This is a genomic window from Amylolactobacillus amylotrophicus DSM 20534 (genome assembly GCF_001434555.1).
Lineage (GTDB): Bacteria > Bacillota > Bacilli > Lactobacillales > Lactobacillaceae > Amylolactobacillus > Amylolactobacillus amylophilus.
The window spans coordinates 1-230,686 of sequence record NZ_AZCV01000001.1; the positions used below are offsets into that span (position 1 = coordinate 1).

The window sequence follows — 230,686 nt, forward strand, 5'->3', positions numbered from 1 at the left end:
ACTAAAAGGCATGACTCCGAAAGAATTTCGAAATCATGCCTCAAAAAATATTGCCTGATTTTAATTATTTATCTGTCCACTTGACATGGAGTAGCTCCAAAGGGTTATTCAATAAATTAATTATTTCTATCATGATGATGCTGTTGTTTACCGGCATTTCGCTGTCTGTTACGACTCTCAACGTTTTGCTTTGTGGTAGGGGTAGCGTCTGTAGCTGTCGAATCCGCATTGGTTATTGCAGCATCTGCAGTTTCTTGATTTAGAATAGCATTAATTGTACCCTCTGTCACGACTTCCTTCATTGGGTGTTCCTTCAGCTCGCGGTCCACGTCACGCTTAACTCTTGGCATAATGATGAATGAGACGATGGCCTGTTGGATGATGGCGATAATTCCGCCGACCAAGAAGTAAAGCGCCAAGGCAGCTGGGGCGGAGAAACTGATGAAGAAGGTCATCAACGGACTCATCATCATAGTTGTCCGCATCATCTTCTTCTGGTCCTCGGGTACGCCAATCGTCATCATGTAGCCCTGAGCCAGGTACAATAGTGTGGCGACGATGGTTAGAATCATCGAAGGTTTACCAAGTGCAATGCCAAAGAATGAGGCACTGAACAAATCCTTCGAGTAAACTACCGCTTGGTAGATTCCCATCATGATTGGGAGTTGCAGTAGTAATGGCAGGCAGCCCATGCCACCCATCATCGACATGTTGTTCTCTTTGTAAATCTGCATCGAAAGTTGGTTAATTTGCATCTTTTGTGCTTGGGTGATGCCAGGGCGTCTAACGGCCTCTTGAACGAGTTTTAGCTGGGGCTGGAGCACCTTCATCTTCTCTTGTTGTCTGGTAGACTTCAAGGATTGGTTCAACATCAACGGTAAAAGTATCAGTCTGACCACGAAGGTGATTAGAGCAATTGCCCAACCTGCTCCGTTTGTACCACTCATTGACTTTGCGACACCCAACATCAGGTTCTGCAATGGGTGCCCAATGAAGCGGTAAATCGTGCCCATGAACGGATCGGTCGGTGGCTTCATGGCCGAGTAGTCTACGCGAGCACAGCCTGTAACGACGACAATCAAGCTCGCTACCAGCAGTAACAAGCCAATTTTCTTGAGTAATTTTTTATTCATTTGAAATCCTTTCAAAGTGTATCTAATCAAGAATTGTACCTGTTACCATTGCTGATTTCAACCAGTCACCCTAAATGAATGTAGTGGTTGCACATCCGTTAATTCCCGGACCTGCATGGTTTCCACGTGCCCGGAAGGCGAGGGAGAAGCTTTAATTTTTGTTAAGAAATGCGTCATCGTCTCTGAGTCTGCCTGAGCGACGATGCGCACGTCGCCATTTGCTAAATTCTCTACCGTACCAAATACGTGAAGTTGGTCCGCCACCAGTTTCGTCATGAAACGAAAGCCCACGCCCTGGACTAAACCGTGCACAATTATCTCGTTTGTGATCATCTGCTGCCTCCCGTGTGGTATCAAAATAAAAAGATTTCTCCTCCTATTTTAACCTAATTCGGTTTTTCATGGTATTCTAGTGCTATATAAAGTCGTAACGACTTACTTTTGAAATGGAGCAAATATCGATAATGCAAGAAATTAATTCAATGAACAATCCGACCATCAAGCACGTTAGGAAGTTGCAGCAGAAGAAGTACCGCAACCAGGAACAAGAGTACATCATTGAGGGCTTCCACCTCATTGAGGAAGCTCTGAAGGCTCCCAAGCGTTTCAAATTTCTGTTGGGCACGAAGGAGGCGCTCGACAAGCTAGTTGCTAATCCCGAGCTAGCCGACTTACTCAACCTGAATAGCAGTAAAATTATTCAAATAAACGACTCACTGGCGGAGCATTTAAGCCAAACGGTGACCACCCAGGAAATCTTCATGGTGCTGCCGATTAATCAGCCGGGAACCTACTCATTCAACTATGGGCGGTGGGTCATTCTGGATGGCTTAGCCGATCCCGGTAATGTCGGTACCATCGTCCGGACCGCCGATGCTGCCGGCTACAATGGTGTAGTCCTGAGTCCCTACAGCGTGGATATCTATAACGCTAAGGTTCAACGCAGTATGCAGGGAAGCCAGTTCCACCTGCCCGTGATTCGGCAGGACATCAATGCGGCAATTGCTAGTCTGAAGGAGAATGATATTCCTGTTCTTGTGAGCCTGTTGAACCAAAACGCCCAGTCCGTGTTTGACTACGGCGCTCCGGCACAGTTTGCGATTGTAGTTGGTAACGAAGCCCACGGTGTTAGTGCTAGCGTCATTGAACAAGCGGATCAAGAACTTTACATCCCGATTACGGGTAAAGCGGAGTCCTTAAACGCTGCTGTAGCCGCCGGAATTCTCATGTATCAACTTGTACAAGTAAAATAACTTGTTTTTAGTAAGTATATTATTTATAATAAGCGTATCTAAAAGGTTGAACTAGATGGAGGTGATATGATGACTGTTAGAGAATTAACAACTAAAGACTATGAACTTTGTAGTCATTTTGTTAGCTCCTTTGAGATTCTAGGTAAGAAGTGGAACGGACTCATTATCAGTTCGCTGTGCGACTCTGAAGAGATGCGTTTCAAGGACTTATCGCGGACCATTAGCAATTGCTCCGATCGTGTTTTAGTCGAACGATTGAAGGAACTCGAGTTACTGAACGTTGTGAAGCGAAACGTTAATCCTGAATCGGGAATTATCAGTTATACATTAACGAAAAAGGGTATGGAATTAAAACCAGTGATGGATCAAGTTCATCAATGGGCAGATAAATGGGCTTAGTCAATTGACCAAGTCTTTTTTTTGTTTTAATATACTAGTTAATGACTATGATTAAGCCTAGTAGGTAGTGGGACTTTTCCACAGCGAGGAATGGATAATGGAAGCATTCCGAAGAGCACTACCAAATTTCAGCTTAGGAGTAGAATCTAATCAATTCCGGTATTTCACCGTTAACGAAAGTTTGAGTGTATTCGCTGTGTGCGGATAAACTAGGGTGGTACCGCGAAGCTTCGTCCCTTTTGGATGGAGCTTTTTTTATTGGAAAGGAAAAAAGATGGATTTATTTGAGAAGCTGAGTAAGCTCAGAGAAAAAGGTTTGACCGATATTAAGAACAGTAAGACAGAGCAGGAGTTAAACGATGCTCGAGTGCGTTTGTTGGGTAAAAAAGGAGCGTTAACGGAGATTTTGCATTCGATGAAGGATGTGGAGCCGGAGCGGCGTAAAGAGGTTGGCCAGGCCGTCAATGATGCGCGGGACCATTTGGCAACTCAGATTGCGACAATGAAACAACAAATTGAAACAGATTTGCTCAATAAAAAGCTGGCTGCAGAAAAAGTTGATGTTACTCTGCCAGGCGTGCGGCCAAATACCGGCGTGCAACACGTCATCAACATCATGCGGCAGGATCTAGAACAGTTCTTCATCGGTCTTGGCTACAGTGTCATCGTCGGACCTGAGGTAGAATCCGATCACTATAACTTTGAGATGATGAACTTGCCTAAAGATCATCCGGCACGTGACATGCAAGATACCTTTTATGTCGACGCGGAACACCTGTTGCGGACCCAGACGTCACCGGTCCAGGCGCGGACGATGGAGCAACACGACTTTGAAAAAGGTCCACTCAGCATGGTGAGCCCGGGTAAGGTGTACAGACGTGATGACGATGATGCCACACACTCCCACCAATTTAACCAACTCGAGGGGCTCGTGATTGACAAGCACGTGACTATGGCCGATCTGAAGGGGACGCTTGAGTTGACCGCTAAGCATTTCTTCGGCCAGGATAGACAAACTCGTCTGCGGCCAAGTTTCTTCCCGTTTACGGAGCCATCAGTTGAAATGGATGTCTCTTGTTTCAAGTGTAATGGTGCCGGCTGTGCAGTCTGCAAGTACACGGGTTGGATTGAAGTATTAGGAGCCGGCATGGTGCACCCGAACGTGCTGGAGAATGCCGGCGTTGATAGCAGTGTTTACGGTGGTTTCGCTTTTGGTATCGGAATTGATCGCTTCGCCATCCTGAAGTATGGGGTGACCGATATTCGGGATTTCTACACGAATGATGTCCGCTTCTTAGAACAATTCAAAACGGAGGAAGCTTAATGTTAGTTTCATATAACTGGTTAAAAGATTACTTAGATTTAGAAATTGATCCAAATGAACTGGCCAACGAGGTTACATTAACTGGTATTGAAATTGCCAGTGTAACGCATCTAGCGGCTGGTTTAAAGAAGATTGTGGCCGGTCACGTCGTGGGACTTGCGCCACATCCAGACTCCGATCATTTGCAGGTTGCGCAAGTAGATGTTGGTGAAGCAGAACCCATTCAAATTGTCTGCGGGGCACCAAATATTGCAAATGGTCAAACAGTGATTGTAGCATTACATGGTGCACGAATTGCTGGTAATGAGAAAATCAAACGAAGCAAGATGCGTGGCGTAGTTTCAAACGGCATGATCTGCTCCCTGCAAGAAATTGGTTTTGACGAGAGCGTTGTCCCAAAGGACTATGCTGATGGTATCTACGTGTTCGAGGAAGAGATTGCCCCAGGCACGCCCGTCTATGAGGCGCTCGGGATGGACGACTATGTGCTCGACTTCGATATCACGCCTAACCGTGCAGATACACTTTCGATGGAGGGGGCAGCCTATGAGGTTGGTGCCATCACGAACCAGCTGCCAACAATCAAGCATCATGAGCCCATTGAGGCGCTCGGACAATGGCAGGACGATTTCACGGTCACTGTGGATAAGCAACTGACCCATAAGTATCTACTGCGCAAGATTCACGGTATTCAGATCAAGAAGAGTCCAATGTGGTTTCAAAGAAGACTGATGAGCGCCGGTGTGCGGCCAATTAATAACGTGGTCGATATCACGAACTACGTGATGCTGGTCACCGGTCAGCCCCTGCATGCATTTGATGCTGGCGTCATTAAGACTAACCGGATTGATGTTCGTTTGGCACAAAAGGGTGAACAGATCACACTTTTGAACGGTAATGAGATTGAACTAGATGAGGCCGACCTCCTTATTACAGATGGCGAGCAGCCAATTGGTCTGGCAGGTGTAATGGGCGGCATGGATTCAGAAATAACGACTGACACGCAGGATGTCCTGCTCGAAAGTGCTATTTTTGATGGGTCCCATATTAGAAAAACGGCGCAGAGACACAACCTTCGTTCTGAGGCATCAAACAGATTTGAAAAGGGATTGAACTGGGATAATACCCGTAATGCGGCTGATCTGGCTGCCTACTTGTTAGAGCAACTGGCCGATGGTCAGACTTATGAGGGTCTGGTAGTTGGTCAAGACGAGGAGAAACCACAGTTAACAATCAATGTTTCAACTGACCATGTGAACCATGTGCTGGGAACGGAGATTACGACTGAACAGATTGCGACAATCTTTTCTCGGTTAGGCTTTAGCTACCAGAAGAGTGCTAGTGCCACTGCTGTTTTAGAGGTTAATGTTCCTAACAGACGATTCGATATTTTCATTGAGGCGGATCTGATTGAAGAAGTTGCCCGCATCTACGGCTACGATAACCTTCCAGCGACACTTCCAAGTGGGATGCAGACTCTTGGCGGCTATTCTAAGCGGGAGACGCTCATTAATCACTGGAAGAATCTCCTGCAGAACCAGGGACTCATTGAAACCATTAACTATTCCCTGACTGATGAGACTAAGAGTAAGCTTTTTACAAAGAATCAGAACGGATTAATCAAGGTAGAATGGCCATTGAACTCTAGTCGTACTGCCATGAGACAGAATCTGTTGAGCGGATTGCTCGACGCCGTAGCTTACAACGTGGCTAGAAGTCAGAAAGACCTGCGTTTGTACGAACAAGGGCGTGTATTTGACCAATTTGGCCAATCGTTCGATGAATATGAGCACATTGCCGCAGTTTACACGGGTGATGCAATTGAAACTAACTGGCAACATATCACGCAAAAGACGGATTTCTATTATGTTAAGGGACAGGTTGAATATCTCCTAGATCAAATGGGCGTATTGGATACGGTCGCATTCAAAGAATTGGTGTTAGATGGGATGCACGCTACGCGCACTGCTGGTGTCTATCTTGGTGAGCAATTAATTGGTTTCGTGGGCCAAGTTGATCCAAGTATCACGAAGAAAATGAAGGCTCACGATGTCTACGGCTTTGAATTAAATCTTGAGCCACTGCTAGAATCAGAGCGCGAGACGGTGACGACTAAACCAGCGCCGAAGTTCCCGGCAATTAAGCGTGATCTCTCGTTATTGGTCAGTGCGACAACGCCAAATGCTGTGATTGAAGACGTAATTTTCAAAAATGCTGGTAAAGATCTACTAAGCTTGACGGTATTTGACGTCTACGCAGGTGCGAAGATTGCCCATGATCAGAAGTCTATTGCCTACCAATTAGTCTTCCAAAACGAAGCACGAACCCTCACAGATAGTGAGATTGAGGAAGCAATGGATAAAATTACGGCTAGTTTGCGCTCTGAATTGCAAATTGTGGTAAGATAAATCGAGATATTCGCGTTTGCAAAATTAGAGACGATTGTAAAGGGAGAAAGACCTTGAATCTTAATGAACCAGACTTGAACGAACAGAAGCAGTTAGAAGACAGGCTGGAGCAAAAGGCCGCGCATAAACTAACTAAATGGATTCTCAGTATCCTAGGAATTTTGATTGTGATTGTGGCATTAGCTGCAACTTTATTTGTACATAGTGCCCTCCAACCATATAATTCTGCAAGTAAATCCGAGGTAAAAGTAGAGATTCCTGTTGGCTCATCCAATAAGGATATTGCCTATATCTTGGAGAAGAAGAAGCTGATCAAGAACGCGACGGTATTTAACTATTGGACAAAGACTAACAGTTATACAGACTTTCAGGCCGGGGAATTCTACTTGTCGCCCTCAATGACTCTGAGACAAATTGTGAAGCAGCTGCAGACTGGTGGAACCAGAACTGTCTCCGCCCAGGTGCTCGTGAGAGAGGGAATTACGGTTGACCAAGTTGGTGATGCGATTGCGGAATCAACGAAGTTCAAAAAGGCCGACTTCCTTGACCTGATGAAGAATCAAAGCTTCTTAAATAGCTTACTGAAGAAGTATCCCGCGTTGCTGAAGTCCTCAATGGAGCAAAAGGACGTGCGTTATCATCTGGAGGGCTACCTTTTCCCAGCCAAGTATGACCTCTATAAGTCCACTACGCTGAAACAACTAGTCGAGCAGATGGTGGAGAAGGCAAACTCCGTTTATAGTCCGTATTTTAGCCAGATTAGGGATGCAGATTTGACGGTCCAACAAGCACTGACTCTCTCCTCGCTTACTGAGCGGGAGGGTGTGACGGCAACGGACCGGGCTAAGATTGCGGGTGTCTTCCTCAACCGGCTGGACATTGATATGCCGATTCAATCAGATATTTCTGTAATGTATGCTTTGAATACGCACAAAAAATCGCTGACGAATAAGGATACTGCTGTTAAATCACCGTACAACCTGTACATTCATACTGGGTTTGGTCCTGGCCCATTTAACAACCCCAGCCTAGACTCGTTGAAAGCTGTACTAAACCCAGCTGACCGAGAGCTGAATTACCTTTACTTTGTTGCCGATTTAGATACTGGTAAGGTTTATTATTCACACACATATGATGAACATTTAGCAACGAATTCTGGTTTGGGTCAATAATTATCGTTGACAATTAGCAAGATAACCAATAAGATTTAACTCAGAAAATAATTATGAGGTGTTAAGATGACCGATAAGGTATTCCCGATGACTGCGGAGGGGAAAGTTAAGTTAGAAGAAGAATTAGAGAACTTGAAATTAGTTAAGCGTCCGGAGGTAATAGAACGCATTAAGATTGCCCGTTCTTACGGCGATTTATCGGAGAACTCCGAGTATGAATCAGCTAAGGACGAACAAAGTGTGGTAGAGACCCGGATCAAGCAAATTGAAGAGATGTTGAAGTTTGCTCAGGTCGTTGATGCTTCAACGGTGTCCGCCGATGAGGTTTCTGTCGGTAAGAAAGTCACCTTCACCGAATTAGGCGAGGACGATCCTGAAGAATACATCATTGTTGGCTCAGCCGAGTCAGATCCACTTGCTGGTAAGATTTCAAACGAATCACCAATTGCCCAGTCGTTGCTTGGCAAGAAAGAGGGACAAACAGTGACAATTACCACACCTGGTGGTTCATTTGATGTCTTAATTAACAAAGTTGAAGTAGTACAATAATCGAAGTGTTTTAAGAACTAAGTTCGGGCGACGGCCTGGGACTTAGTTTTTTTTGGTCCGAAAAATAAAAAAGTTTGTGAAAAAAGCCAATTTTACGGAAAAATGTAAGCGGTTAATGTACAATTGAATTATGATTTCTGTAATACTTACTGATTCACAATAATCTCAACGTTAGGAGCGGTTAAATGAAACTAAGTATCTCTGATAAAGCACATGCATGGTACGTTCATGAATTGAAGCTAGAGCCAGGAGAGGGTGTGCGATTTATCGGAAAGGTGTATGGCAAGACTGCTGTACATGATGGCATGTCTATCGGTATTGTTAAGACTAAAGAGGTCCCCCGAAATACAGCGGCACTAGTTGTCCGTGACGGGCGAAATTATTTCGTCACAGATGGTGATAGCTGGTTCTTTGGTGAGTATGATCTTGATGTGCAATTTGATGATAAGTTAGAGGAACCAAAGTATAACTTTTTGGTCGATGGGCAGGAAGTTACAGACGATACTACTGGTGCGTCCGAAGTTGACGGGACATCGGGTGCCAGTGCGCACGACGAGCCATAGATTGATTAGGTTAACACAAAAAGGCTGATTAATTAATCAGCCTTTTCTTGTTGGTTTCTAGTCACAAACGCGTTGATCAGAAATACTAGTAAAGTGAGAGTTGAGATTGCTAATCCGTAATATAAACCAATTGGCTGATAGACGAACCTCAGCTTGTGTGTCCCCGCTTTAAGGGGCACCTGGAGCATGACGTTGTTCCAATCAGTAGTTTTAATTCTTTCTTGATGATCATAAACGAGCCAGCGTCCACTATAAGATGTGACCGGAATTTGTGTCTGGAGAATCTGCCTACTTTTGGTGTGGAAACTACTACTTACCAGTTTACGTGCGCTCAGCTGCCGGATTTGCGGCGCGGTCTGCTGGAGTCGTTTTGTTGCTACTTTAAACTGTGGCAGATTGAATTGGTAGAGATAGAGTTCATTCAGATCAAGGATGTTTTTGGCCTCAAATGTAATTTTGATTGGGTATGTTTTCTGCGCGGCAGCAACGTTGATTAGCTTAGGCTCGCTCGCCAGATCACTATTATTTATCTGGTGCTTGTTGACGTAAATCTTCACATCGTCTTTTACAAGCCAGTGAGGAATCGAGAGATAATAGGGCGCATCCGTTGAGGGGGTGAATGTAAAGCTGACGGTGCCGGTTTGACCGGGTAGGACGGTCTTATACTTCTGCCCTGCGGTTAACTCGAAGTTTTTCAATGTAGCCTTTGGTAACGTAAGCTGGGTGAAATACGGTGTGTTGCTGGGGAGTATGCTCTGTAAAATCGCTTCCTGGTTCATCCTGCCCGTATTAGACCTCAAAGTTTCCTTAATCTCCTTCTTCGTCAAGTAAGCAAAGGGGAGGGCGTAGGGATTCCGGATTAGATTAATTTGACCAACTGTTCGTACCGGTTGATACAGCTTGAAGTCCGGTCGATAACTCAGTTGTTCGAAGCTCGCCACTTGGCGTTTTTCTTCGAAGGCCTGATTTTCTGTAAGATAATATTTAATACCAAGGAGGCTGTCGCTGACCACCGTGGGGAAGCCGTTTGAAAATGCGTTGGCATTGGTCACAAGGCCGAGGTCCCGCAGATAATCAATCTGATTCTTCTCGATAACTGAGTTGAACTGTCCTACACCTGCATAGCCACTAGAAAACGAATCATCGTCCGACCGTAAGAAATCTTTCTCAATGCGAAAGAGAGACTGCTGCTTCTGATTAACGCTGGTAGTGGCGGTCCTGACTGCTTTGGTGTAGTTGATGTAGTCTGCGTAGTCCTGATAAGTGATATCCTGCAGGCTACCGACCAGGTTCGTGGCAACGTCCAAAGTAATCAAAGAAACGAGGAGCGTGGTGGTAACAATCCTTAACTGACCCCGATAAACGAGCAGCAAGAGACCAACGATGAGGAGGCCGATGGTGATGAACATGCGCGCCTGGTCGAGAAATTGAAAGGCAACAAGCTTACTGCCGACAAAGGTGATCAGGGCCAGTAAAATAAGCCCTATTACCTTTATTTTATTTGGTGAAAGCTTTGCTGAACCACTTTGCCAATATTCGAGATACTTTGCCACCAGAATGAGGGCGAAAAAGCTGAGGACAAAGCTGAATCGTCCCGGATACCAGGTGGGAAATTGGCCGGCGTGCCAGAGTAAAATCAGTGGGTCAAAACACATCGAGAGGAGTAAGAACACAATTAGTCCGAGGTTCAACAAGCGCTCTTTAATCGGAAACTGCTTGCACAAAAAGTAGGCTAGGAGAAAGACCAAGAGGATGGCGCCGAAGTAGAAGTTGGGCATACCCTGGGACATCTCGTCGAAGTCGAAACTCCCGGAGAAGAGCTTGGCCAAGAGATTTTGTGGTTGAACGCTAAAGTGCAGGTTAAAGATATTCTCCGTGGATTTCGCTTTGCCCTGTAGTAGTTCGAGAAATGTTGGAAGCAAAACCACTGCATTGAGCATGCCAGAGAAGAAGTTTTGGACAACGTAGAATCGGAGTTTTTGCCAGCGGAGCCCCTTGTTTTTCAGGTGGGAATATTGGCAAAGCCTAATCAAGAAGTATAGCGTAGTGAAGAGAATGATCATCATACCGGTGTAGAAATTGGAGAACCAGGTCAAGGACAGGACGATGAGTAAGTTATGTTTGTGAATTCCACTACTAGGGATAGTTGGTGACTCGACCAAGTAATCTACGGCTAGCACAAGTAGTGGCAGTAAAATGACGGAATCAAGCCACATCAGGTTGAAGTTGTTGGTGATGACATAGCCACTTAGAGCGTAGCTGACCGCTAGTGCAAGTGCGATGCGCGTTTGTTTGAAGTTAAATCTGCGTTTGAAATAATGGTAGCCTGTTAGTCCAATCAAGCCGATTTTGCAGCTGATAATGACGAAGATTGCACCAGGAAGCTGGCTCTCTGGAAAGAGAAAGACAAGGAGATTCAACGGGCTTGTGAGGTAGTAGGCGAAGGTTCCAATCAGCGTTCCCCCTAATCCCTTGCTGAATGTGAAGAGCAGGTTACTGGGATGTGTGAAGAGATTGTGACGGTAGAAAGCAAAGAAGTCGATGTACTGCTGGCCGAGATCAACTGTCAGAATGGAACTATGACCAAACGGCACGACACCGCGGTAGAAGAAATAGGATGTGAAAAGCAGACTAGGCACCAAGAAGCTTAGGAGATAGGGCGGCCAGTTTCTCTTTTGGTGCTTGATTGGCTGGTTTGTGCGGATATGTCTTTTGATAACCATTACTTACCTCAAAGTTCTTAAATTACTCTAATATTCCTTATTTTAACCGTTATCGATTAGTAATTTCATCTTTTTTTTGCTAAAATTATTGCCAGACATCAAAGGTGAACAAATAGTGAAATACATTAGACAGATTAAGGCGCCAAATAAGAAAAATACATCATCAATCCCCGTGAGAATGAACATTATCTTGGGAGTTATTCTCGTACTTTTTGCGATGCTCGTAGGCCAACTGGCTTACCTGCAAATTGCCTATGGTGGCCGGTTTGAGGCCGAGGTCCAAAAAAGTGACCAGAAGATTGTCTCAACGAACGTTCCAAGAGGGGTAATGTACGATTCAAAGGGGCGCATACTAGTTGGTAACCAGCCCAACAACGCGATTACGTACACTAAAGGGATCAGCGTCTCCACAAGTAAGATTAAGGAAATCAGTGATGCCTTGAGCCAATACATCGATCTCTCAGATGAAGACCCAACGAAGCGTGACTTAGCCGACTATTATTTGGGCGACCCAAAGAACTTGGCCAAAATGACTAACCGCGTGCCCCGCTCTAAGCGGTATAATGCGGATGGGGATGCCGAAGCTAACAGTGTTGTTTATCCGTTGATTGTGGAAGAAGTTGAGCAGCAGAACATCAAGTTTACTAAACGCCAGAAAACGGCGGCGATGATTTTTAAAAAAATTAGTGGAGCATATCAGCTCTCCACTATCTACCTGAAGAACAAGGATTTAACGGATGATGAACTAGCTAAGGTAGGGGAGCACCTTGATAGCTTGCCGGGAGTTGGTATCGGAACGGATTGGTCCAGAAGTTATCCGAATGGTAATTCGATGCGCAGTATTATTGGTTCTGTCTCGTCGGAGAAGGCTGGCTTGCCTGAAGATAACTTGTCCTACTACTTGACTCAGGGCTACTCCAGAAACGACCGCGTCGGTACCAGTTACCTTGAGAAGGAGTATGAGTCGATTCTAAAGGGTTCAAAGACGCTTTCACAGGTGGAAGTCTCAGCCAACAATGAGGTTGAGGATAATAAGGTGACCTATGCTGGTGCGAAGGGCAGCAGCCTGACTTTAACCATTGACTCAAAATACCAAAAAATGGCTGAGGACACCTTAACGAGGGTTTATCGGCAGGCCCAAAGTGATGGCACAACGCAGTACTCAGATGGAGCCTATGCCGTCGCAATGAATTCCCAAACGGGCGCAATTTTGGCCATTGCTGGCGTGAAACACAACCCAAAGACAAACAAAACGGTGGATGATGCTCTTGGTGTCATTAACCGGTCGTTCGTCATGGGCTCCGTGGTCAAGGGGGCCACGGTGGCTGGCGGACTCCTGAGTGGGACAATCACACCCGCTAATAACACTCTTCCAGATACGCCAATTTATTTGCCAGCGACGCCGGTGAAAAAGTCCGTTTATCCAGTGGGGACGTTTGGTTCACTTACAGCACCCTCTGCGCTTGAAGTCTCATCAAATATCTATATGATGCAACTGACGCTGCGGTGGGTCAAAGCAAATTATGTGCCCAATAAGTATATCGCAATGCCTAGCACGGCATTTGAGACTCTCCGGAAGAACTTTGCCCAATTTGGCTTGGGCCAAAAGACTGGGATTGATTTACCGGGTGAGGTAGGGGGAATCACCGGCCGTTCCTTTGACGAAAACGGCAACGTCCTTACCGGTAGTGTGCTTGACTTGTCGTATGGTAACTATGACGCCTACACTGTGATTCAACTGGGACAGTATGTCTCCACAATCGCTAACGGCGGTTATAAGATGAAGCCTTATCTGGTCAAGACAATTGGGGAGAATGCAAATGACGGAAAAACCAACTATGTTTACGCTAGAACTAATCCCAAACCGCAAAGCAGTATTCCGTGGTCTGAGAGCCAATATAATGTTATAAAACAGGGATTTTATAATGTTGTACACGGTTCAAATGGTTGGGGTACCGCACATTCATTGGCAGATATCAAGCCTGAGATTGCGGCCAAGACCGGTACCGCACAAAGTTTCTATTACGATCCGGATAATCCGGGCAACGTCACACCACCTGAGACTATTACGCTCAGCTTTGTCGGCTATGCGCCAGCGAATAAGCCAGAGATAGCGGTGGCTGTTGTCTTTCCTAACTTGGCCTCTGGTAATACTCAACACTACAATCTCGATGTCGCACGGGATTTATTTACCAATTATTTCAAACTCTACAAATAACCTATTAAATAATACTGGTAAAATTTAATGGTTGATGGTAAACTAATACAGTTAATATAGGTTAAGAGAGGGTGAATCACATGCACGACAACATTTTATTAGAATGTACTGAATGTCACGAAAGAACATATCTAACTAAAAAGAACAAACGTAACCATCCTGAACGTTTAGAGCTGAAGAAATACTGCCCTCGTGAACGTCATGTTACACTTCATCGTGAAACAAAATAACAAACGAACAACAGGGGGACCTGTTGTTTTTTACTATCTTGAGGTTCTGTTATGGATAAAAGTAGCTTTAGGGCTGAACAAATTATACGGTTAGAAGATTTTTTTCAGACTGCCAAAAGTCGCACGGAAACAGACGAATTACTAGTGAAAATTAGTCAGAGTCCCATTTTTCAAAGCGCGACGAGCGTTGGCATCTCACTGAACGATGACCTGCAGCTGCCAATTAATCAGCTAGTCAGACAGCTACGCGATTTAGGGAAAGACGTTTATCTGGCTCGTCCCACCAAACGCAATCAACTTGATTTCATCTTGTGGCCCGCGGAGATTAATATCCCAAAATCAGTTGCCGAGTTGAATCAGTTCAATGATAATGTAGTGAATAACCGGCTTGACTTAATTGTGGCACCAGGAATGGCCTTCAGTCAGAAGGGCCACTATCGCGTCGGTGTAGGCGAAGGTAATTTTGACTTCTTCTTGAATCGTTACCAGACAAAGACAGTGGGCATTGCGTATTCCAAAATGCTATTCGAGGAACCCGAGTGGGATATTTCAATGCTTGACGTTCCCGTTGATGAAATTATCACGGTCGGCTAGCTTTGTTTAGGACTGATTACGACTAATATTCGGATTGAGGATAATATTTTGCAGAAAATAAAAAATTATTTTAGCGGGCGGACTGCGGTTACTAACAGTCTTCTGATTGTCATGCTCATCGTCTTTTTAGCGGAGACATTCGATGGTGGGAGCACGAATATCGCTACCTTGCTTAAATATGGGGCGAGCTTCAACCCGTTAATTGTGCTTGGTAATCAGTGGTGGCGCTTGTTTACGGCCCAGTTTGTCCATATTGGTATACTACATCTGGCCTCAAACGCTGTGATTATTTACTATGTCGGCAGTATCTTAGAACCAATGATTGGTCCTTGGCGCTTTTTAAGCGTGTACTTGTTAAGTGGTGTTGGTGGGAATTTGCTTAGCTTTGCCTTTGCGAGTGACCTAGCTACTTCTGCGGGAGCAAGCACGGCATTATTTGGCCTGTTTGGCGTGGTCATTGCCTTAGCAATTAAATTGCGGCGTTATACACCAATTGCCATGGTCGGGAAGCAACTGTTTATTCTGGCGGCGCTTAACCTCTTCTTAGACCTATTTATCAGTCACATCGACATTTTTGGTCATATCGGAGGGTTGCTCACAGGCTTTCTACTTGGTATAGTAATTAGCGGTGGCGTTAACAAATCAATCTATAGCAATAAGATTCGTGTACTCGCTCTCGTGGGCTTAATTATCTACGTTGTCTTCACTTTGCGTACGGGAATGGTGTTAACGAATTAACAATGAGAAATTTGTATGATGTACAACAACTACTTAAAAAATTTAATATTTATGTTTATCTCGGCAAGAGAATTTGGGATATCGAATTAATGGCAATTGAACTCGACAAGCTGTACCATTCAGGCGTCGTCTCTCAAAAAGAATACCTATCGGCCAAATTAGTGTTGCAACATGAACATGAAATTGAGGAACAAAAGGAGAAGAACAATGGATAAGAAATTAATTGGAATCGATTTAGGTGGTACGACTATTAAGTTTGCTATCCTGACACCGGAGGGTGAGATTCAACAACGGTGGGCTGAGGATACCAACATCAACGATGAAGGTTCCCACATCGTACCAGACATTGTCGAATCAATTAATCATCACTTGTCGATGTACCAAATGGACGCAAGCGATTTTAGCGGCATCGGCATGGGCTCACCTGGCTCAATCGACTACGATAATGGCACAGTTACAGGTGCATTTAACTTGAACTGGGATCATACCGTTAATGTGAAAAAAGAAATTGAAGCAGGCGTGAAGATTCCCGTAACACTGGAGAACGATGCGAACGTTGCTGCACTTGGTGAGGCATGGAAGGGCGCCGGCAACAATGCCGAGAATGTGGCCTTCGTCACACTTGGCACCGGTGTTGGTGGTGGAATCATCATGAATAACCAGATTCTCCACGGTGTTGCTGGTTCCGCCGGTGAGATTGGCCACATCACGATTGATAAGCACGGCTATCTTTGTACCTGTGGTAATGTTGGCTGCTTAGAGACTGTCTCAAGTGCCACTGGTATTGTTCGTGTTGCTCGCGACATGTCAGAGGAATTTGCCGGCACTTCAAAGCTGAAGCAAATGCTTGACAATGGTGAGGAAGTGACAGCTAAGACGGTGTTCGACAGCGCTCGTGAAAAAGATACCCTTGGTCTTCTGATTGTTGAACGGGTCTGTGATGACCTCGGCTATGCGTTAGCAATGCTCGGTAACTCACTGAATCCATCGTACGTGGTCATCGGCGGTGGTGTATCTGCAGCGGGTGAATTATTACTCAATACTGTGCGGAAGTACTTTGAAAAATACACATTTCCAAATGTGCGCAACACTACTAAGGTTGAACTGGCTACTCTTGGTAACGAGGCCGGCGTGATTGGCGCAGCATCACTAGTAGTTAAAGGTTAGGAGAGGTAAATTTTGCAAATATTCATGTGGGTTCTAAACTCGGTCTTAATTGTCATCTTGCTGGCGTTGTTTGGTAACTGGTTATACTTAAAAATCCAGGCAAAACGCATGGGTGGTGCATTAACAAACGAAGAATTCGAAGCAAACATGCGTAAGGCTCAGATCATCGATGTGCGTGAGAAGGCGGACTTCAAGAAGAGTCATATTCTGGGTGCTAGAAATGTTCCGTTCTCGATGATTCGCTCAACTTACTCCGAAATTAGGGCTGATCTACCAGTTTACATCTATGGCGATAGCGTGGGTCTTTCCGTTCGTGCCGTGAAATTACTACGCAAGAATGGATACACGAACGTTTCGTTCCTCCAGAATGGTTTTAGCAAGTGGGAAGGTAAGACCAAGTCTTCTAAATACTAAAAGCACAAGACGACCAAAATAAAAATGCTTGGTTTAAACGCAGCTCCTTTGGAACTGTTACTAAAAACCAAGCATTTTTTATGTTAAAATTAGCCTTGATGAGCACTGAAACTCTTGCGATTGGCCCGCCGGCGATTTTCTTCAATGCGCTCAGCTTCTTGATCCTCTGGATCAAGCACCGTCTTCTTGAAGGCAAATAGTCCTGCAGCAGCGGTCGCGATGGTAATTAGTGCACCAGTCAGGAAACCGGTAGTAAATTTTTTAGCCATGTTCGTTTTCCTCCTAATTCGTTAACAACTAAATTTTAGCATAAAAACCAATTTATTAAAGGAAATGTGTATGCAAAAGGTATTAATTATTGTTGGCCCAACTGCGGTTGGCAAAACAAAACTTGGCGTGGCGTTATCCCAGCAGTTGAATGGTGAAATCATTTCCGGCGATTCCATGCAAATTTATCGGGAAATTTCGGTGGGGACGGCAAAGCCAGCTGAGGCTGAATTGGCTATGGCAAGACACCACCTAGTAAATGAATTATCCGTGTTTGACTCCTATTCGGTGAAGGATTTCGTCGCTCGTGCGAATGCAGCAATCGGCCAGATTAACGCGGCCAATCACCTTCCACTGGTTGTTGGTGGTACGGGCTTTTATATCACGGCCTTGGTCAATGGGTTGCAACTGGGGGAACAGGAGACATATGATTCTCCGGTGGACGAGCAAATTGAGCAATATCTGGTGCGTGCAGGTCCACTTGCACTCTGGCAGCATCTACATGAGCAGGACCCGCAGGCAGCGGCCAAAATTCCCTACCAGAATACGCGGCGGGTCATGCGTGCTTTGAGTGTGATAGAACGGACTGGACACCCGTTCTCACAGCAACAGGAACAGATTGCCCCTTTGTTTGATACCAAGATTATTGGCTTAAATACGGAGCGTGCCCACCTGTATGATTTGATCAACCGGCGGGTGGATACGATGCTTGAGCAGGGTCTATTAGCAGAGGCTGAATTTATTTTCACACACAAAGAGACGATTCAACAGGTTAAGCAGGCAATTGGCTACAAGGAGTTGTTTCCCTACTTTGAAGGCGAACAAACTCTTGATGAGGCTGTGGCTAAGCTGAAGCAGGCGTCACGTAAGTATGCCAAAAGGCAACTAACCTACTTTAGGAATAAAATGTCCGTCAGTTGGTGTGATTTAACTGACTATAATCCTGACGCCGCAACGGATTTTGCAAAAATAAAACAGGAAGTAATTGAGTGGTTAAATAATGACAAATAGACTAGTAGCAAATGAACAATTGAATACGATATTGGCTGAAGTGGATGAACAGGTAAAGCCGTATTTTGAACGAGTTGAAGCAAACATGTTGTTCAACCAAAAGAAGGTCCTCGATGCCTTCATCAAGCATCAAGTTTCAGAATCGGATTTGAATGGAACTAATGGCTACGGCAATGATGACTATGGTCGTGAGAAGCTTGATGAAATCTATGCGGACATTTTCCACACGGAGAAGGCCTTGGTTCGCACCCAGTTTGTTTCGGGCACGCATACGCTGTCCACGGCGTTATTTGGTAACTTGCGCCCCGGAGACACATTGACTTACTTAACTGGGATGCCATACGACACCATGCAGGAAGTCATTGGTATCGCCGGTAACAAGCGCGGCTCATTGGTTGAGTGGGGGGTTAATTTCTCACACGTTCCGTTAAAAGACGGTGAAATCGATTTTGCAGCAGCAAAGACCATCCTGTTACGAGATCATCCGAAGATCGTTGCTATTCAGCGTTCACGTGGTTATGATACCCGGCAGAGTTTCGTCATTCAGAAAATCAAGCAGATGATCGATTTCGTCAAAAAGACGCTGCCAAACGCCATTATCTTTATCGATAACTGTTATGGTGAATTCTCTGAGACGGTTGAGCCAACTGAGCTGGGTGCTAACCTGATGGCCGGATCTTTGATCAAGAATCCGGGTGGTGGCTTGGCCCAAACTGGTGGCTATATCGTCGGTGATGCCTCATTAGTTGAAAATGCGGCGTATCAACTTACGGCACCGGGCATCGGTGGCGAAGAGGGTGCCACGCTAGATGCAAATAGGACGTTCTACCAGGGCCTATTTCAGGCACCGCATGTTGTGGGTCAGGCAATTAAGGGAGCAATCTATACCAGTGCCCTTCTTGAACGGGTCGGGTTAGAAGTTTCTCCTAGATTTACTGATACTAGAACGGATTTAATTCAGACAGTGATCTTTAACAATCGAGCAAAAATGATTAAATTTATTCAGGCAATTCAGGCAAATTCGCCGATTGATTCTTTTGTAGTACCAAATCCAAGTGAGATGGCTGGCTACGAGGATCAGGTCATTATGGCCGCCGGGACATTTGTCCAAGGTTCAACACTCGAGTTCTCGGCGGACGGCCCAATTAGACCACCTTACGCAGTTTACCTTCAAGGCGGACTAACATTTGAGCACGTTAAACTAGCGTTAATTAACGCAGTTGAACAACTATACTTTAGCAAATAAACGCCAAAATACAGTTTATTTGCTGTACATGTTAGAATAGCTTACATGGAAAATTGTAATTCTCTTAGAATGTGCTATTCTAATCAACGTACTCGAGGTAAATAACATGGATGAAATTACGACACGCCGCAATTATCCAATTTTGACGATGGCAATCGCGATTAAACTGACTGGTTTAACTGCCAGGCAGATTCGCTATTACACAGACAAGGAACTGATCAAGGTGGCACGAACACCAGGGGGACAACGTTTGTTCTCCCTGAATCAGATTGATTTGCTGCTGGAGATTAAAGCACAAATCAGTGCTGGATTCAGTTTGGCCGAAACCAAGAAATTTCTGAGTAAGAAAATGTCACATCCGAGTCAAAACGATGATCAGACGACCAGAAAGATTTTGTTCGATGAGTTACTACAGAGTAGTCCTTTCGGAAATAAATCTTAATAGACGGAGTAGGTTCAATGGCGAAAACATTATCAAAGGAAGAAATAAAACAGATTATGCAGGAGGAGAACGTACAGTTCCTGCGGTTGATGTTCACAGATATTAACGGAATAATTAAGAACGTTGAGGTTCCGGCTTCACAGGTGGATAAGGTGCTCGATAACAAAATCACTTTTGATGGCTCATCAATCGATGGCTTTGTGCGGATTGAGGAGAGCGACATGCTGCTGCATCCTGATCTCTCGACTTGGCTAATCTTTCCCTGGGGCGTTGAGCATGGCAAAGTTGCCCGCCTAATCTGTGATGTCTATCTGCCAGATGGCACGCCTTTCCCAGGCGATCCCAGAAATAATCTACGGCGCGTGCTAGAGCAGATGCGCGATAAAGGCTTTTCGGACTTTAATATTGGCCCCGAGCCAGAGTTTTTCCTTTTTAAATTAGATGATAACAATGAGCCAACATTGGACCTAAATGATCAGGGTGCATACTTCGACTTTGCACCGGTTGACCTTGGGGAAAATTGTCGCCGTGACATCGTCTTAGAACTTGAGAAGATGGGCTTTGAGGTGGAGGCTAGTCACCATGAAGTAGCGCCGGGTCAACACGAAATTGACTTCCGCTATGCTGATGCATTAGAGGCTGCTGACCGGATCCAAACTTTCAAGCTAGTTGTGAAGACAATTGCGCGCAAACACGGTCTCCATGCGACGTTCATGGCTAAGCCACTCCAAGGAATTAACGGTAGTGGAATGCACATGAACATGTCGCTCTTCCGAGACGGCCAAAACATCTTTTTTGATAGTCAGGGTGAGCAACAGCTTTCAAAGGAGGCCTATTACTTCTTGAATGGTGTACTGAACCATGCACGGGCGCTGACGGCGCTCAATAATCCAACTGTAAATTCGTATAAGCGACTTGTCCCAGGTTTCGAGGCACCTGTCTATGTGGCCTGGTCCGCACGTAATCGCTCGCCGTTAATTCGGATTCCCTCAGGTCGAGGCAACTCTACTAGAATTGAGTTCCGGAGCCCGGATCCAACTGCGAACCCATACTTGGTGATTGCGGGAATTCTGATGGCCGGCTTGGATGGCTTGAAAGAACGACAGATGCCTGTACACTCCGTTGATCGAAATATCTATTCAATGAGCGAAACAGAGCGTAAGGCAAATGGCATCACCGATTTACCTTCGACACTGCATAATGCGGTTAAGGCATTCAAGAAAGACCAAGTAGTGCTGGACGCACTGGGAGAACACTTAGCACAAAGCTTTGTTGACTCAAAGGATCTTGAGTGGGCGAGCTACCGGCAGACCGTCTCTGACTGGGAACGTGAACAATACATGCAATTATACTAGGTATACAAAGAAAACCGAGCCTTCAACTGAAGGCTCGGTTTTTTAGTTACTTCTGATAAACTGTGATGCTACTCTGAGCTAGGTCGACCGTATAAGTGGTTGATTCCTGTGGTCGTTTAGTCATGCCCTGATCTGTACTGTAGACTACAAGTGCCAACTGGGTGTCCTTTGGCAGTGTGTAGTAGGTTGGTTGAAGTTCGAATTCTAGATCGTAGAACTCACCGGGCGTTACAGACCTGGCGATCCTTTGATTCGCATAATTCTGGATATTTTGGTGCCCCTTTGCAATCAACTTGAAGTCTGTCGGATGAGCGGGTTGAAACTCTTTTAAGGATTCCGTGCCGAAATGGTATCCTAGTTCTTGACCGTTGAGGTCGACGACTTGCGGCACTGCACTTAGACGGCTTCTTCTGCCCAGTTCAATCAAAGCTACGGAGAGTTGGCCTTTCTTTAAGCTTGAACTAACTCGTAGGTGTACTTTAGGACGGCCAACAAGCGTGACTGGGAAATCTAATGGTTCGCTCATGAAACGGAGTTGGGCATCAAGCCAAGACTTCGTGCCGCCGAGAAATTGCTTTTCCCATTCTGTTTCCGAGATATTCATCTCATGGAACTGTTTGCCACCGACGTCTTCAAAGGAGTGGATACTTGCGGCATCCTGGTTCTTTGCTAATTGCTGGTTGTTATTCAAGTGATAAGTGGTCGCCTGACCAAGGTTGTTAGACCAGGTCTGCTCCGAATGCCAGGTGTCTGCCTGTAGATTATCCTGGACAAGTACGTCTGGCCATTGAATCAATGCGCCGTTTTTTACACCTAAGAGCTCATGTGCTAACCAAAGATTAATCATGTCTGTAAAGTCGATTGATTGTAGATTATTCATGTAGGTGTGTGGTCCTTGGTGAAGGAACAACTTGTGTTTGATTGGCAGATTCTGGAGTTCGTGCCATAGTTTGTAGACGTTCTTTGGCTTAACGTTCCAGTCGTTTAGACCGTGAACCGAGATGAAGCTGCATTTAATGTTCTTGACGTTATGCCGGTAGTTCCTGGCAGCCCAGAAATCGTTGTATTGGCCCGTGGTTCTATCCTGTCCGGCCACTAAAGCCTGCATAACTTTGTCGAAATAGGGCTTGTTTCTTAGGTAATCAGCAGATTGCTGGAAGTTACTCTGACATAGCTCAGCCAGAATATCCGTATCCTCGCCTTGGCAGAGTACCGGGGCAATTACCAACCCATGTTCTCGGTAGTAATCATACCAACTTGAGATTGCGGCCTCTGAGATAACCGTCTTTAGCCCCTTAACGCCGGTAGTAGCCACTGCCGTTGCCAGAGTACCCAAATAGGATTTGCCGGTCATCGCCACGTTACCGTTAGACCACCAGGCTTTAGTCTGAGTGGTTCTTTCGCGTGTTGTATAGGCAATCCGATTGCCAGTTAGCCACTCGATAATTTCTTTGGCACAGATGGTCTCTTCCACTGAGCCACAAAGGCGCACACCGTCAGAGCCGTATGTTCCAATACCGCCTGCATAGACGTTTGCGAATCCGCGAGCGAGGAAGTACTCATTCAGGCTGTAGATGCCGTTTCTAGTTGCTGTCTCTTCAGGCACAGCATTCTCTGTACTTGGCACGCTCTTTTCCTTCAAGTTAGGGGCTGGTTGGCGGTAGACAGGATTTTCTTTGATTTCGGTGAGGTTCTCATCAACTGAGTGGAGGTGATCATCGACATCGTTTGTGCCACCCCAATAAGGATTGGCAGTGTACAAGATTGGTACCCGTAAGTTTTGTTCAGTCTCTTGTGGACGAAAGATGGTTGCTTGTAACAGATCCTTTTGGCCATCGTGATCTGTGTCGAGGTCACTTTCAACATAGATGACTTCGCGGATAATCTTAGTGGTATCGAACACGGGCAGAATCTTGCCGTTGAAGTAGACAAATTGTGGTTTTTCCGCCTTGAACCACGGAACGAAGTAGCCTTTTGCTGCCAGATGATCAATTAATAATTGACCGTTCTTCGCCCTGGTAGATAGCAAAAGATAGTATGCATTAAAGATGTTTTCTTGGTTGATTTTATTGGCTTGCAGAAAGGGTAAATTGTGCTCCTTGAAAAGCGCTAAGGGATTTCCTAAATCGTAGTCGTATCCTGCATGATAGCCCAGTAGCTGCAGGGCCACGTTGTAGAAATTATTCTGCGTGATTTCGGTCACGTGTTGTTCAATTAGTGCGAAAATACTTTGTGTTTCATCAGCCGCGATGGCCGAGAGCGTTTGGCGCTTAGCACCGATGGTCTTTTGCTCCGGGAAGAGTTTGCCGAACAACAAGCCCAATAAGTCTGAGAATTCTAACGTCTCATACTCGGCGGGAAGAAATTTCAGTGCGATGAGTTCCTTAATTTGGTCGGCCTGACCAACGTTGATGCGACCGTATTGATTGTATTTCATGTGTTTACCTCCAACATCATATAATCTTTATTTTACAGTTTTTGAGAACGGTTTAAAAGACTGTTATCACCGATTCTGGTCACTGCAGACGACAAAAAAAACCGGACCAACCGGTTCGGTTTTAAGCATTAATGACACAGGTGGGATTCGGACCCACGACCTACGGTTTAGAAGACCGTTGCTCTATCCAGCTGAGCTACTGTGTCAGAACGAAGTATATTGTACTAAGTAACTGAGCAGTTTGTCAATTGAATTAGGGTTTTATCCCGAGATTTTTTTAGCTAATGAGTAATTGACGCGTGCAAAGCTCCAGTGACTATTCGTTCAAGGGATAGAAGAACCGGCTTTAGTTGGTGCGATGTAATAGTTGGATTGGCTAATGGTTGCCCCCAGGGTATTTTGGTAGAAGTAAAATTCTTCGGCGAGTGTTTGATCGTTTAAAACAACGAAGCCGGCACAGAGGTCGGCATGGCCGCCAAAGTATTTGGTCGCGGAGTAGGCAACGACGTCGGCTCCTAACTCAAGCGGTTGTTGCAAGTAGCTGGTCATAAACGTGTTATCACAAATGACAATTGCGTGGTGACGGTGTGCAATCTCTGCGACCTGCTTGATATCCGTTACCCGTAACGTTGGGTTAGGGGCGTCTCGATGTAAACTTTCCTAGTATTCTCGGTGAAATCGGCGTCTGTCAGGTGATTTAGGTCTAGTACTAGGCTGTAGTCAATCTGGTTTTTCGTGAAAAGATCACTGAAGAAGCGGTAGGTGCCGCCGTAAATATTCGCCGAACTGATGACCCGGTCGCCGGGATTGAAATGTTCAAAGACGGTGGCGATAGCAGCCATGCCCGAACTAAATTCGAGGCCGTATCTGGCTCCCTCTAACCGGGCAATGAGGCGTTCTGCTTTTTCACGGGTCGGCTTTTGCGTGCGGACGTATTCGTATTGTCCATCGTGATCCAGATCCTGGAAGCGGTAAGTTGAGCTGAGAAAGATTGGGGGCATGATGGCACCATACTCGTTCTCGCGTGTGGGAACGCCCTGCACAACTAATGAATCGTAGTGTAAATCTGATTTGGTCTTATTCTCTGTCATGTCAAAAATCTTCCTTCAATATCGACCCGAAATGGTGCATTTTCTTTTAATTTAGTCATCTTGCTGCTCCTTTTCTAAGCAATAAAAAAATCCTTACAATCGCAAACGCGAAAGTAAGGACGACATTGAATCGTGTTACCACCTTAATTTAGATTATGAAAAAGCATAATCCCTCACTGAGTACCAACATACCCGCACGCTATAATGGGCGTACCCAGTAAAACTTTACATTAAGGCTCAGTGTTACGACGCTTCAAGACCATTTTCCAAGCAGTATTATTATCTACTCACACCACACGTAGACTCTCTGAGAATAATGAAATACCTGTACTCATCTTTTCATTGTTCTTTAATGTTGTTTGATTGGTTGCTAGTATGGGTTCCCGTTTACCGGGTGTCAATAGGAAAAACGAAATAAATCAATAATCGTATGATTTTTTGATTGACGACAGTGATTTTTTTGTGTATCCTAACAAAGATTTTAAAAAGAAAGAGAGAATACGCTGATGTGGTTTGCACCTGCGTTAATCACGCTTCTTGCCTGGGGAGCTGCTGATTTATTTTATAAACTAGGCAATCATGAGAGAGATAGGTACAGTGCATTAAAAACGGTAATTTTGGTCGGCGTTGTCATGGGACTTCACGTGTTGTTCTACTACGTGATGTACGAGGGAATCGACTACGACTGGCGCAACCTAATCGTTTACCTACCGGTTTCTGCAATGTACATCCTCTCAATGGGGGTGGGATATTTCGGTCTGCGGTACATTGAGTTATCCGTATCCAGTCCGCTTCAGAACTCTTCTGGTGCGTTTGTAGTCCTCCTGTCATTCTTCCTCATGAATGGTAACATGGAGCCACTTCAATGGGTCGCCGTGGCGATTATCATTATCGGAATGATTCTGCTTGGTATTTTCGAGAAGAAGGAAGCTGATGCTGAACTCTTGACAGAGGGGGAGAAAGTTGATCGAAAGTATCGCTTAAGTGCCATTGCGATTATCTTCCCAATCATCTATGCGTTACTCGACGCAACCGGGACCTTTTTAGACGGAGTTTACCTCTATTACAAGAAGATCCTCCCTGAGGACCAAGCGAATATGAGCTATGAATTAACATTCTTAATCGTGGGTGTCGTCATCTGGTTGTACCTCGCATTGGTCAAAAAAGAGACGGTCAACATCTTCAAGGAACGCTCTAAAGGCTTAGCTGCGATTTTCGAAACACTTGGTCAATTCTTCTACGTTGGTGCGACGGCCGGCAACGCAATTGTCGCTGCACCGATGATTGCCTCATACAGTGTGGTCTCCATTATTTTGGCCCGGATTTTCTTGAAGGAGAAACTAAACTGGCAACAATATACCGTGATTACGTTCATCATGGTGGCGATTGCCATTCTCGGCTTCTACGATCGTTAAGATTTAGGTGGTAGAACTGTTGCTTTTTCCATATAGCTCTGTTATTATTGTGTAGTTGTATTTGTGGACCACACAGCTGCAACCGCACATCAAGGGTTTTAAAGCGTAGCACCCGGTGGTGGCGAGTCTAAGAATATAGGAGGTGTACGTTATGTACGCAATCATTAAAACAGGTGGTAAACAATATAAAGTAGCCGAAGGCGAAGCCGTTTACGTTGAGAAACTAGACGTTGCTGAAGGTGAAAATGTTACTTTTGATCAAGTTATCTTAGTAAACGATGGCAAGAACACTAAAGTAGGCGCTCCATTAGTTGATGGCGCAAGCGTTTCTGGTAAGGTTGAGAAGCAAGGTAAGGAAAAGAAAGTTGTTACTTACAAGTACAAGCCTAAGAAGCATTCACATACCAAAAAGGGTCACCGTCAACCATATACCAAAGTCGTTATTGAAAGTATTAAGGGCTAGTTACTAGCTCAATATTGAGGTGAATAGAATGTTAATCAAGAATATTTTAAATCTAAGACTATTTTCTCACCATAAGGGTGGCGGTTCCACATCTAATGGCCGTGACTCAGCTGGTCGTCGTTTAGGCGCTAAGAGAGCTGATGGCCAAAATGTTACTGCAGGTTCAATCCTTTTCCGTCAACGCGGAACTAAGATTCACCCAGGACTTAATGTTGGTCGTGGTGGCGACGATACTTTGTTTGCTAAAGTTGAAGGCGTTGTTAAATTTGAACGTCTTGGAAGAGACCGTAAACAAGTTTCAGTTTATCCACTTGAAGAAGCAAAATAATTAATTAGGAAAAGGGCTGAAATTTCAGCCCTTTTTTGTTGGTGAAAATAATGAATAGAGAATATTTAGTGGATTCAAACAGACAAAAGACAATTGAGCGGCGATTAGAACAGCTCATCTCGTTGATTAAAAAAGAGGCAGCAGAAGCGATGGTTGTCTTCTCGGAGACGAGTATCCGCTACCTCACTGGCTTTACTGGCGAGGAGGCGCAATTGGTGATTTTCTCCGACGGCAGCAGCTTTTTACTGTCTGATTCTCGGTTCGCCAGCCAGCTTAAGACTGAGGTTCCGAGCACGATTTCTGTGGTCATGAAGACACGTGGCGAGATGCCGGAAATCGTTGCTTTGCTGCATGCCCATGCAAGCAAAAAAGTTCTAATTGAAGGAGATTTTCTTTCGGCAACGGCATTTGCTACCTTAAAGGCCCAAGATTCTCAACTGGAATATGAACTGGTAACTGAATTCGTGGAGCGGCTACGGCTCGTTAAAGATGAAGATGAGATTGCGCTAGTACGGCGTGCAATTGAGATCTCCGAGCAGAGTTTTCAAGCGATTCTCCCCCAAATCGCTGTTGGTAAAACAGAGCGTGAAATCGCCGCGGCCCTCGAATACGCTATGAAAGAGCCTGGAGCTAGTGGTCCTTCGTTTGCGACAATCGTTGCCTCTGGAGTGCGTTCAGCCTGGCCACATGGTAAGGCGAGTGATAAGCAGCTAGCGGCACACGAACTGATTACGATTGACTTCGGTTGTGTGTTTGAAGGATATGTTTCTGACATTACACGGACTGTAGCCTTGGGAACGGTTAGTTCAGAGCTGAATGAGATTTATCAGGTTGTGCTGGCGGCCAATAAGCAGGGAATTGCTGCTAGCGTGGCTGGTAACAGGGGTGCCGACGTAGATTCTGCGGCAAGAAATCTGATTAATGAGGCCGGGTATGGTCAATACTTTGGTCACGGCATCGGTCACGGCATCGGCCTGGATATTCACGAGATTAATAGCCCAACAATGAAATTCAGAGAGACGATGCTCTTGGAGAATATGGTCACGACCGTCGAACCGGGAATTTATCTCCCAGGAAAGGGTGGCGTGCGGATCGAAGACGACGTGCGGATTAGTGCAACTCCCGCTGTTTTAACAACTTTGCCAAAAGAAGAATTAATTATCCTATAGTTTGTTGCAACGGGACCCCATTGATTGGTAAAATGATAACTAGATACGGAGGAAAATCAAATGATTTCTGTTAATGAATTTAAAAACGGCTTAACCATCGAATTTGATGGCGGACTATGGCGCATTGTGGAATTCCAACATGTAAAGCCAGGTAAGGGTGGTGCGTTCGTGCGGTCTAAGTTAAAGAACTTACGGACTGGTGCATTACAAGAGAAGACTTTTAGATCAACCGAGAAGGTCGAGAAGGCTCAAGTTGATACTAAGAAGATGCAGTATCTTTATATGAACGGTGACAACTTCGTGTTCATGGACACAGATACCTATGAGCAAATCGAATTACCAGGGGAAGAAATTGTCGCAGAGCAAAAGTATTTGCTCGAGAACATGGTGGTTAACGTCATGATGTATGGTAGTGAGACTATTGGTGTCGAGCTTCCTAACACCGTCGACTTGACTGTGGCCGAAACAGAACCAGGAATTCGGGGCGACACATCAAGCGGTGGTACTAAGCCAGCGACTATGGAGACTGGACTCGTTGTTCAAGTGCCATTCTTCGTTAACGCTGGCGACAAGTTAACAATCAATACGACAGATGGTTCTTATATTTCTCGCTCTAACAACTAGGGAGGCAGAAAAATGGCTGAAAATTCTACAATTATCTTAACCAACGAAAACGAAGATAACCAAATTAAGATTGACCTGCGTGTCCTCGAGGTAATTCTTGGTATTGCTGCAACTAAAGTTGATGGCGTATATGAGATGCGGGGTACACTTGCAAACAATATTAATAAGTTGTTTGGCCGTGAAAATCACGGTAAAGGTGTTGATTTGAAGGTGGTCGATAATGAATTATTGGCCGATGTCTATGCTTATTTCAAGAGTGGAGTCAACATCCCGAAGGTTGCTTTAGAATTACAGAAGAAGCTCCAGACGCAACTTGAACAGATGACTGATTTGAAATTGAAGGAAATTAATATTCACGTTGTTGGCTTGTATTCAATTAAGGAAGAGGAGCAGGCTAATCCTGGCTCTTTATTCTCTAATTCAGAGGAAGAAACCGATGAGCAAGCTTTGACGAAGGAGCAATTAGATTAAGATGAATCAACATGAAGTTAGACGGTTTGCACTCCAAGTAATCTTTTTGCTAAACCAGAACCAGGAGTTGACGGCTCAAAGCGCCATCCAACAGGTCAAAAACACGACGGACTTCGACCAGGAGACGCCAGAGTATGCAACTTACCTAGTTAACGGCGTAGAGGAGAAGCGGGCAGACTTACGCCAGTCAATTGCACAGTACCTGAAGCAGGGCTGGAAAATTGAACGAATTAATAAGATTGATTTATCTATTTTAGAGTTAGCAATTTTCGAAATTCAAAATAGTGAAAGTATTCCAAAGATTGCTGCGGTCGATGAAGCATTGAATCTAGCAGGAGAGTTTAGTGATGATGTCTCAAAGGCGTTTATCAACGGAATCCTGTCAAACTTCGTCTCTAAATAAGTCAGGCTGGTACTTTTTGTACCAGTTTTTTTATATTCTAGCTTGACTACTTACTTAGTGCTTGATTTATACTTAGCAGAGTAATGGGAGGTATTGGATGAATAATTTAATTGATGGTAAGGCAATTGCCAATGAGTTAGCCGTCTCGTTAAGACAGTCAGTGGCTGAATTGAAGCGGTCTGGTGTGCAGCCCAAGTTGGCTGTTATCCTAGTTGGTGATAATAGTGCCAGTGCTATTTATGTTAGAAATAAGGGACGTCGTGCCGAGGAACTGGGTATTTCGTTTAGGCTTATTCACTTGCCAGCAACTGTAAACGAGGCCGAATTGTTACGAAACATTGAGCAACTGAATCAAGATTCGGGCGTTGACGGAATCTTGGTTCAACTACCACTCCCGGCTGCAATTAACGAGGAGACTGTCATCAATGCAATCGCACCTGAAAAGGATGTCGATGGATTTAGTCCCGTTAATTTCGGTCATTTATGGCAGAATAATCCGGCAATCATTCCATCAACTGCTGGTGGGATCATGACGCTTTTGAAGGCGAAGAACATTGACTTAACCGGCCAAAATGTTGTAATCATCAACAGAAGCAATATTGTCGGTCGTCCACTAGCGGCGCTCATGTTACAGCAGGATGCCACGGTTACGATTGCACACTCAAAAACTAAAAATTTACCAGAGTTGACTCGGACCGCCGATATTTTGGTTTCAGCAACCGGACGTGCAGCATTCGTTACGAAGGACATGGTGCATCCCGGGGCTATTGTGATTGATGTTGGCATGAATAGGGATGAAGCCGGTAAACTTGTTGGAGATGTAGATTTTGCAGCAGTATCAAAAAAAGCAGGTCTGATCACGCCGGTTCCTGGTGGTGTTGGACCCATGACGGTCATTACACTTATGCAACAAGTGGTAGAGATTGCAAAGAAAAGGAAAGATTAATGAATTCACCGGAATATATTACTGTCTCGCTCCTTAATCAGTATTTAAATAGAAAATTTGAATATGACCCATACCTCCATCATGTTTTCTTGAGTGGTGAGATATCTAATTTTCGTGAGCGACCAAATTCACACCAGTATTTTTCTTTGAAGGATGAACACAGCAAGATCAAAGTTGTGATGTTTAAGTCGGCCTATCAGAAGTTGAAATTTCGGCCAGAAGAAGGAATGAAGGTACTGGTTAGGGGGAAGGTTACCCTCTATCAACCGAGCGGTGAATATCAGATTAACATTGATAAGATGGAACCAGACGGCGTCGGCTCATTGTATCAGGCGTATGAGCAATTAAAAGGCAAGTTGGCAGCTGAAGGTTTATTTGATTTACCAACTAGGGCTTTACCGCATTTTCCGCAGAGAATTGCGGTGATTACGAGTAGGTCTGGGGCAGTTATTCGCGACATCATTACCACGGCCAATAGGCGGTATCCTCAGGCAGAAATTGTCCTCTATCCAGCCGTTGTGCAGGGTGATCAGGCTAAGTATAGTTTAGTTGATGCGTTGAAACGCGTGCAACGAGACGTTGCTAACTATGATGTGCTAATCATTGGGCGTGGTGGTGGTTCAATCGAGGATCTTTGGCCATTTAACGAGGAAGTTGTGGTCCGACAGATTGCCGAGATGAAGTTACCGGTAATTAGCTCGGTTGGGCATGAAACTGACACGACATTGAGTGATTTGGTGGCAGACTATCGTGCAGCAACACCAACAGCGGCGGCAGAACTAGCCACACCCAAACTGGTTGATGAGTTGGTTAGCTTGAAGAAACAACAACAATTATTGTTTTCAAGAATCAATGTTGTACTGCGTTTAAAACGTGAAGGATTAGAGCGCGTGAATAGCAATATCGTCTTGACGCAGCCAAACAGACTCTTTGACCAGCGGACACAGCAGGTGGATCTCCTACAGCAACGCTTACTAAAAGCCATTACAAAGCGCAATAGCGATTTGGCACATAGAACTGTGTTGCTGAAGGAGCGACTCAATAAACGCCTGCTCCAACAGAATATCGCTAACCTGACTAATCAAAACACATTCCTTCTTCAGAGTCTTTTTGCTAAAATGAAAGCAGTATTGAATAACAAGAAGAATGGCCTTGGTTTAGCAGCTAACAAGCTTGATGCAATAAGTCCATTGAAGATTATCGGTCGCGGATATGTTCTGGCCAACAAGGGTGATCGGACAATAATATCTGTAACACAAGTTAAGCAGAACGATTTGTTAGAATTGAATTTTAAGGATGGCATAGTCACGGCAGAAGCCATCAAGATAGAGGAGAGACGTAATGAGTAATCAGAAAAAGAGTTTTGAGGAACAATTAGCTGATTTAGAACAGATTGTTACGAATTTGGAAAATGGTGCTATTCCCTTGGATGAGGCTTTAACTCAGTTTCAGACAGGGGTCTTATTGAGTAAGAATCTGGAACAACAGTTAGCAAAAGCAGAGGCGACAGTAGCTAAGTTGATGGACGAGGATGGGCAGGTTAAACCGTTAGATGTAAGTGAGAATCCTGATGACAAGTAGGAGTTTCAGCGAATTTATTGTTGAATATTCATTGACCATCGATGATTTTTTGAAACAGGCGCTGGTTGCTAGAGTGACTGATGAGAACTTACGAACAGTCTTAACATATTCTGTCTTAGCTCCAGGTAAGAGGTTGCGCCCCCTTTTATTTTTGGCTACATTGGTGGAGCTTGGTTGCGAGATTACAAATGAGCATGTGAAAGTTGCGGGGGGGATTGAGATTATCCACACCTACTCGTTGATTCATGATGATCTGCCAGCCATGGATAATGACGATTATCGGCGCGGTCAACTGACCAGTCATAAGAAATTTGGCGAAGCCAATGCAATTTTGGCTGGCGATGCCCTCCTCACTATGGGTATCAACTGGCTGTTGGTTGCCGATTTAAATAGTGCAGAGGTGGTCCAGTCAGCACGGGTACTGACAGATGCTATTGGACCAAATGGCATGGTGGGCGGCCAATTTATCGATATTCGTTCAACTAACTCAGATGTTGATGAGGAGACGATTGAGCAGTTAGAGTACAAAAAAACTGCTGAATTAATTATTGCCGCGGTGAAAATGGGAACAATTTTTGGTCAAGCGAATGAACAACAAGCCCAACAACTTGTTAAATTTGCGACCGATTTCGGGCAAGCCTTTCAGATTTATGATGATTTGGTCGACGTGACTGAGACCGCAACAGAAGCCGGCAAAGCAACTGAGAAAGACGCAGCTGCAGGAAAGAATAATTATGTGACCAGGTTTGGCATTGCTGGTGCCAGAAAAGATCTCAACCAGCTGGTGGAGCAAATGAGGCAGGACCTTAGTGATTTTGACGGTGGTGTCTTACTAGGTTTTACCAATATCTTTAAGAAAGTGTTAGAGAATGACCAAAAAAAGAGTTGATACATTATTATTTGAGCAAGGTTTATTTAATTCACGCTCACAGGCGCAGCGTGCAATCATGGCCGGGCTAGTTCTCGATCACAATTCTGAACGGATTGATAAAGCAGGGGATAAATTCCCTGAAGATGAGCAGTTTATTATCAAGGACGATGGTCAGAAATACGTTAGTCGTGGCGGTTACAAACTTGAGAAAGCCCTCGAGGTATTTGAGATTGACTTACAAGACAGACTCTGTCTAGATATTGGTGCATCAACTGGTGGTTTCACCGATGTTGCATTACAAAATGGCTCCAGAAAGGTGTACGCCCTCGATGTTGGTTATAACCAGTTGGCGTGGCAGTTAAGGGATGACCCCAGAGTAATTGTGATGGAGCGGGTTAATTTTCGGTACAGTAAGCCAGAGGATTTCACCGCGGGACTTCCAGACTTTGCCATGACCGATGTATCCTTCATCTCCCTTGATCTAATTCTGCCGCCGATGCATGCTATTTTGAAGGACGGCTGCGACGCAGTTTGTTTAATTAAACCGCAGTTTGAGGCCGGTAAAGAAAATGTTGGTAAGAACGGAATTATTCGTGACCATCGGGTTCATCAACAGGTGATAGAGAAGATTATTAATTCTGCGCTTAAAAACGGATTTGATGTAGTTAATCTGGACTATTCACCGGTAAAGGGTGGTCATGGTAATATAGAATTTCTAATTCATCTAAGAAAGAACGCGAACGAAGTGGCGCAATTATTATGGCAGGTTACTCCACAGGAATTAGTTCAAGCTGCAGTAGCCGATCTAGAATAAATTTGTGAATGAGGTTAAATTATGTTAGCCAAGTTAGATATCCAAAATTTTGCAATTATCAAGGACTTAAAGGTTGATTTCACAACGGGATTTACTGCTCTGATTGGTGAAACTGGCGCAGGTAAGTCTATTTTAATTGACGCGTTAGCTATTTTGCTGGGAAGCCGTGCATCTACAGACTTCATTAGAACTGGTAGTAAAAGCAGTACAGTTACCGGTCAATTTGAAGTCGGCGAAACCACCTTACCGTTGATTAAACAAGATCTGGCAAACTATGGCTTACCTGAATTAGATGACCAAACACTTCTGGTGCAGCGGGAGATTACGACGAAGGGGCGCAATACCGTCCGCGTCAACGGTCAGCTGACGACGATTAACGTTTTGGCTAGTCTGGGACAGAAATTAGTCGATATTCACGGTCAAAGTGATCAGCAGATACTAATGGACGAGACCGCTCATGTAACTCTGCTTGACCGCTTTGGTGATACGGCAATCAGACAATTATTAGCAGATTATCAGACACATTACAGGTCCTTCAATGAGGCCAAGAAGCACTTAAATCAGGTTACCAAAAATGTCCAAGAAATTGCTCAGAAGAAAGATATTTTAACTTTTCAACTCAATGAGATTGCGGAAGTTAAGATTGAAGATGCTACTGAGGATGAGCGAATTGACGATGAACTAACTAGACTTGATAATTACCAGAAAATATTGGAAACGGCTAACTCCATCCAGGCCATCTTGGAGTCTGAAGATCAGAATGTGGTGGATCCGGTGGGTGTCGCCATGAATGATGCCGTGAGTCTAGCAAACCTTAGTCACGAATACCAAGGTCTCGCAGACTCATTGAATGATGCGTATTATGCACTTGATGATGCGCGCGCGCGTGTTCAAGATCTGCTAGATACGCTCGACTTCGATGAGGAACATTATCAATTTCTACTGGAGCGGTCGAGTCAACTAAATATCTTGAAGAAGAAATACGGACCAACCTTAGCCGACGTACTGTCGTTCTACGATAGAAATGCACAGGAACTGGCTGGTTTTAACGATAGCGATTATGATGTACAGCAGCTCGATAAACTCATTAAGCAAGAAGAAAAGTATCTCAATGAGATCGGGACTAAATTGCATAGTGCCCGGGTAAAAGTTGCGCAGCAACTCGAGCAAGAAATCAAGCATCAATTACGCGATTTGTATATGGAAAAAGCCGATTTTGCAGTCTCTATTGTTCAAACCGATAACTTTCTAACAAATGGTTTAGATGAGATTAAATTTTTGATTTCACCAAACCCGGGTGAAGAATTAAAACCCCTCGTTAAGATTGCCTCTGGTGGTGAACAATCTAGAATTATGCTCGCCCTGAAAGTAATTTTTGGGCAACTATCAGCCGTTCAAACAATGATGTTTGATGAGATTGATACTGGTGTGTCGGGACGCGTTGCGGCGGCAATTGGTCAGAAGATGCTCGAGCTTTCTAAGACAAAGCAGGTACTGACAATTACGCATGCACCGCAGGTTGCGGCGATTGCAGATCAACGCTTCCTCATCGCCAAGACAATTGCCAACAATCAGACATACACAGAGCTTGATTTGCTTGATGACAGCAGCTCGGTCCAGGCGATTGCAAAGATGATTGCGGGAAATAAGGTAACGGAGTCTGCCTTGAAGAATGCGGCCGATTTGTTAGCTCAAAAAAACTAAATAATTATCAAACCGAAAAAGTCCATAACTACTAATACTAACTTAGTAGATTGAAGTGAACCCCCGGTATTGGACCAAAATCAATACCGGGGGTTTTACTATGACCAAATATACCAAGCAGTTTAAACTACATGTTGTTCAAGACTATTTGACTTCTTCATTGGGTTTTATCTTGATTGCTAGAAAGTACCGGATTAAAAGTCATGCAACCGTTAATAAATGGGTGCTTCAATACCAACGTTTCGGTGTTAAGGGGCTTGAGATTCGCCGACCAGAGAAAGTTTATGATGGCACTTTTAAGGTGACTGTTTTCAACTGGATGAAAACGAATCAGGCATCTATAACCGAAACTACCCTTAACTTCGATATTTCTGCGCCGTCAACCGTTTGGCAATGGCGACGAACGTTTGAATATGAAGGCCTTGATGCCTTGTTTCGTAACCGAGGACGATCAAAAATTATGTCAGCTGATAAACAAGGCAAGAAAACAAAACAACCAGATGAATTAACACGCTTACGTGACGAAAATGAATTACTAAAGATCGAGAATGAATACCTAAAAAAATTAAAGGCCTTGGCTCAATTACAAGTAGACAACGATCACAAATCATCCAAGAACTAAGGCCCAAATATCGGTGCGGCAAGATCCTCAAAGTCGTTGGCATGGCCAAGAGCACCTATAGCTACGCGATAAAGTATCTCCCAACTGAAAACAATCCGTATGTGATCCTTAAACAAACCATTACAGACCTTAAGGCTAACGTGACCGCGTCCGGTTATCGCCAGATCACTGGCCAATTGCGTGAAATGGGTCTGGTGGTCAATAATAAGAAAGTCTTACGACTAATGCGTGAACTGAACCTGTTATCAACGGTATATAATAAGCAAACCCGTAAATATAACTCTTACAAGGGAACGGTTGGAGCTGTCGCTAAGAATCGACTTAAACGACGCTTTATGATTAATCGACCGTATCAAAAGTTAACGACTGATATTACGGAGCTTTGTTGGGGCAATAAAACGATTGAAGAACGGGCTTACTTTACGTGTGTTTATGATCTATTTTCCGGTGAAGTCCTGAGCCATGATATTTCTTTAAACCCAACTGTGGCGTTCACCACCGATGTTTTAACAACAGCGATCAACCTGATTCCAAAACAACTAGGTTATCGGACAACGGTCCACTCTGATCAAGGCTTTCAATATCAAAATCCACGTTGTGTCCGCATTTTAAAGCAACAACGTCTCTTCCAGAGTATGTCACGCAAGCCAACCTGCTTAGATAATGCGGCCATGGAAAGTTTTTTCACATTCTAAAAGCAGAAGTTTATGATCAAAAACAGTTAGAAACCTTGGCAGAATTAACCCTAGCCGTAGCAAACTGGATTCAATATTATAATTTCACGAGAATCAAAACAAAACTGGGTGGTAAGAGCCCGGTTAAATACCGTGTTCTTACCACCCAGAAAGTTGCTTAAAGTTTCGTCCAATATTTGGGGTTCACTTCAATTTCAAAAGTAATTTCTTGTGCGGTCTTTTTTTGTAGCTAAATGACTATTTAGTTGCAGATTCAACTTTGAAGATTCGATTGAGTGGAACAAACTCAATCACGTTTGAGTGATATGTGGCAAGTACAACTTGGCTAACTGGCGTAATCTGCTGAACTCGACCAATAATTTGCCGTTCATCGTCCAATGTCACAAGAACAAGATTTTTTGTATGCCAAGCTGTGTTTAACTTTTCCAAGCGTTCAGCTGGAAGATCCTCGATAATCGTCAGTTCTGGAATGGAGTAGTCAAAGAGCTTCTGATAGGTCTCTGTTAGTCTACTGATGAATGCGGTATTGGCAGGTGTGTTCACGTTTGCATCTAAAGAATTAATCTTGAAGTCCATTATTTACTCCTCCGAACATTTGTTTGTATTTCTATTATACGAACAAACGTTCTATTTTGCAACAACATTATTTCATTGCTGCAAAAAATTTTAAAAACACGATGAAAAACTTGAAAAAAAATGACTTTTAATGCATGATTGATATATTAATTTTAGATAGATGACAGGAAGAGAACATGTCCGAAAAGGGATTATTAATTGTTTTGTCTGGCCCCTCTGGTGTTGGAAAGGGGACCGTTCGTCAAAAAATGGTAGAGAGTAAATTATTTGAGTTTCAGTACTCGGTCTCGATGACTACAAGGAAACCGCGTCCGGGCGAAGTAGATGGAGAGGATTACTACTTTACGACGAAGGATAAATTTAAGGAGGCAATTGCAAACGGCAAGATGCTGGAGCATGCCCAATACGTTGATAATTTCTACGGTACGCCGCTAACGCCAGTTAAGAAGATGCTGGCTGAAGGACATGATGTTCTGCTGGAGATTGAAGTTAACGGTGCCATGAAGGTCCGTGAGAAAATGCCAGATGGTGTGTTTATTTTCCTCACACCACCCGATTTGATGGAACTGAAGGATCGGATAACAAAACGCGGCACAGACGCTGCTGCCGTCATCGAGAAGCGGATGGCCCAGGCCAAAGTTGAAATCATGATGATGGAGAACTATGATTATGCTGTCGTTAATGATAAAGTAGAGAATGCTGTTAACAGAATCAAAGACATTGTCTCAAGTGAACATGTTCGTGTGCCACGAGTAATCGATAATTATCGGAAAATGATAAAGGAGAATTAAGATGATTTCATACCCATCAATTGATAAATTACTAGAAAACGTTGATTCAAGATATTCTTTGGCAATACTCGCTGCTAAGCGTGCCCATGAAATCGAGAGTGGTTCGGTCCTAGTGTTAGATCAATATAAGTCAAACAAGACCGTTGGTAAGGCACTCGAGGAAATTGCGGCCGGTTCAGTTACCATTGACCCCGATAAGAAAGAATCAATTTAATGAATGACAATTAATCCTTCATCACGTTTAGTGAATGGAGGTTTTTTAAAAGGTGGGCAGAAATGATTGCACAAGTAGTAGTGGACGTCGCTGCAAAACAGACAGATCGCTTATTTGAATATCTGGTGCCGCACATCTTAGAAAACGATGTGCAGGTGGGCTCACGGGTCGTCGTTCCTTTTGGTAAGAGTCGGAAAGTGCAAGGGTTTGTAATCTCATTGGTTGACGAAACGGACTACGAAGGTCAGCTAAAGGAGTTACTAATGATTGTTGATGAGCTACCCCCATTGACACCGGAGTTAGTCGATTTATCCGCATGGCTCAGTCAATATATTTTCTCATACCGGATAACTATCTTGAAAACGATGCTGCCAAGTGTGCTACGGGCCAATTATCGCAAAATTTTAGTGCCACTAGTCAAAGATGATCTAGAGGTTAGGCAGCTATTTGGGGAGAAACAAGAAATTGACTTGGCCGAAATTGACGACCAAGATAGCACAATTATCGCGAGCATTAATCGTTTATTGCGCGTGGACAAGATCAAGATTGAGTACCTGGTTGAATCAAGGGCGAAAGTCAAAGAAATTAGCGAGATAACTGCGGTAAAATCGAGTGGCGAATTACGCGTGGAGCTGGAGAAGCTACGTGCTAATGCACATCAGCAACAAAAGCTACTAAATTTTCTAATTACAGAGCCTAAATTACCGCTTAGTCAAACGGAGCTAGAGCAGCAGCTGGCTATTTCCGGTGCCACAATTAAGGTAGCCGCTGACAAAGGCTGGTTAACACGATCGAAGGCTGAAGTATATCGCCGTCCCATTACCACACAGACTAATAAGAATAGAAATGACCTAGTACTTTTACCAGAACAGGTCCAAGCACTAGAACAAATCACTACCAGTGTGAATGCTGATACAGCAACCACCTTTCTACTAGAGGGCGTAACGGGTAGTGGTAAGACAGAAGTTTACCTGCATGCAATCGCCAATACGCTAGATGAAGGCAAGACTGCGCTGATGCTTGTTCCGGAGATCTCGCTCACGCCACAGATGGTCCGGCAGGTGCAGGCAAGGTTCGGCGATGCGGTGGCTGTGTTGCACAGTGGTTTAAGCGAGGGTGAGAAGTACGATGAATGGCGGCGTATTCGGCGAAATGAAGCTAAGGTAGTTGTGGGTGCACGCAGCGCTATTTTTGCGCCACTGCAGAACCTGGGCCTTATCATTATCGATGAGGAACACGAGAGCAGCTATAAACAAGATGACACGCCACGTTATCACGCACGCGATGTGGCCTTTTGGCGTAGCGATTACAATAAGGCGACACTTGTTCTTGGGAGTGCCACGCCTTCCCTAGAGAGCCGTGCACGTGCTTCTAAAAACGTCTATCAGTTATTGACGTTGACTAAACGAACCAACCAGCAGTCTTTACCGACAGTGAAAATTTTGGATTTAAAAGAGGCCAAATTTGCGGGTGAACAGTTTGACTTGACGCAAGAATTAGTTGACGCAATCAAAACCCGTGTTCAAAGAAAAGAGCAGACAATCTTACTACTGAACCGGCGGGGTTTCTCTAGCTTCATGCTCTGCCGTTCATGTGGATTCGTCCTGAAATGTCCAAACTGTGACATTAGCCTGACATATCACAAATCCACCAACCAGATGAAGTGCCATTACTGTGGCCATACGGAGGCTGTGCCGACAAGTTGTCCCAATTGTCACTCAGATGAAATTCGTTTCTATGGTACGGGAACGCAGAAGATTGAAGAAGAACTAGGTAAGCTAATTCCACAAGCAAGAATATTGCGGATGGATGTGGATACGACCAGAAAAAAGGGAAGTTACGAACGGATTCTGAATGCGTTTGGGCGAAATGAAGCGGATATTTTGCTTGGAACTCAGATGATTGCAAAAGGATTAGATTTTAGTAACGTAACTCTGGTCGGCGTAATCAACGCCGATACAGCTCTGTCTTTCCCGGATTTTCGTTCTGCCGAGAAAACTTTTCAATTGTTGACACAAGTGAGTGGTCGGGCGGGCCGAGCTGCGTTAAAGGGTTCTGTGCTCGTACAGACGTATAATCCAGAGCATTATGCCATTGTTCTTGCTCAAAGTCAGGATTATGAACGTTTCTACCACCAGGAGATGCAGGTGCGTCATCAAGGAAACTACCCGCCGTACTTCTTCACATCCCTCATTAGCGTGTCTAGTAAGAATGAGCAGAATGCCGCGAAAGAGGCTTTTATCATCAAACGAAAACTGATGCGCGAGCTGAATGGACGCGTTCTCATTTTGGGCCCCACTCCAAGCGCGGTCTCAAAAATAAAACAGCATTATTTCTATCAAATATTGGTAAAATATAAAAGAGAGCCAGAATTAAATGCATTTCTGCACGAGATCCAGGATGCAGCTCAAACACAGAAAAAATACGGACTCAACATTTATATCGATCGCGAGCCCGATAAATTTATGTAGAGGATATTCATGACAAAAATAATATTCATGGGCACGCCCCAATTTTCAGTGACAGTCTTAGACGGCCTTTTAGAAGCGGGCTACGACGTGATTGCCGTCGTTACACAGCCGGATAAAAAGGTGGGTCGGAAACAAAAGATTGTGGCCACGCCGGTTAAGGAATTTGCACTAAAACATAATTTGCCAGTCTACCAGCCAGTAAAATTGAGTGGTAGTCCAGAGCTTACCGAACTAATTGAGCAGCAGACAGACCTAATTATTACCGCTGCTTATGGGCAATTTTTACCGACAAGTTTCTTGAATTCCGCCAGAATTGCCGCAGTTAATGTTCATGGTTCGCTATTGCCTAAATATCGGGGTGGTGCACCAATACAGTATGCGGTCATGAACGGTGATCAGGAGACAGGAATCACAATCATGGAGATGGTGAAGCAGATGGATGCGGGTGACATGTATGCCCAACAAGCACTTAGAATCACGGACCAGGACACAACGGGCACAATGTTCACTAAGCTAGCCATCCTCGGTCGTGACCTGCTGCTGGAGACGTTACCGGGTATTATCGCCGGTACGGTGAAGAAAACACCACAGGATGAAGCACTAGTGACTTTCTCACCGAACATCAGGAAAGAGGAGGAACAACTTAGAACCAAGATGACAGCTAAGCAGGCCCATAACGTGATTCGCGGTTTAAATCCTGATCCGGGTGCTTTTATGTTTTTCAATGGTGCACGGTTAAAAGTCTGGCAGAGTGAGGTTGTTGACGTTGTTACTCCTTATGAAGCGGGCTTTTTGGTCAACAATAAACGTGAGCTGACAATTAGCCTAGCCAACGGAACGGTTTTACGCTTGCTTGAGGTCCAACCCGTGGGCGGTAAGAGAATGAAGGCCAGCGATTTCTTAAATGGTCGTGCCAAAAATCTGGTGGTTGGCACACGGGTCATGACTGATGAATAATTTGAATGTTGCTACAGCCCGGGAAGTTGCACTAAATGTGCTTACAAAGGTTCTACAGCAAAAGAGTTATTCGAATATTCAGCTAAACTTCTCTTTAAATAATTCGACGCTAGACGAACGGGACAAGGCACTAGTCACACAGCTAGTCTACGGAACAATCCAGTATAAACTTTTTCTTGAGTATCAAATTAAGCATCTTCTGCGGGCCAAACCAAAGGAGAGTTTTGTCGTGCCTTTACTGCTCATGTCGGTCTATCAGTTACAGTTTCTCGATAAGATACCCGACCATGCAGTCTTGAACTCTGCAAACGAGCTGGCTAAAAAACGCTCGAGTCACGGCGCGTATAAACTGGTTAACGGGATTCTACGTAATGTGCAACGTCAAGGTCCACTTTTACCGGCGGTGGGCCAAACCGCGGAGTACCTATCCATCAAGGAAAGTATGCCCGAGTGGCTAGTCAAATACCTGAGCGATAAGTTTGGTAACAGTAAAACCGCGCGCATCCTCCAAAGCCTGAATACCGTGTCACATAATAGTGTCCGTGTAAACACCAAGAAAACGACTGTCCAGGCGGCTAAAGAGGAGCTGCACGATCAGGGATTTGATGTGACCGTTTCGCCTCTTCGGGGCGAGAATATTTTGCTGAGTCACGGCGGAGTTGCCGCTACAAATCTTTTTCGCGATGGTCAGATTACGATCCAGGATGAGGCCTCTAGTGTGGTTGTTGATGCACTTCATGTGGAGCCCGGTGATATTGTGCTCGATGCCTGTGCGGCACCGGGTGGTAAGACGATGCAGATTGCAGAATTACTTGATCAAAATGTTGGTAAGGTGACTGCTCTCGACTTGCATGAGAAAAAACTTGCGCTGATCGAGAATAATGCAAAACGGCTAGAATTGACCGATCTGATTACAGTGCAGGCGATGGATGCCAGAAATGTTGCTAGTGAATTTGGTCCCCAGAAGTTTGATAAGATTCTGGTAGACGCGCCGTGCTCCGGATTGGGATTGCTCCGGCGTAAACCAGAGATTCGGTATGAAAAAACATTTACAGATATTATCAACCTGAGTAAAATCCAACTAGCAATTTTGGAATCAGTTGCACAATCTTTGAAGATTGGTGGACGAATTGTGTACAGTACATGTACAATAACTCCAGAGGAGAACGAGGAAGTAGTTGCGCGGTTCATCGCTGCACATCCTGAGTTCTTCGTTGAACAAATTAAATTACCTAGTTTTGACTCCGTAAAAACTGAGGTCGGCACCGATTTAACCGTCAGGATCTTTCCAGACGATTATCAAACCGACGGCTTCAGTATCACCAGTTTAAGATTAAGAGGTTAAGTATTTTGATAAAGACGGCATATGCGTCAAATATTGGGCGTGTTCGCAAATCGAATCAAGATTTTGTCCAAATATTTAAAAACAAGAAAAATATTCTGATGGCAATTGTGGCCGATGGTATGGGCGGTCACCAAGGCGGGGATGTGGCATCCAGTATGGCGGTTAATCACCTTGGTCATGCATTTGTTGGTAGTGACCTTGATAACGTCGCGACTGCTAGAACCTGGCTCAAGGTAAACTTGAATTTGGAAAACGAGACGATTCTTGCCACGAGTGACCGGTTTAGTGATTTGAATGGAATGGGTACGACCATTGTACTTGCCGTATTATTCGCCGAGGATGTGTTACTTGCGCATCTTGGTGATTCTCGTGCTTATCTCTTACGTAAAAATGAGTTTCTGCAGGTAACTCAAGATCATTCATTGGTGAACGAGCTACTGAAATCAGGGCAAATTACTGTTGAGCAGGCCAAGAATCATCCGCAAAAAAACGTTATTACTGAAACATTGGGCGTTTCTAAGGTAATTAATCCGGAATTTACTGAGTTACAGATATTGGAGGGTGATTTGCTCCTGCTTTGCACGGATGGACTCACCAACTCACTTACCAATCAACAAATTAAGGATATTTTGGTCAAGCAGACCTCACTCCAGGAGAGAAGCGATGAATTAATCGCCGCCGCCAACAGGTTTGGTGGACAAGATAATATTACCGTTTGTCTGATTAGCTATGGGAAGGAGGGTATTTCAAAATGATTGATAAAGGCTATTTGTTAGCAGACCGTTACAAGATTGTTGATACCCTAGGCGAAGGCGGAATGGCCAACGTCTACTTAGCTGAAGATATTATTTTGCAAAGAAAAGTTGCGGTTAAAGTATTACGCATGGATTTGCAAAATGACCAGAAGACAGTCCAAAGATTTCAGCGTGAGGCCCTCGCTACGAGTGAGCTAAGTCACCCCAATATTGTTTCCATTCTTGATGTGGGTTCTGAAAAAGGAATGCAGTATCTGGTCATGGAATATGTTGACGGGCCAAACCTAAAGGAATACATCCATGACCATAATCCGCTCACGCTAACCCGGGTGATCGAGATTATGGATCAGATGCTGGGCGCTATTGCGCTTGCGCACCAACATAACGTGATTCACCGCGACCTAAAGCCGCAGAATATCTTGATGGATCCAAGCGGACGCGTGAAAGTGGCGGACTTTGGTATTGCAATCGCATTGAGTCAACAATCGATTACTCAGACTAACTCGCTCCTGGGTTCTGTGCACTACATGAGTCCTGAGCAGGCCAGGGGCTCTATGGCCACCAAGCAATCTGATATCTACTCTCTCGGGATCATTCTCTATGAATTAATTACCGGTGACGTACCATTTGGCGGAGAGACTGCCGTCTCCATCGCCCTGAAGCACTTCCAGGAGAATATTCCATCAATTAAGAAACAACACCCGGAGGTCCCTCAAGCGCTAGAAAATGTCGTTTTACAAGCTACGGCAAAGGATCCGCGTGACAGATTTGAAACTGTCTCAGAAATGAAGAACGATTTAGATACGGCGATGGATCCTAGTCGAGCAGCTGAACCGGTTTTCTTAGCGGACCATAATCCTGAGTTGGATAAAACTATTGTTTTACCAGACTTGAATGGTGTGGTAACCGAAACCAATAATGACGCCGACAAGCCAAAGAATTCCGCCCTTGCTAAATTTAAAGCTAGTTTCAAGAAACATCAGTTTTGGTGGATATTCTCAGCCATTGCGGCATTGATGGTCGTGTTCGCTCTCGTTTTTGCATTGAGCAGAAATGGTACTGTCGAGGTGCCAGATGTAACTAATATGTCTCGTGCATCCGCCATTGGGGCAATCCAGGATGCTGGCCTTGTCGTGGGGGATATCGATGAGCAACCCAGCAATTCGGTCAAGAAGGGGAATGTCATCAGAACGTTGCCCGAAAAGAATATGAGTGTCAAGTCTGGCGCCGAGATTGGACTAGTAGTATCCAGTGGCGTTGGCTTGACTACAGTGCCGGACGTGTTGGGCACCACATATAGCCGAGCTAAAACGAGACTGGAGAAACTTGGCTTCACAGTAACTAAACGAACTGAAGATAGTGATGCGCCAAAGAACAAGATTATCGATCAGAGTGTCACTGCAGGTAAAAAGGTGGATGCGGCAAAGACAACAATCGTGCTCACTGTCAGTCGTGGCCCAGAAGTTGAGGAGTCAAAGGACGAATCCGTTACTTTACGTGATCTCAGTGGCTACACGCTGAAGAGCGCCCAGGATTACGCAAACGAGAATAAGCTACAGCTTTCATCTTTAGAGGAATTTTCAAGTACTGTGGATAAAGGCCAGATTATCTCACAAACTCCGGGTGCTGGCACTAAGGTTCAACCTGGAACTACCATTAACGTTGTGGTTTCTAAGGGGACAAACAAGTCTGTCACGAAGAGCTACGCCTTAACATACAACAGCGATAACGACAATAATGGTCGGGGGAATCACGTAATTATTTATATCGGTGATGATACCCATACAACGACCTCCGTGTATAAGGATATGTATATCACGAGCGATTCGAGCGTAAGTATTCCATTTACTTTGAATAATGGTAATGGTCATGTCAAAATTGTGCAGGACGGGCAAACCGTAGTAGATGAAAGTGTTACGGAGTAGATGAAGCAGAGAACAACTGGTACGATTATCACTTCCGTAGCCGGATTTTATGATGTGGCTACAGAGCACGGTACCGTGCGCACAAGGGCTCGTGGCGTATTTCGCAAAAACAAGGAGAAACCCGTCGTTGGCGATCACGTTCAGGTGGAGTTAGATGGCAATCAAACGAATTATTTAGTCAAAATTCTGCCGCGGCGGAATTTTCTTAAGCGTCCGCTGTTGGCCAACGTTTCGCGGGTTATTCTGGTGATTTCGGCTGTTGAACCGGATTTTTCGTTGAATTTGTTAGACCGGTTCATTATCTTTTTCGAAAGTGAAGGCATAAACGTTGAGCTGTACCTTTCGAAACAGGACATCGTCAAACCAGCACGTTTAGAGGAGATTAAACAGGCGCTCCAATATTACGCACGAATCGGTTATCCCTTACTGTCGTATGAAGGCACAACAAAAGCCGAGATTCTTAATCTGATGGAGGACGAAGATATCTTGGTTTTGGCTGGTCAGTCTGGTGCAGGCAAATCGACCTTATTGAATAAGCTCAAGCAGGATGCTCGGCAGGCGACAGCGCCCATTTCTAGTAGTCTTAATCGGGGTAAACATACGACCAGACAGATTGAATTATTTACATACGGTCCAGGTTATATTGCTGACACACCGGGTTTTTCATCCATCGAGTTGCATCAAATTAAGCTACTCGACTTGGTTGATTACTTTAGGGACTTTGTCGCCCATGCGGCTGAGTGTAAATTTCGGGGCTGCCAACATCTGAACGAGCCTGGTTGTGCCGTTAAGAATCTAGTCGCATCCGGCGAAATTCTGCAGTCACGCTACGATAACTATCTGACCATGCGTAAAGAGATTGAAGATAATAAACTACCGGAATACCGGAAGTAGGTGTTGTAAAATAATGTCCAATAGTTTAAATTACCGCACATATGTTTTTCTTGGCGGACCCGAAGAATTGTGGCCCCAGCAGATTTTTACCGAGTTTAATCGCGTGCGTGCACGGCAAAAGGCTGTTAAGGTGATTGGTGTGGATCACGGAAACATTTCATTACTAAAGCACGGTCTGATTCCAGATATTGCTGTGGGTGATTATGATTCCCTTAATGCCGCCGAAAGAGCCATGTTATTAGAAAACGTGCAGGATGTTCGCTTCGCTGTCCCGGAGAAGGATTTCACTGATTCTGAGATGGGGTTAGCTACTGCACTATTCGACTTAAATAGTAAGGATGTAGTTGTAATTGGGGCCACCGGCGGCCGTTTAGACCATTTCTTGGTGAATCTCTTATGTGTCCTGAATGAGCGTTTACGACCGGTTGCAGACCGGATAACCATGGTTGACCAGCAAAACTTGATCCGTTTCTTTAATCCTGGCAAATGGTCAATTGACCGGCTTAAAGAATATAAATACTTGGCGTTCGTGAATCTGACGCCTGTCGCGCATTTTCAGATTGCGGATGCCAAGTATCAGTTAGCTGATTTCTCGAGTAATTATCCTGTCTCCTTTGCGAGCAATGAATTTGTCAAAGATGAGGTAAACTTTTCCTTTACAAAAGGTGTGGTTGCTGTCATCTATAGTCGTGATTAGTCACAAATCTGAATAAAACACAAAAAAAGTCAGGACCAATTGGTCCTGACTTTAACTTTGTCATTTGTATAATTATACGCGAGTAACTTTACCTGATTTGAGTGCTCTTGCAGAAACCCAAACACGTTTAGGTGTACCGTCAACAAGAATACGAACTTTTTGAAGGTTTGGCTTCCAACTACGACGTGATGAGTTCAAAGCCTTTGAACGTGTGTTACCAAATGAAGTCTTACGACCAGTAATAAAATCCTTTGCCATTATTCTAACCCCCTTTTACTTGTTTCAATCACTTAAATAATTTATCATAATCAGAGTCCTTTAGCAATAGTTAAGCTAAATATTTAGAATTTAATATTACCGATACCTATGATAAAATGGTATGAGTAGTAACATGACTTCTTGATGGAGGATAAAAATGGCTGTTAAAATAAAAACAAAATACGGAATGATTGATATTTCGAACAATGTCATTGCCACTGTAGTTGGTAATGCAGCAACTTCGAACTATGGCGTTGTTGGTATGGCAAGTAAGAACCAATTTCGCGATGGTGTGTACGAGATTTTGAATCTTAACAATTTCGGCCGCGGAGTAGTTGTGAAGCAAGATGACGGCCAATCAGTCGTTGACGTCTACATTGTGGTGGGCTATGGGTTGAAAATTTCCGAAGTCAGCAAAAACGTGCAAGACAGCGTAAAGTACCACCTGGAACAGGATTTGAGTACTAAAGCAAAATCTGTTAATGTCATTGTACAAGGCGTTAAGGTTTTAGATGACTAATTAATTAGGCTGGGGGAGCTAACTTTGGTTTTAAAAGAAATAAAAGCCGACAAATTTAGAGACATGATTCGCGTTGCTTCGCATCGCTTAGGTAAGAATGCACAATTCGTTAATTCACTAAACGTTTTTCCTGTGCCCGATGGGGACACGGGAACGAACATGAACTTAACCGTTCAGAGTGGTGCCAAAGCTGTCAATGAACAAGCAGAGACAGACATTGGCATTTTAACCAAAGCATTAGCTAAGGGAATGTTAATGGGAGCACGTGGTAACTCGGGCGTAATTACGTCGCAATTATTCCGTGGCTTTCAAAAGAGTACAGACGGCAAGGCAGTGCTGACTGCCAACGATTTAGCAGAGGCCTTTGCCACAGGAGTCGAGACAGCGTATAAGGCTGTGATGAAGCCGGTTGAGGGAACAATCTTAACTGTTGCTCGTGGCGGTGCTCAGGCTGGGTTAAACGCGGTTAAGGAGACAGATGATGCCATTCAGGTCATGCAGGCGGTCGCAGACGGAGCGAAAAAGGCGTTGAAGACTACCCCAGATTTTTTGCCGGTCTTAAAAGAGGTTGGTGTTGTCGACTCTGGTGGCCAGGGTTTAGTATTCATTTATGAGGGATTCTTTGAGGGACTAAGTGGCGAGGATTTACCGGACACCTATGAACCGAACGAATCCGAGATGGATGAGATGGTTAATGCGGCTCACCACCAATCCGTTCAAAGTCAACTTGCAACAGAGGACATCAAATTCGGTTACTGTACCGAGATTATGGTGGATTTAACGAAGGATGTGCCTAATAAAAAGAAGTTTGTTTATGACGACTTCAGAAACTACCTGGATAAGTTAGGTGATTCGCTCCTTGTGGTCTCGGACGACGAAGTTGTTAAAGTTCACGTCCACACAGAGAATCCGGGCAAGGTTTTTGCCTACGGGACCGAATTTGGTCAACTGGACAAAATCAAGATTGATAACATGCGGATTCAACATGAAACGATCGTCGAACAAGATTCTGATGAGGAAGATGTTGACTTTGCAGTGATTGCTGTTGCCTCTGGTGATGGCATTAAAGACTTATTCAAGAGTCTCGGGGTAAATCGAATTATCAGTGGTGGTCAGACCATGAATCCAAGTACCCAAGATATCCTAGATGCTGTGAAGAATAGTGGTGCCAAGAAGGCTCTGATTTTGCCAAATAACGGTAATATTTTGATGGCTGCGAAACAGGCTGCAGCAGTTGCCGATATTCCTGTGGGAATCGTGCCAACGAAGACTATCTCACAAGGAATGACCGTGATGCTGTCCTTTAACCCGGATGGCGACGTAGACGATAACGTAGCGGAAATGACTGAGGCAATAGAGACCGTCAAGAGTGGTGAAATCACTAAGGCAATTAGGAAGACCGAAATTGATGGCGTCAAAATTCAAAAGAACGACTACATGGGAATTGTTGATGGCGATATCAAGGTTGCTCAAACTGACCTGATTGAAACTACGGTGGCAACGATTAAATCAATGCTTGATGATGACAGCGAGATTGTGACTCTGTTGTATGGAGCTGACACGACTGAAGCACTGGCAAATCAGGTGGTGGAAGACCTAAATGGTACGGTTGATGACGACATTGAATTTGAGATTCATGCTGGTGGGCAGCCAGTTTATAACTTCCTCATTTCGGTTGAATAGTCAATGTGGCTTTGTTTGAAGAAGTAGAACGGTTGAGACGAAATAATGACAACAAACATATTCGATACTCTTGGTAACTTGCCTGGTGTTGGAAAAAAGACGTTGAATAACTTGCAGACGCTTGGCCTCTTCACCCAATTTGATTTGCTCTATTATTTTCCCTACCGCTACGATGATCTACAGGAGTTACCACTAGATGCGGTAGTGGATGGCCAGAAGGTTGTGTTAAAGGGGCTTGTCGTAACCGATCCTGTAGTTGGACGGTTTGGTTACCGTAAGACTAGGCTCACGTTCAAACTTAAAATTGACCATGATGTAATCATGGTCAGTTTTTTTAATCAACCATGGTTAAAGAAACAGCTCGAATTGGGTCAAGAGATTGCTGTCTATGGCAAATATAATGAGCCAAAGCAGATGCTGACAGGGATGAAAGTTATGGCAACGAAGGACCAGCAAAACGAGTTGGCACCAATTTATTCTGTGAACCAGCATGTGAAGCAGAAGAAAATTACAGAGTTAGTTAATCTTGTACTGCAAAATTTTCCGGTACTCGAGAACGTTGTGCCAGAATTTTTGCGGGTAAAGTATCACCTACTGAACGAAACTCAGATTGTAGTTGGTATGCACCGACCCAAGACGATGCAGATTAGCCAATTGGCACTACGAAGTGCAATTTTTCGTGAATTTTTCTTATTTCAAATGCAACTTCAGTCTACTGTTCAGGAGGCAAGTGATGAAACGGGGGTAGCGAAAAACTACGATGAGTCGGCACTCACTGAGCTGGCTAATCTCCTGTCCTTTGAATTATCGCAGGATCAAAAGGTAGTTGTACGGGAGATTCTGGCCGATCTAAAGAACCCGCGAGTGATGAATCGGTTACTACAGGGTGACGTAGGTTCGGGCAAGACTGTGGTCGCTGTTTTCGCCATTTTCGCTGTGATTACCGCTGGTTACCAGGCCGCGCTGATGGTGCCAACTGAAATATTGGCGCAGCAGCATTACCAGAAGATTAGTGCATTACTCGGCCGGGTCGGCGTTTTTGTAGCGCTGATCACCGGATCAACCAGTAGTGCTGAGAAAAAGCAGATCTATGCTGGTTTGAAGTCCGGGGCGATTAACTGTGTCATTGGTACTCACGCACTCATTCAAGATCAGGTGGAATTTGCTAAACTTGGGTTAATCATTATCGATGAACAACACCGATTCGGCGTGGGGCAACGTGCAACGTTGCGTGGTAAGGGCGATCACCCCGATGTATTAGCGATGACTGCAACGCCAATTCCACGGACTTTGGCACTAACGGTGTATGGTAATATGGATATTTCGATCATCAAGACACTGCCTCAGGGCCGCCTGCCAATCAAATCGGAATGGAAGACGTCGGGTCAACTGGCAGATGTCTTTCTCCAGATGCGTGAGCAGCTAGAGCAAGGCTTTCAAATCTACGTCGTCACGCCCTTAATCCAGGAATCTGAACAACTAGATGTAGAGAATGCAACCGATATTTTCGAAAAAATGAGCACGCAATTCGGGCAGCACAATCATGTGGCCTTACTGCACGGTCAGATGAAAGCTGATGAGAAGGAACACATCATGGCCCAATTCGTTGCCCACCAGATTGACATCTTGGTCACTACATCCGTAATTGAAGTCGGGGTCGACGTGCAAAATGCTAATATGATGGTGATTTTTGATGCCGACCGGTTTGGTTTGTCCCAGCTACACCAATTGCGTGGTCGAATAGGACGGGGTGAGACACAGTCTTACTGCGTCTTTATTGCTGACCCAAAGACCAAATCTGGTAAGAAGCGGATGGATGTAGTTGCGAACACGACCGACGGATTTGTGTTAGCCGAGGAAGATCTGAAGTTGCGACGCGAGGGAGACCTGTTTGGGACGAAGCAGTCTGGCTTACCCGAGTTTAAGGTGGGTGATGTGGTCACCAATTTCAATACGTTGGTGGAGGCCAAGAAGTCAGCCAAACTAGTTTTAGAACAGGACCCAACTTTGAGTAATCCGGAGTACCAGTTTTTGAAGCAAGTGTTAGAATATAAGAATCAGGATTTCGAAGGGTAGGATAAATCAATGAAAAAAATCGCAATCGATGCCATGGGCGGTGACCATGCACCGGAATCTATTATTGAGGGTGTTTTGCGGGCGCAAAAGGAAATGCCCGACGTCGAGTTTATTCTTTATGGTAATCAGGATAAAATCAAGCCGTTCTTACCTGAGACGTACAGTCCCCAAATAAAAATTGTTCATACAACCGAAGAGGTAACCGGTGATGACGAACCGGTTAGGGCAATTAGAACTAAGAAGGACGCCTCGATGGTGCGGGCTGCTACGGCCGTTAAGGATGGTGAGGCAGACGCGGTGATGTCTTTGGGTAATACTGGGGCATTACTGGCTGCTGGGATCTTCATTGTTGGCCGGATCAAGGGAATTACTAGGCCTGCATTAATGCCTACACTACCAGTGAGCAACTCGAGTGACGGCTTCACATTGCTAGACGCAGGTGCGAATGCTACCAGCAAGCCAGAATACTTAGTGCAGTGGGCTCAAATGGCAAACTTCTACGCCCAAAAGGTCCGTGGAATTGCTAATCCCCGCATTGCTCTCTTGAATAACGGAAGTGAATCCGACAAGGGCGATGACTTGCACCAAAGCGTCTACCAATTATTAACTGGACAGGCTGACATCAATTTCGTGGGGAACATCGAGGCCAACGAGGTGCTGACTGGTAAGGCAGATATCGTGGTCAGCGATGGCTTCACAGGTAATGCCTTGTTGAAGACGATTGAAGGTACCGCTGAGACACTGCTTAGTCTCTTAAAGGATGGCCTGTTAAACAGTGGTCTTAAGGTAAAGCTTGGGGCCGTAATGGTTAAGCCTGCCTTAAAGAATGTGATGGTCCGCTTTGATACGAGTAAGTATGGTGGTGCGGCATTGATGGGGCTAAAGGCACCTGTTGTTAAGGCCCACGGACGCGCCGATGCACGCGCGGTTTACTACACACTGAAGCAGATTGAGCAGATGCTGGCTCAGAATCTAACGGCAACAATCGTTGAGCAATTTGAGCAAAAATAGACTAGACATCTTCTTATTACTAGCTTAGACTAATCTGGTAAACTTTTTTGGAGGAAAACAATGACTAAAGAAGAGATTATGGCCAAGGTGACCACACTAATCGTTGATCACTTCGAGGTCGATGCTAACACGGTGACGCCTGAAATGAATTTTAAGCGTGATTTAGATGCCGATTCAATTGATTTCGTCGAGTTTGTACTTGAACTTGAGGACACATTTGGGGGAGAGATTCCCGATGAGGATGCCGAAGGATTGCAAACAGTTGGCCAAGCAGTTGATTATATTTTTACTAACATGGCTAAGTAGGTGGTCTGTCAGAGATGACAGACTTTTTTTTGAATAATTAATTAACTAAATCTGGTTGAGCCTGCTAGAGCAGGTTAGAGAAGGAAATCAATTGAGCACGCAGAGTAATCTATTATTAGAGGTCAGAGACCTTAATATGGCGTACCAGGTTCGTAAGAAGTTCTACAATGTTTTGACGGATATCAATTTTTCACTCGCCAGGGGTGAAATTCTGGCGGTTGTCGGTGAATCTGGTACCGGCAAAAGCACGCTGGCCAGCAGTATTCTGGGGCTTTATGACAAGGATAACACGGCTATCTCCGGACAGATCAAATTAGATGGTCGTGACCGCCTTAGGTTCAGGCATGACTCTTTGAATAATGGGTTGCAGGATCAGCTGGGCGTGATTGTGAACAATCCACTGACAATCTTGAACCCGTTCAGGAGAATTGGCGCAGAACTGAACATGGTGCTGCAACACAACGGTATTAATAAAGCAAGTTTAGCTAAATTTAGCGCGCAGTTTCTCAAGTATGTGGGCATGCCGGAAGCTCGTTCATTGCTCAAACTTTTCCCCGCTGAGCTGAGCGCAGAATTGCAACAGCGTGTGGCGGTGGCCCTGGCCCTGATGGGTAATCCGACAATGATTGTTGCTGACGACCCAACGCGCGGTTTCGATAAAATCGTCCAGGCACAGATTCTCAATCTTTTAGTGGAATATTGTACAGAGAAACACGCAGGGATGATTATTTTGAGCCAGGATATGGGTGTAGCTGCAGAAGTCGCTGATCAATTGGCAATCATGTATGAGGGGCAGATTGTTGAGTACGGTAGTGCTGCCACGATTTTCCACAATCCACTTCATCCATACACCAGAAGACTATTAAATGTTGGGAGAGAAAGCTGTTGCCACTATTAAGAGTAGAAGATTTAAAGATTCATTATCCGATTAAATCTGGCATCTTTAGCCGACAGACCGGCCGGATACGCGCGATTGATGGTATTAACTTTACCATTTGCGCCAGGGGTTCCCTCGCCATTGTGGGTAAGAGTGGTGCAGGTAAGTCGACAATTGGGCGCGCACTGGTTGGATTAGAGCAGGTCACATCTGGCCAAATTATCTACGCAGGCAGAAATATGATCCAGGCGACGAATCGGCGGCTGACTGACTATGAGAAAGCGATCCAGCTAATTTCAAAGGACGAATTTAATTTCGTCGGGCGCCACATGTTAGTGTTAGATTATATTGCATCCCCGCTGCGCAATTTCTGCAATTTATCAGTTACAGCAGAAAAAGCAAGGGTGATGGAACTACTGTCTGTGGTTGAGCTGTCTAGTGACACCGCAGCCAAATCATTGGCGCAATTAAACGAGAGTGAACTGTGCCGGGTTTTAATTGCGCGCGCTTTAACCAGGGCGCCTAAGTTGTTGATTATCGACGGGTTGATTACGTCACTAGACGCTTTTGCCCAGAGACAGATATTGCGGATTTTGCAGGGGATGCAGCGAGAGACTCAGTTGAGCTGGCTTATGTTGACTAATGATTTGAGCCTCGCCATTTTGATGTGTGGCCAGATTGCCATGCTAGATGCTGGGCGTTTCGTCGAGCTGGGTACCAGTGGTGATATCCGTAATCACGCCAGCCACATCTATACGAGGCGGATGTTAGCGGCTAATCCACCGGCAGATCCGACGCAAAGGGAGCAGCTTAAAAAATACCGTTGTGCGCTTGAACGTGAGTTTACCGCTACTCAGGTAACGCGGGCACATCTTTCAGCTGCCAACCTGCCGCTGCAACAATTATCATCCACCCATTTTGTCGCTATCCCAGATAAATAATTGGTTATTTATCAAAAAAAGCTTGATAAAAAGAGATTAAATATAAAAATTATGAGAAATTATATAAATTTTGTCATGTTTATGTTATCTTGTAAAAAGAGCACAATTCTAATTGGAGTAGATTGCAAATTTTAGGGGGATTTTTTATGAAAATAACAAAAGTTGTCGGACTACTGACTTTTGTTACTGGTGCAGCCTTCGTGTTAACAGCTTGTAACAATAACAAGAATACGAATGAAAAAACGGTGAATACAGCAGCTTTACCAAAGGTTGTCACGAACAAGCGGGACATCAAAAAGGGTGGAACATATAAGATTGGTATTTCATCTAATACCCCATTTGCCGGCGTCTTCCTAAGTGAGCTCTCAAATGATTCGATTGACACAGAGGTCTCCTACCCCGGAAATGAGGAATTGTTTAAATGTGATGATTCCTACACAATCGTCGATGGTGGTGCTGCTAATTTAGCACTCGATTATAAGCAAAACACCGCGACGATCACGATTAATCCCAAAGTTAAGTGGTCAGACGGCTCACCACTGGTTGCAAACGACCTGGTTTATTCATATAAAATCATTGCGAATAAGGATTCCGGTTCGGCTCGTTACACGGACAGCTTACAGAATATTGTGGGCTTAGAGGATTATCACGCAGGCAAGACGAATACGGTAACCGGCCTAAAGACACCGGATGGCGGCAATGGTCGTAAGCTAGTCATCCAGTTTACCAAGATGACACCGGCGATGAAGCAACAGGGAAGTGGCTACATCCTCAGCAACGCTGCGCCATACCATTATCTGAAGGACATTCCACTGGCTAAGCTGGCCACTAGTGATCAGGTGCGCAAGAAGCCGTTATTCTTTGGCCCGTATAAGTTAACTAAGATTACCCCGGGTGAGGTGACTGAGTGGGCGCCTAATAAGTATTATTATCAAGGTACGCCAAATTTTAATAAGGTAATTATTTCGATTATTAATCCGGGCAACGTGGCAACGGCAATTAAGAGTAACCGGTTTGATCAAATCAGCGTACCAAACGCGGAATATAAGAATGTTAAAAATGCTAAAAATACAGAGTTTATCGCTGACACAGGCTTGAGTTATTCCTACATGGAGTTTAAGGTTGGTAAGTGGGACGCCGTCAAGGGTGAAAACGTGATGAACAAGAAAGCCAAGATGGCGAACAGAAGTCTCCGCCGTGCGATGGCATACGCGATGAACATTGACGAAGTCTATCAAAAGTTTAGTAACGGCTTGTCCTTTCGGATTCCGACGCTAATATTGCAGAAATATGGTAAGTTCTTCAATAAAGATGAGCAGGGATTTCCATATAATCTGAAGAAGGCTAACCAGATTCTCGATCAAGCCGGTTATAAAAAGAAAGGCAAGTTTCGTCAAACTCCAGATGGTAAAGATTTAGTCATTAATTTCGCTGCGATGTCTGGTGAGAAACACCAGGAAGCAATCATTAGAAACTACATTAAGCAGTGGGCTAAGATTGGTTTGAACGTGCATCTGGTCTCAGATAAGTTGATTGAATTTAATAGTTTCTACGACCGAATTCAAAATGATGATGCATCAATTGACATGTTTATCGCTGCCTGGTCACTCACGGGTGAACCATCGCCTAACGACCTCTACAATAGGAAGGCACCATTTAACTTTTCTCGTTTCGTGGGCCAGACAAATGACCAGCTACTAGAGGCGATTGACTCCGACAAATCATTCAATACTAACTACCGTAAGGAGCAATTCGACAAGTGGCAGACTTACATGAATAAGGAAGCCTATGTCGTGCCAATCTCAAGTAGTTATGAGATTACCGCAGTTAACGACCGGGTTGTCGGCTTAAGTACCACGCCTTCATCTGATTTCTTTGATGTTGGTTTCTCAAATTAAAAAAATTTGACTGCTCGTTTGGGCAGCTTTTTTATGGAGATTATTTCCAACCGCACTGATTTTACTGTTATAATAGGTGCATTGAAAGGAATTATTATCTATGGTTAGCGCACAATTTGTTAGTAAATTAAGACAAGACTACAAGATTGAATTCAAGAATCTGGCGTTACTGGACGAGGCATTTACGCACTCATCCTATGCTAACGAGCACCAAGAAATGCACCTTCATAACTACGAGAAACTCGAGTTTCTTGGTGATGCCGTGCTTGAATTAACCATCTCTGAGTATGTCTATCACAAGTATCCAGAACTAGACGAGGGTGAATTGACGCGGCTACGCTCAAATATCGTGCGGACTGATGGCTTCTCCAGTTTTGCCATTGAGGCAGGCTTTAAGGATGCCATCCTGCTCGGCAAGGGGGAGGAGAAGAGTGGTGCGCGCGAGCGTAAGACCCTACTTGAGGATGTATTTGAAGCGTTTAACGGCGCTCTTTTCTTGGACGGCGGTATTGAGCAAGTAAAGCTTTTCTTGAACCAGACTGTATTTCCCATCATTGATTCTGGTAAGTTTAACGCTGCACCAGATTATAAAACTAAATTACAGGAACTTCTCCAGCAAAACGGCCCGGTTGAAATTGAGTATCGGGTTGTGCGCGAAGAGGAGGTAGTTAGCGATACGACTTTCACCATCGATCTTTATGTTGAGGGGAAGAAAGTTGCTACGGCCAAGGGGCGCAACAAAAAACAGGCTGAGCAAAATGTTGCCCAGGTCGCGCTGAAGGAAATAAATGAAGATGGAGTTGAAGCATAGGTGCCATTAGTCTCCCTAACAATCAACGGCTTTAAGTCGTTTCCGGATAAAATTAAAATTAACTTTAATCCTGGTATGACGGGGATAGTGGGTCCAAACGGCAGCGGTAAGAGTAACGTTACCGAGGCAATACGCTGGGTGATGGGCGAGTCTAGTGCCAGAAGTCTCCGTGGTGACTCCATGCAGGATGTAATCTTTGGTGGAAGCGAACTTCGTGCGCCATTGAATCGGGCAGAGGTCACGCTTCTGTTCGATAACCAAAGTAAACAGTTGAAAACAGACGCGACAAGTGTTGAGGTCACTCGTCGTGTTTTTCGCAATGGTGATTCTGACTTTCAAATTAATAAGAAAGATGTTCGCTTAAAGGATATTCACCAGTTGTTTATGGATTCTGGCTTATCACGCGACTCGTTCTCGATCATCTCCCAAGGACGTGTAGAGCAGATTTTCAATTCCCGGCCGGAGAATCGCCGCTCAATCATCGAAGAGGCGGCGGGCGTGCTGCACTTTAAACAGCAGAAGCAGTCTGCTCAGACTCAATTGGCGCAGACGACCGACAATTTGATTCGAATAAATGATTTAGTCAATGAACTAAAGGGCCGGATTGAACCGCTCCACGAACAAAGTAGTTTGGCACGGGAATACCAACAACAAAAGGATCAACTAGACAGCAAACTCCAAGTTTTGACTGCCCTAGAAATTGGGGATCTATTGGTAGAGAAGAACCAGGTTGCAACGCAGGCCACAAAAGTCAATGAGATGGTTAATACGCTCGATGAAACGGTAAATGCCGATCAGGCGCAACTCAACCGTTTACGAGCGGAGTTGCAGCAAAAAAATCAGGTTAAGGAAGCGAAGCAGGAAGAACTGCGTCAAGTTGAGGCGAAGCTTGCTGATTTGAATACCAAGCTCCAAGTTGCACAACAATCGAATGCTTATGATTCTTCCGCTGAAATCGAATTGCGGTCACAGATTACAGAGACTACGAATTTAATTACCAGATATGACGAGACCATGGCGCGACTAAAACAGGAGTATGCGGAAATTGCGGCTAAGAAGAGTGACCTCGAACAAAAGGCTTCGGAATTGCATAATTCAATCGACGATAATCCGGCGATGCTGCAAGATCAACTTGAGAATCTTCGCTCTGAATATATTGATGGCCTGCAGCAGCAAACCTCTGTTCGTAATCGACTAGTCTATGAACAAGCAGAATTAGAGAAGATGCAGGTACCTGAGAAGGACAATGTGACTGAACTCCAGGGTGAGAGTACGCGTCTTAAGTCAGAGATTACGGCTGTACAGGACAGATTAAGCACACTTGCCAAACAAAAAGATGACCTTGAACAAGCACTGGCGGAGCAGACCGAGCAGAGTGAGCAGCTACAAACTAGCCTGTTGCAACTGAACGGTGAGCAGACAAAATATAGCCAACTAAAGCAAAAGTATTTGGCAGAGCGTGATTCGTTGCAGCGAATGCAGGAACGCCACGACGGATACTATTTCGGCGTCAAAAATATCTTAAATCACCTCGAGTGGTTTCCCGGAATTATTGGTAGCTTTGGTGATTTAATCAGTTTTGACTATCAGTACCAAGATGCCTTAACGGCCGCTCTCGGCGGGAGTGTGCAACACTTGGTTGCAAAGGATCAGCGAGCTGCGAAGAACGCAATTAAGGAATTAAAAACCAGAAACTTTGGTCGTGCAACGTTTTTGCCACTGGATGTCCTGAGGTTCCGTTTACTGGCAGATACGACTAAGAAGACCTTGGCCCAGATTGCAGGCTTCATTGGTGTTGGTTCCGATCTGGTTGAGGCACCAATTGAAATTAAAAATGCAGTTGACTACTTGTTGGGGAATATCCTCGTAGTGGACAATATTGATACAGCCACGCGGGTTAGTCAAACGATGCATCAACGATACCGGATTGTGACATTGGATGGTGATATCTTAAGTCCAGGTGGATCCATGACTGGTGGAACCAAAGCGAAGGCCAACAATCCCCTGTTGGAGAATAAGGCTCGCGGACAGAAACTTGAGCAACAATTGGCTGAGATTCAGGCTAAGTTGACGCGAGTTAGCGCTCTGATTACGGGCACAAATACCAAAATAGCGCGGACGAGTACGCTAATTGAAGAACAGAAACAGAATATGGAAGTTCTGCGTGACCAGCAGAAGGAAGAACAATTCAAGCTGGAGCAACTAAATAATGATGCTGAGCGCTCCAATAAGATGCTATCCCTGGCCCAAAAACAGGCAGAGAACTTTGCACAGGCACTCGCCGAGCAACAGAGTAAAATCAAAGAGACTGTGGCGGCAGAGCATGAGGCAAATGAGGTTGTAGCAAAACTAAAGGATAAAATTGCTGTTCTTCAAGATAAGATTAAGAATTATGATGCGCAGTATGCGCAGATTCAGACACAGTTGAATAAGATTACGCCTGAAATCGCAATTTATCAGACCAAAGCAGAGAATTTACAGAGCCAAATTCATGATACAACAGCACAAACTAAAAAATCTCAGGAACAGTTGTATCATACAAACTACCGTCTTGACGAAGTAATTCGGAGTAAAGAGCTCAAACAAAATCAACATATTAACTATCAAGCCGATTATGAAAAAGAGCAGAAGACACAGGCTGCAATTCATGAGGAACTCACTAACTTGAGCGCGGAAAGTGGTAAGTTGGCGGAGCAGATTGCATTGCTCGAAGAATCTGCAAGTAGAAATTATGATTTACGCAAGAATGCGGCAAACGAACAAGAGCAAAATTCTGTTAAGCTAACGAAGCTTGATAGTCAACTGGACCAGAAATTAACGCTTTTGCGCGAGGAATACTCGATCAGTTATGAAGCCGCTAGTCAATTGGTCACTCCTGAAATGAAGGACGATAACGCTCGTGCCAAGCTGGAGAAAGACGTCAAGTTGCATAAGATGTCTCTGGCGGACATTGGCAATGTTAACCTGGACTCCATTGAGGAATACGAGACCGTGAAGAGTAGGTTCGATTTCCTGAGTTCACAGCAAGACGACTTACTTGATGCTAAGCATGATCTAGAAGAATCGATGTCGGAGCTCGATGATGAGGTTAAAACTAGATTTAAGCGGACATTCGAGCAGATAAATTCTGCATTTAGCGCCATTTTCCCTAAGATGTTTGGTGGCGGCCATGCTAAACTTGTCTTAACGGACCCAGATGACTTGCTAACTACTGGTCTAGAGATTGTGGCGCAGCCGCCCGGGAAGAAACTGCAGCAACTTAGTTTGCTCTCTGGTGGTGAACGGGCATTAACCGCGATTACTTTATTATTTGCGATTCTGAAGGTTAATCCCGTGCCTTTCTGTATTTTAGACGAGGTCGAGGCTTCATTAGATGAGGCAAACGTTATTCGGTTTGCCAAGTTTCTCCAGAATTATGATTTAACCACCCAATTTATTGTGATTACGCATAGGCAGGGTACGATGGAGCAGGCCAATCAACTATACGGTGTCGTAATGCAGGAATCGGGCGTATCGAAAGTTATTTCCGTATCACTTGATGAACTAAGAGAGGAGGAAGTTAGCTAATGGGACTTTTTGATCGCATTAAGAAGGCTTTAACTGGGGAAGATACCAGTACAAAAGAAGAACAAGAGACAGTAAATCCGGCCCAAACGGAGGTGGAATCTACGGATTCCAATGCGACAGTAGAGCCAGCAGGTGAAGCTGAAGTCGATAGTGATAAAACGGCGGTGAGCCATGAAACGGTTGTTCCGGTGGACAAGGAACCTGTTGAACAGCAGGAAGCTACGGTGGATACTGCAACCAAAGAGTCCGCTGAGCTAAAGGAAGAGGACACGGAACAACTTTATGAGCAGGGCCTACAGAAGACCAGCCAATCTTTTGGGGCAAGATTAAACGCGTTCTTTGCTAAGTTTAGATCTGTCGATGAGAATTTCTTTGAAGAGCTAGAAGAGGTCTTGATTGAATCAGATGTAGGTTACGAAACGGCAATGCAGCTTAGCGATTCGCTACGCACTGAGGTCAAGTTACGAAATGCCAAGTCGAAGAATGAATTACAGACGGCGATTGTTCAGAAGATGGTTGAGTTATATGAAGCTGGTGGTGCCGGCAAGAATGAAGAGTTACAGGTTACAGAAACCGGTTCAACGACAGTCTATCTATTTGTTGGGGTGAATGGCGCTGGTAAAACCACAACTGTTGGTAAACTGGCCGCTAAGCTCCACGGTGCCGGTAAATCCGTGCTTTTAGTCGCAGCAGACACATTCCGGGCGGGCGCAGTTGCTCAGCTAGTTGAATGGGGTAAACGTGTTGACGTACCAGTTGTGCGTGGAAAAGAGCAAGCGGATCCTGCAGCCGTAGTCTTTGATGGTGTACAGCGCGCAAAGGATGAAAACTTTGACTATGTGTTGATTGATACCGCTGGTAGACTACAGAACAAGGTTAACTTGATGAACGAGCTCGAGAAGATTGAACGGACTATCAAGAAGGTCTTACCAGATCAACCAACCGAGGTATTGCTAGTCGTCGATGGCTCAACCGGCCAGAATGCGTTGATTCAGGCGAAAGAATTCAATGAGACGACTAAGTTAACTGGTTTGGTCCTGACCAAGATTGATGGCTCGTCGAAGGGTGGCGTGGTTCTGGCCATTAGAAATGAGATGCAGCTTCCAGTTAAACTAGTTGGATTAGGCGAAAAGGTGACTGATTTAGCTGAGTTTGACGCTGAAAAATTCGCAATTGGCTTATTCCGTGGATTAATGTGACGACTTACTAAAAAAATTAAGAAATACCATAAGAACCAAAATAAAAAAGCGTTGAAATTAATTCAACGCTTTTTGTGTACTGTTGTTGCTGTACTAATACTGGTTAAGCCTTCTTGGCTGTCTTCTGAAAGCCTAAGGCAAATTGTAAGATAACCAGCACAACGTAGACACCGAGAATTGCTGCATAAGCTGAGATGTCCAGTTGCTTGCTTACGAACCAGTACCATTGCCAATCTGCATGTGTGTAAATCAAGAAGACTAGACCCGCGAGAATTAAGACAATGGCGTTGATAATTGCGAAGTACCACAAATTACCATTCTCGCCATTCTTGAGATAAATAACTGACCAGACAGCTGACCAAAGACCCCATAAAGCAAGGACTACGACAGCAATCCAATATAGAACTGTTGCAAACATAGTTAACCCTCCTAACTTGTTAAGTAAATTTTATCACAATGTTAGCGGTTTTACAGTATTTTTTATTAATTTGACGAATTGACATGTATTTCGTATTCTGTTGGTGGTGAGGAAAACTATGAAAATCGAAAAGAATGAAAGACTAACCCAATTGTTTGGGTTTTACGGTATACTATTAACTGATATTCAACAGCAATATTTTAGCGACTATTACTTTGCAGATTTATCACTTGCCGAGATTGCGGAGAACAGTTCGGTTTCACGTCAGGCAATCTTTGACAACTTGAAGCGAACCGTTAAGCTACTTGAAGATTACGAGGCGAAACTCAAGTTGGCCGCCCATTTTACACAAATCGATGAGGGCTTGGATGTGGTGCTAGCCAAACTAGAACAGCACGAGCTAGAATCTGCAACGACGGAAGTAAGAAAAATAAAAAAAATAATTGAGGAGAATTAACTTAAATTATGGCATTTGAAAATTTAAGTACGAGAATTCAAACTGCGCTGTCTGGCTTAAGAAGAAAAGGAAAGATTACCCAAGATGACGTCAACGAGGCAACGCGTGAGATCAGACTTGCACTGCTTGAAGCTGACGTTAACTTTAAAGTGGTCAAAGATTTCGTCAGTGCCGTTAAGACGCGCGCCCTAGGACAAGAGGTCATGGGCAGTTTGACGCCTGGTCAGCAAATCATCAAGATTGTTGACGAAGAGTTAACGAAGATGATGGGCGAGACGGCGGTTGGTTTGAACAAGTCGCCACATATTCCGACGATTATTATGATGGTTGGGCTACAGGGTACTGGTAAAACTACCACAGCTGGTAAACTGGCAAATCACCTAATGAAGACCGAACATGCGCGGCCACTTTTGATTGCTGCGGATATTTATCGTCCAGCTGCCGTCGATCAATTGAAAGTAATTGGTGAGCAGCTAAGCGTTCCGGTTTATGATGAAGGTACTAGTGCCACAGCCGAAACAATCGTTACGAATGGTCTGCAGGTGGCGGAACAGAATAAGAATGACTACGTGATCATTGATACAGCCGGACGCTTGGAAATTGACGAGCAGTTGATGACGGAGCTCAAAAACGTGAAGCAGATTGCACATCCCGACAACATTCTGCTTGTGATTGATGCGATGACTGGTCAGGTAGCAACACAAGTTGCAGAAGGCTTCGACCAGTCATTAGATGTGACCGGTGTTGTTTTAACCAAGCTTGATGGTGATACACGTGGTGGTGCTGCGCTTTCGATTAGAGCCGTTACTGGCAAACCAATTATCTTCACGGGTAAGGGCGAGAAACTCACGGACTTAGACAACTTCTATCCTGACAGAATGGCTAACCGAATCTTGGGTATGGGTGACATGCTCAGCTTGATCGAGAAGGCTCAATCGGACTATGATCAAGAGCAAGCAGAAAAAGTTGCCATGAAGATGCGTGAAAACACCTTTGATTTCAACGATTTTATTGATCAAATGGAGCAAGTTGAGAAGATGGGCCCGATGGACGAGATTATGAAGATGATCCCGGGTATGGCGAACAATCCAGCGCTTGCTAACGTGTCTATCGGGGAAAAAGATATTGCTCATTTGAAGGCAATTGTCTATTCGATGACACCAGCCGAACGGGAAGATCCAGATTTACTGAATCCATCTAGAAGAAGGAGAATTGCTGCCGGATCAGGCCGAAATGTGCAGGAAGTCAACCGCATGATTAAGCAATTCAAACAGTCGAAGGAAATGATGCAGAAGATGAGTAAGGGTAATTTCGGCGACATGAATCAGCTGATGGGCGGTGGTCTTGGCGGTAAAATTTCCAAGATGGCAATGAATCGTATGGCCAAGAAAGTCAAGAAGAACAAGAAGAAGCGCCTGAAGAATGTTAAACGTTTCAAGTCATAAACTTAGTAATATTAATCGCTGTTAAGTAAAAAACCTTTACAGGATATCCTAGATGTGTTATCCTGTAAAAGTTGAAAAATTTCAGGAGGATCTATTAATTATGGCAGTTAAAATTCGGATGCGTCGTATGGGTTCAAAGCGTAAGCCTTTCTACCGTTTAGTTGTTGCAGATTCACGTACACCGCGTGATGGCCGTTTCATTGAGGAAGTTGGCTACTACAACCCATTATCAAATCCTAAACAGATTAAGATTGAAGAAGAGCGTGTATTGGATTGGTTGAATAAAGGTGCACAACCTTCAGATACTGTGAGAAGTTTACTTTCAAATGCTGGTATCATGAAGAAATTCCATGAAGCAAAGTTAGCAGCACGGAACAAGTAAGCTAGATAAAAATAAAAATCCCAATTTACTTCGCAGCAGCGAGGCTGATTGGGATTTTTTTGTTTTGAATTATTGAGGTGAGCGGTCACGCTCGATTGTTTAAGTCCCTGATAATTTTTCGCTAAAACGTGGCATCTCGGTTGATATCTGATATCATATTAACAGCACGATTTGTGTCAAAAACTATTTCTATAGATAGTGTGAATAAATAACTTAATGAATGAGAGTAAATAAAAAGATGAGTAAATTAACTGTGGCAATTCTATTTGGTGGTGCATCTGAGGAACACGATGTTTCAATTAAATCAGCTAGAACAGTAGCGGAGAACATTGATACCAACAAGTACGAACCGATCTACATTGGTATCACAAGAGATGGCAGGTGGCTGCTAGCAGACAAACCAAATAATGAGTTTGACCATGAGAATGCTGTACCAGTTATTCTCGCACCTGATGAAAGTATTCACGGGCTAATCGCATTACACAAGGAGCAACATCAGATAATCAGAATTGATGCTGTGTTTGCGATGCTCCACGGTAAGACCGGTGAGGATGGCTCTATTCAAGGACTATTCGAATTAGCACGGATTCCGTACGTTGGCTGTGACATCGAGAGCTCCGTCCTCTGCCGGGACAAGACTCTGACCTACATGATGTCAAATCGCGCTGGACTTAAAACACCAACTCATTGGGCTTTAGAAGAAGGCGAACAAGTTGATTCAAGCAAATTTACTTATCCGGTGTTTGTTAAGCCTGCTCGTTCTGGATCGTCCTTTGGTGTGAACAAAGTCCATAACGAATCTGAGCTGCAAGCTGCAATTGATGATGCGAGAATCTATGACAATAAGGTGTTAATCGAGGAGGCTGTTCCTGGGGTTGAGATCGGTGTTTCAGTTCTTGGTAATGGGGCGGAACTCACAACTGGCGAGATTGACCAGATTAACCTAACCCACGGTTTCTTCAAAATTCACCAAGAGAAGAATCCAAATCGTAATTCAAATGATGCTACGATTGTCGTGCCTGCACCAATTTCACGGGAATTGAGTGACTCTATCAAGGAGACAGCAAAGAAGATTTATCGGAGTTTCGGCTGTGCGGGATTAGCCCGGATTGACATGTACTTACAAGAAGATGGCAGCTTAGTGATGAATGAAATCAACACGATGCCTGGTTTCACCTCGTACAGTCGTTATCCCGCAATGATGGCTGCTGCGGGGATGGAAATGACTGAGTTGCTTGATAAGTTAATCACACTTGCACTAGAACGCTAAAAGAGGACAAAATGAGCGAATTTTACGAGATAGGAAAAATTGTCAATACGCACGGATTACGCGGCGATGTCAAAGTGATTCCGAATACCGACTTCATTGAGGAGCGTTTTGCCCAGAAGGCTAAGGTGTTCATCAAGTTTCAGAACAACATGATTCCGGCCACGGTCAAAACCGTCAAGTCAGTTAAAAATTTCTTGCTGGTGACATTTTCCGAATTTGATGATATCAATCAGGTTGAGCAGTATAAGGGTTCTAACCTATATGTTTCCGATGCGCAACTGCATGATTTAACCGAAAATAGCTACTATTACCATGAAATTATCGGACTCAAGGTGATTGATGAGATAACTAAGCAGGTTTATGGTACCGTCAGTGAGATTCTTGCACCTGGAGCAAACGACGTTTGGGTCGTCGACGAGGGTAATGGCAAGTCGTTTATGCTTCCTTTCATCAAAGATGTCGTGAAGCGGGTCGATCTCGAGCAGCAAGTAGTTGAGGTCGAGCTAATGGAAGGATTACGCGATGAAGATTAATGTTCTAACCCTTTTTCCAGAGATGTTTACGGCCCTTGACTACTCCGTTGTTGGTAAGTCTCGGGAGAACGAAATCGTTAACTTAAATTTGATTAACTTTCGTGATTTTGCGAAGAACATCCATCACAGTGTAGATGATGCTCCTTATGGTGGCGGACCTGGCATGGTACTGCAGGTGCAACCAATAGCTGATGCCCTTGCATCAATTAAGCAGCCCGGGCGGGTAGTTATCACTGCCCCACAAGGTAAACCATTCAAGCAAGCAGTCGCTCGTGAGTGGTCAAAAGAGGACAATCTCACATTTTTATGTGGTCATTACGAAGGATTCGACCAACGGATCTACGACATGGCAACCGACGTGGTATCTATTGGGGACTTTGTGTTAACGGGTGGAGAACTACCTACCATGGCGATGATTGACGCCACTACCAGACTTTTACCAGGCGTATTGGGCAATGAAACCTCTGCTGACGATGAATCATTTAGCGATGGTTTGTTAGAGTATCCGCAGTATTCCCGGCCTGCTAACTATCATGGGCAAGAGGTGCCACCGGTCCTCATCAGTGGGGATCACGCGAAGATTGCTGCGTGGCGCGAACGCGAATCCTTGAAGCAGACGTTACTTCATCGTCCAGATCTGCTCGCACAAAAGCAACTTACACGTGCACAAGAAATTATCTTGAGTGACATTAAGATCGAGCTCGCAGACGAGCTAGCCTCGACGGACTGAGTTCGTCAAGTGGGAGCTAATTGCCCGCTGTGAACTTACTAGATATATTTGTATCGTGGGCAGGTCGTGTATGCTATAATCCGGCTATGTAAATAACTATATAAAATGATTGGATGAGTCTACATGAAGAAATATATTTTTCTGACGTTAGGGGCAATTACGTTTGTTATCGGTACCCTGGGGATTTTCCTCCCTGTACTCCCAACCACCGGTTTCTATTTGTTGACAGGTTTCTTCTGGATGCGCAGTTCTGACAAGATGTACAAGAAACTAACGAGTTTCAAGGGCTATCAAAAGTATGTCACACCTTTCCTCCAGAAGAAGATGACGCAAAAAGAACGACGACACATGTTTATCATGATGGGAATTGTCTTCTTAATTTCGGTCATCTTTGTTCCCTACTGGTGGATCAAAATAATTTTGGTTGTGACCTACGTTAGCTTGGTGATTGGCCTAAGCATTTATTTAAACAAGAAACCGATTAAGCAGCTGAAATCACCCACCACAAAGCAACCTAATCCGGAAATTAGGGTAAATAGCACGGTCATTAAATCGTTCGTGACAGACGATGAAATCTAGTGGCTTAATTTTATATAACCGTTATGATTGAGTCACGTTTATTCCATCAGTTATACTGAGTTTAGGAGGTATAGTAGATGAATAAATACGCGAAATTTGTCCTCATGATTGTCTTCTCAACGGTAGTAATGTTTGGCATGATGTATTTGAATGTCGCGTCAGTCGATCATGTATTCTTCAGCCAAACCCGATTGTTCATGGCACTCATGATGGGTGCCGTTATGGCCATTATTATGTTGCTCTTCATGCGTAAGATGTACCACAACAAGAAGGTCAATGGCATGATCTTTTTGACTAGCGTGGCGATCTTTTGTTTGTCACTCTTTATGGTCAGAAGTCAGACAGCGGTCGACGATGTGCGGTGGATGAAGGCGATGATTCCTCATCACTCGATTGCTGTATTAACAAGTGAGAATGCGCAATTGTCTAATCCCGAAGTAAAGGCTTTGGCCGAGAAAATCATTTCCGCCCAACAGGCAGAAATTTCTCAAATGAAGGAACTAATTGAAGAGCTCGAATCAGATAAAAGATAGTGTAATTGTGCGATATTTGGTCGATTGGAATTTTTCTTATTTACAACGACAACACATGATTGTATAATACTTAGATGTGACTTGGTCACTGATTATCAATATTCCGCTGACAACGAGTTGTGAATGAATGTTGTAGAAGGAGAATTGCAATGAACCTATTGATTAATGAATTGACTAAAAGTCAATTAAAGACCGACGTCCCAGACTTTCGTCCTGGTGATACTGTTCGAGTACACGTACGTGTTGTCGAAGGTACACGTGAACGGATCCAAATGTTTGAAGGCGTTGTGATCAAGAGAAAAGGTACTGGAATCAGCGCAACATACACTGTTCGCAAGATTAGTAGTGGTGTTGGTGTTGAACGTACTTTCCCAGTTCACACACCTCGTGTAGCTGAGATTGAAGTCGTTCGTCGTGGTGCTGTACGTCGTGCTAAACTTTACTACTTACGTAACCTTCATGGTAAGGCTGCTCGTATTAAAGAAGCTCGTAGAAAATAGTAGCTTTGTAAAATCCCCGGTTTCGGGGATTTTTTTGTAGGAACAAAAGAATGATATCGGGGAGATACGATGAAAACAAATAATGTTTGGCAAGAGCTCTATGATCAGGCTAGAGGTGTTCAAAATGGCCGTGATGTTTCACCATTCATCTACGCAGGTGGAGTCGGCGCTGCCATTATGACGGTTGATGTGCATGTCTACACGGGGGTGAGTATTGACACTGCCTGTAGCCTAGGAATGTGTGCTGAGCGAAATGCGATTGCTAACATGCTGACCCACGGCGAGAGTAAAATTGCGCGAGTTGTCGCAGTGATGCCAAACGGAAAGCCCGGTTCGCCCTGCGGAGCTTGTCGTGAATATTTGATGCAGTTGGACGAACATAGTAGTGAGATCGAAATACTTTTGGATATTGAGACCATGACGACGACCACTTTAGGCGAAATTGTACCCGCCTGGTGGGGCGAGGAGCGATTTCTAGAGAATAATTAATCTCGGCTAGCGCTTTCAGTTGATTATTGTAATTTATTTATAAATATTATATGGTGTGAATTAAAGAGGTACCTATTATTATTTATTCATAGAGAACGCAATTGGATGAGCGTGCAATGGACTCAAATGATATTGAGAAAGAGCGTGGTATCACCATCCTTGCAAAAAATACTGCCGTAGCTTATAACGGTACTCGTATCAACATTATGGATACACCAGGACACGCGGACTTTGGTGGTGAGGTTGAGCGGATCATGAAAATGGTTGATGGTGTAGTCCTTGTCGTGGATGCTTATGAAGGAACCATGCCACAGACTCGTTTCGTGTTGAAAAAAGCGCTTGAACAAAACTTGACACCTATCGTGGTTGTGAATAAGATTGACAAACCATCTACTCGTCCTGAAGAAGTAGTGGATGAAGTGCTTGAACTCTTCATCGAACTTGGGGCTGACGACGATCAATTGGAATTCCCAGTTGTCTATGCGTCAGCGATTAATGGTACTTCTTCTTTGTCTGACAATCCAGATGACCAAGAAGAAACTTGGTGAACAACTCACCATTTGCCGGTCGTGAAGGGAAATGGGTAACTTCACGTAAGATTGAAGGGCGTCTCTTGGATGAATTGCAAACAGACGTATCTCTTCGTGTTGACCCAACAAATTCACCAGATAAATGGACTGTTTCAGGTCGTGGTGAATTAATTGAACTTGCCTATCTTGATTGAAACCATGCGTCGTGAAGGCTATGAGCTTCAAGTATCACGTCCAGAAGTTATCATCAAGGAGATCGACGGCGTGAAGATGGAACCATTTGAGCGCGTGCAAATCGATACTCCTGAAGAATACCAAGGTTCTGTTATCCAATCCCTTTCTGAGCGTAAGGGTGATATGTTGCATATGGTTTCAACAGGTAATGGCCAAACACGACTTGTCTTCCTCGTACCTGCGCGTGGTTTGATTGGTTATTCTACAGAATTCCTTTCAATGACTCGTGGTTATGGTATCATGAACCATACTTTCGATCAGTATCTACCAGTTGTTCCTGGTGAAATTGGTGGTCGTCACCGTGGCGCCCTTGTCTCTATCGACCAAGGTAAGGCAACGACTTACTCTATCATGCGTATCGAAGAACGTGGTACAATCTTTATCAATCCAGGTACTGAAGTATACGAGGGAATGATTATCGGTGAAAACTCTCGTGAAAATGATTTGACTGTTAATATCACAACTGCTAAACAAATGACCAACGTTCGTTCAGCGACGAAAGACCAAACAGCGGTTATTAAGACACCACGTATCTTGACTCTTGAAGAATCACTTGAATTCTTGAATGATGACGAGTACATGGAAGTCACACCAGAATCCATTCGTCTTCCTAAGCAAGTCTTGAACAAGGCAGAGCGTGATAAGACTGCTAAAAAGAAAAAATTAGCGACTGAAGAAGGATAAGAAAAAGGAGAGGCATGTTTTATCTAATCTTAGCCATGTTGCTGGTGCTATTTTATATCTTTGCAGCACCAAACAATATTCGAGGAACCATTAATCTCATGGTTGCAGTATTTGTTTTGGTAGCACTTTTTATAGCCCTCTTATTAGTTTTTTTAAAGGTTTTAGAATTCTCTTCTCATGTCTGGGTTGCCATTATCATGTTCATGATTGCATTCTGGGCTATGTGGGATATTCATCATTTAGATAAACCAAATACCAAACGTTCATCAAGAACGAAGAGAGATACCTACTAAAATTTGTGAAAACGTGAATGCCTCCTTTAGGCCACCAGCTTAACTTGCTGGTGGTTTTTTGCATATTTAAAAAGCTAACAAGACTATTTATTACAAATTTATGCAAACGTATGCATAATATTATTTGTCAATAATGACACGAAAAATGGGTAATTTGCAAATTGTTACCGGTAACAATTTATTTTGAAAATAAATGAAAAAATACCAAGAAAACATGTAGATAAAAACCGTATTTATGAAAAAAATATAATATTTTAGGAGCTTGCTTTTTTATTTTTATATGATATAATGCAAACGATTGCACATTGTGTGCAGAATGATTTCAATTGGATGCTAACTGGCTTTATTCATGAAAGGAGAAATGGGCTTTTGAAATTAATAAAGAAATTAGTGACGGGGCTGATGATTCTTCTTGTAGCTCTTGGGAGTAGTCCGTTGGAGGTGTTTGCACTACCGAATAATGAGCTTACTGAGTGGCCAAGGGAAGCTACTAACGATGTTGCAAGGAACTTGCCAGAACCTCCAGCACCAATAGATACTGTTAACTTAAAACAAATGTTCAATTACCCTATACTGGATTATACTGGTCTGCCTGGTAACCCGGATTATAGGTGGAAAGAAACTTGGAGGCCTGATGAATTAAAAGTAATTAAAAGTCTTAAAGGATATGTGCCCGATGATGATAGCTCGGTTGCGGTCATCACTCGTGATGCACCGTGGCAAGCTGGGGTAATGTGGAGCCAAGAGTCCAATAAGATTAATCTCGCTGAGCCATTTCATATGATATCCTATGTCTATTTAGGGTCTAGGGGGCAAGCGGAAAAAAATGTTGATGGAAATAGGAGAGCCGGTGCTGACGGGATCACCTTTACCATTCACAATGATAATAAAACTCCAGTAGCTTCTACCTCTGGTAGCGATCATAATACAGGAGTTAATGCATACGGAGCTCTTGGGAATGGTCTAGGGGTATATGGTTCCAACTTTAGTGCCAATACAGCATCAACTTCAAATAACACGGCTGATATGAGGCAAGGTGTTACCAATGGTATCGCATTAGAATTTGATACTTTCTATAACCATAATAATACAACCCAGCATTCTGACAACGACTTATGGCAGTTTGTTAGAGACAAGGAACGTTCGAACCCTAACTTGGGGCATATAGGTATCAACTATCTGAATAATCTTCAAGATAATAAGGCGAACGAAGATACTCTTACGATAAATAAGTCTAAACAATTCAGTACGGATACTTATAATGATAATACGATGATTAAGCATAGTGACATGCTATCTGTTGGTTGGAATAGTAACGTTAAGAATTTGGATCCGACTTATGGTTGGCAGGTTGAGGGCGCAGAACAAAAATTAGCGGATGACAAGTGGCACCGTTTAGAAGTGGAGTGGGAGCCGAACACTACCACTAAGACGGAAGGGAAATTGACCTACAAAATTTACCGACAAGGTCACACAGGGAAGCGAAATATATCCAAGATATATGATACCTCTAAAGATGGGACAGATGTCCTTGAAAAGACAGTGACAGTTGATGTTGGAACTGTATTTCATGTTGATGATATATATAATACAGTGTATTGGGGATTCTCAGGTTCAACTGGTTATTATCAGAACAACCAAGCTATTCAGATGTTGCAACTACCTGTGAACTATTATACTGCAGAAATGAGTAAAGTTGATCAAGATGGAAATCCGGTTTCTGGTGCACGTTTCCAAATCGAAAAAAAGGATGAGAACGGTAACTGGATAGTACAAAAATTTTACAATCCTAAAACTTCTGGTTACGTGGATACCCTGGAGACCGGTTCAAAAGATATGGAAATATATGATGGGGTATTCCAAAGTCTTGGAAAGATTAAGTTGACTCAATTGACCTATGGAACGTATCGCTGGAAGGAAACCTCAGCGCCTGATGGCTACGAGATGAAACAGACATATTTTCCGGATGAAAAAGGGTTTGTTGTTAATTATGAGAATCATACAGTCACAACAGAAGCCGAAAACAAAAAGTTGTATCAACTGGAACTGACCAAAACAGATAGTGATACGAAGCAGCCTTTGAATGATGTGCCTTTTATTATATCAAAAACAGTAAAAACAGAAAATGAAAATGATAAGCAGTATTATTTGAAATTAAATGCTGACACTACGGGTTTTGAGTGGACAGAAGATAAAACAGTTGCAAAGCAGTTCTTGACTGGAAAGTCTTATTTGTTGGGACAAGATGGAACTGTTACTGAGCAAATTGGAGAGGCAGGTAAAATTATTGTCAAATATTTCCCTGATGCACCAAATCTTTCATGGAAAGAGGTTTCAGTACCTGCGGGATATGATTCTTCTGGTCCGCTGACAGGAGATTTCACACCAAGCACAAATGGATATGTTTACTCGGCAACTCAAACCAACAAACCTAAAGATTTTGTATTAACGCTTGAAAAGTTATCGTCTACCTTCCAAAAAACGCTACAAGGTGTGGAATTTAAACTATATGATAGTGATGATAGTGCAGGTGAGCCTGACTTTTCAACTCTGCCCCTGATAGATACCGTAACAACAGGTGATGACGGAAAAATTGTTTTGAATAACGGACAGATTAAAGCAGATAATACTTATTATCTAGTTGAAAGTCAGACAGTAGAGGGTTTCATTCAATTAAAAGGTTACTTTACCATCACAACCGATAAATTGAAAGGTTTCACAACAGTCACCTATACGAGGAAGGCTGAAACTGATGAAAGTCCTCCATTTAAGTTTACAAGCACATCTACTGACACATCCTATGCTGGTACCTTGGAAATCTACAATAAGAGGAAATCAACCCTACCAACAACCGGTGGAAATGGCATTTTAGGCTATGTTGGTATTGGCTTGACGATGGCCATCGTAGCTCTTCTATTTTTCATAGCGAGAAAACGTATCTTCAAATGTTTGATCATCCTTATAGTAGCGACATCTGGTCTAGCTGGTTTTGCAGGGGACACGCAAGTAGTGTCTGCTCAGGAACAGGAACAGGAGCAGGTACAACTTGAAGTAAATCGTCTGGTTTATCAGCCGAGTGATACGCAGTATAAGTCTGGAGTACCAGTTGCTGGTGCTAAACTTGAGGTTGTGGATGTGACCAAGAGCTTCTATGAACTCGTCAATCGTCAGAAATTAAGTCTGAAAGAGGCGCAGGAAGCAGTGAGTAAAAGCAACAAGATTGATGGACAATCGCTTGCTGTAGCAACTACGGATCAATCTGGTTTAGTTCGCTTCACGGTTCCGAAAACCAGTCAACAGCGCCCCGCGGTTTATCTCATACGGGAATTGGTTACACCTGTAGCAGTGACGAAGATGGAAAATATGGTGGTTGTTCTACCTATATTGGATGAAAGTGGTAATGAAAAGTCACTCATATCTTTGTTTCCAAAGTCACATGGAATATTTACTTTTGATAAAACAATTGACGAGAAACAGTCTAGTTATAGCTTTGGTAAGCCGATACCCTATCGCTTATCAACAATCATTCCGCAAGACATGACGAATTTATCGTCCTATGAGATAGAAGATGTCTACGATCAGGGCTTGCGATTTATTTCTGAAAGTTTGGAGATTTTTATTGACGGAGAAAAACAGTCAGATAGTATCAAAGCTGTAAGTCTGTCAGAAAATAAATTTAGAGTAGTGTTTGATGTAGCCAAATTGGCAGACTTTGGTGGGAAAAAACTTGAAGTAACCTATCAAATGGTTATTAAGGATACTGCGGCTATTGACCAAGATTTGGTCAATACGGCAACCCTTTATCCAGGAGATTTGACCCCGTTGGTCGATAGAGAAAATGTCCAAACAGGAGGTTTTCGATTCATCAAACGTGCAGCTGAGGGGAAACAAAATCCCTTAGCCAAGGCAACTTTTGTTATCAAAAATCCTACTGACGATACGGTCCTCACCTACAAGGAAGGAAAGTATCAATTCGAAAAGGTAGCTACAAATGCATCTGGGGTTGTTCGTTTAACTTCGGATGATGATGGCTATTTTGAGATAAGAGGATTGAGATATGGCGAGTATCTTGCCTGTGAGATACGAGCACCTTCTGGTTATGTCTTACAAGACAAACCAACTGCATTTACTGTTGGGGTTTCAACTTATTCCCAAGGTCCGGTCTTATCGATATTTAACGTCAAAAAACCGAAAATTCGATTGCCAGAAACGGGTACCGTTGTAACATCAACCGCATTTGTGGGATTGTTGATAATGGCTTCATCACTTGTGATGATTAGGAAAAGAAAAGATAACTAATTCGAGGAGAATAAAAATGAAGAAGATTAAAGTTTTGGCTTTACTAGCGACACTTTTTGTCGGTATCTTTAGCAATTTGTTTACCACAGTCGTATCGGCTGCGGATGATGAGAAAGTATCAATTACTTTACATAAAGTAAAAGACCATACAGATAAGATCACTAATACAGGTGATATTTTAGATGGTGAATATAACTTCCTACCAGGCATCACATTTGATGCTTATGATGTCACAGAAAAATATTATGCTGCTTATGATGCATCTGTCGAAACGAAATCTGCTTCAGAAGCTATCAAAGATGCGGTTACTGCAGTTCAAGGTAAAGCAGGTGATGCTCCATCAGGTAAGACTGCGGTAGATACTCAGACTACCGCCGCTGATGGTAGTGCAGCCTTTAGCTTAAGTGCTAAATCTGGTCCGACGACTGATAGGCGCGATGCAGTATACCTTTTTGTAGAACAAGCAAGTGATGGTGTTGACACTATCGCAGAAAACTTGGTTGTAAGCCTTCCAATCTACAAACAAGGGACAAATGATACTGTTCTTACAGATATCCACCTTTATCCAAAAAATACTACTAAAGATATTCCGTTTGACAAAGAAATTACAAGTCAAAAGAATGGTAAGAAACAAACTGATTTCTCAATTGGTCAAACTATCAACTATCAATTGAAAACAACCATTCCTGCTGATATTGCAGCAACAAAATTGAATAAAGATGGTGAAGCAAAAAAATTATATAATGTTTTCCAATTTGTAGATACTTTCAAGACTAATCAACTAACCTTTATTGAAAATACAAATTCATACTCAGTAAAAGTTTCAGATGGTACAACATTGACATCTGATGATTACAAAGTAACAGTAGCAAGAGATGCAGTTGCAGGCACAACAACTGTAACAACAGCTTTGACAGCAGCGGGTATTGAAAAATTAGCAACTCTTGCTAATAAAGAAATTTCATTTAACTACCAAATGAAGATCAACTCTCTTCAATATGTTGACACTGATATTGTCAATACAGCCCAAGCTATCTTTGGTAACGACGGTACAACAGGTGTGGGCAAATGGAATACAGACACTCCAACAGATTTCGAAACTGTAAAAACTGGTGGTTACAAATTTGTCAAAGTTGATGTGAATAATAATAACAAAAAACTTGATGGTGCAGAGTTCGTTGTTCGTAAATCTAAAGCAGCAGATGCAGAATACTTCGTTGCAACAGCAGACGATGGTGTTTGGACAACTGATAAATCTAAAGCAACTGTTTATAGTACTACTAAAGATGGTATTGTAGATGTAAAAGGTCTTGAATATGGTACCTACCAACTTCAAGAAACAAACGCTCCAAAAGGCTATGCATTACCAACTGGTGAAGCGGCTTACACTGAATTTGTTGTAGAAGAAAATTCTTATACAACAACTTCTACTAAACCTGTCAATATCTTCAACACACCTAAAGGTTTCCTTCCTTCAACTGGTGGTAAAGGTATCATCCTCTTTGTAGCTCTTGGTGTTGCCATGGTTGGTCTTGCAGGTGTTTACTTTACATCTCGTCGTAAAAATGACTAATAATAATTAAATGAATAGGAAGGTGAGAACATGGCTCGCACCAGACAAAACGGCAAGCGAAAAATAATTGATACAATTATGGTATTGATTTTGGTTGCTGGTCTAGGCGTTCTCTCCTACCCATTTGTTCGGAACTCTTTAAATGACCTGATCAATCAACAGTTGATTAGTCATTATCAGGCAGAATCTAATCAAAAAAGTAAAGAAGAGTACCAACAACAACTTGAAAAAATGAAGGAGATGAATAGGCAGTTTGCCTATCAAAATATTTCTCCAGGCTTTGATCCATTTTCGGAAGAAGCCAAGAAAATTGAGCAGACAAAGGTTATCTATGAAGATCATATCATCGGAGTAATTTCTATTCCTAAGATAGCGGTGCGCTTGCCTATTTTTGACCAGACGACAGAAGCTTTCCTTGCAAAGGGAGCTGCTTATCTAGAGGGGACATCATTTCCGATTGGAGGGGAGTCTACTCACTCTGTGATTTCTGGTCACCGTGGTCTGACGGAGGCAAAACTCTTTACAGATTTACCAGAATTGGTAAAGGGGGATCACTTTTATATTGAGCTTGGGGAAGCTAAGATACATGCATACCAAGTGGATGATATCAAAGTGGTAGAACCGACAGATGTTAGTAGTTTGCAGATTGAGAAAGGGAAGGATTACATTACCCTTATCACCTGTACACCTTATATGATTAACAGTCATCGCCTGCTCGTTCGTGGTCACCGGGTTCCTTATGTTCCAAAATTAATGGAAAGTGAAGTGAAGGAAGCAAAAGTTGACTACTACACCTTTATGCCGATAGTGATACTAGGATTGGTATTGTTCCTTATCCTCATAGTCATATTTAGAAAATTTAGAAGAAGCGGTAAATCTTCTCCTACACGTTCATAGTCCAAGACGGCGGACTCAAATTTTTTTAATGACGAGAATGGATGATGACTTCGCTTTGAGATAGGAATTCATTTCGATTGCTTGTCTCGGTATACTTAATTTATTCTAAGAAAATCCCATAAAATAAAGTGGCTGTTCCGATAATGATAAATCGGTCCACTTTATTTTTTTGAGTTAAAATGAAAACGGTTGCACAATTTCATTTGGTTTTAGGAAGACTGTAAAGTGCTTCCTAATTGTTGGAGATAAAAGAATGTTTAAAAAGGTGATGAATGAAAAAGAAACAGTTTGCAAGTAAAGTAACAAGGCTAACCATGTCAATGGTGCTTGGGGCGAGTACTATCGTTCCAAACATGCTTCCCTTGTTTTCACAGACCGTCTTTGCAAATACTCAAAATACAGGTATTTTGTCAGCGAAAGATCGGGGGATTCTCTATGCCAATTCACGGACGGATTTTCGAGATGAAACCATCTATTTTTTGATTACAACTCGTTTTTATGATGGTGACTCAAGCAATAATGCCCGCACGTCTGAAGACAAGAAGGCCAATAATCCTGAAAGTGATCCATCCTGGCGTGGTGACTTTGCCGGCTTAATTGAACAGTTAGTCTACATTAAAGCATTGGGATTCACGGCTATTTGGATTACTCCTGTTGTCCAAAACAATTCTGGCTATGACTATCATGGTTACCATGCTTCTAATTTTAATGCAGTGGACTATCGGTACGAATGAAATGGGGTTGATTATCAAACTCTGATTGATGCCGTGCATGCCAAGGGGATGAAAATTATACAGGACGTAGTTTTCAACCACACTTCCAATTTTGGTGAAGAAGGCCTGAACGAACTGGGTGGATCAGTTGGTGCGCTCAAGGCAATGGGAGCACTTAATATTGGTCTAACAGAAGATGAACTTCAACCACTTGTTTCCTCGTGGCGTGAATCGAATCCCGCAATCATCAACCTTTGGTGGGACGTTGATAAAGCAGTGAAGGATTGCATCAAACAACGAAGTAAAACCGCAACTCATGACATCAAATTTGAATACAAATCGGGATTTTTATTCATCCACTTACTGTCGGGAAGAAAGCTTGCCTATGTCAAACCTGCGATTGGTGAGAATCGCTTCGGAGGGGAGTCAGTTACCTATGAAGGTGTAGGAGCTACCAAGAAGTGGGAACGGCTTGAGAGCTCTGGTCCGAAATTTGTTGAGAATATCGTCCAAGCAGTGGCACGTGACATCCTTTGCTTTTCGATGAGTAACTTACGACTCAAGCAATTAATCTTTACATGAAAATGGAAGGGGCTAGAGCTAACTTATTTGGAAAAGATTCATCTATATTTTCAGCGCATATGCTTCGTCATAGTCACATCACTCAGATGGCAGCACTAGGTGTGCCACAAAAAGCATTGATGGAGAGAGTCGGACATAGTGATTCACGTATTACGAATAATATTTACACGCACGTATTACCGGAATCACGCCAAGAAATGAATCTAAAACTGAATAATATTGTTATTTAATTTAGCACCAAATTAGCACCATAGAACGTAAAAATTAGCACCAAAAAAGTATACAAAACGAGGGAAATACGGGGAAGTATGAGGAAGTTATATATTCTTATTATCAGTCTAAAGCCAATATTTATAAGGGTTTGGGGAATAGTGAGGAAGAGTAGTGAAAGAGTGAAAATTTTATGGCCAGATTAGTAATTTGCTGGTGCACTCTGTAAATTATTAAAACTTAGCAAATCAATAGGTTATACAGTCAGTTCCAGCTAAGGATAATTTCTAAACAGGAAATTTTAGAATGAATCAGTTCCATGTTACAGTAGTAGTGTAACCGAATACATTATTTTCTGGAAAAGAGGAACAATATGGCAAACTATGATTTCCCGAACACCAAAGAGCAACTGAATCAATTGATTGCGGATATCAGTCAGTTGGGTGTGGTGGTTCAACAGACTCACTGGTATATGCGCGGTGAGAACTTCTTCAGATTACATCCGCTCATGGATGAATATGGTGCGCAACTTGATCAACAAAAAGACGAGATTGCAGAACGGTTAATTGCATTGAACGGTAGTCCTTTTGCGACGACTCACGAGTTCATTGAGAATACTGGTATTCCAGATGAGGAGCTCCAGTTCGATGAATTAAGTATGCAGGAGCTGATGCAACGCCTCGTTGATCAATTCAAATATCTGCGTGACCAATTTCAGAAGGGGATTGAGATCACCGACGAGGAAAAGGATTTTCCGACTCAGGACATGCTAAATGGATTCAAGAGTGAGACCGATAAGATCATCTGGATGATTAATGCATACTTGGGTCAAGCTCCGCTTGATTAAAGATCGTGCAAAACAAAAAAGACAGCCAACCGGCTGTCTTTTACTTTACATTAATCATGTAATACTCTATATTAGATAATCGATTGTCTGTAGAGGGAGACAAGTTTCCCCAGTATCTGAACGGAATCCAAGATGATAGGGTCCATATAATCATTCTCTGGTTGTAGTCTATAATGACCGTTCTCCTTGTAGAAGCGTTTGATGGTAGCTTCGTCCTCGTCGGTCATTGCGACAACTACATCACCGTTATTTGCGCTAGATTGTTTCTTTACAATTACGTTGTCACCATCAAGAATACCCATGTTAATCATACTTTCACCGTGCACAGTAAGCATGAAGTACTCGTCATCCGAATTTTCAAGTTCAGGTGGTACAGGGAAGTAGTCTGTAATATCTTCAACGGCTAGAATTGGCTGGCCCGCAGTTACGACACCGATCATCGGAATCGATTTCTGCTTCGCACCAATTAATTCACGTCCTAAATCAGTGACCTCAATTGCCCGTGGCTTTGTGGCATCCTTGACTAGATAGCCCTTGCGCTCTAGTCGTTCAAGGTGACCATGGACGGTCGAAGTAGAAGAAAGTCCAACTGATTGACCGATTTCTCGGACGGTTGGTGGAAACCCGCGATCCTCAACTGCCTCGTAGATGAATCTTAATATTTCAATTTGTTTGTTCTCGTGGACTTTTGTCATGGCTAAACTCCGTATTTTTCGTTAAGATAAGGGTATCACAAATTTTTGTCATAGGCAAACAAATGTTCTAGATTGGGGTTTTACAATGAATAAGGAAGAAAAAGCCAAGTTAGTGCAGAGAATTAATGAGCTAGCGGCGAAGAAAAAGGCTGGCGAATTAACCGCTGCAGAGGTCGAGGAAAGAAAGGAATTACACCAGATTTTCCTGAAGGATTTCCGCGCCGGATTCAGGCAAACAGTTGAAAACATCAAACTGGTCGATGAGCACGGTAACGATGTTACATCCGAAAAAGCAAAGGCCGCACAAAGAGAAAAAGGATTAAGACAAGATTAGACTTTCAATGAGAGCTAATATTGTGTAAACTAATAATGTTGAAATTTTGGGAGGATAAATAAGTATATGAACACAGGTATCTGGATATTAATCGTAGTAATTGGAATACTAGGTGGCGCCACTGGTGGCTTCTTCCTAGCGAGAAACTATATGAAGAAGTATTTTGAAAAGAATCCACCAATCAATGAGGAAATGATTAGTGCAATGATGAGTCAAATGGGTCAGAAGCCTTCTGCAAAGAAGCTTAACCAAATGATGGCCAGCATGAAGGCACAAAGCAAATCTTCTAAGAAATAGTTGACTGAGGCGGGTATTTACCTGCCTTTTTCATATTCATTCGAGGTTTAAGATGGGAATATTTAAGAAACTCGGCTGGTACTTCAAAGCCGAAAGAAAACGTTATACATTGGGAATCGGTTTTTTGATTCTGACAGCAATTATCAATTTGATCCCACCTAGAATCTTAGGTATGATGGCTGACCAAATTGATACGGGCTCAATTACTTGGGAGAGATTTTTCACGTTAATCGGCGCGATTTTAAGTGCAGCAATTCTGCTGTACCTATTTCGCTATTTGTGGCGCACCCAAATTTGGGGTGGCGCGGCCAAGCTTGAATGGACAATGCGTTCGAAGTTATTCTGGCATTTCATGCAGATGGATGAGACGTTCTATCAGAAGCATCGTACTGGTGATTTAATGGCACACGCCACAAACGACCTGAGTGCGATTCAGCAAGTCGCAGGGGCTGGGGTTTTGACACTGGTTGACTCAATTGTTACTGGTGGCTCGACCATTATCGCTATGATGATTTTTGTAGACTGGCGTTTGACCCTGGTTGCCATGATTCCGATGCCGTTCTTAGCCGTAATGGCTCGTGTGTTAGGTACGAAACTGCACGATGCATTCGGCCACTCACAGGCGGCGTTCTCTAAGCTGAATAATAAGACACAGGAGAGTATCTCTGGTGTGAAGGTCATCAAGACTTTCGGCCAAGAGAAGGAAGACACTGCGGAATTTGACCAGATGGTTGACAAGACCATCCAAATCAACAAGCGGGTCTTCAAGCTCGATTCTATGTTCGACCCTTTAACGACACTGATCATTGGTGCAACTTACGTGATTACCATTATTTATGGCGGGATGCTGGTTGCAAACAAGACAATTACAATTGGTCAGTTGATTTCGTTTATCTCATATATCTCAGCCATGGTTTGGCCGATGTTTGCAATCGGGCGCTTGTTCAATGTCTTGGAGCGTGGTAGTGCGAGCTATGATCGGGTGATGGAACTCATGAACGAGCAATCACTGATTAAGGAGGTCAACGAGCAGCCAAGTAAGCTGGCCACTGGTGATTTGACCTATGAGGTTGAACGTTTTGCTTATCCAGACGAGCCAGAACACACGACACTTTCAAACATCAACTTTACGTTGCCGATGGGTAAGACGCTTGGGTTGGTAGGTCGTGTTGGTGCAGGTAAGTCGACGATTATCAAGCTGCTGATGCGGGAGTTTGATAACTACACTGGTTCAATCAAAATCGGCGAGAAGAACATCAAGGATATCCCACTGGATGACTTGTTACATGCGATTGGCTATGTGCCACAGAACAACTTTTTGTTCTCAACTAGCATTCGTGATAATATTCGGTTTGCAAATATCGATGCCGAGCAGTCGCAAGTGGAGGCCGCAGCCAAGAAAAGCGCGCTCCATGATGATATCTTGCAGTTCCCGAGAAACTACAATACCTTGGTTGGGGAGAACGGGGTGTCGTTATCTGGTGGTCAAAAGCAGCGTCTAGCAATTGCTCGTGCACTTTTGAAAGACCCGGAGATCCTCATTTTGGATGATGCGCTGAGCGCGGTCGATGCCAAAACAGAAGAGACCATTCTGGGCCACCTGAAGGAAGATAGAAAAGATGCTACCACGATTATCTCTGCCCACAGGCTCACTTCTGTGATGCATGCTGACGAAATACTGGTAATCAACGATGGCCGGATAGTTGAGCAAGGCACGCATGAATCACTGTTAGCTTCACGTGGTTGGTACTATGAGATGTGGGAGAAACAACAATTAGAAGTCAAGGTAGGAGGTGAGATTGATGGATGATGAAGAACAATACCGGTCAATCTGGTCGAAGAATATTCCGGCAAAAGAACAATTCAAGATCATGAAGCGCTTGTTCACTTTCGTTAAACCGTTCAAGTGGACATTTATTATTGCGGTTGTGGGGGCATTCTTGGTGAGTGTCATCAACATGTTATTACCACGGTTACTCCAATACTTCATGGATAATTTCCTCACTAAACAGACCGCGACAGTGCAGATTATCCTGGGCTTTGCGGCCATTTATGCTATTGGAAGTATCCTGAAGGCCATTTTGCAATATATCTATTACTTTATGTATTCGATGGGCAGCGAACGTGCCTTAGAGGATGTGAGACGGACCATCTTTCGGAAGCTGCACAACCTCGGGATGCGTTACTTTGATCAGACACCTGCCGGCTCGATTGTTTCTCGTGTGACGAACGATACGAGTACGTTGGCGGACTTTTGGAACGTGTTTGCAACGTTGATTATCGCGCTATTCTCGATGATTACTGCACTAGTGGCCATGTGGACCACGAATCATACGGCCACCTTCATCGTTATGGCCTTTATTCCGATACTACTATTCTTTGTCTGGCTTTACACACACTTTAGTTCAAAGCTCTACCGGAGATTTCGTGAGAAGTTGAGTCAGATTAACGTTAAGTTAAACGAATCAATCGAAGGTATCACGGTCATCCAGCAATTCCGCCAGGAGAAACGGATTGACGGCGAATTTGAACAGACCAATAAGGAACAGTTGGATACAAGAAATGCGATGATTAGGATGAACTCATTCCTGCTATCACCGATCACATCTTTGCTCTATTCTGTTGCCTTAACCTTTGTTTTGTTATACTTCGGCTTCCCGCTGCACGAGACATTCGTGCCAGCCGGTGTTGTCTACGCATTCGCTAACTACACCTCGAACTTCTTCAACCCAATGGCTGATTTAATGGATTCGTTGACGTTCTTTCAGGATGGTGTCGTCGCTGGTAGTCGTATCTTTAGAATTCTCGATAACGACGAGTTGGCCCCTGCCCAGGAGAACAACCCAGTCGCTAAAATTACTGAGGGCAGAATTGAATTTAAACATGTCAACTTTTCATATGACGGTAAAAACCCAATTTTGAATGATGTGAGTTTCACTGTTGAACCTGGGCAGACGCTTGGTATCGTCGGCCATACCGGTAGTGGTAAAAGTTCAATTATTAACGTGATGATGCGGTTCTACGAATACTATGAGGGTGAAATTCTAATTGATGGGTACAATATCAAGGAATTCACAAAAGACGAGTTACGTGCGAAACTTGGCCTTGTACTACAGGACCCATTTATGTTCTACGGTGATGTTAGCTCGAACATTCGCTTGTTCAACGACAAGATAACTGATGAGCAGGTGCGAGCGGCCGCGGAATTCGTGCAGGCAGACCGCTTCATCGATAAGCTGCCAAAGAAGTACCACGCACGGGTTATTGAGGGTGGAGCACAGTTCTCCGGTGGTCAGCGACAACTACTTTCTTTTGCGAGAACAGTAGTCACTAATCCGAAGATCCTGGTGCTCGATGAGGCAACGGCGAATATCGACACAGAAACTGAGAGTTTGATACAAGATGGCTTGAAGAAAATCAGAAATGGCCGAACGACATTGGCGATTGCTCATAGATTATCGACCATTGCTGATGCAAATCAGATTATCGTGTTAGATCAGGGTCGAATCGTCGAGTCTGGCACACATGATGAATTACTGGCGCAGAAGGGCTATTATTATGATCTCTACACGCTCCAACAGACGCAAGTCTAATGAATATTTTGACAAAAGATAAGTGGTCAACCCGAATTTTGAAATGAGGCATGATGACCACATGAAAAATCGCCCAGATTAATTTCTGGGCGATTTTACTATTTAGAGATGTATTTGAATGAGGGATCTAGTTCCTGGTCTATTTTGGCCCAAGCCTGCTCAAGTTCGGTGAAGAGAGCGGGGGCTGTCTCATCGTTGACCTTCGTCTTCCGGTCAATCTCAATTGGTTCACCAAAAGTGATTTTGAGTGGCTGGCGCCTAAGCAGACCCTTGAAACTGAGCGGACCTTGGTAGACTGCCGGCAACAGTGGTACCTTTGCTAACTTTGCGATCACAAAGGCGCCTGACTTTAACTCGCTGGAATGTCGGGTGCCTGAAGGAAAGATGATTAAGCTCAGTTGATCGTCTTTTAGACCGCGAACCGGAATCTTGATGGCCGAAGGACCAGGATTATCGCGGTCAACTTCAAATGCATGTGCGTGCAACAGAATGAAACGCAGAATGGGGTTTTTAAACAATTCTTTTTTAGCCATGAACATGAATTCGTCTGGACTTGCTGCTAGGGCGAACAGAATGGGCTCCCACCATGTTCGGTGCGGCGCAACCAGGATGTAGTTTCCGTTCGGAATGCGCTCCTTATTGTAGACGTGCAAGTGCCCGTTTAGAGCCCAGACAACGAAGCGGGCAACGGGACGGATAAATTTATAGAACATTTTTTCACCTAATTTCTAACTATGTTATTATAGCAGAGATAAAAAGATAGCAAAATCTTTAAGTGCCAATCTGACTAGAAACAGGAAAATTCATGCAGGTTAAACTCAACTCAGACGAACGAGTCGACTACATTCTGAAGGACAGAATTCAAATTATTCAGACAAATGACAGCTTTGCTTTCTCGCTTGATACATTGCTGCTCGGCCATTTTGCTGCCGAATTCATTCATGATAACCACAAAGTAGCGGATCTCTGTGCGGGCAACGGAGCCGCGAGCCTCTTCTTGGCTGCACAAAATAAGGCCAAGTACGATCTCGTTGAAATCCAGCCGAAGATGGCCGATATTGCTCGACGTTCCATTCTGTTGAATGACTTGGAGGACCATTTGCTGGTGCACGAGGCTGATGTGAACGATGCATTCAGCTTCCTGGCAAAGGATACATACGACGTCGTAGTCTGTAATCCGCCGTATTTCAAAGTGCCAGCTGGCCACACCGTGAACCCAGATGAGGCAAAAGCGATTGCCCGGCATGAAATCAAAATCAATCTGGAGCAGGTGATTCAAACGGCAAGTGGCTTACTGAAGACACGCGGCAAGTTCTTTATGGTCCACCGCCCAGAACGACTAAACGAGATTATCCTTGGAATGCAGAAATACAATCTCACAATCAAGTATATTCAGCCGTTTATCCCAAAGACCGGTAAGGACACTAACCTGATCGTACTCCAGGCCACTAAGAACTCAAATCCTGAGGGCCTAATCCTGAAGAACGATATCATCGTGCACAATGAGAATGATGAATATACAAAAGAAATCTGGGACATGATTGATGGCGAGTGAGAAATATTATTTCTATGTACTTCAATGTGCTGATCTGACATTTTATGGTGGTTTTACAAACGATGTGGCTGCACGTGTCGTCACCCACAATGCCGGTAAGGGTGCAAAGTACACTAAGACACGTCGGCCCGTCAAATTACTCTACTCTGAGGAGTTCGCCGATAAGTCAACAGCACTAAAAAGAGAGTACTGGTTTAAGCATCATTCAAGGGCGTTCAAAGAACAATTTTTGACCGAACAGGGTGTTAAATTTCGCCAGTTCAATCCAACTCAAAAATATCCGAAAAGATGACTAAATTGCTTGCTTTTGGTCGCAGAATTCATTATCATGTAACAGTGCGCTTTAGGCACAAATCCACATTAGGTGTGATTAGAGGCGTGGTGCTCCACTGGAGTGCGGCTCTATGTCGACCATCTAAGAGGAACAAAACTATAGGAGGACATACAATATGTCAGTTATTAGCATGAAACAATTATTAGAGGCTGGTGTCCACTTCGGTCACCAAACTCGTCGTTGGAACCCTAAGATGAAGCCATACATCTTCACTGAAAGAAATGGCATTTACATCATCGACTTACAAAAGACAGTACGGATGGCTGAAGATGCCTACAACTATGTCAAGGCCGTTTCTGAAGACGGTGGCGTATTCCTTTTTGTTGGTACTAAGAAACAAGCTCAAGAAGCTATCGCTGAAGAAGCAACACGTGCTGGTCAATACTACATCAACCAACGCTGGTTGGGTGGTACTTTGACTAACTGGAATACTATCCAAAGTCGGATCAAGCGTTTGAAGGAATTGAAGACGATGGCTGAAGATGGTACTTTCGACGTATTACCAAAGAAGGAAGTTGCACTTCTTACTAAGCAACAAGAGAAGCTTGAAAGATTCCTTGGTGGTATCGCTGATATGCCAAGAATTCCAGATGTAATCTTCATCGTTGATCCTAAGAAGGAAAGAATCGCTGTTCAAGAAGCACGTAAGTTGAATATTCCGATTGTTGCCATGGTGGATACTAACAGCGATCCAGATGAAATCGACGTTATTATCCCATCAAACGATGACGCTATCCGTGCCGTACGTTTGATCACTGCTGCAATGGCAGACGCTGTTATTGAAGGTAAGCAAGGTGAAAGCCAAGCTGATGCCCCTGTTCAACAAGAAGCTGCAGAATCAACTGACGAAAAGTCAATTGAAGACGTTGTTGCTGAATCAGAAGACAAATAATTAGACGCTTTTATAAGCGAACTATTTCCTAAAATAATTTAACGATGGAGGTACAATGACTATGGCAATTACAGCCGCTCAAGTTAAAGAATTGCGTGAAAAAACAGGTGCTGGCATGATGGATGCTAAGAAGGCACTAGTTGAAACTGACGGTGACATGGAAAAGGCCGTTGACGTTTTACGTGAAAAAGGTGTAGCTAAGGCTGCTAAGAAGAGCGATCGTATCGCTGCTGAAGGTTTAGCTGAAGTGCTTGTTGATGGTAACAAAGCTATCTTAGTTGAAATGAACTCAGAAACTGACTTCGTTGCAACTAACGACAAGTTCACTACTTTGATGGACCAAGTTGCTACTGCAATTTTGGCCAACGAACCAGCTGACCTTGAAGCCGCACTTGCTTTACCATTAGGTGACAGCACTGTTGCTGACGAAATCACTAACCTTACAGCCGTAATCGGTGAGAAGATTACCTTGCGCCGGTTCGAAATCGTGAAGAAGGGTGACGATGACCACTTTGGTAGTTACAAGCACAATGGTGGTGCCATTGTTTCTCTCGTAACTCTCCATGGTGCAGACGATGAGACTGCACGTGACGTTGCTATGCACGTTGCTGCAATTAATCCTAAGTACACTACAAGAGAAGACGTTCCTGCTGATGTATTGGCACACGAAACTGAAGTAGTTACTGAGGAGACTAAGAACGAAGGCAAGCCTGAAAACATCATTCCTAGAATCGTTGAAGGTCGGATTAACAAGTTCTTGTCAGAAATTAGTTTAGTTGACCAAGAATTTGTTAAGGATCCAGATTTGACTGTTGGTAAGTTCGTCGAGCAAAAGAATGGTTCAGTTGCTAGCTTCGTACGTTTCGAAGTTGGTGAAGGTATCGAGAAAAAAGAAGATAACTTTGCTGAAGAAGTTATGAGCCAAATCAAGAACTAATTAAACATTGAATTCAAAGATGCTCCGTAGCGGAATGCTGCGGAGTATTTTTTTGTCTAAATTTGAATTAACTTGATTATTTGGGATAGAATGCCATACTTTATAATTAATATATGTTTAAAAATTTTATTTCGGAAAACTAATAGGGGATATTATTGTGTCTAAAAAGTTCGTGGAGTTAACAAAATATATTAATCCACTAATAAAAGAGTTTTACTTATCTGAAAACAAAGAGTATGTAAGTAATAGTGAAATCATTCTCGATTTTACAAGTTCCGCAATGTACAAGTTGGCTCAAGGTATGGTGAAAAATATTCAATGGTTGGATACGCAAAGCGTGCACAAAATATATTTGAAAGTGGTAATCCAGATTACGAAGTTGAAATCAGAAGCCAGATAATGCACCAACTTAATAAAAACCAACAGATGATTCATTCACTAAAGCGCTCTAGTTAGCAAAATCTGAATTCTAGACTTCATGCAACCTGAAGTCTTTTTATTTTGTCCTTGTTACAATCACATCTAATGGTAAAATTGCATTAAGGTAATTTTGAGTAATTACAAATTAATTCAACAACTTCAGCAAAGAATCGGAGAGTTTAAATGGATTATGAAAAGGTGATTTTGGATTTAATTGAATTTAGAAATAGTCGAAACTGGCAAAAATATCATAATTTAAAGAGTCTTGCTATCTCATTGAACATTGAAGCTAGTGAAGTGTTAGAACATTTTCAATGGAGTGAAGATCCAACTGAATCTGACAATAAGAAAGATAGCCTTGAGATGGAGCTCGCTGACGTTTTAACTTACACATTCTATATGTGTGAGAAGCTTGGCGTTAATCCAATGGATTTAGTTGAGAAGAAACTAAATATGAATAAGAATCGCAAATGGAAATTTTCTGAGCCGGAAAAACAAGATGAATAAAGAAAACAAGAGTAAATTAAATTTCGAACCAGTTATAAAGGAAGTTGAATACGATAGTAGAAAATTGACTGTTTTAAAACAAAGTTTGCATAAGTCTAAGGATAAGAATCATAAGTATCTATTTGAGTATCCAACTGTTTACATCATTAATTCAACTGATAAAAAATCAAAAAATTATGATGTATATATCGGTGAAACCAATAATATTGAACGAAGAACAGTTGAGCATTTAACCAATGATACTAGAGACGAAACAGATCAACGTTGGAATAGATTGTCCAAATCAAATAGTTCAAAAATGCTTGTTATTGGAGATCCGATTTTCAATAAATCACTAACACTCGATATAGAAAATAAGCTTATGTTATATATGTCTGCGATTGAACATGTAAATCAAGTATTCAACAGACGAACAAATGAACAGTCAGCATACTACACCTCTGAGTTTTTAGATAATGTATTTTCCGAAATCTGGCTAAAGTTAAATGAAATCAATAAAACTCTATTTCCAATTGAACAGGTTGTGCGAGATTCAGCGATGTTCAAGGCATCACCTTTCCATAAACTGGATAAAGACCAGACAAACTTAAAAAATTCAGTTTATCTCAAGTTAATTGAAATATTCTCAAGGGATGAAGATAATCAGCTTATTGTTATTAGTGGGGATGCAGGCACTGGAAAGACAGTTCTATTGAGCAGTCTGTTTTATGATTTATCTATGGATGCCAAGGACCCAGAATCTGTCATATTTGGTAATAAGAACAACTACTTACTTGTTAATCACGATGAACAGGTTAAAGTTTATGACGAAATAATGACGAAGCTCGGTTTGCATAGTAAGAACCATCCTGTTGTAATGAAGCCAACAAGCTTCATCAACAATAAAGATATTGAAAAAGCAGATGTTGTTTTAATTGATGAGGCACACCTATTATGGACACAAGGTAAACAGAGTTATCAAGGTAAGGATCAACTGGCAGATATTCGAAAAAAAGCCAGAGTAGTAATTATGGTTTATGACCCAAGTCAAGTACTTACTGCAGAACAATATCGTTCAGTTGAAGAGGTACATAACATTATTCAAGATGCAGGTAATAACATGTTCCACCTACTTAATCAGAAGAGAATCCATGCCAATAAAACTACTGTAGCTTGGATCAGAAATCTTATTGATAATCATGAGATTGGAAAACTCATGTATGACGAAGAGTATGATTTACAGATTATGGATACGCCTGAAGAGTTAGAAAGACTTATACGCAAGAAAGCAAGTGATGAGAAAAAAGGATTGTCACGGATTATTGCTACATTTGATTGGGAGTACAAAAATGCAAAAGCTCCTGAAGACAAGACCAAACCATATTGGTATGTGGAAATTGGTGATTGGAAAATGCCGTGGAATCTGCAATTACCTGCTGTTAAGAAAAATAAGAAGTACGCTTGGGCTGAAATACCAGAATCAATTAATGAAGTTGGGTCAACCTTTACAATTCAAGGTGCAGATCTGAATTATGCGGGGGTTATTATTGGTCCGTCAGTTAAGTACAGAAATGGCAGAATCATAACTGATAAGACAGCAAGTAAGAGCAAGAAAGCAACAAATAGAAGAACATTGAAAAACGGTGAAAAGAAAGATTTTGCCGAAAAATTCTTAAACAACGAGTTGAATGTTCTTCTGACGCGCGGTGTAAATGGCATGTACATCTATGCAGTGGACGATGAGCTGCGAGCGGCTCTGAAAAAGAATGTTGAATCAAAAAAATAAAATAATTGATAGGCAGACGCTGTCATCCTCAAAAGTCAGACTTTGAAAGAGCAGATTAATTTGTCTATTTTTTGAATAATTCGTTCTTTGGTTAGTTTTCTTTATTTAAGCTGCTGAATCCGAAGTGAGAATATATTTTTTTAAACTGTTTAACGTTATTTTAATTATGGTAATATTATGCTAAGGGGGATTTACCTATGGATTTATTGGAAATGAAAGCTGCAAATCAACTCGAAAAGACGGGTGTTATAAAAAAACTATCAGTACCTGGAATTGTCAATCATAATTTTGAAGTGTGTTCGATACCGCTAAAATATTTATATTATAATGATCAAAATGGACGTATTAATACTACATACAAACAATTTCAGGCAGAAAATGGATTATTGATTCCTGAACCTGGAGATTCTCAGTATAATAAAATATTTGAGAAATTTATTTATCAATCTAACATTCAAGCATTAAAGGATACATTACAATCCATAAAAGAAAAAGGGCAGCAAGAGCCTGGAGTTGTCTTACCAGATGGAAGAGTTATTGATGGAAATAGAAGATTTACAGCTCTTAGAATGTATCAAACGGAGACAAATCTTCCACAAGAATTTGATGCGATAATACTGCCTCTAGATTTGAGTACTAAAACTGACGAAAAGAAAATCAAAGAATTAGAATTGGATCTTCAATTAGGTAGAGAAGAACGGGTTAATTATGATCCAATCGATCGAATTTTCGATGTATATAATACTATTGAAGTTGAAAAACTGATGACTGTTGAAGAATATAGAAAGGCATCTGGTGCTGGTAACACAAAGGGAATAAATCGAGACATAAGGCTTGCAAACCTTGTTATCAGGTTTATAAGATTAATATCTCCAGGTGGTAATCCAATCGATAAATTTTACTTGGCCAGAGATTTGAAACTTGATGGTCCTTTGGAAGAAATAGAGAGTACAATTAATAATCTAAAGAGTGATGAAAAGGAAGCAATCACCGACGCTGTATTGGTACACTTAGCTGTTTTAAAGACTAAACAAGATAGTAAAGATGCAACAAGGGATATGCGTGATCTGAAGAAATATATCCTAAAAAATCCTGAATCGCTAGATCACTATGTTCAAGCTGTTGATGATAAGATGGATTCAATTATCGATAAATTTGAAGAACATCCAGTTACTACGGCTAATGACTTACAAACAGTGCTACATAAAGACGATGAAATTCATGAGGAGGTTGAGAAACTAAAACAATCTACAAATAGGCTAATATATAAAGGCAAAAATGATTCGGAAAGAAAGAAAGCATTAACTAAATTAGAGGATATTCGAGATAATTTAGAAGATATCTCTGTTGATGATTTTAAAGAAATGACCATCGACGAGAACCTGGATTCCAAGGAGGTTATGTCTGATATTACAGATATTTTATTTAAGTTAAAGAAAGAGTTGAATATGAAATGACTTTCTCCGCTAAACTAAAAAGCAATCTAAAATCTCAATACACTGAAAATATAGTAGAGGATTTTTATAAGCCAGTTTTGAGTGAAGCCACACTTTATCGACGTGTTTCTGGATACTTCACGAGTGCTGGTATGGATTTATATATTGATGGTCTGGAACAACTTGCAAAGAACCATGGGCAAGCACAATTTATTATCTCTAAGGACATAACAGAAGAAGATTTTGAAAAAATAAAAAAAGGTTACTCATTATTGACTGAGTTAGAGCCTTTAAAGATATCTGAACAGAATGAGATACTTAATCCAGAAACACAAAAACAATTAGGTAACTTAGCTTTTATGATTGCTGTGGGGTTGGCTAAGGTTAAAGTGGCTCTTACTACTGAGGGTATATTCCATGATAAATTTGGTATCATTTCTTCTGGTACCGAAAGTGTCTATTTTAATGGCTCAATGAACGAAACCGTGAGTGGTATTAGTCGTAACTATGAAAGTATCAATGTAGACTTTTCTTGGGATAGTTCCTCAAACATTCAGTCTAGAAATCAAGAGACTTCTGAGAGATTTGAACGATTGTGGAATAATACAGAAGATAGAGTTGAAGTTCTTGAAGCATCTGATTTGACCTACGAACAGATTGCAAAGTATAAGGACCAAGCAACGATTCCAGAATTTGAAATTACTTCGGACACCAGAAAGATAGAAATACCTGAAAATACAATTTCGTTTCAATTGTATGGTAATACAATTGTACGTATTGACAATACAGTGAACCAGATAACAAGTACAGATAGAAAACTGAGAAAGGGAAGTGATTTAACTCCCTTTTTTGCTGATGACAACAAAACCATTAAAAGTAACACGACCTATAAAGATATCGAACGTATTATTCGAGTGACACAACAGAGAGCGCAGAGACTTGATATAAACGTAATTGTATCTTCTGCTGTCGAACAGTTTATATCCAGAAATAAATATTCAATTGAGCAATATAAGATACTTGGCGAAGTATATAAAGGCAAATTCGAAAAATTTCCGCAAACTAAACAGAGTACTTTTGAGCAATTCAAACGAGTAGTTCAGTCAGAAGTTACTAGGCCATTAAACCCACTACATTTACGTGCTGCGTACTATGAGTATGAGATGGCTAGAGCAGCAAATTTTTCCGTTCCTGGTTCAGGGAAAACTGCAATGGTACTTGGAGTTTTTGCGTACCTCAATAGAATAGGTGCACCTGAAAGTGAAAAATTAGAAAGAATTTTAGTTGTATCGCCAATTAATGCCTTTGAAAGTTGGAAACATGAGTTTCATGAAGTATTTGGGAATAAGAAAGAGCTAAGAGAGATTGATTCTCAGAATAGCCCAGATTTTAAATATCAACTAAAAACCAGATGGGGAATCAGCAATTTGATTTTGTTGAATTATGAATCATTACCACGTTACGCTGATTTGCTGAAAAAATTAATTAATGATAAAACAATGTTGGTATTTGACGAAGTTCACAGAATTAAAAATCCCACAGGAGTACGTGCAGAAAAGGCGCTTGAAATTGCTAATTTACCAAAATTTAGATACGTATTAACAGGAACACCTATTCCAAACACGTATAAAGATATTTATAACTTTCTACACATACTTTATGCGAATGAATATAAATCTTTTTTTGGGTGGGATACAGATGAGCTAATCAACCCAAATGTAAGAAAGATTGAAGAGATAAACGAATCGCTGCATCCATTTTTCTGGAGAACTAACAAAAAGGATTTGATGGTTCCTGAAGCAGACCCCGATATCACTGAAATTGTGAAACCATCTGAAAGCCAGAGAGATCTCGCTGAATCTATTTTTCAGACTGAGAAATCCAGTCTGGCAATCTTGATTCGCTTAATTCAAGCTTCAACCAATCCATCATTGGTCACTCAGAAGATTAATTATGGTGAATTCATGAAATATGATAACGGTGATGATGCTAATGATATGGATCAGATGAGTAGTGTATCTGAGAAAGAATTTTCAAAGCTTTTGGGAGACAATACTGTCAATGCTTATAGTAAATTTGATTTAGCTAGCATGATGTCACCTAAATTTGCTGCTGGTATTGATTTAGTTGTTAAACTTGTTTCTGAAGGAAAAAAAGTTTTGGTTTGGGGAATTTTTGTTGATACCATTAAAAAAATTGCCAGTTCACTCAGAGATAAAGGAATTAGTGTGAACCTTGTTCACGGTGAAACGGATAAAAACCAAAGAGTTGAATTGATAAATGAGTTTCGTGATGGTAATATTCAGGTTCTGGTATCAAATCCACAAACCTTGGCCGAATCAATTTCGCTACATCAGTCTGTTCACGATGCTGTATATTTCGAATATGATTTCAATCTTACTTTTATGCTCCAGTCTAGAGATCGTATTCACAGATTAGGCTTAAAAGATAATCAATATACACGATATTACTACTTACAAACCGCCGGTGAAGATGCTTTTAGCGACCGTCCGGGCTATATCGACGAGAAAATTTATGCAAGATTGAAAGAAAAAGAAAATATAATGTATTCGGCAATTGATGATAATACTTTATCTAAAGAATATCCTGATAATGAAATAGACGAAGCTATTAAAATTATTGACGAAGAGAGAAAGAGAATAAGTAAATAGATATGTCTGAAACCAAAATAAAAGTCGCAGAAATGTTCGCTGGTGTTGGTGGCTTTCATTTGGGACTTCGCAGGGCAAGCGATGCGTTTGAAGTTGTTTGGGCTGATCAATATGAACCTGGGCGATTAAATCAATTTGCATATGAAATTTATAAACACAAATTTCCAAAAACATTTGTGACAAACGAAAATATTTCCGAGGTTGAGAAAGCTAAAATTCCAGACATGAATTTACTTGTCGGAGGTTTTCCTTGCCAGGACTATTCGGTTGCATCCACAAAAGCCGAAGGCCTTTATGGAAAAAAAGGTGTGCTTTGGTGGGATATAAAAGAAGTAATAGAAGAAAAATGGCCTCAATTTATTTTTTTGGAGAATGTTGATAGATTATTAGCTTCTCCAGGTGTAAAAAGCTCTCAACCTGGTCGAGATTTCGGCATGATTCTAAAAACACTTGCCGGATTGGGTTATGGGGCAACTTGGAAAATGATTAACGCTGCAGATTATGGTCATCCCCAGAGAAGAAGAAGAACCTTCATATTTGCATTTAGAGAAGATACAGAATTTATGAAGACTGTTCATAGGGTAAACAAAGATAGTATTCTTGAAGTCGAGGAATTCTTAATGACGATGGCACCATTAACGAGTACATTAAGGAATAAAAGTGTTCAGAATATCGAATTCGTTGATTTGAATCAGTACAAGTCTTTACCTGAATTTTCTCAGAAGTTTCTGGTCAAAAGGGGTTTCAAAAAAACAGGCTTTATGACTGATGGTGAGGTTGTAATGGCTGATTACGAGCCGAAATTGAAGAAGGCATTGCCTCTTAAAAAAATAATCGAGCCGAACAATGAAGATATTAGTCTATATCTAACTCCTGAAAAAAAGGCTAAATTTACAGAACTAAAAGCTGGATTTAGAACAACCAAGATTTCAAAAACTGGATTTGAATATAGATACGGAATGGGGGCTATCCCATATCCTGATTCACTTGATAAGCCAGCTAGAACTATGGTCACATCTGAGCATACTGTATCGAGAATGAGTCATGTTATAATGGATCCAGGAAATGGTAAACTACGTTTGATTTCACCTGTAGAAGCTGAAAAGATAAATACATTTCCAAAAAACTGGACCAAACTTGAAGGTGTTACAACACCTAATCGATATTTCGCAATGGGCAATGCGCTTGTTGTAAATCTGGTAAAAGAAATAGGGTTAGAAATTGAAAAATTAGCTAATCTAGAAGACTTTAATAAGTCATTCTACAGTAAAAGAAAAGTTGAGAGAGTCGATCACTAATAATAGTTAACCACATGATTTTTACCCGCTAAAAACATTTCAAATTTAACATACCAATAAGAAAAGTAGAGTCAATGTATGAACACCATAACCACCAACAACCTAACCCATTCCCAACAAATCCAAATCAATGAACTTGTCACTGCTGCCCAACAACACGACGGTACCAAACGCTTGCCTTTTGTCAGCAATATGTACAACTATTTCCCTGAGATGCAGAATGATATTTTAGCATATGAAGGGGATGCGCTGGTTGGAGTTGCCGCAATCTACGCTGATGTTCGGCCAGATGATGCGGGGACAGAAGTGTTCTTGATTGTGCATCCAGAATATAGACGACAAGGAGTAGCAACTGAGCTACGTAAGCAAGTTGAAGCTACTCTGAAACAGTTTGGCTATAGCAAATACTCGTTTGTCACTGAACGTCGCTTTCTAGATGCAAATCCTGAATTCATAAAGAATACGAACCTTGAGATTAATCCTGCTACTGAATTTCAGCTTAGCATGAATCCACCCACAACGCCTTTGCCGACGGACGATGAGCTCGAACTTTCAGTGATGACCAAAGATTTGATTCCTGCGATGGTTAAGCTGAGTCGCCGCGCTTTTGGTGGTGAAGAGGAGACCGAGAAGCCTGGTCCGCAGCATTACATTAATACGATGGCCAAGCCTGAAATGCTGATTTATGTGCTGAAGAAGAATGGCGTGCTGCTGGGTTCGACAAGCGTCGACATGTCGGATGGCTATTACCTGTTCTCGCTCGAGATTGATCCTGACTACCAGAATAATGGTTACGGTACCGAACTCGTGAAACTGGCTGTCAATGAGCTGACTAAGCGTGAACCACGCATTCTGACACTTGGTGTTGATGCCGATAATCCGCGCGCATTGCACGTTTATCAAAAAGCAGGTTTTTCGATTGAGACTGAGATTGTGTATTTGAATGCTAAGATTTAAAAACAAACTTCCAAACTTTATGTAAAGTTGGAAGCTTTTTTAAATTCTTAAACAGAATCGCCTATATTTCGCGTAGTTTATTGTATGGCGTTTCGTGGCCACCTCCAACAAGATTTCTAGAATTAAAGGGGGTATTGCCATGAGAAGAATGGAAAGTGTAAACGGATTAGTTGGATTTATTCAACTTTTTGAAATTAGTGAAGATACTAGTTGATGGCTTAAAATCAATTGATTGGTTGATTAACCAAATCAAAAAAAGCCTTAATCCAAAAGATTAAGACTTAAGTAGTTTTCCACGAAATCGCCTAAGGCAGAAGGTCCAATCCACCTTCTGTCTTTTTTCGTACTCAAAGTATAACACTATGCTAGAGCTCGCTGTCAACTCTGTTTTACGTTATCTCCAATACCAAATCAAAAAAGCCTTAATCCAAAAGATTAAGACTTAAACAACTTTTCACGAAATTGTTAACGGTAACAAAATTTTCCCTAAAGTAGCATAAATTGACAGTAAAACCTGATACAGAGCGGTTTTTCATGATTTTTTAGCTGTTTGAAATTAACCAACAAATATGATATTATAATTTTGCAACCGTTTGCATTTGGCGAATGATTTAATTTTGAAAGAAAGGAGAGTACTTATTCCTCTACAGTTGATTGCTAGGTTCAAGGTCATCAACTGTAGATATATTTTTTCAAGAAAATGCGAACGTTTTCTTATTATTTTTTAGGAGGTTTATATGGCTGATCAAAGTCAAAGTAAGAGAATACTATCCAAACTGGTAAAAAAAGTAGTTAGTGTTACCCTGGTTTTATCCATGTTTGCTGGAATTGAACAGGCATTCACAATCACTTCAGTAAATGGTGAAACAATCGTTGCCAGCTCCAACCAGCAGGTTTCAATGAAAGATGGGACTGTTTTGCATGCTTGGTGTTGGTCGTTTAATTCTATCAAAGAAAATATGGCGGCCATTAAAGAAGCAGGCTATACAAGTGTTCAAACATCCCCAATTAATGCTGTAGTTGTTGGAAATGGTGGAGATAAGAAATTTACAGAGCAATGGTATTATCATTATCAACCAACCGCCTATACGATTGGTAACTATCAGCTTGGGACTGAAGCTGAATTTATCGAGATGAATCGTGTCGCAGAGCAGTATGGTATAAAAATTATAGTTGATGCAGTACTGAATCATACTACTTCTGATTATAATGCGATCTCTTCAGAAGTTAAATCCATTCCAAAATGGACTCATGGAAATACTTTAATTGAAAACTGGGGGAGTCGTTGGGATGTAACTCAAAACTCTCTGCTTCAGCTCTGGGAATGGAATACACAAAATCCAGAAGTACAACAGTATTTGTTGAAATTCTTAAAAAATGCAGTTGCTGATGGAGCGGATGGATTTCGTTATGATGCTGCAAAACATATCGAATTACCAGGAGAATATCCTAGCGAATTTGGTAGTAATTTCTGGAATGTTATATTAAATAATGGTTCTGAGTTCCAATATGGTGAAGTGTTACAAGACAATATTTCACGTGATGCAGATTATGCGAACTTGATGAGCATTACTGCATCCCAATATGGGCACTCTATCCGAGACATGCTCCGCAATCGAAATGCCAATGCTGGAAATCTTGGCAACTACCAAGCAGGAGTAGATCCATCTAAACTCGTACTTTGGGTCGAATCTCACGATACATATGCAAACGGAAAGACGGATAGTGAATCTGAATCAGCTTGGATGAGCGATGAAGATTTGAAACTTGGCTGGGCAATGATTACTGCACGCGCCAAAGGTACACCTCTATTCTTCTCACGTCCAGTTGGTGGCGGTAATGGTGTACGTTTCCCTGAACAAACTAAACTCGGTGATGCGGGTAGCAATCTTTATAAAGACCCTACGATTGTAGCAGTAAACAAATTCCATAATGCCATGGTTGGTCAATCAGAATATATTCGGAACCCGAATGGTGATACAAACGTTGCCATGATTGAACGAGGCACTCAAGGCGCAGTAATTGCAAACCTTTCCGACAGTGAGAAAAGCTTAAATACTGAGACAAAATTGGCGAATGGAACCTATAAAGACCAAATTTCTGGTAAAACCTACACTGTTTCGAACGGACGATTAAGTGGTTCCATTGCGAGACGATCAGTATTAGTATTAACAAAAGGTGATGATAATCTAGCATCCTTGTCAGTTCAAGGATATCAAGAAGGCAGCCATACTTTCTTGACAGATACATTAAATCTTACATTACAAACTTCTAATACTAGTGAGGCTACCTATTCTGTCAATAATGGCGCTCCAATTAAATTTGAAAATGGAAAAGTCATTACAATCGGAAGTCAAGTGCAATTTGGTGAAACAGTAACGGTTACATTATCTGCTAAAAACGCTAAAGGTGAGACAGTTCAATCCGTTTATCGCTTTACAAAAGAAGATCCGAATGCCAATACAACCATTCGCTTTGAAAATCCAGATAAATGGACAGATGTCTTTGTATATATGTATAATGCCAAAGGTGATAAATTGTTGGGCGCATGGCCAGGAACTAAGATGGAAAAAGATGGTACAGGTCTTTTAGCCATCACTCTTCCAATATCATACGAGACTGATGGCGTAAAAGTACTCTTTTCTAACAACAAAGGAGCACAGTATCCACAATCCCTTGGTTTTGAATTTAAATCAGGCGGAACATATTCTAAAGATGGTTTAGTTGCCGAAAAACCTGAAAGCGAGTTCAAAGAAGAAAATGAAGAGCTTCCAATTCCATTTGAAACAGAGTATGTAGACAATCCTGAACTTAAAAAAGGACAGAAAGTAACTCGCGTTGAAGGTCAAGACGGAGTGAAGACAATAACTTACCGTTCAGAGTACATTGGTGATCAACTTGTTTCTAAGACAAAAATCAGTGAAACAGTTAGCAAAGAGCCAGTAACACAAGTAGTTGAAGTCGGTACAAAAGTCCCAGACATCGAGCAACAAATTGCCAACCGTGTTTACTTCAACAATTCACAAGGTTGGTCTAAGGTCTACACCTATGTTTATGATAATAAAGGTGTACCACTCGTTGGCAATTGGCCAGGTAAAGAAATGAGTCAAGATGAGTACGGATATTATATTGAGCTTGGTGAAGAATTTGCAGGTGGTAAAGTAATTTTCAATAATCCTGATACAAAAGTTCAATTTCCAGCTCAAAATAAACCTGGCTATGATTTGGAACTTGGACAAGTCTATGAAATAGACGGTAGCCATAGAGCAGTTTTACCAGAACCAGTTGCCGAAGGCTTTACCCGTATTACCTTTGAAAATCCTGGTGGATGGAGTGCTGCAAATGTCTATGCCTATTATGGTAATTTAATTCAACTGCCTTTGGGAGCTTGGCCTGGTCAAGCTATGTTGAAAGATAGCAAAGGTCACTTCTATATCGATTTACAAGAAGAATATGCAAATTCTAATGTAAAATTATTATTTAATAAACCAAATTCTACTATTCAATTCCCGGTTTCAGTTGGTTTTGATTTTAAAGTAGATGGCCATTATACCAAAGATGGTCTAAAATAAGTGTGTTTCCTTCCTAAAAAATAAGGTCCCCTGTCGATAGGGGATCTTATTTTGGCTCTTTGTCAACTGTAGTGGGTAGATGAAAAGCTAACATCTAGAGAGGACGAACTTCGTCCTCTCTTTCTTTATGTTCAATGCAATCAAAATCCGTTTTTTAAAGTTTTCAAAGTTCCTGAAACCAAAGGCATTTCTCTTAATGACTTTGATGAGATTATTGGTAGCTTCCAGTTTGGCGTTTGAATAAGGCAATTCCATGGCGTTTAAAACCTTGTCCTTATCCTTTAGAAATGTCTTAAATACCGTCTGGAAAATAGGATTAACAGTGGCTATTTCCTGTTCGATGAGACTGAAGAAATGATCTGAGTTTTTCTCTTGGAAATGGAACAAGAGAAATTGATAGAGTTCATAGTGCTGTCTGAGTTCATCAGAGTAGGATAGGAGTTTTTCTAGGATTTCCTTGTTAGTCAAATGCATTCGAAACATAGGTCGATAAAATCGTTTATCGCTGAGTTTACGGCTATCTTGTTGTATCAATTTCCAGTAACGTTTCAAGGATCGGTATTCCTGGGATTTTCTGTCGAATTGATTCATAATTTGAATACGGACACGGTTCATAGCACGACTAAGGTGTTGCACGATATGAAAGCGATCGAGTACAATTTTTGCATTTGGAAAAAGCTGTTTAGCAAGTTGATAATAGGGACTAAACATATCCATGGTAATCACTTTGACCCGATTTCTAACCTTTCTAGGATAGCGTAGAAAGTGGTTTCGGATGGTTGCTTGAGTTCTTCCGTCGAGAATGGCGATGACATTTAGGGAGTCGAAATCTTGAGCGATGAAGCTCATTTTCCCCTTCTTGAAGGCATACTCGTCCCAACTCATCACCTCAGGTAGGGTATTCCAATCCGTTTCAAACTTGAACTCATTGAGCTTTCTCATAACTGACGATGTTGAAATTGATAGCCTGTGTGCAATATGTTTCATTGCTTGATTTTCGATGAGTAATTGTGCGATTTTCTGGTTAACAGCGACAGAGATTTGGTGGTTCTTCTTGACAAGAGGAGTTTCAGCGACCGCCATTTTTCCGCAATCTTTACACTTGAACCGACGCTTTCGAAGACGGATAAGTAAAGGGTAGCCAGCAGTTTCTAGGTAGGGGATTTTAGAAGTTTTCTGGTAGTCGTACTTAGCCATTTGTCCCTTGCATTTTGGGCATTTAGGGGCTGTGTAGTCCAAGTGACCGTGGAGTTCTAAGTGAGTCCCCATATCATATTCATCAGTGATAGTGATATTTTTGTCTTTAATTCTGAGAAAATTTGTGATAAGATTTAGTTGTTCCATATGAGTCTTTCTAAAATGATAGTTTGAGCACTTTTCATTATAGGTCATATGGGACTTTTTGTATATACTCAAAAAGGCTCCATAATTTCCATGGTGGATTTACCCACTACAGAAATTATAGAGCCCGAAATTGCCTAAGGCAGAAGGTCTCATCCTCCTTCTGTCTTTTTTCGTACTCAAAGTATAACACTATGCTAGAGCTCGCTGTCAACTCTTTTCATTATATCGTTTTCTCCTATAATACAGTCGGCTGTGGTAAAGTGAAGTCGTGCTACAATTACAATGTATTATCCAGATATTAAGACTCTTTAATAATCGATTTTCAGCGCGAAATTTTCAAAACTATTAGCGCTATTTATGTTAGAATATTTAAAGCATATTAGGAGGTATTTCATGAGCGATATTAAATACAAACGAGTAATTCTGAAGGTTAGTGGTGAAGCATTAGCCGGCAAGGACGGTTTCGGTATTAATCCCGAAGTCATCAAGGACCTTGCTGAAGAAATCAAGACTGTCCACTCAATGGGCGTCCAAATTGCCATCGTCTGTGGTGGTGGTAACATCTGGCGCGGTGAGACAGGTGCTAAGATGGGTATGGACCGTGCCCAAGCTGACTACATGGGTATGTTGGCCACTGTTATGAACGGACTTGCACTCCAAGACGGTTTGGAACACGCTGGTGTCCCAACTCGCGTGCAAACTTCAATCGAGATGCGCCAGGTCGCTGAACCTTACATCCGTCGTCGTGCCGTTCGTCACCTTGAAAAGGGCCGCGTCGTGATCTTCAGTGGTGGTACAGGTAACCCTTACTTCTCAACTGACACAACTGCTGCACTCCGTGCCGCTGAAATCGAAGCCGACGTGATTTTGATGGCTAAAAACAACGTTGACGGTGTCTACTCAGCCGACCCTAAGGTTGATCCAGATGCAGTTAAGTTTGAAGAATTGACTCAACTTGATATTATTAATAAGGACCTCCGCGTCATGGACAGAACTGCAAGTTCACTTTCTATGGACACAGAGATTCCACTAATCGTGTTTAATATGAACGAGCCAGGCAACATCAAGAAGGTTGTCCTGGGCGAGAACATCGGAACCACAATCAGAGGAGACAAATAAATGGCTAATACCAGTTTAGACACAGCAAGAAGCAACATGAAGAAGAGTATTGCTGTCTTCGAACGCGATTTGGGCGGCATTCGTGCCGGCCGTGCTAACGCAAGTTTGCTTGATCGGGTGAACGTAGAATATTACGGCGCACCAACCCCATTAAATCAGATTGCTTCAATCACTATTCCAGAACCTCGCGTGCTGTTAGTGAACCCCTACGACAAAACCGCTTTAGGCGACATTGAAAAAGGGATCCTTGCGAGTGATCTAGGAATTACACCGGCAAACGATGGTGATGTGATTCGAATTGTTATTCCCCAATTGACCAGTGAACGTCGCCAAGAAATCGCAAAGGAAGTTGGCAAATTGGCTGAACAAGCTAAGGTAGCTGTCAGAAACGTGCGACGTGACTTCATGGATGACTTGAAGAAGTCTCAAAAGAACGGTGACATCTCTGAGGATGAAATGCATGACTCAGAGAACGAACTACAAAACATTACGAACAACGCAACCAAGGAAATCGACAAGTTGGCTGCCGAGAAGAGTAAGGAAATTACAGAAGGATAATCCAGGTACGTAATGACAAACTCGGATGACAAGCATTTAAATCATTTAGCGATTATCATGGATGGCAACGGACGTTGGGCGAAGAAACGCTTCTTACCACGTGTTGCTGGCCATAAGCAGGGGATGGAGAACGTCAAAACCATCACAAAGGCTGCTAATCGCTTAGGCATCAAAGTTCTGACACTATACGCATTCTCGACCGAGAATTGGTCGCGTCCGACCGAAGAGGTCAACTATTTGATGCGTTTACCAATAGATTTCTTCGATAAGTTCATGCCTGATCTCATGGCCGAAAACGTCCGTGTGAATGTCATGGGCTTTTTGGGTGAATTACCTGAGAAGACACGCCAGGTGACTGAACGTGCCATGGAGACCACGAAGAACAATACGGGTTTGATTCTGAACTTCGCACTCAACTACGGTTCACGGCGTGAAATTGTCGCTGCAACGAAGCAACTAGCTGAACAGGTTGAGGCCGGCACTCTAAAAGCAACCGACATCGACGAGCAGAAGGTAGCAGAGCAGATGATGACCGCAAATCTCGGTGACTTCGCCGATCCTGACCTCCTAATTAGGACCAGTGGTGAGCAGCGCATCTCGAATTTCCTGCTCTGGCAACTTGCATACACTGAGATGATTTTTACCGACAAGTTTTGGCCTGACTTCACCACGGATGATCTGAATGACATGGTGGATGACTTCATGGGTCGCGATCGCCGTTTTGGTGGCGTCAAAGATAAGTAGTACAATTCGACTAATTATTATTCAAACAAAATAACTAAAAGTGGGTTAGATAGATGAGACAACGTGTAATTACGGCTGTAGTGGCCTTGATATTCTTTATTCCAGTACTCTGGTTCGGCGGAATTGCCATCGATATTGTGGCGGCCGCACTTGCTGTGGTTGGTATTTCAGAGATCTTCATCATGAGAAAACGAATTATCGTTTCCTTTGAATTTATCCTGTCTACACTTGCTGCACTGACACTTGCCGTACCAAACGCGTTCTTCAACTTCTTACCAGATGCATTGAGCCGAACTGATGTCTTCTTCATCTTCGTGATGTTGATGCTCGTTCACATTGTTGTCTCAAAGAATAAGTTCAACTATGACGATGCTGGTATTCTAACGTTGTCTGCTTTGTATATTGGTACTGGTTTCCACTTCTTGGCAGCAATCAGAAACGCCGATAACGGCCTGGCATTACTCGGCTACCTCCTAGTAATCGTCTGGACAACGGATATTGGTGCTTATATGATTGGACGAAAATTTGGCAAGCACAAGCTTTGGCCTGTAATTAGTCCCAATAAGACTTGGGAGGGTAGCCTCGGCGGCTCTGTTGCTGCCGTGATTTTAGCGGCTATCTATGTTTCATTTGTCAACACGGGCTACAACTCGCTCTTGCTAATCATTTTTGCCGTGATTCTTTCTATTGTTGGTCAACTTGGTGACTTGGTGGAATCGGCGTATAAGAGACATTATGGCGTGAAGGATTCTGGTAAAATATTGCCAGGTCACGGTGGGATTCTTGACCGTTTCGACAGTCTCTTGTTCGTTTTACCAGTAGCAGCATTTTTGCTGTTGCTGTAGAATGTAGAACACAATAACCAGAAAAGTAGGTATGTCTATGAGTGGTATTCTCATTTTTATCGTTGTCTTTGGAATCCTCGTCTTCGTTCACGAATTCGGTCATTTTATCGTGTCCAAGAAATCCGGGGTACTCGTGCGCGAGTTCTCGATTGGCATGGGGCCAAAGCTGTTTCAGAAAATGTATCATCAGACGACTTACACCATTCGTTGGCTGCCTCTCGGTGGTTACGTCCGGCTGGCGGGTCCTGACGATGCTGCAGAGATTGATCCCGGCAAAACCGTCGTGCTTGCCAAAAATGAACACGATTTGGTCAATCGAATCGACGCCTCAGAGTCGGATTTACCAATCGAGGGCATTCCGGTCCAGGTCAAGAATGCTGATTTGGTTGATACGCTCACGATTGAGGGGTACGAGAATGGCGCAGAGGACAACCTCCAGACCTACAACGTGGATCATGACGCCACAATTATTGACCAGACTGGCTCGGAACTAATCATTGCACCACGTGATACCCAGTTTCAAGAAGCAAATATCTGGCAAAAAATAGCAACGAACATTGCCGGTCCGTTGATGAATATCTTATTGGGATTTGTCGTGTTCATGATTTGGTCTCTGTCGACGACAGGGCCGCTAACGACAAGTATTAAATCAACGGTCCCAAATTCACCTGCCGCGCAGGTAGGCATGAAGGCGGGTGACCAGATTACAACAATTAATGGTTCAAAAATTACAAGTTGGGATCAGATTCCCGCCGAAATCGACCGAGCGGGTAGGAAAGACGTTCGAATTACAGTCAAGCGTGGAACCGAAACAAAGAGTTTTGCGGTGAAGCCAAAGATTGTGGAGACCGCCGGCCAAAAGGTCGCACAGGTAGGCATTTACCCAGCAAGCAACAACGCCATTGGTGCCAAAGTCAACCGGGGATTTAGCATGGCCGTGGACACGACCACGATGATTTTCCGTGCACTCGGCAACCTGGTCGCTAGCTTCAGTCTGAATAAGCTCTCTGGACCGGTGGGTATCTACTCTCAGACGGCACAGATGTCTAAGCTTGGATTTACGTATGTATTGGCGTTTCTAGCTTCAATTTCCATTAACCTGGGTATCGTCAATTTATTACCGATTCCCGGATTAGACGGTGGTAAGTTGCTGCTGAACATCGTTGAATTGTTCCGGCGTAAGCCGATTCCGGTGGAAAAAGAGGGAATTGTGAACCTGATTGGCTTTGGCCTACTCCTGCTCTTGATCATTGCTGTCACTGGTAATGATATCTACCGCTACTTTATCAAATAGTGCGTTTAATCCAGCTAAATTATAAATATAAAAATACGAGGTTATTATGCGTCAATCGAAATTTTTCATGCCAACATTAAAAGAGGTGCCTGCAGATGCCGAGGCAGTCAGCCACCAGCTGATGCTCCGAGGTGGATATGTTCGCCAGGTAACAGCCGGAGTCTATTCATATTTGCCATTAGCAAATCTGGTTCTCACTAAGATATCTAATATTGTTCGTGAAGAAATGGCGAAGATTGATGCACCAGAAATGTTAATGCCGATTTTTCTACCTGCATCACTTTGGCAAGAATCTGGACGGTATGAGAGTTACGGTCCTAACCTTTTCAAGTTAGTGGACCGACACGAACGGCCATCAATTCTTGGACCTACTCATGAGGAGACCTTTACCGAGATTGTGGCGGAGGAACTACGTAGCTATAAGAAAATGCCGCTGACTCTCTACCAAATACAGACCAAATTTCGGGATGAGAACAGACCACGCTTTGGTTTACTAAGGGGGCGCGAGTTCATCATGCTTGATGCCTATAGTTTTGCAGCCAACGAAGAACAATTGGACGTACAGTATCAAGAGGTAGGTCAGGCGTTTCAAAATGTCTTTGATCGAGTGGGCCTAAAAACGATGGCCATCATTGCCGATGCGGGTGCCATGGGTGGCTCCGATTCAACCGAATACCAAGCACCTGCGGCTGTTGGTGAGGATACGATTGCCTATACCGCCGGTGGTTACGCAGCCAACATCGAGATGGCGAAGAGTATTGATTCACTTGAGGTGACAACAGAGGAACCAAAGGAGATTGAGAAGGTCCATACACCGGGTATCAAGACAATTACCGCCTTAGCCGAGTTTATGGCGGTGCCAAATACCAAAATTGTTAAGAGTGTGCTTTATCGTGCGGACGACAAGCTGGTACTGGTCCTCATCCGTGGTGATAAGCAAATTAATGAGGTGAAATTAACCAATATCATTGACGCAAATGAGTTACACGTGGCGACGGATGCTGAGGTCGTAGAACTAACGGGAATCATGCCCGGTGGTATCGGTCCAGTAAACGCCACGTTTGCTGATATGGTAATCGCCGATGAGACGATTGAACATTTGACTAATTTCGTCGTCGGTGCGAATGAAACCGACTATCAGTTGGCTAATGTTAATTTGGGACGTGACTTTTTCGTCGACCAGTTTTATGACGTTAAATTGGCTGAGGAGGGCGAGCTGGATCCAATTGGACATGAGCCATTAAAGTTTACCCGAGGAATAGAAATTGGTCATATTTTCAAACTGGGTACTCGTTATACCAAAGACTTTCATGCTAATTTCCTAGACGAAAACGGAAAGGAACAGCCTGTCATCATGGGTTCGTACGGAATTGGTATTTCCCGGTTGCTCTCTGCCATTATTGAGCAGAACTACACTGAGCGTGGTATAGCTTGGCCAAAAACCGTGGCACCGTTTGAGGTTCATTTAATCCAGATGAAGATGAATGATGCCGATCAGACGAAGGTCGCCAATGACTTGTATCAGTCATTATCAGACAAGTACGACGTGTTGTATGATGAGCGAAATGAGCGAGCAGGGGTGAAGTTTGCCGATGCTGATTTAGTCGGCGCACCTGTTCGGGTGATCATTGGGAAGAAAGCCTCTGAGGGAATTATCGAAGTTAAGCATCCCGGTGAGCAAGATTCGACTGAGGTCAAATTGACGGAATTAGAAAATTATATTAATAGTGAAATAGGGTAATTTCGTGAGTAAAGAACAAGAACTTTTTCAAAAATTATTGGAACAGATTAAGTTTCCAACTGAGGGGTTCGACCAAGCTACACTTAATTCAGGCGCCATACAGAAGGTGGACATCTACAGTCAAGAACGAAAGTGGATTTTCCATCTTTTTTTTAACCAGGTACTAGAATTTAGTAGCTTCGTCGAGCTAATCAAAGACATCGAGCACCATTTCAGCGGCATTGTTGAAACTGGTGTCGTGGTTCAGACGGAGAATAACGAGGTTGGTAGCAACCTCACAGAGCTGAATAATTATTGGCATTATATTGTTGGCCAAAGTGCCGTATTAAATATGGCGCAAAAGGAAATCATCAAGAAGTATAGTCCGGACTATGTGAATAATGAGTTAGCTATTAAGGTAGACAACAGCGTGGTTGAGGGCTTATTTACTGCGGAGATTCTGAGTGATTTTGCCACTGAAATTGCGCAGTATGGTTTTGGTAAACAAAAATTGACGACGGCCATCGACGATGCGGCCTTTCAGTCAAACCTGCTGAGCTTACAAGAGGCGCACGCTGCACATGAACAAGCTATTAGCAGCGTTTTGTTGGAGCAGGAAAGTCAGAAGGAAAGACAAGTTCGGGCCACAAAAAGCAGTGTCATTGGTAATAAGATTGGGAATGCCAAAGTAACGCAGATGCATGAGATACAAGAGGAGATGTCCAACCTGGTTGTTGAGGGTAATATCTTCAAGATTGAGCTGAGACAGCTGCGCAGCGGTCGCTACATTGTCACGGGGGAGATTACAGACTACACCGACTCGCTTTCATTCAAGCGCTTTGCAAAGGACGACGATGAGGTGGAGACGCTGAAGAGCATTAAATCAGGTGCTTGGGCCAAGCTGAAGGGCAATGTCCAAGAAGATACCTACATGCGTGACCTAGTCTTTAACGTGAATCAGATTGAACTGGTCGAACATGTTGGTCGGACCGAAGAGTATGCTGGTGATGAAAAGCGCGTAGAATTTCACCTCCATTCCAATATGAGTCAATTAGATGCTACGAACAACGTGGCTGATTTCGTCAAAATGGCGGCAAAATTCGGCCAGAAGGCAATGGCAATTACCGACCACGGTGGTGCCCAGGCCTTTCCGGATGCCCACGCCGCGGGGCAAAAGTACGGTGTTAAGATTCTTTACGGGGTAGAGGCCAACATGGTGGACGACCACTCACGGTTGGTCGTTAATCCGGCTGATCAAGAAGTCACTACGACTGAATACGTGATTTTTGACGTGGAAACAACCGGGCTCTCTGCGGTTTACGACACAATCATCGAGATTGGTGCCGTGCGCATGAAGGAGGGAACGGTTATCGCGCGATTCGATGAGTTCATTAACCCGCACCACTCATTAAGTGAAGTTACGATTAATTTGACGAGCATTACTGATGACATGGTCCAGAATGCAGACGATGAGCAAGATGTCATCAAGCGGTTTAACGAATTCATGAGTGGTGCAGTATTGGCTGGTCATAATGTTCAGTTCGATATTGGCTTTATTAATGCTGCGCTAACCCGTGCCAACTTACCCGAAATTACCGTGCCGGTCCTTGATACGCTGGAGATTTCCCGGCTACTCAATCCGGAGCAGACCAATCATAAACTGGATTCTCTGGCCAAGAAATATAACATTGTGTTGGAGCACCATCACCGGGCTGATAGTGATGCCGAAACCACAGGTTATTTGATGTATAAACTGGTCAAACTGTTTGAGGAGCGTTTTAACGAGACCAATCTGCAAAACTTCAATGATTATGCAAAGTATGGTGAGGCTTATAAGCGTGCTCGGCCAACGCATATCTCTGTCATGGCTACAACGCAGGCTGGCTTGAAAAATCTTTTCAAAATTGTGTCGAAGGGCAATACCGAGTACTTCTACCGGGTACCACGAATCACCAAGTCGCAATTAACTGCACTCCATGATGGACTGATCTTTGGTAGTGCCTGTTCAAATGGTGCCGTATTTACGGCGATGATGCAAAAGGGTTATGAAGAGGCCAAACGATTGGCGCAATTCTATGACTATCTCGAGATTCAACCACCTGCAAATTACCAACCTCTGATCGACAGTCAGCTAATTGAAAACGAGGAGAAGCTGCAGGAGATTATTGCCAATATTGTCAAGCTTGGTGAAGAGCTCAATATTCCGGTGATTGCGACTGGTGACGCACACTATCTTAATCCGGAAGATCATATTTATCGTGAAATTTTGATTGCATCAATCAAAAGCAGTCCGTTACGGCGACAGAAGTTACCCGATTTACATTTCCGCTCTACGCAGGAGATGCTCGCTGCCTTCTCCTTCCTCGGTGCCGAGAAGGCTAAGCAGGTCGTGATTACTACCCCTAATCAGTTGGCGGAGCAATTCGATGAGATTACACCCGTGAAAAGTAAACTTTACACACCGGACATGCCGGGCGCTAATGATGAGATTAAACAGTTGAGCTATGATCGGGCACACGAACTTTACGGTGAGGAACTACCAAAGATTGTTGCAGACCGGCTAGAGCTCGAGCTGAACAGTATCATCAAGAACGGTTTCAGTGTAATCTATCTAATTTCGCAAAAGCTCGTATATAAATCAAATAAAGATGGCTATTTGGTCGGCTCACGTGGGTCTGTCGGCTCTAGTCTGGTAGCCACGATGACGGGAATTACGGAGGTTAATCCGTTGCCACCACACTATCGGTGTCCACACTGTTTCTACTCCGAATTTTTCCAGAAGGGTGAATACGGATCTGGGTTTGACCTACCGGATAAGAAATGCCCTAACTGCGGTACCGAGTTGGTGAAGGATGGGCATGATATCCCATTTGCAACCTTCCTGGGTTTCAAAGGTGATAAGGTACCAGATATCGATTTGAATTTCTCAGGTGATTATCAACCCGTGGCTCATGGCTACACTAAGGTACTTTTCGGTGAGGACCATGTCTTTCGGGCGGGCACAATTGCGACTGTCGCTGACAAAACGGCGTTTGGTTACGTCAAGCACTATGAGGAACTAAAAGGCTTGCAACTGAGAAATGCTGAGCTCGATCGTTTGGCTCAGGGGGCGACGGGGGTTAAACGGACAACCGGGCAACACCCAGCTGGCATTATCGTCGTACCAGAAAACTTGGATATTTATGACTTTACACCGATTCAATATCCTGCTGATGATCAAAATGCCGCTTGGAAGACGACCCACTTCGATTTCCACTCCATCCACGATAATATCTTGAAGCTGGATATTCTGGGTCATGATGACCCAACGATGATCAGAATGCTGCAGGATTTGAGCGGCGTTGATCCAAAGACAATTCCGACGGATGATCCAAAAGTTATGCAACTATTCTCCGGCACGGAGTCGCTAGGTGTGACAGAGGAGCAGATTTATTCCAAAACAGGAACATTAGGAGTACCGGAGTTTGGTACTAGATTTGTACGTGGAATGCTTGAAGAGACGCACCCATCTACTTTTGCAGAGTTGTTACAAATATCGGGTCTTTCACACGGAACAGACGTCTGGCTGGGTAACGCTGAGGAACTGATTAACAAAGGTGTGGTAACGCTGAAGGAAGTGATTGGGTGTCGTGATAACATCATGATGGACCTGATTCACTGGGATATGGATCCTCAAATTTCTTTCCAAATTATGGAGAGTGTGCGTAAGGGAAAAGGGATTAAGGAAGAGTGGCAAGAGCTGCTGCAAGAGAACCCGAATGTTCCTGACTGGTATATTGATTCGTGCCTGAAGATTAAGTACATGTTCCCAAAGGCGCACGCAACAGCGTATATTCTAATGGCATTGCGCATTGCTTGGTTCAAGGTATACTACCCAGTCATCTACTATACGGCGTATTTTAGTGTTCGTGCTGACGACTTTGACCTGACAGCGATGAGTCGTGGTAAGAATTCTGTTAAGGCGGCGATCAAGGAGATTACTGAGAAGGGTAACGACGCCAGTGCTAAAGAGAAAAATTTGCTGACCGTGTTGGAGCTTGCTAATGAGTGTCTGGAGCGCGGAATTAACATCAAGACAGTTGATATTGAACAGTCTGACGCGAAGAATTTCAGGATGCTTGATGAGCACACAATTCTGGCTCCTTTCAATGCAGTACCTGGGTTAGGTGACAACGTAGCCAAACAAATTGTGGCTGCACGCGAGGAGCAACCGTTCCTCTCACAAGAGGACTTAGCTTTGCGGGGGAAGGTTTCAGGCAAAATCATCGAATACCTCAGTCAAAGTGGGGCTCTCAGAGACCTACCTGAAGAGAACCAATTATCGTTATTCTAACTAAAATTTATCATCAACAAGCATAGTTGCAGTGATTAAAGGTCCTGCGGTTATGCTTTTTTCTGCTTTCGGCTAAAAACCACAAAATTATGATAGCCAATTGAAAAAAAAGTATATCATTAAAATAATACGAAAATAAATGAAAAAGGTGACTTTATGCTGCGAGATTTTGTGATTAAAAATAAAGGATTTTTTACTATAGCGGTATTATTTAGTGTAATTGGCATGGCTAGTGCTGCAGGAAGTTCTTTGATTATGGTTCGTGCCGTGAATTCCCTGAATCAAAATAGCTTCACCAAGTTTATCCAACTCAACTTGTTGTGGTTTCTTGTGGCAATTATCTCAGACTCAACTTCATATTTTTTCGGAGTTTATGCAGAAAAGATGGTGATGAGTCGTCTGACCGGTTATATTTTTGTTGGCGGCGGGATTGCAATCTTAATCAGTCTTTTCTTTGGTGCTGTTGTGGCAGGTTTTGTTCTACTTGTAACTATCGTAGTCTGGTTGATCAGTACGATAGCTATTGTAGGAAAGACGTCTGGCAAAAAGCCTAAATAGAGCTACCCTGGAAAAATTGACACACCCGATTTAGTCCTAGTTCTTGCACAACTGGCGGATATATGCTACTATATAACAGATGTGAAAAAGGTTCGAGTGAGCAGAAATGCTCACTCTTTTTATTGCAAGAAAGGAGCATTGTTTGACTGAAGTAGTAGATGTTGTTAAACAGGCTATTCAACCAATTATTGATGAGAGAGGCCTTGAACTGGTCGATATGGAATACGTGAAGGAGAAAGCTACTTTTTACTTACGGATTTACATCGATACGGTCGGCGGAATCGACATTGAGGAAATTGCCGCCGCGAGCGAATTAATCAGTGAGAAGCTGGATGAGCTTGATCCCGACCCGTTCCCTGTACCATATTTACTGGAGGTATCTTCTCCTGGTATTGAGCGGCCGATCAAGACTGCGCAGGACTGGCAAAAGGCCTTAAATTCGTATATTCACGTCGGGCTTTACCAAAAAATGGATCAACAAAAAGTCTTCGAGGGCACTCTTTTGGCCTATGATGACGAAGAAATATCTTTGCAAATTAAAATCAAAACACGTACTAAGGAAATTAAGATACCTAGAAAAAATATTGCGAAGATTCGGTTTGCGATTGAATTCTAGAAAGGATTAAGACATGTCAAAGGAAATGTTAGAGGCGTTTGACTCACTAGAACGCGAAAAAGGAATCAAGAAAGAAGTTATCATCGCTGCGCTGGAAGCTGCGCTAATCTCCGCCTACAAGAAGAACTACGGGCAGGCGCAAAACGTCGAGGTGAAATTCGACGAGCAAAAGGGTAATATCAAGGTGCTGGCTGTTAAGACCGTTGTCGAGGAGGTCCAAGATGACCGCCTAGAAGTGAGCCTAAAAGATGCACTAGCAATCAACCGCGCCTATGAGGTCGGGGATGAAATTCGTTTCGAGGTTACACCAACTAACTTCGGCCGGATAGCTGCCCAAACTGCTAAACAGGTTATTATGCAGAGAATGCGTGAAGCTGAACGAGCAAATATTCTTGATGAATACGCTCAATATCAAGATGAGTTAATGTCTGGTACTATTGCCCGCAAGGACAACCGTTATGTTTATGTAAATATCGGTAAAGTCGAAGCTGTTATGGGAAAGAACGATCAGATGCCTAATGAAGTCTATAACCCACAGAGTCGGATTAAGGTGTTGGTCACGCAAGTTGGTAGTGATTCACACGGCTTGAAAATTTCTGTCTCACGTACTAGTCCAGAACTTGTAAAGCGTTTATTTGAACAAGAAGTTCCCGAAATATATGATGGTACTGTTGAGATTGTTTCAATCGCGCGAGAAGCCGGAGACCGGACCAAGGTTGCTGTGCGGTCTGACAATCCAGATGTCGATCCCGTCGGCACCTGTGTGGGTCCAAAAGGTGCACGGGTACAGACTATCGTGACAGAGCTACACGGTGAGAATATTGACATCGTGAAGTACGAGGATGATGCCTCCGATTACATTGCTAATGCGTTGAATCCGGCTGAAGTAATTGCCGTCCAATTCGATGAGGAGAACAAGAGTTGCCTGGTGATTGTCCCTGACTATCAACTTTCATTAGCTATTGGTAAAAAGGGCCAGAACGTCCGACTTGCCGCCCGCCTCACTGGTTATAAGATTGATATCAAGCCCGAATCAGAAGTTGAATTCGTTGATGAGGATGTCGATGCTGATTACGATGATGCTGAGCCTGAATCAACAGTTACTGAGGATTCAGAAGTTATTGAAGATGATTTGACAGAAGAGCCCAGCACCGATGAGGAAGAAACTACGGAAGAGTAGGTGATTTCAATGAAACAAAGAAAGATTCCTTTAAGAAAAGACTTGTTGACTGATGAAATGCTCCCAAAGAAGGAAATGGTGCGCATTGTCCTGAATAAGGAGGGGGAATTGAGCGTTGATCCGACCGGAAAGAAACCCGGCCGTGGTGCATATGTCTCACTCAAACCGGAAGTCATTCAAGAAGCACAGAAGAAGCAGATTATTGAGAAGGCCTTGAAGACTAAAGTTAGTCCAGACTTTTACCAAGAGCTTTTCGACTACGTCGACCACAAGAAGGCCCGACTAGAATTATTCGGTGAAAATTAATTGATAGACAACAAACAAAAGGTACTAAATTTGCTTGGCTTGGCCCAAAAGGCTGGCAAAGTAATTAGCGGCACGGAAATGGTGGCGCATGCTATTCAGGGGAAAACGGTCAACCTCGTTTTGCTCGCAAGTGATTCAAGTGAAAACACAATTAAGGAATTCGCGTTTTTGAGCGATAAATTCCAAATTCAGCTAGTAAGCACGTTCAGTAGTCAGGAAATCTCCGATGCCCTGGGCAAGAAACGAAAGGTCGTTGCTGTACAAGACCGTGGCTTTTCACGTGCAATGCTGGATAAATTAAACAAGGAGTGTGATTAGATGACGAAAGTAAGAATATATGAGTTAGCTAAAGAATTGGGCGTCGAGAACAAAGTCGTGGTCGACCAGGCAAAGGCATTGGGATTTGACGTCAAGAGCCACATGTCATCATTAGATACAGACCAAGAGAAGACAATTATGAGTAAGTTGGGGAAGAAACCAGCTGCTAAAAAGACTGCACCTAAGCCGGTTGAAAAGCCAGCAACGAAGCCAGCATCAACAGCAAAGCCTGCTTCAACTCCTAAGAAAGCAGACGACGGCAAGGTGAAGATCAGCGTTAGTTCAATGAGACGCCGCGATAATAAGCCTGCGCAAGGTGGTGCTAATCATAACCGGTCAAATAATAACCAAGGTCGAAATCGCGGCAACAACCAAGGTCAGGGACGAAATAATCAGAATCGTCAAGGCCAAGGTCGTGGTAACCAAACGAACCAGAGAAACAACAACCAACAGGCTGCACCAGTACGCTCTAATAATGCCACAAAGCACCTAGAGCAATACAAGCAGCATCAAAGAGATGAGCAGCAAAGTGCGTTACGGCGTGAAGAAGAGCTGCGTCGTAATCAGAGTCAGCAGCAAACAAGAAAGCCTGCAGAGAAGAAACCAACTGCTCGTCCGAATACAAATCAGGCCAGGTCAAATAATAATCGCCCTGCTCGCCCAGTAAAGCCAAATCCAACTCCTATCACTCCAATTCCACCTGTCGAGGTGAAGAAGTCTGAGGGAGAGGGACGCAAGAAAACCTTCAGAAATCAGAATAAGCCTGCTTTTCGTCGTAATGACTGGTCCAGAAAGAAGAACAAACGCAGACAAGAAGTTCCTGTTGTGAAGAAGGATCTACCACAACGTAAAGATCGGCCACTACCAGAAGTCTTAGTTTTCGAGGAGGGTATGAACGCCCAAGATATTGCTAAGTTGATTCACCGTGAGCCTGCTGAGATCGTGAAGAAATTATTCATGCTCGGCGTTATGATTAACCAAAACCAATCATTGGACAAAGATACCATCGAATTACTTGCTGAAGATTATGGCATCAAATCTGAAGAGAAAGTGACCGAAGATATCTCTGATATCGACACACTTTTCGAAGAAGAATTAGCAAATACTGAACACCAAGAAAACAGACCACCAGTCGTGACCATCATGGGGCACGTTGACCACGGTAAAACCACGTTACTTGACCAATTAAGAAACTCTCACGTAACTTCTGGTGAAGCCGGTGGAATTACGCAACACATTGGTGCTTACCAAGTTAAGCTTGATAACAGATTGATTACTTTCCTGGATACGCCAGGACACGCCGCATTTACCAATATGCGAGCTCGTGGTGCCGACATTACCGACATTATCGTCTTGGTGGTTGCTGCTGACGATGGTGTGATGCCACAAACTATCGAAGCCATTAACCACGCGAAGGCTGCAGGTGCACCAATCATCGTTGCTGTGAACAAGATTGACAAGCCTGATGCCAATCCAAATCACGTCATGGAACAATTGATGGAATACGGTTTGGTTCCTGAAGAGTGGGGTGGCGAGACCATCTTCGTGAAGATTTCTGCTAAGCAGGGTCTAAACATTGATGAGCTCCTCCAAATGATCCTGTTACAGGCCGATGTGATGGAGCTAAAGGCTAATCCTAACCAAAAGGCCATTGGTACAGTTATCGAAGCCCGACTAGATAAGGGTAAAGGTCCTGTGACCTCGCTGCTTGTGCAACAAGGAACGCTCCATATCGGTGACCCCATCGTCGTTGGTAACACATTCGGTCGTGTCCGGGTCATGACGAATGATCGTGGTCGACGTGTCAAAACGGCGCTGCCATCAGAGCCCGTGGAGATTACTGGTCTGAACAATGTACCGGAAGCTGCCGATAAGTTCGTGGTCTTCGATGATGAGAAGACTGCTCGGGCAGCTGGTGAAGAACGGGCCAAGAAGGCGCTCATTAAAGAACGGAATAATGTACATCACGTTACACTCGACAACTTGTTTGATACAATGAAGCAAGGAGACCTTAAACAAGTTGATGTGATTATTAAGGCTGACGTGCAAGGTAGTGCCGAGGCAATCTCAGGTTCACTGCAGAAGATTGACGTCGAGGGTGTCAAAGTGAACATCATCCACTCTGCAGTTGGTGCAATCAACGAGAGTGATGTTACCCTGGCAAGCGCAAGTAATGCCGTTATTATTGGTTTCAACGTGCGACCAACTCCACAGGCAAAGCAACAAGCGGATGAGGAAAAGGTTGATATCAGACTGCATAACGTGATCTATAAGGCAATCGATGAAATCGAAGCAGCCATGAAGGGCATGCTCGAGCCAACTTTTGAAGAGAAAGTTACTGGTAACTTGATTGTCCGTGAGACATTCCACGTGACGAAACTGGGTACTATTGCTGGAGCACTTGTCACAAACGGTTATATTCAAAGAGATAGTGGTGTCCGTCTGATTCGTGACGGCATCGTCATCTATGAGGGCAAGCTCAGTTCATTGAAGAGATTCAAGGACGACGTGAAGGAAGTTCGCTCTGGCTTTGATTGTGGACTCATGATTGAAAACTACAACGATATCAAGGTTGACGACGAAATCGAAGCTTATGTAATGGAAGAAGTTCCCGTAGACTAAGAGGTGAATGCCATGAAACATCGTGTAGGTAGAGTTGAACAAGAAACATTGCGCGAAATTACGGATATTTTACGTAAAAAAATTCGTGACCCGCGGGTGGCTGACGTCACAATTACCGCTGTTGAGGTAACGAAGGACCTGTCGTATGCCACCATCTTCTACAGTACGCTAAACGACGATCCGGCAAGTATTGCGGAAGTCGAGGCTGGACTAGAGAAAGCTAAGGGTATGATGCGTCACGAATTAGGTCAAAGATTAACAATTTACAAAGTGCCAGAATTAATTTTCAAACGCGATCAATCGGTCGAGTATGGCTCCAGAATAGATGAATTAATCAGAGGCTTAAATAATAAAGACTAAAACGCCTTGGGCGTTTTTTTTATTGAGGTGGATAAGATGAACGGACTGATTTTAATTAATAAACCGGTTGGGATGACGAGCGCAGACGTAGTTTATAAGCTACGTAAAATCCTGCATCTTAAAAAAATCGGTCACGCTGGCACGCTAGATCCAGCGGTCAGCGGCGTTTTGCCAATTGCGGTTGGCCAGGCGACGAAGTTAATTGATCGCTTACATGAGCGTTCGAAGCAGTATCACGGTACAGGCCGATTGGGCCTGCAGACTGACACTGGCGATCTCTCGGGAAGAGTCATTGCGAAACAACAGGTGGAACGACCAGTAACATACGACCAATTGGCGACTGCGCTCGAGAGTCTCACGGGTGCGGTTCAACAGGTGCCACCGCTATATTCCGCCGTGAAGGTCAATGGTCGAAAGCTATATGAGTATGCGCGGGCTGGTGAAACCGTTGAAGTCCCCGCCCGCACGGTTAATGTGGAGGAATTCGTTCTGACCGGCGAGCCACTTTTTGATGAAACTAGTCATGTGGAAGACTTCAGTTTCGGTGTGACCTGTTCAAAGGGAACGTACGTCAGAACCTTAGTGGAACAGGTCGGGACAGAACTCAACTTACCTGCGGTCATGACTAAGCTTGTGCGGACAAAAAGTGCTGGTTTTGACTTGACGCAAACTGTTACAATAGAAGACGTTGAGCAAAATATGGCAAATCCCGCACAATTTCTACTCCCACTTGATGCTTTGTTTACGGATCTAGTGAAGGTCGAGCTGTCAAAAGGACAGTGGCAAAAAGTGCAGAATGGCGCGGTATTACAGCTGCAGGATATTAGTGCGGACGAACAGGAGATTGCACTCGTTTTCGGCGGCAAGATTAAGGCAATCTACAAGCGAATGGCGGGCAGGACCGACCTGTATGTTCCCGGTTTAATGTTGCTCCAGAATGACTAAATAAATGTGTTAAGGAACTGATTTAATGAAGGTAATTGATGTTGAATTTCCGTTTGCAAAAAATTTAATCACAACCAAGCAAGTCGTGCTCGTTCTCGGCTTTTTTGATGGTGTTCACCTTGGTCATCAGCGTTTAATTGCCGCAGGTCTGAAGGAGGCCAAGTCAAGGAATCTGCCGTTAATGGTGATGACCTTTGATAAGCATCCGCGTGTGGTGTACGCTCATGAGACCAACTTCGCCTACCTCACCACCATCCCGGAGAAAGCTGCTGTAATGGCCAAACTGGGCGTAGATTATCTGGCGGTCTTCAAGTTTAACGAGCAGCTGGCGCATTTGGCGCCACAGGATTTCGTTGATCAGGTAATCTTGGGCTTGAATGCCGCCGTTGTGGTGGCTGGCTTTGATTACACCTACGGTGACAAGAATATTGCCAATATGCGTCATCTGCCTGAATTTAGTCACGGCCGGTTTGATATTGTCGAGTTACCGGAGCAGGTTTTTGCAGGGCGAAAAATTGGCTCGACAATAATTCGGCAGGATTTGTTAAATGGTGATGTGACGGAGGCTAATCAACTTCTTGGTTATCCTTACTCAATTACTGGCAAGGTGGTTACCGGTAAGCAACGTGGGCGTACAATCGGTTTTCGGACCGCAAATCTTGCATTGCCGGAGCATAAGCTAATCCCGGGTATCGGCGTCTATGCGACTAAGTTGTTGGTTCACGGGCAATGGCACGAAGCAATGACCAGTATCGGCTATAACATCACATTCAACGATACGCAGCAGATCTTCATCGAAACGAATATCTTCGACTTCGATGAAGATATTTATGGCGAGACAATCACGGTCGCGTGGTATAAATTTCTCCGCGGGGAGAAGAAGTTGGCCGGGCTTGCTGGATTGAAAGAGCAGCTAAAGAAAGATGAACAAGCAACAAGAGCTTACTTTAACAATATTTAAGCTCTTTTTTATTTGACAATCTTTTTGATAGTTGTTATATTCTAATAGTTAGCACTCTGAATAGTTAAGTGCTAATAAAGAGGTGACTGGATGTTAACAAAGCGACAGGAGCTTATCTTGAAGATGATCATCAAGAATTTCACTAATGATCATGAGCCCGTTGGATCGAAGACTTTAATGGAGCAATTGCCGATTAAAGTTTCGTCCGCAACCATCAGAAACGAAATGGCTACGTTAGAGGAGCTCGGCCTGATTGAGAAGACGCATTCTTCATCGGGACGAATTCCGTCGAGCGCTGGCTACCGTTTCTACCTGGATTATCTGGTAGAACCCATTAGCATTCCTAATCAGGTTTATCAGAAGGTTCTGTCAAACCTTGATCGACCATTTCACCAAGTGAATGAGATTGTAGAGGAAGCTGCTAAGATTCTATCGGACTTGACTAGCTATACTGCGTTTGCTGCTGGTCCTGAGCTAAATAATGTAACCGTCACAGGCTTTCGCATAGTGCCGTTACCCAATCATCAAATTATGGCAATTCTGGTAACGTCTGACGGTAGTGTTAGAAGCCGCGTATACAATATTCATCGTAGTGTCAGTGGCGATGAGATTGAGAAGGGGGTCAGAATTATCAACGATAAGTTGGTTGGTAAGAGTGTCTTAGCAATCAACCAGATGAGCATCGAAGAGTTGGTTGGGACAATTGATGGTAGTAATTCTGCTGCGGCTCAAATTATTGACCTGCTATCCGATGTGTTTAAGGACGCCGCGTCTGAACAACTCTATGTCAATGGTCAGATTAATTTGTTGAATAATTACAATGCCAGTAATGTTGATCAACTAAAGTCTTTGTACCAGATGCTTGATCATGAGAGTTATCTGACCGATTTGCTTACAATGGATGATCTGGATGATGTGCAGGTTGGCCTAGATTTTCCGGTTCGGGTCAAGCTTGGCAATGAATTGCCGGGAGATCTGCTGAAAGATTATAGTCTGTTGACCGCTAATTACTCGGTAGGGGATCACGGTAGCGGCATTATCGCTTTACTAGGGCCCTCAAACATGCCGTATTCACAGATGATTAGTCTGATGGAGTACTTTAGAAACGAGCTAGCTAAGAAATTACTAGATTATTATGGAAATTTCCAATAACTAAGGAGGATCGCTTTGGAGCATACGAAAGATGAATTTCCATCTGAGAAGGATTTAGATTCAACCAAAACAAAAACGCCGACACAAGCTGAGCAAAAGCCGCAGGGCGCTAATAACGAGGATCAGCTAGAACAGAAACCAAAAAAGAAGTCTAAGAAGCAGGAGTCAACGGAGCAGGATGATAGAGTGGCTTCTTTGACCAAGGAAATTGAGTCATTGAAGACTGAATTAGCCGACTTTGATGACAAGCTACTACGCGCCCAGGCCGAGATGCAAAACATGCAGTCCAGGCAGAAAAAGGAGACTGCTAGTATGCTAAAATATGCTGGTAGTGATTTAGCCAAAAAAGTTTTGCCTGCCGTTGATAACTTAGAGCGAGCTCTCGATATCAAAGTGGACGATGAGGCCAGCAAGCAATTTAAGAAGGGTGTTCAAATGACGCTCGATAATCTGTTGGCCGCACTCACAGAAGAGGGTGTAACCGAAATCGCAGATGATTCAGTCAAGTTTGATCCAAGTATTCACCAAGCGGTTCAGACCGTCCCAAAGGACGCCGATCATGAAGCGGACCAGGTAGTCTCAATCCTACAAAAGGGCTACAAGTTTAAGGACAGGGTTATTCGTCCGGCCATGGTCGTGGTCGCCCAATAAGCACATCTCTTAGTTTCACTTAAGTTTGTTCATCAAATTAAAAAAAAAAGAATCGAAAGGAAGTATTTTTTAAATGTCAAAAGTAATTGGTATTGACTTAGGTACTACTAACTCAGCCGTTGCTGTCTTAGAAGGATCAGAACCAAAAATTATCACAAACCCTGAAGGTAACAGAACTACCCCATCTGTTGTTTCATTCAAGGATGGCGAAATTCAGGTTGGTGAGGTTGCAAAGCGCCAAGCCGTCACGAACCCAAATACAGTTATCTCAATCAAGAGCCACATGGGTGAACCGGGATACAAAGTTAGTGTTGATGGCAAGGACTACACACCACAAGAAATCTCCGCAATGATTTTGCAATACATTAAGAAATTCGCTGAGGATTACTTGGGCGAACCCGTGACAGAAGCTGTTATCACCGTTCCTGCCTACTTCAACGATTCACAAAGACAGGCGACCAAAGATGCTGGTAAGATTGCCGGATTAGACGTTAAGAGAATTATCAACGAACCAACTGCTTCTTCGCTAGCATATGGCTTAGACAAAGACGATGCCGACGAGAAGATTCTGGTATATGACTTAGGTGGTGGTACGTTTGATGTGTCCGTCCTAGAGCTCGGTGATGGTGTCTTCCAAGTCCTTTCGACTAATGGTGATACTCATCTTGGTGGTGACGACTTTGACCAAAAAATAATTGACTACCTTGTTTCTGAATTCAAGAATGAACATGGTATCGACCTCTCGAAGGATAAGATGGCCTTACAAAGACTGAAGGATGCTGCTGAAAAGGCTAAGAAGGATCTCTCAGGGGTTACTAGCACTCAGATCAGCTTGCCGTTTATCTCTGCAGGTGAGAGCGGCCCATTGCACCTAGAGACTACTCTTACACGTGCTAAATTCGATGAATTAACCCATGATCTGGTTGAAAAGACTAAAGTAGCACTTGATAACGCCATGAAGGATGCTGGTCTATCAAATTCCGATATTGATAAAGTAATCCTAAACGGTGGTTCAACGCGAATTCCCGCTGTTCAAGAAGCAGTCAAGAACTGGACTGGCAAAGATCCAGACCATTCAATTAACCCAGATGAAGCCGTTGCACTTGGTGCAGCCATTCAGGGTGGTGTAATTTCCGGAGACGTGAAGGATATCGTGTTGCTTGATGTCACCCCATTATCACTTGGTATCGAGACGATGGGTGGTGTATTCACCAAGCTAATCGACCGGAACACGACTATTCCAACCAGTAAGTCCCAGGTGTTCTCAACCGCCGCTGACAATCAACCAGCTGTTGATGTTCATGTCTTGCAAGGTGAACGTCCAATGGCTGCCGACAACAAGACACTTGGTCGTTTCCAATTAACTGATATTCCTGCTGCTCCACGTGGCGTACCACAAATCGAAGTTAAGTTCGACATCGACAAAAACGGTATCGTCAACGTTTCAGCTAAGGACCTTGGTACTAAGAAGGAACAAAAGATTACCATCCAAAGTTCATCAGGTCTTTCAGACGAAGAAATCGAAAAGATGAAGAAGGAAGCCGAAGAGCACGCTGAGGAAGATAACAAGAAAAAAGAAGAGGTTGATCTCAGAAATGAAGTCGAGCAAATCCTCTTCCAAACTGACAAGACACTTGAAGAGCTCAAAGGTAAGGTATCAGACGACGAGATAAAGAAGGCAACTGATGCTAAAGATGCTTTGAAGAAGGCTCAAGAAGATAACAACCTAGAAGAGATGAAGGCTAAGAAAGACGATTTGAACAAAATTGTGCAAGACTTAACTGTGAAACTCTATCAACAGGCTCAAAGTGAGCAATCAGGGGCACAACCTGGAGCAGACTCAACCGATGGCGGTCAAAAGGACGATAATACTGTCGATGGTGACTTCAAGGAAGTAGACCCAGATAAAAAATAAATCAAATTAATCAAAGGACGTCTTGTTCTTTGATTTTTTGAAAGAGGAATTTTAATGGCAGATAAGAGAGACTATTATGAGGTGCTAGGTCTTAGTCGTGATGCGAGTGCTGATGAGATTAAAAAAGCGTACCGCAAACTATCGAAGAAGTACCACCCAGATATTAATAAGGCACCTGATGCCGAAGAAAAGTTTAAGGAAGTCAATGAGGCTTACGAGGTCCTGAGTGACGACCAGAAACGTGCTGCTTACGACCAATATGGTCAGGCAGGAGTCGATGGTAGTTATGGCCAGGGTGGTTTCGGCGGCCAAGGATTTGGTGGCGGCTTCGATGATGTCGGTGATATCTTTAGCCAATTCTTTGGTGGTGGTCAAGCACGGCAACGCGTTGATCCTACCGCACCAACACGTGGTTCGGACCTCGATTACACCATGACGGTTGCTTTTAAAGAGGCGATTTTTGGTAAGAAAACCAATATTACCTATACACGTTCTGAAACTTGTCACACCTGTGGTGGTAACGGTGCAGAACCAGGAACCTCTGTGCAGACGTGTCCTAAGTGTCAAGGATCGGGCTACATGACAGTGGAGCGTCAGTCAATGCTTGGTGTAATCAGACAACAAGTTACTTGTGACCAATGTAATGGTCGTGGCGTGCTTATACCAACACCTTGCCATACCTGTGCAGGCCGTGGCGTCACAGATGAGAAGCACACGATTGAAGTTAAGGTGCCAGCCGGAATCGACAATGGTCAGCAAATTCGTTTGAGTGGCCAGGGTGAGGCTGGACAAAACGGTGGTCCATACGGTGACCTCTACATCGTCTTCCGCGTGAAACCAAGTAAGGAATTCGAACGGAACGGCAACACAATCTACAGCACACAAAATATCTCATTCGCCCAGGCGACACTTGGTGATGAGATTGAGGTGAACACCGTCCATGGTAAGATAGAACTCCGCGTTCCAGCAGGTACTCAGCCTGGAACGAAGTTCAAGTTACGTGGTAAGGGTGTACCTTACTTGCGTGGCAACGGAACTGGTGATCAGGAAGTCACAATTAAGGTGGCAATTCCAAATAAGCTGAATAAAGCACAAAAAGATGCGTTGATGCAATATATCAAGGCTAGTGGTGAATCAGTAGAACCACAAGAAAAGAATTTCTTCGAAAAGATGAAGGATAAACTGAAATAATAAGCTTTTTAGAAGATGAGGGAGAAAACCTCATCTTTTTTTGCTAGAATAGATATATTATATCTGTTTGAACAAGAGGGAAGAGCTATGGAAGAGAAAACATTTCAACGAATTAAAACACTAACAGAGCTGCAGGGAACAAGCGGTTTCGAACACGACATCAGAAGTTATATGCGTGCCCAAATTACCCCACTGGTTGATTCGGTTGAACAAGATGGCTTAGGCGGAATTTTCGGTGTGAAGAAGAGTCGGGTCACGGATGCTAAAACAGTGATGGTTGCGGCACACATGGACGAAGTTGGCTTTATGATAGCCCAAATTACCGCCAACGGCTTCTTCAAGGTTGTTCCATTGGGAGGCTGGAACCCAACAGTGGTCTCTGCCCAACGATTTACGCTAAAGGCGAGCAACGGTCAGAACTATCCAGTGATTTCATCCTCGATCCCACCACACTTGCTCCGGGGCACTAACGGTCAGCAGAATCTTCAGGTAACAGATATCCTGTTTGATGGCGGCTTCACAGACAAAGACGAAGTGCTTTCCTTTGGGATTAAACCGGGAGACACCATCGTGCCAGATGTCTCCACTATCAAGACTGCCAATGGTAAGAATATTATCTCAAAGGCGTGGGATAATAGGTATGGCTGCACGATGGTATTAGAGGCTTTAGAGACCCTACAGAATGATAATTTGGACAGTAATCTGGTTATGGGGGCTAATGTTCAGGAAGAAGTGGGCTTGCGTGGAGCTAAACCGGCGGTCACCAAGTTCCAGCCTGATTTGTTCTTCGCCGTTGATTGTTCTGCGGCGGATGATATCCACACGAAAACAGGTACATTTGGGCACCTAGGTGAGGGCGTGATGATTAGAATTCAAGATCCGGGCCTAATTACATTGCCAAAGCTGCGAGATTACTTATTGACTACTGCAGAAGATAATAACATTCCTTACCAGTACTTTGTCTCAAAGGGTGGCACGGATGCCGGTGCAGCCCACACCGCAAATGAGGGTATTCCAAGTACGGTAATCGGGGTTCCTGGACGTTATATTCACACGCACCAAACGATGTTCTCGATCGCCGATTTTGATGCGGCCCAGGAGTTATTGGTGAAAGTTTTACGTGGATTAGATAAATCCACAGTTGAAGAAATTGTTAAAGGATACTAAAGTGCAGTTTCTTTCTCAACAGCTGCCAGCTTTGTTATAATGCTAGACAGAAAAGGTTGATTAGATATGAATAATGAAGAATTACAAGACTACCAGGCACATATGCGTAACTTCTCGATTGTCGCGCACATTGATCATGGTAAGTCGACGATTGCGGACCGCATTCTCGAGCTGACGGATACGGTGGCTGAGCGTGACATGAAGCAGCAATTACTCGATAACATGGACCTAGAGCGCGAGCGTGGGATTACGATTAAGCTTAATTCGGTTGAACTCAAGTACACCGCTCAGGATGGGGAGGAATACACCTTCCATTTGATCGATACCCCAGGACATGTCGACTTCACTTATGAGGTTTCCAGGAGCCTAGCTGCCTGTGAGGGCGCCCTACTAGTAGTGGACGCAGCACAGGGTGTTGAGGCGCAGACACTAGCGAACACCTACCTGGCGCTCGATAACGACCTCGAGATTCTCCCGGTTTTGAACAAAATCGACTTGCCCTCGGCCGACCCAGAGATGGTCAAAGAAGAAATTGAGGATATGATTGGGATTGATGCGACGGAAGCAGTCCTCGTGTCTGGTAAAACCGGGTTCGGAATTGAGGAATTGTTAGAGCGGATTGTGACGGACATCCCAGCACCTACTGGCGATATCAACGGTCCATTGCAAGCCCTAATTTTCGATTCCATCTATGATTCATACAGAGGGGTCGTACTAAGTGTGCGATTGAAAACCGGCCGAGTTAAGGTTGGTGATGAGATTCAAATCATGAGCACCGGCAAGAAATTTGAGGTAACAGAGGTGGGCGTGCAATCACCCAAACCCGTAGCCAAAAAAGAATTAATCGCCGGAGACGTTGGTTACATTACGGCGAACATCAAATCCGTCCGGGAAACCCATGTTGGTGATACGATTACTTCACCCGCCAATCCGGCGCCGGCGGCCCTACCTGGGTACCGCCAGATTAAACCGATGGTGTATGCCGGCCTTTATCCGGTTGACAATGGGAAGTTTAATGACTTGCGTGAGGCGCTTGAGAAGTTACAATTAAACGATGCGGCACTCGAATTTGAACCTGAGACATCTCAGGCATTGGGCTTTGGTTTCCGCTGTGGCTTTTTAGGATTACTCCATATGGATGTGGTGCAGGAACGCTTAGAGCGGGAATTCAATCTCGATCTGATCATGACCGCACCTTCAGTTGATTACCATGCCACGCTGACAGATGGGTCAGAGCGGATGATTTCAAACCCAGCAGAGATGCCGGAGGTTGGCCAGCTTAAAGAGATTAAGGAGCCATTCGTTAAGGCGGAGATCATGGTGCCAGAGGAGTATGTTGGCTCTGTGATGGAACTCTGTCAAAGAAAACGTGGTGTCTTTCAGACCATGGATTACTTGGATAAATACCGGGTTAACGTTGTTTATGAGATGCCACTGTCAGAAATAATTTTCGATTTCTTTGATGACTTGAAATCAAACACGAAAGGCTATGCATCACTCGACTACGATATTATCGGCTACCGTGCGAGTGATTTAGTCAAAATCGATATCTTGCTGAACAAGGAACCGGTGGATGCACTGAGTTTCATTGTGCACCGCGAGTTCTCTGCTGAACGCGGGCGGGAGATTGCCTCAATGATGAAGAATATCATTCCACGGCAAAACTTTGAGGTGGCCGTCCAAGCTGCTATTGGTGCGAAGGTAATTGCACGAACGACTATTAAGGCATACCGTAAGGATGTTACCGCGAGAATCCACACAGGTGATCCCGACCGTCGTGCAAAGCTCCTAGACAAGCAGAAGCGCGGTAAGAAGCGCATGAAGTCGGTTGGTAAGGTTGAAGTTCCGCAGGAGGCCTTCATGGCCGTTTTGAAAATGAATGACGACGATATTAAAGGTAAATAATTAGGTGTGGTAATGAGAAAAGCACGGAGAATTATTTTAACTATTCTAGCGACTATCTTACTGTTAATTGGGCTTGTTTTAATCTTCAACGAGCCAATTAAAGGTTGGTTGGTCCAAATGAACCAAGAGAATAAGATGGCGAAGATTTCGCCGAAGAGTATCGAGCAGGCTAATAAGTCTAAGGGAGATTTCGACTTCAGTAAGGTCAAGAGTATCGACATGGCACAGATTGGCAATAGTATGGCGAATAATACGGCCCAGACACTTGGAGTCCTCGCCATTCCGTCCGTGAAGATGCGCTTACCGATTCTGAAAGGCTTGAGTGACGCGGCGCTGTCCAGCGGTGGTGGTACGATGCGACCTGACCAAAAGATGGGTCAGGGTAACTATCCCTTAGCTGGCCACTATATGACCAATAAGGGAATACTGTTCTCGCCCATTGAACGTGCCCAAATAGGGCAGAAGGTGTACCTGACAGATTTGAAAAAGGTCTACACATACAAAATATATTACAAGAAAGTTGTTAATCCCTACGCTGTCTGGCTGGTTAATAACACCAAGAAAAAAATGGTAACGCTCATTACCTGTGCCAACGGTGGAATCAGCCGGTGGGCAATTCGAGGTAAGTTAGTTAAAACCCAGAAGGCAACATCTAAAACACTCAAGATTTTTGATCTGGAAGATATGGTAAAATAGGATTTATGTGGAAACAGAGATTAAGAGAGACAACAATTGATTCTGAACTTGCTGCACAATTTAACTTGTCACCGGTGGTGGCAAGTTTATTTGCTTCTAGGGGAATTAGCTCCGCGGATGAAATAAATTACTGGCTGAATGGCACATTGGCTGATCTCGCCGACCCGTTTTTATTCAACGAGATGGACAAGACGTTAGAGCGTATCATGGCTGCAATTGATGCAGGGGAGCAAATCACGGTCTATGGCGATTATGACGCCGATGGCATTACGAGCACCGTAGTCCTAGTGGAGACCCTCCAGATACTCGGGGCAGAGGTAAATTATTATATCCCCAGCCGTTTCAAGGATGGCTATGGCCCAAATTTACGAAAGTACGAAGAATTAATCGCTGCCGGCACCAAACTCTTGATTACGGTCGACAACGGCATCACAGGTGCTACCGAGATTGACGAGATGGCTAAACGGGGTGTTGACGTCATCGTGACGGATCACCACACAATCCCGGCACGGCTACCACTTGCCTATAGCATCATTCATCCTAAACTCAGCAATCAGTCCTATCCTTTTCACGACTATTCTGGTGTAGGAGTAGCCTATAGTTTGGCACGTGCATTGATGGACGGTGATCCTTTAGAGGATTTACTAGACCTGGTAGCAATCGGTACTATAGCAGATCTCGTACCACTTCGTGGTGAGAATCACCTGCTGGTTAAGTACGGCATTGAAGTGATTAAGCAACAGAACCGTCTGGGCCTAAACGCCTTGCTTGATGTCGCCAAAATCCAGTTGGACAACTTAACCGCACAGGATATCTCATTTGGCTTCGCACCGCGTTTGAATTCGATTGGCCGGTTAGACGACGCCAATAAGGCAGTCGAGTTACTTTTAGCGGAAGATGAAGAGGTGGCCCACAAGCTCGCCCAAGAGCTTGAGGACCAAAACGTTCGTCGGAAGGAAATATCTGAAGAGGCCTTTGAGACGGCGCAAGAGCTGATTGCCGCGCAACAGTTAGACAAAAATAGAACGTTAGTCGTCGTTGGACCAGACTTTCATGAAGGAGTACTGGGAATAGTTGCTAGTCGCTTGATTCAACGATATCATCGGCCAACTATCGTGCTAACTAAAGATAGCAGTGGTTTGCTGAAGGGTTCCGGCAGAAGCGTCGAGGGTTTCGATATATTCGCTGCCCTAGAGCCATTGTCACATACCTTGCTCAGTAAGTTTGGCGGTCATACCATGGCTTGCGGCCTCAGTATGCCTGAGGAGAATTTGGCAGAATTCCGTCAGGCTTTCGAGCAGACTTACGTACCACAAACGCTTGAAACCAGTAATTTGTATGATACAAGTATTGACCTTGATCAATTGAATATTGACTTGTATAATCAAATCATGCTCTTAGGCCCCTTTGGCACTGACAATGAGGAGCCAGTCTTCCGCTTTAACAGACCACTAATTAGCAATTTCAAAAAAATTGGCAGCAACCAACAATACTTCAAGGCTAGTCTAAAATCAGATACTAAACAGCAATTTGACCTAGTTAGTTTTAATTTGGCAAACTTTGACGAGCGTCTCTTAAACTATGTGGCTGAGCTGTATGGCGGAATTTCCCTGAATATCTGGCGCGGTCAAGCAAAGTTACAGATTATCGTCGCTGATTTTAGGTACGAGTTGCCAGCAACAACTACTAGTAGAGTAGTGGACTTACGGAGTGAGCAGACAACTCTTCACGTGGGTGATTCATATCTGTTCTATCACGAGGATTTAGCAGAAAACTTCTGTATTCAGGAACAGCTAGATCGCAGTAAGATTCTGCTCGTTGATTATGACGAGCCGCGAAGGCTACAGAGTGCTGCGCTGATGGAGCTACCCCAAACGCCGAATGATTTACGCCAACTCTTTAAAACATACGAATTTGAGCGTGTTTTATTGAAATTTAACTATGACAATCTCACGATTGACCAAATTCCTGACGAACGTATCTTTAAAAATGTTTTAAAGTATGTTTATCAACATCCCGGGCTAACAATTGCATCATACAATTTGGCAAATAAATACTTAGAAACGAACGAATCTACCTTAAAATTCATATTTAGAGTGTTTTTTGATCTAAATTTTGTTAAAATAGATGAGTTCAAAATTGTGCCAAATAAAGATGTCGTAGCGACGCCTTTGACCAGTTCTAAATATCTTCAATTGACTGAGCAGAGACTGAAATTTAAGGAACAAATGAAGTCTCTTTCGAGCAGAGAGTTGGTCCGTTACATCGAATCGTTGCTTCAATAATGGAGGATTTACATGTCTTTTGATTTTAAGAAATATATTGCGGATATTCCAGACTTTCCGGAAAAGGGAATTATTTTTCGGGACTTCTCACCGTTGGTGGGGAACGGTCCAGCATTCAAGGAAGCAATCAGTGAACTAGCAGAATTCGGGCGGAGAAAGGGCGCAACTGCAGTTGCTGCACCTGAAGCACGGGGTTTTCTGGTGGGTGCACCAATTGCAACAGAACTTGGTGTTGGCTTTGTTCAGGCTAGGAAAGAAGGCAAACTACCTCGGGCAACAGAATCCGAGACGTATGATCTTGAGTACGGTACTAGCTCTACGCTAGAGATGCATCTTGACGCGATTAAGCCCGGCGATAAGGTTTTAGTTGTAGACGATTTATTAGCTACAGGTGGCACAATTCAGGCGACAATTCGCCTGATTGAGCGACTTGGCGGTGAGGTAGTGGGTGTTGCCTTCATTATTGAACTGAGTGAATTGCCTGGACGTGATAACTTGAAAGACTATGATGTCTTCTCGCTTACGACCTACTAATATTCTGGACGAGAAAATAATTGAGGTTTAATAATGACCAAAAAAGATGATTATGAAATATTAGTTGCCCAAGTTGAGGGATTAATTGAGATGGAGCCGGACAAAATTGCGACATTAGGCAATGTCTCCGCCGCCATCAAACAGTTCCTACCTGAGTCAGTATTTGCTGGATTCTACTTGTATAATGGTGACGAACTCGTGCTCGCACCATTTCAAGGTAGTGTGTCTTGCACTAGGATTGCACTCGGTAAGGGTGTTTGTGGTGAGTCCGCCGAGAAGAATGAGACAATTATTGTTGATGATGTGACACAGCGGGAGAATTACATTCAGTGTGATTCTGCTGCAATGTCTGAGATTGTCGTGCCAATGTATTCTAATGACAAGTTAGTAGGCGTACTTGATCTTGATGCACCAACAACAGCGGCCTATGATGAGTTAGATCAAGAATACCTTGAACAGATTGCACAACTTCTTTCGGATAAGCTCGTTTGGTAACAAAAATATAAAAACCCAGTTTGTTCTAGCAGCAAACTTTGCTATAATTAACTGAGTAATATGGAGAGTTGGCAGAGTGGTAATGCACCGGACTCGAAATCCGGCGAACCGGCTAATACCGGCGCGCAGGTTCAAATCCTGTACTCTCCTTCGATATGTGCGTAAGTCCTTAATAAAAGAGGGTTTGCGCATTTTATTTTTGTTTTTGACTAACTAAATATTTAAACCGTTCAATGCATTAGCCACTCGACTCTTGCCGTTGTCCGTCATATGGGTATAGATGTCTAACGTCATCTATACAGTGTCATTGCCAAGAATTGCCTGAAAATCAGTAGCTGAATGTTTGTATTACAATAATGGAACAATATGGCTATTTTATATATACTCTTGGTAATTATTTGGAAAATTCATATCTTGCAAAATACTTGAAAAATCTATTGATTGAAATTTATTTTTATATTGGCTTAAGAGATTGATAAGTTCGTGAGAAAGTTTTATGTAGTATTTTTTTGGTAACATTACCTTAAGCGAAAGAATTAATTCAAAAACGCCCGCTTGACTTGAAAAAACTGATTTATCCATATTTAAGGCAATTCGGATAGGAGTTGTTTTCGGAGACTTTGCAATTTTTCTTGAATAGGTTATTTCGCCGTGGGCCACTGAATTTCTGAATAAATTAACTAAATGGTTCACTGTCTTAATCGTTTCGGGAGTAATTCTGATTTTGTTTTCTGATGACCACTCTCTGGATCTTTCCCTTGAAAATTCGGTAGCAATCTTAATTTGTAAATTGTCAACTAAGTTTGAATAAAAGTGATTTATTTCTCCAAAGGTCAAAAAATTTACCAATACCCAAAGTGGTATATGGCCATGGTTATTAAGATAATGTTTAATTGCGGCTGTAGAATTAGCGTTTTTCTTGATTACATTCGACAACGAACTAATAGTAGATACCACACTGCTTACCTTGGAGGGAAGGCGGCTATAGTTATCAACTGCAAGATATGAATGTTCTTCGGGATACTCCATTGAAAAGTTATATGATATAGAAGCTCCGAGAACAGATTCATACTTTAATAGATACTTGTATAGTATTGATTGTAGTTCAGAGTCAAATTAGTATAAATCTCTGATCTCACTGAATTTGGCGCCATTTATATACTTTTCTGGCTTTAAAATTTCTCCGGTAGAATCTCTCTGTAAAAAATTCCATTTGTATCCATTAATTAGTGCGTAGTAACCTATTTGTTTGAGACTTCTTTTATTTGCTGTTGAAACTTCCAATCCGCGCATTCGCAAAATTTTCATTTGTTGATTGTGCGTTTTAAAGGGCTTTCCATTAACCATTTTTCTTCCAAAACAAAAACCTCAGGCTATGTTAAATATAGAACCTGAGGTTTCGTTAGTCAGGCGCCTACTCCAACTGCATTCCGAACTTGATCTATGTTTAATAGGTTTAAAGGACTTTCTTATTAATTTTTGCTACATATTGTGTTGAATTGGGACAAATATTTTGTTGGCTATATCTCAAACTTTCTAGTATGGGGTATGGCTATTGTTTAATCTAACTTGGTCGTTTAAATGTTGTACCGTATACTCACTCTGCCTCAGCTTCATTGAAATTTATCAGCTACATCTCAATTAAGCTGAGTAATAGGTTATAATTCCACGGTGGATACTACTTATTAATAGTATGTTTCTGTAGTAAACGGGATTCCGTATTTAGCGCTGAAATTATAAAAGCCCAATGTATACAAATCAGTAGTCTTATCTATCTCCGATTCAGCTGCAAAATTGATCATTTTTAATACCAGGTGTGTAAATTCTAGTGCAGCAGTACCATTAGCTGTTACCAGATTGCGGTCTTTTACCGCCTGTTGTTCGATGAATTCTTCATGATTAGTGTATTCTTTAAAATTCTGCCATAGATACTGTGCGTTGCCTGTGTGCCTATAATGAGAAAGTAAGCCATTTCTCGCTAGAAAGTCTACTGCACCGCAAATAGCAGCTATCGGTTGATTAGTAGCTAGTCGAACAGAAATTAGTTGTTTTAATTATTGATTATCGGTGGACCAAGAATCGCCACCACTTAATACCAGCAAATTAATCTTGTCGGGCAACTGGTCTATCCGATGATTAACTTGGGTTTTGAAGCCACCAATTGAAGTTACTAGTGATTGTCTCGAGGTAGTTTCGACTCGCCGTTCTTTACTTTGATTTAATTGGCCAGCTAAATAACCAAATTTCCAATCTGCATAAATATCTAAAACACAAAAGATTGCCTTTTTCATTTAATATTACTCCCTCATTTGCGAACCTATGTTTGCTCGTTTATGATATTACAATTATTTTCGATAATAACAACTGAAAAAATTTAGAGCACAGATTTAAAATAATATCCAGTGTTCAAGGAATTTCTGAATTTATACTTGCCCTAAAGTTGAGTTGAGGGTTTATACTAATCAAAATGATATTCTAAAAATCAATAATCTATTTTAGGAGGACGAGTATGAAAGCAACAGCATTTATGGGACCTGGTAAGGTCGAGATTCAGGAAATTGCTAAACCAGCAATTAAAAATGCGGGAGATGCGATTATTAAGGTCATTCGTGCCAGTGTCTGTGGGTCCGACTTATGGTGGTTTCGCGGTCTCAGCGAGCGTCCAATAAATTCTTTCGTGGGGCATGAGGCAATTGGCATTGTTGAGGACGTAGGAGACACCGTAACAAATATTCAAAAGGGTGACTTTGTGATTGTGCCCTTCACGCACGGTTGCGGTCATTGCGCCGCTTGTCTAGCCGGGTTTGATGGTAACTGCTTGAATCCACCGGCTGACGGCACGGGTTATCAGGCAGAGTACATACGCTATGGTAACGCCAATTGGGGCTTAGTCAAGATTCCAGGTCAACCTAGTGATTATTCCGATGAACAGCTTAATTCGTTCGTCACTTTAGCTGATGTGATGGCAACTGGTTACCATGCGGCAATCACAGCGGAAGTAAAGCCAGGATCAACCGTCGCTGTCATGGGTGATGGCGCTGTTGGCTTGAGTGGTGTTTTAGCTGCCAAACTATTAGGTGCAAAAAGAATTATCGCCATGAGTCGTCACGAAGACCGGCAGCAGTTAGCATTGAAATTTGGTGCGACGGATATTGTACCGGAACGAGATCAAGCCGGGATTGATCACGTGCTGGAATTAACTGGAGTAGGTGTCGATGCAGTCCTCGAGTGTGTTGGGACGGAGCAAGCTGTTTCGACGGCTGTTCAATTAGGACGGCCAGGAGCTGTCGTTGGACGTGTTGGTGTGCCTCAGAAGGAGACAATGAATACAAATAACTTATTCTGGCGCAATATAGGCCTTCGGGGTGGAATTGCTGCTGTGACAACGTACGATAAGAGTAGATTACTAGAAGCCGTGCTCGGCGGACAGATCAATCCAGGACTCGTCTTCACGAAACGGTTTAAATTGGATGATATACAACAAGCTTACGAGGCGATGGATAGAAGAGAGGCAATCAAGTCCTTACTCATCGTTAGCGAATAGTTTCGTTGGTCAATATTAGCAAAAAAATGGAGGTAGGATATGCAAATTTTTGTAGTTGGTGGCTCAGGACGTGTTGCTACGGAGTTAATTAAAGATTTGGTAGAGATGGGTCATACCGTCGTTGCGGGTGCCAGACACGAGGAGCAAATTGTCAAGTTACCAGCAGTAAAGCCGGTCCACCTGGACTTGCATGCACCAGTACGTGAGTTGGTTGAACTGATGAAAGGTAGTGCTGTGGTCTATTTCACTGCGGGTTCACGCGGCAAGGATCTACTGCAGACGGATGCCTTTGGGGCAGTGAAAACAATGCAGGCCGCTGAGCAGGCCGGAATCAAGCGCTACGTGATGCTCAGCTCGAACTCATCGCTTGAACCAGAGCAATGGCACCGTGAGGGACTGCGCGATTTGATGGATTATAATGTTGCAAAGTTTTTTGCCGATAATTACCTAGTTAATCAAACCAAGCTTGATTACACGATTCTTCAGCCGACGAGTCTAACCGAGAAATCTGGCACTGGCAGAATTAGCGTAGTCACTGACCTGGCTACTACGAACCCAATTCCAGATGTGGCCCAGACTTTGGCGGAAATCTTGCAACACGATAATACTATTGGTCATGTGATTGCGATGAGTACAGGTGACAAGACTATCGCAGATGCCCTTAGTAGTGTTGAATAGCTAAGGTCCCTGCAGAGGAGAGTGTATTAGGGATGCAATATACGAAATTAGGCAAGACAGATATTGAGGTTTCTAAAATTTGTGTTGGTGCAATGAGCTTCGGGGAACCTGGAACAATGCATGACTGGACGCTTGATTAGAAAGGAAGTAAGCAAGTTATTAAGCACGCGCTAGACAGCGGTATTAACTTCTTTGATACAGCGAATAGCTATTCAAAAGGAACCAGTGAGGAATATCTTGGTCGTGCAATCAAGCAGCTAGGCATTCCACGCGAGAAAGTCGTGCTGGCATCAAAGGTTTACTTTAATCCGGGACGTTTAGCAAAAGATGCGATTAACCGCGAAATAGAAGGAACACTGAAAAGACTGCAAACTGATTACCTCGATTTGTACATCATTCACAGATTTGACTATGAAACGCCTATTGAGGAGACGATGGCGACACTCAATCAACTAGTTCAATCTGGTAAAGTAAGGGCGATTGGTGCTTCTGCAATGTATGGTTATCAATTTCATAACTTGCAGCAGGTAGCGCTAGATAACCACTGGGAGACCTTTCAGACGATGGAGAATCATTATAATCTGCTCTATCGTTAAGATGAGCGCGAGTTAATTCCAGTGACGCAGCAGTTTGACGTTTCCTTGATGCCGTATAGCCCATTGGCTGCAGACCATTTGAGTAGGCGTGAGTGGCAAGCGGACACCTTACGAAGTAAGACTGACCGAGTTTCCATGGGTAAGTATGACCGTGCCAAGGAGAATGATTTGCAAATTATTGCGCGAGTTGCTGAGTTAGCTGATAGACACGAAATCTCGATGAGTCAAATTTCTCTTGCTTGGCTTTTTGTCAAAGGAGTGGCCGCACCCATCATTGGTTCGACTAAAATAAAGCATCTAGACGACGCTGTGGCAGCCATTGATGTTCATCTGACGGACGACGAACTGGCTTACCTAGAGGAGCCGTATCAACCACACGAAGTAGTAGGGTCACTTACGCAAAACCCGGCTGCAGGGACAATTCTCGTCGATCGATAAAAATAAGTTTGTTGGCCCACCGTTATTTACCTGTTAGCACAGCACTTTCATGAATCATGTTGACGAGCTCTGTGAGACCGACATCGGTCTGATTGACACTGATGGTGTTCCAGTGCGTTTTGTTCATGTGGTAGCCCGGAAAAACACCCCGAGTTTTACGCATAATTTCTCCGTGCTCAGGCGTCAGCTTTAAGTCAATTAATAGCTCATGATCCTTCTCAAAGATCAGTGCGATAATCTTCTTATTACTTAGATGCTTGATGGCGGTCCATTCGATTGTCTCATGACTATGTTCGCCATTGAACGGGTAATCTTCAAACGACGTTGTCTCGTGTAAGACTAGGTCAATTAATTCACGTTTATTCATCAGTTTGCTCCCTTTATTTAAATCATATTTCTGGTGTTCTAACTTTATTATATGCAAGAATGCGCTTACAAAAACAGTTACCACTAAAAATGGAGGCAAATTAAGATGAATATTTATTTGAATTTTGCTGGTAATGCGCAGGCAGCGTTGGACTTCTACGGGGAAGTCTTCCAAACGAAGTCTCGGCAGATGCCAAAAATCTGATCATGCACTCTGTCATCGATATCGATGGTCTGCAGGTTAATCTGGTGGATAAGTTTGGTGTGAACTGGATAGTCAACGTGCAGAAACAGGAACGCTTCGGCGAATAAAAAATTTGAATCATCTCAGTAAAAGGTTGAGTGGAGAAACTCGATCTTTTTTTTGCCACCAAAAAAGCCTAGGCAATGCCTAGACTACGGATAATTGCTAGTGAAATGATCCCAACAGCTACAATCACCAATAAACTCTTACTGATAACAGCAGCGAGGAAGCTCGGAATCGTGGTCAGTAAGTATGCTAGGTTCAGCTGTGGTAGGTGGCCTTGATGTGGGGTGAATAGGGAGCTAAACCAGAGCGTGGACATGATGACAATTGGCACGAATTGGAGAAATTCAATTATTCTGCTGTGGAGCGTGAATTTCTGCAACAGGACAAACGGCAGAATACGCGAGAGCCAAGTGACGATTGAACAACCGATAATGGTCAGAATGATTGTGTTAGAAGAAAGCATGCTTGCACCACACTCCTAACGAACAGCCAAATAAGGTCACCACAATAATGACGAGGTTTGCTGGCAGTAAAATCAGTGCCAGGTATGTTAACACGCAGGTCAGCACAATCACCACAAGTTGCAAACCATGTTTCAAAGATTTATCGCCAATCACCTGAAGATAGACTAGTCCCATGAACATCGCAACAATCGCGAAGTCTAGGCCAAGAAACTTTGGATCAGCCACGATACCGCCAAGGAGCGCACCAATCACCGAGGAAAGAACCCAGCTGAGATACGCGATTAAGTTTGCCGTGTTAATCCACGTGAAGTTCAGTTGTCCCCGTGTATAATTTTGCTTGTTCATCGAGAGGGCGAAACTTTCGTCGGTGAGGAGCGTTCCCAGCAGGATATTCTGCCTTAATGGTGCGTTTTTGAAATAATTGGTGAGTGTTGTACTCATGAGAATCATGCGCGAATTGACGAGAAAAGTAGCTAAGATAATCGAGAGCACTGGACTACCCCCACTAAGCATGCTGACAGTCGTAAACTGAGCCGATCCAGCGTAGATAAAGAGGGACATGAGTAGGACGATGACGGGACTAAAGCCGCTTGCTCGCCCAATAATACCGAACGCCATGCCGATACCCACATAGCCAAAAACAGTTGGTAATGTTTCCTTAATGGCACTTTTGACTGTCAGTTGCTCGTTCATTGATCCTGCTACCTCCCTGGCTGATTGATGAGAATTATCCTCATTCTAGGGATAGGGGAGATTAAGGTCAACGAACACTTACAAAAAAAGCCACTGAGATAAATGGTGCAAGTGGTGAAACAGGTTAATTCGTTAGCTTCTTCTCCATAATGTAGTCTGTCTGGGCATCCGTGCCCAATTGGAAAGTATGGGCACCGATCTGGTGGAATCCCAGCCGTTGATAGAATTTCTGCGCGGGCTCATTATGCTCCCAAACTCCCAAGATAATCCTTGTCTTGCCTAGTTGCTCTGCCTGGTTTAGCGCAAGCTGGTACAACTTTGTACCCAATCCTTGGCGTTTGAATCTGCGGCGGACATAGATCCGCTCAATTTCAAGAGCCGCATCTCCGAAGTTTTCAGACTGCGCTTGACCAATATTGAGTTTCAAGTAACCAGCCCATACCCCGTCAACGGTGATTGACCAAAAGGTTGAGTCAGCATTATTCAGTTCACTTCGAAGCTGAAGAGCGCTATAAGCGGAATCCAGATATTGTGTCAAATTCTGCGGATCATTCGCACTACCAAAGGTATCAGTGAATGTCTCACGACTAATCGTCATGAGTTCTTTAATTTGGTTGGTTGTGATTCGGTCAATAATTACTTTCAAATGAAGCCTCCACCAGCATTAAAATTTATAAAATCAGATAATCTATTCATAATAAGTCATCATAAAACATCGGTAAATGATAGTCAAAGGAGGAGTAGACTAATGCTAGAACGAAGGGCGAATGCACAAGTCGATGAATTGATTAGTAAGCTTCCAGAAGAGCTAGCGCTCATTGTGCAGCAGTATCGCTTACTGATTCTAGAGAGTAATTCGGCAGTGATTGAGGACCATAAGTGGTCTATGCCAAGCTACGAGCTCCCAGAAAGCGGCCAGAAAATGTACATCCAAGTAGCTAAAAAATACGTGAACCTTGGGTTCACGTATGGGGTAGATTTGTTAGAGTTTGACTCGAAGAGATTATTAACCGGTACGGGACAAACGATGCGGCACATTAAGATAGTTCCTGGCAGACCAATAGACGAAACTGCAGTCACCAGCCTGATTGAACACGCATTTAACTAAGCAAGTTTCTGCTGTTCAGCGCTATTGATTTTATTAGTGCCCTCAATCACGATAGACTGGGCGAGTTTGGCAAACGCGGTAACAGCGAGCGCCAGACCTAAAAAGATTAGTTCAATGAGCAGCACTCCCGGTGCGTCTTCGAAGTCTGCCCAAATATACGCGAATGGGCTGCCGATGAAATACAGCATCGCAATTGCTAAGGCCGCATACTTAATCTTGGCCAATCTTAGGCTGGTCTTGACCGAAAAAGTGTCCTGCAGCTCGAAATTACGTAGCAACCTGAAAGCCTGATACATGCCGTAAAGGAAGATGATTACTGAGACGTAAATTCCAGTGAGGATAGTGTAGAACAGCCAAGCGTGGGTGGGATAAGTCACGACTAACGCCGGAATTCCTTCCAGACCGATCAAGGTACTGATAAACAAAATAAGGCCTGTAATGCCAATTAATGCGAGTCGTAAAAAGTTGCTGATCAATTTAGTCATAATTTCACTCCTAACTTAGTGCAAGAATCGCTGTGTTATCTATGGTATTGTCATCATAGTCGTTCTTTTTGGTGACAGCCACAGCACAGTTTAATTTTTAGAAAAATTTACAAAAAAAGGCCAGTAGTCGGACTACTTGACCTCGCTTGGGAGCATCACGGTTTGGTTAACCCCATCATCATATACAACTAAGGACGCTGGATATGATGGATCGTACTTGATGGGCAAATCAAATTTAATCTTCAGGGGATTGTTCTTCTGGGAGAACATCATCGCTGCCTTGCCATCCTGGTCGGCTAGGATATCGAAATTAATCAGGTTGCCTAGCTTGACGACACCGGTTAAATTCTGGTCAATTAGGTACCAGACGGTGTCGATCATGCGACCAGGGATGCGGTCGATTACGGCATAAGTAGCGAATCTTGGGGAGTTTTGTGCGAACATGGTTTCTAACATCTCTCTTCTTAGTTCATTTTTGTGTTATTATCTAGTGCTTACTCTTTGAGGTCAGCGAAAGTAGCGGCAGTGACTTGCTGTAGATCGAGCGGATTTAGTTTCACACTGCGACCGATTTTACCAGCCGAAACCACCATGAAAGGCTGATCCTTCGCTGTTTGTTCGATATAGATAGGGAAATGTTTCTGCTCGTGTATGCCAACCGGTGTGTTGGCACCGTGGACGTAGCCCGTCGTTTGTTCCAAAATTTTCAACGGCAGCATCTCTACCTTCTTGTTACCACTAACCGCGGCGAACTTCTTCAAGCTGAGGTGGTGGTCTAACGGAACGACTGCGACAATTGGGCCAGTTTTGTTGCCAGAAGCAACCAATGTTTTATAGACCAATCGCTCATCTTCGGTTAGACTAGTAGTATCCATCTCAGCCACGTTACCGTGACGCTGAGTCTCGAAAGTAACCTGTTCGTAGGCAATTTTCTTCCGATCAAGAATCTTCTCTACAAGCGTTTTATCAATTTTATTCTTCTTCGACATTAGTTTAACCTCATTGGTTATTCTAGCAAGGGAAGTTTTTACTGTCAAAATAGACCGCTTTTAAAAGGAGCCACCATGAAATTATTACAACTAACTATCGCTACCGCACAAGAAGCCGAGGAAGCTCTAACGGAGTATCTTACCAACGAGTTATTAGCTCAAGGGGTGGAGGTTAGACGGCGCAGTGACTTTATTGCCGTACCAAACAGAAGCCACGGTGAGACTATTGATTTGGCTTCTGTTGCAGCTTTGCCAGAAGACATCGAGGTCACTGGCTATTTTAATGCTACAGAGGATGCCCACAAGCTGCAGCTTCTGGTTCAGGCTAAGTTAGCAGAGTTAGCGTCTTATGGTCTCCAAACGGGTACACGTCAAATTACGCAACAGGTGGTTGCAGACACGGATTGGAGCGAGAGCTGGAAACAATATTATCACGTGGTGCACGTGACCAGAAACCTCACGATTGTACCTAAATGGCTGGACTACACGCCAGTATTGCCCGACGAGCAGACTATCATACTTGATCCGGGGCTTTCCTTTGGCACAGGGACTCATATTACCACGCAGCTGGCGCTTTTACTCATTGAAAAGGCCTTAAGAGCGCGCCAACGGGTCCTAGACGTAGGGACGGGTTCGGGCATTCTCAGTATAGCTGCTGAGAAGTTAGGTGCAGACCAAGTGATAGCGACAGACATCGATGAACAAGCAATGACCGCCGCAAAAGAGAATATTGGATTGAATAATAGTAGTAAAATAGCATTAGTTCAAAGTGACCTACTAAACAATGTCTCTGGGCAATTCGATTTGATTGTCGCTAATATTCTGACCGAGGTGTTGCTCCCGTTAACCGAGCAGTTAGCGGAACACCTAGCAGCAACAGGTCGAGTAATCATGTCAGGCATTGATCAAGATCAGTTGCCTAAATTAGAGGAAGCACTGAGGCTACATGGTTTCTCGATTACAATTCGGGTCCAACAAGAGCGTTGGGTTGCCTTACTGATAGAACGCCAGCAAGATTAGGTTATTTTTTATAAAGGAGTGGCTGAGATGCAGCATTATTTTATCGAAAAAACGGCTTCGATTAATGACCAGATTATTCTGGACGGTGAGATTGCCCACAGAATCGTTAAGGTACGCCGGAGCCAAGTCAGTGACGAGATTGAACTAGTTGATGCCGAGCACAATGCCTACGTGGCAGTGATTATGGCACTAAAGGGTAATGAGGTGCTCGTGAAGGTTGTCCGGGAAGCGGTACTTAATCCGGAGTTACCAGTAAGTTCCACGATTGTGGTTGGTACTAGTAAGGGCGACAAAAATGAGTTTATTATTCAGAAAGCCACAGAGATGGGCGTGCAACATATCATCTTTTTTAATGCAGACTACTCAATTTCACGCATCAAAAGTGATAAGATAGATAAAAAATTAAGTCGTTACCAGAAGATAGCACAACAGGCAGCAGAGCAGTCTCGCCGTGAGAATATTCCAACAGTTAGATTAATCGATAAGCTGTCCGAGTTGAGCTTTACCGACTACGATACGAGATTGATTGCCTATGAAGAAGCTGCGAAGCAACACGAACACTCCGCTCTACGCGAGGCTCTGACCGCACTTAGGCCGAGCCAGAGAATCATCATGGTGTTCGGGCCTGAGGGGGGTATTTCGCCTCTGGAAATTGGCTTCCTCGAAAGCAAGCAATTTAAAGCCGCTGCGCTTGGTAATAGGATTCTACGCGTTGAAACTGCCCCATTATACTTCTTGAGCGCCTTATCATATCAATTGGAGATGAGTTAATCGATGCAAACTATGAAACATATTTTGCAGTCAAAAACAGCCGTAATTGTATATCTTTCTTTGTTCTCGGTCCTATTTGCACTAGTTATGGGATTATTTGGACTTAAGGTACCGCTTCGAGTGGGCTGGATTTTTATTGCGCTTAACTTTTTAATCTCTTACTTCATTGGTTATTGGGTCAAAAAACAGAGATTGAATATTTTCTGGTTGCTGTTTTGGCCGGTAGTATTTTCAGTCACGGTCTTGATTCGTTATGCAGATTATAATTATTTCTTCGGCTTAATTTACCTGGTGCTTTCCGTATTGGGCTATAATCACCATAATAATTATCGTTAAAAGGGGACAAATTTAAAATGGCGAAACCAAAAGAACTAACGCAAGAAGACGTCATTGAACTTTGTCGTCTTTATATGAATGACGAGCACCTAGCTTTCGTCCAGAGGGCTTACGAGTTCGCCTCATACGTGCATCACGACCAGATTAGGAAATCGGGTCAACCTTATATCATTCACCCTATTCAAGTTGCCGGTATTTTGGCGGAACTGAAGATGGATCCAGAGACAGTTGCTAGCGGCTATCTCCACGATGTGGTCGAGGACACCAATATTACACTGGGTGACGTGTCAGAATTATTTGGGAAAGACGTTGCCGCTATCGTTGATGGTGTGACTAAGCTGGGTAAAATTAAGTACAAATCACATGAGGAACAACTAGCTGAGAATCACCGCAAAATGCTCATCGCAATGGCGCAAGACTTGCGGGTAATCATGGTTAAACTGGCTGATCGTCTGCATAACATGCGCACGCTGGACCACCTGCGTCCAGATAAGCAGCGTAGAATCGCTGATGAAACACTGGAAATATATGCACCACTAGCCGACCGCTTAGGTATCAGTATGATCAAGTGGGAGCTGGAGGATTTGAGTCTCCACTATATCAATCCCCAACAATATTACCGGATAGTTAATTTGATGAAGTCTAAGCGTGACGAGCGTGAACGTTATATCGCAGACGCTGTCGATGTAATCACCGCTACGCTGGACGAGCTCGGTATTAAGTACGAAATATACGGGCGGCCCAAGCACATCTACTCAATTTATAAAAAAATGAAGGACAAACACAAGCAGTTCAATGAATTATATGACTTGCTTGCTATTCGAGTCCTCGTCGAGACGGTCAAGGATTGCTACGCGGTTTTGGGCGCAGTCCACACTAAATGGAAGCCAATGCCTGGTAGGTTCAAGGATTACATTGCGGTGCCTAAGGCGAACGGGTATCAGTCACTGCACACAACGATTATTGGACCCGGCGCTAAGCCACTAGAAATTCAGATTCGGACCGAACAGATGCATGAGGTTGCCGAGTATGGTATTGCCGCCCACTGGGCGTATAAAGAAGGAGTCAAGAATCCCGTTAAGCTCGATGAAGCCGGCAAAAAGATTGATATCTTCCGGGAGATCCTGGAGATTAAAGACGAGAGTACTGATGCGCACGAATTCATGGAGAGCGTGAAAGGAGACATCTTCTCGGATCGCGTTTATGTCTTCACGCCAGCTGGCGATGTGTACGAGCTGCCAAAGGGTTCGATTCCCCTGGATTTTGCCTATCTAGTCCACACCGAGGTCGGAAGTCACTCGGTTGGTGCGCGCGTCAACGGGAAGATTGTACCGTTGACCTACCAACTAAAAAACGGTGATATCGTCGAGATGTTGACTCAGAGTAATGCCCGTCCTAGCCGAGATTGGATTAATATCGTCAAGACAAGTCGCGCCCGCAATAAAATTAAGCGTTTCTTTAAGAGCGAGGAAAAGGACGAGAACGTTGAGAAAGGCGTTGCTGCCCTTGAGAATCAGCTAAGTGATCTAGGCTTTTTACCTAAGAATTACATGGACAAAGAACACATGCAGATTGCGCTGATGAAATTTAACTTTAGTACTGAGAGCGAATTGTTTAGTGCAATTGGTTATGGTGAAGTTACCGCACTGGTGGTGGCTAATAAGCTGACAGAGAAGGAACGGCGCAAACGGCAATCTGACAAACAAAAGTCGATGGAGCAGGCTATTCTTACCAACACCTCTGAGCCCGACCAAAAACAGGAACCGAAGAAGGCCCAGAAGAAGAATAAAAACGACAGGCAGAAGTCTTCAGATCCAATGAAGATCAAACACGACAACGGCATCATGATCCAAGGCGTTGGTAACCTCTTGATCCGTTTGGCTAAGTGTTGTAATCCATTACCTGGTGACGACATTGTGGGTTACGTCACGCGTGGGCGCGGTGTGACCATCCACCGTAATGATTGTAAGAATATCAAAGAGGAAGACAGGACTAATGGTCGGTTGATTGATGTTGCCTGGGAGAATGTGAATGATGCTGCAAAAGAGCAGAATTATAACGCCGACATTGAAATCTATGGCTTCAACCGTAATGGTTTGCTGAATGATATTCTCCAAACTTTGAATTCACAGTCTAAGAACCTGGCAAGTATCACTGGTAAAGTTGATAACAACAACATGGCACACATCTATGTCACAGTAGCAGTGAAAAACGCCTTACACTTAGAGGAAATCCTGGCGAGGATTAAAGATGTGCCAAATGTCTATGAAGCGAAGAGGTCTGATAGCTAATGAGAATTGTAGTTCAACGCGTTACAGAAGCTAGCGTCACGGTCGCCCAGAATCAAATCGCCCGGATAGGTAAGGGTTTTCTACTACTCGTCGGAATCGAGCAGGGGGATACACTATCCTTAGCACATAAATTTGCTGACAAAATCACGAAACTCCGTGTTTTCAGTGACCAAAATGACAAGATGAACCTAGCGTTAGCGGATGTGGCTGGCCAGATTCTCTCTGTCAGTCAATTCACGCTACTGGCGGACACGAGCCATGGTAACCGGCCGAGTTTCACACAAGCAATGCGGCCCGAGCTTGCAGAACCGCTATTTGAGCAATTCAATGACCGATTGCGTGCCAACGGTCTTTTGGTTCAAACCGGTGAATTTGGCGCGGATATGCAGGTTAACCTGCACAACGACGGACCGGTGACGATTATATTTGAGGAACGGGTTAGTTAAATAAATAATTATTAGTTTTTCTAGGACCATGAGAATAAGGCAACCATTTCGGTTGTTTTTTTGTAGCAATCAAAACTGCTGAAAAAATAATCATCAAAAAGCGGAAAAATAACATCTGTTGGCTATAAGCTTTTAATGAAGGTTAACACAGCTGATGGATGGCGCCCGCTAGCAGACTTCAGTAAGATTCCAGCCAAGACAATTGCTAGTATTCTAATTGGCAGTATGCAGAAACTGGCCTTGAAGGTGGGTTACGTGTCCGTTAATCTGAACCGGCAGCAGCTATTAACGTCAGAGATTAATGAAGCGCTTATCTATGTACAAAATCTGTTGCGCCCCCTAAAACTCGTCGTGGAGCTTACTGAGGAGGATAATCCTGTTGAAATTAACTTTGAAGATTTACAACAAGCACTAGTTAACTATCAGTTACGGGGCATTGAACTCTCGCTTGATGACGTTGGCACTGGCTTGAACCAGCTGGATAACGTCGACAGATTCATGCCTTACTTGAGTGAACTGAAATTTGCGCTACAAAACTTTGAAGAGTCAGTTTTTGACCAGGAAATTCAAGACAAAATAGTTTTCTTGCGGGACTTAGCACAGAAGAACAACCTAAGATTTATCCTTGAAGGTATTGAGAGTGAGGAAGAAGATCAACTGTTGAATAAAATGAATATCACGTTAAGACAAGGGTACTATTATGGTAAGCCACATATTTTGAAGCTACTTGATGATGACCCGGATAATTAAGTAAAAGAAAAGGGGAATAAGATGAAGTTAGTAATAGTTGGCTGCACACACGCTGGTGTTTCAACCGCGAAAGAAATTATAACGAATCATCCAGACACTGATTAACTATTTATGAACGAAATGACAACGTTTCTTTTCTGTCGTGTGGTATCTCTTTATACTTAGAGGGAGTCGTCGACAAACTTGAGGATATGTTCTACGAAACACCGGAGCATCTGGCAAGTATTGGCGCAAAAGTCAAGACTATGCACGACGTTTTAAAGATCAATCCAAAAGAAAAATCCATACTCGTGCAAGACATGAGCACCAAAAAGGTTGTGACAGATACTTACGATAAGTTGATTATGAGCACGGGTTCTTATGTTCAGGTACCTCCTTTAACGGGCATAGATAACGATAAGGTGCTATTGTGTATGGTTATAAGCAGGCAAAAGCAATCTATAATAGCGCGAAAGACAACCAGCATATCGCGATTGTAGGTGGCTGCTTTATTGGGATTGAACTGGCCGAGGCCTATGCCAACACAGACCACCAAGTAACGCTAATTCAGGGTAATAAGCAATTGCTTAATAACTACGTAGACGCAGACATGTCGCTTAAAATCGTAGAAACACTGCAACAACATGGGGTAGACGTTCGCTTAGGTCATCGGGTTAAAACTCCTTTGGCAGTGTAAATGGGACCAAGCAGGTACTCATTAATACCGCGCAAGGGCAGATTACCGCAGATCTAGTAATTGTCTGCACTGGCTTCTTGGCAAATACTGAATTATTGTTTGGTAAGGTCGAGATGGACAAAACTGGTGCGCTGTTGACGAACGAATGGCTTGAGACCTCTGAACCGGACATTTTAGCCGCCGGTGATTCAGCGGCAATCACTTATAATCCACTAAAACAAGATATGTATATTCCGTTAGCATCGAACGCCGTGAAGCAAGGTTACATTGCGGGTAGAAACGTGTTTGGCCACGTGCAGAAGTTTCCTGGCAAACAAGGAAAAACTGCACTACGTTTCTTTGACTATACACTGGCAAACACGGGACTTACTATTCCTGTCGTTGCCATTTTCATTGTTGTTCAACTGTTTTTAGGCATCATGGTGATATTAATTAGAAAACAAAAGGTCAGCACGATTGTGCTCCATGCAAGTGCATTGATTCTTTTTTGTATCTTCTATTTCTTAGCCACTTTCAAAAATGGTGTTGTGCCCGGAATGGGAATGATTAGCTTGAGCGAAGCTCTTTTCTATTCTAGCTCTTTAATTATCCTCGATGGACTCGTCTACTTCATGCTCTCACAATTTAATGCAGAGGATATTTATGTGGACACCATTTTACAGCAGGCAAACACCGATTGGTTGACCAGCTTAAATAACTACGGTTCATTTGTTGAACAATTAGCGAACAATTTTAAGCATTGGCAGAAGACAAAAGAGCCACTCTTGATGATTGCCCTCGATATTGATCACTTCAAAAATCTGAATGACGGCTTTGGCCACTTTACAGGTAACCGCGGTTAGCGGAGGCTAGTACCGTGATGGAGCAGGTTATTTCAAGAGTGCCAAAAGCTACCGTGTTGGCGGTGATGAAATTAATATTGTTCTGCCGAATTGTAGCTTAGAAGAGGCAACATGTGCTGCAGAAAAGTTGAAGGAAAGTCTGAATAAGATGACCTTTACCTCCGTGGATGGTGAGGAATTAATCGTCACTATTTCCATTGGCGTCGCACAGACCAGCCTAGCAGATTATAGCCCGGAGGATTTATATGAGCGTGCTGATCAAATGCTTTACCGGTCAAAGGCCCGGGGCCGAAATAATTTAACTGTTCAAAATAACGAATTTTAGGTGCTTCGGTATGAAATTTCGGTTTAACACCGAATGAGTATTGACAAGGCCTGTTCAATTAAGTATTCTAGATACCAATTAAGTAATTAATCAATGAGAAAGACTGAGAGCAAAAAAGACAGAGAGTAGCTGGTCGGTGTAAAGCTATTGAAACGCTCGTGACAACTTTTGAGATTAAACCGTTTGGCGAGCGTTATTCGTAGCAATTACTAAGGTGGTACCGCGTAGGAATGCGCCCTTGATGAATTAATCAAGGGTGCTTTTTATTTTGGAGGAGATTAAATGAAATTACAAAAACCAAAGGGAACCGTAGATATTCTACCCCAGACTGTCAGACAATGGCAGAAGGTGGAGGAGATTACCCGGAACTTTTTCCAAAAAGCTAATTATCAGGAGATTCGCACCCCAATCTTCGAGAACTACGAGCTCTTCGCGCGCTCAAGTGGTGAAGAGAGTGATGTCGTCCAGAAGGAAATGTACGATTTCTTGGATAAGGGGAATAGAAGGCTAGCCCTACGTCCCGAGGGTACAGCTGGCGTTGTGCGTTCGTTTGTTGAAAATAAATTGTATGGACCAGAATACGCGAAGCCATATAAGCTTTTCTACATCGAACCGATGTTTCGTTATGAGCGTCCCCAGGCGGGACGTCAACGGCAGTTCCACCAAATCGGTGTGGAATCATTCGGTTCAAGTAACGCTCTGCAGGATATTGAGGTTGTCATGCTTGGTTACAAGCTGTTGCAGACTCTCGGCGTGAAAAATTACGAATTACACATCAATAGCTTAGGTACGAAATATGTGCGGGCAAAGTACCATGATGCCCTAGTTGCCTACTTCACACCGCTCGTTGACTCACTCAGCGCGGATTCAAAACGCCGCCTCACGACGAATCCTTTGAGGATTCTCGATTCTAAAGATGAGGCAGATCAACAATTTCTTCCAGATGCACCGAAAATTATTGACTATCTGGACGATGAATCAAAAGCCAACTTTAATCTAATTACTGATACTCTGACACAACTTGGCGTAAATTATGAACTAGACGATGATTTGGTCCGGGGACTTGACTACTATACCGGTACGATCTTCGAATTCATGGTTGACGATCAAGAGCTCTGGCACAGCAAGTCTACTATTCTTGGTGGGGGTCGTTACGACGATCTCGTCGCGGAATTTTCGGGTCCGCAGACGCCGGCTGTCGGTTTTGGTATTGGCCTTGAACGCCTTCTCTTAGTCTTGAACGTCCAGAATCCACAATTGTTCGCGGAATCAGGAATTGATTTCTTTATTGCAAATGTTGGCGACGACACAATTGTACCAACAATTAAGTTAACAGAAAGTATTAGAAGTGCAGGCTTTAGCGCGGAATACGACGTGGAGCAACGTAAATTGAAGGCTCAATTTAAGGCAGCTACTCGGGCAAATGCCCAATATGTCATCACGTTGGGTGATGAAGAGATTGCTACGAAGTCGGTTGCAGTGAAAAGGTTGACAGACGGCAAGCAAGTCGCGACCACTTTTGACCAGATAGAAACAGACTTACAAAATGTCTTGAGACAATTTAATTAGAGGAGATACTGAAAATAATGGATCAACGAACAAATTATTGTGGCCTAATCACAGAAGAATATCTGAATCAAGACGTTGTGTTATACGGTTGGGTTCAAAAGGCCCGCAGCTTAGGTAATCTGGTTTTCATTGACTTGCGGGACCGCGAGGGCATCGTCCAGCTGGTTGTGAGCCAGGCAAGTGGGACCGCGCTACTTACTAGTGCAGAGTCTTTGCGTGCCGAAGACGTGATTACGGTTCACGGACGGGTTGTAAAGCGGGGTCAGGGCGCAGTCAATGACCAGATGAAGACGGGCCAGATTGAAGTAGAGGTCTCTGAACTTGAGCTGCTCAATAAGTCTAAAACACCGCCATTTGATGTGAAGGATGACACGACAGCAACGGAGGAAACTAAGTTAAAGTACCGTTACTTAGATCTACGTCGGCCAGAGATGCAGGCAGCAATCATCAAAAGAGCAAAGATTATGCAAGCAACGCATCAGTATCTTGATGAGCAAGGATTCATCGACATTGAAACACCAATCTTGGGTAAATCAACCCCAGAAGGTGCGCGCGACTATCTGGTGCCATCTCGCATTTATCCGGGCAGCTTCTACGCGTTGCCCCAATCACCTCAACTGTTTAAACAATTACTGATGGGTGCTGGTTTCGACCGCTATTATCAAATTGCCCGTTGCTTCCGTGATGAGGATCTACGTGGCGACCGGCAACCAGAATTCACCCAGATTGATTTAGAGACTAGTTTCCTCGATGAGGAACAGATTCAAACTCTGACTGAGGGACTGCTTCAAAAAGTGATGCATGACGTCATGGGTGTTGATGTGCAGCTACCGTTTCCGCGGCTAACTTGGCAGGAAGCGATGGACCGCTTTGGTTCCGACAAGCCGGATTTACGGTTTGGGATGGAGTTACAAGATGTCTCCGCCTTAGTTAAGAATAGTGATTTCAAGGTATTCTCTGGTACCGTTGCTAATGGTGGTCAGGTTAAGGCCATTGTGGTTCCGGGCGCTGCTGCTCAGTATTCCAGGAAGCAAATTGATACAAAACAAGATTACATCAAACGCTTTGGTGCAAAAGGTCTCGCTTGGTTGAAGTTTACTAATGGCGAATTTAGCGGGCCAATTACCAAATTCCTACCAAATGAGTTGCCTTTGTTGGCCGATAAATTAAACGTCACGGACGACGATTTGGTACTGTTCGTGGCAGATCGTGCTAAGGTGGTTGCTGACAGCCTTGGTTATCTCCGAACTGCTCTCGCTAAGGAATTTAACCTGATTGATGAATCTCAATTTGCATTCACTTGGGTAGTTGATTGGCCGCTCTTCGAATACGATGAGGGTGATGAGCGCTGGACTGCGGCCCACCATCCATTTACAATGCCGGACGATGCCGGTGTGAAGTTGCTTGATAGTGACCCCCACGCGGCCCACGCGAGAAGTTATGATATCGTCTTAGACGGCTACGAACTTGGTGGTGGATCAATCAGAATACACACAAGAGAGATCCAGGAGAAAATGTTGCATGCGTTAGGATTTACGCAGGAGCAGGCCGAAGAGCAATTTGGGTTCCTCTTAGAGGCGCTTGACTACGGCTTCCCACCAATTGGCGGTTTGGCAATCGGACTCGATCGATTTGCCATGCTTCTGGCGGATCGGAAAAACATTCGTGATGTAATCGCATTTCCGAAGAACTCAAAGGCAAGTGAGCCTATGATGCAGGCCCCAGCACCCGTTGATGCTAAACAACTAGATGAGCTCGGTTTAGAGGTGGAAAAGCAGGATTAGTCTTGCTTTTTTATTTTATTTTTAAATAACGGAATTTACCGAACTGTTTATTCGCAAATTACTTGTAAACAACTATAATTAAACATACAATCATGAACAATAAGATGTTCAAGCAGAAAAGTGAGGTCAGATGATGCACAAAGATCAAGCAGATTTAAAGGAAAGACTGACAAAGGAGCAATTCGAGGTCACCCAAAACGCTGCAACAGAGATGCCTTTTAGTGGTGAATACGATGATTTCTGGCAAGACGGAATCTTCGTTGATGTGGTCAGCGGTGAGCCGTTGTTCTCCTCAACGGATAAATATGATGCCGGTTGTGGTTGGCCCTCATTCACGAAACCAATTGTAAAGTTAACTGAGAAGCGTGATACAAAATTAATGCAAGAACGGACGGAGGTGCGTAGTAAAGAAGCTGACTCGCATCTAGGTCACGTGTTCACAGATGGCCCGGAGGACCGTGGTGGCCTACGTTACTGCATTAATTCTGCTGCACTACGCTTTATCCCGGTTGAGCAACTTACGGCGGCAGGTTATGGTGATTATCTCGAACTTTTTGATAGGGGAAATGAATAATGACAGAGCAACTGAAAAATTCTAATATTGATACAGCTATTTTTGCAGGAGGTTGTTTCTGGTGTATGGTCGAGCCCTTTGACCAACACGAGGGAATAGTTTCAGTACGTTCTGGTTACACTGGTGGACATGTGCCAAACCCAACATATGAGCAAGTGTGTTCGCACACAACTGGGCACACAGAAGCCGTAAAGATTACTTTTGACAAAAGCAAAATAAGTTACGCTGAACTCGTGGAACTTTATTGGCAGGTGACTGATCCAACAGATGCGGGTGGCCAATTCCAAGACCGTGGTGATTCGTACCGCCCAGTTATTTTCTACAATTCGACTGAGCAGGAACAAATCGCTGAACAATCAAAGCAACAACTGGACGAAAGTAATCGCTTTGATGATCCGATTGTGACCACAATTGAACCTGCGAAGCCTTTCTATGAAGCAGAAGAGTATCACCAGGACTTCTACAAGAAGGATCCTACTAGATATGCGCTAGAAGAGGCCGGTGGCCGCAGTGAATTTATCAAAAAACATTGGCATAAATAAGCTTTATCTTTGCGCGATATTTGTTAAAATGAACTGTAAGAACCTAAAGGAAGTCAATTTATGGATCATTTGACACAGATGTCGCGCCAACACAATTTAATCTCTAAAGTCACCGCCGCCTTCTTCTATTCAATTGCGGTGGCGATTGCTTTGAACTTTTTCTGGCATCCGGGGGGCATTTATGCGAGTGGGGTGACGGGATTTGCGCAAGTGGTGCAAACCCTCACTGAACGGTATTTTCCGTTTGTCCTCTCCACCTCAATTATGTACTTTGTGTTGAATATTCCGTTATTCTTCCTCGGGTGGTTTAAGATTGGGCATCGGTTCACGATGTTTTCAATGATTGCGGTACTCCTGGGCTCGATTATGATGCACCTGATTCCACCGCTAACGATCAAGTTTGATCCGATTTTGTGCGCACTTTTTGGTGGACTCATTAACGGTGCTGGTACTGGGATTGCGCTGAAGAGTGGGATCTCTACTGGTGGACTCGATATCGCCGGGATTATCCTCCGTAAAAAAACCGGGAGAAGTTTCGGCACAATTAATATTGCGGTTAACCTAGTGATTGTTGCACTTGCTGGTGTCACGTTTGGCTGGATTCATGCGTTATACACCGCCATCAGTATCTTTGTCAACGGTCGAGTGATCGACATGATCTACACACAGCACCAACGGATGCAGGTACTCATTGTGACTAGTCAATCGCGGAAAATCATTGATAGTATTCAGGCGCGAATGCACCGTGGTATCACTATTATTCATGACGCCGAGGGTGCGTTTGGTCACACGGAAAAGACTGTTCTGATAACGATTGTTGCGCGTTATGAGATTTATGACATCGAACAGATTATCCGTAAAAACGACCCGTATGCCTTTGTCAGCATCACGGAAACTGTCAAAACTCTTGGACGATTTAAGGAGGTAGAAGTTGATTAATTCTGATTTACTGATTGGCAGTCATGTCAGCATGGGTGGCACAAAGATGCTGGTTGGCGCTGCCGAGGAATCTATGCAAAATGGTGCAAATACGATGATGGTCTTTACGGGTGCGCCACAAAATACTCGGCGGAAGGAGCTTTCTGCCTTCAATATCGAAGCTGGTAAAGCGCTGCTTAAAGAGGCTAAGATTGCACCGGTTGTTGTGCATGCACCTTACATCATCAATCTTGGTAATACGATTAAGACCGAGACCCTTGGTTTTGCCGAAGAGTTTCTCTTAGGTGAGCTAGAACGCGCAGAGGCAATTGGCGCAAGTACTATTAGTTTCCATCCTGGGGCACACGTTGGAGCCGGTAGTGCAGCAGCCATCAAGCAAATTGCTCAGATGCTTGACCGTATCTTAGGCCAGACTGCAACTAAGAAGGTCACAATTGCGATTGAAACCATGGCTGGCAAGGGGACAGAGGTAGGTAAGACATTTGAGGAACTTGCTTCAATTATCACACAGACTAGCCACAATGATCGTCTGGCCATCACATTTGACACCTGTCATGTCTACGATGGCGGTTACGATATCAAGAACGATCTTTCAGGTGTGTTGACCCAGTTTGATCAGATAGTGGGCTTGGACAGAATTTCAACAATTCACTTGAACGACTCAAAATTTGGCTTAAATTCGCACAAAGATAGACACGCCAATCTGGGCTATGGTGAATTAGGCTTCCAGCTGTTGAATACTGTAGCATACCTTCCTGAGCTGAAGTCGATTCCAAAGATCATGGAGACGCCGCTAATTGTGGATCCTGCGAATCCGAAAAAGAAGTATTCACCATATAAATTTGAGATCAGTGAGTTACGTCAACAAACGTTTGATCCCGCACTTGCAGAACATGTACTGGCAGAAAACAAATAAACTTACTAACATTAGTGGTGTAATCATTCCGACGGGAATGGCTGCACCACTTTTTGGTAGTTTGGCTATGAAACTATAGTTATAGGAGCCTTTGACTCATGCAGCAGGATAAAAAGGCTACTTTGCAGCTTATTCAGGTAACTTCTCCTGAGCTTGGTACTTAAACAAAAAAAGATCTTCAACATCCAAAGGAATGAAGAAGATTATGATTGGTGCAATGAAACGACTCTTGAATTATTTTTGATAAGCCTAATATGCCTCAATTAATGTGGATTTCTGTATTTTTAATAGGCGTGCGCATTGTTGCCCATGGCCCGTTCATGGTTGTGAATACCTCTTTTTCTAAGTATCAGTAGCAAAATTGAGGATACGATAATGCCAAGCAGGACACAAATAAAATGGGCAATGTCGTGCATTTCTAGGGGAACTTGGTATATAACGGGTGTTAGTAGTGTATAGATTAATAAAAAAGAAAGTAACAAAAATATGATGTTCTGTACAGTATGGTGCTGGAAGAATTGTTTTCTTAGCTGACGATTTATCAATACTGCATTTACAAACATAAAATACATCATAAAAATAGTCGACGAGGATGCGAAACGAATTGCAAGTAAGTAATACGAAGAGATAAGATCATTATTTAACGTTAGGTTGACGTCTTGGTTAACCAGAAATTGCCTTGCAAGTTCTGTGACTAGTTGAGTTAAGGTTCCTGTCAGAGGGAATAACATAGCGAGTTGAAAATGGCCAAGATACACTTGAATCAATGTTCGACTAAGAGTCAAGCTTTCATCATACGAAGACGAGTTTACACAAGATATTTTACACTCCCCGTTAATTTGTTTAATTAAATTTTATTATAATACCTTTTTCAGAAAAGGAAACAATTTATAATAAATGTAGTATTTTTCACGATGAACGTATGGTTATGGAGAATAGTTATTGAGCTCCTGCCGAAATTTTCCGGCTCTTTTATTAAACGTATTGCATTGGGGTCTAGATGATTCTGAATAAAGGAAACAAAAAAATTGGTTAGAATGACTCCGGTTGATTGCCGAATTCATTCTAGCCAATTAGCATTGAAATAACGCATACTATTAATTTTTTGGTTAATACCATGTCCAAATAATGCTTAACTGAAATCAGGATGGAATTGCTTAGAGTTGCTGTTTGAAGTCATCGATACCGAGGTGCGCCATGATTAGAGCGGCAGTTTCCTCGATGCTTCTGTTTGCAACATTGATGACGTAACATCCCAGCTTGTCGTAAAGTTCTTGGGCAAACTTCAGTTCAGCATTGATCTCGTTCATATTTGAATAACTCGTATCCGGGTTCAGACCGTAGGCCTTCATGCGCTCTCGTCGAATGCGATTGAGCACTGCTGGATCGTTAGTCAGGCCAATGATCTGAGTCGGATTAATCTTAAAAATTTCATCGGGTATATGGGCCTGCGGTACAAGTGGTAAGTTTGCGACCTTTAGATTCTTGTTGGCGAGAAACAACGATAGGGGGGTCTTTGAGGTTCGCAAAACACCCAGCAACACCACGTCGGCCTTGAGAAACCCCTTAGGATCTTTCCCATCATCATACATCACAGCAAATTCCATGGCGCTGATGCGGTCGAAATACTTCTGTGTCAGGTGATGGATTGCACCAGACTCACCGCTTGGCTTCTCGTTAGTTAGCTTGCCAATCACATTGATTGCATCGGTAATTAAATCAATGGTCTTGACTTTGTTGGCCCGACCAAAGCGAAACACCTCATCATTTAGTTCTTTCGAAAGTAACGTGTGTGCAATTAGTAAATTATCTTGATGTTGATTCTCAGTCAGGACAGCCTGTAACTTCTGCATGGTCGTAATGAAGGGGTAACGATTAAAGGTGAAATCTGTATTCGGAAACTGCGCTGATGCCGCTTGCATTAATTTAAATCCTGTCTCACCGACGGAATCTGATATAATGACAACGTTAACTTGTTCACTCATGCTTTATCCTCTTAATTTCTATAATCTATGTTGTTATCTTAAGTATATCAATTTACTTTAAAAAATATAGAAAAAAATAGACAAAAGCAGTTGACCGCTGTTTTGAACTCCGCTATAATTGTTGTCAGATGTTCTGGTCAGATGACCTAGAAAACGGAAGGAGGGATATCACATGGCTAAGACAGTCGTTCATGAAAACGAGTCTCTTGATGATGCTCTTCGTCGTTTCAAACGTTCCGTTTCTAAGAGTGGTACGTTGCAAGAATACCGTAAACGCGAATATTACGAAAAACCTAGTGTTAAGCGTAAGTTGAAATCAGAAGCAGCTCGTAAGCGTAAGAAATACTAATTTCATGAACTCTCATATTGACCTTTTGGTTCATTATGGGAGTTTTTTTTCTAGGAGAATAAAATGTTAAACGAACAAATTATGAATGACTTAAAGACGGCAATGAAGGCTCACGACAAAGTGGCGCTCGATACAATTCGCATGATCAAGTCAGCTTTAGCTAATAAAAAAATTGAGCTTGGCCATGACTTAACTGAGGAAGAGGAAGTTGCCGTATTATCGACCGAGATGAAACAACGAAGAGATTCACTCGCAGAATTTGAGAAGGGTAATCGGACCGACTTAGTTGAAAAGGTTCAAGAAGAGATGAAAATCGTTGAGCGTTATTTGCCTGCCCAAATGTCTGCTGAGGAAGTCGGTAAACTAATCGACTCAGTAATCGAGGAAACTGGCGCAACAGGTAAGGCTGACTTTGGTAAAGTGATGAAGACTTTGATGCCTAAGGTTAAAGGTAAAGCTGATGGTGGCCTAGTTAACCAGTTGGTCAACCAAAAACTAAGTTAAAATTTTTCCCGACGGAGGCTTTTTTTGACAGACAAACTGACTGAAAAGAACGTATACACACCCAAAGTACCTGCAACGATTGCGAGTCTAGTTGGGGTGAACGATAGTAACCTCAAGATTCTGGAGGAAGCATTAAATATCCAAGCAACCGATACGGGTAGTACGATTACCTTACATGGTGCTCCGCCTGACGTCGTAACTGGTATCGCTGTACTAAGCCAACTGGAAAATGTCGTGAATCATGGAATTACGATTGGCGCAACAGACGTGGTCAGCGCGCTCAAGATGGCAGAGAAGGGCACGCTTGAGTATTTCTTTGACCTTTATTCGGAAACGCTCATCCACGATGCCAAGGGACGCGCAATCCGGGTGAAGAACCTCGGCCAAAGACGGTATGTTAAGGCAATTAAGCAGAAAGATGTTGTCTTCGGTGTAGGACCTGCCGGAACTGGTAAGACATTTCTTGCCGTTGTCATGGCCATCTCCGCATTCAAGAAGGGTGAAGTTAGTCGGATTATTCTGACAAGACCTGCTGTTGAAGCCGGCGAAAGTCTCGGCTTTCTACCGGGCGATTTGAAAGACAAGGTTGATCCCTACCTGCGGCCAATCTATGACTCATTGTACGCAATTCTCGGAACCGAGACGACCAACCGTTTGATGGAACGGGGCACGATTGAAGTTGCGCCGCTTGCCTATATGAGGGGGCGAACACTCGATGAGGCTTTCGTGATTCTAGATGAAGCGCAGAATGCCACCAAAGCCCAGATGAAGATGTTTCTGACTAGACTTGGCTTCAACTCGAAGATGATTATCAATGGTGATGTAACACAAATTGACTTACCGGGAAATCACAGGAGTGGCTTGATTGAAGCACAAGATCGGTTGCATAACATCAAACAAATTGAATTCGTGAATTTTACCTTCAACGATGTGGTTCGCCATCCCGTTGTAGCTAAAATAATTGAAGCATACGAAAGAGACGATTTGAATGACAAACATTGATATCACATTTAATGACGAGATTGATTTTTTAACGGATGCCAACTGGCAGACTTGGATTGAGCAATTACTTGATCTGGCTTATACAAGAATCGCTAAGACCAACAAGTTAGAGATGAGCATCAACTTTGTCTCAAACGATGAAATTAGGAAAATTAATCGAGAGTATCGGGACAAAGATCGCGTAACCGATGTCATTAGCTTTGCAATTGAAGATGGTGGATTCGATATTGACATGAGTGATTTCTTAGATGACCCCGATTTTGTCGAGGACATCGGCGACCTCTTCATTGCACCAAAGGTCGTTGAAGAGCACGGTAAAGAATATGGCCATGGCTTTAAGCGGGAATTTGGCTACACACTGGTCCATGGATTTCTCCACTTGAATGGCTATGATCACATCGATCCAGGTGAGGAAAAAGAGATGATTGGTCTGCAAAACCAAATTCTTGATGAGTATGGATTGGAGCGCTAATGGACAAGTTAACCGAGCCAGAGTTAGAATTATACAACATTGCACAAGCTGAGATGAAGCACGCATACGTCCCATACTCGCACTTTCAGGTGGCGGCGGTGTTACGGACTAAATCTGGTCAAATTTTCAAGGGCGTCAACGTCGAAAATGCCTCGTTTGGCTTAACAAATTGTGCGGAGCGCTCCTGCATCTTTAATTACATTAGTGCCGGTTCCTTAGCAGATCCAATCAGTGAATTTTTGATTATTGGTGGTACGGATGATCCAATCTCACCGTGCGGCGCTTGCCGTCAGGTGCTTTCGGAATTTCTGCCAAGTGATGCTACCATTACTTTAACCAATTTGACCGGTGCGGTTAAACACATGACCATGGTAGAGTTACTACCATACTACTTTAAAAAAGAGGATTTAAATGATTAACAATAATAACTACCGCTCCGGTTTTGTCGGGCTAATTGGCAGACCAAATGTTGGTAAGTCGACTCTCATGAACCGCGTTGTCGGTCAGAAGATTGCTATTATGTCCGACAAGCCGCAGACGACTAGGAACAAGATTCAGGGTATCTATACCTCTGACACGCAACAAATAATTTTCGTTGATACGCCGGGTATCCATAAGCCCAAAAATGACCTTGATCAATACATGGATGAGTCCAGTTTCACCACATTTGGGCAAGTAGATTGTGTACTATTTCTAACCGAGCCCAAGAAAGTTGGTCCTGGGGACCGTTATATTGCGGATATGCTAGAGAAAATCAGCGTACCGGTTTTTCTTGTAATCAATAAGATTGATTTAGTTCACCCAGATGACCTGCTGGATATTATTAATTCTTACCAACAAATTGGTAAATTTGCAGAAATTATTCCAATCTCAGCTACCCAGGGGAATAATATTGAGGATCTACTGGCCACCATTCAGAAGTATCTGCCGGAAGGTCCAAAGATGTTCGATGAGGACCAGATTACTGACAGACCCGAGTATTTCGTTGTGGGTGAGTTGATTCGAGAGCAAATTCTCCACCTCACTCAAGACGAGATTCCCCACTCAACTGCTGTTATCGTGGAACAGATGAACCAGCGGGTTAACGGCAAGTTACAGATTGATGCCACTATCTATGTCGAGCGCGCCACCCAGAAGCCAATAGTGATTGGCCGTGGCGGGTCAATGCTCAAACAGATTGGCATCAATTCACGCCGAGAAATTGAGGAGCTGCTGGGCGAGAAGATTAATCTCAAGCTTTGGGTCAAAGTACAGAAGAACTGGCGAAAGGATCCTCTCTTCCTTTCCAGGGTAGGGTATAATCTGAAGGATTTGTAGTTCATGCAAGCCAAAAAAGAAAAAACAGTGACAGGAATTATCTATAAAAGACGCGCTGCGAACGAGGCGGACGTCTTCGCCCGGATTTTGACCGAAAAAGACGGGCTTTTTTCTATTGCAGTTAAGGGCGCGTTAAAGCCTAAATCAAAATTAAATGCTGCCACTCTGAATTTTTCTTTTGGTGATTACAAGATCATGACGAATGGAGCAGGAATCAGCACATTGCGCGCACCCGGGCATGTACAGACGTTTGACCAACTCTTTACTGACTTAAAATTAAATGCATACGCAAGTTACATGTTGGACCTGGTTGATCACGCATTCGTTGAATACGAGGATGTGGGGGAGAGCTTTACGCTTGTTCGGACCAGTCTACAATTGCTTAATCAAACGGTCAATCCAGAAGCGGTGCTCGCTCTCTTTGAGCTTCAAATGCTCCCCATTTTTGGTGTGGGGCCACAGCTACGTGAATGTATCATCTGTGGAAAGCAGCAGGGGAAATTCGATTACTCGATTGATTTAGGGGGCGTCATCTGCTCGGACCATTTTAACCAGGTACCAACAAGGTTACATCTAAGTCCTAAGGCGGTAGGTTTGATGCGGACACTGGGCCTGATTAAGATTGTCCAACTGGGCCAGATTTCAGTATCTGCGGCCTTACTGCGTGAGGTCTTGAATGCGCTAGATCGAATCTATCGTCAGACGCTCGATCTCAACTTGAAGACGAAGACGTTTATTGATTCAATGCATTTTTGGTGAAAAGCAGTAGGCAATTACCACAGCCGGTGCTATAATAGTAATTGTGATTTTGATGATCATAGGGAGAATAAATTCTGGTCAGCGAATGTCGGTCATGGTGAGAAGGACATCCAGAAGAGGCACCCTTAGTCAAACAGAATTAAGTGCAGGGAATATTTCCCTGAATTAGGGTGGAACCGCGATTAAATCGTCCCTATGCATATTTGTGCATAGGCTTTTTTTATTGCCAAAAGGAGAAAAAATGACTGAAAAATTGAACATTCAACAAATGATTTTTAAATTACAAGAGTTCTGGGCCTCTAAAGGCTGTATGATCATGAATGCCTACGACGTCGAGAAGGGTGCTGGGACCATGAGCCCCTATACTTTCCTGCGTGCCGTTGGGCCGGAACCCTGGAATGCAGCTTATGTGGAGCCTTCGCGTCGCCCCGCTGATGGTCGTTACGGTGAAAACCCGAACAGACTATTCCAACACCACCAATTCCAGGTGGTCATGAAGCCATCACCAAAAGACATCCAGGAATACTACCTTGATAGCTTGCGTGCGCTTGGTATCGACCCATTAGAGCATGATATCCGCTTCGTGGAGGATAACTGGGAGAACCCATCTATGGGTTGTGCCGGGGTTGGTTGGGAAGTCTGGCTTGACGGTATGGAAGTATCACAGTTTACCTACTTCCAAGTTGTTGGTGGGCTAGATGTTAAACCCGTCACTAGCGAGATTACCTACGGAGTTGAGCGTTTGGCATCCTACATCCAAGATGTAAGCACGGTATTCGAACTTGAATGGAGCGATGGTGTGCTCTACGGAGATATCTTCAAAGAACCTGAATACGAGCACTCTAAGTATGCTTTTGAGGAGAGCAACCAAGATATCCTCCTGGAATTATTTGATACCTACGAGAAGACGGCTAAACGGCTACTGGTTTTAAACTTGGTTCATCCCGCATATGACTATATCTTAAAGTGTAGCCATACGTTTAACTTACTAGATGCTCGTGGTGCAGTCTCTGTGACAGAGCGTGCAGGTTACTTGAGTCGTATCCGAAATATGGCACATGAAGTTGCCAAGGCATTCGTTGAAGAGCGTGAGAAGCGTGGCTTCCCGTTACTGAAGAATAATCAAACAGAGGTTGGTGCTTTAAATGACTAAAAACTACTTATTAGAAATTGGGCTGGAGGAAATGCCGGCACATGTGGTAACACCAAGCATTAAACAACTAGTGCAAAAGGTAACGAAATTTCTGAAAGAACAGGGTTTAACATTCAAGAACATTAAGCCATTCTCTACACCAAGAAGATTAGCTCTTCTTGTAGAAGGACTGAGTGAACAGCAAGACGACGTTGACTTAGTTCAAAAGGGTCCTGCGCAAAAGATTGCCCAAGACCAAGAAGGTAATTGGAGCAAAGCGGCAATCGGTTTCGCCAATTCACAACAGATGACGGTAGACGATATTTACTTTGAAGATCTGAAGGGAACTAGTTACGCATATATTCACGTTCAAAAGAAGGGGAAGACTGCACAAGAGATTCTGCCCGAGCTTGCGGGTGTGATCAAATCCCTGACCTTTAAAACGAGGATGCGCTGGGCAAGTAACGACTTCGAATATATTCGGCCGATTCACTGGTTGGTTTCTTTATTGGATGATGTTGTTGTGCCATTTTCGGTGGTTGATGTGCAGGCTGGCCGGCAAACTAAGGGTCACAGATTTCTCGGAGACCCCGTAGTGCTTGCGCGGGCTGATGATTATGAGGAAGCTTTGAAAAACGAATTTGTCATCGCTGACGCAGCCGACCGCAAGGCAATTATCACGAGTCAGATTAAGGAACTTGCCGCGGCGAATAGTTGGCAAGTTAACCTTGACCAAAGCTTGTTAGAAGAAGTGACCAATCTGGTCGAGTACCCAACGAGTTTTGCTGGCTCGTTTGATGCGCAGTATCTGGCAATTCCAGAGGAGGTACTGATTACCTCTATGAAGGACAATCAACGTTACTTCGATGTTCGTGACCAGGATGGGAAATTGAGCAATCACTTTATCGCGGTTCGTAACGGTAACCGCGATCACCTAGACAACGTCATCATGGGAAATGAGAAGGTACTTGTTGCGAGATTAGACGATGCCAAGTTCTTCTATGAAGAAGACCAGAAGTTTCCGATTAGTCACTATGTCGACAGATTAAATAATGTTTCGTTTCATGACAAGATCGGCTCGATGGCTGAGAAGATGCAACGTGTCCAAAAAATTGGCCAGATCATCGCACAACAGTTTGCGCTCTCTGAACAAAGCATGGTTGATTTCAACCGCGCAAGTGAGATTTACAAGTTTGATTTGGTTACAGGCATGGTCGGTGAGTTTGCTGAGTTACAGGGGATTATGGGGCAACATTATGCCAAATTAGCCGGTGAACGTGACGCCGTCAGTCTAGCAATCAAGGAGCACTATCAACCCATCACCGCAGAATCCAAGTTGCCAAGTTCTAAGGTAGGGGCGCTGCTTGCATTGAGTGACAAGCTAGACACGATAATTACGTTCTTTAGCGCAGGCATGATTCCAACCAGTTCAAACGATCCCTACGCTTTGCGTCGCTATGCATACGGTATCGTAAGAATTCTGTTGAAGCAAAAATGGGCACTTGACTTCCAGACTGCATTACCTGAATTAATTGCAGGGTTAGATGGTCTCACACCAGCGCCACTGCCAAAGAGCGGCGCGGAGACTGCCCAAATAGCCAGCTTCATCCGTGATCGTGTCAAACAATATCTACAAGTAGCGGACTACAGGTATGATGTGATAGATGCTGTATTAGCTTCAATTCAACAGGATCCATTGAAGATTAACCAGGCTGCTCAAGTGCTTGAACAGCATCATGACGATCAACAATTTAAGCCGGTAGTTGAGGCCCTCACTAGAATCAATAACATTTTGAAGAAGGTCAAACCGGCTGGTAATAAAGTTGTCGATGACACCTTGTTTGAGAATGATTCGGAAGTAGAATTGGCAAACGCCACGGCCGTATTGATGGAGCAAACAGACTTTGAACAACTCTATGAAGAATTCGTCGACGTAAGGCCAATCATTGAGAGTTACTTCAACGATAATATGATCATGGCTGACGATGATGCGGTTCGAATGAATAGGTTAACTCAACTAAGTATTTTGAATCGCCTTTCACATCAATTAGGTGATTTAAGTCAATTGGTAATTAAGTAATTACCATAGGATAAAATAAAAAGTAAGGGGGTTACTCAAAATGGCAGGATACTTTGACGATAGCGTGATAGAAAACGTGCGCCAACAAGTAAATATTGTTGATGTAATTGGTCAGTATGTGGAGCTAAGCCGTAAAGGCAAAAACTACATGGGTTTGTGTCCGTTTCATGAAGAGAAAACCCCTTCTTTTTCCGTAAGTGAAGATAAGCAACTGTATCATTGTTTTAGTTGTGGTCGTGCCGGGAACCTGTTCAAGTTCATCATGGATATTGAAGATATGAACTTTCAAGAGGCCGTTAGAAAGATTGCTCAAGATGCGAACATTGAGCTGCCGGATAACCAGCGCAGCGTGCAGGAAAAGAGTTCAGTTTCTTACAAGCTCAAGAAGATGTATCAAGAGGCAGAAGTATTTTACGCACACATTTTAAATGCCACAAAGACCGGTATTAAAGCACTCGATTACCTTAAGGGTCGCCAGATTACGGCTGCAGCGATTGAAAGCTTTGGACTGGGCTATGCACCGGATGTCCATAACATTCTACTGGAGTATCTACAACAACAGGATTTTACGGCGGACGAATTACGCGCATCTGGACTGTTTGTTGAAAATGACAATGGAGAACTCTTCGACCGTTTTCGCGATCGCGTAATGTTTCCCTTAAAAGACCAGTCGGGACAAATTATTGCATTCTCCGGACGAAAGCTCAATCAAGATTCAAACCAACCAAAGTATCTCAATAGTCCGGAAACCAAAATTTTTACCAAGAGTAAATTACTGTTCAACTTCGATCAGGCCAAAACCACCTTGAAGAATGACCAACATCTCATCCTGTTTGAAGGTTATATGGATGTGATTAGTGCCACGCAGGCAGGCGTGAAAAACGGCATTGCCTCGATGGGTACGAGTTTGACCGATGAACAAATTTACGCAATCAGGCGGGTCACAAACAAGCTTATTCTTGCGTACGATGGTGATCAACCCGGGCAAAAGGCTACAGAGCGCGCCCTAGTACTGTTCAATGAGAAAAATTTTGACCTGGAAGTTGGTGTGGTCACTTTACCAGAGCAGCTCGATCCTGACGAGTTTATCAAGAAATATGGTGCAGAGAAGTTTCGCCACGAATTACAGGGCGCGGTGACACCAACAGAGTTTCGGTTGAAGGTTTTGCAACAGAAATATAATCTGGCAAATGACCGGGAGAAAGTTGAGTATGGCGAAGAGGCGGTCAAGCTGATTGCAACCGTGAATTCGCCAGTGGCTGCCGAGATTTATCTTAATCAACTAGCGGATCAACTATCTGTTTCGACCGATGCCTTAAAAGGCCAGTTGGTGCGTGTTCGCCGGCTAAACCGGCAAGTACAACGGCGTAGTCAAAATACTCAGGCCCAAAATCAGCAAGGCCAAAGTAGTTATGGCCCTGAGCCCATGCAAAACCAAGCAACAGGTGTCGATACCGCAATCAGTCGGGCAGAACGAAGGTTGTTGTATTTGCAGCTCCATTATGACGAGGTAATGGAGTATCTCCATGAACAAAATTTTGAGTTCCAAGACCAAAACTTTGCAAAAATTGCTAATTTATGGGAAAATTTTAGAGATACGCATGATAATATAAAGGTTGATAGTTTTTTAGATTATGTCCCTGAGGAGTTAAAGAGTATAATTGTCAATGTTGAGATGTCTGAAATGCCGGAAGATTACAGCATGGATGAGGTTGATGATTATTTAGCAGCTTTCGCAAAAGAACGTGTTCGGCGGCAAATTGCGTCATTAACAGACGAACTAAATGAGGCCAAACGTAAACACGATGAAGATGCGGAAGTCGCTTTGACTCAGAAAATTATAACTCTGCAGAGAATGATGAGATTATAGGAGTATTCTTAATGGCTGAAAAAAAAGAGAGCACGAAGAAAACCGCTAAAGTAACGAAAACTACGAAGACCGCAAAGGCAAAGACAACTAAGGATCAAGTAAAAACCAACGACGAGGGAGAACTACAAGTCGACGGTCAAACTTTAGACCAAGCTGTGAAGGTGGTTGTTAAAGAAGCCAAGAAAGAAAAGGAAATCACTGAGACCAATTTTATTGAGCAGTTAGTCAAGCCATTCTATCTCGAGGATCAGGCAATTGATCAACTGGTCCAAGAGTTTGAAGATAATGGTATCAGTATCGTTGATGAGAAGGGTGAGCCAAGCCCACTAGCACTGAAGAAACAAAAAAATGTCGAAAAATCAGAGCTAAAGAACGTGAGCGCTCCTTCAAACATTCGAATGAATGATCCTGTCAGAATGTACCTGAAAGAAATTGGTAGAGTACCGCTCTTAAAGGCCGAGCAAGAGGTAGAGATTGCCCATAGAATCGAACAGGGTGACGCCAGCGCGAAACAAGAGCTTGCAGAAGCCAATCTCCGTCTGGTGGTGTCGATTGCGAAACGTTATGTAGGGCGTGGTATGCAATTCCTCGACTTAATTCAAGAGGGAAATATGGGTTTAATGAAGGCAGTCGATAAATTCGATTATCGTCTCGGATTTAAGTTCTCCACTTACGCTACTTGGTGGATTAGACAGGCGATTACCCGTGCCATTGCCGACCAAGCAAGGACGATTCGAATTCCGGTTCATATGGTTGAGACAATCAACAAATTGATTAGAATTCAACGTCAGCTGCTCCAAGACCTTGGGCGTGAACCTACACCGGAGGAAATCGGTGCCGAGATGGACATGACGACCGAGAAGGTTCGTGAAATTCTGAAGATTGCACAGGAGCCAGTCTCCTTAGAGACGCCAATTGGTGAAGAGGATGATTCACATTTGGGTGACTTCATCGAGGATCAAGATGCGACGAGCCCTGAGGATCACGCTTCGTATGAGTTGTTGAAAGAACAACTTGAGGATGTCTTAGATACGTTAACGGACCGCGAAGAAAACGTGTTGCGGTTACGTTTTGGCTTGGACGATGGACGGACGAGAACTCTAGAAGAGGTTGGTAAGGTCTTTGGCGTTACGCGTGAACGTATTCGTCAAATCGAGGCCAAGGCGCTGCGTAAGTTACGGCACCCTAGTCGTTCAAATCAACTTAAGGATTTTCTAGACTAACGAATAAATTTGCCCCGGAATGGGGCTTTTTTTGTTCCTTTTTATGCTAAAATGATAGTCATGTGGGAACGCAAAATAAAGCAGAAAGAAGCGCAAATATGCCTTTAACTCCCCGCCTACAAGCAGTATCAGACATGGTCGATCAGGGACAAAGGGTTGCCGATGTTGGCACCGATCATGCGTATGTACCAATCGCACTAGTAGAGGAGCAACAGATTGACTTTGCGATTGCCAGCGATATTGGTGCAGGACCTTTAGAGAACGCAAGGAATAATATTGAGAGTGCGGGCCTAGAGGGCCGAATTTTAGTTCGAATGGGGCCCGGACTTTCGACAATTGAACCTGATGACGAAATCAACACCGTCATCATCGCCGGCATGGGCGGTAAGCTCATCACGCAAATTCTGACTGATGCACTGGCATCTGGTCAGAGATTTGAAACGTTGATTCTGGAACCAAATATCAATGAACCACTGGTTCGACAGTGGTTGATGGAGCACCGCTATCATATTATTGCTGAAACTATCGTTGCGGACGAACGCCACACATACGAGATTATTAAGGCACAAGTTGCGAAGAAGATCAGGCAATTGTCGCCCAACCAATTGCTCTTTGGCCCTGTATTAATGACTGAAATGAGCCCAACATTCAGGGATAAATGGCGTAGTCGGGCAGCCTATCTGAAGGTTTTGGCGGCCAACCTAGGAATGGCCAAGGAATCGCCCAGTAATTTAGCAAAATTAACAGAGGTACAACAAGAAATGCAGCAAATCGAGGAGTTATTTTCAAATGACAGAGATTAAAGAAATTATTGCAAAAATCGAGGAATTTGCACCCAAGTCTCTTGCCCTGCCGGGAGATCCGGTCGGACTGCAGATTGGTTCTGCAGACGAGGGGATTACTAAGGCTTTGGTCACGCTCGATGTGCGTCCAGAAATCGTCCAGGAAGCAATCGACTCGAATATCCACTTTATCTTTAGTCATCATCCTGCCATGTTCAAACCAGCTAAAAACCTAGATTACAGGGATCCGCAAAACGCAATGTATGCTGAGATTATTAAGCACGACATCACAGTTTATTCGGCGCATACAAACATTGACTGTGCAAAACATGGCATGAATGATTGGCTCGCCGAAAAATTACAGCTAGAGCAAATTAAACCGTTCGCCTTCGAACTAAACGAAGACGGTTGTCCGATTGGTCTTGGACGTAAGGGAGTATTGAAACAACCAGTTGAACTAGCTAATTTTGCTGAGAAAATCAAACAGATTTTTAAATTAGAAGGATTACGCCTGATTGCCAATAATCCGCACCAATTAATCCAAAAAGTCGGTATAATCGGTGGTGACGGCGGAAAGTACTTCCAACAGGCAATTACCAATCAGTTAGACCTCTTCATTACGGGAGACGTATACTACCACACCGGACACGATATGCTGGCCGCAAATTTGGCCGTAATCGACCCAGGTCACCATATTGAGCAAATCTTCAAACGGGTGATGTCGGATAAATTAAATGAATGGTCTGCCGCTAATAAATGGGGCGTCGACTTTGTACCATCACAAATTTCCACTGATCCATACCAATTTATTTAAACAGCGATTCTCAGATAAGGAGCAAATAGATGAAATACGAAACTTTATTACCACGTTTTCTGGGCTACGTGAAGGAGAACACCCGCTCAGATGAATACTCAAATAGCGTCCCTTCAACACAAAATCAAGTTGTTTTCCTGCAAAAGTTAGTCGCAGAATTAGAACAATTGGGCTTGGCTGAGGTTAAATATAATAAAGTTAATGGTTATGTGACAGCGACAATTCCCGCAACGACAACTAAGGACGTGCCAGTCATCGGCTTTATCAGTCACGTCGATACGGCCGATTTCAATTCGGAGAATATTAATCCCCAAATCGTCGAAAATTACGACGGCCAAAGTGTCATCAATCTTGGCGAGAGTGAATTCAAACTTGATCCAAGTTCTTTCCCTAGCCTAAAGAAATATGCAGGACAGACGCTAATCACGACTGACGGAACCACGCTCTTAGGCGCAGATGATAAAGCTGGTGTGGCGGAAATCATGACTTTGGCCGAATACCTCATCGTACGGCCAGAGATTGAACACGGCAAAATTCGTGTGGCCTTTGGTCCCGACGAGGAAATCGGTACGGGTGCAGATAAATTTGATGTTGCTGACTTTGGCGCTGATTTCGCCTACACGGTTGATGGCGGCCCTGTGGGCCAGCTTGAATTCGAAACATTCAGTGCGATCGGCCTGAAAGTCGATATTCAAGGAACAAATGTCCATCCTAGTGAAGCAAAGGGGAAAATGGTTAGTGCAATTCAGCTGGCAATTGATTTCCATAACAGCTTGCCAGCTGCTGAACGTGCCGAAACTACTGAAGGGCGAGAGGGATTCTTCCACCTACTTAATCTAAACGGCACAGCCGAGGATGCCCACATGGACTACATCATCCGGGACTTTGAGCGCGCGGGGCTCAATCGTCGCCGCCAACTCGTACTTGATATTGCAAAGGAAATTAATCAAAAATTTGCTGAGCCACGTATCAAGACAACGATGGTCGAACAATACTTCAACATGGTTGAGGTGATGAAGGATCATATGGATGTAGTTGAACTGGCAGAGAATGCCATGTGTGCGCTCGGTATTGAGCCAGATGAGGAACCAGTTCGTGGTGGAACTGATGGCTCTAAGATTTCATTTATGGGACTACCAACACCAAACCTGTTTGCCGGTGGCGAGAATATGCACGGTCGGTATGAATATGTGGCCCTGCAGTCTATGGAAAAGGCAGTAGATGTACTGCTGAAAATTAGCGAGTTGAACACGAACAAGTAGTATATACAAAAAAGGCCACATGGCCTTTTTTTATGGCAAACTTAAGCTGAAATTCACCAAATATTTACATAAATATGTTAAATTGAACAAGTTGAAAAGGAGTTGGAACTTTTTGGAAAAAAGAAGTAGTCAAAATCAGAAGCAAGCACAGATAGATAGTGCAATCGGTGAAAAATCTGTCCACGTCTTCAACGATTTTCGAGATTTCCTCGCTACCGGGAATATCGTCAACTTTGCCGTTGGTTTCCTAGTTGGTAATGCACTGTCGAAGGTGATTCAGGCATTCATCACGGATTTATTCGATCCAATCATTTCGAAAATAACAGGTAAATCTGTGCTGTTGGTTAACCAGAAGCTCGTTTTGGGGCAAGGCCAGATAGTAATCAGCTGGGGGCATTTTATTAGCCAATTAATCAATTTCTTGATTACCGCAATCGCCGTTTACATTGTTATTCGTGCCATGCAAAAGACCATCATGAAGCAGGATGCTGCTGGTGCGCTGACCGGCGACGAGATACAGGCACAGATTTTGCGTGAATTACAGCTAAATAACCGAATGATGAGACGTAACCTCGAACTGAATCGGCGTGAAGAGGAGTTGCGTACTTTAAAAGCAGATATAAAAAAACGAGAAGATATTCTCGCCGTGAAAGAGCGTTTCGACGCAGCGAAACGTTAGCTTGATAAACCCCAGCTGTTTTTTGGCAAAAGCTGCCTAAAATGCTAGAATAGGACAATAAATAATAATAAAGGAGTAGGGATCATGCCTCTAGTACACATTGATTTAATTGAAGGACGTTCGGCTGAACAACTAAGTAAGATGGTTGAGGAGGTTACTGCAGCAATCGTGAAGAATACTGGTGCACCCGCAGAACACGTCCATATTGTTCTAAACGAGATGAAAAAAGAACACTACAGTGTGGGTGGAGTGCTCAAAAGCGCTGAATAAACCAAAAAGGTTCAAACTTGATTAATAGTAATCAAATTTGAACCTTTTCTAATTACGTTGAATGAAGTCAAGTAGCTGACTAATCTCAGCTTCCGACGCGTCGGCCTCACCAGTCTTCATGCCGTGAATTTTCTCAACTGCTAGGTGGCTGGCAAAGGCCAATCCTGCATCGTTCATTGAATGTTTTCTTTGGTACTCAACAATTAAGTCTGACAAATTATCTGGATTCATCTTTATCACCTCATCTAATATAAATTAATTTTAGCAATTTTCACTGCAAAATAAAATTAATAGAACTGCATTCTAGTGAAGGGGAAATACCTGAACTTGACCTTACCCTCAATCGCCGATTTTTTGATGAAGCCAATCATCCGGCTGTCCCGACTGACATTTCTGTTATCACCCATTACAAAGTAGGAATCTGCCGGAACTTTCTCTACGCCAAAGATAGATTGCAAACTGAAATCTGCTGTAAATTGCTGCCCCTCGGGCAAATCTTTCTTGTATTCATCAAGGTAAGGCTCCTTGACTGCTTTACCGTTGATGTATGTTACATCGTTCTTAGAACTAATCGTATCTCCTGGAAGGCCAATCACGCGCTTGATGTATAATGTACCAGGACTGTCTGGTGCATCGAGTACTACAACGTCGTAGCGATTAATGGTTGGGTGTCTGTTAGCAATCAAGCGATCGCCGTCTTTAAAAGTTGGCTCCATCGAGGGCCCAGAGACAATTTCGTTTGAAAGGACGAACTTAAATACAAGAAAATATGCGCCGAGAAATATTAGAGCTAATACTATGACTTGTAGGAACCATTTAAAGAGTGAGTCATTCTCGGTGTTTTCTTTTGCATATTTATTAGTTGTCATCAGCTAGCTCCTCATTTGTATTACAATATATTATAACTGATTTTGACGGTTCTGCATGTTAAAATCTCTCAAAGGTGAAGATTGATGAAATATTTAGCTAAATTAAACTGGTTAGCACAAGAAATCGGATTACAAGATGTAACGAAGCAGGTGCATCAAATTAACGAGTTAACTACCATTCTAGGCGACCAGCGAATTCCCAAAAAGCATCTAGCAGATATCGGCTTTTTGCCGGACAAGCTGGAGAGACTGTGTGAACAGGCGCCAACGAAAGAACTTGAAATTAAGGTGATCAATCAGCTATTGAATAATCTTCGCAATTACCTCGCGCAAGAATTTGGTCTCTGGTCGATTCCAAACTTGACCACGGCGGAATTAATTGCGATGAAATATCATCTGCATGATGGCCTTGAAATAATGGCCGGAAATGCCCAGTGGACGAAAGCCTTTCAAGATGTAGGAGTTAACATGGTTGCAACAGATGACCTGTCGTGGAGCGTAACTAGTGCGACAGGCGCCAGGAACTTTGCGCCGGTAACCAGGCTAACAGCTATCGAGGCGCTCATTCGCTATGCCACAGTCGCGGATTTCGTGATTCTGGCCTGGGCGCCTAATTTCGGCGATGCCGATATTGCTTTGCTCGAAGCTTATAGAAACTTACCGCGAAAACCTTTATTATTGATGGTGGGAGAACGCGGTGGTGCGACTAATTCAACTGCATTTTGGCGTACAGCAAAGGTTTCAACTATTAGTGCTGCCATTAACCGCAGCTTCAAAAGCTTTGATTTCATCAACGAGAAAATTCTGAAAGTTGAGTAATTATGTCTAATCTGAAGAAAAACATTTTGTACTTTACGCTATTCCTAAGCTTCTTGCTGCTAGGCCTATTGGTTTCGCGTGTGCAAGCGAATAACGCTGAATTGACACTTGCGACAAACGGACTTTCAACCTCGGCAAAAGAAATTACAACACTGAACAAAGTCCCAATTAAGCAATTATTGGCTTACGTTGATCAGAATTATGCTAAGGAAAAGGTCCAAATTCAGCTGACCAATAAAACAGAGAACAGTCAGATTTTGGTCTGGTCTAATTTTGATTTGACAAAATTACCCATTGAGAAGGGCCGTTTCCTTACAAAAAGCGATTTTGACGGAATCATTCCGTTTGCTTTGTACACGAAATACTCTTCCGCCGATGTGGAGGAGATTCAGGGTAACCCGTATATTTTGTATGATAATCGCTATATCTCTGTAGTTGGCAGTTTGCGTGAAGGTTATCAAAAGGATAATTACTACATCACCACCGGTCTGCACCAAACCACGAATAAGAATTTTTTAAATGATTACACACTGGTAATTGATGGCCTTTCTCAGAAACAATATTCGAGCATCGCTCATCATATCGGTGGTAAAGTAAAGCAACCCCGCTTCATCCAAAAGATTATGCAGGATAGACAACAGCCCGTTTATCTTTTCGCACTGGCCGTGTTCTCTATTCTTGTGGGTTTGGTGGTTGCGACTTTACTTGGGATTGGCACAAGAAGGGCTAACAAGAATACAGAACTTCGAGATAGTCTATTCCAAAGCCTACAGACCAACATCGTAATTCGCTTTGGTGGCTTTACCCTGGTTTTGGCAGGTCTGGCACTAATTATTTCCCACTACTTCTTTTACTTCAGTCAAATCAGCCAATATGTATGGCTATTAGTAATTTTGCTTGTAATCTTGAATATTAACTTCTCGATGATTGTGCTACCGAAAAGTACTACCAAAAAAGTCAATAAAGGATTAGATATAAAATGATTGATTTACCCATTGAGTTTACTGAAAAATTTACTGGTCTCTTAGGGAGCGATGAGGCCAACAAGTTGTTTAATGCACTACAAGAGCCCACCAAAAAGGCATTTCGCTTAAACCCACTCAAGTCAGGCTATAAAGATGTTAAACAAGACCTGACCGAAAAGTTGGCACTGATTAAAGATGCCTATGTCGGGCAAATAGATGGTCATAGCATAGAGCAGCTTGCTGGCTATGTTTATTCCCAGGACCCAGCCGCCATGTTTGTTGCAGAGGCTGCCGCTGTTCACCCTGGAGAACGAGTGCTCGATCTCTGTGCGGCACCAGGTGGTAAGACGACCCAACTGGCGAGTGGGTTGCACCAGCAAGGGGTACTTGTTGCAAATGAGATTAACCAGTCGCGGGCAAAAACACTATTAGAAAATGTTGAGCGTTGGGGAATTCAAAATTCTTTGGTATTGAACGAAAGTCCGGCGCGACTAGTCCCGTATTTCACCGGCTTTTTCGATAAAATCGTGGTGGATGCGCCCTGTTCTGGTGAAGGTATGTTTAGAAAGGACCCGGTAGCCGTCAAGTATTGGAGTCCAGATTATGTCGCAACATGTCAAATTAGACAGCAGGAAATAGTTTCCGCCGCTTATGCGATGTTACGGCCAGGTGGTCGACTAATATATTCAACGTGCACATTTTCTCCCGAAGAAAATGAACAAATTGTTGAATATTTACTTGGTCAATTTTCAGATATGAAACTGGTTCCGATTCAAACAAGGGCAGAGTTTGATCCGGGCCACCCAGAGTGGGGGACAACTGGTAATGCTGAGTTAAGATATACCGCCCGTTTCTGGCCCCAGAGAAATTTCGGCGAGGGACAATTTGTCGCAATACTAGAGAAAAGTTCAGCTGTGGCAGCGAATGAATCGCATGTAGCAGCACAGCTAATGGCCTTTGACTCAAGAAAAAATGTATTCGATCAAGATGCCATTCGAGAATTTTTTGCCAAGATTAAACAAACTGATCTGCTCAGTGGCAAGAGACAGCCAACCATATCCAATAATCATGTATTCCTGCCTATCATTAACCCAGCAGCAATTAAGGGACTCAGAATACTCAGAAATGGCTTAGAACTTGGTGAACTGAAGAAGAAGCGCTTCTTACCACACCATCAACTAGTGCAGATACTGGATCCCGATTCAGTACCGTTTATTAAATTGAATTCTGATGAGGAATTCAGGAAATTTGTTCATGGTGAAACCATCAAGGTAGAGTCGCCACTCCGTGGTTTCTTACCGGTTGCATACCAACATAAAATCTTCAGTTGGGGTAAGCTCGGCAACGATGGTATCCTAAAGAACTTTTATCCAAAGGGCCTGAGGAGATAAATAAGACCAGCTAACTTTTTGTTGACAATGTTAAATGAAGTTTTATAATAATTAAAAAAGGAGAATATTAAAATTATTTAAAAAGGAAAACGGCAAATATTAGTATACTTGACATAATCATGATGGAGGATGACGATGAAATTTAATTTTGACAGAGATAATAAGACCCTAATTATCGGCGACAAGCTGGAAAGAGCTAACAAACGTTTAACTGTTTCAGAATCAGAAGGACAAGTCAGGTTTATCATGATTTATAAATCCGGAATTGTGTTTAATGGAGCATCCAAAAAGACAAAGCCAGATATTACTACTGGTATCTAATCATAATGTTTCCTAATTTTTTAATATTAAGTACTCAATTAACGAATTGGCTAGAAACAAATCTAGCCTTTTTTGATATTGCGAAAAGCCAATTTCACTACCAGATGACCGGGGTGACTGATGAAGCCGATTTCCAGTTGAAGATTAAATCAGAGTTACTTTTCTCTTCAATATTTTGGTTGAATACAGATTCCGCCGAGGTTGCTCGAATGAATCAGCGCTTTACAGTTGCTATTTTGAGCGACAAGAAGCAGGATATCAAGCTGATACCTATCAAATATCTTGCCTTAATTTATCAGAGAGGGATGTCGAGTACTAATAGTACCAAGTTGAATGAATATGCTTTCAGGTTAGATGCTGTGTTAGACAAAGTGCAATTAACAGCAATGCAGAAATTTGAAGTCAAGTGCTATGAAGCGGTCTTCCGTGATGATTCTAATCAGAATATCGAGCATCAATTTGAGCGGTCCAATCTGGTACTACACCTCACGGATCCCTCACAAACCATTGCCAACATCTACGAAGCCACCCACATGGTACTTTATTTGTCTTTACTTGGTAAAGCAAAAATTAAAACTAGGCTAAGGATTGTTTTCAGCAAATACTTGAGAATAGTATTATTCTATGCACTACAAGAATCCATGCTGGATATACTCGCGGAAATTCTACTTTGCTGTGCAATTCTTGAGGAGTATCCACCACTCTTTGCAAAGGGCCTGACCAAGGTTACTGAGTTCTTCGAACAAGTACTTGCAGAGAATCAAGATCTGCATAACTGCGTACACTACTACCACACAATCTTGGTGCTACGAATGCTTGTTAAGAAACTTAATGAATCAGAGGGATCATAGATGAACGAATCTAATTCTCAATACATAGTCTTACTACAACAAGACAATTATGATGCTCTCAATCAACGATTATTAAGTGCTGTACACTGTGAAAACTTTGGTTTCACGGAAATTCTTGTAAGCTTGGAACTACGACAGAGACGACAGGTACTACCGCAATTGGCTCAAATACTAACTGAAAGTTTTATTGCCGATCGACCGATTGATGATTCATGGTTAACATTAGACGAACCAGAACTAAACGAGTTATTGGCAAACCTCAGCTTGGAACTATTCTTTTCCAACAGGAGACTAGCTCAAGATGACTTTGTTACTTTGGAGGGCTGCTTTGTCTCGGCCACCAATCACTACAAATTACTAGAATTTGCTTTTTTGGTCTGTATTCTTAATCGATATCATGAACAAACATTTTTTCATTTCACTTTAAGTTATATCACTCCAATCATTGAGTCAATGAAAGGTGAGCTGAAAGACCATAATATTGACTCAACTATCCTTGATTTAGTTGAAAACTTACTTAGATCCATAGATAAACCGGTGCGCCACAAATAATTCACAACAGGGGGAATTAAAATGTTAATCTTTAAATTTGGTCAAAAGGCTAAGTTGGTGAACTATTTGTTTTGGACAATTATAGATAGCTTTCAAGCAGTCTTTGTTGCCTATATTCTTGGTCAATTCATCAGCGCAGCCACGAAGGGGAGTATGCAGATTTTCCTCGAAAATACGGTTCTTGCAGGTGGCGGGTTTCTTATCTTTCTCGGTGTGAGTTTATTACAAGCTAACGCTGAAACTAGTTTTGTAGCTTCAGCAAACCTGGAAATTAAACAGGTAATGTTTCAGCATATTCTACGGGAGCCGGCGGCCAACACTTCTATCTCCGATAATATCTCATTTATGACCAATGACCTCAAGTTACTCGAAACAAACGGAATTAAGACCGAAATGAACATGATTACGAATCTCTTTACGTTTATTTTCGCCCTTGTTGCATCCGTCACTTACGATATCTGGACCACCATTGCCTTTTTTATTGGTTCACTCGTGCCCATCGTTATCTCCCAGTTCACACAGGGAACAATCAATAAGAAGGGCGCGGAATGGTCAGCTACCAACAGTAAATTTACCGCACACTTAAAAGATGTTTTGACCGGGAAACAATCAATCAGAGTTTACCACGCTGAAAAAGTGATGAATTCACAACTAATAAAGTTTGCTACCAAGCTTGAAGATGCACTGCGGAAGATGAATCTAACCATCGGGGTCGTCAATTCTTTTGCCTATACTGTAGCCATGGTCACGGCTATGACCATCCCATTTGGTGTTGGTGTCTATCGCATCATCGGCGGAGCTTTAACAATTGCGAGTTTCATTGCTGTGATGCAGTTATCTAACAGTGTTACAAATCCGTTAATGTCAATTGTGACGGCCAACAACGAGCGACAGACCGTCACTGAAATTCAAACCAAAGTTTTGGCAGCCAAGGAAGAGTTCGTTAATGAAGAAGGAGCCTTTACTGATGGTGAACCAGTCAAATTTGATAGTCTTCGTCTAGCAGATGTTTCAATAAAGATGAATGATCATCCGCTATTTGAACACCTCGACCTGAACGTTCAAGCTGGAGATAAAATTTTAATCATGGCTCCGTCCGGCTTTGGCAAGTCCACGTTACTTCATATTTTGGAGGAAGACCTCAAGCCCTCATCTGGAACCTACTACTATAACGATCAACCAAGTTCTGCATATAGCACTGGTACTCTGCGCCAGCAATTTGCATGGATTGACCAGACACCTTTTGCTTTTGATTCAACGGTCAAGTTTAACATGACCTTGGGGCTAGAATTCGGCAATGATAAGATTAAAGCTGCCTTGACTGATGCGGGTTTATCTCAATTTGCCACAGATGAAGGGTTAAACTACAAAGTTGGTGAAAACGGTCATAATCTTTCAGGCGGTGAGCTCCAGCGCTTAGAGATTGCCCGTGCCCGGCTTTTTAATCGACCTATTTTGTTAGCGGACGAGGCCACCTCATCCTTAGATGAAAAGACGGCGAAGCAAATCCACGAATTATTTATGAATGATGACCAAACATTAATTGAGGTTGCACACCATGTACCTGAAGACGAGTTTAGGGATTACACTCAAGTAATTCGCCTGGATGAAGCAACTGCGTGGAGCTTAGCCTAATATTAATGCAAAATTAAAAAATACAAACCTTTTAACAGGTTTGTATTTTTTTGCTAAATTTCAATGTTTACTTTTGTTTTGTCTATTAACGTAGACGGTAATCAAATTGCATCTTCTTTAAATCAGCTAAATCATTTCCCCCAAATAATGCCACCAATCCAGCTAGTTGATCTTGCCAGTTGGTAACCAGTTTGAGCAAACCAGCTTCTCCGTTTTGGTTGTATTCTTGGAGAAATCTGTTGCTAATACCAACTGCACTGGCACCAAGAACCATTGACTTGAGCACATCTAGGGGATTCCTAATGCCACCTGAGGCAAAGTAGGTGAGATTAGTTTGTCTGGCGGTCAAAAGGGCTTCAACAGTTGGAATGCCGATTCCCTCCAGATAATCCATGTCGCGTCCGGGACGTCTGAAGTTCTCAATCCAAGCAAAATCGGTGCCACCACTACCTGCTACATCCACATAATTAAAGCCATTTTGTTCGAGCAAACGTAAGCTCTTAACGTCGAACCCAAAACCAACTTCCTTAACGATCACTGGCAGGTCAACTGCGTCACGAATCTGCATCATTTTATTCAGCCACTGAAAATCTCGGTCACCCTCAGGCATGATTAACTCTTGTACAGCATTGACATGAATCTGCAGTGCGGCAGGCCGTAACTCATTAATCAATAGCTTAATCGTTGCAAGCGGTGTACCCGGATTTACGTTTATCAATAACATGCCATCGGGATTAGCGGCACGAGCAATTGTGAAGGTCTTGAGGGTTGCGGGTTCGTGTGCAACGATGTTCGCCGAACCAAGTGCTAGCGCGATGTTCGCTTTCTTAGCTACGCGTGCCAAGGCGGCATTAATTTCTTGTCCCTTATTCGAACCGCCGGTGATTGCGTTGATAAAAAAAGGCGCACTGAGAGTGTGCCCGAACATAGTTGTTCTAATAGAATCAGGTGTGACTACGGTTTCTGGTAGAGTAGGGCGCGTAAGCCTTAAATCGTCGAAGCTGTTTGCCTGATTTGCCTGATAACTGGCCTTAGCCAGAGCGAGGTGCTCGTCCTTACGATGCGCACTTTTGGATATTTTCTCTGATTTCATTTGTTAACTCAAAGAATGGACTTTGAAATCAAGCGGAAGAATTCCGTGATCACGCCATTCTTTCCTCATCTTAGTGATATCTGTCTCTCCGTTGGAAATTACAATCCCACAATCGCCGTTTCCTGCTCCAGAAGTCTTGGCTGCACCACCGTTTTTTTCTGCGATGTCAATCAAAGTTGTGAGCCGTGGAATCTCAATTTGAACGCTACTCATCTTAGCCAATGATTGGAGAAGTAATCTGTTGTAGCGAATTTTGTCTTGGATTAGCTTGATGTCCTGAGCCCCAAAGCCACGGACAATATCGAGAACGCAGGCGCGACTTTCCTCAACAAACTTCTCATATTGAATCGGATTGATGTGTTTTTCCTGATCGGTTTGGTCAACCAGCTGTGCCGTCAACGAAGGCTTTTGACTCCAGCCGATTACGAGGCTCATCTCTTTCGGCGGGGTCAAAAGCTGAATCTTCAACCCGGGCCAAGCCATGTTCACAATCTCAACCAGCGAATAGCGGTCAAGCTGGTCAAGTAACCACTGCTTGTCAAATGACTGGTAGGCGAGCCAACCGCCAAAGACGCTGGCAGCGATGTCGCCTAGCGAACCATTACCTTGCACTTGGAAGTGGGCAATGGCTGCCAATTTAAAAATAAGGTCTTTATCGAGTTCAAAGCCATAGAAGCGCAACACAGCCTTGACTGTTGCGACGGTAACTGCAGCACTTGAGCCCAAACCAAATTTCTTGCCATCGTCAGAGTCCAGCTCAGAGTTGACCGTTAAATCGTATACTTCTAAGCTAACGTTGTTTTCTAATACATATTGTTCTGTGTAATGGATTGCGGACAGGATGTAGTGGAATGGATTATCCCGGTTGTCGATAATCATCTTCGATCCTTGTCTAGTCCAGTGAATTGAGTCTTGGGAATATTGCTTTGAGTGAATGGTCCCGGTTGTTTGACTTGCCTTAATCGTCACACGAACAAATTCGTTGACTGCCACGATAATTGCTGGATTGTTAGTTTCTAAAACTGCATATTCACCAGCTATATAAAGCTTTCCTGGTGCTTTTTCAGTAATCAAGATTATACTTCCTCTTGTCTAATTAGTCTAAGTTTATTACACCGGGTCCAAAAGACGCCTTTATAATATTAACATTACCAAGTTCTTCTTTAAACCTTTCAGTAATTTCTTTTACATTTCTTAATTGACAAAGAATTTTAACGTTTGGGCCAGCGTCAATGGTGAAGTAGCACTCGATACCCTGTATTCTTAGCTGCTCAACAAGTTTTATGGCGTGAATGGTCTCCGGTTCGAGGTAAGTGAAGGGGGGATTGGCGGTGAAATTTAATGCGTGCATCGCAAGAGCGCTCCGCTCAGCTAGCGTACCAATTGCCGTGAAATCATTGGCCTTAATCGCCTGTTTCATCTGAATCACGCCTCGTTCTGCCTCCGTGCGCCAAACACCATAATATGGTGAGGTGTTGACTACTTGCTGCATCCCAGCAGTTGAGGAGATACCCTTACTCGCAAAATTAATCTCGACGGCTAGCAGACACAGATCAATTGTCGGCTGCTCATCAATTGGCATGGCAATTGAGTCTTGATCGTCTGTACCTTTTTGCCATTCGACAAAACCACCATAGATGGACCTAGTGGCTGAGCCAGAGCCTAATCGCGCCAGCCTAGAGAGCTCTTGCTTATCAACATCCAGTTGGTATGCAGCTACAAAAGCCTGTGCCAACGCGGCAAAAGCCGAACTAGAGCTGGCTAGACCGGCACTTGTCGGCACATGATTTGTTGTCTGAATTTTAAATTTGTCATGGGGTAGCCGATATCTGTCTTGTAGTGTCTCGATATAATCGAAAACCCGCCTGCTAGAGGCTGGCTCCTGCACCACGTTGTTCAACGAGAAACTACTTTCAGTGGTTGTTGATTGCTCCAATAATTGAAAATTCGTGTCGGTGTAGAATGCGTCCAGTGTCATCGAGAGGCTGGAGTTTTGGGGTAATTTCAGCTGATTATTAGCCTTGCCCCAGTATTTGATTAGTGCAATATTCGTGTGCGCGCGTGCCTTACCAATTCTCATTTTAAATCTCCTCAATCCAGATGTTAGCTGACAGCTCCGCCTGTGCATGTTGAATTGCCTGTGCACTAGCACGTGTTTCTGCAAGACTGATGACAATGCCACCGAGGCCACCGCCACTAATCTTGCTGCCCAATGCGCCATTATTTATGGCCCGATTGATCAATTCATCAAGTCTATTCGTCGTCAATCCAAAACTAGCAAGAATCTCGTTGGCCTCCGTCATCTTTTTACCAAATGAATGAGCATCATGCTCCTCAAATGACGTTAGTGCTTGTGTGGCCAGTGTATCTAATCTAGCCATTAAGTTATTCTTGCTCGGATTCTGACGGAGTTCTGAGCTAACTAACTGCACTGCTTCTTTCGTGTTACCGAGCTCGCCAGAATCAGCAATGACCAAAAAGCCGCCGAGCTTCGCACGAATTTCGGTTGGACCAGACTGTTTGCTGAAGCTAACTAGATGATTGCTATTAACCGTGGCGACATCCAATCCACTAGCTGAGCCGTGGTTGATTGTCTCTGCAGCATTCGCGAGTTCAATAATTTCCGCTTTAGTCAGGTGCAGATTGAAGTGTTCTTGCATCACCTTAATGGTCCCTAGGGCGACGGCAGCAGAGGAACCGAGTCCACGTTCTTCCGGAATCTCACCCTCAAACCGGAGTTCAAACGCGCTCTTAATTGAGTAACGCTGCCGAATTGCCTGCACCGTCCAAATAATTCCAGCAAAATTTTTAGGGGCACGTGAAAGCTCACCAGTATAGTCATTCGTAACCAGCGTACAGGTCACAGCCTTTATATCTGTGAGGACAGTTTTGATTTGAATTGAAGGCGTAGGCAGAGCCAATGCATGGTAACCAAATACCACCGAGTGTTCACCAATTAAAATGACCTTACCATGTGTAATTTGCGTTGATTTCAAAATAATCATCCTCCAGAATCGTTAATTAAACTTTAAGCTATTGTCGGAAAATTTGCTAGTCATTGAGGTAGGAGAAATTATTTCTTTAGTAAAAATCATCCTGCGTCTTTATGCTAAAATAGATGAAGCTACTAAATTTGAGGGAGCGGCCAATGATCAACTTTCTAGTGGGGCGGCAGTCCGCCAATATTCAACAAGAAATTATTAATGAGATGGTGGAACATTACAGGGCAAATACACACCAGATGCATTTTCTCATTGTACCCAATCACATTAAGTTTGGCACCGAAGTTGCAGCCCTGAAGACCTTGAGTGCGCGCAGTAATCGAGAAGAGGTCAGTGTAAAAAACTTTCAAGTATTATCCTTCTCACGATTAGCCTGGTATTTCTTAAAGGAAGCAGGGCAGAATATATTACCTGGATTGACCGATGCCGCAGCACAGATGCTCATCAGACAAATAATGAGCGAACACCAATCTGAGCTTCTGCTGTATGACAAGGTCAAACTGAATCAAGGCACCATCAGCCAAGTTTACCAATCAATTTCCGAATTAAAAACCAATAATCTAACAACACCCAATCTGGTAGCTGTCGTTAACGATGTCAAGAACCAAGAAACAAGCGCCAAGCTTCACGACTTAAGCCTAATCATGGAGTTGTTCAACCAGGAAATAGAGTCTAAGTTCAGCACGAAGAACGACACGCTGAATTTATTAAATGAGGTACTGGCCACCAGCGACCTGTTGCGCGATAGTCAGTTTTATTTCAGTGACTTCTCTAGTTTTTCTAGCCAAGAGACCACCACAGTCAAAATTTTGCTGCAACAAGCAGGAAATGTGTCACTCGGCTTCAAAACTCAAACCGGTAGGATTAAAGAATCCGCACCCAAGATGACGGACTACGATTGGAACGTTCAACGCGTGATTCATGAATTAATGCACTTTACGCGCAATAAAAAACTTTCCTACCGAATCGAATCAGCTGAACTAACGGCGACTAGTCAATCGATTAAACTGCTCAATAAGTTCTGGACCGGCGAACAACAACATTTGGATGCTACTGAGCGTGCTTTAGTCAAGCAATCCCTACAACTCGTCAAAGCAGACTCTCGCTACTCTGAAGCCTATTTTGTTGCGCATACAATTTACCAGCAGGTTGCTTTGAATAATGCACGATACGCCGATTTTCTCGTCCTCGCACCCAATCTTTCGAGTTATGAAACCTATCTCGGCCCGATTCTGGAACAACTAGACATTCCATACTTCAATGACCTGCAGAAGGAGATGAAGTATCATCCACTCGTAATCATGATTGAGGCGCTAGCAGACTTGAATCGGCATCATTTGAACACAGATAGTCTGATTTCTATTTTCAAAACCGGGCTAATTCTACCAGCCAACCTTGATGCCGAGCACGCTTTATATTTAACGGATCAACTGGAGAACTTTGTCTTAAAATACGGAATTAATCATCAGCGGTGGCATACTGATTTCAAGACATTGTTAGATCTCAAGGTAGCTGAATCGGAGTCAGTTGAACTTGTGAAAGAGCTAAACGACTTCAAGAACTACGTCTTGAGGGCGGTTGAATCCTTGCTCGAGTGTCTATCAACAACTACTGATACGCGTGAGGTTCTGACCGAATTCTACCAGTTCCTAGATGATAACGATGTACCAAAACGCCTGGAAGAATGGCGTGACCAGGCGAACGCTGCCGATAATCTACAATTAGCACAGCAGCCAGAACAGGTCTGGCAGACACTCAATCAGCTTCTGAACGATTACTTGACCATCAACCCAGTCAATTTCGACCGAGATAGTTTCTTTGAAACACTGATTACAGGCTTTTCCACCGCTACATTTGCGCAGATTCCATCAACACTCGATGCTGTGACCATCTCAGAAATGGGGATGGCGCAGACCAACGAATATCAGCAGTGTTTCATTATTGGCGCAACTAGTGGCGATCTACCAGCCACCAAAAGTACGCCAAAGTTTCTCAATTCGGAAAATATTACAGACCTGAACCGGCTATTGCCTGATGAGAAGCAAATCACCGACTCAACAGTAGATAATAACTGTATTCAGGCATATCAATTCGGCCAAAACCTCTTACTGGGGCGGATGCGGGTTTATCTTTCGTATCCATTGATTAATGCAGAGAACAAAGCTTTGAAACCGTCAATGTATTTCACTAAGTTGATGAACGCATTGGGGGTAACAGAAGCCAACCTCTACCACCAAACGGATCTGCCTGCAACTACGGGTGGTAATATCATTGGCTTTTTGACGAAACCACTCAATTCAGCGGGTTATTTAGCCTATTTATTAAAGCACACATCAAATAACATGGCTCAGAGCTTACTGCAGGTTGCCCAGAATTCTGATGATGCTTTGGTCACGGGGAAAATCAACCGTTTACTAAGGGCCCAAAACTTCATCAACCGTTCCGTTGATTTAACTACGGCCGAGGCCAACGCCTTATTCGGCAATAAAATTTATACATCGGTTTCTCAGTTGGAGACTTATTACGAGAACCCGTATGAATATTTCCTGAAGTACGGCTTAAGACTACGCGAGCGTGACGAAAATGAGTTTGATCAAATTCAAACCGGTAATTATTTTCATGAGATATTCGACCTCCTAGTCAAAAACTTGACCGCTAACCACCTTGATTTAGGGGCGATTAAGCACACTCAGTTGATGCAAGCACTACAACAAATTACTAGCCGGTTAAAAGAAGAACAACAGTTTAAGTTCTTCCTAGCTGAGCCCACCAACCGTTATCTGGCAAGTCAATTGGATCAAACGGCGACTGAGGTCGTGAATAATTGGGTGGCGAAACTGCAAAGGACACCGTTACGGCCGGCTTTCTCCGAACTTACTTTTGGCCAAGGCAGCCATCTTAAAGGGCTCAACTACGACTTTGACGGTCACCAAATTATGCTCCGGGGCAAGATTGACAGAATCGATTTGGCAACGGTCAATAACACGACCTACGCCCAGATTGTGGACTATAAGTCGAGTACAAAGGAATTTGACCTGAATAGTTTCTACAATGGCTTAGCATTGCAGATGGTCTCTTATCTAAAAGTATTAATGCAAAACAAGGCTTACTTTACTACGGGAACAAGCATTATTCCGGTTGGTGCATTCTATCAAACAATCTCCCGTAAACCGGACAAATTTGGCACAAAGAAAATAAATCCAGACTTCACGCTTCATGACTTTGAACACGACTTTATTTTAAACTCTCGCCTGGACGGACTCATCCTAAATGACCCTGGCATGTTGAGCATCGTAGAACCTGATTTGAACGGTCAGTCTACAATTTATAAGAGTGTGCAGGGGACCAGCAAGGGGATTAAACTGCCCAAGAATAAAAATTATACTAGCGAGCAACTGAAGCTCATCTTCGACTACACTGATTACTTGATTAAGCTAGCGGGAAGAAATATTCTGGCGGGAAAATTCCCAATTGCACCTTTCAAATATGGTGCCCTGACGGGGATGCAGTATTCAAATTACAAAGAGATTATGATGTTCGACGCGATGTTGCAGGAAAACCAGTATAAAAAGATTCAAAAGAAAGACTCTAGTGAGTTATTCAATCAGATGAAAGGGGAATTAGGCGATGAGTGAGGTAACTTACACACCAGAACAAAGTCAAGCAATTAATGACCAAGACCTAGACATCCTGGTCTCAGCTTCAGCCGGCTCTGGTAAGACCAAGGTACTGGTCGAGCGAGTATTACAGAAGATTCTTAATCAAAGTAACCCTACTCCCGTCAGCAAACTGCTCATTGTCACGTTCACTGAGGCTGCAGCAAGCGAGATGAAGGAGAAGATCCAGACTGCGATTGAGAAGGCTATTGCTGCGCCAGAGAATCAGAATAACGATTTCCTCAACCAACAGTTGGTTGACGTGCAGACGGCCAATATTTCTACCCTGCATGCATTTTGTTTAGACGTGATTCGCCGTTTTTACTATGTCATAGACCTTGATCCAACCTTCTCGCTCCTAACCGACGAGACTCAGGCACAATTGCTGAGGGAACAATCATTGGCTAACGTCTTTAACAGGCACTTCGAGGAAGGAGATCAAGAGTTTATTAGCTTTATCGAGAATTTCACCGGTGATCGCGATTTTGAAACTGCTAAAGCCATTATCTTAGATCTGTACTACACGGCTATTGCGATGCCCGACTATGAATCATTATTCGAGCAGGCTAGACGCCTCCATTCTGTGCCGGATACTGGCCTAATCCATGCGCCAATTTTTGTTGACCATATTACGCCCGACCTAATCCACCAATTCAGGGAATTAATAACGACGATTGCTGACACGCTTAGACCGGAACTGACAGAAATTCCCCAACTTGAAAAAATCAGCAATTCGATCACTGCTTTACAAGAGAATATTCAGCGTTTTGTTACTGGCCTAGAAAATGACGCTTCCTTTGATGAATTACGTGAAATTCTGGGTAATAGCACCTTCAACAGAACAGCTAAGAGCGGCAAATGGGACGAGGAAGTTAAGGAAGGTTATGACCAACTTGCCGCTGTCAGAACCGCAGCTAAAGACCTCATCAAAGAAACGTGGACCAAATACTTTGCCTTTACGGAAGCAGAACAGGCTGCCGAAATAGAAACTAGCCGGAAATATCTGGCTGAGTTAATCCAGCTCGAACGTGAATTTATTGCCGAATACGCCACCCAAAAACGGGCCAAGAATTTTCTAGACTTCAACGATTTGGAGCAGTTTGCTTACCAAATTCTAAACCCGAGAAACACAGCCACCAACAACCAGATGGCGCAAGAATTTTACCAGAACAAATTTGCAGAGATATTGGTGGATGAGTATCAGGATACGAATCCCATTCAGGAGCAAATCGTCCTCTCAATCAAGAAGAGCCATAAAAATAACATGTTCATGGTCGGTGACGTCAAGCAATCAATCTACGCCTTTCGGCAGGCGGAACCCCAGCTTTTTATGAAGAAATACGTTGCCTTCAACGATGATAATCCAGCAAATGAGCGAATCACGCTTGCCGAAAATTTCCGCTCTAGCAAGAAGGTCACTAACTTCGTTAATAAGCTATTTGTTCCCCTAATGACCACGGATTTTGGTGAACTAAACTATGAGTCTGAAGGTCAACTAAAGCCGGCAGCAAACTATCCTAAAGACCTGGCGGATGCTGTTGAAGTCTCCTTGTTCGACAAGAATAACCAGGAAGTGCCAACAACAGAAGAGCATGCAGGTGAGCAGGTTGATAGTGCGCCAGAACTGGACTTCAATGAGATTCAGATGGTCATTAAGCGAATTCAAATGATGCAGCATGATCATTACCAGATTTTCGACCCAGAAATTGGCCGCAAGCGCGAGTTTAAGCTTAGTGATATTGCCATCCTCACCCCCACTAGAACAAATAACCTCAATATCATGGAACAATTTGCGCACGCAGGCATCTCTTTGTTTATTTCCGATGCCCAGAATTACTTTCAGACACTTGAACTGACGATGATTATGTCCTATCTCAAAATAATTGATAACCCAGATCAGGATATACCATTAGTCAGTGTGATGCGGTCACCGATGTACGGCTTCACCGAGCCTGAGCTAGCGCGAATTCGCATTAGTAATCAGCACACAAGTTTTTATAAAGTGCTAATTGCGTTCGGTGATCAAACACCGCTTTCTCAAAAAGTTGCAGCTTTTTTGAAGGATCTCAATGAGTTTCGGACATTTGAAAAGCTTCATCGAATATCCGAACTCATCTGGCAAATATACGAACAAACGAGACTTGTTGATCTGGTCACTGGATTGCCAAACGGGCGGCAACGCCGGGTTAACCTTCAGGCACTTTACGAACGAGCTAGCAGTTACGAGAGTGCTGGCTTCAAGGGCCTCTATCAGTTCATTACCTTTATTGGCCGCATGCAAAAGAGTAAGAAGGATCTGGCACAGCCTTTACTAGCCGATGCAGCCGATAATTCCGTGCGGCTCATGACAATCCACGGGAGCAAGGGGTTAGAGTTTCCAATTGTCTTTCTAGTAGGATTAAGCGGCAAGTTTAACACATCAGACTTTAATGCCGACTACATTATTGACAGTCGTGCGGGTATCGGACTCACGAATAAGCATGAGTACATCAAAATCAACACGGTAATCAAGAACGCACTCGCACAGGAATCAAAGAAGAGACTACTCGAGGAAAAGGCCCGCGTGCTCTACGTTGCATTGACCCGCGCCGGTCAGAAGCTGATTCTGATTTGTGCACCAAATAAATTAGAGCAGCTAATTAGTAAATTTGAACAATCAAAGCTCACGTTAACTGATAAGTTAAACGCCCAGAATTTTCTCGATCTGATGGGACCCCAACTAGACATTTTCCATCAGCTTATCAAATCGACGCCAGACTTAACGAACGAGTTACAGGAAAAGGAGAACGTCGTCTTCATTAGGTACAACCCGGTCGATCTGATCGGTTTATCATCTGATGAGTCTGACCAATTGACACACGACGTTAGTCAGAGTGATCAAGAGCCAACCGATCTTTTACTGGCTCAGGCCAAGCAACTATTCGACTTTCATTATGGCTTCTTGGCAGCGACTAAGACAACTGCCTACCAAGCGGTATCGGAGATTAAGCAGTTGTTTAATGATCCGGATATCGTCCAGTTACAAAACTCCCAGATTGTGCGTGCAACAAACAGATATCTTCAGCCCATAGAAGCAAAACCTGCATTTTTGACTAGCAACAACTATGGCGCGGCGGATATTGGTACTGCAACGCACTTAATCCTGCAAAAGCACGACTTTAGGCAGCAGGCAAACCTGGACATTCTAAGAACTGAAATCAGCAAATTAGTTAACACCAATCAACTCGATCAAGCTTTGGCGGATAAAGTTGATCTCACTTCAATCATTAACTTTTTGAAGTCGAGCCTTGCAAAGGACATTAGTCAGCATACGACCACGCTCTTACGTGAGGTCTCTTTCTCAACTCTGATTAAAGCCTCAAATCTTTTTAAATATTACAACGATGAGGCTGGCAAAATTCTTGTTCATGGTACAATTGATGGGTATTACGAGACGGAGCGAGGAATCGTGCTCTTCGATTACAAGACAGATCATCTAGACCCAGGGGATGCAGGACTAACAAAGTTAGCAGCTAAGTATACCGGACAACTACGTCTGTACCAAAAGGCGATTGAGGAGTTTACGGGTCAACCAGTGCTACACAAGTACCTAATCGCGCTCAGTACAAACGAGCTAATAGAAATTGATTAAGTTATTTACGATAAAGAAACGGGTTCAGTGGGGGAGAGTTATATGTTTTTGAATCAGGTCTTTGCGGTAGTCGACTTAGAGACAACTGGCACACAGAGAAATGAACACGATCGAATAATTCAATTTGGTTGTGCTCTTATTAAAAACGGTCATATTTTCAAGACATTTTCCTTCTTAATCAACCCGCAGAAACGGATCCCACCAGTGATTGAGAACCTGACTGGTATCACCAACAAAAGCGTTAAAAACCAGCCTCCATTCGCGTATTTTGCTGCCCAAATCAGCAAAATACTCAAAAATACAATTTTTGTGGCACATAACGTCAACTTTGACTTACCGTTCTTAAACTATGAGCTAGTAAACGCTGGTCTCGAACCACTGACCAATCGTTCGCTTGATACCGTTGAATTAGCCCAGATTGCCTTTCCCACTTTCGCAAGCTTCAAACTACAGGACCTCACGAAGCGCCTTAAAATTCGTCATACTAATCCACACCAAGCAGACTCGGATGCGGTGGTAACAGCCAAGCTGCTCTTGAAGATTCTAGCTGTGATTGAAGAAATGCCTCAGGCAACACTAAATCAACTGATGGGGCTTTCAAAGGGACTCACTCGTGACAACGATTACGTTTTCGAAGAAATTGCGAATACGAGTAGACTCTCTAAACGTCCTTTACCAAAGAACATGATTCAGATCAAGGGGTTGGTGCTCCAGAAACAAAGTCACGCCTTACCTGATCAAAACGCCCCGAGATTAACTTTTCCGTTGGCAGATAGTGACAAGAAGAAGATGTTCAAAGGAAATATCAACTATCGTCGGGGCCAGGTGAACTTGATCAATCGAATTCATAACTTCGTCAGTGCGAAGAATGACAAGTCATTGCTGGTTGAGGCACCAAATGGAACAGGGAAGACATTCAGCTATTTGTTTAGCTACGCCTACAATCTTTCAAACCTCCAGAAACTTGTTGTGGCTACGCCAACAATGGTCTTACAGCAGCAGATTGTGGAGCAGGAGATACCCCAGCTCAACCAAGTGACTGGATTACCCATTAAGGCAGAGTTAATTAAGAGTCCCAGCCATTACCTTGACCTAGACGGTTTCTTCCAAACGTTATATGACTTTAACCAGAACAAACCAACGACCATTCTTCAGATGAGAATTATCAGCTGGCTTACACAAACAACAACTGGCGACTTGGATGAACTACAATTAACCACTTATAACGCACCCATCTTTTCACTGATTAAACATCCAGGAGATGCAAGAGTTGGAACAGATTTCAGTGACGTGGACTTCTGGAATTACGCCCGCTATCGCCAGGAACAGGCCGACATTCTCGTAACCAATCACGCCTTCTTAGCTAACCACGGACACGACAGTATCTGGGGGCAGAATCCCTTTCTGGTGATTGATGAGGCTCACAGGTTTGAAGATAACGTGGTAAGTGCCCGCTCTAACTCGCTTCAATTCGAGAGCTTCTGGGGGCTGCTTAGTCACTTGCACCACGTGCTCTATAATAGTCACCAAAGTCTGGCGGACTCGTTTAACAATAGTCAGGATCTGCTGTTTCTCTTAAGTGGTTTGGAGCCTAAGATCACGGAGCTAATCCACACAATCAATGAAGTTCAGCGCCTGTATTATAGCGTCGGAAATCCACGTGAACACCCATATCAGAGGCGGAGAAATCAGATAGAAATCGTACTCAGCGGTGATGAAATAGTACCAATTCAAAAGGAGCTACGACGTGTTTTAGAGCGAATGCAGGCAAGGATTGATGAGGTCAGACAGGGTACGAATAAGATTGTCGATTGGCTTTTAGCACAAAAAGATAGTCTCTTAATGTCCGATATCGCCACAATCGACGATTTAACCAGTCAGCTGGATTATCTAGACAGTTACTCTGAATCGGCGTACATCCTATCAGATCAGCTGCTGGATGCCCAGACCTTGGGTGAGAAGGGTTTTCTACTCCAGATAACCGACCCAAACGATCCTTTGAGCACAAACGTCACTTGGTTGACGCTCGATACTAGTGATGATTTACACGATATCTATCAACGTTTTACCCATAAATTATTTGTTAGTGCAACTTTAACTAAAAATGATCAAGACTTTACCTTCATGGTCAAACAATTGGGACTAGATCCGACACAAGTTGAGACATATCAAGCAAAGTTAACCCTCGATTACAAAAAACATCTGAAAATTGCGTCCTTAAAAGATGGTTCAGTTGCGGGAAATCCCAATGAGCCCAATTTCGAACGCTATTTAGAACAGCAATTGCCACACTTGGCGTCCGTTAAAGCTCACACGCTAATTCTTTTCACCAATCTGGAAGTGATTAAAAATACTTATGAACGGATTGCTAACAACCCACTGCTGAAGGATTATGAAGTTTTGGCACAGGGTATTACGGGATCAAACGAGAAGATTGCGAAACGTTTTGCCTTGAGTAAAAAAGCTATTTTGCTTGGCGCAAATACGTTCTGGGAGGGAATTGACTTTCGGGATACGGTGGTCGATGTCGTGATTATTACTAGACTGCCGTTCGAATCCCCCGACCAACCAGCAGTCCAACTGCGCCAACAAAAGTTGGTGAAGCAGGGCTTTGATGTTTTCACGGAAGATGTGCTACCACGCGCCATCATCCGCTTTAGACAGGCAGAAGGACGTTTAATTCGCCATGAGCGCGATTATGGCGTCTTCATCGTGCTCGATCAACGCTTCAATCAAAGTGGCTACAGTACTGCATTCAAGCAAAGTTTGCCCGTTAAACAAATCGAATACCTACAGAAAGACGACTTGGTACAATTCCTGAAACATGAAAAATAAAAGAACGAACTGGAAAAAAATTTTTGCTATTGTAGCTACAACCTTACTATTAGTTTTTTGCGCGATCCTGATTGTCTTGAAACTTGCCATAGATCCCCGCTCAAATAGCGAGGAGCAGGTGCGGACAATTGCGCTACGGAAAACTCCCATTAAAACCGTCGCTGAATACTATCATCTGAATCGTAGCGTGCGCTCCGTTTCTTTGGCGGGCCAGGACAGCAAGAAGAAAAATTACTATTTCATCTATCTACCAAAGAGTAAAAAGGCCTATTTGTATGATACAAAGAATGGTCAAAGCAAGAAGAAAATTCTCAAAATATTTAGGGAGAATCATCCCAATCGGATAGTGAAAGATATCAATTTAGGTTGGTACCAGAAGCATGCCGTCTGGGAAGTACACTATACAAAAAACAACGGCAAAGTCGGTTTCGTACTCTATAATTTCAAGAACGGCGAGGAGCTATCCTACATTGATAACCTCTAGTTCTTTAATTGGAGTGTTAAGTTGCATATTTTTTTGTATAATAGAGAAGTAATTTTATAAAGGTTGGGTAAAAAATTGACAAAACAAATACATATCAACGAAGCAAGTCAGTACGTAGACCAAGAGGTGGTTATCGGTGTCTGGCTTGCAGACAAGCGTTCTAGCGGTAAAATCAGCTTCCTCCAACTACGTGATGGAACGGCGTTTTTCCAGGGCGTAGTCGTGAAGAATAGCGTTTCCGACCAGATCTGGGAAATTGCCAAATCAGTCCATCAGGAATCGAGCATGTACGTCACCGGTGTGATTCACGAAGATTCTCGCTCACACTTTGGCTACGAGATAGAAATCTCTGACATTGAGCTAATTTCACAGAGTGAGGGCTATCCAATTACACCTAAAGAACACGGAATTGAGTTCTTACTGGATAATCGCCACCTGTGGCTCAGATCGCGTCGACCATTTGCCATCATGAAGATTAGGAACGAAATGATTCGTGCTACCTATGAATTCTTCAACAAAGAGGGCTTCATCAAGATGGATTCACCAATCCTTACTGGTAGCGCACCGGAGGGCACGACCGAGTTATTCCACATTGACTATTTCGATTCAGATGCATATCTCTCTCAAAGTGGCCAATTATATCAGGAGGCCGGGGCAGAGGCATTTGGCAAAGTTTTCTCTTTCGGGCCAGCTTTTAGAGCTGAGAAATCAAAATCCAGAAGACACTTAACAGAATTCTGGATGATTGAGCCCGAAATGGCCTTCATGCATCAGGACGAAAGTTTGGCGATTCAGGAGCATTACATTGCATTCCTAGTCCAAAGTGTGCTAGACAATTGTGCGTATGAATTAAAAATCCTGGAGCGTGACACTGACCAATTGAAGAAATACACTAAGTTGCCTTTCCCAAGAATTAGCTATGATGAAGCAGTTGAGCTGCTCCAAAAGGGTGGTCATGACTTCAAGTGGGGCGAGGACTTTGGCTCACCCGATGAAACATTCATCTCGGAGCAATTTGATCAGCCGGTCTTCATCATGAACTACCCTAAGACCATCAAGCCATTCTACATGAAGGAAGATCCTAAGAGAGACGATGTTTACCTTTGTGCAGATTTACTGGCTCCTGAGGGTTACGGTGAAATTATTGGTGGGTCAGAGCGTGAGACCGATTATGAGATCTTAAAGCAACGAATTGTCGATGCTGGCCTGAGCTTAGACGAGTATCAATGGTATCTCGACCTACGCAAATACGGCAGTGTACCTCACTCTGGCTTTGGACTTGGGTTAGAACGTGCAATTACCTGGATTTGCAAACTAGATCATCTAAGAGAGGCTATCCCGTTCCCAAGAATGATCACAAGAATTAAGCCTTAATTTAAGCAAATTACTTAAAGTTGGACCGAAGGTTCAACTTTTTTCTGAATGGATGTAAGTAACATGACGCAAAAAAATGATAGCTTTCTTCAGTACCGCGAGCAAGGGTTTACAACAGTCAGCAACGCTTTACTGGCCAATTACAACAATCTTAAACTAAGTAATCAACAGTTAATTTTAATTCTTCAACTCGAACGCTACGCCCAGCGAAACGAATTTTTCCCTGCCAACGAACTCTTGGCTAGTCAAACTAATTTCTCTGTGAGCGAAGTTGGTTTAATTTTGCAATCATTGATCGACCAAGGCTTCCTCGTAATTGAGCAGGGAAATGATGCTAGTGGGCGGATTAACGATGCCTACACCTTGGCGCCGTTGTACGTCAAGTTGACTGAGTTTCTCGATCAAAATGTCGATGTTCATTCTCAGACTAGAGAAGCTGCTAGTCCAGTCGCTCAACCGCAGGAATCAAAACTCGACCAAACAATTCGTCAATTTGAAATTGAATTCGGTCGCATGATTTCACCAATCGAGCGCCAAATGATCCAGTCATGGTTCACTGTTGACCATTACGATGCAGGCGTAATTCAGCTGGCACTTCGTGAGGCAGTCTTAGCACAAGTTTACAATTTCAAATACGTCGATCGGATACTGCTGAACTGGCAGAGAATGAACTTGAAGACGACATTACAAGTGGAACGCTACTTGCAGCAGTAGGAGGTTTTAGATGGCATTACTAAGCAAAAAGGCTGCACGCACGGTTTTGTACCGCATCCTTGCAATGTATCCTGATGCAACGACGGAACTAAACTACGATACGCCATTTCACTTATTGTGTGCAGTAATCATGAGTGCGCAGACGACCGATAAGCAGGTTAACAAGCTTACCCCAGAATTCTTTGAACACTATCCTGATGCCCTGGCGCTCAGTCAGGCCTCGATTGAGGAGATCGAGCTCTATATCAGTTCCATTGGACTATACCATGCGAAGGCGCGAAACTTGAAAAAAACGGCCACAATTTTAGTCGAGCAATTTAATGGACAAGTACCCGATAGGAAAGCGGACTTACTGCAGCTAGCTGGTGTTGGTATTAAAACTGCTAATGTGGTACTCGCAGAAATCTACCATATCCCAGCCATCGCTGTTGACACTCACGTAGCACGGATTGCCAAGAAATTCAAAATCGTGGCGGCAAATGCAACGCCTGAACAGGTTGAGCAGCGGCTTGAGAGTATTCTCCCGCAGGAAGACTGGGTACGGGCACATCACGCAATGATTATGTTTGGTCGTTATACGATGACCGCTCGTGCGCAAAATCAAGATCCTTACTCATATTTGCCACCATTAAAAAAAGAAGATTTATCGTAGGATAAATCTTCTTTTTTGGCTATTTAACTAGTAAATACTAGTTTGCCGGTGGGGTATCCGGCTCATTTTCATCAGGATCGGTTTCGCCGGGCTTCTCACCATCATCACCGCCATCACCACCGGCACCAGCTCCACCGTTTTCACTTGGTGACGAACTAGAAGATGACGATGCTGCACTGCTAGAAGAACTACTCTCGAAGCTGCTATTAGTAATCACGGAAGAGCTAGATTTGGGCTCATAATCACTCTCGGAGTATGGACTATCTGGTTCACTGCCCTTAACAAATAATTCATTTACGTAACTAACCCCCGGTGCTGCTACGCGCGCAGGATCTGAATTGGGGATAATTCTCATCTTTACAACTGAGCTTGGTATCTTCCAATCCGTACTCTTCTCATTACTCATGAGATAGCTCATCATCTGTTTATAGAGTATTTGAGCCGAATACTCACCTTGACCTGTAATTGTACCATCCTTAAGTTGGTCAAATCCGGTCCAGACACTCATCGAGTATTGCTTGGTATAACCGTTGAACCACGAATCCTTCGGTGTTCCTCGATATGCTGGATACTTTACCAAGTCAGAATCTGAATACTTAACTGAACCGGTCTTACCTGCTTGGTAGATACCAGGAATTGCAGCAGTAGTACCTGAACCATCAGTAATGACACCCTTTAACATGTCGGTAATCATGTAAGCAGTGGACTTCTTCATCACACGTTTAGCCGAGCTTGAAAAAGTTCTGACAGTTCCGTCAGCAGTTTCAACCTGCTTGATGTAGCTTGGCTTGTGGTAAACACCGTCATTGGCAAAGGCCGCGAATGCACCTGCCATATGGAGGGAGGAGGCATCAGCGCCAATTGCAACAGAGAGACCCGCATCATTTGGAATACTTATACCCATTTTTTTAGCAAATTGAGCTGCACGGCTGATACCAACCTCACCCAAAGTTTTTACTGCGGGCACATTTCTAGATTGCTCTAAGGCGTAGCGCATACTCATTTGGCCCATATAGAGGTTGTCCCAATTGTACAGCTGAATGTTTGTGCCTGGGTAGGTGTACTTGGAATCATCAAGCTGTTTGTGGGTTGACCAATTGAGGTATTCAATGGCAGGGGCATAGTCCAATACCGGCTTAATCGAAGAGCCCGTACTTCTGGCCGTCTGAACTGCTCGGTTCAATCCAAGCTGAACATTTGGTAAATTTCGGCCACCAATCATCGCCACCACGCCACCGGTGCTCGGGTCAACGATTGTCGCGCCAACCTGTTGCGCGGAGCTTGAGAAGTAGACTGAACCGTTATTTACAAGATTGTAAAGGTGCTTTTGTGCCTCTACGTTCATGTTAACAGTGATCTTCAGATTATCATTATAGGGATCGTAGCCCTTGTCCTTCAAATCCGTGATAACTTCTTTGATGTATGGATCAAAAACCGCTCTCTCGGAGTCAGTCGTAGAAGTGGATTTTTTAGCCACTAGTCCCTCGGTAATCTTTGTGGCCTTGGCATCATCGTATTCCTGCTTTGTAATCTTCTTGTTTTTATACATCGCATCAAGTACGAGGTTACGTCTTTTAGCTGTGTTATCCGGGTAGACGTAAGGATCGAAATTCACCGGTGCATTTGGCATACCAGCAATGACTGCTGCCTGAGCCAAGGTAAGCTCCTTCAAACTCTTACCATAATAGTATTGTGATGCGGTCTCCATCCCGTAAACACCATAGTTCATGTAGACCTTATTAACATAGAACTCTAAAATCTGATCCTTCGTATACTGCTGTTCAAGTTTCATTGCAAGCCACGCTTCTTGTGCCTTACGTCTGAGTGTCCTTTGAGCCGCTGTCGTATCAAATACAGTTAGTTTAACTAGCTGTTGGGTTAAAGTACTGGCACCACCCGAGATGCTACCGCTAGAAACATTACCAAGGGCAGAAGTAACGATACGAATGGGGTCGATTCCGAGGGGATTACTGTAAAAGCGCCGGTCTTCTACACTAACAACCGCATCTTTAATTGTCTGTGGAATATCCTGATTTGCCACATAGTCTCTCTTGGCAGAGCCTAACGACACGATGAACTTGCCGTCGGTATCGTATAAACCAGAACTACCACCACTGGTTAGTTGTTTTTCAGAAATACTTGGTGCATCTTTAGCATAGTAGGCGAACAGGCCAACACCGGATACTAATGCGACCAGAATAAACAAACCTGTCCATTTCAAAATTTTCCGCCATAGTTTCTGGGGCTTTTGCTTACGGCCACGCTTTGGATGATTCAAGGCTGCACGAGTATTCTCGCTGCTTTTCGAGCGTCTTTTATTATCTGTCATTATTAGTTTTAATTCCTTTGTTTTTAATTAATTGATCAACTGCATCAAGGTAGGGGATGGTCGGGCGGTAGCCAATACTCAACTCAATTGACGCCTCCTCGATAGTAGTTAATTTAATCGATTTTTGGTCATCATCATGTTCAAAATTGGCTATAATTAGACTTGCTGGTGTCACGAAATAGCGGTTCATCGTACTGAATTTGATGATGACAAAGCAGATACCATCTTGGAGGAGACACCGCTTGAAGTGCTCAATTTGATGCTGGTGAAAGTTCTTCAAGGGGAAAGAAAGCTTGTTCTTGGTTTCTTTGGCCTCAAAGTCGACGTAATAACCGCGGTAGACGCCATTATAGTCTGTCGTCGATGCCTGTCTGAAGTATGCTTCTTTAATCACGGCTCTGCTTCGTTTTGGGTAATCAACACTCACGATTTGAATCGGGGTAGGTTTCTTATAGATTACGGCCTGATTATTCACCAGATAGTATTCGTTACTCTCGTTAATCTCTTCCTCAAGAGTCATCCCACGTCGTGAAAAGGTGGGTTGATTACTTTTTTTTAGAGTATCCGGATCTGTATGAAATTCTTTTCTGTTACCATTTGGATATTTGACCATTGAATTATCTCCTGCTAGCATTATAACAATAATGATGTAATTTAGAAAATAAGAGGTAGCGTTGTGGAGCGACTTTGGCTCACTGGTTATCGTAGTTATGAACTCAGTGTTTTCTCTGATACAGAACCCAAAGTTGAGGTCATCAAGTACGTGCTAACCAAAAGATTGCAAGATGAGATTGAGAACAACGGCCTAAAGTGGCTGATTACGGGTGGTAATCTCGGTGTGGAACAATGGGCGATTGAAGTCGCATTGAAACTACGCGAGGACTACCCATTAAAAGTTGCGCTAATCACACCATATGATCAGTTTGAACATAACTGGAAAGAAGACAAACAAATCAAGTTTAGTCAATTAAGGGCTAAGGTGGACTTCTTTGCAACAGTTTCGAAGCAACCTTATCAAAATTTTATGCAACTAAAGAATTACCAAACCTTCATGTTAGGCCATACTGACTATGCAATGCTGGTCTACGATTTGGAGCATGAGGGCAAGCCCAAATACGATTACAGTGCGATGACTAGAGAAGATGCAACGAGAGATTATCCCGTTAGCCTCATCGACTTCTATGAGCTAGAGGAGGGCGGGAACGACTTAGCGGAACAAAAACGTGACTGGATTGATTAATTTTTGCAAAAATTGATAATAAAGAGTTAATGTTGTTTGCGCAGTCAGTCATCTTTGATAAGATAAAGTCAGTAAATTAAGGAGCATTAAACATGAGTGAGCAGTATGAAATCAAATTAACAACAGACGAAATTTTAAAGCATCAGTTCAAGCAAGCGAGAAAAGGCTATGATACAAGTGAGGTAGATAACTACCTCGATAGTGTGATTGACGATTATGAGTCTTTCCAAGATATTATCACTAATTTACAAAGACAGAACAGTGAATTGAAGCGCCAGCTTGCCGATCAGGCTCACCGCTCGGATGTTCAAAATGAATCTGTGCAACCATTAGAGGACGAGAACCAGCCGTCAACTAATTTCGACATTATCCAAAGACTCAGTATCCTTGAACGGAAAGTATTCACTATCGAGCAAGCGCTTAATAAGAATGATTAATTATACTGGGCTTATTAAGTAGCTTGTGCTATAATCAATTGTTGTTGTATATGCAAATTTCGGGCAATCGCGGTCATTTAGTTGGCTGAGGAAAGTCCACGCTCGCACGAACTGTGATGTTCGTAGTGTTTGTACTTAGCCCAATAAGCTAAGGTATCGTAAGATAACGGCGGAAAAAGCACTAAGGTTTCGGCTATGTGTGAATATCCTGAAAAGTGCCACAGTGACGGAGCAATCTGGGAAACCAGGTTGGTGGAACGAGGTAAACCCTGCAAGCGGGCAACCCAAACTTTTGGTAGGGGCGCTTATGTCTAAGGAAACGAACTAAAGACATAGACATTTTTGTAGATAGATGATTGCTGAAGGTAAATCTCCCAAATTTACCGGAACAAAACGTGGCTTATAGAAGTTTGCATGGGATGAGTTGAGCTTATTGCTCAACTTTTTTTATAAAATTAAAGAGGATAATATGGAAAAATTTCAGCTGTATGCAACTATGGGCGCAGGTTTTGAGTCTGTCGTTGCAAAAGAATTACAGGCCTTAGGTTATGAAACCCGGACAGAGAACGGTAGGGTATTCTTTGAAGGAACACAAGAAGACATAGTCAAAACAAACCTTTGGCTGCGCACCGCCGATCGCATTAAAATCCTGTTAGAGGAATTCACCGCAACCAGTTTCGAGGAACTATATGACCAGGTCTATGACTATGATTGGGCGGGCCTGATTCCCGTTGATGGCCAGTTTCCTGTCAAGGGTCGTAGTGTGAAATCGAAGCTGCACAGTGAGCCTAATATCCAGTCCATTACGAAGAAAGCTGTTGTAGATAAACTAACTAAACAATACCGCCGACGCGGATTTCTCCCTGAAGTGGGCGCATTCTACCAGCTTGACGTCCAAATTGTGAAGGATTTGGTACGGATTTCGCTAGACACCACGGGCTCAAGCCTCTTCAAGCGTGGTTATCGGATCGAACACGGTGGGGCCCCTCTAAAAGAAAACTTTGCTGCTGCGATGCTGAAACTGACTCCATTCGATGGTACGCACCCGCTAATTGATCCCATGACCGGTTCAGGGACGATTGCGATCGAGGCGGCGATGATTGCAAGAAACATTGCACCTGGAAAACTGCGTGACTTTGCGTTTAGTGACTTTGACTGGTTCAACCATCAGCTACTGAAAAATGCTAAAGAAGAAGCCTTGACAAAAGAGACGACGGAACACGCCGAAATATGGGCCAGTGATATAGATGAATCCGTGCTGGCTGTTGCTAAACTGAACGCGAACAACATTGGTGTACTCCAAGACATCAAGTTCAAACAAGTTGCCGTCAAGGACTTCAAGACCGAACTGGAGAATGGTATTATCATTGCTAATCCGCCATATGGTAAAAGGCTAAAAGACGAAGAATCTGCACGTGCTCTCTACCACGAAATGGGGGAGGTATTCAGACCATTAACTAGTTTTAGTAAATACTATCTCACGAGCGACCTTGAATTTGAACGGTATTACGGTGAACGAGCCACTAAGCGGCGTAAGCTATACAATGGGTCAATCAGAACCGATTTTTACCAGTATTGGGCTAAACGAAAATAAATTTTCTCCAAATAAAAAATTATATGATTAACGAATCTTTTGTGCTACTCTTACCTTATTGAATAGGGGTGCTCAATGATGCAGAAGAAACATTGGTGGGGCCTAATCGGCCTCTTTTTTATTGGAATTGCTGTCATACTAGGCATTGGTTTCTATCATTATACCAACACCAATAGTCACTCGAAGACGTTACCCACAACCAATCAAACACCCAAAATTTGGGTCCTCAGCGACACACACTTCATCGCTGACTCACTTCATGATAATGGTCATAAGTTCAAGTATATGGAGGCCACAGCTGCTAGTAAGGATTTAAAGTACGGTACAGTATTACTCAAAAGTCTGGTTCAAAAGGCACTAAAAGAGAGGCCAGCGGCCGTAATCATTACGGGTGATGTGACATTTAATGGTGCGAAGAAGAGTGCGACACAACTAGCTAAAATATTCAAGCCACTAACAGATAATCAGATTAATTTCCTCGTCATCCCTGGTAATCATGATATTTATGATGGTTGGGCGCGGAGCTTCAAAGGCAAGCATGAATATAAAACAGAACAAATTAGCCCAGAAGACTGGCACCACATTTTCAAATCTAGTTATGAAAATGCAACTAGCGTTGATCCAGCCTCACTCAGTTACACGGTGCAACTAAACGATCAATATCAATTGTTGCTACTAGACACAAATAAATACAGTGTGGGGCCAGCGACGACTGCGCCGTATACAAGTGGTACAATCAGACCTGCCACGATTAAGTGGCTGGAGCAGCAATTAAAAGAGGGGCAGAAAAAAGGGTTACGGACGATTAGCTTCACCCACCACAACCTTTACCAACATAGTAGCCGCGGTAAGTTCGGCTATGTCATCGAAAATACTGCCACTGTGCAACGACTCTTTAGTAAATATGACGTCAAACTCAACTTTGCCGGGCATATTCATGCGCAAGATATTACTAAGGATTCAACAGGAAGATGTCCAACAATCGAGGTACTAAACGGTAGCTACGCCGTAGCACCAAATAGTTATGGCGAGCTGAAGTTGACACCAGGAAAGTTAGATTATCAGAAGAAAATGATGGATATTAGTCCATTTTTAAGATCGCAGGAACAAATAAATACCGATTTAAGTCACCATAAAGCATACGCCAAGAAACTTTTCTTTGACGACACAAAGGCAATCATCTATGAACGATTATACGCGCAGGCGAAGAACCAGCCCAAATTACTAGATGCCGCTGCCCAAAGTTTTGCTCAGCTGAACTGGTATTTCTTCACTGGTACCGATAATTTATCAGCACAACAAGTCGAAGAGTTCGAGCAGACGACTGGATTCAAAGCCCTCGTCAAATACGGTGCTGTGAGTGCTAACTACGCACAAACTGCGCTACAGGACAACAACATGGATGACAATTCATTAACTATTGAATATTAAAAAAATCCCAAATTGCAAGAACAAATTAGCCAAGCAATAAATCCCGGCAAGACAGTATTTTCATTGATATTCATATTTTAAAGATTCAATCTTTAGCCAGCGGCAGCGGAGAAAAGCTCTTTTGGGGTTTGGTAACCTGACTGCCGGCGTGGTAAGTTGTTTAGCTTGGCTTCCACTGCTTGGATATCACTAGGGCCTAAAGTATCCATGGACAGGCCCTTAGGCACATCACGACGGATCATTCGATTATGCGCCTCATTTGTGCCTCGTTCTGAAGAGCGGTAAGGGTGGGGACAGCAAAAGGTGGTTGTGCTGTGCCATCAAGTACAATCGTAACTTTCACGTTTGGGACCTCCTGTGAGACGCTTTTCTATATGCTAATATACATAAGTGTAACTAGATTAAAGCGCTTTTAACTAGGTGGTTGTTTATTGCTGATAAATGGTAAAATCAACGGCTTAAACGATAGGTATATTACTTTAGTTAAGTACGCAGCTTTGCTACACTATAAGAATAAGACATATTTTCAAGTAATATGATGGCTACTGTCACTTGTTTTTAACAACGCTATTAGCAAGTATCGGATGTTAGTTAAGCAGAACTTATTTCCCGATGTCGATTGGAACTAATATCGAAGTTAAGCAAGTCCAAGTCGTATCGTTCGGAACAGCGGAAACTTTCGGTACCAAAATTATTCACTGCTGTAGAGTAGAGGAGGAATGCAATATGGATATACCGACACTAGCAAAATATTTAGCTAAACGCAAACTGACATTGACCAGCGCCGAGAGCTTAACTAGCGGGACCTTTCAAAGCCAATTAGCCGCCACACCACAGGCTAGTCAAATTTATCCAGGCGGTTTCATCACCTACGCCACCACGGCTAAAACCAAGCTACTCGGCGTGCCGGCCGCTTTGATCGCAAAATATGGCGTCGTCAGTCCTGAAGTTGCTAAAAGCATGGCCCAACAAGCGCGCAAAATTGCCGGTACTGATTTTGCGTTAGCATTTACCGGCGTGGCCGGTCCTGATAAATTGGAGGGCGTAATGGTGGGGACTGTTTGTATCGGCTTAGCTAATCCGGAAACGACGTTAGCCAAAACGTATTATTTTCCTGGTGAACCTGAGTCAGTAATGACGCAGAGCTGCCAAGCAGGGATTGATTTATTGGTGCAATACTTGCAGAAATATTAAAACGATATTGCCAGCTAGCGTGAGGCAGCGTAAAGTTAAGTTATTAATTAGCTGGATCTAATTGGCTAACTTGATTATAAAACGCGCGATATTAAAAAATCTCCGCGATTGACTTTACATCAATCGCGGAGATTTTATTATTTAGTGCAAGTTACATCAGATTATTCTTCTTCAATATTTGCCAGACAAGAAGTGAGAAAAAGATGGTGATTAGAATAGTGATTATCCAGGCGAACGGGGAATCGGCAAACGGTAGTTTCACATTCATGCCATAGAAACCCGTAATTATCGTTGGAACAGTGAGCACAATCGAATAGATGGTCAGAAACTTCATCACATTATTCAGGTTATTATTGATCAGGTTATTGTAATTGTTCGTGAGTTTGTCGGTGATACTGGAGTAGAGCTGGACCATTTCCTGACTCTGCTTAGCTTCGACCAACACATCATTGAGGTGTTCTGATTCGTCCGGCGTGAATTTGAGGTTAGTGGACAAGCGGTGCTCATAGAGTTTAAGCGAGTCAAGCGCCATCACATTTGCGTTGATGTGCGTTAAGATTACCACGAAATTCTTGGAAATCTTGGCCAACTTGATAATACTGTCGTTACTCGTTCTATTCTGCATCTTTTCTTCTAGCTGATTACGCTCATTATTAGCCTCGTTAATTAAATCAAAGAAGCGTGTCGTGATGAGGTAGAGGACGTCAAAGATGAGAACCCAGAAGCTATTTGTCTCCTGCAGGTTATCCATCGTTTCATCATTTGGATCGTTATTCAACACCGAGACAAAGTCCTCCCGAACGAAGCCGGTTTTTGTGGTTAAAAAAACGAAGATCGCATACTGTTGCAAAATAATACCGATTGGCGGCACAAATTGGTCAGCTGAACGAACTGGCACATTATAAATGAGCAGCCATGTATCATGCTGCTCATCATACTCTGCTCGGGCGCGCTCACGCTCATCGCTAACATAGCCTAACATCTCGTAGCTCAGGCGGTTCTTTCTGTGGAGTTCCTTAATATCACTTGCTGTGATATCTTCGTAGAAATATATTTTTTTGTCGTTTAACTCTTGTGTATCTACTAGCATTTTAACTTCCAACTCTGGTTCGGGCTAAAAAGCCGTTTAACCAAGATATTATTTAACAAGCAAATCGATGAACTCTTCTTTGTCAATGCCGTTGAAATACTGACCAAGGTTGACATCAGCCAATGCTGCGGTGATCCCAGCACGATCGAAATTAACTCCCGTCAGAATATCCGCGAGTGACTGGACTGGTTCCGTACCAAAGAAGTCACCGTAAAACTTAATCTCGGTAATCTTACCGGCATTACTGTTAATTCTGGCATCAATTGTTCCCATGGAGAAGTGTTGCCGCTTCTGGATACTAAATTCAGGATTCTTACCATAGACCCAATCCCAGTTGTGGTAGTATTCCTTGACAATCTTGTCAATTTCAACCTGATCCTCAGGCGTCACAACGTATTCGTGACTCCTAATCTCAGCAACGTCTGCTGCATCGAACATGGTTAGAAGTAGCACATCCCTAAATTCTTCCGTAGTGAGGTTCTGGTACTGTGGATCAACGTAGGGTTTGATGTTTGTTACACGTTGTCTAATTGATTTAATTCCCTTTGAGGCAATCTTATCGGCCGGAACATTCAAAGCCTTTGTCAGCACATCTAAGTCCACGTCCCAGGATAGGGTGCCGTGTGAGAACGTCTTACCGTTTTTCGAGTACATCGCATTCCCAGAGAATTTCTTACCATCAACGAGCAAATCATTACGACCACCGCCCTCGGCGCTTGCTGCACCAAGTTTATGCAGGGCATCAATCACGGGTTGGGTATACTTCTTAAAGTTGCCAAAAGCATCGGTTGAGTTGTTGACCACGAAGCTGAAGCACAAGTTACCTAAATCATGGTAAACAGCGCCACCACCACTCAAACGGCGTGTTACTGTAATATTATTCTGCTCGACGTAGTCCGCATTGACTTCTTCGTAGGTGTTCTGGTTCCGGCCTACAATAATCGAAGGTTTCTCAATGTAGAAAAGCAAGAGCGGCTCATCAAAAGATTTTTCATTCATGAGATATTGTTCAGTTGCCAAATTCATACCAATATCGTCGGATTTCATTATTACATAATACATAGATGTATCTCCTTACAATATATAATTTGTACAACTTACATATTTACATGAAAGCGTTTCATTATCAAGCAAAACCTTGAATATCTTTACTCCAAATTAAAGCGATACATCCTTGACCCACATGTACACCAACGACCGGACCGATAATACTCGAGAGAATCCGGACATTTGGAAAACTCTGCTTGAAATCAGCCATCCATTCGGCCTTAAGTTCCGGTGCAGCTGCGTCGAAGAACGTTACCTGGACAGGGTAGTCAACATCTGCAATGGCTGCAGCGAAGTCACGTTTAATATGCTCAAACGCTTTTTTAGCTTGGCGTTCCTTCCCAATCGCGGAGATCTTTCCCTCTTCTTGGACATCCATGCCAAGAATTGGTTTTATTTTGAGCATACCGGCGACGAAGCTAGCAGCATTTGATAGTCGGCCCGTCCGCTTCAGGTGGCTCAGATCATCAACCATAAAGCGGACATGTGTTGTAGCACGTAAATCACTTAAGCTACTGATGATTTCTGGCACTGACTTGCCCGCTGCAACTAGCTTAGCCGCAAGCATTGCCATATTGGCAGAGCCGGCACATGTTACTTTCGAATCAAATGCATGGATATTAATTCTTTTTTCGGTTTCTGCATAGGCAACCAGACTAGGATAAAAACTTGAAAGACCACTTGAGATAGTCACAAAGATTACATCTGTGTATTCTTCTTGAACTAGTTGGTCCATCAGCTTTTGGACCTCGCCCATCGATGGGGTGGAGGTTGTTGGTAATTCTTGTTCACTGTAAAGGCGCCGATAGAACTCCTCACTGGTGATATCAATCATGTCACGGTATGTTTTATTATTCCAGATTATCGGAATAGGAATTACTGAAATCCCATATTGTTTCTCTTGTTCTTTAGTAAGATATGATGCACTGTCAGCAACAACGGCAATTTTCATTTCGATAAATCCTCCATTCATGTAGTTCATTTTAAACCAATCAAACAAATTTTGGTAATTTTGAATAATATTTCTTTACTTACGAAAAGTAAGATGATAACATTTATTTATCAACTTAATATAAGCGAGGTAAGAAATGGTTAATCAAAAATCAATTGATATTGCAAAAGAAAGAAGAACAATCTACCAACTTGGTAAGGATATCACACTTTCTCATGAAGAAATTAGCGAGCTAGTTCAGAATGCCATGATTGCATCACCAACTGCTTTTCACAGTCAAACTGTCAGAGCTGTTGTACTATTCGGCGAACACCACGTTAAGCTTTGGGACCTAACACTTGAAAGGCTTCGTCCGGAAGTCCCAACTGAGGAAGCAATGAAGGCTACGTCTGCGAAGATTGCTGGCTTCAAGGCCGCAGCAGGAACAGTGCTCTTATTCCGTGACCAAGCTGTTGTAAAACAACTAGAGGAGCAGTTCACACTATATAAGGATAACTTCCATGACTGGGCTGAACAGGGCTTGGGTGGTTTCCAACAACTACTCTGGACTGCGCTACGCGAGAATAATATTGGAGCAAACTTGCAACATTACAACCCGTTGATTGATGAGCAAGTTGCTAAGGAATTTGCTATCCCAGAAAACTGGGATTTAAGAGGGCAAATGGTCTTTGGCTCTATTGAAGGTCCAGACTCAGGTAAGAAAGAATTCCTGCCTTTTGAGGACACATTCAAGATTTTCGAATAATACCCAATGTTGAGAAAATAAGAAAGGAGGACCGTTACTGGTCCTCTTTTTTCTTGTGCAAAGCAGTAATTGCTAAACGGTGTGCATGTTTATTTTCCTTGTCACTAATTAATTTGGTATAATACAGATTAAATTGGCTTAATAGGTCGGTGATCAGCTGACTCTCTGCCGGATAACTCTTCGAATAACTTTTCTCAATACTCAAAAATAGACCTTTACTGTCGGTCAGAATCTCAATGATTGATTCAGTGAGGTCATGATCAATGAGGTACTTTAGTGCATCGATTAACGCTTCGAATTCAGCTTGATGATTATCTTGCACATTAATCCGTTTTGCATTCGATGCAATTATTCTCTTGCTGGTGAAATCCTGGATCACGTAAGCAATACTTGCATTCTTAGTCACGGGATCAAAGGCAGCATCGGTTTTTATAATTAACATAATCTATCTTTCCTAAGGAAGTATTTGATGAAACAAAAAAAACGTTTTTTTCTTTTTGGTGGCTACAGCGGAATTATCTACTATTCCTGGCTCCTCGTACTCTTATTTTTAACCATTATACTATCTTTTGAGAGTGTAAACGGCTTTAATTGGTGGCCGGTGGCTACTGGCGCGCTATTCATAATTTGGCTAATTTACTCAATTTTTGGCACATATTATGTGGTAACTAGCGGTGACTATGCTCAGGTCAAACTGCCGTTTATCAAGCAGTTTTCCGCCACAATCACCAACAAGAAGCAGAATGGGCGCTTCTATGCTACTGGTGTATTCATTAGGGCAAATCACACACCAATCAATTTTTTCCAATTCACAAAAACTAAGTAAAAATAAGGAGTATTATGATAATATTTTATTTTATCATCAGTATATTGGCAATTGTTGCCGATCAAGCCCTCAAGTTTTTCATCGTCCAGAACTACAGTGTAGGAGAGGTGCAGGAGATCATCCCCCGAGTGCTATCCTTTAACTACATCCAAAATGACGGTGCGGCTAGCAACATCTTCAGCGGCCAAATGTGGCTATTCTACATCATCAGTGCGGTTGTCATCCCGACGGTCATCTATCTGCTGATCAAGCACCGCCAGGGACACTGGTCATTTAAATTGGGATTGGCTCTTGTGCTAGGGGGCATCATCGGTAATTTAATCGATCGTATCAGACTGCACTATGTGGTCGATATGTTCCAACTTGATTTCATCCAGTTCAATATTTTCAACGTTGCAGACGCAGCAATCTCCGTTGGGGTAGTATTTATTTTCATCTACTTGATTTTCTTAGATAAAGAGGAAAAATGACAGAATTCAATCTAACAATTACGAATGAAACTGGTCGCTTAGATCAGGTATTGGCCCAGCAGGATTTCCAATTGAGTCGGACACAAATCAAGTCTTTAGTAAAAGACGGCCTGATTACTGTCAACGGCGGCCTGAAGAAAATAAGTTATGCTGTTAACCCCGGTGATCAGATTCAAATTCAGGTACCAGATACGAAGCCGCTGACATTGGCAGCAGAAAATATACCACTCGACATTATCTACGAAGACGACGATGTCATCGTTTTGAACAAGCCGCAGGGGATGGTGGTCCATCCAAGTGCCGGCCACCGCGATCATACATTGGTGAACGCGTTGTTGTACCATGCAAAGCTTGCGCCTGCAGCGGAGCCATTCAGACCCGGTATCGTCCACCGTATTGATAAGGATACGTCTGGCTTACTGATGGTAGCGAAGACCGCTCTGGCCCGTGAGAGCCTCGAGCGCCAGCTGCGGGACAAGGTTAATAAACGCGAATATCTCGCAATTGTGCACGGTAATTTTACGGAGGCGAAGGGGAAGATCACTGCTCCAATTGCGCGAAGCAAAGTCGACCGCAAAAAACAAGCCGTCGATCCGAATGGTCGTGCGGCAATTACGCATTTCTTCGTCGAAAAACAATTCGCCGGTTTTTCACTTGTGAAGTGTGTCCTCGAGACGGGGCGCACACACCAGATTAGAGTGCACATGCAGTATATTAAGCACCCAGTTGCGGGCGATCCAATCTATGCTCCGAAAAAAACTTTAGCTGGCAATGGCCAATTTCTGCACGCTCAAACACTGGGATTCTATCACCCAAGAACCAATAAGTGGCTAGAATTTTCTGTTGAGCCACCCAAAATTTTTCAGGAGATGCTCAAAAAATTGGCTAACGGTGATGTATAGATTTAGTTTGACATTAGCTAAGAAGACCATTACAATTCATCTAGGTTCAAAAGTTAACGCTACCTTTAATCCAGTCCAGAGAGGCTGACAAGGAGTCGTTTAGTTGTTCGTGCATAGTCCAATGGGATTACTGCGCGGACCAATTAATTACGCCTTCGTCAGTGGACGAAGGCTTTTTGTTTGCCAAGGATTGAGGTAACTGCAATTATGTAACCAGAGGAAGAAAACATGAATAGGGGAGATTTAGATGACAGACTATAAGAAAGATCCATCAATTTTACTTGATATTGAGGACAAGCCGGGACTTGGCCGCGGTATATTCCTCTCCATCCAACACTTATTTGCCATGTTTGGTTCAACTGTACTGGTACCAATTCTTGTGGGTTTAAATCCTGGCATAGCACTGTTTGCTTCAGGGGTCGGTACGCTACTCCATATTTTAATTACTCACCGCAAAATTCCACTCTACATGGGCTCAAGTTTTGCCTTCATTACAATCATGATTAGCCTAATGAAAACAGCGGGTTATCCAGCAGTAGCACAAGGAATTATTGCCGTCGGTGTCGTTTATCTGCTAATCGCATTAATTGTTAGCTTCGTCGGTCACGATTGGATTGACAAGGCCTTGCCACCAATCGTCGTCGGACCGATTGTCATGGACATTGGACTCTCACTTGCTGGAACAGCAGCGAGCGATGCAACAATGACGGCAGCAGGGAAGTATGAAATCAAATTCTTCTTAGTCGCACTCTTCACACTTTTTGCCACAATCTTCTTCACTATGTTCTTTAAGGGTTTCATTTCGCAAGTAGCAATCTTACTAGGAATCATCGTCGGCTACTTATTTGCTGCAGCACTCGGCTTGGTCGACTTCGCACCTGTTATGGCAGCAAAATGGTTCCAAGTACCAGATTTTGATATCATTTTTGTTAGCTATCGACCTCAAATGTATTGGGGTGCTATAATTGGGATGGTTCCGATTGCATTCGTTACGATGACTGAGCACCTAGGCCACATCATGGTCCTAAACGAAATGACAGGTAGAAACTTCTTCAAAGATCCAGGACTCGCTAAAACACTGACAGGTGACGGTACAGCTTCAATCTTCTCCGGCCTGGTCGGTGGTCCTGCACTAACAAGTTATGGCGAAAACATTGGTGTCATGGCAATCACAAAGATTCACTCCATTTATATCCTGATTGGCGCAGCAATGTTTGCTATAGTCTTTAGTTTCGTTGGTAAACTGTCAGCGCTAATTCAGAGTATTCCACGGCCAGTACTCGGCGGCGTAAGCTTCCTGTTATTTGGTGTTATCGCTGCCAGTGGCCTTAAAATCCTCGTAGAAAATAAAGTAGACTTCAATAAAAAAAGAAATCTGATGATTGCATCTGTTGTACTAGTAATTGGAATTGGTAATGCAGTGTTGCAACTAGCGCCAACACTTCAATTCTCCGGTTTAACAGTGGCATCAATCGTCGGTATTATCTTAAATCTTATACTGCCTAAGCACGCAGCAAGTGAAAGTGTAGAAAATGAATAACCGTTACTTAATATTAGAAGATGGGAGCTCCTATCAAGGAATTGGCTTTGGCGCACCGATCATTGCAACAGGAGAATTAGCCGTGGAAACGGCTAATTTTGGTTATCAAGAATCTTTGACAGACCAAACAAACGCCGGTCGGATACTTGTCTTCACCACACCAATCATCGGTGCAACCGGGATTAGTGCCATTGATTATGAGTCGATCAACCCGTCAGTCAAGGGCATCGTCGTCAATGATCTGGCTATTAAGATTGCTGGTAGTAACTCTTTCCAAGACCTGGACCAATTCCTCCGCGAAAAGAATATCCCCGGTATTTATCAGATTGATACCCGTAATATTGTCAAAAAGTTTAGTACATTGGACGTCCAAAAGGCTAGTATCATGGATACCAATGATCAACATGCGATTGACCAGATTAAGGCCCTAGTACTGCCAAAAAACAAAGTCCAGAATACGTCGACGGTTGATGCCTACGCAGCGCCAAATATTGGTAAAACAATTGCAATCATCGATCTGGGATTAAAGCATTCGCTACTGCGTGAGCTTTCCTTGCGCAAAATCAACTCTGTCGTCTTGCCATATAATGTCTCACTAGAGGAAATTCTTAATCTCCGGCCTGATGGCATCATCATTTCAAATGGGCCCGGCAAGCTAGAGTCCATTAATGTTGACCTGGAAGAGATTATCAAAGCACTCCAGTCGACAATTCCGATTATGGGAATTGGGTTAGGATACCTCGTACTTAGCAAATTCTTGAACTTGCAAATTAACGATTTAAGGCCGAACTATATCGGCTCGAACTATCCCGTACTGAATACTAGCAATTCTGAAATCTGGCAAACGGCCATGAACATCCAACAGATTGCGTCAGTACCCGAAATAACTGATAATGTGAGTTTCTCTGAGCAATTCATTGATCTCCACCAGAATTACCTGGCGGGATATATTTGGTCGGACAAAAGAATGATTGGTGTGGCCTTCAACCCTGAGGGTTCACCAGGTAACTTCGACGCACGTTTAATTTTCGATATTTTTCTCAAAATGATGGAGTAAGTTATGCCTCTAAAAAACGAACTAAATAAGCTTCTCATAATTGGCTCCGGCCCGAATATCGTAGGTGAGGTGGCAGAGTTCGACTTGATTACTAAGCAGGCCATTGAATCATTTCTTGAGGATTCAATCAAGTTAGTAATTGTGAACCCAAACCCAGCTACGGTGGCCACAGACCCGAGCGCGGACGTTACTGTTTATCTTGAACCCATGACGATTGATTTCCTGAAACGAATTCTGCGCATGGAGCAACCAGATGCTATTGTTACGGCACTAGGTAGTAGTATTTCCATCCAGATGGCACTTGAACTGAAACAGTCTGGGATACTCGATGAACTCGAAATCAAACTACTAACCATCAATAATCAGACACTAGAGGTTGTCCAGGATAAGAGAAAACTAATTGAGGTGCTTTCCGCAAACAATTTACCTTGCAGCAAGAATTTTGAACTTAATGAGAGTGTGAGCGAACTCCAGAAGCATCTTTCGAGCATCCAATTTCCACTCATCATAGCGAAAGCCGACCGGTTTCGTGAGCGCAGACACATTAAAGTGACTGACGAGCAAGAGCTACTCGGTTACTTGGAAAAAGAGGCTAGGACGAGCGACTATAATACAGAAAACTACCAATTCTACGAAGACCTCTCCGATTGGGAGGAAATTTTAGTGGACGTACTAAGAGACAACGAGGGTAACCTAAACTTCGTTAACTTTGCCGGGTCCATCGAGCCAGTCTCCATCAATAGAGGTGATTCAGTCCTCGTATCGCCCATTCTCACACTTAATAATCAGTCAATTCAGAAAATTCGCGCCATCACGAAGAAAATTGGTCAAATTTTCAATCATCATGGTATTTTAAGTGTCCATTTCGCTGTTAAGCAGCAGAGTGACCGTGTCTCCATCAAGGTTTTAAGTATTAGGCCGCGAATTACCCGCAGCACACTGCTCGCTTATCGAGCAGGGACTTATAATATTGGCTATGTCCTTGCCAAAATTGCGCTGGGCTACAACCTGAACGAGATTACAAATCCAAACTCTGGTTTAAATGCCGCAATCGAGCCAATTCTCGACATGGTAGCAACCAAGTTTCCCAACTGGTCCTTCACCGAATCTGGTGAAAATCATTATTTGTTGAACGATAAGATGCAGGCGAGTGGGGAGGCGATTGGAATTGGCCATAACTTCGAGACCGCGATGATGAAGGGGATTGAGTCTACAAATTCGTTCGAACAGAACATGACGTTGTACCACAAGTATCTCACAGAAGATATTGACGACTTACTAACCGAACTCGCACATCCAGGTGAGCGTCATCTAATTCAACTTGTAATTGCGTTAGTTCGGGGAGTTAGTTTGACGAAACTCCGGCAATTAATCAAAATTCACCCAGTCTACCTCCAAAAGTTTAACAACATCGCGCAGGTAATCAGCCAATTACGCACAACATACTTTTCGACAGATAATAATGAGGCAACAGCAGCATTGTTGTATCGAGCCAAACTACTGGGCTTTTCAAACACACTGATTGCCCAGATAACACACCAACACCCAGATGTAATCATCAAAAATGTCCGAGAGGCAGGAATTGAACCGAGTTTTATTCAGCTAGATGGAACTGCCGGCATGTATACGCCACAAGTTTCCGCCGTTTACTCAGCCTACGGTGTTCATAATGAAGTAGAACCAATCAAGTCAGACAAGCCCAAGTTATTAATTATTGGATTAGGGCCATTCCAAATTTCATTAAACTCAGAATTTGATTTCATGCTTTTCCACGCCATTAAAACACTGAAAGAGCTCGGCTATGAGACGATTATTATCAGTAATAACTCGGAAGCAATTAGTTCCAGTTACCGTTTGGTTGACCGTGTTTATTTCGAACCCATCACCATCGAGAACATTCTCCGGATTGCCAAATATGAGGGCGTCACATCAATCATGACGCAGTTCAGTGGCAAGCAGACCAACCATTTCGTCGGTGCATTACAAGAACATGGGTTACATATCGTAGGGCAAGAACACTTTGACTTGTACCACCTGGACCAAAAAGAGGTCCTGAATAAACTCTTAACGAACCTGGATTTCAACGGCGTTCCTGGTACGTCAACCACTACGCTCACGGACGCACTGGCATACTCAAATGAGATTGGCTTTCCGGTTCTGGTAGGTGGCAAGACGCAGAATAGACCGCAGAAATCCGCCGTTGTCTTCGATGAACCGGCCCTAAGGGAGTACATCCTGCAGAATCAACTCGATAAAATCAATATCAGTAAGTTTATTGACGGCCAGAAGTACGAAGTGACGGCGATTAGTGATGGTGAGAATGTGACTATTCCCGGGATTATTGAACACCTGGAGCAGTCCGGTTCCCACGCTAGCGATTCCATTGCGGTCTTTAATCCGCAGAATTTAACATCCGATCAGCGGCGGCAAATTCGCGATATGACGGTAAGCCTTAGCCATCTAATTAAAATGCGTGGCTTCTTAAATATTCATTTTCTAATTTTTCAGGGAACAATCTATGTGCTTCAAATTAAGACCTATGCAGGTCATAATGTGCCATTTCTCTCGAAGGCACTCAGGCAGGATATCACTAAAGTAGCGACAAAAGTAATTCTGGGCAGTAGCCTCCAAGAACTAGGTCTGCCAGCGGATATCTGGCCATCGAATAACCTGATTTACGTCAAGATGCCTGTATTTTCGTACATTAATTATCACGGCGAGAACACCTTCGATTCGAAGATGAAGGCTAGTGGTTCCGTGGTTGGTCGGGATACAAAACTCAGCAAGGCGCTCTATAAGGGTTATGCTGGTGCCGGGTTGACTATTCCCACATATGGGTCAATCTTTATTTCCGTTAAGGACGAGGATAAGAAGGAAGCAACAAATCTCGCACACAGATTCCATTTGTTAGGCTTCAAAATTTTTGCGACCGAGGGTACGGCAAGTATACTGGCCGAGACTGGAATTACGGTTAACATCGTGCCGAAGGTTGAAGGGAGCAACCACAACGTAATTGATAAGCTAACCGCGCACAAAATCAACTTGGTCATTAATGTCACCAACTATTCTGATTTGGCTAACCAGGACGCAACACAAATCAAGGACGCAGCATTACATGCCCACATTCCCGTCTTCTCAAGTCTAAAGACGGCAAGCTACGTACTTGAGGTATTAGAGTCACTTGCATTGACTACCCAGCCAATCTAGGAGCTTTGCGCATCTAAGACAACGTATTTTGAATACAAAAAAGTAACTATTCCAATTTTTGAAAGGAATAGTTACTCTTTAGTTCCTAGACTTCAGTTACTTGACCTGCTTAGCCAGTATTTCAGCTTCGTTTGGCGTGACCTCGATTGAGTTCTGACCGGTATAGATAACGAAGCCAGGCTTAGCGCCATTTGGTTTTTTAACTCGTTTGACTGGGACATAATCTACCTGCACATGGGAAGACAGCCGGGCCTTTGAATAATACGCTGCAATCTCAGCCGCTTCTTGAATATCTTGTTCAGATGGTGAATCAGCGCTCTGAATCAACACGTGGGAACCTGGGATATTCTTGACGTGCAACCACAGATCCGTTTTCTGTGATTTCTTGAACGTTAGCCAGTCATTTTGATAATTATTCTTACCAACCAACACTATTTTGCCACTCGACAATCTAAAGGTACTCAACTGTTTCTCTGTAATCTTCTGCTTACGCTCCTTGCGCGCCGTTTTCTTCAAGTATCCTTGATTTTGAAGTTCAGCGACAATCGCTGCGATATCTGCTGGTTCGGCGTTTGCAACCGCAGTCTGCACGGACTCAAAGTAGGCAATATTTTGCTTGGTGAACTCAATCTGCTCGTTCACATATTTAATGGAGTTTCTCAGCTTCTGATATTTGGTAAAATACTTCTGCGCGTTTCGTTGTGGTGATAATTCCGCCGCAAGTGAGATTTCTAGTTCGTGGTTCTCATCATAATAATTTGGTAGTGCAATTTGGGTCATGCCAGGTTTCACCTGATTGAGATACGTATTTAACAACTCACCCTTGATTCTATACGACTCGGAGTTTTCCGCATGTGTGAGTTGATCCTCTAGTTTTACCAGTTTCTTAGTCAACTTCTTTAGTTCGTTGTTGACCAATGTATTGACTTTCTGCGCGCGCTCTTTCACCCAGGCATTAGTAGCTTCCGTTCGATAGAAATTATCGACAAGTTCGTTCAAGGTATCGTACTTAACCCTGCCGTTTGCTGAGAGGGTAGTGGGGGTATAGCTGAAGAAGACGGGCCTTTTGCGGTTATTCAAGCCTAGCGTTGGTGTAGTTTCCAGTATCGTCGCCACAAAATTCTGAATTGTTTCGTATGAAAAACTTTCCTCTAGCCTAGTTTGCAGTTCGAACTTATTATCGCGGTCGAGTCCGCCCAATGAGTGGATGAATGAGTTGATATCGCTAAAGTTGGCGAATTGTGTCTTAGTAACAGTGCAAATATCCAATTGCTCATTCAATGGTGGCAATTCGTAACGAGCCTTAGGTAAAAGCATCCGTACTCGATTTTCATCGGGGTTGATTCGCTTCTGTAAGTCAACTATCTTGCCGTCGTTTCTATTAATCAGAATCAGGTTGCTGTGTCTGCCCATTAGTTCGAGAGACAACGTGAGTGTCTGCTCGTCGCCTAATTCATCGTGATTCGTGAAATCGAAGTTTACAATACGATCATTTCCAACCTGCGAAATTTCCTTTAGAATAGCACCTTCAAGATACTTTCTCAGTACCATTGCAAAAGTAGGGGCAACGGGAGGATTATCGATATCGGTATCTGTCAGATAAAATCGTGGAGAATTAGCGTTGGTGGATAGTAACAGCTGTTTTCTCTTTCGACTCTGGCGGAAAATTAATATGACGTCTTGATCAAAGGGTTGATAAACTTTCATTAGCTTACCAGTCTCCAATTGTGGCTTCAATTCCTCGAGATATTTCTTAATAAAAAGTCCGTCAAATGACATATGCTCACCTCAGTTATTAATTACTCTATTGTACTATTTTCATGACTAAAAAGGTAATTTGTTCTTCTAAGCAAAAATCAGTCAAAAATACGTCTCAGTTGTACAATCAAAGCAGATTCGTTGTATAATACAATATATTGTTAAATCAGGAATAGAAGGGGATTAATATGAATATTCTACTTTTCAACGAGATTGGCGAAAAAATCATGAAACTTTTGATGAATTCAACAAAGTTAAATCAGAGTCAAATCAGGTTACTACAATATTTTAGTGAAACCGGCAACGAATTGCTCGCCATGAACGACTTAGCACATGAATTATCTATTTCAATTTCCACACTCAGTAGACAACTAAATCAAGAACAGACAAGATCTTACCTTGAGTTTGACTTGACTTCAAAAGACTCAACTAAACATGTTCATTTATCAGCTAATGGTCTAATCAAGGCTGAGGAATTAAAAAAAGCAATTACAGGATTAACAGACAAGATCTTCGCATATTCCGCTCAGGAAGAAATTAGTTTCTTACGGTCGGAACTTAGTATGATAATTAAGAAGCTAAGTTAGTGACGCATCATTTGTAAAGCGCTTTACATTAGGGTTGTAAGCCGGCCAATATTTTTTTTTAGCTGTTGATGTGATATACTTTTAGAAGCAAATATATTCAATTATTGCGCATTGCATTTAAGCAAGAAAAAATTATTTTAATTATTTTATTGATAGTAAGTGAGTCTTAATTTGAAAATTGCACTTGTGACAGATAGTACTAGCTATCTAACTAGAGACGAAATTGAACAGTATAATATCAACGTGCTACCCATTCCTGTCATCATTGACGATAAGGAATACCTGGAACACGTTGATTTTAATTCTCAGCAGCTTTATGAACTTGAGCAGGCTGGTGCGGGGTTTCCTCAAACCTCCCAGCCCAGTATTGGCGAACTTCTTAGCTTGTTTGAACAGATCAAAGCTGATGGTTACGACGCAATCATTGCCATCACACTTGCCGGTACAATTAGCGGCTTCAATCAAACGCTGGTCAACCTTGCCAATGCTAATCCAGAATTGCACCTGTACCCGTTTGATTCGCAAATTACTGTTCGTCTAATGGGTTATCAGGTAATCGCCGCTGCCAAAATGATTGCCGCAGGCCTCAATCCCGCCCAAATTATCAGTAACCTGAGTGAACTGAGACAGCAAACCGATGAAATTTTCGTAGTTGATGATCTTAATAATTTGGTGCGTGGTGGTCGCTTGAGTAATGCATCGGCATTGGTTGGCTCGATGTTACAGATTAAACCTTTACTCACATTTGACGCAGAATCACACAGAATAGTTTCTTTCGACAAAGTTCGCTCTATGAAGAAAGCCATTGCCAAATCAGAGAAGTTGATGGCCAAGAAGATAGAAACAAACGTGTCTGACTTAGAGAAGCTCCGGATTATCATTTATCATGCTAATGAGCGAGAAACTGCAATCAAGATTCAAGCTGAATTAACAGCAAAATATCCGCAAACACCAAATGAAATTGATGAGTTTGGTCCAGTGATTGCAACACATTTAGGTGAAAAAGCAATCGGTATTACATGGATGCCAGATGTTTTGCAAATTACTTACTAGGTTACAGTCCTTAATTACGAATTTGAAGATAGCTGCACAGCAGCTTTGTTTTTCGGATGTGAGTTTACATAATATATATTATCGGAAGTTATCTCGCTAAATAAATCCTGTCCCCTTATCCTAGTATGTCTCACTAAGAATTTGCTGGCTTTTATGTGTCATCTTATACTTTTGCTGGAAAACAAAAACCCAAACATAAAAAATGTTTGGGTTTGCTTATTTACAATGCAACTGATTAACTGATTAGTTAAGTAGAATTGCTCAGAATTTAGAATGCTGCAGTAAGTTGTGGGACAATTTGTTTCTTTCGCGAAACAACGCCAGGCATTGCTGCCACATCATCAGTGATAGTTTGGTTAAACGTGTGCTCGAATGCAGCCTTAGCCTCATCAGAACCCAACACGATTGCCTTTGAGTTGCTATTTAAGATATCCGTAATTACGAATACAAACAGATCATATCTGTCCTGTGCAATCTCAGCGTTAATTACAGTCGTGAACTGAGCCTGCCGTTTTAAGACATCTGCAACATCAACTGTATTTACCTGTGCAATTCGCACATTCTTACCATTCATCTCGAAGCTCTTGGCGTCCATATCAACCAGTTCTTGTTCCGACTTAGCAGACAAATCTGTACCAGCCTTCAACATTTCTAGTCCATACGCTTCGTAGTCAACGCCAGCAAGTGATGCCAAATCCTTCACAGCAATCTCGTCAGTTGGCGTAGTTGTCGGTGATTTAAACAAAAGTGTATCTGAAATAATCGATGACATCATGATTCCCGCAATTTCCTTTGGAATCGCCGTCTTATACTCGTGGTACAACTTCCAGATAACAGTGCTTGTGCAACCCAGAGGTTCTGCACGATAGAATAACGGGTTTGCTGTGTTGAAGTTTGCAATTCTGTGGTGATCAACGACGTGCGAAACTTGCACGTCTGCGATGTCACTGACGCTTTGTTGAAATTCATTATGATCAACGAGCATTACTGCATCTACTTCATTTGATACTGTCTGAACAACTCTTGGAGCATTAAAGCCAAATTTGTCCAATGTAAATTTCGTCTCTTCATTTGGTTCACCCAAAGCTACAGCTTCGGTGTCATAACCAAGTTGATTTACCAAATACGAAAACGCGATGGCAGCGCCAATCGCGTCAGTATCTGGATTTTGATGACCAAAAACTAATTCTTTTGCCATTTTAATCCATTCCCTCTTTTTCCGATTAGATAGTTTCTACATGTTCTAATCTACTAGAATAACTCTCTTTTGCCAAGAACTTATCCCAATGTTCGAAGAAATTATTTATCCGCGGAATGTTTTCCTTTTCGCGTCTGTAGATAAACGACATATCAAATCTGACACGTGGATCGAAATGAAGTGCCGTCAAATCAATTTGATCTTTATGTGCTCGGTAGAAGCTCTCAGTAATTGCAGTATCCGAGTTCGTCTTTTCAGCGAAACGAATTAATTGATATGGCGATGTGAAAAGTGCGTTCGACTCAGGGAGATCGACCCTGTTATCCTTAAATACCTGAGTTAGTATTTGGGGAACGTAGAATTCCACTGGATATGAAACCCAGGGATTCTTATTAGCATCTTCCAGGCTAATAGATTTCTTGTTCTTAGGTACATCGTCATGCGTGAGGTAAAGCACCTCATCCATGTAGATTTGCTTTACCTTATATGGCTTCCAGTTCTTAATGCTCTCATCTGGTAAATGCATAATTGCGAGGTCAATATGGTTATTTTCTAACCGCTCCAAGATTTCGTTTCTGGTTAACATATTCAACGAGATGGTGATCTCAGGAAAAAGATCATTAAACTCGATGATGAAGTCCTCAATCACTTGATATTCGATGGAAGATAAAACTCCAATTGAGATATTCCCCGTCTCTGAGTTCGTATCCTTCTGGATTTGATCAACTGCATTATTCACCGTGTTAAATAATTCCTTTGCGGTTTCTTGCATCTTGATACCAGCATCAGTCAGATATAACTTCTTACCAATCTGGCCGAATAACGGTGCACCGACAGCACGCTCAATCTTCTTAATCTGTTGAGTAAGTGCAGGTTGAGTGATGCCAAGTATTTGCGAAGCTTGGGTGTAACTCATATTATCAATCAGTTGCAGAAAGTATCTGAGTGACTTTGCTGAAAGAACAGCATCTGATTTGAACTTCATTACTTGTACTCCTTTTATATTTATCTGTTTTGTTTGATAATGACATTTCAAAAGCACCAATGTTCAAAAATGTTAGTTTCTTGGTGTGTTTGATTTGATTGATTAACAATATCTATGATAACGCATTACTTACGTATCATAAAATATTATGTCCCTAAAACTAGAACTTCTTTAATAAAAATTATAAAACTTAATTTTTAAAATAGATTTGTGATATTTTCTTCCTCAATCTGGCCTAATTTAGTTATTTTAACCGGTACGCCATCCTTTTCTGCATCGATAATAAATGAACCATTAGAATAACGATCGCCGATTGGAAATTCTGTTGTTTTAAATTTCGTCACCTGATTTTGCTCCGTAGTGACCTGCAGCTCCTGGTCCGTGACATACGATACAACGCCCGCAACTCTGTGTGGCTTATTCTTCAATTCACGCAGTGTTAATACACCACGTTTTGCACGGGAAACTAAGTTGACCTCACTCAACTTAAATTGCTTAAATGCACCCCTGGTGGTAATCATCGCTACCTTCGTGTCGCTAGCATCAACAGGATCAAGCAGGAGATAGTCGACCACGGCGTCACCGTCTTTCAGATTAACAGACTTAACACCCGCAGCACGAGCACCGATGACGGGAACTTCGGCCAGCTTGAAGCGCACAGCGTACGAGAATTTGGTGAAGAGGACTAATTCGCTTGCTGCACTCTCTTCCACCTCAGACACATGGACAAGCTTATTCCCCTCACCTTTCAGTTTCATAGCAACTGCCGCCTTAGAGCGGTAAGTTCGACTCGGCTGTAAATCAGCCAGGCTGACTTGTTTAATATAACCATCGTCCGTTGCCAACAAGAAATTTTTCTTGGCAGCCAAATCAAGAATCACAAACACTTGAATAATCTGTTCATCTAACAGAAGGCCAACTTCTTGGGAGAGATGTGAGCCCGTATCCTTCCACTTCACATCCAACAATTCATGGACGGGGCGATAGATCAAATTGCCTTTATTGGTGAATATGTAAAGACTTGCGAGCGTGGAAACTGTATCGTCGAACACAATTTGGTCGTCATCGCGCAAGCCATTGTCGGCTGCGTCCGTCGAATTATACGATCGCAGCGAACTGCGCTTCAGGTAACCATTTGCACTAACAAGTACCCGAACATCCTCTTTGGCAATCAGAGCAGAAGTGTCAATTTCAATCTGTGATACTTCCCTCTGAATAGCGGAGCGGCGAGGGTTACCATACTCTTTTTTCACCGCCACAAGTTCGTCCGTGATCACGCGATTGAGCGTTGCCTGATCATTAATAATTTGCTGCAGACCCAAAATCTTATCTGCAAGCTCCTTGTGTTCTGCACGAAGGGCGTTAACGTCGGTGTTCGTTAGTCGATAAAGCTGCAATGAAACGATGGCCTCGGCCTGTGCCTCGGTGAAATCGTAGGCCGTAACCAAGTTATCCTTCGCGTTCTTCTTGTCGCTACTTGCCCGAATGGTCCTGATGACCTCATCAAGAATCGAGAGTGCTTTAATCAGACCCTCAACGATATGTTGCCGCTTCTGGGCCTTATTTAGGTCAAAAGCAGTTCGCTTTAACACAACGTCTTTTTTATGTTCTAAGTACGCACTAAGAATAGTCTTCAGACCAACTTGTTCTGGGGTCATATGGTTGATGGCCACCATATTAAAGTTGTAACTGATTTGGAGATCAGTATTCTTAAAGAGGTAGTTCAGAATACTTGAGGCATCAGCGCCTTTCTTCAGTTCAATCACAATCGAGAGTCCGTTTCTGTCACTCTCATCGCGCACTTCACTTATTCCATCAATCTTCTTCAGAGCCCGAATTTCATCTATTTTTTTGACCAAAAGAGCTTTATTAACTTCATACGGAATTTCTGTCACGACAATCTGCTCACGGTGACCACGGAGTTCCACAATTGAGGTCTTTGACCGCACAACAATCTTACCCCGACCTGTCTCGTATGCATCCCTAATTCCCTTCTCACCTTGGATAATTGCACCGGTTGGAAAGTCTGGTCCCTTCACATACTGCATCAAATCATCTAAAGTCGCGCCCGGGTGTTCTAGAAGGTAGACTGTGGCATCGATTACTTCACTCAGATTATGCGGTGGAATCTCCGTGGCATAGCCGGCGGAAATACCCGTCGCACCATTAACTAATAGGTTAGGAAAATGGGCTGGTAGTACCACGGGCTCATTCTCTGTGTCATCGAAGTTAAGCACCATCTCGACAGTTTCTTTGTCGATATCCGACAATAATAAATTCGAAATTTTGCTAACACGCGCTTCGGTATACCGCATTGCTGCGGGTGGATCGCCATCTAGCGACCCATTGTTACCGTGCATCTGAATCAGTGGCTCACGTACCTTCCAATCCTGGGAAAGACGAACCATAGCTTCGTAGATGGAGCTATCGCCGTGAGGATGGAAATTACCCATGACGTTACCGACAGACTTCGCCGACTTCCGAAAGGGCTTATCGTAAGTATTACCATCGATGTACATTGCATAAAGAATTCGCCGTTGAACGGGTTTCAAGCCGTCCCGAATGTCCGGGAGCGCACGTTCTTGAATGATGTACTTCGAGTAACGACCAAAGCGTTCGCCCATCACATCTTCAAGGGACATTTCTTTTATACGGTCTGTTTGTTCAACCATCTAACATACCTATCCTTCTAAATCTTTGTTTCTAAAATTGATGAATCTTCTTCAAGCGTGAACTTCACGTTTTTCTCAATCCAATCTCGCCTTGCCTCAACCTTGTCACCCATTAGGGTCGTCACACGCCGCTCAGCGAGCGCCGCATCATCGATTTTGACTCGGATTAGCGTTCTACTACTTGGATCCATCGTCGTCTCCCATAACTGGTCGGCGTTCATTTCACCGAGACCCTTGAATCGCTGAAGACTGTAGCCCTTACCCATTTTTTTGGATGCTGTTTCTAACTCATCGTCCGTCCAGGCATAGACAACCTGTGACTTGGCACCTGTACCCTTTTGTAACTTATACAGTGGCGGCAATGCAATATAAACCTTTCCGGCCTCAATCATTGGGCGCATATACCGGTAGAAAAATGTGAGTAACAGGATCTGAATGTGCGCACCGTCGGTATCAGCATCGGTCATAATGATGACTTTATCATAGTTTGCATCGGAAATTTTGAATTCGGCACCAACACCCGCACCAATTGTATAAATCATCGTGTTGATTTCCTCATTCTTAAAAATATCCGGGAGCTTTGCTTTCTGGGTATTCAGTACCTTCCCACGCAACGGTAAAATTGCCTGAAATTTTCTCTCACGTCCCTGCTTAGCAGAACCACCAGCAGAATCACCTTCGACCAAGAATAATTCGTTCTTCTTCGCATCCCGCGATTGAGCAGGCGTTAGCTTGCCGGATAAGAGTGTATCTGTCTTCTTTCTTTTCTTACCAGAACGCGTATCATCCCGCGCTTTTCTGGCGGCTTCACGTGCATCCCGGGCACGAATGGCCTTCTTAACAAGATCTTGTGCTAGTTCGCCATTCTCGAGCAGAAAATAAGACATTTGTTCATAGACAACCGCTTCAACAGTATTTCTGGCCTGCGGCGTACCGAGCTTTCCTTTGGTTTGTCCTTCAAACTGTAGCAGCTCCTCGGGAATTCGGACAGCAATGACCGCACTCAGCCCTTCACGAAAGTCCGAGCCCTCCAGATTTTTCTCCTTATCTTTCAGTAACCCGACCTTACGAGCATATTCATTAAAGGCCTTAGTAAATCCGGAACGTGCACCCATCTCATGGGTACCGCCATCACCTGTTCGCACATTGTTTACGAATGAAATGAGGTTCTCCGAGTAACCATCGTTATACTGACCGGCAAACTCAACCTCAATCGCCTCTTTGGTACCCTCAAAGTAGAAGACGTCACCAATTACGTCCTTACCCTCATTTAAGTAAGTCACAAACGACTGAATACCGTCTTCATAGTAAAAGACCTCGGAGTTCCCCTCACCACGTTCATCCGTGAGCGTAAACTTGACCCCCTTTAGCAAGAAGGACGATTCTCGAATGCGCTCCTCAATCACATCAAACTTAAAGACCGTAGTCTGGAAAATTGTGGGATCCGGCAGAAACGAAATGGTGGTGCCATTTTTTTCGTGCCTGGTGCCTGTCTTTTTGAGAGTACCCACAGGATGACCGCCATCTTCGAAGCGTTCCTCATAAACAGCACCATCACGCACAACCCGGACAGTCATCCAAGACGATAAGGCATTAACGACGGATGAACCAACACCGTGGAGGCCACCTGAAGTCTTATAACTGCCCTCGTTAAACTTACCACCGGCATGGAGCACGGTCAGGATTACTTCGATAGTTGGTTTACCACTACTATGCATCCCGGTCGGCATCCCCCGTCCAAAATCCTGTACCGTGATGCTATTATCCTGTCCAATTGTAATGTTGATTTCTTTACCAAAACCGGCTAAGGCCTCATCGACGGCATTATCAACAATTTCATAGACCAAGTGGTGCAGTCCACGACCGTCCGTTGAGCCTATGTACATCCCGGGCCTTTTTCTTACCGCTTCCAGACCTTCCAGTATTTGAATCGACGAATCGTCATATGCGTTTTTCTTTGTTGGCAATTTAATCCCCTACATTCCTACAAGTAAAATTTAATTTTGTCCAGTGAGAATCTCTGCTAGAATATACACTAGTAAAGAGAGGTAATCATGTGGACATTGTAAAAAACATTATGTTAATTATTTTAGCATATTTAGCTGGCTCATTTCCTACCGGAGTTTTAATCAGTAAAAAATTCTTCCAGAAGGATTTACGTGACTTTGGTAGTGGCAACACAGGCACCACCAACACATTTCGTGTCTTAGGCTTTTGGCCGGGGGTGGTTGTCCTTACCGTCGACATCTTAAAGGGAACACTTGGAGCGGCACTTCCACTAATTTTCGGCATTGGCCCGAAGTATCTTGTTTTAGTATATGGCCTTGCTAGTATTTTTGGCCACTCATTCTCAATCTTCCTCAACATGAAGGGTGGCAAGGCGGTAGCAACCAGTGCTGGTGTCCTGCTGGCCTACAACTGGAGCTTCTTTTTGATCGCTATCACGGTATTTGGCATCATCCTTTTATTGACCAGCATGGTGAGCCTGACCAGCATGGTGGCGATGGTGATTGTCACCGGCATCTCCTTCTTCTACCACGATGCAATATTGACAACTGTCGCGGCTATTGTCCTGATTTTCATTATCTGGCGGCATCAACCAAATATTCGCCGAATTAAGAACGGAACCGAGAGCGTCGTTCCATTCGGGCTTTACCATCATTATTTGAACAAAAAGAAAGACTAGGTGTTCGCCTAGTCAATTTTTTTGTCATGAAACGCTACCCGAAACTGGGAATTAAATTCTTGGCCAGCTGTGAGCTTATTCATCCCAACTTTCTCCTCAAATGTACCAGAGCTGTCAAGTTCATCGGCAATGCCCCACCAGGGTTCGATGCAGACGAAATCGCTGGTGGTTGGGTACGGCGACCACAGACCCACGAAAGGCGTCTGATCGAGCATCACGTTAATGTGATAGTCATTTTTGTCATTACGCAACGAAATCTTTGTCTGTGAGTTTAATGCATAAATTAATGCGTCATCCTTGAATAATGTGTCGGATACCTCGATCAACGTGTCTGTAGGTGCGAGTGTCCGTTTATCGATATCAATATATGGTCCGACCAAAGGAATTCGGACACGCGACTTAGATGGCTCGAAACTGAAGAAATAGTTATTCTTCTGCACGTCTTCATCAAGTTGCAAGTTGAAACCAGGATGTCCGCCAATTCCGAAGATCATCTCACCATCTGTCATGTTCTTGACGTTAAAACTCACCGTAAGCAAGTTATTAACCAACTGATAGCTGACTCTTAACTGGAATTTGAACGGATACATTTTAAGGGTTGCAGCATTCGAAAATAGCAGCAGTGTAACCGAATTATCTGTTGAATGCTCAATCTGAAACTCGCTGTCACGGGCAAAGCCGTGTTGGGTCATGTGGTAACTTTTTCCTTGATACGTATAAGTATCGTTATTCAGTCGACCCACAATCGGAAACAAAATTGGTGCATGTCGTGCCCAGACCGTAGGATCTGCCTGCCACAGGTACTCTGTCCCGGTATTTTGGTCTTTTACGCTTGAAAGTTCAGCGCCGTGTGTATTGATAATTGCTTTTAGAAACTGGTTTTCAAGTGTATATTCCATTATATTCCTCTATCAAATAAATCTATTGCTCATTACAGGATAAACCTAGTGAGATCCTTATCTGTGATAATATCACGTAATTTATCGTTTACATAGTCTTCTGTGATGGAAATTTCACCCATCTGCATGTCTGGTCCTTCGTACAAGACATCCTCCAAGAGCT

211 protein-coding genes, 2 tRNA genes, 1 other RNA gene, 10 pseudogenes and 3 other annotated features (1 of these 227 cut by a window edge) are annotated in these 230,686 nt (G+C 43.2%); of the genes and pseudogenes, 179 read left to right on the forward strand and 45 right to left on the reverse strand.

Going from position 1 to position 230,686, the window contains the following annotated elements; translation table 11 throughout:
• Nucleotides 1–116: 116 nt before the first annotated feature.
• Together yidC and FC62_RS00010 are read right to left on the reverse strand one after the other, a co-directional pair.
• Nucleotides 117–1,133 carry a membrane protein insertase YidC gene (gene yidC / locus FC62_RS00005; RefSeq protein WP_056946383.1) on the reverse strand — a complete coding sequence of 339 codons (1,017 nt, stop codon included), beginning with the start codon at nt 1,131–1,133 and terminating at the stop codon, nt 117–119.
• A 57-nt stretch (nt 1,134–1,190) separates the two neighbouring features.
• The gene (locus tag FC62_RS00010; protein ID WP_054744828.1) at nt 1,191–1,466 is read right to left on the reverse strand and encodes an acylphosphatase; all 276 of its coding nucleotides are present in this window, start codon (nt 1,464–1,466) and stop codon (nt 1,191–1,193) included.
• A gap of 131 nt (nt 1,467–1,597) precedes the next feature.
• On the opposite strand from FC62_RS00010, the gene FC62_RS00015 reads away from it, so the two are divergent.
• From FC62_RS00015 to FC62_RS00045, 7 genes are all read left to right on the forward strand, one after another.
• Entirely contained in the window at nt 1,598–2,386 is a 789-nt protein-coding gene (locus FC62_RS00015) for a TrmH family RNA methyltransferase (protein ID WP_056946382.1), read from the forward strand.
• A gap of 69 nt (nt 2,387–2,455) precedes the next feature.
• Nucleotides 2,456–2,785: a winged helix-turn-helix transcriptional regulator gene (locus FC62_RS00020; RefSeq protein ID WP_236693752.1), complete on the forward strand. Its 330-nt coding sequence runs from the start codon at nt 2,456–2,458 to the stop codon at nt 2,783–2,785.
• Between the two features lie 38 nt (nt 2,786–2,823).
• Nucleotides 2,824–3,026, forward strand: a binding site (T-box leader).
• A gap of 33 nt (nt 3,027–3,059) precedes the next feature.
• Entirely contained in the window at nt 3,060–4,109 is a 1,050-nt protein-coding gene (gene pheS, locus FC62_RS00025) for a phenylalanine--tRNA ligase subunit alpha (protein ID WP_056946380.1), read from the forward strand.
• On the forward strand, nt 4,109–6,517 hold the full coding sequence (gene pheT / locus FC62_RS00030; RefSeq protein ID WP_056946378.1) for a phenylalanine--tRNA ligase subunit beta: 2,409 nt from the start codon (nt 4,109–4,111) through the stop codon (nt 6,515–6,517). Before pheS ends, pheT begins: the two co-directional genes overlap by 1 nt.
• Before the next feature lie 53 nt (nt 6,518–6,570).
• A complete protein-coding gene (gene mltG / locus FC62_RS00035; protein WP_141322544.1) occupies nt 6,571–7,689 on the forward strand; it encodes an endolytic transglycosylase MltG in 1,119 nt (372 codons plus the stop codon).
• 66 nt (nt 7,690–7,755) lie between these two features.
• Nucleotides 7,756–8,238, forward strand: a complete 483-nt coding sequence (greA, locus tag FC62_RS00040) for a transcription elongation factor GreA (RefSeq protein WP_054744831.1) — start codon at nt 7,756–7,758, stop codon at nt 8,236–8,238.
• 185 nt (nt 8,239–8,423) lie between these two features.
• A complete protein-coding gene (locus FC62_RS00045; protein WP_075362766.1) occupies nt 8,424–8,801 on the forward strand; it encodes a HesB/YadR/YfhF family protein in 378 nt (125 codons plus the stop codon).
• Between the two features lie 32 nt (nt 8,802–8,833).
• Here the strand turns inward: FC62_RS00045 and FC62_RS00050 are convergent, their stop codons facing one another.
• Nucleotides 8,834–11,524: a YfhO family protein gene (locus FC62_RS00050; RefSeq protein WP_056946376.1), complete on the reverse strand. Its 2,691-nt coding sequence runs from the start codon at nt 11,522–11,524 to the stop codon at nt 8,834–8,836.
• Nucleotides 11,525–11,639: 115 nt separating this feature from the next.
• Between FC62_RS00050 and FC62_RS00055 the strand changes: the two genes are divergently transcribed.
• From FC62_RS00055 to FC62_RS00080, 7 genes are all read left to right on the forward strand, one after another.
• Nucleotides 11,640–13,742, forward strand: a complete 2,103-nt coding sequence (locus FC62_RS00055; RefSeq protein ID WP_056946374.1) for a peptidoglycan D,D-transpeptidase FtsI family protein — start codon at nt 11,640–11,642, stop codon at nt 13,740–13,742.
• A gap of 80 nt (nt 13,743–13,822) precedes the next feature.
• Nucleotides 13,823–13,972 carry a 50S ribosomal protein L33 gene (gene rpmG / locus FC62_RS07880; protein ID WP_075362765.1) on the forward strand — a complete coding sequence of 50 codons (150 nt, stop codon included), beginning with the start codon at nt 13,823–13,825 and terminating at the stop codon, nt 13,970–13,972.
• 51 nt (nt 13,973–14,023) lie between these two features.
• Nucleotides 14,024–14,566, forward strand: coding sequence for a 5-formyltetrahydrofolate cyclo-ligase (locus FC62_RS00060; RefSeq protein WP_056946372.1), 543 nt, complete (start codon nt 14,024–14,026; stop codon nt 14,564–14,566).
• 48 nt (nt 14,567–14,614) lie between these two features.
• Entirely contained in the window at nt 14,615–15,304 is a 690-nt protein-coding gene (locus FC62_RS00065) for a rhomboid family intramembrane serine protease (protein ID WP_056946370.1), read from the forward strand.
• A gap of 2 nt (nt 15,305–15,306) precedes the next feature.
• The gene (locus FC62_RS00070) at nt 15,307–15,519 is read left to right on the forward strand and encodes a YqgQ family protein (protein ID WP_056946368.1); all 213 of its coding nucleotides are present in this window, start codon (nt 15,307–15,309) and stop codon (nt 15,517–15,519) included.
• Nucleotides 15,512–16,471 (forward strand): ROK family glucokinase, encoded by a 960-nt coding sequence (locus FC62_RS00075; protein ID WP_056946366.1) that lies wholly within the window; start codon nt 15,512–15,514, stop codon nt 16,469–16,471. The genes FC62_RS00070 and FC62_RS00075 overlap by 8 nt, the downstream gene beginning before the upstream one ends.
• 12 nt (nt 16,472–16,483) lie before the next feature.
• Nucleotides 16,484–16,885 (forward strand): rhodanese-like domain-containing protein, encoded by a 402-nt coding sequence (locus FC62_RS00080; RefSeq protein ID WP_141322543.1) that lies wholly within the window; start codon nt 16,484–16,486, stop codon nt 16,883–16,885.
• Nucleotides 16,886–16,974: 89 nt separating this feature from the next.
• Here FC62_RS00080 and FC62_RS00085 read toward each other — a convergent pair whose 3' ends face one another.
• Entirely contained in the window at nt 16,975–17,154 is a 180-nt protein-coding gene (locus FC62_RS00085; RefSeq protein WP_056946365.1) for a DUF3042 family protein, read from the reverse strand.
• A 70-nt stretch (nt 17,155–17,224) separates the two neighbouring features.
• On the opposite strand from FC62_RS00085, the gene miaA reads away from it, so the two are divergent.
• From miaA to glnA, 4 genes are all read left to right on the forward strand, one after another.
• Nucleotides 17,225–18,163, forward strand: coding sequence for a tRNA (adenosine(37)-N6)-dimethylallyltransferase MiaA (gene miaA / locus FC62_RS00090; RefSeq protein WP_056946360.1), 939 nt, complete (start codon nt 17,225–17,227; stop codon nt 18,161–18,163).
• A complete protein-coding gene (locus FC62_RS00095; protein WP_056946354.1) occupies nt 18,153–19,409 on the forward strand; it encodes a methionine gamma-lyase family protein in 1,257 nt (418 codons plus the stop codon). Before miaA ends, FC62_RS00095 begins: the two co-directional genes overlap by 11 nt.
• Nucleotides 19,410–19,515: 106 nt before the next feature.
• On the forward strand, nt 19,516–19,851 hold the full coding sequence (locus tag FC62_RS00100) for a MerR family transcriptional regulator (RefSeq protein ID WP_054744842.1): 336 nt from the start codon (nt 19,516–19,518) through the stop codon (nt 19,849–19,851).
• Nucleotides 19,852–19,868: 17 nt separating this feature from the next.
• Nucleotides 19,869–21,206, forward strand: a complete 1,338-nt coding sequence (gene glnA, locus FC62_RS00105; RefSeq protein ID WP_054744844.1) for a type I glutamate--ammonia ligase — start codon at nt 19,869–19,871, stop codon at nt 21,204–21,206.
• A 46-nt stretch (nt 21,207–21,252) separates the two neighbouring features.
• On the opposite strand, the gene FC62_RS00110 is transcribed toward glnA, so the two are convergent.
• The 4 genes from FC62_RS00110 to FC62_RS08425 all read right to left on the reverse strand — a co-directional run bounded on the left by FC62_RS00110 (nt 21,253) and on the right by FC62_RS08425 (nt 24,734).
• On the reverse strand, nt 21,253–23,643 hold the full coding sequence (locus FC62_RS00110) for a Xaa-Pro dipeptidyl-peptidase (RefSeq protein WP_056946341.1): 2,391 nt from the start codon (nt 23,641–23,643) through the stop codon (nt 21,253–21,255).
• Between the two features lie 132 nt (nt 23,644–23,775).
• Nucleotides 23,776–23,849, reverse strand: a tRNA-Arg gene (locus FC62_RS00115).
• A 118-nt stretch (nt 23,850–23,967) separates the two neighbouring features.
• Nucleotides 23,968–24,255 (reverse strand): PLP-dependent transferase, encoded by a 288-nt coding sequence (locus FC62_RS08420; RefSeq protein ID WP_082611562.1) that lies wholly within the window; start codon nt 24,253–24,255, stop codon nt 23,968–23,970.
• 5 nt (nt 24,256–24,260) lie between these two features.
• Nucleotides 24,261–24,734, reverse strand: coding sequence for a PLP-dependent transferase (locus FC62_RS08425; RefSeq protein ID WP_054744849.1), 474 nt, complete (start codon nt 24,732–24,734; stop codon nt 24,261–24,263).
• 112 nt (nt 24,735–24,846) lie between these two features.
• Nucleotides 24,847–25,086 (reverse strand) — a binding site (T-box leader).
• Nucleotides 25,087–25,240: 154 nt separating this feature from the next.
• Here FC62_RS08425 and FC62_RS00130 point away from each other — a divergent pair.
• From FC62_RS00130 to FC62_RS07885, 14 genes and pseudogenes are all read left to right on the forward strand, one after another.
• Complete coding sequence (locus FC62_RS00130; RefSeq protein WP_056946331.1) at nt 25,241–26,149, forward strand: EamA family transporter; 909 nt, start codon at nt 25,241–25,243, stop codon at nt 26,147–26,149.
• Between the two features lie 70 nt (nt 26,150–26,219).
• Nucleotides 26,220–26,288: a sequence feature (ribosomal protein L21 leader region), on the forward strand.
• 12 nt (nt 26,289–26,300) lie between these two features.
• Nucleotides 26,301–26,612: a 50S ribosomal protein L21 gene (rplU, locus tag FC62_RS00135; protein ID WP_054744851.1), complete on the forward strand. Its 312-nt coding sequence runs from the start codon at nt 26,301–26,303 to the stop codon at nt 26,610–26,612.
• Nucleotides 26,613–26,640: 28 nt separating this feature from the next.
• Nucleotides 26,641–26,940 carry a 50S ribosomal protein L27 gene (gene rpmA, locus FC62_RS00140; protein ID WP_054744853.1) on the forward strand — a complete coding sequence of 100 codons (300 nt, stop codon included), beginning with the start codon at nt 26,641–26,643 and terminating at the stop codon, nt 26,938–26,940.
• A 50-nt stretch (nt 26,941–26,990) separates the two neighbouring features.
• Nucleotides 26,991–28,109, forward strand: coding sequence for a M24 family metallopeptidase (locus FC62_RS00145; protein WP_056946329.1), 1,119 nt, complete (start codon nt 26,991–26,993; stop codon nt 28,107–28,109).
• 60 nt (nt 28,110–28,169) lie between these two features.
• Complete coding sequence (gene efp / locus FC62_RS00150; protein WP_054744855.1) at nt 28,170–28,733, forward strand: elongation factor P; 564 nt, start codon at nt 28,170–28,172, stop codon at nt 28,731–28,733.
• A 12-nt stretch (nt 28,734–28,745) separates the two neighbouring features.
• The gene (locus FC62_RS00155; protein ID WP_054744857.1) at nt 28,746–29,204 is read left to right on the forward strand and encodes an Asp23/Gls24 family envelope stress response protein; all 459 of its coding nucleotides are present in this window, start codon (nt 28,746–28,748) and stop codon (nt 29,202–29,204) included.
• A 1-nt stretch (nt 29,205) separates the two neighbouring features.
• Nucleotides 29,206–29,607 carry a transcription antitermination factor NusB gene (gene nusB, locus FC62_RS00160; protein WP_054744859.1) on the forward strand — a complete coding sequence of 134 codons (402 nt, stop codon included), beginning with the start codon at nt 29,206–29,208 and terminating at the stop codon, nt 29,605–29,607.
• Nucleotides 29,608–29,704: 97 nt separating this feature from the next.
• Complete coding sequence (locus FC62_RS00165; RefSeq protein ID WP_056946327.1) at nt 29,705–30,553, forward strand: bifunctional 5,10-methylenetetrahydrofolate dehydrogenase/5,10-methenyltetrahydrofolate cyclohydrolase; 849 nt, start codon at nt 29,705–29,707, stop codon at nt 30,551–30,553.
• Nucleotides 30,553–31,902 (forward strand): exodeoxyribonuclease VII large subunit, encoded by a 1,350-nt coding sequence (gene xseA, locus FC62_RS00170; RefSeq protein ID WP_054745294.1) that lies wholly within the window; start codon nt 30,553–30,555, stop codon nt 31,900–31,902. The genes FC62_RS00165 and xseA overlap by 1 nt, the downstream gene beginning before the upstream one ends.
• On the forward strand, nt 31,895–32,134 hold the full coding sequence (locus FC62_RS00175; RefSeq protein WP_054744861.1) for an exodeoxyribonuclease VII small subunit: 240 nt from the start codon (nt 31,895–31,897) through the stop codon (nt 32,132–32,134). The genes xseA and FC62_RS00175 overlap by 8 nt, the downstream gene beginning before the upstream one ends.
• Nucleotides 32,124–33,023, forward strand: coding sequence for a polyprenyl synthetase family protein (locus FC62_RS00180; protein ID WP_056946326.1), 900 nt, complete (start codon nt 32,124–32,126; stop codon nt 33,021–33,023). The genes FC62_RS00175 and FC62_RS00180 overlap by 11 nt, the downstream gene beginning before the upstream one ends.
• The gene (locus FC62_RS00185) at nt 33,004–33,819 is read left to right on the forward strand and encodes a TlyA family RNA methyltransferase (protein ID WP_056946325.1); all 816 of its coding nucleotides are present in this window, start codon (nt 33,004–33,006) and stop codon (nt 33,817–33,819) included. The genes FC62_RS00180 and FC62_RS00185 overlap by 20 nt, the downstream gene beginning before the upstream one ends.
• Before the next feature lie 21 nt (nt 33,820–33,840).
• A complete protein-coding gene (gene recN, locus FC62_RS00190) occupies nt 33,841–35,523 on the forward strand; it encodes a DNA repair protein RecN (RefSeq protein ID WP_056946324.1) in 1,683 nt (560 codons plus the stop codon).
• A 100-nt stretch (nt 35,524–35,623) separates the two neighbouring features.
• Nucleotides 35,624–37,001: pseudogene (locus FC62_RS07885) on the forward strand (IS3 family transposase).
• 76 nt (nt 37,002–37,077) lie between these two features.
• Here the strand turns inward: FC62_RS07885 and FC62_RS00205 are convergent.
• The gene (locus tag FC62_RS00205) at nt 37,078–37,416 is read right to left on the reverse strand and encodes a hypothetical protein (RefSeq protein WP_056946321.1); all 339 of its coding nucleotides are present in this window, start codon (nt 37,414–37,416) and stop codon (nt 37,078–37,080) included.
• 176 nt (nt 37,417–37,592) lie between these two features.
• Between FC62_RS00205 and gmk the strand changes: the two genes are divergently transcribed.
• The 9 genes from gmk to FC62_RS00250 all read left to right on the forward strand — a co-directional run bounded on the left by gmk (nt 37,593) and on the right by FC62_RS00250 (nt 47,465).
• Nucleotides 37,593–38,207, forward strand: a complete 615-nt coding sequence (gene gmk / locus FC62_RS00210; RefSeq protein WP_056946319.1) for a guanylate kinase — start codon at nt 37,593–37,595, stop codon at nt 38,205–38,207.
• A gap of 1 nt (nt 38,208) precedes the next feature.
• Complete coding sequence (gene rpoZ / locus FC62_RS00215) at nt 38,209–38,421, forward strand: DNA-directed RNA polymerase subunit omega (protein ID WP_054744869.1); 213 nt, start codon at nt 38,209–38,211, stop codon at nt 38,419–38,421.
• 62 nt (nt 38,422–38,483) lie between these two features.
• Nucleotides 38,484–40,892 carry a primosomal protein N' gene (gene priA, locus FC62_RS00220; protein ID WP_056946317.1) on the forward strand — a complete coding sequence of 803 codons (2,409 nt, stop codon included), beginning with the start codon at nt 38,484–38,486 and terminating at the stop codon, nt 40,890–40,892.
• A gap of 9 nt (nt 40,893–40,901) precedes the next feature.
• On the forward strand, nt 40,902–41,849 hold the full coding sequence (gene fmt / locus FC62_RS00225) for a methionyl-tRNA formyltransferase (protein ID WP_056946315.1): 948 nt from the start codon (nt 40,902–40,904) through the stop codon (nt 41,847–41,849).
• On the forward strand, nt 41,842–43,194 hold the full coding sequence (rsmB, locus tag FC62_RS00230) for a 16S rRNA (cytosine(967)-C(5))-methyltransferase RsmB (RefSeq protein WP_056946313.1): 1,353 nt from the start codon (nt 41,842–41,844) through the stop codon (nt 43,192–43,194). Before fmt ends, rsmB begins: the two co-directional genes overlap by 8 nt.
• A 5-nt stretch (nt 43,195–43,199) precedes the next feature.
• A complete protein-coding gene (locus FC62_RS00235; protein ID WP_056946312.1) occupies nt 43,200–43,949 on the forward strand; it encodes a Stp1/IreP family PP2C-type Ser/Thr phosphatase in 750 nt (249 codons plus the stop codon).
• Nucleotides 43,946–45,874 carry a Stk1 family PASTA domain-containing Ser/Thr kinase gene (pknB, locus tag FC62_RS00240; RefSeq protein ID WP_056946310.1) on the forward strand — a complete coding sequence of 643 codons (1,929 nt, stop codon included), beginning with the start codon at nt 43,946–43,948 and terminating at the stop codon, nt 45,872–45,874. Before FC62_RS00235 ends, pknB begins: the two co-directional genes overlap by 4 nt.
• On the forward strand, nt 45,875–46,768 hold the full coding sequence (gene rsgA / locus FC62_RS00245; RefSeq protein WP_054744871.1) for a ribosome small subunit-dependent GTPase A: 894 nt from the start codon (nt 45,875–45,877) through the stop codon (nt 46,766–46,768). It begins immediately after the preceding gene.
• A 13-nt stretch (nt 46,769–46,781) separates the two neighbouring features.
• Nucleotides 46,782–47,465 carry a thiamine diphosphokinase gene (locus tag FC62_RS00250; protein WP_054744873.1) on the forward strand — a complete coding sequence of 228 codons (684 nt, stop codon included), beginning with the start codon at nt 46,782–46,784 and terminating at the stop codon, nt 47,463–47,465.
• Nucleotides 47,466–47,537: 72 nt separating this feature from the next.
• Here FC62_RS00250 and rpmB read toward each other — a convergent pair whose 3' ends face one another.
• Nucleotides 47,538–47,723 carry a 50S ribosomal protein L28 gene (rpmB, locus tag FC62_RS00255; RefSeq protein ID WP_054744874.1) on the reverse strand — a complete coding sequence of 62 codons (186 nt, stop codon included), beginning with the start codon at nt 47,721–47,723 and terminating at the stop codon, nt 47,538–47,540.
• A gap of 157 nt (nt 47,724–47,880) precedes the next feature.
• Here rpmB and FC62_RS00260 point away from each other — a divergent pair, with 157 nt between their 5' ends.
• The 11 genes from FC62_RS00260 to ftsY all read left to right on the forward strand — a co-directional run bounded on the left by FC62_RS00260 (nt 47,881) and on the right by ftsY (nt 62,612).
• Nucleotides 47,881–48,243 (forward strand): Asp23/Gls24 family envelope stress response protein, encoded by a 363-nt coding sequence (locus FC62_RS00260; RefSeq protein WP_054744876.1) that lies wholly within the window; start codon nt 47,881–47,883, stop codon nt 48,241–48,243.
• Between the two features lie 24 nt (nt 48,244–48,267).
• Complete coding sequence (locus tag FC62_RS00265; RefSeq protein WP_056946308.1) at nt 48,268–49,926, forward strand: DAK2 domain-containing protein; 1,659 nt, start codon at nt 48,268–48,270, stop codon at nt 49,924–49,926.
• A 42-nt stretch (nt 49,927–49,968) separates the two neighbouring features.
• Entirely contained in the window at nt 49,969–52,002 is a 2,034-nt protein-coding gene (gene recG, locus FC62_RS00270; RefSeq protein ID WP_056946303.1) for an ATP-dependent DNA helicase RecG, read from the forward strand.
• A gap of 9 nt (nt 52,003–52,011) precedes the next feature.
• On the forward strand, nt 52,012–53,013 hold the full coding sequence (gene plsX, locus FC62_RS00275) for a phosphate acyltransferase PlsX (RefSeq protein ID WP_056946301.1): 1,002 nt from the start codon (nt 52,012–52,014) through the stop codon (nt 53,011–53,013).
• Between the two features lie 60 nt (nt 53,014–53,073).
• Complete coding sequence (acpP, locus tag FC62_RS00280) at nt 53,074–53,319, forward strand: acyl carrier protein (RefSeq protein WP_054744880.1); 246 nt, start codon at nt 53,074–53,076, stop codon at nt 53,317–53,319.
• A 136-nt stretch (nt 53,320–53,455) separates the two neighbouring features.
• Complete coding sequence (locus tag FC62_RS00285; protein WP_056946299.1) at nt 53,456–54,217, forward strand: ATP-binding cassette domain-containing protein; 762 nt, start codon at nt 53,456–53,458, stop codon at nt 54,215–54,217.
• Complete coding sequence (locus FC62_RS00290) at nt 54,205–55,137, forward strand: ATP-binding cassette domain-containing protein (RefSeq protein WP_056946297.1); 933 nt, start codon at nt 54,205–54,207, stop codon at nt 55,135–55,137. The genes FC62_RS00285 and FC62_RS00290 overlap by 13 nt, the downstream gene beginning before the upstream one ends.
• A 146-nt stretch (nt 55,138–55,283) precedes the next feature.
• Nucleotides 55,284–57,035, forward strand: a complete 1,752-nt coding sequence (locus tag FC62_RS00295) for an oligopeptide ABC transporter substrate-binding protein (RefSeq protein WP_056946296.1) — start codon at nt 55,284–55,286, stop codon at nt 57,033–57,035.
• Between the two features lie 100 nt (nt 57,036–57,135).
• Nucleotides 57,136–57,846 (forward strand): ribonuclease III, encoded by a 711-nt coding sequence (gene rnc / locus FC62_RS00300; protein WP_056946294.1) that lies wholly within the window; start codon nt 57,136–57,138, stop codon nt 57,844–57,846.
• Nucleotides 57,847–61,413, forward strand: coding sequence for a chromosome segregation protein SMC (gene smc / locus FC62_RS00305; RefSeq protein ID WP_056946292.1), 3,567 nt, complete (start codon nt 57,847–57,849; stop codon nt 61,411–61,413).
• Complete coding sequence (gene ftsY / locus FC62_RS00310; protein ID WP_075362764.1) at nt 61,413–62,612, forward strand: signal recognition particle-docking protein FtsY; 1,200 nt, start codon at nt 61,413–61,415, stop codon at nt 62,610–62,612. The genes smc and ftsY overlap by 1 nt, the downstream gene beginning before the upstream one ends.
• Nucleotides 62,613–62,715: 103 nt before the next feature.
• Here the strand turns inward: ftsY and FC62_RS00315 are convergent, their stop codons facing one another.
• On the reverse strand, nt 62,716–63,030 hold the full coding sequence (locus tag FC62_RS00315; RefSeq protein ID WP_054744901.1) for a hypothetical protein: 315 nt from the start codon (nt 63,028–63,030) through the stop codon (nt 62,716–62,718).
• 118 nt (nt 63,031–63,148) lie between these two features.
• Here FC62_RS00315 and ylxM point away from each other — a divergent pair, with 118 nt between their 5' ends.
• The 19 genes and pseudogenes from ylxM to FC62_RS00410 all read left to right on the forward strand — a co-directional run bounded on the left by ylxM (nt 63,149) and on the right by FC62_RS00410 (nt 80,810).
• A complete protein-coding gene (gene ylxM, locus FC62_RS00320; protein ID WP_054744903.1) occupies nt 63,149–63,487 on the forward strand; it encodes a YlxM family DNA-binding protein in 339 nt (112 codons plus the stop codon).
• 8 nt (nt 63,488–63,495) lie between these two features.
• Nucleotides 63,496–64,932: a signal recognition particle protein gene (ffh, locus tag FC62_RS00325; RefSeq protein WP_056946291.1), complete on the forward strand. Its 1,437-nt coding sequence runs from the start codon at nt 63,496–63,498 to the stop codon at nt 64,930–64,932.
• A gap of 100 nt (nt 64,933–65,032) precedes the next feature.
• Entirely contained in the window at nt 65,033–65,314 is a 282-nt protein-coding gene (gene rpsP, locus FC62_RS00330) for a 30S ribosomal protein S16 (RefSeq protein ID WP_054744904.1), read from the forward strand.
• Nucleotides 65,315–65,552: 238 nt separating this feature from the next.
• Nucleotides 65,553–66,584 carry a D-alanine--D-alanine ligase family protein gene (locus FC62_RS00335; protein WP_054744906.1) on the forward strand — a complete coding sequence of 344 codons (1,032 nt, stop codon included), beginning with the start codon at nt 65,553–65,555 and terminating at the stop codon, nt 66,582–66,584.
• Between the two features lie 11 nt (nt 66,585–66,595).
• On the forward strand, nt 66,596–67,117 hold the full coding sequence (gene rimM, locus FC62_RS00340) for a ribosome maturation factor RimM (RefSeq protein ID WP_054744907.1): 522 nt from the start codon (nt 66,596–66,598) through the stop codon (nt 67,115–67,117).
• A complete protein-coding gene (gene trmD / locus FC62_RS00345; RefSeq protein ID WP_054744909.1) occupies nt 67,107–67,847 on the forward strand; it encodes a tRNA (guanosine(37)-N1)-methyltransferase TrmD in 741 nt (246 codons plus the stop codon). The genes rimM and trmD overlap by 11 nt, the downstream gene beginning before the upstream one ends.
• 123 nt (nt 67,848–67,970) lie before the next feature.
• Nucleotides 67,971–68,426 (forward strand): YbaN family protein, encoded by a 456-nt coding sequence (locus FC62_RS00350; RefSeq protein WP_075362763.1) that lies wholly within the window; start codon nt 67,971–67,973, stop codon nt 68,424–68,426.
• Nucleotides 68,427–68,503: 77 nt separating this feature from the next.
• Nucleotides 68,504–68,959 (forward strand): DUF305 domain-containing protein, encoded by a 456-nt coding sequence (locus FC62_RS00355; RefSeq protein WP_056946288.1) that lies wholly within the window; start codon nt 68,504–68,506, stop codon nt 68,957–68,959.
• A gap of 149 nt (nt 68,960–69,108) precedes the next feature.
• On the forward strand, nt 69,109–69,459 hold the full coding sequence (rplS, locus tag FC62_RS00360) for a 50S ribosomal protein L19 (protein ID WP_054744911.1): 351 nt from the start codon (nt 69,109–69,111) through the stop codon (nt 69,457–69,459).
• Nucleotides 69,460–69,528: 69 nt separating this feature from the next.
• Nucleotides 69,529–69,948, forward strand: coding sequence for a cytidine deaminase family protein (locus FC62_RS00365; RefSeq protein ID WP_056946286.1), 420 nt, complete (start codon nt 69,529–69,531; stop codon nt 69,946–69,948).
• A 92-nt stretch (nt 69,949–70,040) separates the two neighbouring features.
• A pseudogene (locus tag FC62_RS00370) lies at nt 70,041–71,396 on the forward strand (GTP-binding protein); the annotation flags it as partial.
• Nucleotides 71,397–71,410: 14 nt separating this feature from the next.
• Nucleotides 71,411–71,689: a DUF3165 family protein gene (locus tag FC62_RS00375; RefSeq protein ID WP_056946284.1), complete on the forward strand. Its 279-nt coding sequence runs from the start codon at nt 71,411–71,413 to the stop codon at nt 71,687–71,689.
• Between the two features lie 369 nt (nt 71,690–72,058).
• Entirely contained in the window at nt 72,059–75,988 is a 3,930-nt protein-coding gene (locus FC62_RS00380) for a SpaH/EbpB family LPXTG-anchored major pilin (protein ID WP_162254386.1), read from the forward strand.
• 16 nt (nt 75,989–76,004) lie between these two features.
• Nucleotides 76,005–77,561 carry a SpaH/EbpB family LPXTG-anchored major pilin gene (locus FC62_RS00385; protein WP_056946280.1) on the forward strand — a complete coding sequence of 519 codons (1,557 nt, stop codon included), beginning with the start codon at nt 76,005–76,007 and terminating at the stop codon, nt 77,559–77,561.
• A gap of 30 nt (nt 77,562–77,591) precedes the next feature.
• On the forward strand, nt 77,592–78,458 hold the full coding sequence (locus FC62_RS00390; RefSeq protein ID WP_056946279.1) for a class C sortase: 867 nt from the start codon (nt 77,592–77,594) through the stop codon (nt 78,456–78,458).
• Between the two features lie 272 nt (nt 78,459–78,730).
• Nucleotides 78,731–79,192, forward strand: a complete 462-nt coding sequence (locus FC62_RS00395) for an alpha-amylase family glycosyl hydrolase (RefSeq protein ID WP_056946278.1) — start codon at nt 78,731–78,733, stop codon at nt 79,190–79,192.
• Nucleotides 79,193–79,309: 117 nt separating this feature from the next.
• Nucleotides 79,310–79,744, forward strand: a pseudogene (locus tag FC62_RS00400) (hypothetical protein); the annotation flags it as partial.
• A gap of 11 nt (nt 79,745–79,755) precedes the next feature.
• Complete coding sequence (locus tag FC62_RS00405) at nt 79,756–79,983, forward strand: tyrosine-type recombinase/integrase (protein ID WP_236693763.1); 228 nt, start codon at nt 79,756–79,758, stop codon at nt 79,981–79,983.
• 353 nt (nt 79,984–80,336) lie between these two features.
• A complete protein-coding gene (locus tag FC62_RS00410) occupies nt 80,337–80,810 on the forward strand; it encodes a Dps family protein (RefSeq protein WP_054744932.1) in 474 nt (157 codons plus the stop codon).
• A gap of 71 nt (nt 80,811–80,881) precedes the next feature.
• On the opposite strand, the gene lexA is transcribed toward FC62_RS00410, so the two are convergent.
• A complete protein-coding gene (gene lexA / locus FC62_RS00415; protein ID WP_054744934.1) occupies nt 80,882–81,505 on the reverse strand; it encodes a transcriptional repressor LexA in 624 nt (207 codons plus the stop codon).
• Nucleotides 81,506–81,590: 85 nt separating this feature from the next.
• Between lexA and FC62_RS00420 the strand changes: the two genes are divergently transcribed.
• From FC62_RS00420 to FC62_RS00435, 4 genes are all read left to right on the forward strand, one after another.
• Entirely contained in the window at nt 81,591–81,839 is a 249-nt protein-coding gene (locus FC62_RS00420; protein WP_054744935.1) for a DUF896 domain-containing protein, read from the forward strand.
• A 66-nt stretch (nt 81,840–81,905) separates the two neighbouring features.
• Nucleotides 81,906–82,136 (forward strand): YneF family protein, encoded by a 231-nt coding sequence (locus FC62_RS00425; protein ID WP_054744938.1) that lies wholly within the window; start codon nt 81,906–81,908, stop codon nt 82,134–82,136.
• A 52-nt stretch (nt 82,137–82,188) separates the two neighbouring features.
• A complete protein-coding gene (locus FC62_RS00430; protein WP_056946277.1) occupies nt 82,189–83,946 on the forward strand; it encodes an ABC transporter ATP-binding protein in 1,758 nt (585 codons plus the stop codon).
• Nucleotides 83,939–85,729: an ABC transporter ATP-binding protein gene (locus FC62_RS00435; protein WP_054744939.1), complete on the forward strand. Its 1,791-nt coding sequence runs from the start codon at nt 83,939–83,941 to the stop codon at nt 85,727–85,729. The genes FC62_RS00430 and FC62_RS00435 overlap by 8 nt, the downstream gene beginning before the upstream one ends.
• A 98-nt stretch (nt 85,730–85,827) precedes the next feature.
• On the opposite strand, the gene FC62_RS00440 is transcribed toward FC62_RS00435, so the two are convergent.
• Nucleotides 85,828–86,442 carry a lysophospholipid acyltransferase family protein gene (locus FC62_RS00440; RefSeq protein ID WP_056946275.1) on the reverse strand — a complete coding sequence of 205 codons (615 nt, stop codon included), beginning with the start codon at nt 86,440–86,442 and terminating at the stop codon, nt 85,828–85,830.
• Between the two features lie 92 nt (nt 86,443–86,534).
• On the opposite strand from FC62_RS00440, the pseudogene FC62_RS00445 reads away from it, so the two are divergent.
• The 10 genes and pseudogenes from FC62_RS00445 to FC62_RS00500 all read left to right on the forward strand — a co-directional run bounded on the left by FC62_RS00445 (nt 86,535) and on the right by FC62_RS00500 (nt 102,074).
• Nucleotides 86,535–87,576 (forward strand): annotated as a pseudogene (locus tag FC62_RS00445) (GIY-YIG nuclease family protein).
• Between the two features lie 157 nt (nt 87,577–87,733).
• Entirely contained in the window at nt 87,734–88,510 is a 777-nt protein-coding gene (gene rpsB / locus FC62_RS00455) for a 30S ribosomal protein S2 (RefSeq protein WP_054744945.1), read from the forward strand.
• A 61-nt stretch (nt 88,511–88,571) separates the two neighbouring features.
• A complete protein-coding gene (gene tsf / locus FC62_RS00460; protein WP_056946274.1) occupies nt 88,572–89,447 on the forward strand; it encodes a translation elongation factor Ts in 876 nt (291 codons plus the stop codon).
• 603 nt (nt 89,448–90,050) lie between these two features.
• Nucleotides 90,051–90,374: a nucleotide pyrophosphohydrolase gene (locus FC62_RS00470; protein WP_054744950.1), complete on the forward strand. Its 324-nt coding sequence runs from the start codon at nt 90,051–90,053 to the stop codon at nt 90,372–90,374.
• Nucleotides 90,367–92,139 (forward strand): DUF2075 domain-containing protein, encoded by a 1,773-nt coding sequence (locus FC62_RS00475; RefSeq protein ID WP_056946272.1) that lies wholly within the window; start codon nt 90,367–90,369, stop codon nt 92,137–92,139. Before FC62_RS00470 ends, FC62_RS00475 begins: the two co-directional genes overlap by 8 nt.
• Nucleotides 92,140–92,336: 197 nt before the next feature.
• Complete coding sequence (locus FC62_RS00480) at nt 92,337–93,596, forward strand: ParB/RepB/Spo0J family partition protein (protein ID WP_056946270.1); 1,260 nt, start codon at nt 92,337–92,339, stop codon at nt 93,594–93,596.
• Nucleotides 93,593–96,247: an SNF2-related protein gene (locus FC62_RS00485; protein ID WP_056946267.1), complete on the forward strand. Its 2,655-nt coding sequence runs from the start codon at nt 93,593–93,595 to the stop codon at nt 96,245–96,247. Before FC62_RS00480 ends, FC62_RS00485 begins: the two co-directional genes overlap by 4 nt.
• A gap of 2 nt (nt 96,248–96,249) precedes the next feature.
• On the forward strand, nt 96,250–97,545 hold the full coding sequence (gene dcm, locus FC62_RS00490; protein WP_056946265.1) for a DNA (cytosine-5-)-methyltransferase: 1,296 nt from the start codon (nt 96,250–96,252) through the stop codon (nt 97,543–97,545).
• Nucleotides 97,546–97,623: 78 nt separating this feature from the next.
• Nucleotides 97,624–98,502 carry a GNAT family N-acetyltransferase gene (locus FC62_RS00495; RefSeq protein WP_054744951.1) on the forward strand — a complete coding sequence of 293 codons (879 nt, stop codon included), beginning with the start codon at nt 97,624–97,626 and terminating at the stop codon, nt 98,500–98,502.
• 737 nt (nt 98,503–99,239) lie between these two features.
• Nucleotides 99,240–102,074: a starch-binding protein gene (locus FC62_RS00500; RefSeq protein WP_056946263.1), complete on the forward strand. Its 2,835-nt coding sequence runs from the start codon at nt 99,240–99,242 to the stop codon at nt 102,072–102,074.
• Between the two features lie 87 nt (nt 102,075–102,161).
• Here FC62_RS00500 and FC62_RS00505 read toward each other — a convergent pair whose 3' ends face one another.
• On the reverse strand, nt 102,162–103,418 hold the full coding sequence (locus FC62_RS00505) for an ISL3 family transposase (protein WP_174795622.1): 1,257 nt from the start codon (nt 103,416–103,418) through the stop codon (nt 102,162–102,164).
• A gap of 393 nt (nt 103,419–103,811) precedes the next feature.
• Here FC62_RS00505 and pyrH point away from each other — a divergent pair, with 393 nt between their 5' ends.
• The 27 genes from pyrH to FC62_RS00640 all read left to right on the forward strand — a co-directional run bounded on the left by pyrH (nt 103,812) and on the right by FC62_RS00640 (nt 134,038).
• Entirely contained in the window at nt 103,812–104,537 is a 726-nt protein-coding gene (gene pyrH, locus FC62_RS00510; RefSeq protein ID WP_054744953.1) for a UMP kinase, read from the forward strand.
• A complete protein-coding gene (frr, locus tag FC62_RS00515; RefSeq protein WP_054744955.1) occupies nt 104,538–105,095 on the forward strand; it encodes a ribosome recycling factor in 558 nt (185 codons plus the stop codon).
• A gap of 12 nt (nt 105,096–105,107) precedes the next feature.
• Nucleotides 105,108–105,839, forward strand: a complete 732-nt coding sequence (locus FC62_RS00520; RefSeq protein WP_054744957.1) for an isoprenyl transferase — start codon at nt 105,108–105,110, stop codon at nt 105,837–105,839.
• A gap of 53 nt (nt 105,840–105,892) precedes the next feature.
• Nucleotides 105,893–106,684 carry a phosphatidate cytidylyltransferase gene (locus tag FC62_RS00525; RefSeq protein WP_054744959.1) on the forward strand — a complete coding sequence of 264 codons (792 nt, stop codon included), beginning with the start codon at nt 105,893–105,895 and terminating at the stop codon, nt 106,682–106,684.
• 37 nt (nt 106,685–106,721) lie between these two features.
• Entirely contained in the window at nt 106,722–107,978 is a 1,257-nt protein-coding gene (gene rseP / locus FC62_RS00530; protein ID WP_056946259.1) for an RIP metalloprotease RseP, read from the forward strand.
• A gap of 46 nt (nt 107,979–108,024) precedes the next feature.
• Nucleotides 108,025–109,719, forward strand: coding sequence for a proline--tRNA ligase (locus FC62_RS00535; RefSeq protein ID WP_056946257.1), 1,695 nt, complete (start codon nt 108,025–108,027; stop codon nt 109,717–109,719).
• A gap of 4 nt (nt 109,720–109,723) precedes the next feature.
• The gene (locus FC62_RS00540) at nt 109,724–114,031 is read left to right on the forward strand and encodes a PolC-type DNA polymerase III (RefSeq protein WP_056946254.1); all 4,308 of its coding nucleotides are present in this window, start codon (nt 109,724–109,726) and stop codon (nt 114,029–114,031) included.
• Between the two features lie 156 nt (nt 114,032–114,187).
• On the forward strand, nt 114,188–114,589 hold the full coding sequence (locus FC62_RS00545; RefSeq protein WP_056946253.1) for a hypothetical protein: 402 nt from the start codon (nt 114,188–114,190) through the stop codon (nt 114,587–114,589).
• A 142-nt stretch (nt 114,590–114,731) separates the two neighbouring features.
• Complete coding sequence (gene rimP / locus FC62_RS00550) at nt 114,732–115,205, forward strand: ribosome maturation factor RimP (RefSeq protein WP_056946252.1); 474 nt, start codon at nt 114,732–114,734, stop codon at nt 115,203–115,205.
• A gap of 13 nt (nt 115,206–115,218) precedes the next feature.
• Nucleotides 115,219–116,385: a transcription termination factor NusA gene (gene nusA / locus FC62_RS00555; RefSeq protein WP_054744963.1), complete on the forward strand. Its 1,167-nt coding sequence runs from the start codon at nt 115,219–115,221 to the stop codon at nt 116,383–116,385.
• Between the two features lie 9 nt (nt 116,386–116,394).
• Nucleotides 116,395–116,691: an RNase P modulator RnpM gene (rnpM, locus tag FC62_RS00560; RefSeq protein WP_054745298.1), complete on the forward strand. Its 297-nt coding sequence runs from the start codon at nt 116,395–116,397 to the stop codon at nt 116,689–116,691.
• Nucleotides 116,692–116,694: 3 nt separating this feature from the next.
• Nucleotides 116,695–117,009 (forward strand): ribosomal L7Ae/L30e/S12e/Gadd45 family protein, encoded by a 315-nt coding sequence (locus tag FC62_RS00565; protein WP_054745300.1) that lies wholly within the window; start codon nt 116,695–116,697, stop codon nt 117,007–117,009.
• Nucleotides 117,010–119,631: a translation initiation factor IF-2 gene (infB, locus tag FC62_RS00570; RefSeq protein ID WP_056946250.1), complete on the forward strand. Its 2,622-nt coding sequence runs from the start codon at nt 117,010–117,012 to the stop codon at nt 119,629–119,631.
• A gap of 12 nt (nt 119,632–119,643) precedes the next feature.
• The gene (gene rbfA / locus FC62_RS00575; RefSeq protein WP_054744965.1) at nt 119,644–119,991 is read left to right on the forward strand and encodes a 30S ribosome-binding factor RbfA; all 348 of its coding nucleotides are present in this window, start codon (nt 119,644–119,646) and stop codon (nt 119,989–119,991) included.
• Nucleotides 119,992–120,027: 36 nt separating this feature from the next.
• Nucleotides 120,028–120,936 (forward strand): tRNA pseudouridine(55) synthase TruB, encoded by a 909-nt coding sequence (truB, locus tag FC62_RS00580; protein ID WP_056946248.1) that lies wholly within the window; start codon nt 120,028–120,030, stop codon nt 120,934–120,936.
• A gap of 25 nt (nt 120,937–120,961) precedes the next feature.
• Entirely contained in the window at nt 120,962–121,897 is a 936-nt protein-coding gene (ribF, locus tag FC62_RS00585; RefSeq protein WP_056946241.1) for a riboflavin biosynthesis protein RibF, read from the forward strand.
• A 90-nt stretch (nt 121,898–121,987) separates the two neighbouring features.
• On the forward strand, nt 121,988–123,049 hold the full coding sequence (hrcA, locus tag FC62_RS00590; protein ID WP_054744967.1) for a heat-inducible transcriptional repressor HrcA: 1,062 nt from the start codon (nt 121,988–121,990) through the stop codon (nt 123,047–123,049).
• A gap of 15 nt (nt 123,050–123,064) precedes the next feature.
• The gene (gene grpE / locus FC62_RS00595; protein ID WP_056946236.1) at nt 123,065–123,700 is read left to right on the forward strand and encodes a nucleotide exchange factor GrpE; all 636 of its coding nucleotides are present in this window, start codon (nt 123,065–123,067) and stop codon (nt 123,698–123,700) included.
• Between the two features lie 73 nt (nt 123,701–123,773).
• The gene (gene dnaK, locus FC62_RS00600) at nt 123,774–125,615 is read left to right on the forward strand and encodes a molecular chaperone DnaK (RefSeq protein WP_056946228.1); all 1,842 of its coding nucleotides are present in this window, start codon (nt 123,774–123,776) and stop codon (nt 125,613–125,615) included.
• Between the two features lie 54 nt (nt 125,616–125,669).
• Complete coding sequence (gene dnaJ, locus FC62_RS00605; protein WP_056946225.1) at nt 125,670–126,806, forward strand: molecular chaperone DnaJ; 1,137 nt, start codon at nt 125,670–125,672, stop codon at nt 126,804–126,806.
• An 87-nt stretch (nt 126,807–126,893) separates the two neighbouring features.
• Nucleotides 126,894–127,973 (forward strand): glutamyl aminopeptidase, encoded by a 1,080-nt coding sequence (pepA, locus tag FC62_RS00610; protein ID WP_056946224.1) that lies wholly within the window; start codon nt 126,894–126,896, stop codon nt 127,971–127,973.
• Nucleotides 127,974–128,039: 66 nt separating this feature from the next.
• Nucleotides 128,040–129,878 (forward strand): translation elongation factor 4, encoded by a 1,839-nt coding sequence (lepA, locus tag FC62_RS00615; RefSeq protein WP_056946223.1) that lies wholly within the window; start codon nt 128,040–128,042, stop codon nt 129,876–129,878.
• Between the two features lie 12 nt (nt 129,879–129,890).
• A complete protein-coding gene (locus tag FC62_RS00620; RefSeq protein ID WP_056946222.1) occupies nt 129,891–130,574 on the forward strand; it encodes a class A sortase in 684 nt (227 codons plus the stop codon).
• 5 nt (nt 130,575–130,579) lie between these two features.
• On the forward strand, nt 130,580–132,859 hold the full coding sequence (gene recJ, locus FC62_RS00625; RefSeq protein ID WP_056946221.1) for a single-stranded-DNA-specific exonuclease RecJ: 2,280 nt from the start codon (nt 130,580–130,582) through the stop codon (nt 132,857–132,859).
• Nucleotides 132,860–132,871: 12 nt separating this feature from the next.
• On the forward strand, nt 132,872–133,393 hold the full coding sequence (locus FC62_RS00630; protein WP_056946220.1) for an adenine phosphoribosyltransferase: 522 nt from the start codon (nt 132,872–132,874) through the stop codon (nt 133,391–133,393).
• Between the two features lie 33 nt (nt 133,394–133,426).
• The gene (locus FC62_RS00635; RefSeq protein ID WP_056946218.1) at nt 133,427–133,888 is read left to right on the forward strand and encodes a GAF domain-containing protein; all 462 of its coding nucleotides are present in this window, start codon (nt 133,427–133,429) and stop codon (nt 133,886–133,888) included.
• A 62-nt stretch (nt 133,889–133,950) separates the two neighbouring features.
• Nucleotides 133,951–134,038: transfer RNA gene (locus tag FC62_RS00640), tRNA-Ser, on the forward strand.
• Between the two features lie 225 nt (nt 134,039–134,263).
• Here the strand turns inward: FC62_RS00640 and FC62_RS00645 are convergent.
• The 3 genes and pseudogenes from FC62_RS00645 to FC62_RS08480 all read right to left on the reverse strand — a co-directional run.
• Nucleotides 134,264–134,992, reverse strand: a pseudogene (locus tag FC62_RS00645) (Abi family protein); the annotation flags it as partial.
• Between the two features lie 12 nt (nt 134,993–135,004).
• Nucleotides 135,005–135,235 carry an Abi family protein gene (locus FC62_RS00650; protein ID WP_056946216.1) on the reverse strand — a complete coding sequence of 77 codons (231 nt, stop codon included), beginning with the start codon at nt 135,233–135,235 and terminating at the stop codon, nt 135,005–135,007.
• Between the two features lie 338 nt (nt 135,236–135,573).
• Nucleotides 135,574–136,179, reverse strand: a pseudogene (locus FC62_RS08480) (DJ-1/PfpI family protein).
• Between the two features lie 218 nt (nt 136,180–136,397).
• Here FC62_RS08480 and FC62_RS00660 point away from each other — a divergent pair.
• From FC62_RS00660 to FC62_RS00670, 3 genes and pseudogenes are all read left to right on the forward strand, one after another.
• Nucleotides 136,398–137,432: a zinc-binding dehydrogenase gene (locus FC62_RS00660; protein ID WP_056946215.1), complete on the forward strand. Its 1,035-nt coding sequence runs from the start codon at nt 136,398–136,400 to the stop codon at nt 137,430–137,432.
• Between the two features lie 39 nt (nt 137,433–137,471).
• Nucleotides 137,472–138,110 (forward strand): NAD(P)H-binding protein, encoded by a 639-nt coding sequence (locus FC62_RS00665; RefSeq protein WP_056946214.1) that lies wholly within the window; start codon nt 137,472–137,474, stop codon nt 138,108–138,110.
• Between the two features lie 32 nt (nt 138,111–138,142).
• Nucleotides 138,143–139,144, forward strand: a pseudogene (locus tag FC62_RS00670) (aldo/keto reductase).
• Nucleotides 139,145–139,166: 22 nt separating this feature from the next.
• On the opposite strand, the gene FC62_RS00675 reads toward FC62_RS00670, so the two are convergent.
• The 4 genes from FC62_RS00675 to FC62_RS00690 all read right to left on the reverse strand — a co-directional run bounded on the left by FC62_RS00675 (nt 139,167) and on the right by FC62_RS00690 (nt 141,563).
• Complete coding sequence (locus FC62_RS00675; protein ID WP_054744977.1) at nt 139,167–139,511, reverse strand: MmcQ/YjbR family DNA-binding protein; 345 nt, start codon at nt 139,509–139,511, stop codon at nt 139,167–139,169.
• A gap of 379 nt (nt 139,512–139,890) precedes the next feature.
• On the reverse strand, nt 139,891–140,223 hold the full coding sequence (locus FC62_RS00680; RefSeq protein ID WP_054744979.1) for an AzlD domain-containing protein: 333 nt from the start codon (nt 140,221–140,223) through the stop codon (nt 139,891–139,893).
• A complete protein-coding gene (locus tag FC62_RS00685) occupies nt 140,210–140,917 on the reverse strand; it encodes an AzlC family ABC transporter permease (RefSeq protein ID WP_054744981.1) in 708 nt (235 codons plus the stop codon). Before FC62_RS00685 ends, FC62_RS00680 begins: the two co-directional genes overlap by 14 nt.
• A gap of 124 nt (nt 140,918–141,041) precedes the next feature.
• Complete coding sequence (locus FC62_RS00690) at nt 141,042–141,563, reverse strand: GNAT family N-acetyltransferase (protein WP_236693754.1); 522 nt, start codon at nt 141,561–141,563, stop codon at nt 141,042–141,044.
• Between the two features lie 102 nt (nt 141,564–141,665).
• Here FC62_RS00690 and FC62_RS00695 point away from each other — a divergent pair, with 102 nt between their 5' ends.
• On the forward strand, nt 141,666–142,025 hold the full coding sequence (locus tag FC62_RS00695; RefSeq protein ID WP_056946213.1) for a DUF1801 domain-containing protein: 360 nt from the start codon (nt 141,666–141,668) through the stop codon (nt 142,023–142,025).
• Here FC62_RS00695 and FC62_RS00700 read toward each other — a convergent pair.
• The 3 genes from FC62_RS00700 to ybaK all read right to left on the reverse strand — a co-directional run bounded on the left by FC62_RS00700 (nt 142,022) and on the right by ybaK (nt 143,499).
• Nucleotides 142,022–142,510, reverse strand: a complete 489-nt coding sequence (locus tag FC62_RS00700) for a DUF2975 domain-containing protein (RefSeq protein ID WP_054744985.1) — start codon at nt 142,508–142,510, stop codon at nt 142,022–142,024. The two genes, FC62_RS00695 and FC62_RS00700, sit on opposite strands and share 4 nt — an antisense overlap.
• A 132-nt stretch (nt 142,511–142,642) precedes the next feature.
• Nucleotides 142,643–142,966 (reverse strand): DUF960 domain-containing protein, encoded by a 324-nt coding sequence (locus tag FC62_RS00705; protein ID WP_054744987.1) that lies wholly within the window; start codon nt 142,964–142,966, stop codon nt 142,643–142,645.
• A gap of 38 nt (nt 142,967–143,004) precedes the next feature.
• Nucleotides 143,005–143,499, reverse strand: a complete 495-nt coding sequence (gene ybaK / locus FC62_RS00710) for a Cys-tRNA(Pro) deacylase (RefSeq protein WP_054744989.1) — start codon at nt 143,497–143,499, stop codon at nt 143,005–143,007.
• Nucleotides 143,500–143,574: 75 nt separating this feature from the next.
• Here ybaK and prmA point away from each other — a divergent pair, with 75 nt between their 5' ends.
• The 17 genes and pseudogenes from prmA (at nt 143,575) to FC62_RS00785 (ending at nt 157,280) form a co-directional block, all read left to right on the forward strand.
• Nucleotides 143,575–144,519 (forward strand): 50S ribosomal protein L11 methyltransferase, encoded by a 945-nt coding sequence (gene prmA / locus FC62_RS00715; protein WP_056946211.1) that lies wholly within the window; start codon nt 143,575–143,577, stop codon nt 144,517–144,519.
• A 27-nt stretch (nt 144,520–144,546) separates the two neighbouring features.
• Nucleotides 144,547–145,290, forward strand: coding sequence for an RsmE family RNA methyltransferase (locus FC62_RS00720; RefSeq protein WP_056946210.1), 744 nt, complete (start codon nt 144,547–144,549; stop codon nt 145,288–145,290).
• A 3-nt stretch (nt 145,291–145,293) separates the two neighbouring features.
• Nucleotides 145,294–145,626: a hypothetical protein gene (locus FC62_RS00725; protein ID WP_054744996.1), complete on the forward strand. Its 333-nt coding sequence runs from the start codon at nt 145,294–145,296 to the stop codon at nt 145,624–145,626.
• Nucleotides 145,627–145,643: 17 nt separating this feature from the next.
• Complete coding sequence (locus FC62_RS00730) at nt 145,644–147,917, forward strand: RelA/SpoT family protein (RefSeq protein ID WP_056946209.1); 2,274 nt, start codon at nt 145,644–145,646, stop codon at nt 147,915–147,917.
• Complete coding sequence (gene dtd, locus FC62_RS00735; RefSeq protein ID WP_054744997.1) at nt 147,917–148,363, forward strand: D-aminoacyl-tRNA deacylase; 447 nt, start codon at nt 147,917–147,919, stop codon at nt 148,361–148,363. Before FC62_RS00730 ends, dtd begins: the two co-directional genes overlap by 1 nt.
• A gap of 135 nt (nt 148,364–148,498) precedes the next feature.
• The gene (locus tag FC62_RS00740) at nt 148,499–149,113 is read left to right on the forward strand and encodes an EAL domain-containing protein (RefSeq protein WP_082611556.1); all 615 of its coding nucleotides are present in this window, start codon (nt 148,499–148,501) and stop codon (nt 149,111–149,113) included.
• A gap of 107 nt (nt 149,114–149,220) precedes the next feature.
• A complete protein-coding gene (locus tag FC62_RS08500; protein WP_141322547.1) occupies nt 149,221–149,592 on the forward strand; it encodes an NAD(P)/FAD-dependent oxidoreductase in 372 nt (123 codons plus the stop codon).
• A complete protein-coding gene (locus FC62_RS08430; protein ID WP_054745001.1) occupies nt 149,523–149,789 on the forward strand; it encodes an FAD-dependent oxidoreductase in 267 nt (88 codons plus the stop codon). The genes FC62_RS08500 and FC62_RS08430 overlap by 70 nt, the downstream gene beginning before the upstream one ends.
• Nucleotides 149,790–149,803: 14 nt before the next feature.
• A pseudogene (locus FC62_RS08485) lies at nt 149,804–150,040 on the forward strand (NAD(P)/FAD-dependent oxidoreductase); the annotation flags it as partial.
• A 360-nt stretch (nt 150,041–150,400) separates the two neighbouring features.
• The gene (locus FC62_RS08490) at nt 150,401–150,631 is read left to right on the forward strand and encodes a GGDEF domain-containing protein (protein WP_338023371.1); all 231 of its coding nucleotides are present in this window, start codon (nt 150,401–150,403) and stop codon (nt 150,629–150,631) included.
• A 55-nt stretch (nt 150,632–150,686) separates the two neighbouring features.
• A pseudogene (locus tag FC62_RS08440) lies at nt 150,687–150,956 on the forward strand (GGDEF domain-containing protein); the annotation flags it as partial.
• A gap of 282 nt (nt 150,957–151,238) precedes the next feature.
• Nucleotides 151,239–152,525, forward strand: coding sequence for a histidine--tRNA ligase (hisS, locus tag FC62_RS00760; RefSeq protein ID WP_054745009.1), 1,287 nt, complete (start codon nt 151,239–151,241; stop codon nt 152,523–152,525).
• A 17-nt stretch (nt 152,526–152,542) separates the two neighbouring features.
• A complete protein-coding gene (aspS, locus tag FC62_RS00765; RefSeq protein WP_054745011.1) occupies nt 152,543–154,309 on the forward strand; it encodes an aspartate--tRNA ligase in 1,767 nt (588 codons plus the stop codon).
• 133 nt (nt 154,310–154,442) lie between these two features.
• Nucleotides 154,443–154,883, forward strand: coding sequence for a peptide-methionine (R)-S-oxide reductase MsrB (msrB, locus tag FC62_RS00770; RefSeq protein ID WP_054745013.1), 441 nt, complete (start codon nt 154,443–154,445; stop codon nt 154,881–154,883).
• Complete coding sequence (gene msrA / locus FC62_RS00775; RefSeq protein ID WP_056946207.1) at nt 154,883–155,425, forward strand: peptide-methionine (S)-S-oxide reductase MsrA; 543 nt, start codon at nt 154,883–154,885, stop codon at nt 155,423–155,425. Before msrB ends, msrA begins: the two co-directional genes overlap by 1 nt.
• Nucleotides 155,426–155,485: 60 nt before the next feature.
• Complete coding sequence (locus FC62_RS00780) at nt 155,486–156,364, forward strand: YitT family protein (protein ID WP_056946205.1); 879 nt, start codon at nt 155,486–155,488, stop codon at nt 156,362–156,364.
• The gene (locus FC62_RS00785) at nt 156,357–157,280 is read left to right on the forward strand and encodes a deoxyribonuclease IV (RefSeq protein ID WP_255313973.1); all 924 of its coding nucleotides are present in this window, start codon (nt 156,357–156,359) and stop codon (nt 157,278–157,280) included. Before FC62_RS00780 ends, FC62_RS00785 begins: the two co-directional genes overlap by 8 nt.
• A 1,157-nt stretch (nt 157,281–158,437) precedes the next feature.
• On the opposite strand, the gene FC62_RS00795 is transcribed toward FC62_RS00785, so the two are convergent.
• A complete protein-coding gene (locus tag FC62_RS00795) occupies nt 158,438–159,265 on the reverse strand; it encodes a pyruvate, water dikinase regulatory protein (RefSeq protein ID WP_057890698.1) in 828 nt (275 codons plus the stop codon).
• A gap of 172 nt (nt 159,266–159,437) precedes the next feature.
• Here FC62_RS00795 and rpsU point away from each other — a divergent pair, with 172 nt between their 5' ends.
• From rpsU to FC62_RS00875, 16 genes are all read left to right on the forward strand, one after another.
• Nucleotides 159,438–159,614 carry a 30S ribosomal protein S21 gene (gene rpsU, locus FC62_RS00800; protein WP_054745016.1) on the forward strand — a complete coding sequence of 59 codons (177 nt, stop codon included), beginning with the start codon at nt 159,438–159,440 and terminating at the stop codon, nt 159,612–159,614.
• Between the two features lie 63 nt (nt 159,615–159,677).
• Entirely contained in the window at nt 159,678–160,118 is a 441-nt protein-coding gene (locus FC62_RS00805) for a GatB/YqeY domain-containing protein (protein ID WP_056946199.1), read from the forward strand.
• Nucleotides 160,119–160,142: 24 nt separating this feature from the next.
• Entirely contained in the window at nt 160,143–161,120 is a 978-nt protein-coding gene (locus tag FC62_RS00810; RefSeq protein ID WP_371857339.1) for a PhoH family protein, read from the forward strand.
• Nucleotides 161,107–161,592: an rRNA maturation RNase YbeY gene (gene ybeY / locus FC62_RS00815; RefSeq protein ID WP_056946197.1), complete on the forward strand. Its 486-nt coding sequence runs from the start codon at nt 161,107–161,109 to the stop codon at nt 161,590–161,592. Before FC62_RS00810 ends, ybeY begins: the two co-directional genes overlap by 14 nt.
• Nucleotides 161,592–162,011 (forward strand): cytidine deaminase, encoded by a 420-nt coding sequence (cdd, locus tag FC62_RS00820; protein ID WP_056946195.1) that lies wholly within the window; start codon nt 161,592–161,594, stop codon nt 162,009–162,011. The genes ybeY and cdd overlap by 1 nt, the downstream gene beginning before the upstream one ends.
• Entirely contained in the window at nt 162,004–162,909 is a 906-nt protein-coding gene (era, locus tag FC62_RS00825; protein ID WP_056946193.1) for a GTPase Era, read from the forward strand. Before cdd ends, era begins: the two co-directional genes overlap by 8 nt.
• A gap of 3 nt (nt 162,910–162,912) precedes the next feature.
• Entirely contained in the window at nt 162,913–163,668 is a 756-nt protein-coding gene (gene recO, locus FC62_RS00830) for a DNA repair protein RecO (RefSeq protein ID WP_056946191.1), read from the forward strand.
• A 241-nt stretch (nt 163,669–163,909) separates the two neighbouring features.
• A complete protein-coding gene (glyQ, locus tag FC62_RS00835; protein WP_056946189.1) occupies nt 163,910–164,821 on the forward strand; it encodes a glycine--tRNA ligase subunit alpha in 912 nt (303 codons plus the stop codon).
• Nucleotides 164,814–166,880, forward strand: a complete 2,067-nt coding sequence (gene glyS / locus FC62_RS00840; RefSeq protein ID WP_056946187.1) for a glycine--tRNA ligase subunit beta — start codon at nt 164,814–164,816, stop codon at nt 166,878–166,880. Before glyQ ends, glyS begins: the two co-directional genes overlap by 8 nt.
• A gap of 40 nt (nt 166,881–166,920) precedes the next feature.
• Nucleotides 166,921–168,750: a DNA primase gene (gene dnaG, locus FC62_RS00845; protein WP_056946185.1), complete on the forward strand. Its 1,830-nt coding sequence runs from the start codon at nt 166,921–166,923 to the stop codon at nt 168,748–168,750.
• Nucleotides 168,751–168,761: 11 nt separating this feature from the next.
• Nucleotides 168,762–169,973, forward strand: coding sequence for an RNA polymerase sigma factor RpoD (gene rpoD, locus FC62_RS00850; protein WP_075362760.1), 1,212 nt, complete (start codon nt 168,762–168,764; stop codon nt 169,971–169,973).
• A 98-nt stretch (nt 169,974–170,071) separates the two neighbouring features.
• A complete protein-coding gene (locus tag FC62_RS00855; protein WP_056946183.1) occupies nt 170,072–170,776 on the forward strand; it encodes a tRNA (adenine(22)-N(1))-methyltransferase in 705 nt (234 codons plus the stop codon).
• A complete protein-coding gene (locus tag FC62_RS00860; protein ID WP_054745023.1) occupies nt 170,763–171,569 on the forward strand; it encodes a Nif3-like dinuclear metal center hexameric protein in 807 nt (268 codons plus the stop codon). Before FC62_RS00855 ends, FC62_RS00860 begins: the two co-directional genes overlap by 14 nt.
• Nucleotides 171,570–171,598: 29 nt before the next feature.
• The gene (gene pepT / locus FC62_RS00865) at nt 171,599–172,831 is read left to right on the forward strand and encodes a peptidase T (protein ID WP_056946181.1); all 1,233 of its coding nucleotides are present in this window, start codon (nt 171,599–171,601) and stop codon (nt 172,829–172,831) included.
• 112 nt (nt 172,832–172,943) lie between these two features.
• A complete protein-coding gene (mscL, locus tag FC62_RS00870; protein WP_162254387.1) occupies nt 172,944–173,510 on the forward strand; it encodes a large conductance mechanosensitive channel protein MscL in 567 nt (188 codons plus the stop codon).
• An 84-nt stretch (nt 173,511–173,594) separates the two neighbouring features.
• Nucleotides 173,595–173,780: a 2-hydroxymuconate tautomerase gene (locus tag FC62_RS00875; RefSeq protein ID WP_054745026.1), complete on the forward strand. Its 186-nt coding sequence runs from the start codon at nt 173,595–173,597 to the stop codon at nt 173,778–173,780.
• A gap of 48 nt (nt 173,781–173,828) precedes the next feature.
• Here FC62_RS00875 and FC62_RS00880 read toward each other — a convergent pair whose 3' ends face one another.
• Both FC62_RS00880 and lepB read right to left on the reverse strand, forming a co-directional pair.
• Nucleotides 173,829–174,011, reverse strand: coding sequence for an LBP_cg2779 family protein (locus FC62_RS00880; protein ID WP_054745028.1), 183 nt, complete (start codon nt 174,009–174,011; stop codon nt 173,829–173,831).
• Between the two features lie 56 nt (nt 174,012–174,067).
• Nucleotides 174,068–174,649, reverse strand: a complete 582-nt coding sequence (gene lepB, locus FC62_RS00885; RefSeq protein ID WP_056946176.1) for a signal peptidase I — start codon at nt 174,647–174,649, stop codon at nt 174,068–174,070.
• An 84-nt stretch (nt 174,650–174,733) separates the two neighbouring features.
• Between lepB and FC62_RS00890 the strand changes: the two genes are divergently transcribed.
• The 7 genes from FC62_RS00890 to FC62_RS00920 all read left to right on the forward strand — a co-directional run bounded on the left by FC62_RS00890 (nt 174,734) and on the right by FC62_RS00920 (nt 181,183).
• Nucleotides 174,734–175,468, forward strand: a complete 735-nt coding sequence (locus tag FC62_RS00890) for a hypothetical protein (RefSeq protein WP_082611553.1) — start codon at nt 174,734–174,736, stop codon at nt 175,466–175,468.
• Between the two features lie 2 nt (nt 175,469–175,470).
• Complete coding sequence (locus FC62_RS00895; RefSeq protein WP_056946172.1) at nt 175,471–176,451, forward strand: hypothetical protein; 981 nt, start codon at nt 175,471–175,473, stop codon at nt 176,449–176,451.
• On the forward strand, nt 176,448–177,824 hold the full coding sequence (locus FC62_RS00900) for an RsmB/NOP family class I SAM-dependent RNA methyltransferase (protein WP_056946170.1): 1,377 nt from the start codon (nt 176,448–176,450) through the stop codon (nt 177,822–177,824). Before FC62_RS00895 ends, FC62_RS00900 begins: the two co-directional genes overlap by 4 nt.
• Nucleotides 177,825–177,959: 135 nt before the next feature.
• Nucleotides 177,960–178,145, forward strand: coding sequence for a hypothetical protein (locus FC62_RS00905; RefSeq protein ID WP_054745041.1), 186 nt, complete (start codon nt 177,960–177,962; stop codon nt 178,143–178,145).
• A 5-nt stretch (nt 178,146–178,150) separates the two neighbouring features.
• Complete coding sequence (locus tag FC62_RS00910; RefSeq protein ID WP_056946168.1) at nt 178,151–178,996, forward strand: DUF6895 family protein; 846 nt, start codon at nt 178,151–178,153, stop codon at nt 178,994–178,996.
• Nucleotides 178,997–179,548 carry a hypothetical protein gene (locus tag FC62_RS00915; protein WP_056946166.1) on the forward strand — a complete coding sequence of 184 codons (552 nt, stop codon included), beginning with the start codon at nt 178,997–178,999 and terminating at the stop codon, nt 179,546–179,548.
• A 21-nt stretch (nt 179,549–179,569) separates the two neighbouring features.
• Nucleotides 179,570–181,183 carry an ATP-binding cassette domain-containing protein gene (locus tag FC62_RS00920; protein ID WP_056946164.1) on the forward strand — a complete coding sequence of 538 codons (1,614 nt, stop codon included), beginning with the start codon at nt 179,570–179,572 and terminating at the stop codon, nt 181,181–181,183.
• A gap of 85 nt (nt 181,184–181,268) precedes the next feature.
• Here FC62_RS00920 and fni read toward each other — a convergent pair whose 3' ends face one another.
• From fni to mvk, 4 genes are read right to left on the reverse strand one after another with little or no spacing between them, the layout of a single operon-like run.
• Nucleotides 181,269–182,261, reverse strand: a complete 993-nt coding sequence (gene fni, locus FC62_RS00925) for a type 2 isopentenyl-diphosphate Delta-isomerase (RefSeq protein WP_056946427.1) — start codon at nt 182,259–182,261, stop codon at nt 181,269–181,271.
• A gap of 18 nt (nt 182,262–182,279) precedes the next feature.
• Nucleotides 182,280–183,350 carry a phosphomevalonate kinase gene (locus tag FC62_RS00930; protein WP_056946161.1) on the reverse strand — a complete coding sequence of 357 codons (1,071 nt, stop codon included), beginning with the start codon at nt 183,348–183,350 and terminating at the stop codon, nt 182,280–182,282.
• 22 nt (nt 183,351–183,372) lie between these two features.
• Entirely contained in the window at nt 183,373–184,356 is a 984-nt protein-coding gene (gene mvaD / locus FC62_RS00935; protein ID WP_056946159.1) for a diphosphomevalonate decarboxylase, read from the reverse strand.
• 1 nt (nt 184,357) lies between these two features.
• A complete protein-coding gene (mvk, locus tag FC62_RS00940; RefSeq protein WP_056946157.1) occupies nt 184,358–185,272 on the reverse strand; it encodes a mevalonate kinase in 915 nt (304 codons plus the stop codon).
• A 152-nt stretch (nt 185,273–185,424) separates the two neighbouring features.
• On the opposite strand from mvk, the gene FC62_RS00945 reads away from it, so the two are divergent.
• The 7 genes from FC62_RS00945 (at nt 185,425) to nth (ending at nt 198,624) form a co-directional block, all read left to right on the forward strand.
• On the forward strand, nt 185,425–188,913 hold the full coding sequence (locus FC62_RS00945; protein ID WP_056946155.1) for a PD-(D/E)XK nuclease family protein: 3,489 nt from the start codon (nt 185,425–185,427) through the stop codon (nt 188,911–188,913).
• Nucleotides 188,906–192,565 (forward strand): helicase-exonuclease AddAB subunit AddA, encoded by a 3,660-nt coding sequence (addA, locus tag FC62_RS00950; protein WP_056946153.1) that lies wholly within the window; start codon nt 188,906–188,908, stop codon nt 192,563–192,565. The genes FC62_RS00945 and addA overlap by 8 nt, the downstream gene beginning before the upstream one ends.
• A 42-nt stretch (nt 192,566–192,607) precedes the next feature.
• Complete coding sequence (locus FC62_RS00955; RefSeq protein ID WP_056946151.1) at nt 192,608–195,400, forward strand: helicase C-terminal domain-containing protein; 2,793 nt, start codon at nt 192,608–192,610, stop codon at nt 195,398–195,400.
• 76 nt (nt 195,401–195,476) lie between these two features.
• Nucleotides 195,477–195,884 carry a PepSY domain-containing protein gene (locus FC62_RS00960; protein WP_236693755.1) on the forward strand — a complete coding sequence of 136 codons (408 nt, stop codon included), beginning with the start codon at nt 195,477–195,479 and terminating at the stop codon, nt 195,882–195,884.
• Between the two features lie 75 nt (nt 195,885–195,959).
• Nucleotides 195,960–197,258: an asparagine--tRNA ligase gene (gene asnS / locus FC62_RS00965; RefSeq protein WP_054745066.1), complete on the forward strand. Its 1,299-nt coding sequence runs from the start codon at nt 195,960–195,962 to the stop codon at nt 197,256–197,258.
• Between the two features lie 63 nt (nt 197,259–197,321).
• On the forward strand, nt 197,322–197,972 hold the full coding sequence (locus tag FC62_RS00970) for a DnaD domain protein (RefSeq protein ID WP_056946142.1): 651 nt from the start codon (nt 197,322–197,324) through the stop codon (nt 197,970–197,972).
• Between the two features lie 10 nt (nt 197,973–197,982).
• Complete coding sequence (gene nth / locus FC62_RS00975; protein WP_056946141.1) at nt 197,983–198,624, forward strand: endonuclease III; 642 nt, start codon at nt 197,983–197,985, stop codon at nt 198,622–198,624.
• Nucleotides 198,625–198,661: 37 nt separating this feature from the next.
• Here the strand turns inward: nth and FC62_RS00980 are convergent, their stop codons facing one another.
• Nucleotides 198,662–200,953 (reverse strand): PBP1A family penicillin-binding protein, encoded by a 2,292-nt coding sequence (locus FC62_RS00980; protein WP_056946140.1) that lies wholly within the window; start codon nt 200,951–200,953, stop codon nt 198,662–198,664.
• Nucleotides 200,943–201,566, reverse strand: a complete 624-nt coding sequence (recU, locus tag FC62_RS00985; protein ID WP_056946139.1) for a Holliday junction resolvase RecU — start codon at nt 201,564–201,566, stop codon at nt 200,943–200,945. Before recU ends, FC62_RS00980 begins: the two co-directional genes overlap by 11 nt.
• A gap of 63 nt (nt 201,567–201,629) precedes the next feature.
• Between recU and FC62_RS00990 the strand changes: the two genes are divergently transcribed.
• The 5 genes from FC62_RS00990 to FC62_RS01005 all read left to right on the forward strand — a co-directional run bounded on the left by FC62_RS00990 (nt 201,630) and on the right by FC62_RS01005 (nt 205,655).
• Nucleotides 201,630–202,193, forward strand: coding sequence for an SLOG family protein (locus FC62_RS00990; RefSeq protein WP_056946138.1), 564 nt, complete (start codon nt 201,630–201,632; stop codon nt 202,191–202,193).
• Between the two features lie 92 nt (nt 202,194–202,285).
• Nucleotides 202,286–202,630, forward strand: coding sequence for a cell division regulator GpsB (gpsB, locus tag FC62_RS00995; protein ID WP_054745076.1), 345 nt, complete (start codon nt 202,286–202,288; stop codon nt 202,628–202,630).
• 55 nt (nt 202,631–202,685) lie between these two features.
• Nucleotides 202,686–203,038: RNase P RNA component class B (gene rnpB, locus FC62_RS07895), an RNA gene on the forward strand.
• Between the two features lie 61 nt (nt 203,039–203,099).
• The gene (locus tag FC62_RS01000) at nt 203,100–204,224 is read left to right on the forward strand and encodes a THUMP domain-containing class I SAM-dependent RNA methyltransferase (RefSeq protein WP_056946137.1); all 1,125 of its coding nucleotides are present in this window, start codon (nt 203,100–203,102) and stop codon (nt 204,222–204,224) included.
• A gap of 75 nt (nt 204,225–204,299) precedes the next feature.
• Nucleotides 204,300–205,655 carry a metallophosphoesterase gene (locus FC62_RS01005; protein WP_082611551.1) on the forward strand — a complete coding sequence of 452 codons (1,356 nt, stop codon included), beginning with the start codon at nt 204,300–204,302 and terminating at the stop codon, nt 205,653–205,655.
• A gap of 92 nt (nt 205,656–205,747) precedes the next feature.
• On the opposite strand, the pseudogene FC62_RS07900 reads toward FC62_RS01005, so the two are convergent.
• A pseudogene (locus FC62_RS07900) lies at nt 205,748–205,945 on the reverse strand (IS30 family transposase); the annotation flags it as partial.
• 436 nt (nt 205,946–206,381) lie between these two features.
• Between FC62_RS07900 and FC62_RS01015 the strand changes: the two are divergent.
• Nucleotides 206,382–206,849, forward strand: a complete 468-nt coding sequence (locus FC62_RS01015; protein WP_041816491.1) for a CinA family protein — start codon at nt 206,382–206,384, stop codon at nt 206,847–206,849.
• A gap of 151 nt (nt 206,850–207,000) precedes the next feature.
• Here FC62_RS01015 and FC62_RS01020 read toward each other — a convergent pair whose 3' ends face one another.
• From FC62_RS01020 to FC62_RS01030, 3 genes are all read right to left on the reverse strand, one after another.
• On the reverse strand, nt 207,001–207,939 hold the full coding sequence (locus tag FC62_RS01020) for a magnesium transporter CorA family protein (RefSeq protein WP_056946135.1): 939 nt from the start codon (nt 207,937–207,939) through the stop codon (nt 207,001–207,003).
• Between the two features lie 48 nt (nt 207,940–207,987).
• Nucleotides 207,988–209,001, reverse strand: a complete 1,014-nt coding sequence (locus FC62_RS01025) for a lipoate--protein ligase (RefSeq protein WP_056946134.1) — start codon at nt 208,999–209,001, stop codon at nt 207,988–207,990.
• A gap of 64 nt (nt 209,002–209,065) precedes the next feature.
• A complete protein-coding gene (locus tag FC62_RS01030) occupies nt 209,066–209,938 on the reverse strand; it encodes a DegV family protein (protein WP_056946133.1) in 873 nt (290 codons plus the stop codon).
• Between the two features lie 136 nt (nt 209,939–210,074).
• On the opposite strand from FC62_RS01030, the gene FC62_RS01035 reads away from it, so the two are divergent.
• A complete protein-coding gene (locus FC62_RS01035; protein WP_054745086.1) occupies nt 210,075–210,683 on the forward strand; it encodes a nitroreductase family protein in 609 nt (202 codons plus the stop codon).
• Between the two features lie 34 nt (nt 210,684–210,717).
• Here FC62_RS01035 and FC62_RS01040 read toward each other — a convergent pair whose 3' ends face one another.
• Nucleotides 210,718–211,125, reverse strand: a complete 408-nt coding sequence (locus tag FC62_RS01040) for a reverse transcriptase-like protein (RefSeq protein WP_056946132.1) — start codon at nt 211,123–211,125, stop codon at nt 210,718–210,720.
• 27 nt (nt 211,126–211,152) lie between these two features.
• On the opposite strand from FC62_RS01040, the gene FC62_RS01045 reads away from it, so the two are divergent.
• The 6 genes from FC62_RS01045 to FC62_RS01070 all read left to right on the forward strand — a co-directional run bounded on the left by FC62_RS01045 (nt 211,153) and on the right by FC62_RS01070 (nt 218,685).
• Complete coding sequence (locus FC62_RS01045) at nt 211,153–211,509, forward strand: hypothetical protein (RefSeq protein ID WP_056946131.1); 357 nt, start codon at nt 211,153–211,155, stop codon at nt 211,507–211,509.
• A gap of 14 nt (nt 211,510–211,523) precedes the next feature.
• Nucleotides 211,524–211,979, forward strand: a complete 456-nt coding sequence (lspA, locus tag FC62_RS01050; RefSeq protein ID WP_054745092.1) for a signal peptidase II — start codon at nt 211,524–211,526, stop codon at nt 211,977–211,979.
• Nucleotides 211,976–212,881 (forward strand): RluA family pseudouridine synthase, encoded by a 906-nt coding sequence (locus FC62_RS01055; RefSeq protein ID WP_056946130.1) that lies wholly within the window; start codon nt 211,976–211,978, stop codon nt 212,879–212,881. Before lspA ends, FC62_RS01055 begins: the two co-directional genes overlap by 4 nt.
• Before the next feature lie 247 nt (nt 212,882–213,128).
• Complete coding sequence (locus tag FC62_RS01060) at nt 213,129–214,421, forward strand: uracil-xanthine permease family protein (RefSeq protein ID WP_056946129.1); 1,293 nt, start codon at nt 213,129–213,131, stop codon at nt 214,419–214,421.
• Nucleotides 214,414–215,478, forward strand: coding sequence for a carbamoyl phosphate synthase small subunit (locus FC62_RS01065; RefSeq protein ID WP_056946128.1), 1,065 nt, complete (start codon nt 214,414–214,416; stop codon nt 215,476–215,478). The genes FC62_RS01060 and FC62_RS01065 overlap by 8 nt, the downstream gene beginning before the upstream one ends.
• A 3-nt stretch (nt 215,479–215,481) precedes the next feature.
• Complete coding sequence (locus FC62_RS01070; RefSeq protein WP_056946127.1) at nt 215,482–218,685, forward strand: carbamoyl phosphate synthase large subunit; 3,204 nt, start codon at nt 215,482–215,484, stop codon at nt 218,683–218,685.
• 96 nt (nt 218,686–218,781) lie between these two features.
• On the opposite strand, the gene FC62_RS01075 is transcribed toward FC62_RS01070, so the two are convergent.
• Nucleotides 218,782–220,464 (reverse strand): Rqc2 family fibronectin-binding protein, encoded by a 1,683-nt coding sequence (locus tag FC62_RS01075; RefSeq protein WP_056946126.1) that lies wholly within the window; start codon nt 220,462–220,464, stop codon nt 218,782–218,784.
• 167 nt (nt 220,465–220,631) lie between these two features.
• Here FC62_RS01075 and FC62_RS01080 point away from each other — a divergent pair, with 167 nt between their 5' ends.
• Together FC62_RS01080 and FC62_RS01085 are read left to right on the forward strand one after the other, a co-directional pair.
• Entirely contained in the window at nt 220,632–221,030 is a 399-nt protein-coding gene (locus FC62_RS01080; protein WP_056946125.1) for a MarR family winged helix-turn-helix transcriptional regulator, read from the forward strand.
• A 171-nt stretch (nt 221,031–221,201) separates the two neighbouring features.
• A complete protein-coding gene (locus FC62_RS01085; protein ID WP_054745096.1) occupies nt 221,202–222,083 on the forward strand; it encodes a DegV family protein in 882 nt (293 codons plus the stop codon).
• Nucleotides 222,084–222,351: 268 nt separating this feature from the next.
• On the opposite strand, the gene FC62_RS01090 is transcribed toward FC62_RS01085, so the two are convergent.
• From FC62_RS01090 to parE, 4 genes are all read right to left on the reverse strand, one after another.
• The gene (locus FC62_RS01090; protein ID WP_056946124.1) at nt 222,352–223,281 is read right to left on the reverse strand and encodes a manganese-dependent inorganic pyrophosphatase; all 930 of its coding nucleotides are present in this window, start codon (nt 223,279–223,281) and stop codon (nt 222,352–222,354) included.
• 25 nt (nt 223,282–223,306) lie between these two features.
• Complete coding sequence (locus FC62_RS01095) at nt 223,307–224,266, reverse strand: LysR family transcriptional regulator (RefSeq protein WP_056946123.1); 960 nt, start codon at nt 224,264–224,266, stop codon at nt 223,307–223,309.
• A 197-nt stretch (nt 224,267–224,463) separates the two neighbouring features.
• Nucleotides 224,464–226,938, reverse strand: coding sequence for a DNA topoisomerase IV subunit A (parC, locus tag FC62_RS01100; protein ID WP_056946122.1), 2,475 nt, complete (start codon nt 226,936–226,938; stop codon nt 224,464–224,466).
• A 17-nt stretch (nt 226,939–226,955) separates the two neighbouring features.
• Entirely contained in the window at nt 226,956–228,905 is a 1,950-nt protein-coding gene (gene parE, locus FC62_RS01105; protein ID WP_056946121.1) for a DNA topoisomerase IV subunit B, read from the reverse strand.
• An 89-nt stretch (nt 228,906–228,994) separates the two neighbouring features.
• On the opposite strand from parE, the gene plsY reads away from it, so the two are divergent.
• The gene (gene plsY / locus FC62_RS01110; RefSeq protein WP_371857338.1) at nt 228,995–229,624 is read left to right on the forward strand and encodes a glycerol-3-phosphate 1-O-acyltransferase PlsY; all 630 of its coding nucleotides are present in this window, start codon (nt 228,995–228,997) and stop codon (nt 229,622–229,624) included.
• An 8-nt stretch (nt 229,625–229,632) separates the two neighbouring features.
• Here plsY and FC62_RS01115 read toward each other — a convergent pair whose 3' ends face one another.
• Nucleotides 229,633–230,523 (reverse strand): aldose 1-epimerase family protein, encoded by an 891-nt coding sequence (locus FC62_RS01115; RefSeq protein WP_056946120.1) that lies wholly within the window; start codon nt 230,521–230,523, stop codon nt 229,633–229,635.
• Between the two features lie 32 nt (nt 230,524–230,555).
• A protein-coding gene (gene hslU, locus FC62_RS01120; RefSeq protein ID WP_056946119.1) for an ATP-dependent protease ATPase subunit HslU crosses the window boundary here: on the reverse strand, nt 230,556–230,686 show its 3' portion. 1,261 nt of this gene lie beyond the right edge of the window; 131 of the gene's 1,392 nt are visible here — the last part of the coding sequence; the start codon falls outside the window, past its right edge; the stop codon is at nt 230,556–230,558.

Excerpts from the sequence above, each read along its gene's own strand:
- parC (WP_056946122.1), bottom strand. The coding sequence starts at position 226,938 with ATGGTTGAACAAACAGACCGTATAAAAGAAATGTCCCTTGAAGATGTG.
- FC62_RS00395 (WP_056946278.1), top strand. The coding sequence starts at position 78,731 with ATGAAAAAGAAACAGTTTGCAAGTAAAGTAACAAGGCTAACCATGTCA.
- FC62_RS00480 (WP_056946270.1), top strand. The coding sequence starts at position 92,337 with ATGGATTTATTGGAAATGAAAGCTGCAAATCAACTCGAAAAGACGGGT.
- FC62_RS00955 (WP_056946151.1), top strand. The coding sequence starts at position 192,608 with ATGTTTTTGAATCAGGTCTTTGCGGTAGTCGACTTAGAGACAACTGGC.
- FC62_RS00260 (WP_054744876.1), top strand. The coding sequence starts at position 47,881 with ATGGCTGTTAAAATAAAAACAAAATACGGAATGATTGATATTTCGAAC.
- FC62_RS00165 (WP_056946327.1), top strand. The coding sequence starts at position 29,705 with ATGAATAATTTAATTGATGGTAAGGCAATTGCCAATGAGTTAGCCGTC.
- rimM (WP_054744907.1), top strand. The coding sequence starts at position 66,596 with ATGAGCGAATTTTACGAGATAGGAAAAATTGTCAATACGCACGGATTA.
- FC62_RS01035 (WP_054745086.1), top strand. The coding sequence starts at position 210,075 with ATGGTTAATCAAAAATCAATTGATATTGCAAAAGAAAGAAGAACAATC.
- ribF (WP_056946241.1), top strand. The coding sequence starts at position 120,962 with ATGAAGGTAATTGATGTTGAATTTCCGTTTGCAAAAAATTTAATCACA.
- FC62_RS00730 (WP_056946209.1), top strand. The coding sequence starts at position 145,644 with ATGGCGAAACCAAAAGAACTAACGCAAGAAGACGTCATTGAACTTTGT.
- ybeY (WP_056946197.1), top strand. The coding sequence starts at position 161,107 with ATGACAAACATTGATATCACATTTAATGACGAGATTGATTTTTTAACG.
- FC62_RS00945 (WP_056946155.1), top strand. The coding sequence starts at position 185,425 with ATGATCAACTTTCTAGTGGGGCGGCAGTCCGCCAATATTCAACAAGAA.
- FC62_RS00520 (WP_054744957.1), top strand. The coding sequence starts at position 105,108 with ATGACAAACTCGGATGACAAGCATTTAAATCATTTAGCGATTATCATG.
- FC62_RS00175 (WP_054744861.1), top strand. The coding sequence starts at position 31,895 with ATGAGTAATCAGAAAAAGAGTTTTGAGGAACAATTAGCTGATTTAGAA.
- FC62_RS00665 (WP_056946214.1), top strand. The coding sequence starts at position 137,472 with ATGCAAATTTTTGTAGTTGGTGGCTCAGGACGTGTTGCTACGGAGTTA.
- FC62_RS00180 (WP_056946326.1), top strand. The coding sequence starts at position 32,124 with ATGACAAGTAGGAGTTTCAGCGAATTTATTGTTGAATATTCATTGACC.
- FC62_RS00970 (WP_056946142.1), top strand. The coding sequence starts at position 197,322 with ATGACGCAAAAAAATGATAGCTTTCTTCAGTACCGCGAGCAAGGGTTT.
- FC62_RS00355 (WP_056946288.1), top strand. The coding sequence starts at position 68,504 with ATGAATAAATACGCGAAATTTGTCCTCATGATTGTCTTCTCAACGGTA.
- truB (WP_056946248.1), top strand. The coding sequence starts at position 120,028 with ATGAACGGACTGATTTTAATTAATAAACCGGTTGGGATGACGAGCGCA.
- FC62_RS00635 (WP_056946218.1), top strand. The coding sequence starts at position 133,427 with ATGACCAAAAAAGATGATTATGAAATATTAGTTGCCCAAGTTGAGGGA.
- ybaK (WP_054744989.1), bottom strand. The coding sequence starts at position 143,499 with ATGTCGAAGAAGAATAAAATTGATAAAACGCTTGTAGAGAAGATTCTT.
- glyS (WP_056946187.1), top strand. The coding sequence starts at position 164,814 with ATGACTAAAAACTACTTATTAGAAATTGGGCTGGAGGAAATGCCGGCA.
- lexA (WP_054744934.1), bottom strand. The coding sequence starts at position 81,505 with ATGACAAAAGTCCACGAGAACAAACAAATTGAAATATTAAGATTCATC.
- yidC (WP_056946383.1), bottom strand. The coding sequence starts at position 1,133 with ATGAATAAAAAATTACTCAAGAAAATTGGCTTGTTACTGCTGGTAGCG.
- FC62_RS00535 (WP_056946257.1), top strand. The coding sequence starts at position 108,025 with ATGCGTCAATCGAAATTTTTCATGCCAACATTAAAAGAGGTGCCTGCA.
- FC62_RS00505 (WP_174795622.1), bottom strand. The coding sequence starts at position 103,418 with ATGGAACAACTAAATCTTATCACAAATTTTCTCAGAATTAAAGACAAA.
- FC62_RS00350 (WP_075362763.1), top strand. The coding sequence starts at position 67,971 with ATGAAGAAATATATTTTTCTGACGTTAGGGGCAATTACGTTTGTTATC.
- rplU (WP_054744851.1), top strand. The coding sequence starts at position 26,301 with ATGTACGCAATCATTAAAACAGGTGGTAAACAATATAAAGTAGCCGAA.
- gmk (WP_056946319.1), top strand. The coding sequence starts at position 37,593 with ATGTCCGAAAAGGGATTATTAATTGTTTTGTCTGGCCCCTCTGGTGTT.
- FC62_RS00285 (WP_056946299.1), top strand. The coding sequence starts at position 53,456 with ATGGCGTACCAGGTTCGTAAGAAGTTCTACAATGTTTTGACGGATATC.
- FC62_RS00700 (WP_054744985.1), bottom strand. The coding sequence starts at position 142,510 with ATGACTAAATTGATCAGCAACTTTTTACGACTCGCATTAATTGGCATT.
- FC62_RS00900 (WP_056946170.1), top strand. The coding sequence starts at position 176,448 with ATGATTGATTTACCCATTGAGTTTACTGAAAAATTTACTGGTCTCTTA.
- FC62_RS00070 (WP_056946368.1), top strand. The coding sequence starts at position 15,307 with ATGAGAAATTTGTATGATGTACAACAACTACTTAAAAAATTTAATATT.
- rpoD (WP_075362760.1), top strand. The coding sequence starts at position 168,762 with ATGGCTGAAAAAAAAGAGAGCACGAAGAAAACCGCTAAAGTAACGAAA.
- dcm (WP_056946265.1), top strand. The coding sequence starts at position 96,250 with ATGTCTGAAACCAAAATAAAAGTCGCAGAAATGTTCGCTGGTGTTGGT.
- lepB (WP_056946176.1), bottom strand. The coding sequence starts at position 174,649 with ATGACAACTAATAAATATGCAAAAGAAAACACCGAGAATGACTCACTC.
- dnaJ (WP_056946225.1), top strand. The coding sequence starts at position 125,670 with ATGGCAGATAAGAGAGACTATTATGAGGTGCTAGGTCTTAGTCGTGAT.
- pepT (WP_056946181.1), top strand. The coding sequence starts at position 171,599 with ATGAAATACGAAACTTTATTACCACGTTTTCTGGGCTACGTGAAGGAG.
- FC62_RS00780 (WP_056946205.1), top strand. The coding sequence starts at position 155,486 with ATGGATCATTTGACACAGATGTCGCGCCAACACAATTTAATCTCTAAA.
- FC62_RS00100 (WP_054744842.1), top strand. The coding sequence starts at position 19,516 with ATGGATGAAATTACGACACGCCGCAATTATCCAATTTTGACGATGGCA.
- FC62_RS00185 (WP_056946325.1), top strand. The coding sequence starts at position 33,004 with ATGACCAAAAAAAGAGTTGATACATTATTATTTGAGCAAGGTTTATTT.
- FC62_RS00385 (WP_056946280.1), top strand. The coding sequence starts at position 76,005 with ATGAAGAAGATTAAAGTTTTGGCTTTACTAGCGACACTTTTTGTCGGT.
- infB (WP_056946250.1), top strand. The coding sequence starts at position 117,010 with ATGACGAAAGTAAGAATATATGAGTTAGCTAAAGAATTGGGCGTCGAG.
- rnc (WP_056946294.1), top strand. The coding sequence starts at position 57,136 with ATGGTTAGCGCACAATTTGTTAGTAAATTAAGACAAGACTACAAGATT.
- FC62_RS00705 (WP_054744987.1), bottom strand. The coding sequence starts at position 142,966 with ATGTTAGAAACCATGTTCGCACAAAACTCCCCAAGATTCGCTACTTAT.
- msrB (WP_054745013.1), top strand. The coding sequence starts at position 154,443 with ATGCACAAAGATCAAGCAGATTTAAAGGAAAGACTGACAAAGGAGCAA.
- msrA (WP_056946207.1), top strand. The coding sequence starts at position 154,883 with ATGACAGAGCAACTGAAAAATTCTAATATTGATACAGCTATTTTTGCA.
- tsf (WP_056946274.1), top strand. The coding sequence starts at position 88,572 with ATGGCAATTACAGCCGCTCAAGTTAAAGAATTGCGTGAAAAAACAGGT.
- recJ (WP_056946221.1), top strand. The coding sequence starts at position 130,580 with ATGTGGAAACAGAGATTAAGAGAGACAACAATTGATTCTGAACTTGCT.
- FC62_RS00880 (WP_054745028.1), bottom strand. The coding sequence starts at position 174,011 with ATGAATCCAGATAATTTGTCAGACTTAATTGTTGAGTACCAAAGAAAA.
- glnA (WP_054744844.1), top strand. The coding sequence starts at position 19,869 with ATGGCGAAAACATTATCAAAGGAAGAAATAAAACAGATTATGCAGGAG.
- FC62_RS00525 (WP_054744959.1), top strand. The coding sequence starts at position 105,893 with ATGAGACAACGTGTAATTACGGCTGTAGTGGCCTTGATATTCTTTATT.
- addA (WP_056946153.1), top strand. The coding sequence starts at position 188,906 with ATGAGTGAGGTAACTTACACACCAGAACAAAGTCAAGCAATTAATGAC.
- FC62_RS00435 (WP_054744939.1), top strand. The coding sequence starts at position 83,939 with ATGGATGATGAAGAACAATACCGGTCAATCTGGTCGAAGAATATTCCG.
- FC62_RS08425 (WP_054744849.1), bottom strand. The coding sequence starts at position 24,734 with ATGACAGAGAATAAGACCAAATCAGATTTACACTACGATTCATTAGTT.
- FC62_RS00425 (WP_054744938.1), top strand. The coding sequence starts at position 81,906 with ATGAACACAGGTATCTGGATATTAATCGTAGTAATTGGAATACTAGGT.
- FC62_RS00795 (WP_057890698.1), bottom strand. The coding sequence starts at position 159,265 with ATGAGTGAACAAGTTAACGTTGTCATTATATCAGATTCCGTCGGTGAG.
- FC62_RS00875 (WP_054745026.1), top strand. The coding sequence starts at position 173,595 with ATGCCTCTAGTACACATTGATTTAATTGAAGGACGTTCGGCTGAACAA.
- FC62_RS00805 (WP_056946199.1), top strand. The coding sequence starts at position 159,678 with ATGTTAAACGAACAAATTATGAATGACTTAAAGACGGCAATGAAGGCT.
- greA (WP_054744831.1), top strand. The coding sequence starts at position 7,756 with ATGACCGATAAGGTATTCCCGATGACTGCGGAGGGGAAAGTTAAGTTA.
- efp (WP_054744855.1), top strand. The coding sequence starts at position 28,170 with ATGATTTCTGTTAATGAATTTAAAAACGGCTTAACCATCGAATTTGAT.
- FC62_RS00085 (WP_056946365.1), bottom strand. The coding sequence starts at position 17,154 with ATGGCTAAAAAATTTACTACCGGTTTCCTGACTGGTGCACTAATTACC.
- FC62_RS00650 (WP_056946216.1), bottom strand. The coding sequence starts at position 135,235 with ATGGTTAATGGAAAGCCCTTTAAAACGCACAATCAACAAATGAAAATT.
- FC62_RS01015 (WP_041816491.1), top strand. The coding sequence starts at position 206,382 with ATGGATATACCGACACTAGCAAAATATTTAGCTAAACGCAAACTGACA.
- rsgA (WP_054744871.1), top strand. The coding sequence starts at position 45,875 with ATGAAGCAGAGAACAACTGGTACGATTATCACTTCCGTAGCCGGATTT.
- acpP (WP_054744880.1), top strand. The coding sequence starts at position 53,074 with ATGACTAAAGAAGAGATTATGGCCAAGGTGACCACACTAATCGTTGAT.
- FC62_RS00545 (WP_056946253.1), top strand. The coding sequence starts at position 114,188 with ATGCTGCGAGATTTTGTGATTAAAAATAAAGGATTTTTTACTATAGCG.
- FC62_RS01055 (WP_056946130.1), top strand. The coding sequence starts at position 211,976 with ATGACAGAATTCAATCTAACAATTACGAATGAAACTGGTCGCTTAGAT.
- rpmA (WP_054744853.1), top strand. The coding sequence starts at position 26,641 with ATGTTAATCAAGAATATTTTAAATCTAAGACTATTTTCTCACCATAAG.
- rnpM (WP_054745298.1), top strand. The coding sequence starts at position 116,395 with ATGAAACAAAGAAAGATTCCTTTAAGAAAAGACTTGTTGACTGATGAA.
- FC62_RS00890 (WP_082611553.1), top strand. The coding sequence starts at position 174,734 with ATGAAATATTTAGCTAAATTAAACTGGTTAGCACAAGAAATCGGATTA.
- FC62_RS00335 (WP_054744906.1), top strand. The coding sequence starts at position 65,553 with ATGAGTAAATTAACTGTGGCAATTCTATTTGGTGGTGCATCTGAGGAA.
- FC62_RS00915 (WP_056946166.1), top strand. The coding sequence starts at position 178,997 with ATGAACGAATCTAATTCTCAATACATAGTCTTACTACAACAAGACAAT.
- FC62_RS00315 (WP_054744901.1), bottom strand. The coding sequence starts at position 63,030 with ATGTTTGCAACAGTTCTATATTGGATTGCTGTCGTAGTCCTTGCTTTA.
- FC62_RS00440 (WP_056946275.1), bottom strand. The coding sequence starts at position 86,442 with ATGTTCTATAAATTTATCCGTCCCGTTGCCCGCTTCGTTGTCTGGGCT.
- FC62_RS00020 (WP_236693752.1), top strand. The coding sequence starts at position 2,456 with ATGACTGTTAGAGAATTAACAACTAAAGACTATGAACTTTGTAGTCAT.
- FC62_RS00910 (WP_056946168.1), top strand. The coding sequence starts at position 178,151 with ATGTTTCCTAATTTTTTAATATTAAGTACTCAATTAACGAATTGGCTA.
- FC62_RS00475 (WP_056946272.1), top strand. The coding sequence starts at position 90,367 with ATGAATAAAGAAAACAAGAGTAAATTAAATTTCGAACCAGTTATAAAG.
- frr (WP_054744955.1), top strand. The coding sequence starts at position 104,538 with ATGGCTAATACCAGTTTAGACACAGCAAGAAGCAACATGAAGAAGAGT.
- FC62_RS00685 (WP_054744981.1), bottom strand. The coding sequence starts at position 140,917 with ATGAACGAGCAACTGACAGTCAAAAGTGCCATTAAGGAAACATTACCA.
- FC62_RS00680 (WP_054744979.1), bottom strand. The coding sequence starts at position 140,223 with ATGCTTTCTTCTAACACAATCATTCTGACCATTATCGGTTGTTCAATC.
- FC62_RS00365 (WP_056946286.1), top strand. The coding sequence starts at position 69,529 with ATGAAAACAAATAATGTTTGGCAAGAGCTCTATGATCAGGCTAGAGGT.
- FC62_RS01005 (WP_082611551.1), top strand. The coding sequence starts at position 204,300 with ATGATGCAGAAGAAACATTGGTGGGGCCTAATCGGCCTCTTTTTTATT.
- FC62_RS00050 (WP_056946376.1), bottom strand. The coding sequence starts at position 11,524 with ATGGTTATCAAAAGACATATCCGCACAAACCAGCCAATCAAGCACCAA.
- FC62_RS01095 (WP_056946123.1), bottom strand. The coding sequence starts at position 224,266 with ATGAAGTTCAAATCAGATGCTGTTCTTTCAGCAAAGTCACTCAGATAC.
- gpsB (WP_054745076.1), top strand. The coding sequence starts at position 202,286 with ATGAGTGAGCAGTATGAAATCAAATTAACAACAGACGAAATTTTAAAG.
- FC62_RS01070 (WP_056946127.1), top strand. The coding sequence starts at position 215,482 with ATGCCTCTAAAAAACGAACTAAATAAGCTTCTCATAATTGGCTCCGGC.
- FC62_RS00095 (WP_056946354.1), top strand. The coding sequence starts at position 18,153 with ATGACAAATAGACTAGTAGCAAATGAACAATTGAATACGATATTGGCT.
- trmD (WP_054744909.1), top strand. The coding sequence starts at position 67,107 with ATGAAGATTAATGTTCTAACCCTTTTTCCAGAGATGTTTACGGCCCTT.
- FC62_RS00250 (WP_054744873.1), top strand. The coding sequence starts at position 46,782 with ATGTCCAATAGTTTAAATTACCGCACATATGTTTTTCTTGGCGGACCC.
- priA (WP_056946317.1), top strand. The coding sequence starts at position 38,484 with ATGATTGCACAAGTAGTAGTGGACGTCGCTGCAAAACAGACAGATCGC.
- FC62_RS00420 (WP_054744935.1), top strand. The coding sequence starts at position 81,591 with ATGAATAAGGAAGAAAAAGCCAAGTTAGTGCAGAGAATTAATGAGCTA.
- rpsB (WP_054744945.1), top strand. The coding sequence starts at position 87,734 with ATGTCAGTTATTAGCATGAAACAATTATTAGAGGCTGGTGTCCACTTC.
- mvaD (WP_056946159.1), bottom strand. The coding sequence starts at position 184,356 with ATGAGAATTGGTAAGGCACGCGCGCACACGAATATTGCACTAATCAAA.
- FC62_RS01080 (WP_056946125.1), top strand. The coding sequence starts at position 220,632 with ATGAATATTCTACTTTTCAACGAGATTGGCGAAAAAATCATGAAACTT.
- dnaG (WP_056946185.1), top strand. The coding sequence starts at position 166,921 with ATGGCAGGATACTTTGACGATAGCGTGATAGAAAACGTGCGCCAACAA.
- FC62_RS01025 (WP_056946134.1), bottom strand. The coding sequence starts at position 209,001 with ATGTATTATGTAATAATGAAATCCGACGATATTGGTATGAATTTGGCA.
- FC62_RS00660 (WP_056946215.1), top strand. The coding sequence starts at position 136,398 with ATGAAAGCAACAGCATTTATGGGACCTGGTAAGGTCGAGATTCAGGAA.
- FC62_RS01045 (WP_056946131.1), top strand. The coding sequence starts at position 211,153 with ATGAAACAAAAAAAACGTTTTTTTCTTTTTGGTGGCTACAGCGGAATT.
- miaA (WP_056946360.1), top strand. The coding sequence starts at position 17,225 with ATGCAAAAGGTATTAATTATTGTTGGCCCAACTGCGGTTGGCAAAACA.
- FC62_RS00075 (WP_056946366.1), top strand. The coding sequence starts at position 15,512 with ATGGATAAGAAATTAATTGGAATCGATTTAGGTGGTACGACTATTAAG.
- FC62_RS00905 (WP_054745041.1), top strand. The coding sequence starts at position 177,960 with ATGAAATTTAATTTTGACAGAGATAATAAGACCCTAATTATCGGCGAC.
- ylxM (WP_054744903.1), top strand. The coding sequence starts at position 63,149 with ATGAAAATCGAAAAGAATGAAAGACTAACCCAATTGTTTGGGTTTTAC.
- FC62_RS01040 (WP_056946132.1), bottom strand. The coding sequence starts at position 211,125 with ATGTTAATTATAAAAACCGATGCTGCCTTTGATCCCGTGACTAAGAAT.
- ftsY (WP_075362764.1), top strand. The coding sequence starts at position 61,413 with ATGGGACTTTTTGATCGCATTAAGAAGGCTTTAACTGGGGAAGATACC.
- FC62_RS00375 (WP_056946284.1), top strand. The coding sequence starts at position 71,411 with ATGTTTTATCTAATCTTAGCCATGTTGCTGGTGCTATTTTATATCTTT.
- rpoZ (WP_054744869.1), top strand. The coding sequence starts at position 38,209 with ATGATTTCATACCCATCAATTGATAAATTACTAGAAAACGTTGATTCA.
- lepA (WP_056946223.1), top strand. The coding sequence starts at position 128,040 with ATGAATAATGAAGAATTACAAGACTACCAGGCACATATGCGTAACTTC.
- hisS (WP_054745009.1), top strand. The coding sequence starts at position 151,239 with ATGAAATTACAAAAACCAAAGGGAACCGTAGATATTCTACCCCAGACT.
- FC62_RS00010 (WP_054744828.1), bottom strand. The coding sequence starts at position 1,466 with ATGATCACAAACGAGATAATTGTGCACGGTTTAGTCCAGGGCGTGGGC.
- pknB (WP_056946310.1), top strand. The coding sequence starts at position 43,946 with ATGATTGATAAAGGCTATTTGTTAGCAGACCGTTACAAGATTGTTGAT.
- FC62_RS00410 (WP_054744932.1), top strand. The coding sequence starts at position 80,337 with ATGGCAAACTATGATTTCCCGAACACCAAAGAGCAACTGAATCAATTG.
- FC62_RS00500 (WP_056946263.1), top strand. The coding sequence starts at position 99,240 with ATGGCTGATCAAAGTCAAAGTAAGAGAATACTATCCAAACTGGTAAAA.
- FC62_RS00630 (WP_056946220.1), top strand. The coding sequence starts at position 132,872 with ATGTCTTTTGATTTTAAGAAATATATTGCGGATATTCCAGACTTTCCG.
- era (WP_056946193.1), top strand. The coding sequence starts at position 162,004 with ATGATTAACAATAATAACTACCGCTCCGGTTTTGTCGGGCTAATTGGC.
- FC62_RS01020 (WP_056946135.1), bottom strand. The coding sequence starts at position 207,939 with ATGCTAGTAGATACACAAGAGTTAAACGACAAAAAAATATATTTCTAC.
- rsmB (WP_056946313.1), top strand. The coding sequence starts at position 41,842 with ATGAATAATTTGAATGTTGCTACAGCCCGGGAAGTTGCACTAAATGTG.
- FC62_RS08490 (WP_338023371.1), top strand. The coding sequence starts at position 150,401 with ATGCTCTCACAATTTAATGCAGAGGATATTTATGTGGACACCATTTTA.
- pheT (WP_056946378.1), top strand. The coding sequence starts at position 4,109 with ATGTTAGTTTCATATAACTGGTTAAAAGATTACTTAGATTTAGAAATT.
- FC62_RS00430 (WP_056946277.1), top strand. The coding sequence starts at position 82,189 with ATGGGAATATTTAAGAAACTCGGCTGGTACTTCAAAGCCGAAAGAAAA.
- rplS (WP_054744911.1), top strand. The coding sequence starts at position 69,109 with ATGAACCTATTGATTAATGAATTGACTAAAAGTCAATTAAAGACCGAC.
- ffh (WP_056946291.1), top strand. The coding sequence starts at position 63,496 with ATGGCATTTGAAAATTTAAGTACGAGAATTCAAACTGCGCTGTCTGGC.
- FC62_RS00405 (WP_236693763.1), top strand. The coding sequence starts at position 79,756 with ATGGAAGGGGCTAGAGCTAACTTATTTGGAAAAGATTCATCTATATTT.
- plsX (WP_056946301.1), top strand. The coding sequence starts at position 52,012 with ATGAAAAAAATCGCAATCGATGCCATGGGCGGTGACCATGCACCGGAA.
- FC62_RS00920 (WP_056946164.1), top strand. The coding sequence starts at position 179,570 with ATGTTAATCTTTAAATTTGGTCAAAAGGCTAAGTTGGTGAACTATTTG.
- FC62_RS00895 (WP_056946172.1), top strand. The coding sequence starts at position 175,471 with ATGTCTAATCTGAAGAAAAACATTTTGTACTTTACGCTATTCCTAAGC.
- FC62_RS01000 (WP_056946137.1), top strand. The coding sequence starts at position 203,100 with ATGGAAAAATTTCAGCTGTATGCAACTATGGGCGCAGGTTTTGAGTCT.
- rbfA (WP_054744965.1), top strand. The coding sequence starts at position 119,644 with ATGAAACATCGTGTAGGTAGAGTTGAACAAGAAACATTGCGCGAAATT.
- FC62_RS00485 (WP_056946267.1), top strand. The coding sequence starts at position 93,593 with ATGACTTTCTCCGCTAAACTAAAAAGCAATCTAAAATCTCAATACACT.
- nusB (WP_054744859.1), top strand. The coding sequence starts at position 29,206 with ATGAATCAACATGAAGTTAGACGGTTTGCACTCCAAGTAATCTTTTTG.
- rpsU (WP_054745016.1), top strand. The coding sequence starts at position 159,438 with ATGGCTAAGACAGTCGTTCATGAAAACGAGTCTCTTGATGATGCTCTT.
- FC62_RS00675 (WP_054744977.1), bottom strand. The coding sequence starts at position 139,511 with ATGAATAAACGTGAATTAATTGACCTAGTCTTACACGAGACAACGTCG.
- FC62_RS00045 (WP_075362766.1), top strand. The coding sequence starts at position 8,424 with ATGAAACTAAGTATCTCTGATAAAGCACATGCATGGTACGTTCATGAA.
- FC62_RS00205 (WP_056946321.1), bottom strand. The coding sequence starts at position 37,416 with ATGGACTTCAAGATTAATTCTTTAGATGCAAACGTGAACACACCTGCC.
- FC62_RS00725 (WP_054744996.1), top strand. The coding sequence starts at position 145,294 with ATGCAAACTATGAAACATATTTTGCAGTCAAAAACAGCCGTAATTGTA.
- FC62_RS00130 (WP_056946331.1), top strand. The coding sequence starts at position 25,241 with ATGTGGTTTGCACCTGCGTTAATCACGCTTCTTGCCTGGGGAGCTGCT.
- nusA (WP_054744963.1), top strand. The coding sequence starts at position 115,219 with ATGTCAAAGGAAATGTTAGAGGCGTTTGACTCACTAGAACGCGAAAAA.
- rseP (WP_056946259.1), top strand. The coding sequence starts at position 106,722 with ATGAGTGGTATTCTCATTTTTATCGTTGTCTTTGGAATCCTCGTCTTC.
- FC62_RS00720 (WP_056946210.1), top strand. The coding sequence starts at position 144,547 with ATGCAGCATTATTTTATCGAAAAAACGGCTTCGATTAATGACCAGATT.
- FC62_RS00060 (WP_056946372.1), top strand. The coding sequence starts at position 14,024 with ATGGATAAAAGTAGCTTTAGGGCTGAACAAATTATACGGTTAGAAGAT.
- rpmB (WP_054744874.1), bottom strand. The coding sequence starts at position 47,723 with ATGGCAAAGGATTTTATTACTGGTCGTAAGACTTCATTTGGTAACACA.
- pepA (WP_056946224.1), top strand. The coding sequence starts at position 126,894 with ATGGAAGAGAAAACATTTCAACGAATTAAAACACTAACAGAGCTGCAG.
- prmA (WP_056946211.1), top strand. The coding sequence starts at position 143,575 with ATGAAATTATTACAACTAACTATCGCTACCGCACAAGAAGCCGAGGAA.
- fmt (WP_056946315.1), top strand. The coding sequence starts at position 40,902 with ATGACAAAAATAATATTCATGGGCACGCCCCAATTTTCAGTGACAGTC.
- FC62_RS00860 (WP_054745023.1), top strand. The coding sequence starts at position 170,763 with ATGACAGAGATTAAAGAAATTATTGCAAAAATCGAGGAATTTGCACCC.
- pyrH (WP_054744953.1), top strand. The coding sequence starts at position 103,812 with ATGAGCGATATTAAATACAAACGAGTAATTCTGAAGGTTAGTGGTGAA.
- rpmG (WP_075362765.1), top strand. The coding sequence starts at position 13,823 with ATGCACGACAACATTTTATTAGAATGTACTGAATGTCACGAAAGAACA.
- hrcA (WP_054744967.1), top strand. The coding sequence starts at position 121,988 with ATGTTAACAAAGCGACAGGAGCTTATCTTGAAGATGATCATCAAGAAT.
- FC62_RS01075 (WP_056946126.1), bottom strand. The coding sequence starts at position 220,464 with ATGTCATTTGACGGACTTTTTATTAAGAAATATCTCGAGGAATTGAAG.
- dnaK (WP_056946228.1), top strand. The coding sequence starts at position 123,774 with ATGTCAAAAGTAATTGGTATTGACTTAGGTACTACTAACTCAGCCGTT.
- recU (WP_056946139.1), bottom strand. The coding sequence starts at position 201,566 with ATGGTCAAATATCCAAATGGTAACAGAAAAGAATTTCATACAGATCCG.
- nth (WP_056946141.1), top strand. The coding sequence starts at position 197,983 with ATGGCATTACTAAGCAAAAAGGCTGCACGCACGGTTTTGTACCGCATC.
- FC62_RS01060 (WP_056946129.1), top strand. The coding sequence starts at position 213,129 with ATGACAGACTATAAGAAAGATCCATCAATTTTACTTGATATTGAGGAC.
- rpsP (WP_054744904.1), top strand. The coding sequence starts at position 65,033 with ATGGCAGTTAAAATTCGGATGCGTCGTATGGGTTCAAAGCGTAAGCCT.
- recN (WP_056946324.1), top strand. The coding sequence starts at position 33,841 with ATGTTAGCCAAGTTAGATATCCAAAATTTTGCAATTATCAAGGACTTA.
- FC62_RS01115 (WP_056946120.1), bottom strand. The coding sequence starts at position 230,523 with ATGGAATATACACTTGAAAACCAGTTTCTAAAAGCAATTATCAATACA.
- FC62_RS00620 (WP_056946222.1), top strand. The coding sequence starts at position 129,891 with ATGAGAAAAGCACGGAGAATTATTTTAACTATTCTAGCGACTATCTTA.
- FC62_RS00155 (WP_054744857.1), top strand. The coding sequence starts at position 28,746 with ATGGCTGAAAATTCTACAATTATCTTAACCAACGAAAACGAAGATAAC.
- recO (WP_056946191.1), top strand. The coding sequence starts at position 162,913 with ATGCAAGCCAAAAAAGAAAAAACAGTGACAGGAATTATCTATAAAAGA.
- FC62_RS00740 (WP_082611556.1), top strand. The coding sequence starts at position 148,499 with ATGAAGGTTAACACAGCTGATGGATGGCGCCCGCTAGCAGACTTCAGT.
- FC62_RS00695 (WP_056946213.1), top strand. The coding sequence starts at position 141,666 with ATGCTAGAACGAAGGGCGAATGCACAAGTCGATGAATTGATTAGTAAG.
- FC62_RS00470 (WP_054744950.1), top strand. The coding sequence starts at position 90,051 with ATGGATTATGAAAAGGTGATTTTGGATTTAATTGAATTTAGAAATAGT.
- FC62_RS01030 (WP_056946133.1), bottom strand. The coding sequence starts at position 209,938 with ATGAAAATTGCCGTTGTTGCTGACAGTGCATCATATCTTACTAAAGAA.
- FC62_RS00145 (WP_056946329.1), top strand. The coding sequence starts at position 26,991 with ATGAATAGAGAATATTTAGTGGATTCAAACAGACAAAAGACAATTGAG.
- FC62_RS00980 (WP_056946140.1), bottom strand. The coding sequence starts at position 200,953 with ATGACAGATAATAAAAGACGCTCGAAAAGCAGCGAGAATACTCGTGCA.
- xseA (WP_054745294.1), top strand. The coding sequence starts at position 30,553 with ATGAATTCACCGGAATATATTACTGTCTCGCTCCTTAATCAGTATTTA.
- FC62_RS00015 (WP_056946382.1), top strand. The coding sequence starts at position 1,598 with ATGCAAGAAATTAATTCAATGAACAATCCGACCATCAAGCACGTTAGG.
- glyQ (WP_056946189.1), top strand. The coding sequence starts at position 163,910 with ATGACTGAAAAATTGAACATTCAACAAATGATTTTTAAATTACAAGAG.
- FC62_RS00855 (WP_056946183.1), top strand. The coding sequence starts at position 170,072 with ATGCCTTTAACTCCCCGCCTACAAGCAGTATCAGACATGGTCGATCAG.
- FC62_RS01065 (WP_056946128.1), top strand. The coding sequence starts at position 214,414 with ATGAATAACCGTTACTTAATATTAGAAGATGGGAGCTCCTATCAAGGA.
- aspS (WP_054745011.1), top strand. The coding sequence starts at position 152,543 with ATGGATCAACGAACAAATTATTGTGGCCTAATCACAGAAGAATATCTG.
- lspA (WP_054745092.1), top strand. The coding sequence starts at position 211,524 with ATGATAATATTTTATTTTATCATCAGTATATTGGCAATTGTTGCCGAT.
- pheS (WP_056946380.1), top strand. The coding sequence starts at position 3,060 with ATGGATTTATTTGAGAAGCTGAGTAAGCTCAGAGAAAAAGGTTTGACC.
- cdd (WP_056946195.1), top strand. The coding sequence starts at position 161,592 with ATGGACAAGTTAACCGAGCCAGAGTTAGAATTATACAACATTGCACAA.
- FC62_RS00110 (WP_056946341.1), bottom strand. The coding sequence starts at position 23,643 with ATGAAATACAATCAATACGGTCGCATCAACGTTGGTCAGGCCGACCAA.
- dtd (WP_054744997.1), top strand. The coding sequence starts at position 147,917 with ATGAGAATTGTAGTTCAACGCGTTACAGAAGCTAGCGTCACGGTCGCC.
- FC62_RS01090 (WP_056946124.1), bottom strand. The coding sequence starts at position 223,281 with ATGGCAAAAGAATTAGTTTTTGGTCATCAAAATCCAGATACTGACGCG.
- FC62_RS00295 (WP_056946296.1), top strand. The coding sequence starts at position 55,284 with ATGAAAATAACAAAAGTTGTCGGACTACTGACTTTTGTTACTGGTGCA.
- FC62_RS00495 (WP_054744951.1), top strand. The coding sequence starts at position 97,624 with ATGAACACCATAACCACCAACAACCTAACCCATTCCCAACAAATCCAA.
- FC62_RS00390 (WP_056946279.1), top strand. The coding sequence starts at position 77,592 with ATGGCTCGCACCAGACAAAACGGCAAGCGAAAAATAATTGATACAATT.